This window comes from Thalassovita sp. ABM4_323 (assembly GCF_056158665.1).
In genome coordinates this window covers 2,241,345-2,467,367 of record NZ_JBSWTS010000007.1, presented here as the reverse complement: position 1 = coordinate 2,467,367, position 226,023 = coordinate 2,241,345, and the positions used below count along the sequence as shown (strand labels likewise).

Sequence of the window (226,023 nt, the reverse complement as noted above, 5' to 3'; positions counted from 1 at the left end):
CGAAAGCGTCAGCTTCAGCGGTGGGCCGTCGGTCACCATCAAATCGCACCACAATGTGGGCGGTCTGCCCGAAAAGATGGGCCTGAAACTGGTCGAACCCCTGCGCGAGCTGTTCAAAGACGAGGTCCGCGCGCTGGGTCACGAACTGGGCCTGCCTGCGTCGTTCATCGGCCGTCACCCCTTCCCCGGGCCGGGTCTGGCGATCCGCTGCCCCGGCGAAATCACCCGCGACAAGCTGGAGATCCTGCGCAAGGCCGATGCCGTCTATATCGACCAGATCCGCAAACACGGACTGTATGACGACATCTGGCAGGCTTTTGCCGCGATCCTGCCGATGCGCACCGTGGGCGTGATGGGCGACGGGCGCACCTATGACTATGCCGTTGCGCTGCGGGCAGTGACGTCTGTGGACGGGATGACGGCGGATTACTATCCGTTTACACACGAGTTCCTGGGCGAAACCTCGACCCGGATCATCAACGAGGTGAAGGGTGTGAACCGTGTCTTCTATGATTGCACGTCGAAACCACCCGGAACGATCGAGCTGGAATAATCCTGAAGACACCCCGCCTGGCCCAGCTTGGCGGGGTGTTTTTCTGCGGTCCCGCACCAGGCGTCGCAACGTCAGCACTCAATTCTCAACTCATTTCTTCTTTTTCGATCTAACAGGGCGTAACCAAGACCCACGACCGGCCTGGTGCTGATGGTTTCTTGTGTCAGGGCTGCGGTCCGTCTGAGGTTTCGAAACAGAGCAACAGCATGTCCCATCCCAACAGCATCATCAAAGCCAGCCTGTGGATGACCGGAGCGATTGCCTCGTTCACGGCGATGGCCATTGCCGGGCGTGCTGTCAGCTCCGAGTTGGACACCTTCGAGATCATGACCTTCCGCAGCTTTGTTGGCATCATCGTTGTGCTGATCGGCGCCAGCGCGGCTGGCACGCTGAATCAGATCACGCGCCGGCATCTGGGCACGCATCTTATTCGCAATCTGGGGCATTTTGCGGGCCAGAACCTGTGGTTCTATTCTTTGCCCCTGATCCCGTTGGCGCAGGTCTTTGCGCTGGAGTTCACGGCACCGCTGTGGGTGATTTTGCTGTCGCCCTTGGTGCTGCGCGAACGGATCACGCCCATCCGGGCGCTTGCGGCTTTTCTTGGGTTTGTAGGCATCCTGATCGTGGCCCGCCCTACCCCGGACAGCTTTGAATTCGGGCAGCTGACGGCCGCCATGGCGGCGATCGGCTTTGCGCTTTCGATCATGTTCACATCCAAACTCACCCGGACCGAGACCACCACCTGCGTTCTGTTCTATCTGACGACCATGCAGGCCGTATTCGGTATGATCTGCGCTGGCTATGATGGCGATGTGACCTTGCCGTCACTGCAATCGCTGCCTTGGCTGGTGTTGATCGGTTTTGCGGGGCTGCTGGGCCATTTCAGCCTGACCAATGCCCTGTCCATCGCGCCTGCGACCGTTGTGGTGCCGTTCGATTTCACCCGTCTGCCTCTGATCGCATTGATCGGCATGGTGTTTTACAACGAACCTCTCGAGCTGTGGGTGATCCTGGGGGCTTTGGTGATCTTTGGCGCCAACTATCTGAACATATGGAATGAAACCCGGCGCTAGCGGCGCCCGAATTGTCTCACCCCCTGTGATAAGATTTGACCGCCCTGCCCGGCCCCGCTAGGACTGCCTGCGCGCAAAGGGGCAAGAGCATGATCTATGAAACCGCTCAGGACTGGCTGAAGGCCGACAAGAAAAAAGTGCTGTTCTTCGGCATGTCGGGGCTGGGGAAAACCTTTGTCTCGAACATGCTGCGCGATCAGGGGGCGTGGTTCCACTACTCGATCGATTACCGCATCGGCACGCGGTATATGGGCGAATACATCGCCGACAACGCCAAGCGCGAAGCGATGAAAGTGCCCTTCCTGCGCGATCTGCTGATGTCGGATTCGATCTATATCGGTTCGAATATCACCTTTGAAAACCTGACGCCCGTATCCTCGTATCTGGGTAAACCCGGGGACGTCTCCAAGGGCGGCCTGCCTTACGGAGAATACACGCGCCGCCAGTCGCAATTCCGCACCGCTGAAATCGCGGCGCTGCTGGATACGCCCTATTTCATCGAACGGGCCGAGGCGCTGTATGGCTATCCACATTTCATCTGCGACACGGGCGGATCAATCTGCGAATGGGTGAACCCAGAAGATCCCGAAGACCTGGTGCTGAAAACCCTGTCGCAAAACGCGCTGATGATCTGGATCGAAGGCTCGGACGCCCATACCGAAGAGCTGGTGCGCCGCTTCGACAAGGCGCCCAAGCCCATGTCTTATCAGGATGCGTTTCTGGAACGGGTCTGGGCCGAATACCTGACGCTGAAAGGCTGCGATGAAACGCAGGTGGACCCGGATGACTTTATCCGCTGGACCTATGCCCAGGCCCTGGCGCACCGTCAGCCGCTGTATCGCGCGATGGCGCAGAATTGGGGCGTCAGCGTCAAGGCCGAAGAGATCGCGCAGGTTAAAACCGCAGATGATTTCGATCAGTTGATCGCACAGGCCCTTGAGCGTCGGTGATCCCTGCCTTATCTCTTGGCCTCCAACCTTATCGGAGCCTGAAAGATGCCCATCAAATTGCCACGTGACTTGCCTGCCTATGACGTTCTGACGAACGAAGGCGTCATGGTCATGTCCGACGAGATGGCCCAGCACCAGGACATCCGGCCCATTCGGATCGGGCTCTTGAACCTGATGCCCAAGAAAATCCAGACGGAAAACCAATTCGCCCGGTTGATCGGCGCGACGCCCTTGCAGATCGAATTTTCGCTGATCCGCATGAGCGAGCACGAGTCGAAAAACACCGGCGCGGCCCATCTGGAAAGCTTTTATCGCCCCTTCAGCGAGGTCAAAGCCAGCGGTGAAAAATTCGACGGCCTGATCATCACCGGCGCCCCGATTGAGCACCTGCCTTTCGAAGAGGTCACCTATTGGGACGAGCTGAAAGAGGTGTTCGAATGGACCCAGACCCATGTGCACTCGACCTTTGGTGTGTGCTGGGGCGGCATGGCGATGATCCACTATTTCCATAACGTGCAGAAATACGTGTTGGATGAGAAACTGTTCGGCTGCTATCGCCACATGAATTTCGCCGCCCAGAGCCCCTATCTGCGCGGCTTCTCGGACGATTTGATCATGCCGGTCAGTCGCTGGACAGAGATGCGCCGCGAGGAAATCGAGGCCGCGAACCTGCCGATCCTGCTGCACTCGGATGCGGTGGGCCCTGCGCTGGTCGAAGACCCCCAGCACCGCGCGGTCTATATCTTCAACCATCTGGAATATGACAGCGACACGCTAAATCAGGAATATCAGCGCGATCTGGCCAGCAACCAGATCGAAGGTGCCCAGATTCAGATGCCGTTCAATTATTTCCCCGAGGACGATCCCAGCCAGCAGCCTCAGAACCGGTGGCGCAGCCATGCGCACCTGCTCTATGGAAATTGGATTTCCGAGATCTATCTGACAACGCCATATGACATGTCCCTGATCGGACAAGAATTGACAGATTGGCGAAAACAGGACTAGGGTTTGGCTCTTAAGGTATTGGCATTTATTGCCGTTTTGATCTTCGCGCTGCACGGATACACCCTGCAGCGCGCCGCAAAGCATGAAAAACGCGCGATGGCGTCGCATCCGCCCGAAGGCCAGATCGTGATGGTGGACGGGCATCGCGTTCATGCGGTGGTTTTGGCCCCCGAAAACCCGCGCGCGGATGTGGTGATGATCCACGGGGCCTCGGGGAACACCCGCGACTTCACCCATGATCTGGCGCATCAGCTCGCGGAAACCTACCGCGTGATTGTGTTTGATCGTCCGGGGCTGGGATATACCGACCGCATCAACCGCACAGGCGCAACCTTGCAGCAACAAGTGAGCCTGCTGTCTGAAGCGGCTGTTCAATTGGGAGCCGACAAACCCATCGTTCTGGGCCAGTCTTATGGCGGCGCTGTCGCCCTGGCCTGGAGCGTCTATCACCCTGATCGCCTGTCTGGTCTGGTGCTTTTGGCGGCGGCCTCTCAGACATGGGAGACCGGGCTAAGCACCTATTACAAAACCCTTTCGCATCCCTGGCTTGGCCCGGTGGTGATCCCCTATCTGACCGCTTATGTGCAAGATGACCGGGTCACACACGAGCTGCACGCGATTTTTACGCCCCAACGCCCGCCCCAAGGCTATGACAGCCATATCGGCGCGGGTCTGACCCTGCGGCGCGATAGCCTGCGCGCCAATGCGTTGCAACGCGCCAATCTCAAGGAAGAAATCCGCGCGATGATGCCGGAGTATGGCGCAATCTCGGTTCCTACCGAGATCCTGCACGGAGATGCGGACATGACGGTGGGCCTGCACATTCACTCGGTTCCGCTGTCGCAACAAATCCCCGGGGCCACGTTGACCGTCTTACCCGGGATTGGCCACATGCCCCAGCACAGCTCGAAACCCCAAGTAATCGAGGCTGTCCACCGCACAGCGGCCCGTGCCGGATTGAACTAAGCGCCCGTAATCGCCATATTGTTTTGAAAACAAGTGGAGAGGCCCATGGAGCTGCCCTTTGACGGCGCGATCAGTGCATTTTACCAGAATGACGCCCCCGAGGACGTGCGCAATGCAATCAAGCGCGCTGAAAAGGGGGACATCCTGGCCCCCAGCTATCCCCATTCCGAAAAACTGGCGCGCAAGCCCTATGAAAAGGATATGGAGAAGCTGCAGATTGAACTGGTCAAGCTGCAACGCTGGGCCAAAACCACCGGCCAGCGCATCGCCATCCTGTTCGAAGGCCGCGACGCCGCCGGCAAAGGCGGCACGATCAAGCGTTTTCGCGAAAACCTGAATCCACGCGGCGCGCGTGTTGTGGCCTTGTCCAAGCCCTCGGATACGGAACAGACCCAGTGGTATTTCCAGCGCTACATTGATCACCTGCCTGCGGGCGGCGAGATCGTGTTCTTTGACCGCAGCTGGTACAATCGCGGCGTGGTCGAGCACGTGTTTGGCTTTTGCGAGCCCGAGCAGCGCGAGCATTTCTTCACTCAGGTTCCCGATTTTGAACGGATGCTGGTGGATGAAGGCATTCTTGTCTTCAAATTCTGGCTGAATGTCGGACGGGCGGAACAGTTGAAACGCTTCCTGGACCGCGAGAACGATCCTCTGAAACAGTGGAAGCTCAGCTGGATCGATGTCGAAGGCCTGAAAAAATGGGACGCCTACAGCGACGCCATCAGCGAAACCCTGCGCCGCAGCCATACGGACTGGGCGCCTTGGACGGTGATCCGCTCGGACGATAAGAAACGCGCACGGATCAGCGCCATCCGCCATGTCCTTCATACTGTCAGCTATGATCGCAAGGACGCCAAGGCCATTGGCGCTGTGGACGACCAGATTTGCGGCGGACCGGACATCTGGGATGCCTAAGAAACGCGGATATCATCACGGCAACCTGCGCCAGGCCTTGGTCGAGGCCGCGTTGAAGCTGATCGAGGAAAAGGGGCCCACCGGGTTCACCCTGTCCGAGGCCGCCAAGCAGGCGGGCGTGACCCCTGCGGCCGTCTATCGACATTTCGAAGGGCGCGAAGACCTGATCGCCGAGGCAGCCCGTCAAGGGTACGAGATTTTCGGCGATGTCATGCAGTTTGCCTATGAATCCGGGCAACCCTCGGCACTGGCCGCGTTCGAGGCAACGGGGCGCGCCTATCTGGCCTTCGCGCGCAAATACCCCGGCCATTATATCGCCATGTTCGAATCGGGAATTTCGGTGAACCGCTCGCCCGAGCTGGCCGCTGTTGCAAAAAAAGCACGGGGGGTGCTGGAAAAGGCAGCAGAGGAGCTGTCTCAGAACATCCCGCCGGAAAAGAGACCTCCTGCATCCATGTTTTCCGCCCATATTTGGGCTATGAGCCATGGTGTAGTCGAGCTTTTCGCCCGCAATTCCCCCGGAACGCAGTCACCTTTCCCGCCCGAAGACCTGCTGGAAACCGGAATTGGCGTCTATTTGCGGGGTCTGGGACTCATTTCGCCCGATAAATAGGCAGTTTTTTGGGGCAAATGGTTGCGCTAAAGGCACATCATAAAACCTTCATATTTGACGCCAAAATCAACGTTTACTTTTTCCGCGCTGCGGCGTTAAAGGTTGCCTCGACGGCTGGGCGGGCGACGCTTCAAACCACACTCCAATCCGGTTTTGAACGCCTCCTTCTACCCCCGAGCAATCGGGGAAGACTTGGCAACAGTCGGGCATGAAACCAAATACGCTATGAAGGGACATCGTATGTTCACGCAAAAAACTCTGGCAGCTGCTGCTGCAATCGCTCTGCTGCCCGTCGGCGCTTTCGCAGGCGAATTCTCGGCCACCGCTGGCTTCGAAGCTTCGATCGATTTTGACAACGACCTGGACCCGACCGGCGACGCCGTTGAACTGAGCCTGGGCGCCGAATACGCCGAAGGTGGCTTCACCGCTGGTGTTTCCGCAACCTTCGCTGACGGTGCGACCGACGAAGTCGAGTACGAACTGGCTCTGGGCTACGGCGGCGACCTGTCGGACGTTCTGAGCTACTCGGCCGGTCTGTCCGCGACTTGGCTCGACGACAGCGACTACCAAGGTACCGAAGCCGAGCTGGGCTTCTCCTACGCCTTCACCGACGACATCACCGGTTCGTACACCTACACCAACGTAGTTGACGCACCTGCCGCAGTTGGCACCGAAGGCGACTACTCGCACGAAGTTGCTGTTGAAATCGCCGTTGGCGACTGGACCGTCGAGCCCGTCATCTCGGTCGACCAAGCTGACGTCGTCGCATACGAGCTGAACTTCGGCTACGAATTCGAAAGCGGCGTTTCGGTCGGCATCGAATTTGCTGACGACGACACCGCCGGCACCAAAATGACCGGTTCGCTGATCTTCGGCTACGAAATCGACCTGATCTAATCTGGTTGTGTAAGAACCGCGTCCTCCAATCGCGCGGAAAGACTAAGGCGGGCTCCCTCGGGTCCGCCTTTTTTGATGTCTGGAGGTGGGTGCCCCTGCCCCATGAGATTTCCGCAAGACCCGGACAAAGAAAAAGGCCACCCGAACCGGGTGGCCTTTTCCGTAAGCTCTGTATCGAAGATTAACGCTTCGAGAACTGGAACGAACGACGGGCTTTACGCTTACCGTATTTCTTACGTTCCACAACACGGCTGTCGCGGGTCAGGAAGCCAGCGGCTTTCAGCGGGGCGCGCAGCGACGGGTCGAACAGTTGCAGGGCTTTCGAGATGCCGTGCTTGACTGCACCGGCCTGACCGGACAGACCGCCGCCTTTCACGGTGGCGACAACGTCGAACTGATCCTCGACACCGGCCACACCGAAGGGCTGACGCACGATCAGTTGCAGAACGGGACGTGCGAAGTAGGCGTTCATCTCTTTGCCGTTCACGGTGACCTTGCCCGAACCGGGTTTCACCCACACACGGGCAACAGCGTCTTTACGCTTGCCGGTGGCGTAGGAACGGCCCAGCTCGTCACGGACGGGCTCGCGGGGGGCTTCGACTTCGACAACGGTTTCAACACCGGTGGCCGCGGCCAGGTCTTCCAAAGTATTGATTTGATCAGACATTTATCAGCTCCGGGTGTTCTTGGAGTTCATGGACTTGACGTCCAGAACTTCGGGGTTCTGCGCTTCGTGCGGATGCTCAGCGCCCGCGTAGACACGCAGGTTGGTCATCACTTTGCGCGACAGGCGGTTGCCCGGCAGCATACGCTTGACGGCGGCAGTGACCACACGCTCGGGGTACTTGCCTTCCAGGATCTGACCGGCGGTGCGGTGCTTGATGCCGCCCGGGTGGCCAGTATGCCAGTAGTATTTCTTGTCAGTACGCTTTTTGCCAGTCATCTGGATCTTGTCAGCGTTGATGACAATCACGTTGTCGCCCATGTCCTGGTTCGGAGTGAACGACGGCTTGTGCTTGCCACGCAGACGCATGGCGACAATCGATGCCAAGCGGCCCAGCACCACGCCTTCGGCGTCGATGATGATCCACTTTTTCTCGATGTCTGCCGGAGTAGCAGAGAAGGTTTTCATCGCGGGATTACCCTTGTTCAGTTGCGGAAACGGGCAAAAGGCCCCTATCCAAATTCGATTGCGCGGTTATATAGGGCCTGAAAACACAGTCAAGACGCACAAACGCGTATTTATCGTTTGTTATCAGAGTGTTGAAAAATAGGTATTTAAATACCCCAACTATTTCGCGTCAAACTGTGAATTCTTCGCGCGGGTTGTCCAGCAATTGGCGCACTTGCACGATTCCCGCCTCGTAGCGCTCCATATCCACCTGTCCGTTCACCGCAATCCGCACCGCATGAGGCGCACGGGCGTGGCGTAACACGAACTCTTCGGCGCTTTTCAGGATCACGCCCTGTGCCTCGGCTGCGCGAATGAAGCTGGCCGCGCGCCATCCATTTGGAAGCTGCACCCACAGGAACGGAACATCCTCTTTCCAGGTCACATTATGCCCGCCCAGATGGTTGATGGTCAGCCGCAGCAACTCGTTCATCCGGGCGCGCGACTTGGCCGCCACACTGCGCAGCCTTGGATCAGACATAAAGGCCAGCGTCACCTCGGACAAAGGACGCGACAGGCCGAAAAATGCATAGGCCGAGGTGCGAGCCAGCTCTTGCACCCGTTCCCGCGGAGCCACCACATAGCCAATCCGCAAGGCCGGCGTCAGCGCCTTGGACAAAGAGGACACATACCAGCCCAGCCCCGGCACCAGTGAGTGATAGCTTTCTGCCATATGCGGCCCGATGACATAACAATCGTCATCCAGAATGTTCAGCCCCAGACGCGCTGCCATATTGGCGATTTCGCGGCGGCGGCGACGAGACGTGGCGCTGACTGTTGGGTTGTTGACCTCAGAGGACGTACAGAACATCTGCACCCCCTCTTCGCGTACGGCGCGTTCCAGCGCCGACACAATCGGCCCTTCGGAATCGCTGGGAATCCCGACCACGCGGGCGCGGCACAGCTCGGCCGCGCGGCGAAAGCCTGGATAGGTCAGGTTCTCGACGGCAATCGCAGGGTCCGGGCCGCGCAACACGGTCTGCATCACCAACAACAGCGCGTTTTGCGCCCCGTGGGCCAGAACAACATCCTCGGCGGTGAAATTCCCGATCGGCAGATCATCCATCCAGCGACGCAACGCGCGACGCAGAGGCAGATCCATCGTGCGCTCGGGATAGTTCAGAAACTCTTGCGAGGGCATCGTGTCGGCGGTGGCCCGCATCGCATCGCGCAACAGCGCGCTTTGCCCCACATCCGGCAGCAACGGGCTGCGCAGGTTCAGAACCTTGGGCCAGGCAACCGAGTCATCCACCTGTGTCGTGGCCTCGGCCACAAAGGTGCCCCGCCCGACCCCGGCCTGCAAAACACCTTCGTCCGTCAGCAGCGAATAGGCCCGCGCCACCGTGCCCGGTGTGATCGACAGCTGATAGGCCAGCTCGCGGACCGGAGACAGCTGCGCCCCACTGGGCAAGACCCCACCCGCCACGGCGCTACGAATCTCGTCCGCCAGCGCTTTGTACTTAGATCGGCCAGCCTTGCTCAGGTCCGGGACCCAATTTGTACCCATAACAATGTTTTCCTAGACGGTTTGTACCAAATAATTGTATCAGTCATCTCGTAGCAACCCCGCTACTTTGTGTCAATACAATTGAAGGATTTATCCCATGTCACAGCAGCAAGCCCTGCTCGCCGCCAACATCATCTCTTACGACCTCGGCCAGCCCGCGCCGGTCGTGGCCCGTTGGGCGATGGCGTTCGCGGTGATTGTGACCAAGTGGGACAGCCGACATCGCACCCGAAAGGCGCTGCGCCAGCTGACAGACGAGCAGCTGAAGGACATCGGCATCGAACGTGACGTGGCTTATACGGAGGCCCGTCGCCCATTCTGGCGCGCGTAACGACCCCGTCCGCGTTGGAATGTACTTGGCCGGGGCCTGTCCCCGGCCTTTTTTATTTGGGCGGTATCGAATAGGTCATCGAGGCCCGCGCAACGGGCGCGTCTTTGCCCTCGGAATAGATCAGCACATCGCCGACGGCCAAAACACGACCTAGTTTCAACAGGTTACATTCGCATATCAAATCCCGGCTTGCCTCGGGTTTACGCAAGAAATCCATCGAGCAATTGGTGGTCACCGCCAGGGCCTTGGGCCCGATCATGGCCAGCACCGCCAGGTAGATCGCGCAATCGGCCAGCGCAAACATACTGGGCCCGGAGACGGTGCCGCCGGGCCTCAGATGCCGCTCGGCGATGGGCATGCGCACACGCACCCCCATATCACGCACCTCTTCTATCACGAAGTCCTGGTTCACCTGTGGGAACTGCTGCTCCATAAACTGCGTCAATTCCGCTGCGGACATTTTTGCCTGCATCGCTTCCCTCCCTGTCGTGTTGGTCCTAGACTTGCCGTGAATGGCGAGGAGAACAAGATGGCAATCTTAGAACGTAACGACACGGGCGCTGTCGCCCATCTGACGCTGAACACCCCCGAGAAGCTGAATGCGCTGAGTGACGCGATGCTGGCGGCCCTACAATCCGAGTTTGACCAACTGAGCAACGATCAATCCATCCGCGCGGTTGTGCTGTCTGGCGCGGGCAAAGCGTTCTGTGCGGGCCATGACCTGAAAGAGATGACCGCCGGGCGCCAGGCCGAGGATGGCGGCAAGGCCTATTTCAAAGATCTGTTCGATCGCTGCGCCCGTATGATGACAACCATTCAGAAAATGCCGCAGCCGGTGATCGCTCAGGTTCACGGGATCGCAACGGCCGCTGGGTGTCAGCTTGTGGCCTCATGCGATATGGCCGTCGCGGCTGACGGCACCAGGTTCGGCGTGAATGGTGTGAATATCGGCCTGTTCTGCTCGACCCCGATGGTGGCGCTGTCCCGCAATATCCCGCGCAAACAGGCGTTTGAAATGCTGTCCACCGGCCAGTTCATTCCCGCCGATCGTGCCGAGGCCCTGGGCTTGATCAACAAAGTCGTCCCGCAGGACCAGCTGGACACCGAAACTCACAAACTGGCCGAACTGGTCGCGGGCAAACTGGGGGCCGCGGTGAAGATCGGCAAAGAGGCCTTCTATAACCAGATCCAGATGCCCTTGGATCAGGCCTATGCCTATTCCGGGGACGTGATGGTTGAAAACATGTTGTTCCGCGACACCGCAGAAGGCATCGCCGCATTTCTGGAAAAACGCGACCCAGATTGGCAGCAATAAGGCACAAATGCCCCAAATCCGGACAGGCGGGGCGGGAATCATGGGGGATTTCCGCCGAAACCCACCCGTCGTTTCCAATTCGTGCATTATTCTTTTCTAACTTGCCACTATTCTGCCCCAAATTCCTCCGGTATAGAAAAGGTATAGAGGATTTGATGAACCTCTTGATCAAGCGAGTGTGGGTCACCCTTTGCGGGCTGTCTCTCTCGGCCGCGATTGCTCAGGCGGCTGATATGCCCGATGCGGTGACCCACTCGACCTTCCCCGACACTGACATGACGATGGTCCTGCTGGGGCGTGATCTGTTCTATGATCCGATCCTGTCTGGAAACCAGAATATCTCTTGCGCGACCTGCCATCACCCGCGTCTTGGCACCGCGGATGGGGTCAGCCTGTCGATTGGCGAAGGTGGAGCAGGTCTGGGGCCGGACCGGACGGTCGTAGCTGGTCAAGAGCCGCACGCCCGTATCCCCCGCAACGCCCCTGCCCTTTGGAACCTTGGGGCCTATGAATTTTCCACGATGTTTCATGACGGCCGGGTCGAACTGGACGATACCGCCCCCTTTGGCCTGCGCATGCCAGAGGATCGCCCGCTGGACCGCGGCCTGCCCTCGCCGCTGGCCGCGCAAGCGATGTTGCCGCCGCTCTCGCCCGAGGAAATGGCCGGTCAAACCGGGGAAAACCCTGTCGCGGACGCCGTGGCGCGCGGGGATGCCGCTGGTGCCTGGGCCGTTCTGGCCGCGCGGGTCAATGCGATCCCGGCCTATCACACGCAGTTTGACCGGATTATCGGAGACGCACCCGTCCATTTCACCGATATCGCCAGTGCTCTGGCCGAGTTCATCACTTTTGAATTCCAAGCCATCAACAGCCCGTTTGACGCCCATCTGCGCGGGGACGCGGACGCCCTGACCCCAATGCAACATCAGGGCATGGAGCTGTTCTATGGCAAGGCCGGGTGCAGCGCGTGCCACAGGGGCCCTTTCCTGACCGACCACAGTTTTCACGCGATCGCCATGCCTCAACTTGGGCCTGGAAAGGAACCCGGCGACTATGCGGACCTTGGCCGCCATATGGTCACCGGACGGGCCGACGACCTCTATCGCTTTCGCACGCCCTCGTTGCGCAACGTCGCCACCTCGGCGCCCTATGGCCATACCGGTGCCTTCGCTGATCTGCGCAGCGTCGTGCAGCACCACGCAACCCCGGTGCAGTCGTTGATGCAATACGAGCGTCGCCAGGCCATCCTGCACACCTATAATTTCAACGACTGGCAGGCGCTGGATGATCAGGACGAATTGATCGAGATCGCCGCTGGCAGCGAGCTGCCAGATACGCCCCTGTCCCCGACCGAAATTGACGCGCTCGTCGCCTTTCTGGAGGCGCTGACCGATCCCGACTCGATTGCCGGGCGTTTGGGAATTCCCCAGACAGTGCCCTCGGGCCTGCCAGTGGATCAGTAGGCCAACATCTCAACAGGGCTTTTCAAACGCGTCCGCCTGCCCTACATCGCGGCCATGGAAAACACTCTTCATATCGTTGGCGGCGGCATGGCCGGGTCCGAGGCCGCATGGCAGGCCGCAAACATGGGCGTTCAGGTGGTCATCCACGAAATGCGCCCGCAGGTCGAAACCTTTGCCCACCGCACCGGCAATCTGGCCGAGATGGTCTGCTCGAACTCGTTCCGCTCGGATGACAGCGAACAGAATGCCGTGGGTCTGTTGCACTGGGAAATGCGCGCCGCGAACGGGCTGATCATGCAGATGGCCGACCGTCATCGCCTGCCCGCGGGTGGTGCCTTGGCCGTTGACCGTGACCCGTTTTCCGAAAGCGTGACCCAAACCCTGATGGATCACCCCAATGTCCGTGTCGAATATGGCGAAATCACCGAGCTGCCCTCGGAAGGTCACTGGATTTTCGCCACTGGCCCCCTGACCTCGACCGCTTTGGGCGCTGCGATCCAAGCCGAAACCGGGTCCGAGCGTCTGGCCTTTTTCGACGCCATCGCCCCCATCGTCTATGCCGACAGCATCAACATGGACGTGGCCTGGCTGCAATCGCGCTATGACAAGGGCGAGACCGAGGAAGAGCGCAAAGCCTACTTGAATTGCCCGATGACCAAGGACCAGTACGAGGCCTTTATTGATGCCCTGCTGGCCGCCGACAAAACCGAATTCCACGAGGGCGAGACCGCCGGCTATTTCGATGGCTGCCTGCCGATCGAAGTCATGGCCGAACGCGGACGCGAAACCCTGCGCCACGGCCCGATGAAACCTGTTGGCCTGACCAACGCCCATGCCCCCGAAAACAAGGCCTATGCCGTGGTGCAGCTGCGCCGCGATAATGCATTAGGAACGCTGTATAACATCGTGGGTTTCCAGACAAAAATGAAATATGGCGCCCAGACCGAAGTGTTCAAAATGATCCCCGGCCTGGAGGATGCCAGCTTTGCCCGCCTGGGCGGCATTCATCGCAATACATTTCTGAATTCGCCCACTCTGCTGGACGACCAGATGCGCCTGCGAAGCCGCCCAAACATCCGCTTTGCCGGTCAGGTGACAGGGGTCGAGGGCTATGTGGAATCTGCCGCGATGGGCTTACTGGCTGGACGTTTGGCGGCGGCCGAGATCCTGGGCAAACCGCTGGACACGGCCCCGCAGGACACCGCGATGGGTGCTCTGATCCACCACATCACCGGCGGCGCCGAGGCCAAGACCTTTCAGCCGATGAACGTGAATTTCGGCCTGTTCCGACCCGTGGACGGGCTGAAGGGTGGACGCCGCGGCCGCAAGGATCGTTACAAAGCCTACACAGATCGCGCCAAAGAGGTGTTCAATCAATGGCTTGAAGGTCAAAGCTAAACCATGATCACCCGGTTCGCTCCTAGCCCGACCGGGCCGCTGCATCTGGGCCACGCCTACTCGGCCCTGTTGGCGTATGACATGGCGCGCGCCCAAGGTGGGACATTCCTGCTGCGGATCGAGGACATTGACCAAACCCGTGCCCGCCCGCATTGGGAAGAGCAGATTTACGAGGATTTAACCTGGCTTGGCATAACCTGGGACGCGCCGCCAATGCGGCAGTCTGACCGAACAAATGCCTATCGCGCGGCGCTGCAATCAATGTGGGAACAGGATCTGCTCTACCCGTGCAGCTGCAATCGTCGGGATATACTGGCCGCTGCCTCGGCGCCACAGGAAGGGGCGGAACCGGCCTATGGACCCGATGGTTTGATCTATCCGGGCACCTGTCGGCACAAACAAATCGCGGGCGCGTTCCCGATGGATACCCCTGACGCGTTGCGGATCAATCTGGATATGGCGCTTGGACGGCTTGATCGCGACGACACGTTGTCTTTCGAAGAAACGGGCGACGTCACCCAGAACGAGCCCACGCGAATCCACTTCCGCCCCGACGACCTGAAAACTCAGGTGGGCGATTTCATCGTCTCGCGCCGTGAGTTCCTGGGCTCGTATCACCTGAGTGTCGTTCTGGACGACGCGGCCCAAGGGATCACCCATGTGATCCGTGGCCGTGACATCTTTGAGGCGACCAATATTCACGTGTTTTTACAAGCACTTCTGGGCCTAACGACCCCGATCTACAACCATCACCGCCTGATCCGGGACGAGCACGGCAAGCGCCTGGCCAAACGGGACGATGCCCGCGCCATTGCGAAATACCGGGCGGCGGGGGCCTCGCCTGCGGATATTCGTGAAATGGTCGGGCTGACCTAGAGTTCAGGCGCCATCAGTTCGACCTCTTCCCCGTCCCGAACGGCCGTATAAAAACAACTGCGCCGATTGGTGTGGCAGGCCGGACCAGTCTGATTGACCATCACCAACAGACAGTCGCGATCGCAATCCAGACGGAAATCCACCAGTTCCTGAACGTGGCCGCTGCTCTCGCCTTTGACCCAGAACGCCTGCCGAGAGCGGCTCCAATAGGTCACTTTGCCTGTCTCTAGCGTACGCGCCACAAATTCGGCATTCATCCAGGCCATCATCAGAATTTCGCCCGTCTCATGATCCTGCGCGATCGCCGGGATCAGACCTTTGTCATCGTACTTCAGCGTGGCAGGGGTGAAAGACATCGCGAAAAACCTTTTGCATCTTAGGATTGCCCCCTATTTATGGGAGGGAACAACAAAGGAAAAGCCATGAGCGGCGAAACCGACCTGATCAAGCTGTATTCCGAGCGCATTCTGGCGTTGGCGGCAGACATGCCCAATGATGAACGGCTGGAAAATCCAGATGCGACAATCAAGAAGCGTTCCCCGCTGTGCGGTTCGACTGTCACGGTGGATATCACGGTCAAGGACGGTCGAATCGATCATTATGGCCAGGACGTGAAAGCCTGCGCTTTGGGACAGGCGGCGGCCTCGGTCGTCGGGGCCGCTGCGCCAGGATGCACGCGCGAGCAGATCGAAACGGCACGGGATCAGTTGAAGGCGCTGCTAAAATCTGACGGCCCGACACCCGACGCCCCCTTTGCCGAATTCGAGGTCTTGCGCCCCGCACGCGAGTATAAAAATCGCCACGCCTCGATCATGCTGGCGATCGAAGCGACGCTGGAAGCCATGGACAAAGCGGCCGAAAGCGCCTGCGCCTGATCGCAGTCCCGGAACAAAAAAACCGCCGCGCTTCGGGGACGAAGGCGGCGGTCAGTTTTTGCGTTTCCGCTGGGGATGGGCCGGTATACGAGAGAGGCAGTCTCGTGTGACTTAAGAACAGGCAGAAAGTCAGGCGCCAGGTTTGGGACAGGCGGCGCCGAGGCCGGGCCAAGGGCGGAACGCAGGCAGAAACTCAGACAAGGCTGGGCAGGTGCAACGCCACCACCGTCATCACGACCAGCGCAGCCATGCCCAACGTATCCGACAGCAAAGTGTCTTCGGCGCGGGTGATGATATCAGCGATCTGACGCAACATGATGGCAACTCCTTGTTAACCTTTGTTGCTCTTTTGTTCTCATATTGCGCGACGTCAGGCAAGAACTTTTTGGGAACATTTGCGAACTAAAGGTAAATTTTTCGATTGATCAGATCTAACCTACTGAAATCAAACGAATTGCCTCGTCCTGCCCCATCAGCCACAATAGAACGCGCGCAGCCTGCCCCCGATCAGAGCTCAGATCAGGATCCTGTGCCAACAGCGCCCTGGCATCGGTTTGAGCGGTTTGCATCAGGGCCGTTTGCGATTCCATGTCGGCCACCCGGAACCTGGGCAGCCCGGATTGCGCCGTCCCGATCAGATCGCCAGCACCGCGCATTTCCAGATCGACCTCGGAAATCCTGAACCCATCCTCGGTGTCCCGCAAGGTCGTCAGACGGCGTTGCCCACCTTCGGACAACGGGGCCTCGTACATCAGCAAGCAGGTCAATTCCGCGCTGCCACGCCCTACCCGCCCCCGCAATTGGTGCAGTTGCGCCAGCCCGAAAATCTCGGCCCGCTCAATCACCATGATCGACGCATTCGGCACGTTTACACCCACTTCGATAACGGTGGTCGCGACCAGGACCTGCGTACGCCCGGCAACAAAATCCGCCATCGCCGCATCTTTTTCAGCTGGCGGCATCTGACCATGCACGAGGCCGACATGCCCTTCGCCGAATGCGGCGCGCAGATGTTTAAACCGCTCTTCCGCAGCGGTCAGATTCACGATTTCGCTCTCTTCGACCAGTGGGCACACCCAATAGGCCTGCCTCCCTTCAGAGATGGCCCGACGCAGGTGATCCACCACCTCGTCCATGCGCCCGGTCGAGACCATCGCTGTTTTGATCGGCTTGCGCCCGGGTGGCTTTTCATCCAGCACCGAGACATCCATATCGCCATACTGCGCAAGCGCCAGAGAACGCGGTATCGGCGTGGCCGTCATCACCAACACATCCGCCTGCGCGCCCTTTTTGCCCAGCTCCAGCCGCTGACGAACACCAAAGCGGTGTTGTTCATCGACCACAGCCAGCCGCAAATCGTGAAAACTCACATCCTTCTGGAACACAGCATGGGTGCCAACCAACATATGAATCTCGCCCCGCTCGAGCGCTTCAAGTTTGGCCCGACGGGCCGCACCTTTGTCGCGTCCGGTCAGCAATTCGAGCACCACACCTGCCTGATCCGCCAGCGGGCGCAGGCCCTCCAGATGTTGGCGCGCAAGGATCTCGGTCGGAGCCATCATCACCCCCTGGCCACCGGCCTCGACCGCAACCAACAGCGCCATGAACGCCACCAGAGTTTTCCCCGCGCCGACATCCCCTTGCAACAAACGATTCATGCGGATGGGCGCGGCCATATCGGCCTCGATCTCTGCAATGGCGCGCAGCTGAGCACCCGTCGGACGATACGGTAACGCGGTCAGAACCCGCGCTTTCAATGCGCCTGGCGCCTTCGTTTGACGCCCCTTCGAGCGCCGAAGCTTGGAACGCGCCAGCGCCAATGTCAGCTGATGCGCCATGAACTCGTCATAGGCCAATCGCTGCCGCGCCGGGGCGGACTGCGACAAATCCGCGGGGTTCTCTGGGTGATGCGCCTGCTGGATTGCGGCAGCCCAATCGGGCCAATTCTCCTGAGTTTTCTGTTGTGAATCAATCCATTCTGGCAAATCCGGCACACGGCCCAATGCGCCGGACACCGCCTTGGTCATTTGTTTCTGAGTGACCCCAGATGTCAGCGGGTAGGTGGGTTCAAAGGCAGGAATATCCGCAGCTTGCTCGACCGGCAGGACATGATCGGGATGCACCATCTGCGCGCCCCCGTCGAACATCTCGACCTTCCCCGAAACAACACGCCGTGCACCGACGGGCAGAATTTTGGTCAGATAATCTGCGCGCGCGTGAAAGAACACCAATTGAAATGCCGTTTGGGAATCTTCAACCTGAATGCGGTAGGCCCCCCCTCGGGAGCGGGGCGGAGCATGCGCCCCCACAGTGATTTCAACCGTCAACACCGCGGGCAAGACCGCCCCCCGCACGCTGGGACGCACGGATCGATCGACCCCCGAGAATGGAAGCGTGAACAGCAAATCCCGCGGTCGAGTGATCGCGAGATTGCCAAGATTTTGCGCGCTTTTTGGGCCGACACCAGGCAGCGTTTCAAGCGCGGCAAACAGTGGAAAAAGAGACTCTGGCCGACTGCTCATGTGTCCCCGATCAAGGCTAGCCAATCCTCTTCATTCATGACCTGAATCCCCAGTTCAAGGGCTTTCTTCTCTTTTGAACCAGCGCCTGGTCCCGCGACCAGAATGTCTGTTTTCTTGCTCACGGATCCGGACACTTTCGCACCCAAAAACTCGGCACGCGCCTTGGCCTCGGCGCGGGTCATTTTCTCTAGTTTACCTGTAAAAACAACAGTTTGCCCAGTTACCGGACTGCCAGAATCAGTGGGCTGCTCGACCTCTTCAATGTCCAATTGCGCCACAAGCGCATCGATGCTGGCGCGTTCATTTTCCTGCGCAAACACTGTCACCAACGAGCGTGCCATAACTTCACCCACGCCATCAATGCTCAGCAAATCCTCCCAATCGGGGCCCGTGAAAGCCGCCGCATTCTGCATCGCTGTTTCGAACACATCCCAACGCCCATAGTGGCGAGCAATCAGTCCGCTCGCGGCCTCGCCAACATGGCGAATACCCAGCGCGAACAATGCGCGCGAGAACGAGATTTTTCGTTTTCGATCTATCGCCAGAAAAAGGTTGGTCGCGCTTTTCTCACCCCATCCTTCACGGTTTTTCAACTGCTGCATCCCAGAGCCGAACCTGTCGCGCAGGGTAAAAATGTCCGCCGGGACCTTGATCCAGCCATCTTTGTAGAACTGCTCGACCTGCTTGGCCCCCAAACCTTCGATATCAAAGGCGCTACGACTGACGAAATGCTTCAGCTTTTCAACGGCTTGCGCAGGGCATATGATACCCCCCGAGCAACGACGAACCGCGTCTCCTTCTTCGCGAATGGCCGCGCTGTCGCATTCGGGACACCGGGTCGGGAACGCAAACTCAACAGCATCGTCCGCCCGTTTCGTCAAATCCACATCGGCAACTTTTGGAATCACATCGCCAGCGCGATAGACCTGAACCCAGTCCCCAATTCGGATGTCTTTGCCATCGCGGATCTCGTGCCCTTTGGAGTCCCGACCCGCAATATAATCTTCATTGTGCAGCGTTGCATTGCTGACGACCACGCCCCCAACTGTGACCGGCTGCAAGCGCGCGACCGGAGACAATGCCCCCGTGCGCCCAACCTGGATATCAATCCCTTCTAGCCGCGTCCAAGCAAGCTCGGCCGGGAACTTATGCGCAATCGCCCATCGCGGTGTTGTTGAGCGAAAGCCCAATCGTTTTTGCAAATCCAGATCATCGACTTTGTAAACCACCCCGTCGATGTCATATCCAAGGGTCGCACGCTGTTGTTCGATCATGCGATAATGCGCCAACATTTCGGCGATCGACGCGCAATACTTGGTCAGTTCGTTAACCTGAAACCCTAGTGCTTTCAGACGCTTTACAGCTTCCATCTGCGTTTTTGCGAGAGGCGCGGACACTTCCCCCCAGCTATAAGCAAAGAACCGCAATGGCCTGGAGCGCGTAACCTCTGAATCCAGTTGCCGGAGAGAACCGGCCGCCGCATTCCGTGGATTGGCAAATTCTTTCTCGCGGTTTTTCAGTTGCCGCTGGTTCAGCCGCTCAAAATCCGAGTGAAGCATATAGACTTCGCCTCGAACCTCCAAAATCTCGGGTGCATCCGTTAGTTCCTGAGGAATATCCGTGATCGTACGGGCATTTTCGGTAACGTTCTCGCCCGTTTCACCATCGCCGCGTGTGGCCGCTTGAACGAGTTGCCCATGCTCATATCGCAATGACAAGCTTAATCCATCGATTTTCGGCTCCGCCGTATAGCTGACACTGCCAGGTTCCTGCCCAAGATAGTTGCAGATAAAATTGTCAAATTCGGAAACATCCTCCTCGTCGAAGGCATTCCCCAAAGACATCATCCGAACCGCATGTTTGAGCTTGCCAAACCCCTCGGCGATTGGCGCCCCCACCTGTTCCGTTGGGCTATCTTCGCGCTTCAACCGCGGGAAACGCTTCTCGATCTGACGATTTCTCTGTTTCAGCGTGTCATAGTCGGCATCCGAAATTTGGGGGGTATCATGCGTGTGATACGCCGCATTTGCGGCGGCAATAAGCTGAGACAAGCGCGCAAGTTCTTCGCGCGCTTCTTCCTCTGTTAGGTTTTCGATAGCGATTTTTGCGGTCACGGACCCATCCCAATGTCTTTTGCAAAGTGATAGGGCCGACGGGCGCTAAGGTCCAGTCTTGGAACCGGGTGTGATCTGGGACTTATTCTTCAGGCACCGATGGCAAGCTTGTCTTCATTCAGTCCGACCGGGTTGGGATCCCGCAGGACATAGCCGCGCCCCCACACCGTTTCGATGTAATTTTCGCCATCCGTAGCCTGGCTCAGTTTTTTTCGCAGCTTGCAAATGAACACATCAATGATTTTGAGCTCAGGCTCATCCATCCCACCATATAAGTGATTGAGGAACATTTCCTTGGTCAGCGTTGTCCCCTTGCGCAGGCTCAGCAACTCTAGCATCTGGTATTCCTTGCCGGTCAAATGCACGGTGTTGCCACCGACATCGACCGTCTTGGCATCCAGGTTAACATTCACCTTGCCGGTGCGGATAACCGATTGCGAATGCCCTTTCGAGCGGCGGATAATCGCGTGAATGCGCGCGACCAGCTCGTCTCGGTGGAAGGGCTTGGTCAGATAGTCATCGGCACCGAACCCGAAGCCTTTGATCTTGTTATCCGTATCATCCGAGCCCGACAGAATCAGAATTGGCGTATCCACCCGGGCCAACCGCAATTGACGCAGCACTTCGTGCCCATGCATGTCCGGCAGTCCCAGGTCCAAAAGGATCAAATCGTAATCATAAAGTTTGGCCAGATCGATGCCTTCTTCGCCCAAATCGGTGGAATAGACATTCAGATTGGCGTGCGTCAGCATCATCTCGATGCTTTTGGAGGTCGTCGGGTCATCTTCAACTAACAGCACACGCATGAATTTGTTCTCCGCAATTCGCTTGTCATTTGCGTTAACCGTCGCGAATAAAGGTTAATCACCCGTTACCGCCGAAGAACAAATAGCATACTATCGCTAAAGTTGTCTATACTTTTGCAAGGCTGTGGCTTTGAGCGCAGACTCGCCATGAGACGCAATCAATTGACACCACTCCATAAATTCCTCGTCGCTGAGCCCATAGCGTTGCAATGCGGCGTCTTTGCTGATTAAGCCATATAAAACACCGCGTACAACCGCGGCCTTTCGGCTGGCCACCCATCTTCGCGTGTTCTGGGGCGGCAGATCGGCCTGCGTCATCACCCGCCCATCCGGCAGCGTGACTGCACGCTCTCCATCAACTTTCTTCAGGTACATCACGGTAATCCTCGCTCTTTGAAACAAGGATCGGGCGGCGTGTTTAACAGGATATGAAACCGGGGCTTGAGAGTAGTTAGGATTTTCCTATATTCTCGCAGACTTTCATGGGAACGCGCATCATGCTGGACGAGACGACAAAACTGAATTCGCTGGGCTTTGCCAAACCGCCGTCGGAAACGCGGGTGGTTGTGGCCATGTCGGGCGGCGTAGACAGCTCGGTCGTGGCTGCGATGCTGGCCGAGGAAGGCTATGATGTGGTTGGTGTGACGTTGCAGCTGTATGATCATGGTGCGGCGCTGGCGAAAAAGGGCGCCTGTTGCGCGGGGATCGACATCCACGACGCGCGTCGTGTGGCCGAGGAAATGGGCTTCCCTCATTACGTGCTGGACTATGAAAACATCTTTCAAGAGGCGGTGATCGATGAATTCGCCGACAGCTATCTTGGTGGCGCGACCCCAGTGCCCTGCATCCGCTGCAACGAGCGGGTGAAGTTCAAGGACCTGCTGGAAACTGCCAAGGACCTGGAGGCCGACTGCATGGCCACCGGCCATTATATCCAGCGCATGATGGGCCCCAATGGCCCCGAGCTGCACTGCGCCACGGATGCCAATCGCGACCAGAGCTATTTCCTGTTCTCAACCACGCCGGAACAGCTGGAATTTTTGCGTTTTCCGCTGGGGCACCTGCCCTCGAAGGATGCCACACGCGAGTTGGCGGCCAAATACGGGTTGGCCGTGGCCGATAAACCCGACAGTCAGGACATCTGTTTTGTGCCCAATGGCAACTATGCCAGCGTCATCGAAAAACTGCGCCCCGGTGCGGCGGAACCCGGCCAGATCGTCCACGCAGATGGGCGCGTGCTGGGCGAGCATAGCGGCGTGATCCACTATACCATCGGTCAACGCCGCGGCCTGGGCATTGGTGGCCTGTCCGAGCCTCTCTACGTGGTCAAACTGGATGTCGAGAACAAACAGGTCGTTGTCGGCCCCAAAGAGCTGCTGTCGACCCGCACCGTGCCCGTGCGCGAAATCAACTGGCTGGGCGATGAGCCCTTCACCTCGCAAAAGGAATGGCATGTGTCGGTTAAAATCCGCTCGACCCGCCCCCCGCGCGAGGCGATCATCCGCCCCCTGTCCGACACCACGGCCGAGGTCGAACTGCTGACCGCCGAAGAGGGCGTTTCCCCCGGTCAGGCCTGCGTGTTCTATGAAACGACGGGCTCGCAAATCCTGGGCGGCGGCTGGATCTGGAAGGGTTAACCGCCCGGCATCGCGCTGCGCACGGTCTTTTCCGCATAGGCGGCCAGGCTCTTACGATTGGGGAAATCATCCACCCGAACGGGGGGGTGATACACCACCCTGACCGCGCCCTGACGCGGATTGGCCAGTACCTTCAAAAGGTGCGAGCCAAAGTCCATTTCGCCCCACCAACCGTAATATCGAGGGTCCTCTCCCTTGCGCGGAATATAGATCACCGTGGCGGGCTGAATGTGCATCTCATGCCTCAGGTGATCCGTGAAGAACGCCTGAAAAAGCGTTGATTTAAAAGGCAAAACAACGATTCCGTCGGTCGAGGTACCCTCGGGAAAAAACAGCAATTTGTGACCGGCCAACAGGCGGCTCTCAAAGATCTCTTGCTGGGCTTTTGCCTCTTTGCGGTCGCGCCGAATGAACACCGTTCCGGTGGCGCGGGCCAACCAACCGATACCTGGCCAGCTGGCGACCTCGGCCTTGGACACAAAGTAGATCCGTTTGCGCGCGTTCAGCGTGAAAATGTCCAGCCACGAGGAATGGTTCGCCACAACCGCCCCGCGTTCCCGCATCACGTCGCCAATCGTTTCAAATCGAAACCCCATGATCCGAAAGGCATTCCGGCACACGAACTGAGTGATATGCGGCGTCACCGGGCGATGCAGACCGAAGATCGGGCGTTCGATCAGGCGCACCAACAGAAGGATCAGCAAGCCGCCAAAGACCAGAATGGCCAGCGGAATCCCACGCGCCAACGCGCGCACCCAGCCAACGAAACCAATCGGTTGCCGCGCAGGTTCGGGCGGCATGTCCCATTCCAGGCTCACTCCGCGATCCCCTTGGTATAAATACTGCGCTGTTTCGCGTTCAGTTTCTCGGTATCCATGATCAGACAGACGTCAATCGTGTTAAAGTCCCGATCAATATAGGCGCCCTGCCCGACCACACCACCCAGACGCAGATAGGCCTTGATCAGCGCGGGCACGGCCAGCATCGCCGCTTTGCGATCCAACTGGTCCTTTGGCAACAGATCCATCGAGGTACAACTGCCCGGCTTGACCGTCGCCCGCAAGGGTTCAGGCGCCAGGTGGTTGTGATGCAGCATCGACAGAGGTTGCGCCAGGTCCTGCGGGTCGATCCCGTGAAAACTGGCCACGCCGAACAGGATTTCTACTTCATGTTCAAAGACATAAGCGGCCAGCGCGTTCCAAAGGTGGAACATTGCCGCGCCACCGCGATAGTCCGCATGCAGACAGGATCGCCCCAACTCCAGCAGCTTGCGCCCACTGTTTTTTAACGGTGTCAGATCATATTCGTCTTCTGAATAAAACTGCCCGATCTTCGCGGCCTGATCGTCTCGCAACAGCCGGTAAACGCCGATCACCTGTTCGTCCAGAGCATCCGAGCGCGCGGTATCCAGCAGGATCAGGTGATTGAAAAAAGGGTCGAACTGGTCGATCTCGCGCCGATTTTCATGATCGACCATCTCGCCACCGGCCCCCAATTCGGCCACGAAAACCTCGTAGCGCAGGCGCTGCGCGGCCTTCAACTCGGCCTCGGATTCGGCAAGTTTTACAACGAATTGCGGTTCGGTCTGCGTCATGTCACTAAGTCCAGGCAAGCTCTGAGCGCTTTTAGGAAAGGCAGGTGCGAAAATCAATGATCCGCATCAAGCCTTTACTAAACCTTAGCGGGTGTTAGGGTTTCATTAACCCTTATTGGTCATCAAACACGGGTATCAAATGGATGCGAGAGCCATCAATGACGACTTTGCCCGCTTCGGGGAAGTTCACGGTGATTTTGCCGTGAATATTGGACTGAACCTGGCCCGTGCCCCAATCGGGTTGCGTGGGATGTTGCACCCGCATGCCGGGCTCCAGAAAGCTGTTCAAATCGTCCATGTGGGGGCTCTTGTATGAAGGAGGTCAATTTGCCCTACGATAACCTTGATCTAAGCGCTTTGATAGGGTCGCGCGTCTGCCATGACCTGATCAGTCCCATCGGTGCGATCGGCAACGGGCTGGAACTGTTACAGATGGGCCAGCCCGACACCCCCGAGATGCAGCTGATCGCGCAAAGCGTGCAAAACGCCACCGCGCGTGTGAAATTCTTCCGCATTGCCTTTGGCAAGGCGGCGCCGGATCAACAGGTGAATATGGGTGAAGCTTGGTCGATCCTGCAGGATCTGTCGGGGGGTGGACGGATCAAGTACCAGCTGGACGCGGATACCGACCCGGATCGAGCAGGGCTGCAATCGGCCTTTCTGGCCGCGCTATGCCTGGAAACCGCCCTGCCCTTTGGCGGTGAAATCACCATGACTCATGCCCTGGGCGTGTGGCAGCTGACGTGTTCTGGGCGCAAAGTCAGCTTGACCGATGGTTTGTGGGCGCACCTGTCCGGCGAGACCACCGAGGCCGACGTGAAACCTTCGGAAGTCCAATTCCTGTTATTTCCTGCCAGCTTGGCTGCGCAAGGGCGCGCCGCCCAGGTTTCCAGAACCGAGACGACGCTGACCCTGCGGTTTTAGGGGCGCGTGGTGCCGTCGCCCTCGACCAGGTATTTGAAGCTGGTCAGCTGAGCCGCCCCGACCGGGCCGCGTGCGTGCATTTTGCCTGTGGCGATACCGATCTCGGCGCCCATGCCAAACTCACCGCCATCGGCGAACTGAGTCGAGGCATTGCGCATCAGAATCGCGCTGTCCAGACGTTCAAAGAACCGCTCGGCCACAGAGTCGTTTTCAGTGATCACGCAATCTGTGTGGCTGGAGCTAAACTGCCGGATATGGGCGATCGCGCCGTCCACGTCATCCACCACCTTGGCGGCAATGATTGAATCCAGATATTCCTTGCCCCAATCCTCGGCGCTGGCCTGAACCGAGCCATTCAGCCCCTCGGCGCGCACCTCGACCCCGGCCTTCATCAGCGCAGACACCAGATCAGCGCCCAGACCCTCCGCGATATCCTTGTAAATCAGCAGACATTCGGCCGCGCCACAGATCCCGGTCCGGCGGGTTTTCGCGTTCATCACCACGTCCAGCGCCTTTTTCGGATCGGCGTCCTTGTCCACGAAAATATGAACGATGCCTTCCAGATGCGCGAAAACCGGGACACGGGCCTCGCGTTGCACGAGGCCAACCAGACCCTTTCCGCCCCGAGGCACGATCACGTCTACATAGTCGGTCATGGTCAACAATTCCTGAACGGCGGCGCGATCCCGGGTCGGCACCAGCTGCACCGCGTCCTCGGGCAGGTTCGCGGACTTCAGCCCTTCGACCAGGCAGGCATGGATCGCGCCGGACGAATGGAAGCTTTCCGAACCGCCGCGCAGGATCACCGCATTGCCTGATTTCAGGCACAGCGCGCCCGCATCCGCCGTCACGTTCGGGCGACTTTCATAGATCACGCCGATCACGCCCAAGGGCGTGCGCACCCGGCGGATATGCAGCCCCGAGGGCATATCCCATTCCGCCAGAACCTCGCCCACCGGGTCGGCCTGTTCGGCCACGGCGCGCAGGCCGTTGACGATGCCCATGATGCGGTCTTCGTCCAGCATCAGGCGGTCCATCATGGCCGGGCTCAGCCCTTTTTCGCGGCCATAGTCCAGGTCCTTGGCGTTAGCTTCGATGATGGCGGCGCGGTTTTTCCAAACCGCATCAGCGGCGCCAATCAGCGCGGCGTGTTTCCGCTCAGCGCTGGCAAAGCCCAGCTCGGCGGCGGCGGCCTTGGCGCGCGCGCCCAGGTCCAGCATCATCTGGTGAATATCGGTTGCGTCTTTCATGTTCTGACCTCCGGTTCCCGTGTCAGTGTATCTTTGGTGGCGTCAAAGCGCCATGTCATCACGATGGATCAAGGCCCCGCGGCCCGAATAGCCCAGCAGATCCTCGATCTGCTCCAATCGGTGGCCCTTGATCTGGTCGGCCTCATCTGCCGTATAGCGGCTGAGACCCTGCCCAAGTTTGCGCCCATCTGGGCCCAGGATGGCCACGGGATCTCCGCGGCCAAAGGCTCCTTTGATGGTGCTGACACCCGCAGGCAGCAGGCTGTTTCCCTTGCCAAGCGCGGTCATCGCGCCCGCGTCAACGGTGATCTCTCCACGCGGTTTCATCGAATGAATCCAACGCTTTCGCGCCTGGTGCGGATCGCTTTGGGCCAGGAACCAAGTGGCATTCGCCCCCTGTTCCAGCGCCGCCAATGGCCGCATGACGGACCCTTCGGTGATCGCCATGGTGCAGCCGCCGGCGATGGCCATTTTGGCCGCCATCAGCTTGGTCACCATGCCGCCCTTGGACAGGCCCGAGACCCCTTCGCCAGCCATGGCCTCGATCTCAGGAGTGATGTTTTCGATCACGTCGAAACGCTGCGCATTGGCATCCTGCTGCGGGTTGGCCGAGTAAAACCCATCCACATCCGATAGCAAAATCAGCTGATCCGCGCCCACGGTCACGGCAACCTGCGCGGCCAGCCGATCATTATCGCCATAGCGGATTTCATCGGTCGCAACGGTGTCGTTTTCGTTCACGATCGGCACCACGCCCAGCCCGATCAGCTGGTTCAACGTGGCGCGCGTGTTCAGATAGCGGCGGCGGTTTTCGCTGTCCTCCAGCGTCACCAGAACCTGCCCGGTGGTGATGTCATAAGGGGTCAGCGCCTCTTGGTAAGCGCGAGCCAGACGGATCTGCCCGACCGCGGCGGCGGCCTGAGATTGCTCCAACGCCAAATCGCTTTGTGGCAGGTTCAACACCCGGCGCCCCAGCGCGATTGACCCCGAGGACACCAGGATCACGTCCTTGCCCTGCTCTTTCAGCCAGGCAACGTCAGCGGCCAGCGCCTTTAGCCAATCCTCGCGCAAAGCGCCACTGTCCCGGTCCACCAACAGGGCCGAGCCAATCTTGATCACAAGACGTTTGGCTGCGCTTAGGGATGCCACGCTTCGTCCTCGTCTTGCGATTTTTTCTGCCGAAGGCGATTGTCATCGATCTGCGCGCGCAGGGCCCGCAGCACATTATCCGTGCCTTCGCGCGAAACGCCCGACATCAACATAACGGCCCCACCGCTGGCGGTTTCCAGTTCCTCCTGCAAGAAGGCACGTTCCTCGTCATCCAGCGTGTCGATCTTGTTCAGCACGGTGATGCGCGGCTTCTCGGCCAGCTCGCCGCCATAGGCGGTGAGTTCACCGATGATCGTGTGATAATCCTCGATCAACGTGCCCGAGCTGCCATCAACCAGATGCAACAACACAGCGCAGCGTTCGACATGACCCAGGAACAGATCGCCCAGGCCGCGCCCTTCGGATGCGCCTTCGATCAGGCCAGGGATATCCGCGACAACGAATTCGACGCCATCAATGCCCACAACGCCCAGATTGGGGTGCAGCGTGGTGAAGGGATAATCCGCGATCTTGGGGCGCGCGTTCGACGTGGCCGCCAAGAAGGTGGATTTGCCCGCGTTCGGCATCCCCAACAGCCCCACATCCGCGATCAGTTTCAGACGCAGCCACAAGGTCCGTTCCACGCCTTCCTGACCCGGGTTGGACCGGCGCGGCGCCTGGTTGGTCGAGGATTTGAAATGCAGGTTGCCCCAACCACCATTGCCGCCCTTGGCCAGCAAGACACGCTGACCGACCTCGGTCATGTCGGCGATCACGGTTTCCTGGTCTTCGTCCAGCACCTCGGTACCCACAGGGACCTTCAGCACGATATCCTTGCCATCCGCCCCGGTGCGCTGGTTGCCCATGCCCGGACGGCCGTTATCGGCAAAGAAATGCTGCTGATAGCGAAAGTCGATCAGGGTGTTCAGCCCTTCGACAGCCTCGGCCCAGACGCTGCCGCCCGTGCCGCCATCGCCCCCATCGGGGCCGCCATATTCGATATACTTCTCGCGGCGGAAGCTGATACAGCCCCCTCCGCCCGAACCGGACCGGATATAGACCTTTGCGAGATCAAGAAATTTCATGGTCGTCTCCTAACGCAAAGGCCCGGTTGTCCGCAATCCGGTCTTTGCTCAATCCAGTTTTCGGCTATAGGTCCAGGTTTGAACCTTGCTGTTGCGCGCCACCGAGAAAGTCTCGGCGTCGCCCAGGTATTCAAAGCCACAATTCGTCAGCACACGGGCCGAGGCCGGGTTGTCCTGAAACACTTCGGCAAAGATGGTGGCGCAATTCTGCGGGTTGGCCTCGATCAAGGCAGTCACTGCTTGCGAGGCCAGACCGGTATTCCAGAAGGCCGGCGCAACCCAGTATCCGATCTCGGACTGGTTGCGGTCCATGCGATCCAGGGCGATCAGCCCCATCACTTCGCACGCACCCTGCTTGGTGCCATCGATGGCCCAGACATCCTCGGTGCGTTCGTCATGCATCGAGCGCGCGATCATCGCCTCGGTGGCACCAGGTGGCAGCGGGTGCGGGATCGAGCGCGTGTTCTTGGCCACGCGTTCGTCACCGCCATGCATTTCGATCAGGCCCATATCGGACTTACGCAAAGGGCGCAGGTCAAACCTGTCCGTCTCGATCACGGGCTGGTTGGTGATCTTGTCCAACATCATGTCAAATTCCTCCCAGAAAACATGGGGGTTTCACCCTGTTGAGCTTGGTGGCTGTCTCCTCCACAGCGGCCGAGCCAAGGTAAAACCGAATATTGTCAAACAGATGGCGTTCGAAACGCCAAAAACTAGGGGTATCGCAGATGACATTTGCGATAGGTCCAAGGATGCCCGCCCCGCGCGCCATGGTCTGGACGCGGCGAAGATCGGTCAGGTTGTCAATCAGTCCGGCAACGAACATGGGTTGCCTCCTTGAACGAGAAAGGGGACCGGCGGTTTGCCGATCCCCTTATGAACTTGTGCCCTTAAGGTCGGCTTACTCAGCGGCCTCCGCCACTGGCAGAACCGAAATAAAGGTACGGCCTTTCAGGCCCTTGTGGAAGGTCACTTTACCCTCTGCGGTTGCAAAGATGGTGTGATCCCGGCCCATGCCGACGTTTTCACCCGGCCACCACTTGGTGCCGCGCTGGCGCACGATGATGTTGCCAGGAATGGCGGCCTGGCCACCATACAGTTTTACGCCAAGGCGGCGACCAGCAGAGTCGCGACCGTTACGGGATGAGCCGCCAGCTTTCTTGTGTGCCATGAGTCGTTACTCCTTACTTAGCGGCCAGTTCTTTGGCCTGTTCCACCCAGCCTTCGCGCTCGATACGGCCTTTGAACGACAGTTTTTCGTCGAACTCGGCGATATCGGCTTCGGTCCAGGCTGCGATTTGGGCAAAGCTGGTGACGCCAGCGGCGTGCAGCTTCTTCTCCAGCGCCGGGCCAACACCCGACAGAGCCTTCAGATCGTCAGCGCCAGCAGCGGCCGGTGCGGCAGCAGCAGGAGCAGCAGCGGCCGGAGCGGAACCCGCGCCGATGGCTGCTTTCACGCCTGAGGCAGCAGCGCCCGAGGACAGAATGTCGGTGACCTTGATCAGCGTCAGTTGCTGACGGTGACCCTTGGTGCGCTTTGAGCTGTGCTTACGACGGCGCTTGACGAAGTTGATGACCTTATCACCTTTGATCTGATCCACGACCTCGGCCTGAACGCCAGCATCGTCAACCAGAGGTGCGCCCACGACGAGGTTGTCGCCGCCCAGCATCAGAATCTCGTTGAATTGGATAGTTTCACCTGCATCAGCAGCCAGTTTCTCAACGCGCAGAATATCGCCCGCTTGAACCTTGTACTGCTTGCCGCCGGTTTTTAGGACCGCAAACATTTGCTTTTCCTTCATTTTCCCGCGTTCTGTGGTCCCTGTTTCCAGGAGTTTACGGCCAGCGCCACCTCGAACTGCGCGTCATTTAAGACGTCATTAACAACAACACGGGCAAGGTTCCCCCAGCCCGAGATGCGCGCTTTTCCTCTGGAATGGATGCAAAGTCAAGCCAAAACCCAAAGAAATAAAGGAAATCAGCTTACAGCTCTTCCGACGGGCGCAGATCAGCCATCCGCGCTGCCAGGACTTCGTATCGCTGGGCCGTGATCTCGAAATGAATGGCATTCATAAGACGATAGACCTCTTGCATGTCCGGATGTTCCAATGCTTCGGTATAGTCGCGCAATTCATCATCGCTGAGCGACTGATAGGTATAGGCCGCACCGGCCATCGCGTTGGCCATGATTGTCGCCCTCATCTGCGGCTCTTGCTGTTGAAAAAAGGCGCGCATGTCCTCCTCGTCCATCTGCAATGCGATCACCCCATGCGCCGCCGCGGTCAGCAAGAACCTGATCTGAATTTCCTGAATCGCGCGCAGCGACAGCCCATCGCTGTCCACCGCGTTGTTCATCCGCCGCAAATAGTCCAAACGGTCGCTGCCTTCGGCGCCCATACGCAGCAAAGCAGCAACAATGGACTGGCCGGCTTCGTCTTTGGCGTCCTCGTCCTCGACCATATGCAAGTCATTCTCGACCGTAACGACGCGCTGCCCCAAATCCGAGCCGTAAAACTCCAAGGCGTGATCCAACATCGCCTGATCCAATGTTTGCTCCAACATCTGCGTGGCCGTCGCAACGATCTCTTTTGGGCGCATCACATCCTGGACCATGCGTTTCCACATGATTCCGAAATCTCCGGGGTCCTGCCCCAGCATTTCAGGCGCGTTTTCCGCACCAAGGGCGATGGATTCCAGTGCAACATCGAATCCGGTGATCTTCAGGAACCGCTCGACATCCGCACGATCCGCCGCCTGCCCCGGGCCAGGTGCAGCCACAATTGTCAACAAAACAAGCCCCAATGAAGCAACGAGCCAGGGGCGCAACAGACGGTATCGGTTCATTTTCAACAACATGACCCTAGAGTTAGAAAAAAACTTCGCAGAAACAATGTAAATCGCCCTTGCCACTGCCGAAAAGACACTTTAAACGGCCCTCCACCAGACCCCCGCGGAGAGGTGCCGGAGTGGTCGAACGGGGCGGTCTCGAAAACCGTTGTGGGTGCAAGCCCACCCAGGGTTCGAATCCCTGTCTCTCCGCCATTAAACATTTTTACATGTTTTCTCCTTCTAACAGATTGAATGGTAAGGAAAAATTCTGGGTTCGAAACCCGTTTTGCGGTGGTAGTTTAGGCGCTCGGTAAAGGCTAAGCGCAGTACCTTGCGGTGCAGGGTGAGATGGTTAAAACCCCATATTTTACAAGGGCTTGACAGGAATTCCCAAGCGCGTTCGAACAACTCCTCGAAGGTGCCTGCCTGTTTGCGCCCCTGTTGGCGTTCATTTGCCAGTTTTTCCGCGATCAGCAGCTTTTGACGCTCCATTTTGGCAATGCGCGTTTCATAAGCCGAGATCTCGGACGGCGTTCTGGCATCAACGATGCGATCCAGCAGCGCTTCGAACTGTCCTTCCAGCACATCGCGGCGGATAGTTTTGCGATAGCTCGCACAGCCCTGAGCCTCCCCATCTGAATTGGTCCACTGCTACGTTTAGGAAACGGAGGACCTGTTCAGGTGGGGAGGCTCAACAGGAATTTCGCGTAGCGCAAATTGGGCGGAGATACCCATTGCATTCCATTGAACAATTGCAGTAATACAAATTACAGATGAACGCACCGCACTGCACAATCAGGTTTTCACTTACTCGAAAACGGCAGGGCGTGCTTTCGTGATAGCGTCGTAGCACCAATCGCAAGAGAAGCTTAGAATGGAGAGGCCGTATGGAAAAATTTGATCAGGTGATTTCCAACGTCTTGATTGTAGATGGCACAGGGCATCCCGGATACACTGGAGACGTGGCGATCAACGCGGACAAGATCGTCAAAATCGCCGAAAGTCGAGCGCTGGACGGCAAGGTCCGGCACGATGGCACCGGAAAGCTATTGACTCCCGGCTTTGTCGATATTCATTCCCATGCCGACTTCACTTTGCTTGCAGATGGTCGCGCCCATAGCAGCACAATGCAGGGGGTTACCTCAATCGTTCCCGGCAATTGCGGCCACGGCATCGCCCCCGTGAACAAAACCTCAGCTGATCTGGTGCACATGAACATCAGCGGATGGCTTACGAAATGCGACATCAATTGTTCCTGGCAAAGCTTTGGCGACTATCTGAACTTGATGCGTGACCGTGGTGTTTCGACCAACGTCTTTCCATTGGTTTCTCACGGTGCTTTGCGGCTTATGGTTGCTGGGTATCGCCATCGATCGCTCTTGGATTCCGAGATATCGCATCTTCAGAAACATCTGGAGCAATCTATGGCAGAAGGCGCGTGCGGGCTGTCCACCGGCTTGGAGTATCTGCCTGGCCTGGCGGCCGATACCGACGAATTGTGCCGCGTCGCCGAAGGGATGAAAGACTTCAACGGCTTCCACGCTACCCACTGTCGCAACCGCACCGACAAAATGCGCGAAGCCGCTGACGAAGCGGTGCGCATTGCCAAAGCTGGCCAGGCACGCCTTCAGATGTCGCATTTCGTGCGCCGACCCTCTGCGCCCAGCGACGCTGGCACCCGCAGTTGGGAAGTGCTGGACGCGGCGGAGCGTGAAGGGATCATCGTGCATGCAGATGTCATCCCGTTTGAGTTCGGACCTACTCCGCTGGCCGTTATGCTGCCGTCGTCGTACCGCAACCTGACACGTGATGAAGTTGCCGAACATCTGAACCGAGAGGGGTCTTTCGAAGATATTCTCGCCAATCTTGGGCCGATGTTCGAAGGCGCAATTGCATCGGGCGCGATTGATGAGATGTATGTCGCCTGTGATGGCGGCGATGGCGCATATGTTGGAAAGACCCTTCGCGAAGTTGCTCATGAGATGAAGTGTTCACTTCCCGAGGCCGCGTTTTACTTGTTGCGGCGCGCCGGTCGGGATTTCTATTCGGTCACTATTATCGAGCGATGGGTCGACGATGCGGACTTGCGGCAGGCGCTGTGCGATCCCCGGTTCTTTATTATGGGGGACGGCGCGACCGGCTGCCTTGACGGGCCACTGCGGGATTTCAACATGACGATGTCGGATTGGGGGTTCGCGCCACATTTTCTGGGGCACTTCGTGCGCGATCAGCGGATCGTCACCCTTGAGGATGCGGTTCACCGGATGACACTGGGACCGGCCCGACAGATCGGGTTGACCGACCGAGGGGCGATCAAAGTGGGCATGAAAGCGGACCTCGCCTTGATGGACTATTCAGAACTTGGATCCGGGATTACGCCCTCCGAGCTGAAGGTTTTGCCTTCGGGGGTCACAGATGTTTGGGTGAACGGAGATAAGGTGGTTCGAGATTCCATGCCCACTGACGCTCGACCGGGGAGCGTGGGTCTTTCAAGGTAGATTCCGGGTTTCATTTTTGCTACACGTTCTTGGTGTGATGCAAGTGTGCATTCAGCTTCGGCTTGACAGATACCACCCAATGGTAGCTTCGATGCGTACTCACATCGAGGTTGTCGGATATCTGGCTAAGGTGTTTGCGTAGTGGAGCGGCCCGTGGAAATGGAACGAATTGACTGGAAAGATCAGGTTTCGAGAACAGGTGAAGAAACGATCTACCAAGGCATTGCTGCCGCGGTTATCGAATTCATCCGTTCGGGAGATTTAGCGCCGGGTGACCGGTTGCCTACGATCCGCGAGTTGGCGAAGCTTCTGAAGGTTTCGCCAATGACCGTGAGCAAGGCCTACGCCCTGCTGGGCAACCGGGGCGTCGTCATGACGCGTCGCGGCGGCGGAACCGTAGTCGCGGAACAGGAATCCCAAACATCGTCCGCACCCAAATCCGTCGGAAAGCCACTGGTTTTTCGCACCGAGGGGTTTTCAGAACGGATGTCGCGAGTCGCGATGGCGCCAGGTGCAATCTCTTTCCTTGGTGGTTATCCTTCCAGCAGCGACATCGACGCTAAGTTCCTATCTGATTGTGTCGCCAAGGCGATTTCGGACTCGCCAGAAAGCATATTTCGCTACGGAAATGCCGCGGGCGTACCTGCACTGCTAGAGCTACTCTCGGCAAAGTGCCGTAGGTTTGGAAATGAAATTGGCGCCGGACAGATCTGCGTCACTTCGGGCGCACAGCAGGCGATCGATATTGCTTCGAGAACCCTGCTCGCCGCAGGGGATACGATTTTGGTCGAGGCCCCAACCTACTTTGCTGCCCTCGATACGTTCCGCACACAACGGCTGAACGTCGTCCCAATTGCGATGGAGCCTGATGGCATCGATCCAGATGTGTTTGCGGCAACGGCACGCAAGCTGAACGCCAAGGCCTTCTACACAACGCCGAATTGCCACAATCCGACCGGGATCACGACGTCACAGGAACGACGCGAAGCAATTGCGGCCGCGGCCAAGAGCCTGAATGTCACAATCATCGAAGATGATTACTGCCCGGAGCTGCTGTTTCACGGCGATCGTCCGACCAGTTATTTCGAACTATGTCGCGAGACACGGAACGTTTTTTACATCAACAGTCTGTCGAAATTGCATTTCCCGGGTTTGCGCATGGGCTTCGTCGCGACCCTGAGCGACGGCCTTAAAGACCTAATCGCGGTCAAGTCTTCCACTGATCTGCACACCTCGGGCGTATTGCAGGTCACCGCGGCGGAATACCTAAAGTCGCAACATTTTGTCGAGTATTCGGACCAACTTGTTGCGAAGCTTAGGCAAAAAAGCGAAACAGTGCGGCGCCACATCGGTAGCTATCTGGGCCCGCAGCCCTTTGTCAACGCGGCCAGCGGTGGGTTGAATTTCTGGGTTACTTTCGGGCGCGAAGTCAGTGATCAAGACGCATTCTTTTCTGCCGTAAACAACAGCGTGGCCTATTCTGTAGGCTCGATATTCTATCCAGATTGCGCAAAGACCAATGGAATCCGGATCAGTTTTGGCCTTACACCAGAGGCTGATCTGGAGGAAGGCATCAAGCGCGTTGCCCGCGCGATAAATGAACTTGAAACGACACCTTATCCGAACATGTCGGTCCTAGCCTAACTCGACGAGGGCGGCTTCACGTCGGTTCGGTCTTTTGCCTGTCATGGTGCCAATAGGGCGGGCATCACGCGCGCGATACCTGCCTGCGGCCCAATCAACCCAACGGGTAGTTTTCAAAGTTCAGGAGGATCGCATCGAGAACCGCGGCAGCCCTGATGAGAACTAGGTCCTTGCCCGGTTGCGCATAGATCTGCGGGCCGATCCCCAAGAAGGGCTGAAAGGCGTTTCGAAGCGACGAGAGTTCACGTCGAGATGGTCTTTGAAGGACAGCGGCACGCCGTCAGGTTAACTGCGGGGTGTGCCCCTGCGCCGGCAGCTTCTGCTTGACGACGCTCAACGATTTGCCGGATGAATCGGCTAAGGTGGGAGACGCCTTCCCGAGCGCCGCTGCCGCAGCACGTTTCCCGACGTCTCGCCGTGATAACGTGTTCATATTCCCCTCCCGGTTTGTCATGAGCGACGACTCGACCGCCGCGCCTGGTTTCTCCGATTCTTGTTTTGCTTGAAGTACTACAACATGCGGCAAAGCTGAGATTCGGCAAAGGAAGCGGAAATTTCTGTGCGCTTCAGGTGTCAGTTTCGGAGAACCTTGCGGCCTGCGAGAATTTTGGGCAAGGACCCACCCCTTAGATATCACATATTTTACAAAACGTTAATTGAATTTCGTTTAGTTGCGTCAATGTTGATCGAGCTGCGTGGCGCTCTCAGGGCGGCAAAAATCCCCAGAAAAGTAGACAAGTAATTTGAACTAGTTCAAGGTGTCAGCACCGAACATGCCTGTGAACGGGGCGTGACAACAGGGAGTTAGTTAATGAACCTATTCACGAAATCAGCAACAGCAGCGGTCCTTGCGATCATGATCGGCGGCGCTGCGGCAACTGCCGAGACATTTGTATTCGCCCATGGCGGTCCAGAGGAGCATGAAACCCACCGTGCGTCGGTCGATTTTCTTCAGAAGCTCGAAGAGGTGTCCGGTGGCGAAATTAAGGCAGAATATCACTATGGCGGCGCCTTGGGTGATTGGGCGACGATCTTTGAGCAAGTGCAGCAGGGCGCGATCCAGATGGCCATTACCTATGGCTTTTCAGAGTACGATCCGCGCCTAGACCTGCAATTCATGGCCTATATCGTGGACGACTGGCAGAGCGGTCGTGAGGTGTTTGGCCCAGGCGGCGAAATGATCGATATCTACCGCACGATTCTGAAAGATCAAAACCTTGATCTACTGACAACCATCCCCAGTGGCGGCTTCTACGGTGTCGGCATGAGAAAAGGCGTTGGAGTGGTTCCGGTGAACTTCCCCGAAGACGCTGAAGGTCTTAAGATCCGCGTGCCTCCGCTACCGATCGGGGTCGAGCGTTACAGCTTGCTGGGATTCGATGCGGTGCCGATCTCTTCAAGTGAGTTGTACACCGCCTTGCAGCTTGGCACGGTTGATGGCCGGACCTTCGGCACCGCGTCTGAGATTTGGAACCAGCGGGACGTGATCGAAACCTATGTCCGCACAATGGATGGTTTCGAACATGCGTTCTGGGTCGTTAATCCGGATTGGTGGAACGGTCTTGATGAAGATACTCGTGCGAAGATCAGCGAAGCGGTCGCCCACGGTGCCTCTAAATCCTGGGAGCGTGGCGAACAGGCCGATGCCGCCGACCTTCAGCGTATTATCGACGCAGGTGTGAATGTTGTCGAGCTGACGGACGAACAAATGGCATCGTTGCGCGAAAAAGTGATTTCGGCAGAATGGGCATGGATGGAAGATCAAGTCGGCAAAGAGCTGGTCGACGCAGTGCGCGCTGCCGTCGGTCTGAGCAATTGAGCGAAAAATATATCAGATTCGGCCGCCTTCGGGCGGCCTGTTTGACAAGGGAGTGGTAAAAATTGACGTTAGCAAACGCGACTCGGATCATGGGCCGGCTATTGGCTCTGTTGAATGTTCTATTGGTCGTAATCGTACTGATCGGAACCGCCAGCCGATACACCGGGAAGGCAATTTTCGGAACCGATGAAATCGCGATTTTGTTGGCAATGTGGATCTACTTTCTGGGCATGTCTATCGCCACGGCAAAAGACAACCATATCGAGGGTGGCATTCTTTCGGCGCTTTCGCTCTCAGACGCCGCTCGCCGTCGCCTCGGGCTGGCAAGAACGCTCATCGCGCTCTCCGTTCTAATGGTGTTTTGTTACCATGCGACAAACTACTTTGTAGAGCTTTGGGAAAGCGGCCGCAGCAGTACATATTATCGCCTTCCCAGCACGCTATGGGCCGCATCATTTATTTTCGGCATCGCCTTTTCGATCATCGCGCTGGCGGGGCAACTTGTACGCCAGTTGCGCGGTGACGCGCCGCAAGCGTGGGAGCAATAATATGGGTTTTTTGCTGTCGCTTTCTTTGTCGATTGTCTTGTTGCTCTTGTCTATACCCGTGGCGTTCGCATTCGGCGCTGCCGCGATAGTCTTCGCAATAGCCGAGGGGCGGGATATTCAGGCGCTGGTTAGCTATGGCTTCTGGCAGTTGGCCGGGTACCCATTGTTGGCGCTACCTCTCTTCATCCTGGTCGGATCTATTATGCGCTCGAGTGGCCTGGCCGACCGTCTGATCGAGGGCGCAAATACTCTCTCGCGAAAAAGAGATGTGAACCCCGGCGTGCTGACAATTCTCGGATGTTCGGTCTTCGGAGCCATTTCGGGAAGCGGAGCGTCCGCCGTAGCGGCCTTCGGCCCTATTGTGATGCCCCGGCTGATTGCGAGAGGCTATACGCGGGGGTATGCGACCGCGCTTGTATCCTGCTCCGCTGTGTTGTCGCTGTTGATCCCGCCCAGCGTCCCAATGATCATATTCGCGCAGACGATCAACATTCCCGCAGCCTATGCCTTCTTGGCCACGGTCGGACCGGCAATTTTGATAATCTGTGCGCTTATCCTTTCGAACCGTTTTATCTTTTCTCGGGACTTGCAAAACGATGCGATCTCGGATGCCCAAAAAATGAATTCAGGATCGTCGCATCAGCGTGGCACCCTGCGGCGCAGTGTGCCCGCGTTCCTGTTGCCCATATTTGTGCTGGGAGGCATCTACGGCGGCTTCGTCACGCCGACCGAGGCCGCCGCAGTCGCCTGCGGGTACTGCATCCTGTTTCGTTTAGTCAGCCGTGCCGAGGCTACGGAACCTTTTATGACGAGCTTGGAACGGGCCGGAATGGTGACCGGTTCCATTATTATCATTCTGTTCTTCCTGATGATTCTCAGCCGACTTTTGGTTTTTGAGCAGATCCCAATTAAGACTGCCGAACTTCTGCTGTCGATCTCTGACAACAGGATTGTGATCCTGCTGATGGTCAACGCGTTTCTATTGCTAATGGGGATGTTCGTCGACGACGTCTCGGGAACCATTCTGGCCGCAATTGTGCTGTCGCCGTTGATGCAGAAAATGGGCATTGATCCGATTCATTTCGCGGCGATTGTTGGCACAAATCTTGGAATGGGGAACGTTACGCCGCCACTAGCCCCCTTCCTTTTCATTTCCGGCTCCATTTCTGGCGCATCGCTTCGGGAGTATGTAGCGCCTACGCTCAAGATGTTGGTCTTGGCGTACCTTCCGATAATTCTGCTGGTGACATACCTGCCGGAAATTGCCCTGTTCATTCCCCGAATGATTATCGGTTGAACCACGATGGCGTTTGATGCGTTCTGCGATGAAGACAGGCTTGTGTAAGATGCTCATGACGGCTGTCGCTGTTCCGACAGCCTGCTGAAACACAGATCATCGAATATACTGCTGCGTGAACATGTCGGTTTCGTTGAGCCCCCTACCAGTCTTTTTTATCGCAACGGCACATGCCGTCGAAGTTAAATGTTCCTTCAAGGGGGCTTCCGATCTTTATTGGTGCACAGGATGGGCGCCACCCCTTGTTTCCTGAATACGACGGAAACCGAATGACAGGACGCTAGGAAACATCCAGAGCTCGCGTGAAGTGGGGCTGCTGTTCATCTAAATTCTTGATTTGCCCGCAGCCCCGAGTTGAAAAGCCGAGATTTCATCAAAGACTTTCTGCTGGAATGTCGTGAAGCCAGAGGAAAGGACTTGTCACATGATTGGGCTTGTATTTCTATTTGTACTGATGCAAGTATGTTGAAGGAATACAATAGATTCGGGAAGTACATACGCATGCAGGCTGGGAACATTTTTGCGCAAGGAAATCGTCAACCCTTGCTAAACATGGCAACTGGGCCCGTAGAAGTTTCTGCGGAGATTCAAGAAGCGCAATGCACGAAACTGTATACGTCCCACACCGAGCATTTTTGGGAGGTGCAGTCGGAACTGGTGGACCGACTGGGGCGCTTGTTTGATCTTGACGGATTGGTGTTGCCGGTCACCGGATCCATCCGATCTGGTTTGGACATTGCGTTGAGCAATTTCATTGGGACAGGGTCTAATGTTCTCGTGATCGAAAATGGCTTCTGGGGTCAGTTGATTGGCAAAATGTGCGAGATTCTTGGTGCGACAGTGCATTGGGTTTCTGGAAGCATGCTGCAACCAATCGACCCCGAGGCCGTGCGCGAGGCGATGACAAAGTCCGATGTTCAATTTGACTTGGTGACAGCCGTACACGTTGAAACGAATACAGGTGTGATCAATCCGATTGAAGAAATCGGGGCGGTCGTGGCCGAATCCGGTGCATTTTATCTTGTCGACGCGGCCTGCTCTTTGGGGGTCGTGCCATACAGCGCCCGCAATGCACATGCGGACATCACGGTCACCGGATCACACAAATGCTTGGCGTCGGTACCCGGTGTGACTCTCCTTGGTCTGAACCGGCGTGCGCTTGATCATGTCGAACAACATGGGCGCGCAAAGTCATACTTTTTCGATCTGGCACGCTGGATCCGCCACACCCATTCCCGAGTCTCCACGCCCTGGTTCACGCAGCCTGTCAATCTTTTGTTGCCGCTGAACCTGGCGGTTGGCGAGATCCTTGCCGGTGGCACAGAAAGGCAGGACAGGTTCCGTAAAAGAGCCTTTCAATTCGTCGACGAAATGCGCGCAATCGGCATACCACATCTTTTGGATGCTGGGCCTGTTCGATACGAGACGGCGCATTACTCGAGCACTGTGATCGCGCTGGCATTGCCCGATGGCATACATGAAAAAACACTGCGCAATCGGCTTTTGTCGGACGAGAATATCTTTGTGATCGGCAATCTCGGCCCCTATGCCGACTCTTCAATCCGGGTCGGGATGATGAGCCCGCCTCAGATCAAAGAAGAGAATGTCTGCCGCACAATTCGTGCGATCAAGAAATCACTTTAGCAAAGTTTATGGAGCACCTGTCATGACCTTCAGAATGACGCCAATGAAAAAATCGGCAGAACACCAAGCTGTCTTGAGACGTGCCAAGGAGCTGGTTCCGGGCGGCACGACGAGCTCGATCTCGATGCCGGAGGGGTTGGAATTTATTGCCAGCCACGGAATGGGTCCGCATCTGTTCGATCTGGATGGCAACCGTTACCTTGATTTTCTGACCGGCGGCGGGCCGCTGATTCTTGGGCATGCACATCCCGCTATTGTCGACGCCTTGGCCCAGCAACTACCCTATGGCACGCATCACTTTGCTATGCGCAAGCGCACGGTTGATCTGGCGGAGCGTCTGACGGAAATTTTTCCCAGTGCAGAAATGGTACGCTTTGCCGCCAGTGGCAGCGACGCAGCCTTTAACGCAATCCGGCTGTCGCGGGCCGTTACGCGCCGGCGCGGCGTGATAAAATTCGACGGCTCCTGGCACGGGCATAACGACTATGGTGCGTCATCGCTGGAAACCTCGCCGACGCAACTGCCCGACCCATATCCGGTAAGCGCCGGGATCGCACCGGATGTGCTCGAGGATACACGGGTTCTGCGCTTCAACGACATCGAGATGTTTCGCGAGACCATCCGCGCCAACCCAGACAACTTTGCCTGTGTCATCGTCGAACCCTTGCACCGCGTGATCAAACCGGTTGCCGGTTTCCTCGAGGCGCTGCGCGAAGAATGCGACAAGACCGGCACGATCCTGGTGTTTGATGAGGTCGTCTGCGGGTTGCGCATCGCGCCTGGCGGCGGGCAGGAAAAGTATGGCGTGGATCCGGATCTGACCTGTCTGGGCAAGGCCATTGCCGGGGGGCTGCCGTTGTCGGCGCTTCTGGGCAAGCGCGATATCATGGAGCACCTCACGCCGGGCAGTGATCCGGAACGGTTTAATTTCCATTGTGGAACGCTCAATGGATATGCGCTGGCGATTGAGGCGGCACATGCGGTTTTGAATGTCCTGGTTGACCAGCGTGGGATCGAGACGTTGATCGGTCGCGGCAACTATATGCATGAAAAACTGCAAAAAACGTTGACCGATGCAGGCGAAACCGCCGTGGTTTCGGGTGAAGGACCAATGTTCCACTTCTATTTCACCGAAGGTCCGGTGCTCAGCCATGACGATGTGCGCGCCTCGGATTTGGCGTTTTCGGACATGGTTCACAGATTCATGTTCGCCAACGGAATCTACAAGACTTTCAACAAGGGCTACGTGTGCCTGGCCCATGAAGAAGACCATATCGACGAATTCTGCGCGCTGCTGGACTGGAGCCTTCGGCAGGTTCGCGGTGGAAACACAATCTAACGAATTCTGACTCGAACGAATGGAAAACTAGGAAAATGACAGAGATCTTGGCGACGGAATTCGAAGCCTGCACGATTGGCGACAGCGAAGCGATGGAGGCTCTCTTTTCACCTTTGAAACTGCGCGATCTCACGCTCAAAAACCGCGTGACGATCCCGCCCATGTGTCAGTATTCGGCGCAGGATGGTGTTCCAAACGACTGGCACTTTGTGCACCTTGGGAAATTCGCGATGGGCGGGTACGGGCTGATTACCGTTGAGGCGACCGCTGTAGAAAAATCTGCTCGCATCACGCATGGCGATCTGGGGATATGGTCGGACGATCACATCGGACCGATGTCGCGGATTGTCGAGTTCATTCACAGCCAGAACGCAAAAGCATCGCTGCAACTGGCCCATGCCTCGCGCAAGGCAGGTATGCAGCGCCCCTGGCACGGAAACTCGCATATGACTCAGGCCGACATTGACCGTGGCGAAGTGCCCTGGCCGGTTGTTGGTGTCACCGACCAGCCGGTCGGCGAGGGATGGCAGGTTCCGACCCCTCTTGAAAAAGAGGACATCGACAGCATTCTGGCATCATTCGTCGCCGCCGCGAAACGCGCCGTTCGGGCGGGTTTTGATGCAGTTGAGATCCACGGCGCCCATGGCTACCTGATACATACCTTCCTTTCGCCACTCACCAATACGCGGACTGACGAATACGGTGGTGATTTTGAAGGCCGCACAAAGCTGGCCCGCGAAATCGTGTCCGCCGTGCGCTCTGCTATCCCCGACCATATGCCGCTGTTTTTTAAAATCTCTTCGATCGATTGGGAAGAGTCCGGCTGGCAACTTGAGGAGTCCATCAAACTCGCGTCGATCCTGAAAGAGCTCGGTGTGGATATTGTCGTCTGTTCATCGGGTGGGCTGTCTGGTGCGGCGACGGCGTCGGGTCAGACCCGGTCGCTGGGCTATCAGGTCCAGTATTCCGAGGCCGTGCGTGGTGGCTCGACCGCCAAGACCCAGGCCGTCGGTCTGCTGATCGACGGGCCGATGGCCGGCCGGGTCATCGCGGCGGGCAGCGCCGATCTGGTGGGTATTGGGCGGCAATCGCTATTTGATCCGTTTTGGCCAGTTCATGAACTCAACCGCGTCAAGGCAGCGGGACTTGATGAATGGGAAAAGTGGCCGAACCAATATGGATGGTGGCTGAGCCGGCGCGAAAACCTGGTGCTGAACCTGACGAAATCTACAACCTAACAGGAACGGAATAGAGTTATGGTCAGCAATGCCCTGGAACAGCCAGGCTTTGAACACGCGAACACGATCTGGATCAACGGGGAACTGCGTCCCTGGGAACAGGCGACGGTACATGTCAGCTCGGTTGGTCACGCATCGACCTCGGGCGTATTCGAGGGGATGAAGGCCTATTGGTCGCCGGAAACCGAACAGCTCAATCTGTTCCGGATGCGCGAGCACTTTCAGCGCTTTGTCGAAAGTATGCGACTGGTTCGGCTGGATCTGTCATATACGGTCGACCAATTGTGTCAGGCGACGATTGACCTGCTGCGCGCCGATGATGTGCGCCAGGACGTGTATATCCGCCCCTGGAGCTTTGCCTCTGGCCTGATCCGCCAACAGATGGTTCCGGCGGATCACCCCTCTGATGTGGTGATTGATTATTGGCCGTTTCAGCGTTCTTTTGGCAGCGGAAAGACAACAACAGCCGCAGTCAGCAGCTGGCGGCGGATCGACGATTCAACGGTGCCACCGCGCGTTAAGGCGTTTTCCAACTATCACAATGGGCGTTTCGCGCTCATGGAAGCGAACAGAAATGGCTATGACTGGCCGATCCTTCTATCAAGCGCGGGGTACGTATCCGAAGGCGCCAGCGCTTGTATCGGTATGTTCAAAGATGGAGTGCTGATCACGCCGCCTGTTTCGGGATCCGTACTGGACAGTATCACGCGGGACACGATCCTTACCTTGGCCCGCGAAGAGCTTGGCTACCCTGTTGAGACCCGGGTTTTTGACCGGTCCGAGATGTTGGTTGCAGACGAGGCGTTCTTCATGGGCACAGCATGGGAGATCATGCCCCTATCTCACATTGACGGGCTAAAGATCGGCAGCGGCGACATGGGTGCGCATACACGTGCACTGGAAACGGCCTACCGAACTCTAGTCGACGGACAAAATGAAAATCGCAGCGATTGGCTGCAATCAGTATACAGGTAAATAAAATGTCCGAGAATGCCGCGACAGAGACATCAGGAACAGTGCGCGCTGCAGACTGGCTTGTCGATTTTCTGGTGGCCCAAGGTGTTGAACACGTCTTTGGCGTACCGGGTGAAAGCTATATTGCTGCACTGGATGCCATGTACGGTCGCAAGGACATCGACTTTGTATCGACCCGACACGAGGGCGGAGCTGCAATGGCGGCTTGCGCTTATGCGATGACTCGCAGCGAAGTCGGTGTCTGCATGGTCACCCGGGGCCCCGGAGCGACAAACGCAAGCGCAGGCATCCACGTGGCGCAGCAGGATTCGATCCCACTGGTGTTGTTCGTCGGTCAGGTCGAAAGCAGCATGCGCGGTCGCGAGGCCTTTCAAGAAGTTGCAATGGTTGATTTTTTTCGGCCCATCAGCAAGTGGGCGGTCGAGATTGACGATCCCGACCGGCTGCCTGAGATTTTGGCGCGGGCTTTCGCTACTGCGCAAAGCGGACGTCCCGGCCCTGTGGTTGTGTCACTGCCGGAAGAGCTGTTGCACGCTGAAATCGAGAATGCTGCAATTGACAGGGTCAAACCAGTGGCTCCGGTTGCGGCGCAACGCGATATCTCGGCTACGGCAGCCCTGCTGGAGAAATCTGAGCGCCCCGTTCTGATTGCTGGCGGCGCTGGTTGGAACGCAGCGGCCAGTACGGCTCTGGATCAGCTTGCCCGCGCATTGTCGATCCCCGTTGTCGCGGCGTTCCGTCGCCAAGACATCCTAAGCAATGATCACCCCTGTTATGCTGGCTATCTTGGCCTTGGCGGTGCGCAATCCGTGCGTGATCTCGTGCAGAAGAGCGATCTGGTCATAAGCGTTTCCGCGCGATTGGGCGAAGCGACGACTGGCGGCTACACGCTGTTTGATATTCCGAAACCCCAACAGACCCTTGTTCATGTCTTTCCAGATGCCGAAGAACTTGGGCGTGTCTATCGGCCTGACATCGGCATTGTCGCCTCTGCAGAGAGCTTTCTGACCGCGCTTGCTATGACGGCTCCGGCCCGCCGGGACCGCTGGGTGACGCACTGCAATGGGGCGCGCGCGGCTTTCGAAGACTGGTCCAGCGGCCCCGATCTTCCGGTTGATCTGCAACTGTCCAGGCTGTTCATGGCCTTGAACGATAGGGCGCCGAAAGGAACAATCGTGACAAACGGTGCGGGGAACTACACCGCCTGGCTGCATCGGTTCTTTCGCTATGACGCGCCAAAGTCACAGCTTGCACCGACCTGCGGAAGCATGGGCTATGGTATTCCGGCAGCGCTTGGTGCCGCCATTGCTCAGGATGACGCGCCTGTTGTCGCCGTCGCCGGAGACGGGTGTTTCATGATGACCGCGAATGAGTTGGCCACGCTAAAGGCGACTGGCCGCCACGTCATCATTATCGTTGTCAACAACAGCACCTACGGATCCATCCGAATGCATCAGGAACGCGGCTATCCCGGTCGACAGGTTGGCACATCGCTTTCGAACCCGGATTTTGTGGCTTTTGCGAAATCGTTCGGTTTCGATGCTTGCAGGATCTCGCAGAATTCGGAAATTGACGCGGCAATCGAAGGGGCGCTCAATAGTCGTCGTTGTTTTCTGATTGAGGCTGTCACAGATCCAAATGCTATTTCACCCTCCAAACTTCTTGGGAGCTAGCAACTGTATTTCTCAAACGGTCTGAGACGCCACATTTTGTCCTGACTTGACGATCACGTTGGCGATTGTAATGAGGCTTCGAGCGACGGCTGTTGTGACGATCTTGTGTTGTTTGCCTGCAGTGCCCTGACGATCAGCGAAGGTCTTGAGAACCGGATTGCAACGGCTGGCAATATCATATGCCCGAGAACTGATGGGTTAGCTGTATTCGGCTGAAGCGTTTTGGGTGGTTTTCCCGGCGCGATGGAAGGCCAGTCGATCCCGTTATCCTGATCCCACCGCAGGATGGCCATGCTGGTGGACTCGGTGCCTTTGTCTGAGACCATCGTTCACGACCTTCCTCGTTCGGCGATGACCCGGCATAGCTCCCGCGTGACACGCAGACCTAAGAAGGACGTGCCGGCCACCAGCGCCGGTTTTCCCGCGTGTGATCATCCACCATGATCCGGATGCGGAAGCGGCGGCTATCCGTCAGCGCGTAAGATACGAAGTCCAGCGACCAACGTTGGTTGGGGCCATCCGGCACCGCCATCGGTCTTCTGGTGCCCAGAGCCCGCTTTCTACCCCCCCCCTGCGGCGCACTCCGCTGGACCGTACTGATAGGTTGTACAGATAAACTAATGCTCTTGCTTCAACTCGCCACTGGCCATTTCGCCCACGTCGCTTTCGTCAAAATTCTTGGATAGCGGGTGCGTCGCATAGACGTCGACACTCATGACCCATTGGGCTCGCTCAAGTGTGACCGTCGGCGCGTGTTCGCAAAAACTAACGTAATTTCAACTTCTTGACCCTGTAGTCGAGCTTGGCCCGTGTCAGTCCCAGGGCGCGTGCGGCCGCGGAAATGTTCCAGTCGTGTTCAAGCAAAGCAGAACGGATGGTCTCGGTTTCGACCTCTTCCAGGGTCCGTTCCCGATGCACATCTGCCAGGCTTTTGGGGCGATAAACGCCGCCGTCTTCGCCGATGCGGCGCGCCATTTTCGGGGCGTTCTCGACCATTGAGAAAACGTGGTTGGCCTCGATCAACCCTCCGGGTTCCGCATAGATGATACCGCGTTCGATCAGGTTTGACAGCTCGCGCAGATTGCCCGGATAGTCATAGCGCAACAGCATATCGAACACCTGGCCAGACAAGCCTTCGACGGGTTTGACATGACGCTTGAGATGTCGATCAAGAAAGTGCTGAATCAGGTCCGGCAAATCATCGCGACGATCCCTAAGCGGCGGGACCTGAATTGGCAAAACGGACAAGTAATATTGCAGATCCGAGCGCAACCGCCCCTGAGCCACCGCATCCACAGGCGACATGCCCGAGGCCGCGATGACGCGAAAACTGCGGTCTTGCTCCTTGTTGCGCAGGATCATTGCCAGCTTGGACTGGATCGATTTGGGCAGCGAAACAAAGTCATTCAGGAACAACGTCCCGCCCTTGGCCTGGTCCAGATAGCCATCGCTGTCGAAAAACGCGGCTGCGTTCTGGGCACCGGACTCTTCGAACATTGAACAATTCACTGACACAAACGGCCCGTTTGGCGCCGCACCACGTTTATGCAGATATGTTGCGAAATGCTCTTTTCCGGTGCCGGCCTCGCCCAGCAACATCACTGGTTCAGAAAAGGCAACGACCTTGTCCAACAATCGTCTGGCCCGCTGGATCGCGGGTGACGTGCCAATGATTTCATCTGTTGGTGTGTCGGGCTTTTTCGGAGCAACCGAGACGGTAGACGGGGGCGTCCAGGGACGCGCACGTTTTTCCGTGGGTTTCGAAAATCCAAACAGTTCGATTTCAGGAACATCGCCCCCCCAGCTGTCTGCATCTTTGCCGATCACGACACAGCGTTCCGCCCCTTGGGCCACGCATTCCACTTCGCGAAAAATGACTGGGAATCCCAAAAGCGTCGAGGAATACCCGCTTGGAACGGCGGTTTGCATCCAGCAGACCGGACAATCACAAATACCGAAGTTGCGAACGTGTTCGGTGCCTTCCGCGCTGTCGAACCAGTAGAACTCGCCCAGATACTGTTTTCTTGCAGCGTCGAATTCAAACCGTTTCGCAACGACCTTTGCGTAGCCCTCCATCGTATGCAAGCGCGGCCCGGCGGCCAATGCGGCCGTAAGATCATCCTGAGAGAACCGCTTCTGAACCAGTTCGGCCAGCTTCACGCCTTCGTCCCAGCCGACTTTCATACATTGCTCGCGGGTGCGATCCATACCCATTTCCTGGATCATGCTGGCCCTGAGCTTGCCAAACACGCGGGCCTGCATCAGTACGATCCGCTCGTCGCTCAGCCAGATACGCCCATCCCCAAGGGCAAATTGCAGCGCGCCGGCCAGGTCGTTCAATGTCGGCGCAGCGCCTTCGCCCAGCAACAAACTATCGCCGCGCGCCAAAATCTTCGGGGCCTTCTTGGACGCATCCGAAAGTGAGATCCGCTCGGTGATTTCACCATTTTCTGAAGTGTATTTTGTCATTTCATCATTTTATAAACCTCAAAAGCAGCGCGTCAAAGCTATTTTTCTATTTATTATCTGCATGTTAAATCAATTCTGTCGACACCGTTCAAAAATGTTCTTCTAAAACTCAAATATTCTTCCTCATGGTAGCCCCCATACCAGCACCGCCAAAGGAGAGGCGGCCGCTGAGGATTTTTTGAGGGAGGATCAAATGGACGGATCAAACACATCGTTCCTGGACGCAGCGCTCTGGGGTGGAAAAATCTATGTTGGCGGATGGGCCGAGGCCTCGGGGGGGGCCGAAGAAATCACCGCGCCAGCAGATGGTGAGCAAATCGGGATGATCGGCAAAGGAACCGCAGCAGATGTGGCCAAGGCCGCCCGTGCCGCCGCCGCTGCGCAACCCGCCTGGGAGGCCACCGCCCCCACCGAACGCGCTGCCATTCTGAACAAGGCGGCCGATCTTTTGCAATCAAACGCCGAAGAGCTGATCCCCTGGATCATCCGCGAAAGCGGGTCGATCCCGCCCAAAGCTGGCATCGAGGTCGAACATAGCGCCGGTTTCCTGCGCTCGGCGGCCGAGGCAGCGGTTGATCCCCAGGGCAAGACCCTGACCTCGGTGGATGGGCGCGAAGCCAAAGAAGAACTGATCCGCGTCGCCCATGGGGTGGTTGGGGTTATCTCGCCGTTCAACTTCCCGCTGGTCCTGTCGATGCGCGCCATCGCTGCCGCTTTGGCCACTGGCAACGCCGTGGTGCACAAACCCGACCCGCGCACGCCGGTCAGCGGGGGCGTCATGATCGCCCGCGTCTTTGAAGAGGCCGGCCTGCCCGCCGATCTTTTGCAGATTGTTCCCGGGGGCGCGGATGTTGGTGCCGCACTTAGCGAAGACCCCAACATCGCAATGGTCAGCTTCACCGGCTCGCCTGAAATCGGAGCAAAGGTAGGCGAAGCTTGCGGTCGCAATCTGAAAAAGGTGCAGCTGGAACTTGGCGGCAAGAACGCCTTGGTCGTGATGGAGGATGCGGATCTGGAAGTCGCCGCCTCGAATGCGGCCTGGGGGGCCTGGCTGCATCAGGGGCAGATTTGCATGGCCACAGGTTTGATCCTGGCCCCGGCCTCGAAGGCGGAAAAGTTGACCGAAATCCTGACCACCAAGGCACATCACCTGCCCGTTGGCGACCCTTCAAAAGAGGAATGCGCGCTTGGGCCGTTGATCGCCGAAGGCGAGGCCAAGCGGATCGAGGGCATCGTTCAAGACGCCGTTGCCAAAGGCGCGACCTTGCATGTGGGTGGCCAGGCCAAGGGCACGCTGTTCCCAGCGACCGTTCTGTCCGGTGTGAAACCCGGAATGCGTGCCTTTGACGAAGAGATCTTTGGCCCCGTCGCCGTGGTCGTGGCCTATCGGGATGATGAGCACGCGGTCGAACTGGCCAGCATGACAGATTTCGGCCTGGTCGCCTCGGTCATAGGAGCGGATGTCGAGCGCGCCCGTGCTCTGGGCATGAAACTGAAGGTGGGGCATCTGCACATCAACGACCAGACGGTTGTGGCGTCTCCACTTGCTCCGTTTGGGGGACGCGGAAAATCGGGCAATGGCACCCGTATTTCAGGCCCCGCCATTTGGGAAGAGTTCACGCAATATGTGTGGGTCACCACCAAACCCGCGGCAACGCCCTACCCCTTCTGATCCATCAAACAAACGCATGACTTTGTGCTTCCCCCCTGGGGGAGGCCCCGCGCTTGCGCTGGGGCACGGTCATATATTCAACTGGAGACTTCCATGACAGTTCAAAACAAAACCATCGTCGTCACGGGCGTGTCGTCGGGCATCGGCGCCGAGGTCGCGCGCGCCGCGCGCCTTCAGGGCGCTACCGTGATTGGCATCGACCGAAACGAGCCGATGCTGACTGTTGATCAGTTCCATCAGGTCGATCTTGGGGACACGCAGTCGATTGACGCTTTGGTGGCCGCACTGCCCTCGGGCATTGATGCGCTGTGCAACATCGCCGGAGTGCCGGGCACCGCAGACAAGGACGTGGTCGAGCGCGTCAATTACCTTGGCCTGCGCCATCTGACCTATGCGCTTTTGCCCAAGATGAAGGCGGGCGGGTCTATCGTGAATGTATCCTCGATCCTGGGCGCCGAGTGGCCCAACAGGCTGGACCTGCACAAGGCTTTGGCCGAAACCAGCAGCTTTGAGGAAGGCGCAGACTGGTTGGCAAAGAATCCGACAACTCAGGACTTCTGTTATCAGTATTTCAAAGAGGCACTGATCGTCTGGACCGCGACCCAGGCGCAGAAGGTGTTCAACGACTACGATGTGCGCATGAACACCGTTGCACCGGGCCCGGTGATGACGCCGATCCTGGGTGATTTTGTCCAGATGCTGGGGCAAGAGCGGGTCGAGGCCGATGCTCACCGTATGAAGCGCCCTGCCCTGGCGGACGAGGTGGGCGATGTCGTCACCTTCATGTGCTCGGACGCGTCCCGCTGGATCGTAGGCGCCAATATCCCCGTCGATGGCGGCCTTGCAGCCACGTACATCTGAAGCAAGCACCGGCGCCGGTTCGCACCCGCGCCGGCGATTTTGCTGACTTACAGCACTCAAAGGATCCCCATGGAAACCAACACTCAACATATCGATGGTTGCGACGTGCACTATGTCGACACAGGCGGAGAGGGGCCGGTGCTGTTTCTATCCAGCGGTGTCGGGCAGTCGCTGGAATTCTGGCAACCTCAGATCGAGGCGTTCAGCAAAACCTGTCGCGTGATCGCCTGGGATTACCCCGGCCATGGACAATCAGACATGGGGCGCAGGCAGTTTTCGATCGAGACCCTGCCGCGCGTTGCGCTGAAACTTCTGGATGCTCTGGGAATAGACACGGCCGTGCTGGTTGGGAATTCGCTTGGCGGAGCTGTCTCGATACGGATGGCATCTATTGCCCCTGAACGGGTTGCCGGGATCGTGCTGGCTGCCCCTGCCCTGTCCGGGCCCAGGGTGGGCGCCCCGTTTCGCCTGATGACGCTGCCCGTCTTGGGCCGTTTGATGTCCAAGGCCAGCGAAAAAGGCGTGGAGATGCAGATCAAATCTGTATTCCACCCCAGCTTTGCCCCCTCGGACATGCTGAGGGCCGTGATCCATCGCAACACGTTCAAACCAGGCGCTGACCGGGCTTTTGCGCAGTTCATGAAGGACACGCTGACCCTGAAATCCGTGCGCCCTGACGTGTGGAAGGCCAGTCAGGACAGTCTGAGAAAACTGCAATGTCCGGTGCTGTTCATTCATGGCCAGGACGATCAGATTTTGCCCAGTGACCAGGCCCAAGAACAGGCGGCGCTGACACCAAAGGCCACCGTGAAAATCTATGAAAACTGCGGTCATGCACCGCAACTGGAAAAGCCCCAGCAGTTCAATTCGGACCTCAAGGAGTTCATCGAAAAGGTCTTATAAACAGCGCCTTATGCGGAAGAGGAGCCGCCAGCGCATCACAAGATTGACCACTATGACACGTGTTCAAAGGGAGGAAACACATGACAAAACGAACACTTAACCGCCGCCAATTCGGCGCTCTGGCCGGGGCAGCCGCGCTGTCCCCTGCATTCTCGACGCGCGTGATGGCAAGCGCCGCAGACACGATCACGATCGGCTGGATCGGGCCGCGCTCGGGCCCGATCGGTATCTTCGGCGAGGCCGATGCCTGGCTTGCCGAGGCGTTTCGCGCCAACACCGCGCAAGGCGTTGACATCAATGGGAAAACCTATGGGATCGAGGTCGTTCTGGCCGATACCCAGTCCGATCCGATCCGTGCCAGCCAGGAAACGCGGGATTTCATCAATGGAGAGGCCCCCGATCTGATCATCACCTCGTCGACCCCTGAAACCACCAACCCTGTGGCAGACGCTTGCGAGGCGGGCGGCGTGCCCTGTATCTCGACCATCGCCCCGTGGGAGGCGTTCTTCTTCGGGCGCGGCGGTGTTCCGGGGCAAAAGTCGTTCCAATGGACCTATCACTTCAGCTTTGGGGCGGGCGATTTTGCGCCGCTCTACATTGATGGTTGGAGCAAAATCGACACCAATCGCAAGGTCGGGATGCTGCTGCCCAATGACGCGGACGGTAACGCCATTCGGGGCGGGCTGATCCCCGCGCTGGAAAGCGCCGGGTACGAAGTGTTCGACGCCGGACCGTATGAAAACATGATCTCGGACTTTTCCAATCAGATCACCTATTTCCGTCAAAACGGTGTCGAGATCATCAACACCTTCCCGTTCCCTCCGGATTTCCCGGTGTTCTGGCGACAGGCCGCGCAGCTGGGGCTGGCGCAGCAGGTCAAGATCATGCAGATGGCCAAGGCGGGGCTGTTCGCCGCCGAGATGGAGGCGCTTGGACAGCTTGGGTATGGGCTCAGCACCGGGGCCTATTGGCACCGCGATTTCCCGACCACCTCCCCTGCAACAGGGATGACCAGTGCCCAGCTGGCCGCCGGATTCGAGGCCAATATCGGCAAGCAATGGTCGCAACAGGCCGGTGCACAGGCTGCTCTGCTTGATGTGGCTTTGGCTGCGCTGACCGCTTCGGGCGCCCCCAAGGACAAGGCCGCGGTGGCCTCGGCCCTGGATACGCTGACGGCGCAAACCGCAGTGGGGACCGTCGACTTTGCCAATGGGCCGATGCCGAATATCGCGACCAGCCCGCTGGTGAACTGCCAGTGGACCAAAGCGGCCGAGGGCCCCTACGAGTTCGACCTTCAGATCACGGCCAATGCGCTGGCGCCCGACGTCCCGCTGAGCGCCGATCACCAGCCCTATCGGATCGGTGGATAAGAGGCCTGTTTGGGTGCGGCCAGTGCGGTCGCACCCATTTTCAGACGTCCAAGCAAGGAGCCCAGCTGTGGTTATGCAAGACACACTCACTATTTCTGGATCGCAGCCAGCCCTGGCCAACGTGGCGCTGGAAGGGCGCGGATTGGTCAAACGTTTTGGCAGTTTGCGCGCACTTGACGAGGTAAATTTTCAGGTTCGCGAAGGCGAGGCCGTCGGCGTTGTCGGCCCGAATGGTGCAGGGAAAACGACGCTTTTTGGCGCGCTGGCCGGGACGTTCCCGATCAGCAGTGGCGAGATCCGCTTTGAGGATCGCCCGATCACCTATGAAAGTGCCGAAGCGCGCTCTGCCTTGGGGATCGCCCGCACATATCAGGTGCCGCGCCCGTTTCTGGGCATGACGGTGTTCGAGAATGTGTTGATCGCGGCCGAGGCCGGAAAAAGCACCCCAAATGCCGAGGGCCCCGAAGCCGCCGCGCGCATTCTTGAACAGACCCAGCTGCTGCATCTGGCGAACAAGCCCGCCGCCGCAATCGGGTTGCTGGACCGAAAGCGTTTGGAGGTCGCCAGGGCCCTGGCGACGCGCCCCAAGGTCATCCTGCTGGATGAAATCGGCGGCGGTCTGACCGAAGCGGAACTGATCGCGCTGATTGAGCTGATCGACGGGCTGAAGGCCTCGGGCATGACCATCGTCTGGATCGAGCACATCCTGCATGCGCTGCTCAAGGTCGTCACGCGGCTGGTCTGCATGGCCGAGGGTCGCGTCCTGGCCGAAGGCGACCCGCAAGAGGTGATGCAAAACGCGGATGTGCGCAGCGCCTACCTGGGGAGCGACCCAGAATGACCCGTTTTGACGTCAAAGACCTGACCTGCCATCACGGCCAGCTGACCGCCCTGCGTGGGGTGAGCCTGTCTCTGAACGCTGGCGAGGTGCTGTGCATTATCGGTGCCAATGGGGCCGGTAAAACGACCCTGATGCGGGCCATGGCGGGGGCCCATGTGCCAACCAGCGGCTCCATCACGTTGAACGGCACAGATGTGACCCGCCAATCCAGTTTTGCCCGGTTCCGTGGCGGCATTTCGATGTCCCCCGAGGGGCGCAGGCTGTTCCCGGACATGACGGTGCGGGAAAACCTGATGATTGCTGCCGAAAACGGCCGCGATGGGGAATGGGATATCGAACGCGTGCTCGAGGCCTTTCCGCAGCTTCAGCCACTGATCAACAAGCTGGCGGGGGGGCTGTCCGGTGGGCAGCGCCAATCGGCAGCAATCGGACGCGCCCTGCTGGCCAACCCGGAGGTATTGCTGTTGGACGAGGTGTCGCTTGGGCTGTCTCCGGCGGCCATCGAGGGCGTCTATCAATCCCTGACCAAGATCAAGGAAGACCGCAAGATGATGATGGTTGTGGTCGAACAGGACCTGAACCGCGCCTTGGGGTTTGCCGATCAGGTGCTCTGCATCGCCGAAGGCGCGACTGAGCTGTACGGCCGACCTGAAGACTTCAGCAAAGACCAGATAACGGCCGCCTATTTCGGCATTCACGACCAGGAGACAGCCGATGCTTGAAAGCCTGACCCAAGCCCTGATCCAGGGCACCCTTCTTGGCGGCTATTACGCCATCATCGCGGCCGGGCTGTCGCTGATGGTGGGCGTGGTGCGCTTTATCAATCTGGCTCATGGCGACATGGCGGTATTGGGCGCGTTGCTGACGATCTCGCTGATCGGTCTGGGCCTGCCCGTCCTGTGGGCGATCCTGATCATGCTGCCCCTTATGGCACTGCTTGGCTGGCTGATGCATGCCGCCCTGTTTGAACGCGCCATGCGAGGCGGTTTCTTATTGCCGATCCTTGTGACGATCGGCCTTGGCGCGGCGCTGCAGAACGGGATGTTTGGTGTCTGGGGGTCGAACACGCGATCGCTTGGGGCCGACATCGGCAGCCTGTCCTGGGCCAGCTGGTTCCTGCCCGGCGGGATCATAGTCGGCAAGTTGCCCGTGATCATTTTCGTCACCGCTGTCGTGGTCATCGGGCTTTTGCATCTGGTGCTGAAGAAAACCAAACTGGGGCGCGCGATCCGCGCCACGGCCTCGGACCAGGAAGCCGCCGAGATGTGTGGCGTCGATGCCAAACAGGCGCATCGTGCGGCCGCCGCCATCGCAGTCGCGCTGGCCGCTTTGGCCGGGGTGTTTCTGGCGATGCGCGGTCAGGTCACGCCCTATTCGGGCCCTGCGCAGCTGATCTTTGCCTTCGAGGCCGTGGTGATCGGCGGCATCGGCTCGCTTTGGGGCACCTTGATCGGAGGAATCATCCTGGGCCTGTCGCAGGCTCTGGGTGGGCTGATTTCGGCGCAGGCCTCGTTGTTGTCCGGTCATCTGGTTTTCGTGGCCGTTCTGATCTGGCGCATCTACCGGCATTGGGCCCTGGATCAAGGTGGATTCAAGGCGTCGCTACAAGCAAAGCTGACTGCCTTTCAAATGAAGAGTGCGAAAGGAGAGCGCACATGACCCCGAAGAGCTTTCACCTGGCCAAGGTGCCCGCCCTGGATCGTAAACTGATCTATGTGGGGGGTCTTATTACCCTTGTATTGCTCGCCCTGCCCGCCTTTGGCTCGGCTCTTGTCGTGGACAAGCTGACGCTGTTGATGGTCTATATCATTCTGGCCGTGATGTGGAATTTGCTCGCGGGTTTTGCCGGGTTGGTCTCGGTCGGGCAGCAGGCGTTCATTGGCCTTGGCGGGTATTTCGTGCTGCGCTTGGTGGAAACAGGAACGCCGCCATTTGCGGCCATCCTTTTGGGGGGCGTTCTGGTGATTGTTGTGGCCTGGCCGCTGTCCTGGTTTGTGCTGCGTCTCAAGGCCGCTGAATTTGCCGTGGCCATGTGGGTGCTGGCCGAGGCCATCCGCTCGGTTATCATGTTCGATCCGCTGGTTCAGGGCGAAACCGGTCGATCCCTGGTCACGTTGAACGCTATTGATCCAGATCTGCGCCGAACAAGCGTCTATCTGATGGCCGTTGTGGCCATGATTGGCGCGATGATCATCAGCTATGGTCTGCTACGCGGCCGTCTGGGCGGGGAAAGCCAGGCCATTCGCGATGACGAGGAAGCCGCGGCCTCGATCGGGGTCAGCACCATGCGGGTGAAACGCATGATCTTTCTGATCTCTGCCGTAGGATGCGCGCTGGCGGGTACGATCTGGCTGGCTTCCTCGATCACCTATCAGCCGCGAACAGCCTTTGGGATCAACTGGACGGTCTTTATGTTGTTCATGGTGCTTGTTGGGGGCTTGGGCAGCTATCTGGGGCCCGTTATCGGGGCGGTCGTACTGTTTTTACTGCAACAGATCTTTGGCGATCTTGGGGCGTGGTATCTGGCAGGGATCGGCATCGTGGCTATCCTGTTTGCCCTGTATGCACCTCGTGGTTTGGTCGGGCTCTGGAGCGACAAATCCGGCCAAGAGCCCTTGTCCATGCGGCGTATCCTAGCGTCACAATGACCGCTTCTTGGGTCTGACACACCGGTTCGATTTGGTGTGGACAACGATCGAGGGCCAAGGGCGCCGTGCACAACTTTCTTAGGTTTTGGCACGGCGCCGGGGCTCGGTCTCCTTGATCCACCCAAGCGCGCCAACATGCACCGCGTCATATACCGCGCGCCCGACCGCTTCGCCGATTTCAGTGTGCAGGCCGGCATAGATCTGATCGCCCGTGTCAGCCGCAATGGCCACGCAATCGGTTCCGGTGCCCGTTGCAATGCCGGTCGGCAGAACGAAACCGGCGTCCATAACAGCAGCCGTTCGTGCCTGAACGGCGATGCTCATGGCCTCGAGTAGCGCCGCCTGGTTCAGACCGACATTCAGCCGCACCCCGATATTGATGGTGCCCCAATTATGGCCTGTATAATCAACTCGCTGACCGACGCGCTCGGCATTGGACAGGCCAACCGTGGCCACGACCTGGGCGGTCACATCCCCGACCCGAGCAAGGCTTTGTTCATAGTTCCTGATGTCGCGCGAGGTCAGCATCAGCACCGCATCCTGGGCGTTCTGATCCCTCAATTCGGCCTCAACCCATTGCGAGACATCCATGTCAGGGCTTAGATCCTTGTTCTTTACCTCGCGCCACAGAAGGCGCGACGCCAGAGTGTATCCGGGCTGATTGATTGACCAGCTGAGCACCTGCATCTTGCGCCCCAAATCAAAGGTCAACCACGGCCGCGCCAACCGAATATCGCTCATTCCAGGACCTCAAGCGGTTGGAACACCGGGCCCTGCGGCGTGTCCTGATGCCAGCCGGTAATGCCAAAGGCCCGCCCCATCAGATCTGGCGTCAGGACCTCGCGCGGGGGGCCATCCGCCAGGATACCGCCCTGCGCCAACAGGATCAGACGGGTGCAATGACGGGCCGCAAGACCAAGATCATGGATCGAGACGACAACCGATCGCCCCTCGTTGGCCAGTTGTCTGAACACCTGCATGGTCGAAATCTGATGCGCGGGATCCAGGCCCGCGATTGGCTCGTCTGCCATCAACAAAGGCGTGTCCTGTGCCAAAGCACGGGCGATCAAAGCGCGGGCTTGCTCGCCGCCTGACAGCCGCGAGGCCGCCCGCGCACGAAATTCTTCCAGGCCCAATCGGCGGATCGCGTCATCCACCAGTGCCTGATCCTGCGCGGGCAACCGTTGGCCGACCGCCAGATGCGGCAATCGTCCAAGGGCGACGATACGTTCGACGGAAACAGGCCAGGCGATCTCGCGCGATTGCGGCATCCAGGCCACCGCCCTGGCACGCTCGCGGGTGTTTAGCTGGGCCAGGTTGCTTGTGCCCGAATGCGGCAACAGGCCAAGGGCCGCGCGCATCAAAGAGGTCTTGCCCGCGCCGTTCGGTCCGATCAAGCCAACGAATTCACCGGTTCCTGTGCCAAAGGACACCTCCTGGAAAACGCTGCGGTTGCGCAGCGTGACCGACAGGTTTTTCACCTCAAGCAGCGTCATGGCAGCTCCTGGCGGGTTTTATAGATCAAATGCAGGAACAGCGGCGCGCCGACAATCGCGGTGACCACCCCCAGCTTCAGATCGCGTGTTGGCAGGATTAGGCGCACAGCAATATCCGCCAAAAGCAACATGATCGCCCCCCCCAGAGCCGAGGAGAAAAGCAACCGCGACGGCTGCGCCCCAACCAGTGGACGCAGGATATGCGGGACCACCAGACCGACAAACCCGATTACCCCCGCAACCGCCGTCATCCCCCCGACGATCGAGGCCGTACCGATCACAAGCAACAGACGCAGGCGCTTTAGGTTCACGCCCAGGGATTCTGCTGCGTCCTCGCCGAGCGTCAACGCATCCAACCCCCGCGCGGTCAGGGCAATAAGCAAGGCTCCGGCGGCGATAAAGGGAAAGGCCAGCCAGAAATGCGTCATCGAGCGATCCGCAAGCGACCCCATCATCCAGAACACGATCTCGTTGGCGGCAAACGGGTTCGGAGTCAGGTTCAGAACCAGCGATGTCAGCGCCGCGGCCAGCGCTGAAATCGCAATTCCTGCCAGAATAAGCGTGAGCGAGCCGCCATGCGGTCCGGCCAGCGCCATCACCAGAAAGACTCCGATCAGGGCCCCGGACAGGGCTGCGATGGGCAATCCCAGCGACGTCCCGACCGCAAAGCCGGTGTAGATCGCGATCACCGCTCCAAGCGCCGCTGATCCGGATACGCCGATCAACCCCGGCTCGGCCAGAGGGTTGCGCAGGTACCCCTGCATCGCCGCGCCCGACAGACCCAATCCAGCGCCAATGATCAGGGCCAGGGCGGCCCGCGGCAGGCGGATTTCCTGCATCACCAGCGACAGAGGGCCATAGCTGGGATCAAACAAGGCCCGCAGGCTGTCAGCTGCGGGCACATTGGCGGGTCCGATGGTCAATGACACCACAAACAGGGCCAGCATGGCGACGATCAGAAAAAGCTCCAAACGCATCAGTTTTCCTTCGCCTGCTTCCCGGCTTCAAAGGTTTTGCGGTCCTCGATCAACCGCGCGATCGCCCGCAAGACATGGGGGCTGCCGCAAACCCAATCGCTGTCGCTCATATTCGTGCGCGCCTGATTGGCGCGATAGGTTTCGATGACTGGATGCAACAATAGCTCTTCGGCGCGCGAGTAGCCATCATAAGGCGCCGAGCTGACCACCATATCTGGCTGCGCCATGGCCAGCAGCTCCAGCGGCAACAGCCCGCCCCGATCCAGGCCCAGCTCGACCGCGATATTGCGAAATCCGGCCGCACGCAGAATCTGCCCGGCCAAAGAGCTTTGGCCCGAGGTCCAGCCACGCGCCGCATACAGTGCTGCCCGGGGTCCCTGGGCCGACATTTTCTGTATCGCCGCCAGGTCCCGATCATATTCGGCGATCATCTGCGCTGCCCGCTCTTGCTGTCCTAAAACCGCACCGACCTGCGCAATCCGATCCCGCACATCCGCGAGGGACCACGAGGGTTCAATCACCGCCACGGGTATGCCCAGACGCTTCATCATGTCGACAGTAGCGCGGTTTGAATAACTGCCCGCGATCACAAGATCAGGTTGCAACAAATAGATCTCTTCGGCGCGACCGTGATTGGGAATATAGTTCTGAGCCTCGTCTGCCAGCGAGGACCCGCGCGGATCCTGAGCCAGAAACGAAACCGAAAGCAACTGGCCATCGCCCGCAAGCATCATGGCCAGTTGATCCGTGCAAAGATTCATGGACACGACGCGGCTTGGCTTTGCATGGCTGCCAGTCGCGATCATCACCGCAACAAACAGATATGAAAGCCAAGCGCGCATCATCTTAGAACGCTGATTTCAAACCGACATACGCAGTGCGACCACGTTTTGCAAAGCCCAACACATCGGAATAGACCACATCGCAGAGATTGGTAACACGCCCGGTCAGAACAACCGAGTCCGACAGGTTGTATTCCACCGCAAGATCAACCGTCGTGTAGTCGGGCAGCCGCACTGTGCCCCAAGGTGCAAAGAACCGAGACCCATAGTTCCCAACAACGCGGCGGATATCGGCATTGATGGACCCGCGACCGTTAAACGCTGCTAGCGTGGCCCCCAGTGACAGCTCGTGTTCTGGGCGGCGCACCTCGACCGACCCATCGGGGTTCTTTGCGTTCAGATAGGTATAGGACAGGCGCAGATCCAACGCGTCCGTAGCTTGCAGCTCGCCTGCGATTTCCAACCCTTTGCGGGTGCTTTCCCCTGCCTGGTTCCGATAGCTATAGATGGGTTTTCCGCTACCGGTTGTAGTGAGCGTGTCGTAGAACTCGATCTCGTTGGTGAGGGTTTCGTTGAAATAGGTCACATCGATCACCCCACGCCCCTGCCAAACCGGAACCTCGACACCGATGTCAAAGCTACGGTTCTGCTCGGGCACCAGGTTGGGGTTGCCCGCATAATAGCTGGTGACATAATCATTCGCGGCGAACAGTTCAAAATAGGACGGGTTCACCGACCCCGTTCCAGCCGAGCTGTGCAGGCGCACACCGTTGCCAAAAGCGTAAGACGCGCTGGCGTTCCAGGTTGTGACATCCTCAAACACGTTGTTGTTGTCGGATCTCACCCCGAGTTGCAGATCCAACCCGCTGTCAAAACGGCCACGGTATTCCACAGCGTAAGAGATGGTCTTGCGATTGAAGGCCGCATTGCTGGAACTTAAATCCTGTTCCAATTCAAAGATCGCATTCAGCAGGTGATTGGCGTCATCGACCGCGTCGTCCAAACCAATACTCAGCAGATGTTTCGCCGTTTTGGTTTCAGTTTCAGTGGGTGTTCCCCCAAAATAGGACTGATCGTAATCCGTTCTGTCATACGAAAGACGGTGAGTTGCGCGCCCGCCGAAGATTTGCAGCTCGGCAAAGATGCCAAACAGCTGTTCGTCGCGGTCGCTATAGGTCGCGGTGCTGTCTACGACGTAGGTGTCTGCGCTCGTGGCCAACCAGTTCGATGCATCATACTCGTAGTGCTCTTTCGACTTGCGGAAGGTCGCACCAATTTTCAACGCGTCGCCGACCTGATGGTCGCCCGACAGCTGAACCGTAGACCGCTCGATGCCGTCCTTTTCGCCACCGCTTCCAGAGTAGTCAAAGCCTTCGTCAACATCGCGCGACAGGTTCAGCGAGACGCCACCGCGTTCGGTGCGGGTTGAAACCCGTGCAGAGGCGCGAAAACCCGAGCCATACTCCAGGCTCGCACCGTATTCCGTGCCAATATCCCCCTTCTTGGTGATGATGTTGATCACGCCCGCCGAGGCATTGGACCCGTAATACACCGATTGCGGCCCGCGCAGCACCTCGATGCGGTCGATGTTCGCAGTGTCCAGCCCGGTCAAGATATATTCACCGTCCCCGCCCGTGGCCTCGATCCCATCAATCAGGATCAACGTGTGCGTCGACTCGGCCCCACGAATACGCACCTGGGTATAGCTGTCGCCTGTTCCGCTTACCGAAACCCCTGGCACAGCGCGTAAAGCATTCTGTACGGTCTTGATCCCGCGCGTTTCGATCTCTGCTGCCGTCAGAACACTGGCCGAGCGGCCAAAAGCCTTTTCCTCGATCGGAGTAAAGCCGCCGCTGAAGATAATGCTATCCAATACAGTTGCATCTTGTGCCAAAGCGCCCTGCGCGATCACCAAGGCAAGCGCGCTTGAGGCGCCAAATAGGTTCGTTTTCATTTTTCATCCCCTCGGCAGCACGCAGCCGCCGTACAATTCAGCCCGATTTCGAGCCAATAACAGTGATGTCCTCGGAGGGGTTCTCCGCAGACGGTGAAGCAATGCCACCACTACGGATAGTCCGTTGACCGCAACGCGCCCCGCGTTCGGACAGGGTGATCATTCTGGCAGGTCTCCTGACTTGCGGGTCGATGCTTACTCGGGCCTTCCCGCCTCTTATGCTGAGGCAGTGGCATATGCCGAAGTCGCTCGCCGCTTACAGTTGCGGGGGCAGTCGAGGCCTTGACGCTTGGCGCCGCACCTCATTCCCTATTCACCGGAGAGAATCCTCTCCGGACCAGAATGCCCCCTCTTAAACGTGTGGTAAAATTTGTGTCAAGCACGAGAGGGCATGTTTGCGCAATCGCAGCACCGCTCCTATGGCTGCGCACAGTACGCATCCAATTCGGCGACCTTACGCCCGTTTGCTGGTGCTGAGGGTATCGGCATACTCCACCAGAGCATCGCGTGTTTCGGCCCACAGAATGCGCAGCGCATCCGTCCACATGCCCCACTCGACTGTGCCTTGCTGGCGCAGTTTGGTTTCCAATTGGGTCAGCGAATTGCGCAGCCGCGTCGCCCCGATCATCGCCGCCGTGCCGGACAGATTGTGAACTGCCGTCAGCACCTCGTCCGTATCCAATCCCCCTGCCCGCTCCAGGTTTTCGACAAAGGCATCCCCTTCGCCGATGGCCCCCTCGACCACCAAATGCACGCGATCCGCAGGCATTGAGCTGACCAACTGATCCAGGACCGTGCGATCCAACGTCGTGTTGCGCTGCTGGTGGCGCTGCTCACCTCCTTGGCCGGTCAAGACGCTTCGAATGTTGCGGCGGCTGATCGGTTTTGACACGACCGCATCCATCCCAACCTCGCGATAGAGCTGGGCATCCTGATCCAGAACATGGGCCGTCAGCGCGACAATCCGCGTGTCCTGGTTCGCACCGCCCGAGCGAATTTCGCGCGTGGCCTCGACTCCGCCCATCACGGGCATGTTGATGTCCATCAGGATCAGGTCAAAGCCCTGATCCCGCGCGGCGTCTACTCCGATCCGACCGTTTTCCGCCTGGATGACGATATGCCCATCCTGCTCCAGCATTTCCTTCAGAACAAAGCGGTTGGTCGGGTTGTCTTCGACGATCAGGATGGACAGGCTACGGGTCTCGGCGGTGTCAGTTTCGAGCGCTTCGGGAACAAACTGCGCCACTTGCTCGACCGGAACCAGAGGCAAATGCACCCAGAACAAGCTGCCTTCGCCCGCGACGCTTTCAACCCCCAGCTCGCCCCCCATGACCGAAACAATCCGGCGCACGATTCCCAGCCCCAGGCCGGTCCCCTCGATCTGTGCGTTCTCATCACTTTGAGCCCGAACAAAATCGTCAAAGACCTGGGCCTGCTGCGCCGCGTCGATGCCAATGCCCGTATCAATCACCTGAAGCTCGAGCGTAGCGCGCGCGCCAGTCATGTGCAGGCTGGCGACCAGTTCGATCTGTCCATTATGCGTGAACTTCACCGCATTGCTCAGCAAGTTGGCAATGATCTGGCGCAACCGCATGGTGTCGCCCTCGAAATAGCCAAGATCGGCCGGAGATTTGCTCAACGTCAGCCGGTTGCCCTTGGCCTCGGCCGTGGGGCGCATCGAGGCGCTCACCTCGTCCAGCATCGCATCCAAATTGAACGGCGCATTGTTCAACGAGATCCCGCGGGCCTCGATTTCTGTCAGATCCAGAACCTCGTTCACATGCTCCAACAGCACCTTGCCGGATCGTTCCAACAACTCCAGATAGTGACGGTTCTTCTGTCCGCTCAGACGGTCCTTCATCAGATCGACAACGCCCAGAATACCATTCAACGGCGTGCGCATCTCGTGACTCATGACGGCCAGGAAATGCGCTCTGGCCTGTTCGCCGGCCACTGCTTTGTCCAAAGACGCCTTCAGCGCAGTCTCGGCCCTCAGGCGCTCGGAAATATCACGCAGAAAATAGACATAGACCGGGCGCTGTTCCAACGAGGTCGCCCCTTGTGACACCTCTAATGGCAGCGTCTGCCCGGATTGCGTTCGCCCGAACATCCGTTGACGAAACACTGTGTCTCCCTTGATCGGCAACTGCGCGCGCTGAGAGTTTTCCTCTGTCAGCATCGTGGAAAAATCCATGCCCAAGGCCTGCGCAGAACTATATCCCAACAACTGCGAGGCGGCGCTGTTGAACTCAAGCACCAGCCCGTCCGGATTGACCACCACGATGGCGTCCGGCGAGGTCTCGATGACCGTGGCCAGTCGTTGCGTGGTCAGCAGGTTCTCTTTGGCGCGGCGTTTGTAGATCAGATACAGGCGCGAGAACAAAACCGCCAAACCAAACAATGATCCGAACAAAATCAGTGAAACGATGCCGAGATTCATGACCAACTGAGCGGTCTCGCGCCGGTTGGTTTCAGTGGCCGTCATCAGAACGTAACTTGCATTCGTCACCACCCGGCGGGTTTCAGAGCGCAAATCGGCCAGGCTGGTCTGCAATTCTGCACGGCGGCGCAGCAACTCCGCGTCCTCGCCATCCATCAGCGGCAACAGCGCATTCAACCCTTGGGAAACACGTTCCAGCGCAATGATTTCGCCAGATTCGGTGATCGCAGAACGATATAGGGGGCTTTGCGTCAGCGTCCCAACGCGGCTGTAGAAAACATTGAACCGGCGGTGCAGCTCGGGTAAGGCGGGCGCGCCCTCGATCTGCAGTTGCTGGCTTGCTTTTTCAAGCTCCAGAAACTCGACCTCCAACTGCGCAATGGTCCACCCCACATTGTCGCGCCGCGAGACTTGCATTTTCTCAAGCCGCTCGGTCACCTGCAACCAGATCGGAATCAGCAAGCCCAACGAGACCAGCCCGGCCAAGGCCATAAGCCCGCCCTGCACCCAGCGGGCCTTGAGTTGTTGTTGGGAATTTCGCCCCATCGGAACCAGCCCTCGTCACTGCGATCGCAAACCATCGCGGGCCCGGATCAGACGACCCCAAGACTAGCGGTAAACTTCGATCCGGTCCAACTGCCATATGCTCTGCGCATAGACGGTTTCAGTTTGGAATTTGGCATCCGCGTCATACGGAAACACCACCCAAAGCGGCCCCTTGTCCCGCGCGCTCATGCGTTTTCCGTTCCACTCGTAGGCCACCAGCGGCCCGCCGGGGACAATGTCCTCCATCGGGATCTCGATCAGGTATTCGTTCAATGCGCTGAAATCCAGATTGCCCTCGGTGATTTTCAGATAGGCGATCAGATCGCTTAGCCAGACACCACGAAAGGTCTGCAGGCCCTCGGTCCAGATCGTCGAGGTACGAAACTCGGCAGCGGGCAGCGCGCGCACTTCTTGCAGGCTGACATGCTGCGTGGACACAGGTGTTTCCTGCTCGTCCAGAAAGACCACCTCGAGTCGGAAATCATCGTCTTCGTTCCCGCCAGCCCAAGCCGGGAATCCAACGGTCATCGCACATAGGAACGCGATCAAGATCCTAAGTCGCTGCATTTGTTGTCCAGATTGTTGCCCTACCACTATGACACAATTTATTGCTGTAGGATTTCGCACAGGTCTATAGCCCTATTCCAATGGATAGGTTAGGCTATTTGCTATTGGGGATAGCTTGAAAACAGCATATCCGCAGTTTCTGGAATATTTGCAGCAGTAATAACCGACGCTTTTTATGACACGTATTTTGATTGCAGATGATCACGAGCTGGTCCGCGGCGCGATATCGACTTTCCTGGAAAATTCGGCCGGGTTTCAACTGACGCAATGTGCAGATCTGAACGCCGCGCTGGACAGTATCGCCGCCCACGGGCCCTTTGATCTGGTGTTGCTGGATTACACGATGCCAGGCATGTCCCTGCCCGAAGGCCTGATCAAAGCCATCGAGGCCAACGCCCCGGCGCCGGTCGCAATGATTTCGGGGACGGCTTCGCCGGATATCGCCAGGCGCGTGCTGGAAAGCGGTGCCAAGGGCTTTTTGCCCAAAACGATGGCCCCCGAGACCCTGATCAGCGCCGTGCGCCACATCTTGGCCGGCGACATCTATGCACCACGACAATTCCTGGAATCTGAAAGCCTGCACCCGGATGCCCCTCGGCTGACTCCGCGTGAACGGGATGTGCTGAAAGGCTTGAGTGACGGAAAATCCAACAAGGAAATCGCCCGCGACCTTGACCTGCAAGAGGTCACAATCAAGTTGCATGTGAAAACGCTCAGCCGCAAATTGAACGCGCGCAACCGCACCCATGCCGCAATGCTGGGGCGCGATCTGAACCTGATCTAAGGGCGCAACTGCGCCAGATACGTGGCGCATCCCATCAGGCCAAGCTCGCCATCGGGGGCATAGAAAACCGGAATATGCGGCAACACGTCGGCCCCATTGTCGCGCGCCCCAAAGGCCTGCGCGAAGTCTAATTTCGACAACAACGGCCCCATCGCACGCCCAACACTGCCCCCCAAAATCAAGCCTCCCCAGGGCAGATGCGACAAAGACTGTACGGCACAGTATCGCGCCAAAATCTCTGCAAAACGCGCCAACGCCGCCTGCGCGATAGCGTTTTTTTCCTATACTCTGCAATGACTTCGGCGCCATTCTTGTCTGATGATCCACCGAAATACTCCCAAAGGCGTACCAATCCATCACCGGACAAGGCAGTCTCGATCCGCACGATCTCCGTACGCTCTCGTAGGGCGCTCAACAGCCTCAGATCCTCCGGGACTTCGACGGGCAACGGCCAAAAGCCAGAACTCCGCTGGCGGAACGAAAACGCGCCCATCGGTTTCATAGGCCACCGCTGCATTCACGCCGGTGCCAATCGACACGATCAAACGTGTAGCCCCAGATCCCGGCGCGGAGACAGGGCCGGCAATCTGGCGCAAGTCCTCGGGAGACAACCGGTGCAAGGCATATCCCTGCGCCTGCAAATCGTTCATCAGAAAAACGCGGCTTGCCCCGGTCATTGCGGAAATGTCGCGTTCGAAGATCCTCCATGGCCAGTTGACCAAATTCACAAACCCGGTGCGCACAGTGCCCGCACACCCAAGACATGCCTGATTCACTTGATCGCTGTGCCCGCCCAGATAGGCCCTCAAAACCTCGGGAAAACTGTTGAAATCGGCGTTGCGAAAACTCTGCTGGCTGTCCTGGAGCACCGTCCCCTCCGAGGCCAGCGCAAAACGGCTGTTGGTGCCACCGATATCACCGACCAGTCCCAGCATCTGTTCCCCCTTCACGCCGCGCGTGGGCACAGATTAGCCAGCCCGCTGCAAATGAAAAGGCCCCGAAACCCGGGGCCTGATCGCACGTGTCAGTCGGTGTCAGCCCCGGCGCCGACGCCCGCCGCCACGACGGCCACCCCGGCCACCTTCGCCTGCGGCCGCTGGGGCCTTGTTGAAGTTGATCCACTCGCCACCATGCGGATCGTTATTGGTCAGCAGGTTGGCGGCGCGCACGGCCTCCATTTCTTTGCCCGGGCGCGGTTTGGTGCTGCCCAGACCGAACATCTGGCAGAACGCCTCGTCATCCATGCCCTCGGGCAGGATGATCCCGGCCGCTTCGACCTCGGCGCGTTTCTCGGCCAGTTTCTTGGGCCCAACCGGCAGCGCCACCGGGTTCATGATCGCCGAGGTCATCCCCGCAGTGATGGCCATGGGCAGGAAGGCGTTGTTGATCCCGTGGCGATTGGGCAGCCCGAACGAGATGTTCGAAGCGCCGCAAGTGGTGTTCACGCCCAGCTCGTCCCGCAGACGACGCACCAAAGTAAAGACCTGATGCCCGGCAGTGGCCATCGCGCCAATCGGCATCACCAGCGGGTCCACCACGATGTCATGGGCGGGGATACCGAAATCGGCAGCACGTTCCACGATTTTCTTGGCGACGGCGAAACGCACATCGGGGTCTTCGGAAATCCCGGTATCATCGTTGGAAATGGCCACAACCGGCACGTTGTATTTCTTGACCAGCGGCAGAACCAGTTCCAGGCGCTCTTCTTCGCCGGTGACCGAGTTCAGCAGCGGGCGGCCTTCGGCGGCTTTCAGCCCTTCCTCGAGCGCGCCGGGGACCGAGCTGTCAATACACAGCGGCACATCCACGATGGCTTGGACGCGCTCGATCAGGGCCTTCATCAGCGGCGGTTCAACGAAGTTGTTGTCGGCATAGCGCTGATCCTCGGCCATCTTGTTGGAAAACACCGCGCCCGAGTTGACGTCCAAAACCGTCGCCCCGGCCAGAACCTGCGCCACGGCATCTGCTTCAACGGTCGTGAAATCGTCCATCTCCAGCTCGGCGGCCAGTTTCTTGCGCCCCGTTGGGTTGATCCGCTCGCCGATCACACAGAAGGGTTGATCAAAACCGATGATCGCGGTCTTGGTTTTGGATTCTACGATGGTGCGGGTCATGTCTGATCCTTTTCGTGGACATAGGCGGCCGACCCGCGCGCAACTGCGTCGGGGTCCGAAACCGGAGAGAAGGGGGATCTCAGCCCAGGCGCGCGCAGCTGGTTTCCACCACGTGCCCTGTCTGAGGGTTGTAAAAACTGTTGTACAGCCCGTTGGGTTCGCCCGTCGGGCGGGCAAAAATCGAAAAGGCCGCGTGGTTGCCCTGCGGCACCAGCTGGAACCGGATCAACCACTGAGGATACTGCTGATCGGGGGGCGCAACCGTCCAAGTGCCAGCCCCCTGGACGTTGTAGATCCGGCTGGTTGCGGGATAGACGATGGTGCCCTGCCCTTGTAACTGCTGATTGGGATAGACCTGTAGATAGACGTCGACCGATACGGCGGGCGAATTGGATACGCAACGCCACTGCCCCGCCAGATTGGGCACGGGAAAGGCCAGCTGCGCCTGTGCAAAAACGGGGATCAAGGCCAGCGCCATCGCGACAAAAAGGCGAATACTCATCACTGTCTCCAAAAGCTGTGAACTGAATGGAGCCAGTATACCCGTAGCCCGCCATATCCCCAAATGGCAGGCAAAAAGGCAGCCTATGATCGCGCGCGCGTCCCATCCCTCAGGCCATGACCGCCGGAACACCCGAGGCGCCGCCATGGTCCTGTGTCCACTTGGCCGAGGTCTTGATACCCCCCAGCGGGAACAGGTGAACGTTGGTGATGTTGAAATCGGGGTTTTCAGCCTTGTGCGCGGCCAGTTGCGCGACCAACTCGGTCGGCTCGTAGGGCAGCAGCAGTTTGGACACATCCATCGCGCGTTTTTGCAGGACTTTCAACGAGGGCCCGACCCCACAGGCGATGGCGAATTTGATCAGCGTTTGCAGCTTGGCCGGGCCCGCGATGCCAATATGGATGGGAAGTTTGATCCCTTCGGCGTTCAGGCGCGTGGCCCAGTCAATGACCGGCTGCGCTTCAAAGCAGAATTGCGTGGCGATGGCCATGTCGGCATCCGTGCGCTCTTGGAATGCCTGTTTCCAGCGCAACGCCTCCATCACCAGGTGGTCACTGCCATCCGGGTCGATATCCTTGTTGCCCTCGGGGTGGCCCGCGACATGCAGATGTTTGAACCCCGCGCGGTCAAACAGCCCGGTTTCCAGCAGCTGCATCGAGGAGTGAAACGCGCCCTGCGGCTCGGACACACCGCCTGCCAGCAAAAGCGCCTGGCTTACGCCTGCCTCGGACTGATAGCGGTTGATCCAATCCTCAAGCGTGGCCGCATCGGGGATGATCCGCGCCGGGAAATGAGGCATCACCTCAAAGCCTTCATCGGCCAGACGCGCGGCAGTGGCGACCATGTCTTCGATCGGGGTGCCGTCGATATGGGCGATGTAAACGCGAGTGCCGCGGGGCAGCAAATCGCGAAAATCGTCAATCTTTTCAGCGGTGCGCGGCATCACCTCGATTGAAAACCCCTGCAGAAAGGTTTCCATCTTGGGGTCGACGGGCGCCGCAGCCTCGTCGCGTTTTCGGAAATTCAGCAAAGCCATCACGGCCTCCAGTATCGCAGCGGGGGTCATGCCCATCCGTCATTGGCGATCAGCGCCTTCAGGCGATCCTGATCATATTCGGCCTCCAGCCTTGCGACCTCGGCCTCGACAATGTCTTGGGGGGACCCCTCGACCGGATAAGGGGCGGCCTTGCGCCATTCGGCCAGATAGGCATCGGTGTCCGATGCGCCGACCTTCATGGCAGCCCGATCAATCGCCTGTTCGAACCGTTCAGCCAGCGGCTTTTTCGCGCCCCGGCGGCCCTTGCCCACGATCACCTGAGCCGGAATATCCCGCCAATACACAATGGTGACGTCTGCCATACGATTGATTCCCCTGTTTCCTAGGTTCCATCTGTAGAACAGCCCAATCGCGACAAAAGGGTCGTTTTCGACAGAAAGAACACGCTCTGCGACGTCCGCAGTTGTATCCGCACTGCCCCGGCCAGGGCCAGCGCTGAGGATCGGAAAAATCCTAAACATCATCATGAGCCCAATCGCAGTGCTTGCGCGGCGGGCACGAGTCCCCTACGTTGAAAGTAACTTGAAAATGGAGGGCGTATAGTCATGGCGCCCAAGCGTCCCAGAGGTGCGGGCGCGTTCCCGAAACCGGTTGAGAGCCCCGCGCCCAAACCGCCAGATTCAGCCGAGCTGTATGCCGCGCTGGACCTGGGTACGAACAGTTGCCGCATGCTGATTGCCCAGCCCAAGGGCAGTCAATTCCATGTGGTTGATAGCTTTTCTAAGTCCGTGCAGCTTGGCGCGGGGTTGGAAAGCACCGGCAAGCTGAGCCGCGCCTCGATGGGGCGCACCGTGCAGGCGTTGCGCATCTGTCAGCAAAAACTGAAGCGTCACAAAGTCAAACGCATGCGTCTGGTCGCCACCGAGGCCTGTCGACGCGCCACCAACGCGCAGGAATTCATAAAGAAGGTCCACCGCGAAACCGGCCTGCGCCTGGAAATCATCGAACCCGAAGAAGAGGCCCGCCTAGCCGTGATTTCCTGCGCGCCGCTGGTCAGCACCAAGACCGAACAGTTGCTGGTGGTGGATATTGGCGGAGGCTCGACCGAACTTGTGTGGATCGACCTGTGCTCGGTGCCCCGACGTGACCGGCCGCGCGCGATCATGCGGTTGCATCAGGGGTTTCATACCCAAAACAGCCCCTTCCCCGCCGCCAAAGTGGTGGATTGGATCAGTGTCCCGCTGGGTGTGGCCACGCTGCGCGACCAGTTCTTTGATGTGGATGACGATTCCGCCCGCTTCGCCCTGATGAGCTGGTTTTTCGAAGAAAACCTTTCGGAATTCAGCCCCTATGCCGAAGAGCAATGCAAAGAGGGGTTCCAGATCGTGGGCACCAGCGGCACCGTCACCACCGTGGCGGCCTCGCATTTGGGGCTGAAACGCTATGACCGGACCAAGGTGGACGGGCTGCGCATGACCTCGGAACAGATCGACAAGGTGATCCGCGGCTATCTGGATCTGGGCCCCGCAGGACGGCGGCGCGACCCGCGGATTGGGCAGGATCGGCACGCGCTGATCATGTCGGGCTCGGCGATTTTGCAAGCATTGCTGCGCTGCTGGCCCACCGATCGGCTGTCAGTGGCCGACCGGGGCCTGCGCGAGGGGTTGCTCTATGCCCAAATGAGCGCGGACGGCGTGCTGGAGGACGGCCCCTTTTAGGCCAGCGATTGCAGCGCCCCGCAGACCCGCCTATGTAGGACCGCGAAGACCGAAGCGAGACATGGAATGGCAAAGAAATCTGGCAGCAAAAACACATCCGGACGCGGTCAGCGCGACCTGAAGGTGAAGGTGAAAACCGCGCGCGGGCGTTCGCTCAGCTCGACCCGGTGGTTGCAACGTCAGTTGAACGACCCCTATGTCAAACGCGCCAAGACCGAGGGCTATCGCGGCCGCGCTGCTTTTAAGATCCTGGAACTGGACGATAAATACCGCTTCCTTGTGCCCGGCGCCCGCGTGGTCGATCTGGGCTGTGCGCCCGGCGGCTGGTGTCAGGTGGCCGTCAAGCGGGTGAACGCCCTGGGCGAAAAATCCGGTAAGAAAATCGGCACCGTTCTGGGCGTGGACCTGCAAGAGGTCGAACCGATTGCTGGCGCCGAGACCTATCAGCTGGACTTCATGGAGGACGACGCCGATCAAAAGGTCAAAGACTGGCTGGGCGGCAAGGCCGACGTGGTGATGTCGGACATGGCTGCGGCCAGCTCGGGGCACAAACAAACCGACCATTTGCGGATCATTGCCCTGTGCGAGGCCGCGGCCTATTTCGCCTTTGATGTGCTCGAAGAGGGCGGCACCTTCGTCGCCAAGGTTCTGGCCGGTGGCGCCGAGGGCGAGTTGCAAAAACTGCTGAAGACCAAGTTCACCAAGGTGGCGAATATGAAACCGCCCGCGTCCCGATCAGACAGTTCCGAAAAATTCGTGGTCGCGACCGGGTTCCGGGGTTAGGAATAGCGGCCCAATGGTTTTGCCAGGGAGGCGCTGGCCGTGGCCAGAAACGAGGCCTCTGCCGGGTCTTCTAGTCTGCGCGCTTTGCGGCCCACACGACTGGTCGACACAAGGTTCTGCTGGCGCAGCAGCTCGAACAGGCGCGCGTGTTTTTCCAGGCTGACCCGCACGTGGTGGGGCATGTTTTTGGCGGGCATAGGTGCCTCCGGTGTCGTCATTGCACCAGACAGGCTGCGCTCCGAATATGGCGCAATTGGTGCGCCAACAGGGTAATTACACGGTCTTTACAGCTGGTTACGCCTGTTCAGTTCAGATCTTCCAACAAGCGGCCATGTTTGCGGGTTTCGGCCAGCATATCGCCAAAGGTGCGGATGCCACGTGCCTCTAGCATGGGCAGCATCTTGCACAGGACCTCGGCTGTGGCATAGGCATCGCCCATCGCTGTATGGCGCAGGGCCTCGGGGATCACCACGCCCAGACGGTCGCAAAGCGCATCCAGCGTGTGCGTCTGGCTGGCCCCGAACAGAACCGCTGACACCAGCACCGTGTCCAGCACCGGATGGTCCCACACCAGCCCCAGCCGTTTTCCGTGACGATGCATAAAGGCCATATCGAACGGCGCATTATGGGCCACAATGACCGAGCCCCGCGCAAAGCGGTGAAACTCGACCGCGGCCGTATCGATCAGCGGCGCATCGACAACCATCGCATCGCTGACCCCATGTACCTTGGTCGAGGCCGCGGGGATCGGCATCTGCGGATTGACCAGCGTGTCGACCTGCTCGGCTGGCACGATTTTCCCCCGCACCACGCGGACCGCACCGATCTGGACGATCTCGTCCTTGTGCGGCAAGAGTCCGGTGGTTTCAGTGTCAAACACCACATAGGTCAGATCGGACAAACAGGTTTCATCCGCGCTGGTACCTGAATTTTGTTCCAGCAAATCAAAGTCATAGATCAGCGGACGGGCGGCATCGGGTTCGATATGAGCCTCGATCCCGTCAATCACCAGCAAATACCCGACCCCCTGTTCCAGGGGCTTCATCCGCAGGTTAAAGCTTTCGTCACTGTCCACACCTTCGGCGGCAAAGGTGACCTCCAGCCCCTCTTTGGACATCTTTTTCCAAGCCGTTTCCACGGCCGCCTGATCGAAGTAATCAAAGATCGGGCTGTTCAAACGAGGAGTATGGATTTGCGCTAGAACAGCCGCAGCCTGCCCATCATACAGCACAATCTGGTGGTTGGGATTGACCAGAACCGTCGCGACCGGGATCTCGGTCAGCAAGGCCGTCAGGCGGTCGCGTTCGGCCGCAAGCCGCTGCGTTTCGGCGGCGACCAGACTGGCGGTATTCACCGCCGTTTCGGACAATTGCTTGGACATCGCCTGCGCAGCGGGGGCCAGATCCCCCAGGTATTTCGCGGCGTCCTCGGTCAGGCCCGTCCCTGCCCCGGCATGGGTTTGCGCGCGCAGACCCGCCGCCAGGCGTTCGATCGGCTTGGCGACGTTTTCGTCAAAAAGCAACCATACGCCCACGCACAGCGCCAGCAACCCAAAGCCCGAGATGATCGCCGACAGAGTAAACCCCGAGGTCACATCTCCAGCCATGGCCTTGTTATAGCCAACATACAGCGCCCCAAACACCAGCACCAAACCACCGGCACCCAACAGCACGAAGAACAGGAATATCCGTATCCGAAGGCTTAGATTGGTCAACATCACGCACCTCCGCAGGCCAACGCGTAACTGGGATCATCCGCCGGAACGGGGCCCCATTGCGCACCGATCAAGGCGCCGTTTTCGTCAAATTTGACCTCGGCGGGCACGCGCGTCGCTTGTCCATTCACGCAATCAAACATCACCGCCACCATGTTCAGCGGTTGCCAGCGCCCCGCAAACACCAAGTTCACCAGCACTTTGCCAGGCTGATCCGGGTTGCGCTGCGCTGTGGCCACATCGACGGCGACAAAGCGATCAATATAGGGTTTGGCATAGGTCCAGGGGCGATACATCGCCTTGCTTTCAACGGTCTGCGCCACCTCGAACCCCTCGTCAATCAGAGGGCCAGACGTCCGGCTGTACCAGCTGTATTCGCTGGTGATCGTCGAAAACAGCATCGCCGCCCCCGCTGCCACGGGGATCAACCAACGCGGCAGGCGCCCTCCTAGAGCGCGATTCAACAGCATCAGCACTCCCGCCCCGGCGATGCCTGCGATGAAGGTTGCGATCAATTCCAGAAACATGCGGCCTCTCCTCCTTGGCGCGTGGTCTTACCCGACGGCCCCTTTCCCGTGTCCAGCCGCGGATTGCAAGCTTTTGACGACCACAAAAGCATTCCTTAGGTGGCTGCGTTCAAAATCCGACAATTCGGCCAATTCCATATAGTTGTCCGGCGCTTCGCCCCGTTTGATCTGGCGCGACTGATGCAGCAAACGTGTTTCGGCAATCAGGTCATAGGCGTCCAGCAGGTCGCGCGCACCCGAGGGGCTGAGCACCCCGGCGGCCCCGGCCTCTTCCAGGCGGGCGCGGGTGTTCACGGCCGTCAACTGACCTTGAAGCGCATACACACGCCCCAAATCAACGATCGGCACCACACCGTTGTGTTTCATATCCAGCGTATTCTTATGCTCGCCCGAGCGGATGGTCGCAAACCCGCGCAGCAGGCCCAACGGGGGCGTATGTTTCAGCGAATTGCCGATCATATGCGCCACGAAGATCGAGTTCGCCTCGGCCGCCTTCAGCGTGTCCTCTTGCAGGTCCGCAAACAGGCTGGTGGTGCCCCCGATCGGGCGCAGATCAAACATGACCGAGGCCAGCATCTGCGCCATGGGATCGGGTTTGTAAATCCATCCGCGGAAATATTCCTTCCAAATGCGCACGGGCTGGCACCATTGCGGGTTCGTCGCCATCATGTCACCGGGACAATACACATAGCCGCATTCGTCCAGCCCATCGCAAACGAACTTGGCAAGCTCTTGGAAATAGGGCATTTGTTCCGCCGTCACGGCATCATCCAGAAACAGGCAATTGTCCTGATCGCTGACGCCGGTCTGTTCCTGGCGCCCCTGGCTGCCACAGGCCAGCCACAGATAGGGCACCGGCGGCGGGCCCAGCTTTTCCTCGGCCAGGGCCAGCAGGCGGCGCGTGGCCGTATCTGCGATATCGGTAATCAGGCGGGTGACAACCTCGTGCCGGTTGCCCCCTGCCACCAGTTGCACCAGCAGTTGCGGGATGCGGGCGGTGACCTTGGCCATCTCGGTTGCCGTGTCGGCATGGGCGATTTCCGAGACCAGCTCGGCCGAGGACACAGCCTGAAACCGCGTCAGATCGGTTTGGGTCACGATGCCCACCAGCTTGCCGCTTTCGCAGATGGGAATGTGGCCGATTTTGCGCTCCATCATCGCATGCAGCACGTCCGAGCCAATCGCACAAGGGGACAGGGTGATCGGATCGCGCGTCATGATCTGGCTGATCGGCGTGGTCAGCGGCAAGGCCTCGGCCAGTGCTTTGTTGGACAGGTCGCGCACGGTCAGGATACCGGCCAGCTTGTCCTGATCCAGCACACATAGCGAGGAAATCCCCTGGTCGCGCATCATCACGGCTGCGCCTTGCACATCGGTGTCAGGATCGCAGGTCATCGGGTTGCGCGCCATCAGCGTGTCCACGCGACTGGTGGCCAGATCATTGGCTTTGGGCTTTTGCGCGCGCGAGCGATCAAAGAACCGGCGCGCCTGTTCATTGGTGTCCAGCAAATGCGCGAAATCGGCAGCCGGCAACAGCAACAGCGTTGAATCCTCGACCGCTTTGGCACTTGTCGCAGCCAGCCCATCGCGCAGCAACCCGCGTTCCCCAAACGAGTTACGCATTCCCAGCAGCGACACCGGCACATCGTTTTCGTCGCGCACCTCGACCTGCCCCCAATGGATCAGGTACAGGCCAGGGAGCTCTTCTCCGTGGGCGTAGACGGTGTCGCCCGCAGACAGCTGGAACACCTGGAACTTGGCGGCCAGGGCCTCCAACTCTTCGGGGGGCAGCGAGTCATAGGGATGAACCGATGTCAGAAAGCGATAAAAGTCTGGCAATTGAGAGGGCATTTCAGGCTCCAAAGGGCTCTAGAATCGCGCAGACGTTAGCCTGACTTGCGGGGCCTGCAATATGATCCATCTCAGAAACCAGGATCTTTGCAAGCGATTGTTCAGAAAAAGTAATCCCGCCCATGCTTGGAATGGGCGGGACCTTGGAGCGGCAGGGCCATCACGGGAGTTCGACGCCCCTGCCAGGGGATCTTAGTGGTCCTGGGCGGCACCGGCGCCACGGGGGACGCGGACGCTTTCGACCAGTTCCTTGATCTCGTCAGGGGTTTCCTCGGTCATGCCGGCGACGATGTAGGCAACAACGAAGTTGACCAGAGCACCGATGGCACCGAACGAGGTGGACTTCACGGTCCCCAGCAGCGGATCAGCATCGCTGAAGCTGTTGGTGCCCGGGATGAAGAACCAGCCCTTGTGCAGGAAGATGTAAACCAGGGTGACAACCAGACCAGCCAGCATGCCAGCGACGGCACCCTTGTTGTTGATCTTGGTCGAGAAGATACCCATCATCAGAGCCGGGAAGATCGACGCAGCGGCCAGACCGAAGGCCAAGGCCACGGTTTGAGCAGCGAAGCCCGGAGGGTTCAGACCCAGATAGGTCGCAACCGCGATGGCCACAGCCATAGCAACACGCGCCGACATCAGTTCGCCTTTTTCCGAAATCTGCGGGTTGATGGCACCCTTGATCAAGTCATGCGACACAGCCGACGAGATTGCCAGCAGCAGGCCCGCAGCCGTCGACAGCGCAGCCGCCAGACCACCAGCAGCCACCAGACCAATGACCCAGCTCGGCAGGTTCGCGATTTCCGGGTTCGCCAGAACCAGGATGTCACGGTTGAACTTGGTCAGCTCGTTGCCTTCCCAGCCGTTTTGCGACGCGATTGCCTGAAGATCAGCATTCTTGTCGTTGTAGTACTGGATGGCTCCGTCGCCGTTCTTGTCTTCCCAGTCCAGCAGACCGGTTTTCTGCCAGGTGGCCATCCAGGCGTAACGGTCTTCCGACTCGATCTGCTGGGTGGTCACTGCACCGCCTTCGATGCCGCCGTTCGGCCACATCATTTCCGAAATATTCAGACGCGCCATGGCACCAACGGCCGGAGCGGTCAGGTACAGCAGAGCGATGAACACCAGGGTCCAGCCAGCCGACCAACGCGCGTCAGCAACGCGGGGCACGGTAAAGAAGCGCATGATCACGTGGGGCAGACCCGCAGTACCGATCATCAGCGACAGGGTGAACAGCACCATGTTGAAGGTGTCGGCGTGGTGTGCGGTGTACTCGTTGAAGCCCAGCTCGGTGACCAGAGCGTCCAGCTTGGCCAGCAGAGGCTCGCCCGAGGCAACGTGGTCGCCGAACAGGCCCAGGGCCGGAATCGGAGTGCCAGTCAGCTGCAGCGAGATGAAGATCGCGGGGATGGTGTAGGCGGTGATCAGCACGCAGTACTGAGCAACCTGGGTGTAGGTCACACCCTTCATCCCGCCGAACACGGCGTAAGCGAACACAACACAGGCGCCGATCAGCAGGCCGGTGGTGTTGTCCACTTCCAGGAAGCGGCCAAAGGCCACGCCCACGCCGGTCATCTGACCGATCACGTAGGTGGTCGAGGCAACGATCAAGCAGACAACAGCCACGATACGGGCGGTTTGGCTGTAGAAACGATCGCCGATGAACTCGGACACGGTGAACTTGCCGAACTTACGCAGGTAAGGGGCCAGCAGCAGCGCCAGCAGCACGTAGCCGCCGGTCCAGCCCATCAGGAACGAGCTGTTATCATAGCCGGTGAATGCAATCAGGCCCGCCATCGAGATGAACGAGGCTGCCGACATCCAGTCAGCTGCAGTTGCCATACCGTTGGTGACAGGGTGAACACCCCGGCCCGCAGCATAGAATTCAGACGTCGAGCCCGCGCGGGCCCAGATCGCGATGCCGATGTACAGCGCAAAGGACGCGCCGACAAACAGCAGGTTGATGGTAAACTGATCCATGGAATTTACTCCTCAACGCCGTGTTCTTTGTCCAGCGTGTTCATGCGCCAGGCGTAGAAAAAGATCAGCGCCAGGAACACCAGAATGCTGCCCTGCTGCGCGAACCAGAAACCAAGATCGGTGCCACCCACCGCGATGCCCGACAGGGCGGGGCGCAGCAGAATACCGAAACCGAACGACACGACAGCCCAAATGACCAGACTGACGAGAATGATACGCACGTTGGCCGACCAATAGGCCTGATCCGACTCGCGTGTAGTGTTTTGATCCGTCATAAAACGGGTCCTCCTCTTCCTCCTGTGTCCCGCCAAAACGATGAGAGGCAGCGGGACGGTGAAAACCTTACGACATCGCCTTGGAAACGATGGCTGCAAGGTCTTTTGCAATCGCATCGATATCGCCCATGGCGTCGATACGTTGCAAAACTCCTTGATCGCCGTAATAGGCGATCAGCGGTGCGGTTTGCGCGTGATAGGCCTCTAGGCGGCTGGCCACCGTTTCGGCATTGTCATCGGCGCGGCGCTTCATTTCCGTGCCGCCGCATTTGTCACACACACCGTCTGTGGCAGGTTGCTTGAAGCTATCGTGATAGCCCTCGCCGCAGCCCGCGCAGGTGTAGCGACCCGAAATCCGGGTCACCATGGCCGCGTCATCCACATCCAGGCTGATCGCGGAGTTGATTTTCTGGCCGCTTTCGGCCAGCAGCGTGTCCAGCGCCTCGGCCTGAACCGTGGTGCGCGGGAAACCGTCCAGGATCACGCCCTTGGCGCAGTCGGGCTCGGCCAGACGGTCGCGCAGGATGTTGATCACGATCTCGTCGCTGACCAGCTCTCCGGCTTCCATCACGGCCTTGGCGGCCTTGCCAGCGTCGGTCCCGGCGGCAACCGCTGCGCGTAGCAGATCGCCGGTGGACAATTGCACCAGGCCGAAATTCTCTTCCAGAACACGGGCTTGCGTGCCCTTCCCGGCGCCCGGAGGCCCGAGAAGGATCAGAACGGCGGGGGTCGTGGCGACAGTCGCGTCCATCGCCCCTTACCCCTTATTCATTCTGTTTTGGATGAGGTCGTCGACGACGCTTGGGTCGGCGAGCGTTGATGTGTCGCCCAGGGATCCGTAGTCGTTTTCGGCGATTTTGCGCAGGATGCGGCGCATGATTTTGCCCGAGCGGGTTTTGGGCAGGCCGGGGGACCATTGGATCAGGTCGGGGCTGGCGATCGGGCCGATTTCAGTACGCACCCAGGTGCGCAGCTCTTTGTAGAGCTCCTCGGTGGGCTCGACCCCGTTCATCAGCGTCACGTAGCAATAGATGCCCTGACCCTTGACCTCGTGGGGGTAGCCGACCACGGCGGCCTCGGCCACTTTGGCGTGGGCGACCAGGGCGCTTTCCACCTCGGCGGTGCCCATGCGGTGGCCCGACACGTTGATCACGTCATCCACGCGCCCGGTGATCCAGTAATCGCCATCCGGGTCGCGCCGGCAGCCATCCCCGGCAAAGTAATAGCCCTTGTAGTCGCTGAAATAGGTCTTCTCGAAGCGTTCATGATCGCCCCAGACCGTGCGCATCTGGCTGGGCCAGCTGTCGGCGATACACAGCACGCCCTCGACGCCATTGCCATCGATCTGTTCGCCCGAATGCGGGTCCAGAACCACGGGTTTGACGCCAAAGAACGGCTTCATCGCCGAGCCGGGTTTCAGCGCATGCGCGCCCGGCAGCGGGGTCATCATGTGGCCGCCGGTTTCGGTCTGCCACCAGGTGTCAACGATCGGGCAGTTGCCCTTGCCGACATTGTCATTGTACCAGTTCCAGGCCTCGGGGTTGATCGGTTCACCCACCGAGCCCAGCACCTTGAGGTCGCTCAGGTCGTATTTTTCCACCCACTCGGTGCCCTGGCCCATCAGGGCGCGGATCGCGGTGGGGGCGGTGTAGAACTGGTTCACCTTGTGCTTTTCACACACGGCCCAGAACCGGCCCGCATCCGGATAGGTCGGCACGCCTTCGAACATCACCGTGGTCGCGCCATTGGCCAGCGGACCATAGACGATATAGCTGTGCCCGGTGACCCAGCCCACATCGGCGGTACACCAGAAGATATCGCCCTCGTGATAGTCAAAGACGATCTCGTGGGTCATCGCGGCATACACCAGATAGCCGCCGGTGCAATGCACCACGCCCTTGGGCTGACCGGTCGAGCCCGAGGTATACAGGATGAACAGCGGATCCTCGGCGTTCATCTCGGCCGGTTTGGAATAATCATCCGCTTCCAGCGCCAGTTCGTTGTAATCAAAGTCCCGCCCGTCGATCCAGGTGGTCTGCTCTCCGGTGCGTTTTACCACCAGGCACTTAACAGTGTCTTTACAGTGCAGCAGCGCCTCGTCGCAGTTGGATTTCAGCGGGGTCTTGCGGCCGCCACGGGGGGCGTGGTCGGCGGTGATCACCACCTTGGCGTCACAGCCATTCACACGCGCCGCCAGCGCGTCGGGGCTAAAGCCGGCAAACACGATCGAGTGGATCGCACCGATGCGCGCACAGGCCAGCATCGCATAGGCCGCCTCGGGGATCATCGGCAGGTAAATGATGACGCGGTCGCCCTTGCGCACGCCCATGTCTTCCAGGATGTTGGCCATCTTGCAAACGCTGGCATGCAGCTGTTTGTAGGTGATGTGCTGGGCAGCCTCGTTCGGATCATCGGGTTCAAAAATGATCGCCGTCTGATCGCCGCGGGTTTCCAAATGGCGGTCGATACAGTTGGCCGCAACGTTCAGCGTGCCATCCTCGTACCACTTGATCGAGACATTCCCCGGCGCAAAGCTGGTGTTCTTGACCTTCGTATAAGGCTTGATCCACTCCAGACGCTTGCCATGCTCGCCCCAAAACGCTTCGGGATCGGCCATCGAGGCCTCGTACATCGCATCATATTTCGCACCATCAACATGCGCACCAGCCGCAAAAGACGCGGGAACTGGTATAATGGGGTCGGTCTTAGTCTCGGCGTTCACAGCAAGGTTCCTCCCTAGGATATTAAATCGGGGCCCGCTCAAAGTTCGGGCAGAATTGAAATTATCCGCGCTCCGAGGTCAGCATAATGGAAAATGAAAACATTGGAATAAGTATGCAGAAAGGCTCATTTTATTTGTAAAATTTCTTAACCAAATAGAGATGTCTTGTAAATTTTCTGCTTTGACCTAGCGTAACTGGCTAGAAAACAACACGAAATTGTGAAAACCCTGTGACCACATTCTCAGATCCCTTCGACATCCAGTAAAACAGACCGCAAATGTCAGCGCGAACAGCCAGAGCGACAGATCCGCACGGGCTTGCAACGCGGAACGAGAATCTTATTTCGATGGTGAGGGACTCGGTTACAGCCGGTCTTGCAGGGCGGGCGGAACGACAACTTTGCGCGGGGCCTTCGCCATCACCGCGTGGTCGACGACTCGTTTCTTGCCGTCATGCTTGATGGCCTGGCGCAAAAGGTCGGCACATTCATCAAACCCCTCTGAAACATCGACCTCGGTGGCGCGTTCAAAATTGGCAAATTCCTTTTCGCGGATCATGCCGGGGTCCGACCAGTTGATCCAGAACCGCTTGCCCACATTTGCCGGATCGTCCGAGCCTTCATTATGTGCTTTGGACTGCGCGACGATCTCTTGCCGCTCGGCCATGCGTTCGGCGTAGTCGGGGGTGACGTAATGCAGATGAAACAGCAGCAGTTCGGGGTCGATGGTGAATTTGCCACGCACCAGCCCATGCCCGCCGATCGTATACACCACGCGGGATTTCACGATACAGGGCTTGGTATACTTGGCGCTGAGGATCGCCTGCGGATGGGCTTGCAACACCCCGCCCGAGACATCGGCCGCGCCCTCGCTGGGGATCAGGTTCAACCCAACCGGTGACAGCGCCACAGTGTCGGCCTGGCTGCGCGCCAGATGATCCACCAGGGTGCCGTCTTGCCCGGCATAAACAATCAGCTCGTCCACATCGGTGCAGATCACCCGATCATAAAAGGCCAGCAACCCGTTGGTCACGCCGCCCAGCAGATCCCAACGACGCCGATCCAGATCGAGGGTCAGCTCTTCGCGCGGGATATGGATGACGTTGCAGCCCTGGGCGATGTCGTTGATTTTGGGATCGCCACCGTGATTCAGAACGTACAGGCTGCTGCGATCCACATATTGGGCGTTATGGCGGACCCATTTGTCCAACAGCCAATAATCGCGCCAGACCATCGTAACGAACGCAAGCTTCATACCTGTACCCTTTTGCCTTGTCTCTTGCCTAGCACGAGGGGGACACCCTGCCTAGGTGTTCGCGCTTGGCATCGCCCCTCAAAAACAGTACGCATGCGAAGAAGTTGAGGAGGCGTAAACATGACCCAATCTCCGTTGATCGAGCCCACACCCGAGGACGGGCTGTGCGTTGGCCAAACCCATGGGGCCACCCGACTGGTGTGGCTGAACCTGCCCAAGCGGCGCAATGCCCTGTCGCCGGACCTGCGGGCCGAGCTTTTGGTGCAATTGCAGGCGGCCATCACCGATGACACCATCCGCGCGATTGTCATTGCGGGCGTTCAGGGCTGTTTCAGCGCGGGCGGGGATATCTCGACCATGCAGGGCATCACTTCGGTCGCCGGACGCGCGCGAATGCAAAACGCCGGAGCACTGATGCAAACCCTCGTTGAATGCCCCAAACCCGTCATCGCAGCGGTCGAGGGCTGGTGCGTCGGCGCGGGTCTGTCTCTGGCGGCGGCCTGTGACATTGTGGTGGCCTCGGCAGATGCCAAATTCTCGTTGCCATTTGGCAAGCTGGGGCTGATCCCCGATTTGGCGTCCCTGTACACCCTGCCCCCGCGTATCGGCACGGGGCGCACGAAATGGCTGGCCTTTACGCGCCGGACAATCGACGCACCCCAAGCGCTGGACTGGGGACTGGCCGAGGAGCTGGTGGACAGCGACGCGATCCCACATGCGATGGCATTGGCCGCAGATATCAGCGCGGGCGCCCCGCTAACACATGCCTATACCAAGGACATGATGGCCCGCCTGCCCTTGCCTTTGCCCGAATTCCTTGCGGCCGAGCGCGACACCCAGGCGATCCTGTATACATCCGAAGATTTCGCCGAGGGCTGTGCGGCGTTCTTTGACAAGCGCCCCCCGGATTTTAAGGGCCGTTAATCCGCCAGAAGCGCGCCCAGATGGCGGATCGCCAACGCGTATCCGCCCACGCCGAACCCGGCCATCACCGCATCGGCGCGCTGGCTGACATAGGAATGATGGCGGAAGGCCTCGCGTTTGTGGACCTGGCTGATATGGACCTCGATCACGGGGCCATCAAAGGTGTTCAGCGCATCCAGAATCGCCACCGAGGTATGGGTCAGCGCCGCCGGATTGATCACAATTGCGGCCGCGTTTTCGCGCGCCTCGTGGATCCAATCGACCAGTTGGCCTTCCCAGTTTGATTGCAGCAGACGCACATCCAGCCCGAATTCCGAGGCCACAACCGCGCAGTCCCGCTCGACATCGTCCAGCGTGGCGTGGCCATAGATGTCTGGCTCGCGCTTGCCCAATAGGTTCAGATTGGGCCCGTTCAGAATGTAGATAGTACCGGTCATGCGCCTAATGCCTTGATGCTGGTTCCACGGGGCAGTCCCCTGCCCCGTTTATGGCGCGTCCAAGAGGCGGTGTTAACCCCTTACTGTACCTGTTGCTGTCCGGCCTGGAACTTGCCAGCGTTGAAGATCGCGGCCTGGCTGGTCACCCCGTCGATCGAAAACTTGCGCCCAACAGGCACCGCATCCAGATCCATCCGGCGCAGCCAGCGCGACCAGACGGCAGGCACAATCCCGATCGTATGGGTCGCTCCCATCTGCACGGTACACGCCACCATTTGCCCCATGATCACGCTTTGCACCTGGATCCGTCGGGACGACGGGACATCCTCGGCGATGAACAGGCGCGAGGCTTCGACGATACGGCGCTCGACCGGAGCCTCGATAAACAGCACATCCTGTGGAATGCTGTCCAGCATGCCCTGCTGCGCGTCTTTCAGCATATAAGTGTAGACCCCGCATTGGGCCGTCGTCGGCAACAACCGAAAGCCCCCCAGAATCTCGCCATATTCGTGCACGGCCACCCAGCGACACTGAGGGGTGTCATACTGGTCGAACTCCATGCCCTCGGTATGCGGCAAATCCCAGTGGAGCCGATCGATGAAAGTCCGCTTGCGCGCCTTCAGAAAACTCGGCAACAAATCGCCGAACTGCCCCGCATTGGAAAACGAGATCATGGTCGACTTTACGTGCCCGGTCGGCGCCAGAGCAGGTCTTTTGGCCGAGGCCCGTGCCACCCTTGCGGGTTTTCTGGGCACTACGGGTTCAAGTTCCGGAAAGACCTGCAAAGAGCGCCCCTGACGCCCTGTAACTGCAATGTTCATTTTTCCTGCCCGATCTTTTTTTCCCAGTTTAGGCAAGTGCTTGCGCAAATCACCTAAGATTTTTCACTACGATACCAAAAAAACGCCACAATGGTGTACGGGCAACACATGCCGTAACGTTAAGATGATGGAGACCCTGTGCGTCGCGACCGAAAACTCAGCGCTTGCCCCCTTATATTGCACGTTTAGATTAAAATTTTCAACCAATGTTAGTTTTTGGTTAATCTGAATCGCGCATAAATGAAATTTGCCGATTTTTTTTGACCAATGGGAAAAAGAGGGTGCACCGCCGAATTTTCGCCAATATCGTAAATTATTAATGAATGACGACAGATAAGAAACGATACGGCAGCCATGCGTCATGCCCCTTCGAGCGTTATATACCAAAGTCCAGCAGGACTGGCTCAGGCCCGAGCGGCTTGAACGCCAGTTAAGGGACTATATTGATGTCACAACAAACCTGTTGTGGCAGCGCCAGGCGATCTTTCTGGCGGCGACGCTGCTGACGGCCTTTTATTTTGACCCAATTACCGCCTTTGCCAGCTATACCGGGGTGCTGTTCTCGGAAGTGCTGGATCTGATCGCCGCGCGACGTATTCGCCGCTGGAAGGGTGGCGACATCCAGCATAGCTATCGCTTCTTGCTGTTCATCCTTGTGAACACGCTTGTGAGCTCGGGGGCCATTTGTCTGTTCATCATCATGGTCGCCTTGCAGCAGGAAACCGGTGGTCACTTCACGCCGTTGTTCTTCTTGTTTGCGGCCGCCCTGTTTGCAGCGATGAACAACCATCAGGTTTTGCCGGCACTGACCCTGCGCCTGCTGATCTATGGCGCCACGTTCGCCTACATCGCGTTGATGGACATTCTGCGCTACTATCCGCCCATTGATTCAAGCCCTTGGCTGGAATTCTTCACCATTCTGTTCGTGATGTATTTCATCGTCGATATCTCGTTTCAGTTCCTCAAACTCTATCGCGCCGGTGTGCGCCAACTGGAAGAGCTGCGTCGCGAACACGAGCGCACGCTGGCAGCCCTGACAGTGAAATCGCAATTCCTGTCCACCGTCAGTCACGAGCTGCGTACGCCGCTGACCTCGATCAAGGGCTCGCTGGATTTGGTGAACAAGGGCACGTTGGGGGATGTGCCCCCGCAACTGAACTCGGTCCTCGAAATCGCGGGCAAGAACTCGGTTCGCCTGGCCAACCTGATTGACGACCTGTTGGATCTGCAAAAATTCGAGGCCGGCGAGATGGTGTTTCATTTCGAACCGCTCAGCGTGAACAAGCTGGTACAAGATGCCATCGACGCCAATGACGGCTTTGCACAAAGCATGGATATCCGGGTGACACCCCTGCTGCCCGAACAAGAGTTCTTTATCGAGGGCGACCGCAACCGGCTGATGCAGGTGCTCAGCAACCTGTTGTCCAACGCCGTCAAATTTTCGAAAGAGCGGGGTCATGTCGATGTACGTGCCCGCGCGACCGAGGACGAGGTCACCATTTCGGTGATCGACTATGGCATGGGTATCCCCGAAGGATCGGACGATCGCGTCTTCGGCCAGTTCACCCAGGTTGATTCCTCGGATCAGCGCAAGGTGGGCGGCACCGGACTGGGAATGAATATCTCGAAACAGATCGTCGGGCGCCACAAGGGCAAGCTGGAATATCTAAGCACCCTGGGTGAGGGCACGACCTTTTTGCTGACGCTGCGCCGCGCCCATCCTCAACAGACTGCGGAGGACTAACACATGCCCCTCCCCCAGATCTGACCAAAGGTATGTTCGAGCCTGGGCAAACCTGCCCCCTTTATGTGTCCCTAAGTAACGAATGTTAAATTTATGTTCCACTCCATCCCAACCAATCTAAGCCAGCGATACCTGTCCAATATCCTGGAAGAGTTGCACGACGAGGTCTACGTTTATGACGCGGACTCGCTGCGACTGATCTACGCCAACCGAACGGCGCGCCTTCGTTGTGACTGGGCCCTTTCCGAGGTTCGAAACAAGACGATTTCGGATTCCTCGGCCAAATTTGACACGGTTGGCTTTCACAAACATGTTGAACCGCTGCGTCTTGGCATGACCGACACCGTCACCATTGAAACCGTGCACGAAAAGGGTCTGGTCGAAATCAGTACCCGATTGCTGTCGGCCTTTGGTCAAAGCAATGTCTTTGTGTCTGTTCTGCGCGACCGTGAACACCGCCGGCAGCTGGAACGCGCCAGATCCGAGGCCTTCTCGGAAATCGTGCACGATCTTCGCACCCCGCTGACCTCGATTATGGGCGCGCTCAAACTGATGGACAGCGGCGCAATGGGTGATCTGCCTCCAGAGGCCAAGAACATGGTCGCTCTGGTGCAGCGCAACGCCGATAACCTGCTGTCAATTGTCGAAGACGTGCTCGAGCTGCAAAAACTGGGGTCGCGCAAGGTGGCCGATGACGAAGACCACATCCCTCTGGACCTCATTGACCTGACCAAAGAAGCCGTCACCTCGCATCTGGGCTATTGCGCGGTGCACAATGTCTCGATCGAGCTGGTGGCCGCCCCCGATCACGGCTGGATCATGGGCGTTCCTCTTCGGCTGCACCAACTGTTCGCCAATCTGCTGTCCAATGCGATCAAGAACTCGCCCGCTAATGACACCGTTCTTGTGCGCATCAAGGACCTGGATCAGAACTGGCAGATTCGCATCACCAATGGCGGGCCGGGCATCCCCGAGCATCTGCGCGAGACGATTTTCGATACCTATGTGCAGGCAACGCCCGCAAATGCATCCAAGGTCAAAGGGACCGGCCTGGGCCTGGCGATATGTAGAAAAATAGTCAAATCGCATGGTGGAGAAATCGGCATCTCATGCGATAATGATGACAGAACAACTTTTTATGTGAATTTGCCGAAACAGCCACCGCCATCCTCGCCCGGTTGACCTGCGGCGAAATTAGACAACAAGACCAAAAAAGATACGCACGCGATGGAAGACCTGAAAAAATCCTACATGTCGACGATGACGAAGATATTCGTGTCATCGTGAAGATGGCGCTGGAACTGGTGGGACAATTCGAGGTCGATCAGTATTCTTCGGGGCCGGATGCCATCGCCTCGGCCGAAGCGTTCAAGCCACAGATGTTTCTGCTGGACGTCATGATGCCAGAAATGACCGGCGAGGAAACCTGGCAACGCCTGCGTATGATCCCCGGCATGAACGACATCCCCGCGATTTTTCTGACGGCCAAGGCCGAAACCGCCTTTGCGGATCGTCTGTTGGAACAGGGGTGCCTGGCCGTGATCACCAAACCTTTTGATCCGGTCGATCTGTGCGCCAAAATCAGCCAGTATTGGGCCGAGTTTCAGACCGCAAACTCCTAAAGCGGCGCCCCGTCAAACATCGCTATCGCGACCCCGGCCTGTTCAAGGCGAGCGCGAACCGCCCCAGCGATCTGCACGGCCGAAGGCGTATCCCCATGCAGACAAATCGTATCGATCCGCGTCGGAATGCGGGCGCCTGATGTGCTGAGAATCGCGCCCGCTTGCACCATTTCCAGCACGCGCGCAGCCGCTTGGGTCGGATCATGAATAACCGCGCCGGGCTGGCTGCGATCCACCAACGTCGCGTCCTCATTATACGCTCGATCCGCGAAAATCTCGCAGGCAGTGTGACACCTCAGATCCTCAGCTGCGGTCTGTTGCTGCGTTCCGGCCAGCACCATGATGATAAGATCGGGGTCCAGATCCAATGCTGCGCGATAACAGGCCAGGGCCATCTCCTTGTCTTCGGCCGCCATGTTCGCCAGCGCACCATGCAGTTTCAAATGCCGCACCGCTCCGCCCTGTGCCTGGGCCAAAGCCCGAGCCGCACCGAGCTGATAGCGAACAAGATTTGCAAGACTTTCCAGGGGCATATGCAATCTGCGCCGACCAAACCCCTGAAGATCGGCAAAGCCCGGATGAGCACCGATTCCCACGCCTTTTTCCACCGCCAGCGCCATGGTGCGCGCCATCGTGTCCCAATCGCCCGCATGCAGACCACAGGCCACATTGGCCGAGCTGACAATCCCCAGCAGCGACGCGTCATCGCCCAGTGTCCAGGGCCCAAATCCCTCGCCCATATCCGCGTTCAGATCGACACTCAGAGTCATAAGCAATCCTTTTCGGTTCCGGAAATCGCGCCGCTGATCAATTGATACGAAAGCAGATCGCCAATGTCATGGGGGTTGCGGACCAACGGAAACAAAGCCTTTGGCAACGCCGCCAATTCGGCGCGGTGGCGGCGTTCTGCCTCAAGCGCCTCGGATTGGCTGACAAAGCGGAATCTCAGCGCCTCGCCAGGACGGGCCTGCGCGACCCGCGCCAGATCGCAGGGCAGAACCGTTCCGATCCGGGGATAGCCGCCGGTGGTTTGACATTCGCTTAACAACACGAAGGGCGCCCCGTCACCCGTAATCTGGATATCGCCAGGGGTGATCACTTCGGAGAGCACACTGAGCGCGCCTTCGATCTGAAATCCGGGCCCGTCACAGCCCATTTTCACGCCCATGCGATTCTCGCGCAAATCGCGGGTAAAGTCCGTGTTTTCAAAGCGTTGACGGACGCTCTGAAACAGGTCCGTTTGCAGGGATTCGACCAGGCGCACCTCGCCCGCGCCAAAGCGCGCGATGGGGCGCAGGCCTTGGCCAACCGGCCCGCCCGTATCGGCCCCAACCTGCAAAACCTGCCGCGTTTCCAACAAGCCTCCGAGGCCCGCTGCCAAATGGGCCGAGCACGCGCCAAGCTGCTGATTTGCGTGAAATCCGCCGCCCACATGGAGATACCCATAGCTGCCAGTTCTGACGGCGCCGAAGCGCAGCGTGGCCCCTTTGCGTAGCAGATGGCTGGCATTCCAGCGCAACGGCTGCTGATCAATCTGTGCGCTCATCTGTGCACCGGTCAGTGCGATGCGCATGTCCTGTGACGCCGTGAAATCGCCTCCCATTCCGGCCATTTCGATCGCTGCGCAATCCGGGGATTGCTGCAACAGCGCCGCGCCCTCGGCCAGGGCGACCCGATCCACCGCGCCACCACGCGACAAGCCAAATGACAAATAGCCCGGCCGCCCACGATCCTGCAGGCTCATGCCCATTCCGGCACGCAGGATGGTCAGCGCACGGGTCATGTCAGCACCTCAAATGTGGCGCCACCATCGATGTCGCTTCGCAGCGCTTCATAGGTCTCGCGCGGGATCGAGGGAAACAGCACCTCGTCCCCCGGGCGCAGCACAAAGGGGGTATCACTGTCGGGACGGAACAACTGCAAGGCCGTCTGCCCCACATGTCGCCATCCCGTCTGGGTGGCCACCGGAAACAGCACCAGCTGACGAATGGCCACCGCCAACGCCCCTGCCGGAACCCGTGGGGTCAGCTCGGTCTGTCGCGGGATATCCCAGGCCTGCGGCAAGGCCCCTAGATACGGCATTCCGGGCGCAAAACCAATGGTTTGCACGCGAATCCGCGCGGAAGACAACGAGGCGATGGCCTCGGCTTCGCTCAGACCAGCCACAGCTGCGGCCTGCGCGAACTGAGGAGCCAGCTCCGTTCCATAGACCGTCGGGATGCGCCACAATCGGCGCCCCTGAGGCAGGGTTTGGGCATACCAATCGCGCGAGGCCAACAAGGTCTGCAAATGCGCGCGCAGCACCGATGGCGCGACCGCCAGCGGATCAAATCGAACGAAACAGGACACCAGAGAGGTCGCGCTTTCTTCGACCCCGTCCGGCGTTGCCCGATCCAACGCTGCGCGAAATGCCAAGGCCGCGCGATTGGCAGGCTCGCTCAGTTGATCGTCAAAACTAACCAACAGACCATCCAGACCAACCGGGCGGATGGCGGGCCATGTGTTTTGCGAGGTGTCAGTCATGCAGGGGCTTTCACGCGTTACAGTCAAATTCGCACTGTTCGCAATTCCTACGATCATCGCAAGGCGTCAATCCCTTCGGCCCACAATCCACACGCGACATACGCGCCCACTCTCCTCCCGACCTGTTGGCGAAGGCGCGTGTTTCATGGAACAGTTCGTGCGTCACAAGTTGAAGGCCCGAAATGAGCACCGCCACCCCCGCTACGCGCTATCTCAAGCAACTTGGCCTCGCGTTCGAGGTCCTGGAATACGACTATGCCCCCGGCAATGACCGGGTGGGGCTGCAAGCGGCCGAGGCCATCGGCGTGCCCGCTTCGCAGGTGTTCAAAACGCTGATGCTCGAGGTCGATGGCAAACCAGCTTGCGTCGTCGTGCCCTCAGATCAGACCGTGTCGATGAAAAAGGCCGCTGCAGCCTTTGGCGGGAAATCGGCCAAGATGATGGAGCCCACCAAAGCCGAGCGACTGACGGGCTATCACACCGGCGGGATCAGCGCCTTTGGTCAAAAGAAACGGGTTCCGATCGCGGTTCATGACAGCCCCGCTCTGGACGGCCCGGTGGTGATCAACGCGGGCAAACGCGGGATGATGCTGCGGCTGGATCTGGCTGCCGCGGCCCAGAGTGTAGAGGCCCGGCGCTGCGCCCTGTGCGCGTGAAAGAGCGACAGCTTGCATTGCCTGATCGGGCCACAGATGGCACAGTTGGGCGGCATCGCGGAACCCCGGACACATGAGCAATCTGCAAGTCAAATCCATCAATGCGCTCGAGCGCGGCCTGAAGGTCTTGCAGATTTTGCAGACGACGGGCGCGGCGTCGCTGGCGGATCTGCACCGGATCACGGGTATTCCCAAGGCGTCCCTGCTGCAAATCCTGAAAACGCTGATGGAACAGGGCATGGCCTGGCAAAGGATGGCCGACAACGCCTATGTGCCCTCGTATTCCCTGTCGGAAATGGCGCAGCGGATCGACTATGAAAACGCGCTGGTCGAGGCCACGTCGCCCGTGTTGATCGCGCTGAGTGACGCGGTGCAATGGCCCTCGGTCCTGGCGGTGCCGCGCCTGACGCACATGGAGGTGATCGAGACCAACGCCAGCCGTGCAGGTATCGACAACGTGCCCCTGGGACCTGTGGGTTTCCAGATCAACATGCTGCGTTCGGCCTCAGGGCGGGCCTTCATCGCCTTTTGCGAAGACCCCGTGCGCGAGGCCACGCTGGAACGTCTGCGCCGGTCCGGTCGCCCTGGGGACAGATGGGCGCATATCCCTGAATACATTGATAAATTCATCTCCGAGGCGCGCGATTGCGGCTATGCGTTCCGCGATCCCGATTTCGGCGGCAGCTTCGATCAAAGCCGCACCGGCGAGGACGACAAACGCGATTCTATCGGTGTTCCGATCCGCTTGGGGAAACATGTGCCCGGCGCGATTAACATCACCTGGTCACGTCGTGTGTTTACCCGTGAAAAGGCCGTTCAGGTCTTTGCCGCCCCCCTGCTGGACGCCGCAGACCAGATCGCCCGCAAGCTGTGATCGCCCATCGTTTCACCCAGTGAAATCGTCTCCGATCCCAGATTGAGCCACGCCCGCCCCCGCCCCTAGGCTTGCCGCAACATATTTTCGCTGCAGGAGGAGGGCACGCGATGAGCGGGCTAACACGCGACGACATCAATCACATTCTAAACCTCATCGACGGCTCGGAATTCAACGAGCTGAAGCTGGAAATGGGCGACGTCAAACTGGAACTGCGTCGCCGCGGAGCAGGCGCCGCCTCAGCGCCCGCTGCACCCGAAGCGCCAGCGGCTACTCCCGTGGCTGCGCCCGCTTCGGCCCCCCAGCCGGCGGCGGCGGCACCCGCCCCGGCTGGTGGTGGCAGCGATGTACCCGCGCCACTTTTGGGCACGTTCTACCACGCGCCCAAACCCGGCGATCCGGTCTTTGTGCAGGTTGGGGACACCGTGACCGAGGACACCGTGATCGGCATCATCGAGGTGATGAAGCTTATGAACCAGGTTCAGGCAGGCGTTGCTGGCACCGTGACCGAGATCGTCGCCCCCAATGGCGAGTTGGTCGAACATGGCCAGACGCTGATCCGCGTGCAGCCGGCCTGATCCGATGACCCCGATCAAACGCATATTCATCGCCAACCGGGGCGAGATCGCCGTGCGCGTGATCCGCACCGCCCGCGCTCTGGGGATCGAAACGGTTCTGGGTGTCTCCGAGGCCGATCGCGACACGCTGGGCGCGCAACTGGCCACGCGGGCCGTCTGTCTGGGCCCGGCCGCCGCGACCGAAAGCTATCTAAAGGTGGAAACCGTGGTGCAAGCCGCGCTGGGAACAGGCTGTGACGCCATTCATCCCGGCTATGGTTTTCTGTCGGAAAATCGTTCTTTGGCAGAGGCTTGCGCCAAGGAAGGTCTGATTTTCATCGGCCCTGATCCGGCCAACCTAGAGGCGGTCGGGGATAAACTGACCGCCCGCACCCACGCCGAAAACGCTAAGGTGCCGCTGGTGCCAGGCGGCACCGTGGACACCGTCGAAGAGGCGCTGGAGCTGTCTGAACGTGTCGGCTATCCGATGCTGATCAAGGCCGTTTCCGGCGGCGGCGGGCGCGGTATGAAACGCGTGGACCGGGCCGAGGATCTGCCCGGCCAGCTGGACCTTGCGATCTCGGAGGCGACGGCCGCGTTTGGTGACGGGCGCGTTTACCTAGAACGCTATGTCCGTGTGGGCCGCCATGTCGAGGTTCAGGTGATCTCGGACGGGACGACGGTTTTGCACGCAGGCGAGCGGGATTGCTCGATCCAGCGGCGATACCAGAAAGTCGTGGAAGAGGCCCCCGCCCCCGAACTGCCCGAAAAGCTGCGTCAGGGCGTGCTGCAAGCCGCCACCGATTTCGCGCGGCACATCGGGTATCGCTCGTTGGGGACCGTGGAATTTCTGGTCGATGTCGAACGCGAGGAATTCTATTTCCTGGAAATGAACGCCCGCGTGCAGGTCGAACACCCCGTGACCGAGGCCATCACCGGCCTGGACCTGATCGCCACCCAGATCGCGATTGCCGAGGGTCGTCCGCTGGGGATCACCCAAGACGACATCACCCTGTCCGGCCACGCCATCGAATGTCGCCTGAACGCCGAGGATATCGACAATGACTTCATGCCCAGCCCCGGCCGGGTGACGCAGGTCTGGTTCCCCTCGATGCCCGGGCTGCGGGTCGACAGCCATATGCAACCGAGCGCGATGATCTCGCCCTATTACGACAGCATGATCGCCAAACTGATCACCTGGGGCCCGACACGCGCACAGGCGATCGAACGGATGCAGGACGCGCTGCGCGTGGTCAGCCTGGAGGGGCTGAAAACCAACGCTCCGCTGCACGCCCGCATCATGGATGACGACATTTTCGGCAAAGGCGGCGTGGACACCGGATACCTGCCCGACCTGCTGACCCGGCTGGAGGAAAGCCAATGAGCACCATCAAACTTTTGGACACGACGGTCCGTGACGGCAACCAATCGAACTGGGGCGCGACCGGGCTGGACACTGGCATGATGCAACAGATCGCGCCCGTGATGGACCGCGTGGGGTTCGACGCGATCGACTTCACCACCTCGACCCATATGGCCGTGGCCGTGCGCTTTAAACAAGAGGACCCGTGGGAACGCCTGCGCCTGTTCCGCGAGGCCACGCCGAACACGCCACTGTCCTTTCTGACCACCGGTATGCGCTTCATCAGTTGGGAGGCCGCCAGCGAAGAGCTGATGGAATTTGCCTTCCGGCTGCTGGTGAACAACGGCATCCGTCGCTTTGCCGTGATGGACCCGATGAACAACGTGCCCGCCATGCTGAACATGGCTGACCTGACCCGCAAGGCGGGGGGTGAACAGATCGTAGCGGCGCTGACCTTTACCCTGTCGCCGATGCATGATGACGCGCATTGGGCGGACAAGGCCAAGGCGCTGACCAGTTCGGGCAAGTTCGACAAGCTCTATATCAAGGATCCGGGCGGGCTGATCTCGGCCGAACGGGCCAAAACGCTGATGCCTGCGGTCAAGGCGGTGATGGGGGATATTCCGCTGGAATTCCACTCGCACACCACCATCGGGCTGGCCTCTTTCGCTTATCTGGAGGCCGCAAATCAGGGCGTCTACAGCCTGCATACCTCGGCCAGTTCAGCCGCGAATGGGACCGGCCAGCCGTCGATGAGCACCACTATCGGCAACCTGCGCGACATCGGCCACAGGGTTGATGTGGACGACGAGGCCGTGGCGGAAATGGACAGCTATTTCAGTGTCTTGGCGCAGGCCGAGGGCCTGTCAGCCCGTGGCCCCGGCGACTATGACCGCAGTTATTTCCACCACCAGATCCCCGGTGGCGTGCTGGGCACAATGATCCGCCAGCTTCAGGAAACCAAGCGCGAGCATCTGCTGCCCGCCGTGTTGAAAGAGGTCGAAAAAGTCCGCGCTGAGCTGGGCTATCCGATCATGGTGACGCCCTTCAGCCAGTTGGTCGCCACGCAGGCGTTGCTGAACGTGACCTCCGAAGAACGCTATCAGGTGGTCCCGGACGAGGTGACGCGCTATGTGCTGGGCCGTTTCGGCACGCCCGCCATGCCGATGGACGCCAATATCGAGGATCGGATCAAATCCTCGGCCCGCGCCAAGGAACTGGAAACCGAGGCCAAGATGGCCTCGCTGGACGAGCTGCGCGCGCGGATCGGCAAGGGATACTCGGATGAGGAATTCCTGCTGCGCGCCACCATGCCCGCCGATCAGGTGGACGCGATGGTCGCCGCCGGACCCGCGCGCCGGGGCTATAATCCGAAGACCAAACCGGTGCTGGACCTGGTGCAAGAACTGACCGCACGCAAGAAACTGGGCGGCGTCAAAATCCAGAAACCCGGCTTTAAACTGGAGCTGAGCGAATGACCCAGATGCCTGACCATCCCATCCGCGCCGCTGTGTTCGACATCGACGGCACGCTAGCGCTGATGAATAAGGAACAGGGCACCTTCACCGCCCTGCCCGGTGTGATCGAGACGCTGGCCGCCTGTCGCGCCGCCGGGATCAAGGTGGTTGCCTATACCAACGGCACGTTTTTTCCACCCGCGCATTACTATCCGCTGCTGGCTGATGCGGGCATTGTGATTGATCCGGGCCATATCCTGACCCCGGCCGAGGTCGCCGCGCAGGCGCTGAAACGTCTTGGCTATCAACAGGTGATGGTGATGGGCGGTGATGGCACCCGCGTGCCGGTGCAGGACGCGGGGATCGAGGTGATCGACCCCACCCCTGAAGCCCCAAAGGTTGACGCCGTATTGCTGGGCTACACCCGCGATTTTGGCGCAACCGAGCTGGAATCCGTGGTGCAGGCCGTCTGGGACGGGGCCAAGCCCTATGCCGGATCTGTGGCCCCCTATTTCGCCTCGTCCAAGGGGCGGATGCTGGGGATCTCGGGCGCGATTGCGGCCGCCTTGGAAAACGCCACCGACGTGCCGGTGACGGTCTTTGGCAAGCCCGAAACCGCGGGACTGGAAATCGTGACCGCGCTGACCGGTGTTCCGCCGCATGAAATGGCCGTGGTTGGCGATGATCCGAAACTGGAAATCCGCATGGGCCGCAAAGCAGGGTCCTTCTGCGTCGGCGTGACCACCGGCATCTCGGACACCGCCTTGTTCAACAGCTTTCCCGAGGACGAGCGCGCCCACGTGGTTCTGTCCAGCATGGAAGACTTCACCAGCCAGCCTTGGTTCAAAGGGGTGCCCGCATGATCAACGAAGGTGACATCCTGTGGGAGGCCTCGGACGCGCGGCGCGACAGCTCTCATATCACGAAATACATGGGCTGGCTGGCGGATCGGCAGATGCCGCAATCAGACTACTGGTCGCTGTTCAACTGGTCGATCCAAGACCCCCAGGCATTCTGGCAATCGCAGTGGGATTATTTTGACATCCTTCATGATGGCGAGATCGAGCAGATCCGCACCGATGATCCGATGCCCAAAACGCGTTGGTTCACCGGTACACGGTTGAACTATGCTGAACATGTGCTGCGCCATGAATTCACAGGCGATCCGAACCGCACGATGCTGCATCATAGCTCGGAACTGCGCGAGGCCGCAGAAATGAGCTGGGGTGAGGTTGGCAGCGCGGTCCGTCGTCTGGCCCAGAACATGCGCGATATGGGGCTTGGTCCGGGGGACCGTGTGGTCGCCTATATGCCCAACATCGCTGAAACCGTGATTGCCATGCTGGCCACCACGGCGATCGGTGCCACTTGGTCCAGCGCCGCACCGGAATTCGGGGCGCAAACGGTGATTGATCGGTTCAGCCAGATCGAGCCCAAGCTGGTATTCGCCACCAACGGCTATCGGTTTGGCGGCAAGGATTTCGACCGGATTGATGATCTGGAACGGATCATGGGCGCGCTGCCCTCGGTCGAGCATCTGGTGATGCTGGACTATCATCCGAGCGCGCGCAAAACCCCCAGTTTCAAGGGCCAAACCGCCACCTGGGCCTTTATGATCAGCGGTCCCGAGATCGGCGCCGATCAGTTCGAATACGAGCGCGTCCCCTCGGACCATCCGCTGTGGATCTTGTTCTCGTCCGGCACGACAGGCTTGCCCAAACCCATCGTGCAGGGCCACCACGGGATCGTTCTGGAACACTACAAATCCGCCGCCCTGCATTTCGAAATCCCCGAGGATGGCGCGCTGTTTTTCTATTCGACGACCGGTTGGATGGTGTGGAACACCCTGATGTGGGGCCCGCTGATGAACGGCCGCGCGGTGCTGTATGACGGGCACCCGGCCTATCCTGATGCGGGCCTTTTGTGGCGGATTGCGGATGAAAGCCGTGCCACCACACTGGGCGTCAGCCCCACCTACCTACAAATCGTGCGCCAGCAAGGCATTGAACCGAAACGTGATTTCAGCCTCAAGCCGCTGCAATCGGTGATGCTGGTCGGCAGCCCAGCCACGCCCGAGGTGTTCGACTGGGTCCTGACCCATGTGAAATCCGACATCTGGGCCACCTCGCAATCGGGCGGAACCGAGTTTTGCTCGGGCATCCTGGCGGGTTCGCCTTTGCTGCCCACGCGCGCGGGTGAAATCCAGGCCCCTGCCTTGGGTCTGGATGCGGTTGCCTTTGACGAAACCGGACAGCCAGTTGTCGGCGATGTCGGCGAGCTGGTGCTGCGCCAGCCCGCGCCCTCGATGCCGCTATACCTGTGGGGGGATGACGATTTCAGCCGCTACCACGACAGCTATTTCGATGTTTACCCCGGCATCTGGCGCCATGGAGACCGGGTGAAATTCAACGAACATGGCGGCAGCTTTGTTCTGGGCCGTTCAGACGCGACGCTGAACCGCTATGGGGTGCGCATCGGCTCGGCCGAGATTTACCGCACGCTCGAAGGTTTCCCGCAGATCGCCGACAGCCTGATCATCTGTATCGAAGAGGCCGGCGGCACCTTCTATATGCCGTTGTTCATCAAGATGGCCGAGGGCGAAGAGCTGACCCATGCACTGGCGGCGGAGGTTTCCAAACGGTTGCGCGCGGAACGCAGCCCCCGCCACGTCCCCGACGAAGTGATCGATGTGGCCGACATTCCCACCACATTGACCGGCAAAAAGATGGAGGTCCCCGTGCGCAAACTGTTGCTAGGCCTGCCGCTGGACAAGGTCGCCAGTCGCGACGCCATGCGCAATCCCGAAGCCATCGATTGGTTCGTTGATTTTGCCCGAAAACGGTTGTCGGCATGAGCACGGATATCTTCGATCTGACAGGAAAGGCCGCGCTGGTGACAGGCGCGGCCTCGGGGCTTGGGCGGGAAATGGCGACCGCATTGGTCGACGCAGGTGCGCGGGTGCTGTGCTTTGATCTGGATGGCGTGACGCTGCCCGCCACATGCGCCGCGCTGGGATCGCGCGCCATCGCGATGGAGGGCGACGTGACCGACGCCGCCCGTGTCAGTGCCGCCGTTGATCTGGCCGTCAGCCGGTTCGGCACGCTGGATATCGTGGTGGCGAATGCGGGCTTGTCCGACCCCACCGCGCAGCTGTTTCACGAGGCGCCCGAGGACGACTGGACCCGCGTGATTGACGTGAACCTGGGCGGGCTGGCCCATCTGAACCGCGCCGCGTTGCGCCAGATGATGCGGCAGGGGTCAGGCAAGGTGATCAACGTCGCCTCGATGTGGGGAATTGCCGGGCCCGCCGGGCTGTTTGCGCGACCCGCCTATGCCGCCAGCAAAGGCGCGGTGGTGAACCTGACGCGCGAGCTGGGCCTGGAATACGCCCCCCCCCCACGGCATTCAGGTGAACGCGCTGTGCCCTGGGTTTTTCCGCACCGAAACCCGCCCCCGCGACGCGGCCCACGCCAAGATCATGGAGGATTACACCCCCATGGGGCGCATCGCCGACGCGTCTGAGATCAAGGGCAGCGTGCTGTACCTGGCCTCGTCAGCGTCGGATTTTGTCACCGGGACCACGCTGGTCGTGGACGGAGGCGTGCTTGCGCGATAGGCCCTAACGGCCTGTCGCCACTTCGAAAATTGCGCCAGCCATCGCGGGAGTCGCCTTGATCTGGCAGGTCAGGCGGCTGTTTTCCTTGGGCTCGTTGGCCATGAACTCCACCGTGTCGGCCTCGTCATCCAACGGCGCGGGCAAGCTGCCCTCGGGCGCCTCGACCACATAGCAATGGCAAGTCGCGCACATGGCCGAGCCACCACATTCCGCGATGATCCCGTCCACGCCCGCGTCGCGCGCGGCATACATCAAGGGCTCGCCTTCCTTGGCATCGATTTCGCGGCGTGTGCCGTCTGCTTGAATGAATGTCACCTGTACCATCTGTCTTTCCCCCTGCTCAGATGAATTGTTTGCCGCCGTCGATCACCAGCGTCTGCCCCGTCGTAAAACTGGCCAGATCCGAGGCCAGATATAGCGCCCCGCCAGTAATATCCTCGGTTTCGGCGTTGCGTTTCAGCGCGGCGCGATCCACACCATAGCCCTTGGCGTTCTCGATCTGCCCAAGGCTGGCATCGGTCAGGGTAAAGCCCGGCGCAATCACGTTGACGCGGATGTTGTCACCGCCCAGTTCCTTGGCCATCACGCGGCTCATCGCGATCACGGCCCCCTTCGAGGCGACGTAATGCATCCATTGCGGCGAGCCCGAAAACACCGTCGCCGAGGCGATATTCACGATGGACCCGCCCGAAGCCTTCATCAGCGGTGCCACAGCGCGGCTCATCTGCCAGACGCCTTTGATATTCACGGCCATCACCTGATCCCAGACCTGCTCTTCGATCTGGTCGAAGGGTTTGCGCTCCAGTGTGCCATAAAGCGCCGCGTTGTTGATCAGCGCATGCACCGCGCCCAGCTGGTCCTGTGCCTGAGCCGCCAAGGCCTGGCAACTGTCAGTATTCGTGACATCCACCTTCGCCGCAAAGGCCGTACCGCCGCTACTGTTGATCATAGCAGCCGTTTCTTCGGCCCCCGTCAGGTTCACATCGGCGACCAAAACCCGCGCCCCTGCCCCTGCAAAGGCCTGTGCAAAGGCGCGCCCCAATCCGCCTGCGGCTCCGGTGACGATGACGCCCTTGTCCTGCAATCCGAGTTCGCTCACCATTCCACTCCTTCTTCGGCTATGATCTGGGTGAATTCCGGGCCGCGGCCCAGGTATTTCTCTATTGAAAGCTCCGAGCGCACGGCCTCGGTCTGTCCCTTTGCCAGCGCCCGCCCGGGACCTGTCAGCATGTACTCGTTGGAGCGTTCGGACAGCATCAACACGATCTGGCTTAGCGGCACCTCGTACCAGCCAGCAATCGTGCGCATCCCATGCGGGGTCGAGCGCCACCCCTTGTCCGCATCCTTGACCACCGCATCTTCGATGGATTTGGCGTGTTTGGTCGTGTCGTGCCCGTCGATGATGTCCAGAACGGCCTCGATATCCACGCGTTCGGGACGGTGCCGTTCCAGGATCTCGCGCGCGATTTCCACGCCATACAGTTCGTGATCCCGCACAAGGTCCGGCCGCGAGGGTTTACGCCCCACAGCGTCCAGCAGCAGCTCGGGCGGGACCCGTTTCCAGCCCACGTCATGCAGTAGGATCGCGGGCAGAACGACGCTTTCGTCAGCTTCGGGGATTTCCTCTAGCAGCGTTTTGGCCAGCGCGTAGGCGATGATCGTATGCTCGTCATTGTTGCGCACATCGAGATAGGCTTTGGCCTCTTCCCACAGAGGTAAATCGCGAGGCAGAAAAATGCTTTCTTCGCTCATGACGGGACCTCGTAGCTGAGGTAGATGGTCTTATATTCCAGATAGGATTCAACACCATAGCGGCCTTTTTCACGGCCTATCCCGCTTTCTTTCATGCCCCCGAACGGCACGTAATGCGAAGACCGCTGAATGTCGTTCAGCCAGACCGATCCGGCCTCCAGCCCCTCGCACAGGGTCAGCCCAAGCGCCAGATCGCGGGCGAACACGAACCCGGCCAGGCCGTAGCGATTGTTGTTGGCGTGACGCAACCCTTCAAAACCGTTCTCCACCGGGCAGATGCCAATGACGGGGCCAAAGGTTTCCTCGGTCAGGATCAGCATATCGTGGGTCGCGTCGGCAATGATGGTCGGGGGAAAGTAAAATCCGGCGTCAAATCCAGCCCCGGTTTCGCGCGTCCCGCCCAGCAGAATACGCGCACCTTTGGCGCGGGCATCTTCGACCTGCACGCCGCTGTTGGCAAAGATCTTTTCGTTCACGATGGGGCCCAGATCGCCGTCGCCATCCCTGGGGGCCAGGGTCAGTTTCGCCGCTTTGGGCACCAGTTTTTCCAGGAACGCGTCATAAACCTTGCGATCCACATAGACCCGGTTCACCCGGTAACAAAACTGCCCCGAATTGGCGAAACCGTGGCGCACGATGGCGTCCGTGGCCTTATCCAGATCCGCGTCGGCGCAGACGATGGCGGCGCTTTGCCCGCCCAGTTCCAGCGTCACGCGTTTCATGGTGCCCGTGGCTGCAGCGGCGATGGCTTTGCCCGCTGCGGTGCCCCCGGTAAAGGCGATTTTGCGAGGGATTGGGTGCTCGATCATCGCTGATCCAATGCCGCGTCCCCGGCCCGTTACCACGTTGAAACAGCCATCAGGCAAGCCCGCCGCGCTGAAAATTTCGGCCAGTTTGAGCGTCGACAGAGGCGTATCCTCGGCCGGTTTGGCGACCACGGTGCAGCCAGCCACCAAGGCCGCGCCCAGTTTGAACATCAGCAGGTTGATCGGATAGTTGAACGGCGTGATCGCCACGACCACGCCCAAAGGATCGCGCGTGACGATGGTTTTTTCCCCCGCCGCGGCGCCCAGGCTCATGGTTGATTGCAGGCGCAGGCCCTCTTCGGCGTAGATGTCCAACAGGTCCGAGGACCGCTGCACCTCGGTCAGGCAAGCGTCCAGCGGACGACCCAGTTCGGCATGCAGCAAACCGGCAATCGTGTCGCCCTGATCGCGCATCGCCTGGGCACAGGATTTCTGGATTTTCACCCGCTCAGCCATCGGGGTTTTGGACCAGGTTTCAAAGGCCCGTGCAGCGGCCTGAATGGCCACATCTGCATCCGCTCCATCGCCTGTCGGAACCGTGTCGAACGCAGCACCCGTACGCGGGTTCGTCACCGGCTGGGTGGCGCCTGAAATCGCCTCGACCCAGGCACCGTCTATGAACATTTCCATTGCGTCAATTCCTCAAAGAACATGCATCATCAGATGCTTGCGGGTCTCTTTTAATGTAGTCTCGGCCAGGTCTCGGCCCAGATCGGTTTCCAGTTTGGGGATCTGAGCCTCGACCAGATCCGCATAGGCCGTCGGGGTGACGCCAAACCATTCGGCCGCGATGGCGATGCCGGTCACATCATAGCGCCACAGCTTGTCCGCATCGCGCACCACGCGATCATTCAGGTGGCGCGGTTCCAGGCGGGTGTCGTGCCCGTCGATGATTTCGCAAACCTGCGCGATCATGTCCTCGCCCCAGCCTGTTTTGCGCAGCACCTCGGTGCCCAAGCGCACGCCCTCTTGTTCGTGTAGATACCGGACATCGGATTGCAGGTTATTTTCACTGCGGAATCCTTCCGAGATAATCCGATCCATGTCGATCGAGTACCAGCCGATATCGTGCAGCAGAATGGCCAGGGAACAGACATCGCGGTCGGCCTCGGGATAGTGATCCAGCAAGCGCTGAGTCCAATGGAAGCAAATCGGGATATGCACATCGTTCTTGCGCGCGCGCATATAGGGCTCGGCGGCGCGCCAAACCGGGTCATAGCGCGACAGGTCTTGTGTCTCCGGCACCGGACACCTCCTGTAGAAGAAAGCTGAAAGTCGGGGGGCACCTAGGGCGCGCCCCCCGCGGCACGCGGATCAGTCGAGGATTTCAACCGTTCCGTCGTTGCCATTCACGCGCAACCGCATGCCCGTGGTGATCTTGGACGAGGCTGTGCCCGTCCCCGTCACCGCAGGCAGGCCGTATTCGCGGCAAACGATGGCTGCGTGGCTCATCATCCCGCCAATATCGGTCACGGCGGCGCTGATCTTGCCGAATACCGGCGCCCAGGACGGGGCCGTGACCGGGGTCACCAGGATCTCGCCTTTTTGCAGCTGGTTCAGCTCGTCGGGGCTGGACAGCACACGCGCCACACCTTCGACAACACCGGGGGCTGCGGCCATGCCTTTCATGCCATCGCTGTCATCATCGGCTGCGGTCCAACGCTCGATCGCGTCCGAGGTGATGCCCCACAGCATGATGGTGAAGGGTTCGGTGATGACCTCGGGCGGGTTGTTCAGCGCGGGCAGCGGACGTTCCTTGGACAGCGCGGTGTGAATCGCGCGACGGCGCGCAATTTCGTCTGGCCAGACATCGGTGCCGCGATAGGGCACACCAATCGCCCAACCCGCCGAGTAATCCCACAGCACGTCGCGCACTTCGTTCCGGTTGAGGAAGAACATGTCATCCTCGTTTTCCCAGAAACCCTGAGACGCCAGCAGCTTGGACAGCTCACGCATTTTGCGCCAGAACACGCCGATGGCCCAATGTTCGATATAGAAGTTGTGGTCCTCGACATAGGGGAACACGGTGCGGGCCAGGCCCAGTTTCTGGTCGAACACTTCCTGCGCTTCGCCGTCCATCATGTCGCGATATTCTGCGGTGATGCGGTCACGCTCTTTCAGCAGGGCTTCGGTCGGGCGCATGATCTCGTCGCCCTCTTCCAGACGCTCGATATAATCACGCAAATAGCCCATCGGGATGTCCAGATGGTCGATCCAGTATTTGTCGGTCGAATAGAACCCGTTGCCGCTGGTGAAGTTGAACCACGGATCCTTGGCGCCTTCCCATTCGGCCAGCCACTTGTCCCCGCCCGGTGCGTTGGCCACGGCGGCCAGCGCCTCGTCGACAGTGCCGGATTTCAGCGCATCCGCGCAGCCCAGCTCCACGGCCAGCTTGGCCAGTTTCTTTAGCTCGTCATCGGGGCGGAACAATTCGCTGTCCACACCCTGCACCATCTTGGCAATTGCCTGGTCGGGGATGGTGGGGAACTGTTCTTTCATGAAGCCAAAGAAATCCAGATAGGCCGCATAACCCAGGTTCAGGAATTCAAAGTGGTACTGCCAGATCTTATAGCACAGCTCGACCGCCTTGTCGTACTGGTCAAACAGCTGGTTGGTGTTGTCCAGACCTTTGCCTTCCTGCACCCAATCTAGCGGCACGACCTCGGGCAGGCTTTCAAAGTTGATGGCCTCCAGCTCTTCGATCTTGCCCAGAACCTTTTTCTTCCAATTGGCGTAAAGGTCGTTCCAGTTCATGAAATAGTGGCCAGCACGTTCCATGAATTGGGGCACGCGGGCCTCGATCTGCTCGGGCGCGACGGCAACGGGCGAGAAATAGACATAGCCGTTCAGAATCCGGTAATCCACGCCATTGGCCGGCGGCACCAGCAGGTGGCGGGTGTTATACTGACCCAGACCCTTGATCGCGAAGTCCAGCATGATCGTGTCGAACGGGCGGAACGGGGTTGGCCAGTGCTGCGAGTTACAGAACCAGAAGGTGTTGTCGTCCTGTTCGCGCCGCGATGGCAGGAAGTGGGTGTAGTACGGATACAGGTCCTTCCAGCCCTCACCGCCTGCGGGTGTTGCGACGTCAAAGGCGCTTGGGAACAAGCTTTTCTGTGCGTCCATTCGAATTTCCTCCCTAGGAATGGATTGTTATTATTGTGTTATTTTGAGCCGATCGGATTGGTCAGCGTGTTCACGATGCCCATCATGCCGGTCATATAGGTGGCCTGTTTGGCGGCCGGTTTTTTCTGCGACCAGATGGTTTCCGGGCGGCTTTGCAGCGCCAGCAGGTTTTCCCCTTCGGGCAGGTCGGCATCGATGGCCCACTCCACATCCTGAGGACATTTGTTCTGCTTTTCCAAACGCTTGGCCAGACGGGCCACCGCCATCACCTCGGCATCCGTCAGGCTGGTGACCTTGCGGCGCGCCTCGTCGACGGGGCGTTCGATGGCCTCGCCCAGCTCGGCATCGCCGACCATTTCCGCGTGCTTGTCGGAAATGGTGCGATCCAGGATCTCCTCCAACACCTTTTCGACCACGAAATTGTCCGGCGTCACCACGCCCGAGACGACCATTTCGCCCAGGCCCCAGCTGGAATCGATCACGATCCGGGTGCGATCCCCGGTGCCCGGGTCCAGCGTCATCGCGACGCCCGCGCATTTGGCGTTCACCATCTTCTGCACGCCGACGCTCATCAGAACATCGATATGCGGGATGTCGTTTTTCTCGCGGTAGGCGACGGCGCGGGTCGTATACAGGGACGCCCAGCAGTCACGCACATGCGAGACCACATCATCCGCCCCACGCACCCACAGATAGGTGTCCTGCTGACCAGCAAAGCTGGCATCGGGCAGATCCTCGGCCGTGGCGGACGAGCGCACGGCAACAGGAATTTCATCCCCCATGGCGGCATAGGCCTCGCGGATCGCTGTCTCGACCTCTTTGGGCAGATGGTGCGAGCGGATACGGATACGAATGGCCTGTGCGGCGCGGTCCACCTCGTTGATATCGTCAGGATCGACGCCTTCCAGGTGGCGTTCAATCTCGGCGCGCAGTCCGTGGTGATCCAGCATCGCCGCATAGGCATCGGTGGTCACCGCGAACCCGGGGGGCACGGCCACTCCGGCCTGAGTCATTTCCCCCAGCGAGGAGCATTTGCCCCCCACCCGCGCGTGATCCGAGCTGCCGATTTCCGAAAAATCCAGGGTATACAGTCCGGTCTGGGTCATGCCATGCCATCCCATTCCACCATGACCGAGGTCGGAACCCGGAAGGTGATGTTGCGGTGATACTGAACCTGGAAATCAGGGGCCAGACGCAGCGTCGGGAACCGATCCGCCAGCTGTTTCAGCAGCTCTTGCGCCTCCATCTTGGCCAGCTGGAAGCCAAGGCAATAGTGAATGCCATAGCCAAACGACAGGTGGGTGCGCGCGTTGTCGCGACCGATATCCAGTTGCTCGCCATTCGGGTATTGCGCTTCGTCCCGGTTGGCCGAGCCCGTCAGCATCAGGATTTCCGCGCCTTCGGGCAGATCGACGCCGCCGATGGTCTTGGCGTGACGGGCCTTGCGACGCCAGCCAACAACCGAGGGGGTATAGCGCAGCATTTCCTCGACCGCGTTGGGGATCTTGGAATGATCGTCCTTGATCGCCTGCCAGGCCTCGGGGTGATCCATCATCGCCATCACATAGTTGCCCATGAAGGTCGATGTGGTCTCGTGACCTGCAAACAGGGTCGAATACAGAACGCCCGCGATTTCTTCGTCGGTGATGTCCGCGCCTTCGGCCTGCAACCGCAGCAGATCTGAAGGGAAGTCATCGCCCGGGTTTTCGCGACGCATGTCCAGCAGGTCGTGGATATATTTCCAATAGGCGACCATATCGTGCGCGACGGGGATCATTTCCTCGTCCGTCAGGTCCGACCAGGTCATCTTGCCCCGGCTCATCCCGTATTGCTTGATCTTGGGCACGTCCTCTTCGGGGATGCCCATCAGGGTGAACAGCACGTGGGCGGGCACCGGAAAGGCCACGATTTCCCAGAAGTTCACCGGCTTGCCCGCCTTGCCGGCATCCTCCAGCATATCCAGGTGACGCGAGACGATTTCCTCGATCTGCGGCGCGATGGATTTAAAGCGGCGCGGACCAAAGCAGCCCTGCGCGATTTTGCGGATGCGGGTGTGATCCGGGGGGACCCGCGCCGTCAGGCCCGAATAGGCCGTGAACCCGCCCTCTTTCAGAATTTTGCGGCCTTCCTCGGACATGGGCCGCATCGGTTTTTGCGCGTTTTCCGAGCTGAAGGTTTTCCAGTCATCAAAGATTTCCTTGATGTCTTCGTAGCGCGAAACCACCCAGTATCCCGAGGGTTCGTGAAAGAAGATGGGCTTCTCCTTGCGGAATTCCTCCCACTGGGGTTGCGGTACGTTCAGGTCAAACGGATCGTATGCATCCGACCCGCGGATGTCATCAATGGCGTTCATAAGATTTCCTCCCAAAGGCCAAGTTCGGCCAACTGAGAATCACCCTAAGCATAGCGCTTTGGTTTTTCTTTGGTTTTCTGAAATTCTTTTAACGTGTTGTTAATGCTCGGAAAGTTTGCTGAACTTCGGATCCTTCGGGGGTCGAGCCGATGGCGGCTATGGCTTTTTTATATTGTCGGTATTGCCGCGCGACCGCATCCATTCTCCCCTGCGCGTGGAATACTTTCAGCGTCTCGATATTCACTTCTTCGCTGCTGGGATCCAGCGCCAGGCCCTTCTGGCAGTGCTCTAGTGCTGCACGCAATCGCCCCTGATCGCGCAGCAAGACCGAAAAATCCCGTTGCAGCTTCAGTGCCACTTCACGCAGCCAGATACGGCGCGCCATGCACCAGTCTTCTTGTTCATTGTCGATATAGTCCAACGGGATGTCTTCGAACAAATCTCCGGTATAGAGCTTCTCGGCCGTGGTATAGATCAGCAGCGCCTCATCGCGCTGTCCCCGCTTGAGCAGAGAGACGCCACGCCGACACAATTGTTCGAAACTCGTGATATCGACCCAGCTGCCCTCGGGCGGGTTCAGACGGTAGAAATCGCCGGTGCGGATCACACTGTCTTTGCGCCCCAGGGTCTTGCGCAACATGGCAACAGTATGGTGCAACCGGGCGCGTTTGCTTTTCTCGGTGCCGCTTTCGGCCCACAGCAATTCTGCGATCCGATCCACATGGGCGCCGCGTTCGCCATGGGTTAGCAGATAGGCAAACAAGGTGCGGGTTTTCTTGGGCGCGCCACCTTTGATGTTCCAATCGATCCGATCGGTGCCATTGCGATAGACCCGCAGCTGCCCCAAACAGTAGATTTGCCAGCGCTCGCTTCTTTCACTGGCCAGAAGCGGGTTGGTCGAGCGCACCAGCCAATCCGGGTCCGCACCATGCGCGGCGAAGCGCAAGTCCCGCTCAAAGAAGTTGGTGCCGGCGTAATCGGGCACGATCCGCCCCAGAACATAGGACATCTGTTCGCCCGCGGGCTTGTTCGCCAGGTCCGCCGGCACCCAGAACGGATTTTCGTACAGGCCTGAGGGTACGACGATCTGCTGATGCGCCCGAAATGACGCTTGCAGCAGGTCCTCGACAATCAGCTCGCGGTTATAAACCGAGATCACCGGCATCCCATAGCGCTTGTGAATCTGGGTCGAAATTTCCCCCCAAGCCTCGACGCGCAAAGCGCCCTGCATCTGCTTGGACACCCAGCTCATATCCACCACGAAACACCCTTGGGCCTGATCGGGGCTCAGCCATTGCTGAATACTTTCTACCACATCTGCGGCCACGATCTGTTCGCGATCCAGCCCGATTTCCGAGGCACTGAGACGCATAATCGCGTGCCCGGCCCGCAAAAACGCCGGGTGTTCGGAAATGATCAGCATCTGCTGATGCCCCTGCACGTTCCTCAGCGCCTCCAGCACAAAGTCGGCGTCGCTTTCATCGGCAAAAATTGCAGCGTTTACAACGTCTTTCATCGCTCTTTGCGTCGCGATGGGCGTGGGTATCTGTTTCATTTATGGGTTTGGCCTGGCTGATTTTCGGGGCTTGGCCAGCAAAACCCCAAAGAAAAACCAAAGCAAGCAGAATATCGTGATTCGTAGGTTCTGGCGCTGCATTGTGACAGACCACTGGGAGGACGACATACATGAAAGACCTACGGGTGAACCGATTCAGTCGGCTAGCGCAGCTGTCTCTGAAGATCCGGAGCCAAAGCTGAAATGGCGGCTTTCGATTATGTGATCGTCGGAGCTGGCTCGTCTGGGTCCGTGCTCGCCAATCGGCTGAGCGCAGATCCCGCCGTGACGGTCTGTCTGATCGAGGCCGGCCCCGAGGATCGCAGTCCCTTCATCAAAATCCCGCTGGGTCTGATCTGGCTGTCCAAGGATCGCCGTCACAACTGGCTGTTCAGCTCGACCCCGCAGAGGGGGCTGAACGGGCGCAAGGTCTCGATCCCGCGCGGCAAGGTGCTGGGGGGCTCATCCGCGATCAACGGCATGATATATATTCGCGGACATCGTCAGGACTATGACGATTGGGCCGCCTCAGGGTGCCAGGGGTGGGACTATGACTTTGTCCTGCCCTATTTCAAGAAATCCGAGACCAATGCAGACCCCGGCAAGTCGGACGAATTCCACGGGCGCAATGGCCCACTGTCCGTGCAAAACCTGCGCGACGCCAACGCGATGGACCATGTGTTTGTCGACGCGGCGCAACAGCTGCAACACCGCCCCTGCGATGATTTCAACAGCCCCGAGCCCGAGGGCGTCGGCATCTATCAGGTGACACAGAACGCCAGAGGGCGCCATTCCACCGGCGCGGCCTTTCTGGCCCCCGTGCGATCTCGATCAAACCTGCATGTGGTCACAAAAGCGCAGGTTCATCGGGTCGAAATCACGGACGGGTGCGCAACCGGCGTACAGCTGAGCACCGCGCATGGGGTCCAAACCATTGCGGCCCGCCACGAGGTGATCCTGTCGGCGGGCGCAATTGGTTCGCCTGATATCCTGTTGCGCTCGGGGATAGGCGACGGCGCTGCACTGCAAGCCTCGGGCACCGAGGTCGTGCATCACCTGCCCGGCGTGGGGCAGAACCTGCAAGATCATGTGGACGTCATGGTGATCTGCAAGTCAGAAAGCCGCACGGCCTATGGCCTGTCGCTGCAAGCGGCCCCCAGACTGGCGCTGGAGGGGCTGCGCTGGATCGGCGCGCGCAGGGGGATGCTCAGCTCGAACATGGTCGAGGCCGGAGGGTTCCTGCGCACCTCGGCCGCAGAATCGCGCCCCGATATTCAGCTGCACTTTATTCCCGGACGCAAAAGCCATCGCGGGCGGATGTTCGAATATGGGCATGGCGTGTCGCTGCATACCTGCCTGTTGCGCCCCAAAAGCACAGGCAGCGTGACCCGCACCGCCCCTGACGGAGCCCCGGATATCGATCTGGGTCTGCTGTCCAACGAGGCCGACACGATCCGCATGACCAAAGCCGTGCGCATGTCGCGCGAGATCCTGCGCCAGCAGCCCTTTGCCAAGCATCGCCTGACCGAGATCATCCCCGGCGACGAGGCCCAGACCGATGACCAGATCAAGGCCTTTATCCGCGCACATGCCCGCACCGTCTATCATCCGGTGGGCACCTGCGCGATGGGCTCGGGCGCTATGGCGGTCGCCGATGCGCGTCTGCGCGTGCACGGGGTTGCAGGGCTGCGGGTCGTGGATGCCTCGATCATGCCCAAGATTGTCAGCGGAAACACCAATGCTCCGGCGATCATGATCGCTGAAAAGGCCGCTGACATGATCACCGAGGACAGGCGCAACGCCGCCTGACCTTACCGAACCACCAGAGGCCCCGAAGGGTCCGAAAATTCGACTTTGTCATTCCAGGGAGGAAAACATGACGAACCAACGCAAACTTCTGGCACTGGCCAGCGTGATGGGGATGGGCTTTGCGGCCCCGGCGATGGCGGCACCGATGTGTGGCGCCAATACCGGCCAGGCCGCCAGCGGAGAGCCGATCATCGTGGGCGGCATCCATGGCAACGCGGCCCCCGGCGACTTCTCGGCCGCCACCGACGCCGCCGCGGCCAATTTCAAATGCGTGAATGCCAATGGCGGCATCCATGGCCGCCCCGTGGATTACCGTGTTGAAAACGACCAGTGGAACCCCGAACTGGCCGCCCAAGCCGCTGCGAAACTGGTGAATGACACCAACTCGGTCGCGCTGGTCGGCAACGGCTCGTTCATCGAGATGGCCGTGAACGCGGGCACCTATGTGGACGCGGATATCATGGTGATGGCCTCGGCCTGTGCGATCTCGGAGTGTTTCGAGACCCCCAACATCGTGTCGACCAACCAGGGCCCCCTGCCCTCGAACCTGGGCGCGGTGCAATACGCGCGTGAAGAGCTGGGCGCGACCAATATCTCGTGCATTGGTCTGAACATTCCCAACAACGGTATCTGGTCCTGCGAAGCCTCGATCAACTATATGAAGGACAATGGCGGCGACGGCAGCATGGCGCTGCTGAACCCCGGAGCGCCGGACGTGAACTCGGCACTGCTCGAGGCCGTGTCCTCGGGGGCTGACACCATCCTGATCAACCAGCCCGCCGGTCTGGCCCTGGCCATTCTGAAAGCGGCCGAGGAACAGGACCTGCGCGATGCCTTCAACTGGATCGCGCCGACTCCGCTGTACGATCTGTCGATCCCCGATCAGCTGAGCGATTACTGGCATGGCCACGTCTATGTGAACGCCGAGCTGGCCCCGTTCCAGGTCAACGGCCCGGACGCTCAGAACTGGATTCAGGTCATGGACGGCTATGCCAACCCCGAGGACCCGCGCGATACCTTTGCGCAGGCCGGTTATCTGTCGGCCAAATTCTTCACCGAAACCATGCTGGCCATGGACCCTGCCGACGTGGATGACCGCGACAAGGTGGGCGATGCGATCCGCGCCATCAAAGGCCTGGAATTTGACCTGATGTGTGGCCCCTACTATGTCGGGGACGCCGAGTATCACATGCCCAACCACGCGGGCTACATGGTGAAAATCGTCAAGGGTGGCTACGAGATCGTGCGCGACTGCTATGAGTATGACAGCGCCTATTTCGAGCCGCATATCGCCCTGGAAAAAGAGCTTGGCCTGCGCTGAGCCAATCTGACCCTACAAGGTGCAGCAGGGCCGCGCGTCTTGCTGCACCCAACCTTCGGGCGGGACCCCAATGAATAAAACCACTCTCCTCAACTGGGGGCTTTACCTGGTGCTGATGGCCGTCATCCTGACATGGCTCGGCTGGGGTAAACCCATGAAAATACAGGGCTTGTTCCTGGCCTCGGGCCTGGCGACGGGTTCGCTTTATGCGCTGGGCGGAATTGGCATGGTCGTGCTGTTCCGGGCCACGGGCGTTTTGAATTTCTCGGGCGGGGCTGCGGGGGCAGCTGGCGCCATGACCGCTTGGCAACTGGTCGAATGGGGCGTCTGGGGCCCCGTCGCCTGGAGCGCCTGCATCCTGATGGCGCTGGCCATCACCCTGTTTTACGGCCGCATGATCGCACCGCATCTGGCCTGGCGTGAACCCGTGGTCAAGGCCGTGGCGACGCTGGGTTTTGCGCTGATCATCCTGGGCCTGGTTAGTTTTCTGTGGATCGACGATCCGCGCTCGATTTCCCTGCCGACGGACAAGATCGGCATCCGTTTCCTGGGCCTGCGCGTGACCGCGACCCGCCTGATCGTCTTTGCCGCCTCGATCCTGATCGTGATCGGCATCTACCTGTTCCTCAGCCGCACCAAGGTGGGCTTGCAAATGCGCAGCCTGGCCAATGACCGAGACCTGTCGGCGCTAATCGGCATCCCGATCCTGAAGGTCGAAACCATCGCCTGGGGCATCTCGGGTGTCCTGGCGGGCTTTACCGGGCTGATGTTCGCCGACCTGATCCGGCTGGAACCCACCGTCATCACCTTCATGGTGATCCCCTCGATTGCCGCTGCCATCTGCGGACGGCTGGACAACCTGGCGCTGGTGCTGGTGGGCGGCCTGTCGATGGGTGTGATCGAGAATATGCTGACGCTGTCCTCGACCCTCAAAGGTGTGCGCCCCATCGCACCCTTCGTCATTGCCGCGCTGGTTCTGTTGTGGTCACAACGCGGCTCGCGTCTGACCTTCGGCGGGAGGGACTGACATGGATAAGCGTTTGTTCCAAATCACGCCCTCAGGCTGGAGCGGCCTGACCTTTGCCGCCTTCGCCATCGTCATTCTGCCGCTTGTGGCCGGAAACCTGTGGCTTAGCGTCTTTATCTCGACCGGGTGTTTCATGCTGGCGATCGGCGGCGTGGCCTTCATGTATGCCCGTTTGGGCATGGTCAGCCTAACCCAAGTCGGCCTGATGGGGGTCGGCGGCTGGGTGATGCTGCGGCTGAACCACGCCTATGGCTTGCCATTCGAGGTCAACCTGATCCTGTCCGGCCTGGTGACCATGGCCTTTGGCTGGCTGCTGGCCCTGCCCGCCCTGCGGATGCGCGGGCTGTACCTGGCGCTGGTGACCCTGATGGCCGCCGGAGGGCTGGAAATCCTGTTTGCCACCTATCAATTCCCCAATGGGGGCGAAGGTTTCTGGGGCGTGAAAACCGGCTCGGCCGATGCGTTCCGCCGCCCCTGGCTGGCCCAATCGCCCGAGGCCTATTTCCGCTATACCGTGGTGATCGTCCTGCTGGGTTTCCTGTTCATCGAGGCGCATCGCCGGCTTGCCCCCGGACGCGCCTGGGCGCTGATCCGCCGGTCCGAGGCCGCGGCCATGTCGGCGGGGGTCAACGTCACCCTGTATAAAACATGGGCCTTTGGCATTGCGGGCCTTCTGGCCGGTGTGGCGGGTGGCTTGCTGGCGGGCTCGTTGGGGCTGCTGGATGATGCGACCTTCAAGGCCAGCGAAAGCGTCATGGTCTTTGCCTTGGCGATCGTTGGTGGCGCGCGATACTGGCTGGGCGCGCTGATCGCGGCCACGCTGTTCCGTATCCTGCCTGCCCTGCTGAACAACTGGGGCGTGGATGCGGATCTGAGCTTTGTGATCTTCGGCGCGGGTCTGCTGCATGCGATCATCACCGCCCCCAATGGTCTGGCCGGTCAGTTGATCGACACCATTCAGGCCCGTCTGAGCCCCAGCAAGGAGGCAGAGCAATGATCAACGTGGAAAACGTCAGCGTTCATTTCGGCGGGGTCATCGCGCTGGATCAGGTCTCGGCCCAGTTCACGGCACCAGTGAATGGCATCATCGGCCCCAACGGTGCGGGGAAAACCACGCTGATGAACGTGGTGTCGGGCTTTGTGCAGGTGCATGACGGCCGCATCGACATGGATGGCAAGAACCTGCTGTCCTTGCCCCCCTATCGTCGGGCGCATTGGGGATTGCGGCGCTCGTTCCAGAAGGAAGAGATCGCCAACGACCTGACCGTGTTCGACAATGTTCTGGTGCAGATCGACCATGCCGGGGCCTCGGGCTCAAAACGGGCCGAGGTGCGCCGGATGCTGGAGCTGGTCGGCATGGCCGACAAGGCTGATCGCATGGGGCGCACGCTGGATGGGTTCGAACGACGCCTGACCGATATGGCCAAATGCCTGGTCGGAAACCCGAAACTGGTGATGTTCGATGAACCTGCGGGCGGTCTTTCGGTCGAGGAAACCCACCGGCTGGGCGATCTGATCATGGCCGTGCCCAAGGAAACCGGCGCGCAGGTTCTGGTGATCGACCATGATGTCGAGCTGATCTCGCGCATTTGCACGGACACGCTGGTTCTGGATTTCGGCAAGAAAATCGCCTTTGGCCCCACCGCCGAGGTTCTGGCCGATCCCAAAGTCAAAGCGGCCTATCTTGGCACGGAAGAGGTATAAACGATGGCGTTGGAACTCAACAAACTCAGCGTCGTGCAGGACGGGCGCACCCTGGTGGATCAGATTGATCTGCATCTGGCCCCGGGCAGTGTCACAGCTGTTCTGGGCGCAAATGGCGCGGGCAAGTCCGAGCTGGTTCTGGCCATGGCCGGGATGATGGCCACGGCGAACGGGCAGATGACGCTGGATGGCGCGGACCTGACCGGCAAAGGCCCGGACGTGATCCGTGCTGCTGGCATCGCCGCCGTCCCCGAAGGCCACCGGGTGCTGACCAAGCTCAGCGTGGATGACAATCTGCGCGCGGCTGGGTCCTTGTTGGCAGACGGGCTAGAGGAAACGTTGGCCGATACCTATGCCCTGTTCCCCGAACTGGCCGAACGCAAGAAACAGATCGCGGGCACCATGTCGGGCGGTCAGCAACAAATGCTGGCGCTGGGACATGCCATGATGTGCCGCCCCCGGTTCCTGCTGGTGGATGAAATGTCCCTGGGGCTGGCACCGCTGGTGGTAAAACGGCTGATGGGATTTGTCACCGATCTGAAGGCGCGCGGTGTGGGCATTTTGCTGATCGAACAGTTCACCGATTTGGCGCTGAGCGTCTCGGAAGAGGCGATGGTGCTACGCGGCGGACAGGTGCGCTATAGCGGTCGGGCGGAAAATCTGATCAAGGACCCCGATCTGCTGGATCAGGCCTATTTCGGGATTGATGCCGTCGAAGAGGGTGCCGGACTGGCGGCCCACTAGGGGGGCCGCTGACCTTATCCGCTCATCCCGCCATCAACGGACAGGATCGTCCCGGTGGTAAAGCTGCTTTGATCCGAGGCCAGATACAAAACCGAGCGCGCCACCTCCTCGGGGGTGGCGTGACGCCCCATCGGGATGATTTCGTCAAAGAATTCAGTGCCATCGCGGCCAATGATTTCGCCCAGATCGTCCTCGACCCGCTGCTGAAACCCGTTGGATACCGGACCGGGATTGATCGTGTTCACCCGAATGCCGCGCGGCGCCAGATCCTTGGCCAGCACCCGCATCAGCCCGGTTAATGCATGTTTGGCCGTGATATAGCCATAGACCCCCGGATCACCACGCAGCCCGGCAACACTGGAGGTGATGATGATGCTGCCGCCCTGCCCCATATGCGGAACCACGTGTTTGGCCGCCAAAAACGCGCCGCGCACATGCACGGCCAACACCTGATCGAACACCTCGGTCGGGTACTCCTCGATCGGGGCAACGGTGCCGAAATTGCCCGCATTGCTGAACAACACGTCGATCTGGCCATAGGCATCCAGCGTCTTCGCAACATAGCGGGCAACATCCGCATCATCCGAGACATCCGCGACGCAGCTTTGCACCGCCCCCTTCTGCGCCAACGCGTCGACGGCCTCGGACAAGGCCGCCGCGTCCCGATCCACAAGCATCACTTTGGCGCCCTGCGTTAACATCTTCTCTGCCGAGGCCCGGCCGATGCTGCCCGCCCCTCCGGTGATCAGGCAGACCTTGTTTTCCAGTCCAAATTCCATCGCTTCCCTCCTCCGTCTTCGCTGGGGTTAGTCTAGGGGATAACCCGTCTATCACCTATGATTTCTTTACGAATTTCCTTGCAATCAGCCCCTGAAATACGCCTAGCTGACACAAGGGAACGAGGGAGAGCACACATGTCCGGGACTGAACCGAACCAAGACCGCCTGTCCGCCGGCGCGGCACTGTTTGGCAAGCTCAAGGCTCTGGGTGTGGACTATGTTTTTACCAATTCCGGCACCGATTTTCCGCCCATCATCGAAGGATATGCCGCCGCCAAAGCCGCCGGTCATGACCTGCCCCAGCCCATCATCGCACCGCACGAACATGCCGCCGTGTCGATGGCGCACGGGTATTACCAGATTTCAGGGCAGGCTCAGGCGGTGATGCTGCACACGAATGTCGGTCTGTCCAATGGTGTCACCGGCGCGATCAATGCCTGGTGCGACCAGATCCCAATGATCCTGATGTCGGGGCGAACGCCGACCCTGGAACGCGGGCGGTTTGGCGCGCGCACCGTGCCTATCGGTTGGGGCCAGGAAATGTTTGACCAGACGGCTTTGATCCGGGAAACGACCAAATGGGATTACGAACTGCGCTTCCCCGAACAGATTGCCGAGGTCCTGGATCGCGCCTGGGCCATCGCGAATTCAACGCCCAAAGGCCCTGTCTATCTAAGCTTGCCGCGTGAGGTTCTGTGCCAGCCCGGCCCAACCGAGGGCATGGATGCCCCAAGCACAATGGCCCCGGTTCAAATAGCCGCGGACCCGGGCGCGCTCGAACGCGCAGCTGCCGCCCTCGCCCAGGCCAAAGCGCCCTTGATCATCGCGCAGCGCGGCGCCGGCAGCGCCCAGGCCTTCGCGCAGCTCAGCGCCTTCACCCAGGATTTCGCCATTCCGCTTGCGCATTACTGGTCCAATCAATTGGCCATCCCCATCGCGCATCCGATGCAGATCGGAGCCGACCCTGAACCATGGCTGTCGCAGGCGGATGTGGTGCTGGTGATCGATTCACTGGCCCCGTGGTTCCCCGAGACATCCAGCCCGCCCGCAGACGCGACCGTCATTCAGCTGGGGCCCGATCCTTTGTTCTCACGCACGCCCGTACGCAACTTTCGCGCCGATATCACGCTGGGCGGAGCAACTGAACAAACCCTGCCTGCTTTGATCAACAGGGTTCGTGAGCTTTCGGAAAACGCGCCCGATATGAGCCATCGCAGGGAATCGATTAGCGTTTTATCTCAGTCTATTAAGGATAAAAGCTTAAGCAATGCATTAGCTGGCAACACCAGCCCGATGACCAAAGACTGGGTCGCACATTGTCTTGGACAGGTCATCCAGGATCGCAAAGCGACCGTGTTTCACGAGCTTGGCTGCCCGCTGCAACCGCTGAAGCTGTCACAGCACAACAGCTATTTCCAAGAGCCCCATTCCGGTGGGCTGGGCTGGGGTTTTCCCGCCGCTCTGGGGGCGCAACTGGCCGATCCGGACCGCTTGGTTTTCGCGACCATGGGCGATGGCAGCTATATGTTTTCGAACCCCACAGCCTGCCATTTCATCGCCGAGGCAAACAATCTGCCGGTGATCATTCTGGTGCTGAACAACGAAGAATGGGGCGCTGTGCGCGCCTCGGTCGAGGGGCTCTATCCCGATGGCAGCGCACGGCAAGCGAACGAGCTGCCAATGACCTCTTTGCGCCCCAGCCCTGACTTCACCCAAACTGCCCGTGCCAGCCGCGCCTACACCGAAACCATTACCGACGGTGCTGATCTTCCCGCAGCATTGGAACGCGCCGTCGATATCGCTCTATCCGAAAAACGTCAGGTCCTGTTGAACATCGCGATTGCCCGCTGACGGGACCTGGACGTTGATCGCCTCACAGCGACGACAGACCGGCCTCGGTTGCTAAGCGATCCATCTTAGAGGAAGTTGATCCAGGGAATGAACCGCGTTGTTGGGGCGCCAAATGGCCTCGCCTGTCAGCTCGATCCGGTCAACACGCCGCGCCAGTTCTGGGAACAAGGCCTTGCCCTCGGCGCGGGCAATCGTCTGGCTGACCTGAGTCCTTTGTCTGACGTCAGCGCCAACGGGACAGTTTGGGCTGATTTGATAAGGGAGGCTTTCTGGCACATCGTAACCACCAAGGAGTGGAGATGAGACAGAAACCCGGAACCCGCAAGAGCCACGGCGAGAAGGTCGTCAAAGACATCCGCCGCGCCACGCGCAAGCAGTATTCAGCTGAGTGAGCCCGTGAACGCCATTGGTCTGAGTGATCGGGGATGGGGAATGAGACCTTTGGGCGCCAGCACGTATTTATTCGGACGGTTGGTGGCCACGGTCGGAATGTCGGTCGTCGGTATCATCCAGGCCGTTTCTATGACCAGGGTCTCCATTTCCATGACAACACAAATCAACGCCCCCGACTTGCCTTCCTGACCTGCCCCCCGAAATCCCCCGCACTTTAATGTAGAGTTTGCTCAACCTCTTGAAGGAGCAAACAAATGCGAAAGAGCCGTTTCACTGAAGCCCAGATCATTGGGATGATCAAAGAACAAGAAGCCGGGATTCCGACGGCGGAGGTGTGCCGCAAGCATGGCCTGAGCCAGGGCACGTTCTACAAATTCAAATCCAAGTATGGCGGCATGGAAGTGTCTGATGCGGCCAAGCTGAAGGCGATGGAGGACGAGAACGCCAAGCTTAAACGTCTGCTGGCCGATGCCATGCTGGACAACGTTGTGCTGAAGGATTTGCTGGGAAAGAGTTGACGACGCCGAATGAGCGGCGAGAGGCAGCGCTCAGGGCGATGCGGGATCATGACATCTCGCAACGCCGGGCCTGCCGACTTGTCGGTGTCGATCCGAAGACGGTCCGGCGTGAACGCCCGCCGGACAATCCTGAGATACGCAAGGAGATGAAGGCCGTCGCGGCCAAACGGCGTCGGTTTGGCTACCGCCGGATCGGCGTGATGCTGGAGCGCGAAGGATACGTGATGAACCACAAGAAGCTGTATCGGCTGTACACCGAGGAGAAGCTGGGCGTTCGGCGACGGCGTGGACGGAAACGGGCGCGTGGGTCTCGAACACCAATGCCAGAGGCTTTGAGGCCAGGCGAACGTTGGTCGATGGACTTCCTGTCGGACACGTTCGGGGCATCACGCCGGTTCCGCATCCTGGCCGTCAATGACGATTGCTGCCGTGAGAACCTGTGCCTGATGGCCGACACCAGCATCTCGGGTGCCCGGGTTGCGCGTGAGTTGGATGCGCTTGTGCGTATCTATGGCAAGCCTGCCAGCATTGTCAGCGATAACGGGACTGAGTTCACAAGCCGGGCAATCCTGAAATGGGCGAACGACAACGGCGTCGACTGGCACTACATTGATCCGGGCAAGCCACAGCAGAATGCCTTCATCGAGTCATTCAACGGCAGCTTGCGCGACGAATGTCTAAATGAAGAGATGTTCGAAAGTCTGGATGATGCGCGTCGAAAACTGGCGCTCTGGCGGTACGACTACAACAACGTCAGGCCGCACTCATCTCTCGGAAACAAAACGCCCGCAGAAGCGCGCCGAACGCTTGAGCAATTTGAGAGCTCCGCGTCCGGCGCGCTTGCCCAAATTGACGACCAAGACTATGAAAACCAGACCCGCAGACTCTCGTTATGAATGAGGGAGCCTCGGGGGGCAGGTCATCACAGGCAAGGACGGCTTGCACGACGGCGCAGTCAGGATCAGCGAGCAGTCGTGCAACCGCGCGCTTCGGCTGGTCTGGTGTGGGGCGGTCCTCCGCGTCAAAGATCACCACCACTTCGCCGCGCGTGTGAAGCAGCCCGTAGTTCACGGCGCGCGGTTTTGTGCGCGGCTTTCCGTATGGGACGACGAGGACGCGATACGGCCAGAAGTCGAGGGCAGCGCGCGTCTCGTGGTCGTCTTCCTCGACAAGCAGCACGATCTCGGGCGACGGGTAGTCGAGCGCGCGCATCGCGCGGGCGAGTTCTGCAATGACCGACGGTTCGCGGTAGACGGGCAGCAGGATCGTCAAGGACGGCCAGCGTTCGGGTTCTGGCGACGGCACGTCCCGCCACGGTATCAACGCGCCGACGCGCAGGGCAAGGATTGCCGCGAAGGCAGGCACGAGCGCCCACGCGAGGGGCGGGTAGATCAGCGGCAACGCCGCCACGACCATCAGCAGCGCGCCAACCCAAGGCTCCTTGATCGACCGGGCCGATAGATGCTCTGGAACGGAAGAAGCCGCCCACTGGGCGGCTTCGTCGATCTGTTCGAAGGTCTGGTGTTTCATCCACGCCTCCGCATTGGAGGCTTGGAACGGGCTGCGAGGCGAGCCTTCGCGTCAGCGGGCCAATCTATCTGTTGGATGGAAATCATTTCTGCCCCCAAGGCATCGGTTGATGGAGGCATGTTTCATAAGTGCCGGTCAGGCGACCGGGTCAACCGGGGATTGAGTTTAATCGACCAATCCTGTCCGTATTTCCATCTCTTCCCTTTCCAACCTCCTCGCAGCCTTGCCACACGCCTTTGCAACCTTGTCGCGTAGTAATGCCAGCGCCTGCATTTGGATCGCATTCTCCAATTCGTCACGCTTCCCAAAAACCAACGAAGTTACATGAAGGAGGGAATAGGCGGTGTTAACTGCTGGAACATCAATCCCCGCATTGGACGCGCCACCATGTATAAAGGGATGACCGCCAATTGATCCGAGTCCCCTTATTCCACCAGCTATGCCAGCGTGTATTTTGTAGCTTGACCACTTATAGTCTGGGGGTAACGCGTCCCAATCGACGGCTCGTTCAAGATCGCTAAATCGGGGGGCTTTGGATTGCAGATTATGAGCAGCCCACCCGTATTGACCCGCAAACGACTTGCCGAACTTCGCCACGAGATTCTGAAAATCAAATTCAAGCTCCTTTAGGTCGCCTTCCAGCGTGCTCGGATCATACTCCTTGCCCTCATGCCGGAATTCATTGATTAAGGCTTCCCGCATGCTGACTACGTCGTGAGCCAAATAGCGCTCGGCGATCTCATCTCCGAAGCGGTCGATTACAAACGCAACAACGGAGATTTCGTAGAGCGTGCGCCAACGAGCATAAGCACCATCCGCCAGACCGTTTTCCAAAAGAGTTAATATTTCCAACGTTGTTTGGCAGGCCCGCATGTGAAGGATCACCAGAGCTTGGCGTTTTGCAATTCCTGTCTTTGCCTTTGAGCGCGCCAACCGGTCTGCGAAGTCCTGTCCGATTTCTCGTGACGCGGTGAGCATCATGCGAAGCGGGTCCAATCCTTTTGACCACCGAAGGTCAATGCGGTCGCGAAAATAGCGCACGTCATTCCGCTCATGGACTTTCTGTTCTGGCCATCTCTTCTCAAGCTCTCGTACCAAAGATTTGGCGCCGTCTTGCATGGAGTTCTTTACCACTTCTGGCAGCCCGTCTTTGAGAAAACGGTCGAGTGACTCCATGATTTCATCGCCGTCTTCTTCGGTGAAGGCAATGCTTAGGTCTTTCGTTGTGCCTTCATCACCGTCGTCCCAACTGAACTCTTCGTCACTCTTAGTCAAAATATGCTCAGTCAGAGCACTCAACAGCGCTTTGTCCTCAATGCCCTGATCCTTGAGTTTGCTTTTCAGTTTTCGCCGCAGAAAGTATCTCGGCAGATCGGCCACATGTTCAAGAAGGTGTTTTTTTAGGGTGGTCATATTGATGTCTAAGATTTCGGAAAATGCTGGTCGAAGAAAAAATTCTAGGTTGCATCACGCCGCGCTACCCATTGGGTGTGTTCGCGAGAGAATGCCAGTTCAGCTTCGTTTACAAAATCTGAAAACTCCTGTTCGGCCTTTACGGAATCAGAGTTGCTTCGAATTATGCCGATCTCGTGGGCAGTCAGATTGTAGCTTGCCATAAGCTCGCTATGACGTTTCATCTGCATCCAGCCGATGGCCGATGTCACCACCACGACCAATGGATCGAAAGCGTATGTTGCCCATCCAATTCCGAGCTGATCCGAGTTAAGAGAGATCGCTGCTAGCACATATACAACAATGGTGGCGATCACCCAGAATCTGAACGCGTTCTTGTTCGCCTTCGATTTCTTTGAGTACCAGCGTCGCTGATCATCAATGCGGTTCTCAACGTAGAACGCAAGGCGCTCCTCAAGCGGCAATTGTCGTATCGAAAGCATGGACGCGGTGAATTGATCCGCGTCTGCGTTCTGCAAGTTTTCGGCAAAGTGATGGTTTGCTTTCAGGATGTCACGAAGCAAATTCCTGAATTCTGCTTTGGGCTGCTCTACGCTCTTGGCATCTCCAAAGGGGTGAGATCGCATGGCGAAGCGCCACGTTGAGGTTTTCACCGACTCTGCAAGGGCACGGCACCGATACCAATCTTGATCGAGTTTCTTATAGACTTTGAAAACGAACAAACCAGCTAGGACCACAAGGAGGAGGGTCAGAGCAAGAGGGTTCAACCCTGACAGGCTTCTCGTCGCACTCAGGGAGGCGACACAAAAGAGCAAGAAGTACTCGGCCCTGATGGTCCACCAGAAGGTGTTTTGGGCAGAAGCGGACGCTTCATTCGCGCTATTGTATAGGGCCGGGAAATCAAGGGTCGTGTTGGTCATGAGATCTCCCGAATTCCGGCGACAATGGAATCGGAATTCCAATTAACAACTCTGTCTGACTTTGCCACAACGGCCGATGGCATCATCCTTGCGCCACGAGGACGCACGCCCAAGATCGGTTTTCCGATACTCTCGGCAAAATCCATCTCAAACTGGATCCAATCGCTATGGTTCGTCCACATGCCCCCAATAATGATCACGCAGTTGACCGGGCGAATTTGTTGGCTAAGTTCCTCTTTCATACGATGGTTGGCCATCGGTCCAAATGCTTTCGTTTCAGGCACAGAGTAGTTCGTCCATGTGAAGTAAGGGCGATTGTTCAGCAGGCTGGTCATGGAATTGTACCGCTCGCTGTAGGACCATGAATGGCTGATGAAGAGGCGTTTCGACATATAGTACTCGCAAGGTTGATTGGCGCTAATTGTTGGCACCACTATTTGAACCAAAGGGGAACATGCGCGAACTGCCTAGGGCAGAAATGTTTGAGGGAAGAGAACCTGATTGGTGTGCCGATTGTTTCTTGGGTGACTGCTAGCAACTTTGAAGCGCGTTGCAAAATCGTTGCAAAAACGAAAAAAGGCGATCCCGGAGGATCGCCATTTTTTCTTTACAACCAAGTGGTTGATTGGCTCCGGCGGTAGGGATCGAACCTACGACCAATTGATTAACAGTCAACTGCTCTACCGCTGAGCTACGCCGGAACATGGGGCGGTGTATAGCTTTGAGTTTTTCCGACGTCCAGTGCCTTTTGTGTCATTTTTCCGAAAAAATTCAGGGCGCTGGGTTCTGGAGTCATTTCAGCATAAAACGCGCGGCCTCGGACAGCTCGGATTCTGGTTCGACCTGATTTTTCCCTACCAGATCAACGAGATGCGCAAAGACGTTGCGCGCGGCCGCCCCCATCAAGGCGGGGGGCGTCTCTGTATAGATCCGCTCGGCCAGGCTGCGGGCGGTGCCTGGGGTTTGCTCTAGCACTTGAAGAATAGCCGTTTCCCGCCCCCGACGATGCGCCAGCAACCACTCGACCCGCTCGGCCGGATTCGAAACCGGTGCGCCGTGGCCTGCGTGGAATACCTGCGCGTGATGCCCCTGCAGTCGCTCACAAGATCGCATGAAATCCGTCAGGTCTCCGTCGGGGGGTGACACCAGAGAGCTGGCCCAGCCCATGACCAGATCTCCGGTAAAGATCGCGTCCTCCCATTCAAAGGACAAATGGTTCCCGAAATGGCCCGGAGTCCAGAGCGCGCGCAACGCCCAACCATCGCCCTGAATTTCGGTGCCGTCCGCGACGTTGATATCAGGGGCAAACAACGCGTCCACACCCTCGCCCCCGCCGGCCAATCCTTTGGTGGCCAGATCCTCCATCACTGCGGAACGGCCTGCGCGAAAATCCCCATAGGCATAGACCGGTGCATCGGTGCGTGCGGACAAGGCCCGCGCCAGAGGCGAGTGGTCCAGATGCGCATGGGTGACAATGATATGCGACACCCGCTGCCCAGAATGCAGCGCGTCCAGAATCGCTTGCAGATGGACCGGATCGTCGGGGCCCGGATCAATGACCGCGATGTCACGTTCGCCCAGCAGATAGGTGTTCGTACCGCGATAGGTCATCGGCGAGGGATTGGGTGCCAAAATGCGGCGCAACCCCGGAGCCAATGTCTCGGCCACCCCCGGCTGCGGATTGAAATCGTCCGGTGGCAACATCGTGTATTCCTCTCCCATCGCTCGCCGGTTAGGTTTAGCCCATGTTCTTTCGCTGGCTCAAACGCTATTTGCCCCGCGGCCTGTATTCCCGTGCGGCATTGATCCTGATCCTGCCGGTTGTGACCTTGCAACTGGTGGTGTCAGTCGTCTTCATGCAACGTCACTTCGAGGGCGTGACCCGCCAGATGACCCAGACCGTGGTGCGCGAAGTGCGTCTGCTGCTGGATGATTTGCCGCCGGATCTGGTGGGGATGCAGATCACGTCGCATCTGCGGCCCCTGTCTGACCCTTTGGAAATCACTGTGTTCCCGCCGGGCACCACGCCCCCTGCCCCCAAAGGTATGCGGCGCTGGTACGACGTTACGGGGCTGTATGTGGAATCCAGCCTTTGGGCCGCACTGCCCGAGCTGGCCGGGATTTCCCTGCCGGATGACTATGACGCCCTATTGTTCGTGGACGCCCCCCAGGGCGAGGTGGTGCTACAGCTGGATCGGGCGCGGCTGTCGGCCTCGAACGCGCATCAGTTGTTTGTGCATATGGTGTTCTTTGGCGGGCTGATGACGCTGATCGCCTTTATCTATCTGCGCAATCAGCTGCGGCCCATCACCCGCCTGGCCCGCGCCGCCGAGGCCTTCGGCAAGGGGCGCTCGCTGCCTTATCGCCCCACCGGTGCCACCGAGGTCCGCGCGGCGGGCAACGCGTTTCTGGACATGCGGGCGCGGATTGATCGGCAGATCGAACAGCGCACACAGATGTTGTCAGGTGTCAGCCACGACATGCGCACCCCCCTGACACGGCTGCGCCTGGGGCTGTCCATGCTGGAAGAAGACGACGCCCACGATCTGTTGCGTGATGTGGATGATATGCAACGGATGTTGGACGAGTTCCTGGCCTTTTCTCGTGGGGCCGCCGAGGGCGATCCCGAGCCCACCGACCCGATGCAGTTGGTTCGGGGCGTGGTCGAAGATGCCAAGCGCGCCAATCAGGACGTCACCCTGATCCAGGAAACCGGCGAAGGCATCGTGCAGCTGAACTCAACCGCCATGCGTCGCGCCCTGTCCAATCTGATTGAAAACGGCGTGCGGTACGGCGGCAAAGTGCAGGTCTCGGTCACGCTCACTGAAAAATCTCTGCGGATCCGGGTCGAGGATGACGGTCCTGGCATACCCCCTGAAAAACGCGAACAGGCCCTCAAGGCCTTCACCCGTCTGGACAGCGCGCGCAACCAGAACCGAGGAGGCGGCGTGGGGTTGGGGCTGGCCATAACCTCAGACATCGCCCGCGCCCATGGAGGCGTTTTGCGCCTGGGCTCAAGTGATACGCTGGGCGGTTTGCGGGCAGATATCGTTATCGCGCGCTAAACTACGGCCAGGCCACGATCGCAAACGCGATGACACAGCTCCAAAAAATCACCGCCAATATAATGGCAAGTGCAAGCCCCGCTCCCGGAGGCTTGCGCTTTGGCACTGGCACATCCCTCGCCGGCCTCGACTGATCGAGAACCTCTAAGTGTGGGATCACGTCCATTCACCCTCCAAAATGCTCGCGCAGTTTACCTCTCTCCCATAGGTAGTGTCGCACGACCAACAGGTTAACGCAACGTAAACTTTTGGCGCCCAAAACGGGTGCTCTCTGCAGGGCTGTTTCAATGCGAGATACGTGGTAGGCCCGGCATCATATATATGTAAATATTTGATATTGTTAGTAAATATGATGCTCGCGACAATACCTCAGGTAGCAGATCAAGTAGATAGAACCATTTCGATTTGGCGTCGAAACATATCAGTGACGCAGCAGAACCTAAACTCAGGGCTCCCTTTTATCAATTCTCGGAATGTTTCTGCTGGGGCGTACCGCTTGACGCAAACTACGTCACCAGTTGCTACCTACGACTTGCCGCATAAGTCTAAACAAGGCGCTTGACGCATGACGTACCTTCCTTCTATATGGTGTGCATGATAACGAATCCAGCCATAGATGTGCTCCAGCGAGAGCTCGAGGAAACAGACCGCCAGATTTCTGAGATGGCGGAAGCCCTTAAGGCGTCGAAGGCTAAGCACAAATCTCTTGCAGATGCCCTTGCGGTTCTAACTGGTCAGCCTGCGTTGTCGCATGCGTCACGTTCCACAGTTGACAGCAGCCCGACTCTCAAAGAGCAAATTCTTGACCTTCTAGCCCCTGATGGGATGGGGCTTGCACCCGCTGAAATCGCCCATTTACTAACGGAAAACGGGCGAGAAACAGGGAACACAACTGTTTCGTCAACGCTTTCACGCATGAAGAAAGAAGGCGTTGTTGTTAAACGTGGTGGTAAATGGTTTTTGCCGCAAACTGATGCGTCGCAAGATGTGCGCGAATTGCCGCCCGCCGCTCAAGGTATTCAATCAACGCAACCACCAGATTGGGTGAATAAGGTCGCACAAGACCTTTCTTACCCTCATCAGAATCCAGCCTCCGCAGAGGCCGGAGAAGCGAATACCCAGAGGGGTCACGACCCTCTGGGTATTCTTGGCCTCAAACCAGTTCCGCGCGGGACGCAGGATTAAGGAGTATCCCTATGTGGCAAACCGCTTTAAGAGCCTGATGCCGTAACTTGCGAGTTACGGCGACGGGGAGGCCCTGCGGTGCCTTCCCGTCTTTTCTATGGTACAATCGATTGCAAGTCAAGAATATTGGAGCGAATCCAGCACGTTATCTCTGTAAAAACCACTGAAAACTGGGCAAATAGAAGACTTTATCTCCCAAGAGAAAGCGCGTGGCGTTGGCTCAATCAGTGCGGCGGAATTCGTTGAAACCGCCGCGACCGTGAAAAAAAAACGCAGCCACAAGACGATCAAATATCAGCTTCGATTCCTCGCGATGGTTTGCGTGGAAAGTGAATTCGTCCAGATACTTGCGCATAAGCTGTTGGCTAATAGAAACATGCGTACCTCGGATCGAATGCTTGATCAGCCCCACCTGAGTGGTCCATTTTCACAGATAGTGCATGACTGGTCTCGGGTCCATCGGGATGATGGTTTCCGGGGCGGGAGGGCGATAGCCCAAGGCACTATGTGGTCGTTTGGTATTGTAGTGCTTCCTCCATTGCTCGATCAGGATTTCCGCTTCCCGAAGGCTGTAGAAGGCTTCTCCGTTGAGCAGTTCATCGCGGAACCTGGCGCTGAAGCTTTTGCAGTAGCCGTTCTCCCAAAGTGACCTGCGCGCGATGTAGGCGGTCTTTGCGCCGAGGGCCCTGATCCAATCTTGAACGGCCTGAGCCAAGAACTCCGGGCCGTCGTCAGACCGGATGTAAGCCGTCACACCCTGCATGATGAACAGGTCGCTTGAGGCAGCCCGCGCCTCTCAGCAAAGCCGCGATCCGACGATAACCGCAGCAGCCGCACTAACGCGCCAGCTCGATCATGTCCGCGACCAGACGCTTCTCATCGGCACGTCCATCCACCCGTGACTTGCCTTGCCCGACAAGCACTTCAATCTGCCGAAGCCTAGTGACAATCTTTTCCGGCTTGTGTCTCTTCGTAGCCATCCGAATCCTCCGTTCCCTTACTATAGGGCCGGACCACTTCAGAGGGGGAGGATCAGGCTGAGATGGCAGCAAACTGCCAAAGCGAGCTTCGGGGGGCATCGATGCTAGCCGCAATGGTTCGCCGAGTACGCCTGCTCTCTCAGCATCACAACATTTCTCGAGCAACTAATAACAAATAGGGCACTGAGATACCCCGATGCCCTATTTTGGGTGCCCTATGGGCTGGGCTGGCATGGGACTGTATGGGACAAACAACAAGTCGATTCCAACAGAGAAGATTGAAATAAAACGATTTTCTAGGCGGGAAATGGAACCTATCGCACCTGAGAAACCTCAATGTGGTAGGCTGGTAGGCCCGGCAGGATTTGAACCCGCAACCAAAGCGTTATGAGCGCTCTGCTCTAACCGTTGAGCTACAGGCCCGCCTGAGCGTTGAATACGGCGCTGTCGGACACCCGTCAAGCGGTCCGACGGAATTGCCGTCAGAGGCCCAGGAAAAATGATCTGTGCTCTCGCTATTGCGGCTTGGCGCTCTAGATGGGATGTACGGCTCGGACTCGATCAGAGTCGAGAGTTGCAGACTTGGGCGATTACCCGGTCTCATTTCTCTGGCCCCGGCAAAGCCCACCTTTGCCGGGGCATATTTCCAAGCAATCAGAAATGGCGCGGGTGGGGAATTCCTCCCCTTTACGCCCAGATTTCCCGCACGCTAACATCCTTGGTATATTTTAAACCAAGGATTTTTTCATGACCTGCCTTACTACAATGCCCCTGTGCGCCAACGGCGCGGGTGGCGGATATATCGGCATATTTCAGCCCCGTTCCCGTCACGCCCCATCCCTCAGCATGCCCCATTTCTGCGATAGGATTGCCCTGTAACCAGTTCCGCTGCGGGAGTTTTTCCCGCAGCGCGGTGTGTAGAGCAGATGAAAGGAGCCAAACAATGGCACAGCAACAGCACCCTCAGGCCCCGATGCCCGTTCCCGCCCCGAAGCCGGCCCCCCAGCCGGTGAAAGAGCCGCAACAAGCTAAGCCGATCTTCACCGATTACGCCAGCATCTGAGACCTGAAAATAGAAATCCTGGTGATGACAGCCGCCACGCACAAGGCTAACCTGCCCGCATGAGCAGCCCTGTTTCCACCATTCGCAACCTTGGCCCGGCCTCGGATGCCTCCTTTGCCCGCGCGGGCATTCACAGCGCCGAACAGCTGCGCGACATGGGCGCAGACGCAGCCTATGCCCAGCTGATGGCGCACGGCACGAAACCCCATTTCATCGGTTACTATGCGCTGGTGATGGGCTTGCAGGGGCGCCCCTGGAACGATTGCCAGGGCGCGGAAAAAGCCGCCCTGCGCAAGACATTCGATGCCCTGAAAGCCGCCCAGAAACCGGACAGCAAAAAGGGCCGCTCGAAACTCGAAGCGGCCCTTGATGAGATCGGTGTGATCGAGCGGAAGGCTTAGCCCACCAGCTCCAGACCCGAGAAGAAGTACGCGATTTCAACCGCGGCGGTTTCGGGCGCGTCCGAACCGTGGATCGAGTTTTCACCCAGCGACAGGGCGAACTCTTTGCGGATGGTGCCTTCGGCGGCTTCGGCCGGGTTGGTGGCGCCCATGACTTCGCGGTTTTTCAGGATGGCGTCTTCGCCTTCCAGAACCTGAACGACGATCGGGGCCGAGGCCATGAATTCGCACAGTTCGTCGTAGAAGGGACGCTCTTTGTGCACTTCGTAGAACACGCCGGCCTGGGCTTTGGTCAGGTGGATGCGTTTCTGGGCGACGATGCGCAGGCCTGCGGCTTCCAGCTTGGCGTTGATCGCGCCGGTCAGGTTGCGGGCGGTTGCATCGGGTTTGATGATCGAGAAGGTGCGTTGGATGGCCATGGGGCGCGCTCCTGTTTCAAAATGATTAATCCTGGCTCGCCTCTAGCACGCGTTCGCATAGGGATAAAGAGCTTTCCTGCACCCTTGCATTCCGACATTGACAAGCCCCCCGGCGCTGGTCCACTGCGGGGCCATGTTACGGATTGATGACCTGCACTATTCCATCGAGGGCCGCCCCATTTTCGAAGGGGCCAGCGCCACCATTCCCACAGGCCACAAAGTGGGCCTGATCGGCCGCAATGGCGCGGGCAAAACCACGCTGTTCAAACTGATCCGGGGCGATTTGCATCTGGACAGCGGCTCCATCCAGATCCCGGCCCGCGCACGCATTGGCGGCGTCGCGCAGGAAGTGCCCGGAAACGAGGTCAGCCTGCTGGATACCGTTCTGGCCGCCGATACCGAACGCGCCGCCCTGATGGCCGAGTCCGAGACCGCCACCGACCCGACCCGCATCGCCGACATCCAGACCCGCCTGACGGATATCGATGCCTGGTCGGCCGAGGCGCGGGCCTCGTCAATCCTGCGCGGTCTTGGCTTTGATGCGGACGAGCAGAAAATGCCCTGCAGCGCCTTTTCAGGTGGTTGGCGGATGCGCGTGGCCCTGGCCGCTGTTCTGTTCGCGCAGCCTGACTATCTGATGCTGGACGAACCCACCAACTATCTGGATCTGGAAGGGGCGCTTTGGCTGGAAAACTATCTGGCCAAATATCCGCACACCGTGATCATCGTCAGCCATGACCGTGAATTGCTAAACCGCGCCGTGGGCGCCATCCTGCATTTGGAAAACCGCAAGCTGACCTACTATACCGGCCCCTATGATCAATTCGTGCGTCAACGGGCCGAGCAGCGCGCGATTCAGGCCGCTCAGGCCAAGAAACAAGAGGCGCGCCGCGCCCATCTGCAAAGCTTTGTCGATCGTTTCAAGGCCAAGGCGACCAAGGCCAAACAGGCGCAATCGCGTGTGAAAATGCTGGAAAAGATGGAGGTGATCCGCGCGCCCGAAGATGCCGCGCGCACCGTGTTTTCCTTCCCCGAACCCGAAACCCTGTCGCCGCCCATTATCTCGACCGAGGGCGCAAGCGTTGGCTATGATGACACGCCCATTCTGAAGCGTCTGAACCTGCGCATTGATCAGGACGACCGCATCGCGCTGCTGGGCAAGAACGGTCAGGGCAAATCCACGCTGGCCAAACTGCTGTCGGATCGTTTGCCGGTGATGGAGGGGCGAATTTCACGCTCGTCCAAGCTTAGGATCGGCTTCTTCGCCCAGCATCAGGTCGATGAATTGCATGTGGACGAAACGCCCCTGCAACATATCCAGCGCGAGTTGCCCGACCAAACGCCCGCCAAGCTGCGCGCCCGTCTGGCCGGGTTTGGCCTGATGGCAGAGCAAGCCGAAACCGAGGTCGGCCGCCTGTCCGGTGGGCAAAAGGCGCGCCTGTCGCTGCTGCTGGCCACCCTGCCCGCGCCGCATCTGCTGATCCTTGACGAACCGACCAACCACCTGGACATCGAAAGCCGCGAAGCGCTGATGGAGGCCTTGAATGCCTATACCGGCGCCGTGGTTCTGGTCAGCCACGACATGCACTTGCTGTCGATGGTCGCGGACCGGCTGTGGCTGGTCAATGACGGTGCCGTTCAACCGTTCGAGGACGATCTGCCCGCCTATCGCAAGATGCTGCTGCAATCCGATAAGCCAGCCAAGCCCGAGAAACCCAAACCTGTTGCTGTCCGTAAAAAGGCTTCGCGGGACGAGCTGATGGCCCTGCGGTCGGATGTACGTAAATGCGAGGCCCGGATCGAGAAGCTGAACGAGATGGATGAAAAGCTCCAGACCCGTCTGGCCGATCCCAGCCTGTTCGCCGAACGTCAGGGCGAGGCCGTCGTTCTGCAAAAGAAATACGCCGAGCTGCGCGAAGCCATGGATCGGGCCGAAGAGCTGTGGATGACCGCCTTGGAAAAGCTGGAAGTCGCTGAGAACTCTTAAAGGTTAATCTTATGACTGCCCGGTATCTTATTGTGATTATTCTGCAATTCTCATTCTTCCGACATCGCAATTAAGGTCTGGCAGCGCCCTACGCCCCCGGCTAGCATAGGCACATGGACACTGCATTTCTTATCACCGGGTTCGTGACACTGTTCGTGATCATTGACCCGATCGGACTGACGCCCATGTTCGTCGCGCTAACACAGGGTCTGCCCCAACAGCGCCGACGCGCCATTGCGCTGCGCGGCGTTCTGGTCGCGTTTTTCGTCTTGTGTCTGTTCGCCATTTTCGGCGAGGCCGTGCTGGGTTTTGTAGGCATCTCCATGCCTGCCTTTCGGATCGCCGGGGGATTGCTGCTGTTTCTGACGGCTCTGGACATGCTGTTTCAACGCCGCACGAAACGCCGCAAGGACCAGGCCGAGGAAGACGACCACAGCGAAGACCCATCGGTTTTTCCGCTTGGCATCCCATTGATCGCAGGTCCGGGCTCTATCGCCACGGTGATCCTGCTGGCAGGGCAAACCCCTGGCTGGATGGGACTGACGATGACACTGGGCGTGACCATCTGCGTTTTGGTGATCGCGTTTTTGCTATTTTTAACAGCGGGTTGGCTCGAGCGCGCCTTGGGCAAAACAGGCATCAACGTGGTCACTCGTCTGTTGGGGATGTTGCTATGTGCGCTGGCCGTGCAATTCGTTCTGGACGGGCTGAGAGCCTTCGGTCTGGCCGGCTGAGGCTGTAATCCCGGCGCTGCGCCCCTATATGAGTGTCAGCGCCACCAAAAGGAAATCAGCATGGAAAGTTGGGAAATCGGTCGACTGGCCTATCTATTGCTGCTCTTGATTGCGGTGGGCGGCTGGTACATTTCGCAACGCCCGCGCAGCTTGTCCAAGCTTTCTCAGCACGCGCTGATATGGGTGTTCCTCTTCTTGGGCGTGATCGCGGCCGTGGGTATGTGGGGCGACATCCGCCGAACCGCACTGCCACAACAATCGGTCCTGACGACCGGGCAGATCGAGCTGCCCCGCGCGCCTGATGGGCACTATTACCTGACCGCCATCGTGAATGAGGCCCCCATTCGCTTTGTTGTGGATACCGGGGCTTCGGGTATCGTGATGACGCTGAATGACGCCGAGCGCGTCGGGTTAGATCGTGACCAGCTGGCCTTTGTCGGCGAGGCAGTGACGGCCAATGGACCGGTCAGGACAGCGCGCGTATCACTTAAAGAATTCACCGTAGGCCATTATAATGATACGAATATTTATGCCTGGGTGAATGAAGGAGAGATGGACACATCCTTGCTGGGCATGTCTTATCTTCAGCGATATTCGAAAATCGAGATCACACCGGATGCTTTGCTGTTAACCAGATAAGCTTTGACGCCTAAGGCTCTATTTTTCAGCCTTTTTCTCCCATCGACCGGATTCTTCTGACCAGTATTGCGCCGAACAGCCCGCATCTGTCAGCGTTTTCCATTGCACCCGTGCATTTTGGACGGCCTCGTCGTCGGTCCCGTCAAACAGGACGCAGACCCGCTCCATCTTGCTTACCTCGTCAGCGCTGACGGGCGCGCCATCGATCGTCATCAGGCATTGCGGATCATTGGCCGCTGGCCCCGTGGTCAACAAGACCGGCTGCAACGCGTCATGCGGACCGCCCGCCAGACCATGCGCCAGGAACCCGTCATCGGGGCCCTGCCACAGTTTTTGATCCAGCCATTCCATGCGCCCGGCATCTTGTCCGCGCACGGCAACCGTCCAGCCCGCCTGACGCGATTTGCTCAGCAACATGGGCAACGTGGCCTCCAGCGGCTGTCGCGTCAGGTGATAGAAATAGACGGCGCCCACGGGGATCAGGCCTCGTCTTTGGCTTCATAGACGTCTTGGACCAGCCGGTTCAGCGCCATCACACCCCAGCCCGTTGCGCCCTTGGGGGCGTAGGTCGTTGGGGCCTTCACGCTGGCCACACCCGCGATATCCAAGTGAATCCACGGGGTTTCATCCTTGACGAAGCGTTTCAGGAATTGCGCCGCGGTGATCGATCCTGCTGGCCGCCCACCGGTGTTCTTGATGTCGGCGATGTTGGACTTGATCATGTTGTCATAGGCCTGACCCAGCGGCATCCGCCACGCGCCCTCGCCCTCGGACTCGGCGGCTTTCAGGAAGTTGCGGCAGATCCCATCGTCATTCGAGAACACCCCAGCATTTTCATGCCCCAGCCCGATGATGATCGCGCCGGTCAGCGTCGCCAGGTTGATCATACCCGCAGGCGCAAAGCGATCCTGCGCGTACCACAGCACATCGGCCAGAACCAAGCGGCCCTCGGCGTCGGTGTTGATCACCTCGATCGTGTCGCCCTTCATCGAGGTCACCACATCGCCCGGACGGGTCGCATTGCCCGACGGCATGTTTTCCACCAGGCCCACCAGACCGACAACATTGGCCTTGGCCTTGCGCATGGCCAGAGTTTTCATGACACCGGCCACAACGCCCGCGCCACCCATATCCATGGTCATGTCTTCCATGCCAGCGGCCGGTTTCAGCGAGATCCCGCCGGTGTCAAACACCACGCCTTTGCCGACCAGCGCCAGGGGGGCTTCGTCCCCGCCACCGTTCCATTGCATGACCACGACCTTCGAGGGGCTGTCCGAGCCCTGGCCAACAGACAACAGGCTGCCCATGCCCAGCTCGGCCAGCTTGTCTTCTTCCAGCACTTCGACATCCAGACCCAGGTCTGTCAGCGCGTCCAGGCGGTTGGCGAATTCGGTGGTGGTCAGATAGTTGGCTGGTTCGCTGACCAGATCCCGGGTAAAGAACACACCTTCGGCCACGGCGTTCAGCGGGGCAAAGCGCGCGGCCACATCATCAGGTGTGTTGACCATGAAGGTCACGTCGCCCACGGGCTCGGCCTCGGCGCTTTTACGGGCGGTAAATGCATAGTTGCGCAGGGAAACGCCAAGCGCCAGCTCTTCGGCGCGGTTGAGGTTATTGCAAAGCACCAGCAGCGGTTTCTTGCCCTTGGCCGCCCCGATGGCAGCGCCCGATTTGCGCACCTCGGGGGATTTGGCGCCCTTGTCCAGTTTGACCACGTCGATCGCCTCGGCGGCCATGCCGACTGGCCAGCTGATTGACTTCATGTCACCGGGCTTCATGTCGGCAAAGGCGTCGGATCCGATAAAGCGTTTCAGCGCCCCTTTGCACAACCGGTTCACGCGCGCCGCGCCAGCGTGCAGGTTGCCCCGGCTGCCCAGAACCACCGCGATCCGGCCCTCGGCCTCGGCGATTTTTTCGATATCCGTCTCAACAAATTGAACGCTTACGGGGGTGGTCATGCGGCTTCCTTCCAAAACAGGTTTGGACAGAGTCCTAGCGTGACCTTGCCACCTTGACCAGATAGCAGTTTTCCCCCGGGACCGGTTGGGGTAACACTGCTGAGAAAATGTCATTCCCGGGGGGGTATTTTGGCCAAATTCGACAGATACATGCTGTCACAGCTGTTGGTCCTGTTCGGATTCTTCTCGCTGGTGCTGGTGTCGATCTATTGGATCAACCGGGCCGTGCGGCTGTTTGACCGTCTGGTGGGCGATGGCCAATCCGCAATGGTGTTCCTGGAATTCACCGCCCTGACCCTGCCCAACGTGATCCGCATCGTGCTGCCGATGGCGGTGTTCGCGGCCTCGGTCTATATCACCAACCGGCTGAGCAACGAATCCGAGCTGGTGGTGATGCAAGCCACCGGGTTCAGCCCGTGGCGGTTGGCGCGACCCGTGGTGTATTACGGGCTGATCGTCGGGGTGATGATGTCCGCGCTGACGCATTTCCTGGTACCAGCCAGCCTGTATCAGATGCAAAACCGCGAGGCCGAGATCGCTGAAAACATCACCGCGAGACTGCTGAGCGAGGGCACATTTCTGCACCCGGCCGAGGGCGTGACCTTCTTTATTCGCCAGATCACGCCTGACGGGACGCTCGAGGACGTGTTCCTGTCGGATCGGCGCAAACCGGACAGCGCCCAGACGTTTACTGCCACGCGCGCCTATTTGCTGAACCAGAACGACAAGGTGAAACTGGTGATGCTGGATGGCATGTCGCAAAGCTTTACCCGCGACGGCAACCGCCTGTTCACCACGCATTTTGACGATTTTTCCTATGACATCACCGCGCTGATCCGGGCCTCGGAGGAGCAAATTCGCGGTGTCAATCAGGCCAGTTCATGGGACATGCTGATAAATCCCGAACGCGTGGCGCAAAACGCCCAAGACCAAGTGGGCCGGGTGATTGTCGCCGTGCACAACCGGTTCAACCAGGCCTTCCTGTGCCTGGCCGCCGCACTGATCGGGTTTGCGACGCTGCTTTTGGGCAGCTTCTCGCGGTTTGGGGTCTGGCGACAGATCGTGGCCGCGCTGGTGCTGCTGGTGGTGATCAAGCTGATCGAGGGCCTGTCAGCAGATGCCGTCGAAAGCGCCCCTGAACTGTGGCCGCTGGTCTATGCGCCCTCGGTTGCCGGCATCCTGATGGCTGTCGCAATGCTGGCCTGGGCCGGTCGCGCGCGGCGCCCGCGCCTGCAAGCACCGGAGGCCGCCGCATGACGCTCTATCTCTATTTTGCGCGCAAGTTTGCGATGATTTTCCTGGGCATTCTGGGCGTGTTCTTCATGCTGATGGCGCTGATTGATCTGGTCGAACAGATCAGCCGCTTTTCTGCGCGCGGCGTGAGCTTGCCACAGATATTCGAGCTAACCCTGCTGAACGCACCCAAATCGATCTATGACATCCTGCCGCTGGTGATGATCCTGTCGACGATCACCCTGTTTCTTGGCCTGTCGCGATCTTCCGAGCTGGTCGTGGCGCGGGCTGCGGGGCGCTCGGCGCTGCGTAGCCTTGTAGCGCCGGTGACCGTCGCTGCGCTGATCGGGCTCATCGTCGTTGGCATGGCGAACCCGATCGTATCGGTGACGTCGAAACGGTATAATGATCTCTATGACGGGTATCGCAACGAAGGCTCTGACGTGCTGTCGATCAGCTCCGAAGGGTTGTGGCTGCGCCAGGGCGGCAGCGAAGGGCAGACGGTGATCCGCGCCAGCAACGCCAATGCGGACGGCACCACGCTTTTTGATGTCACCTTTCTGGCCTATGCCCCCGAGGGAGGCCCGGTGCGCCGGATCGAGGCCCGCAGCGCCACCCTGTCTGATGGGGCCTGGTCGTTGACCGATGCCAAGGTCTGGCCGCTGACCGCGGGCCTGAATCCCGAAGGCTCGGCCGTCACACACGACACGTTGAAATTGGCCTCGACCCTGACACAGGATCGGATTCGCGATAGTTTTGGCACGCCCGGGGTGATCTCGGTGTGGGATTTGCCGCAATATATTCAGCAGTTGCAAGAGGCCGGGTTTTCGGCCCGCCGTCATGCGGTTTGGCTACAAATCGAGCTGGCCCGCCCGCTGTTTCTGATTGCCATGGTTCTTGTGGCCTCGGCCTTTACCATGCGCCATACCCGGTTCGGCCATACCGGCATTTCGGTACTGGCCGCGATTATGCTGGGGTTTGGTCTGTATTACATCCGCAACTTCGCGCAAATCCTGGGCGAAAACGGCCAACTGCCGATCATACTGGCGGCCTGGGCGCCGCCTGTGGCCTCGGTGCTGTTGGCGATGGGCATCCTTCTGCATATGGAGGACGGATGACCCGGTTTCTGACCCTTTTCTGTGCGCTGTTTCTGTCGCTGGCGACGGCCGTTGTTGCGCAGGATCGCGCGGCGGTTCTGGTGGCTGACAGCGTGCGCCTGGACGGGCGGGACCGCCTGATCGCCGAGGGTCACGTCGAGGTTTTGCATGGCTCGACGCGGTTGCGCGCCGAAAGGATCGAGTTCCACCGCCCCTCCAACCGCCTGATCATTGACGGTCCGATCACCATGACCGACGGCGGCGACACCGTGGTCCTGGCCGGATCAGGTGAGCTGGATCGCAATCTGGAAAACGGGTTGCTGCGGGGTGCGCGGATGATCATGGATCAGCGGGTCCAACTGGCGGCGACGCAACTGGATCGCTCGGGCGGGCGCTATACCCAGCTGTACAAGGTCGCAGCGACCTCGTGTCGGGTGTGTAATGACAACACCCCTCCGGTCTGGCAAATCCGCGCCAAACGCACCATTCATGATCAGGAAGAGCGCCAGCTTTACTTCGAGAACGCGCAATTGCGGGTGATGGATGTGCCCATCCTGTGGCTGCCGCGCTTGCGCCTGCCCGACCCATCGGTGACGCGCGCGACCGGTTTTCTGATCCCGTCGCTCAAGCAAAGCTCGGACCTGGGTGTGGGGCTGAAAATCCCTTATTTCATCCGCATGGGCGATCACCGGGACCTGACGCTTAGCCCGTTCTTTTCGTCTCAGACCAGCACCTTGGAATGGCGCTATCGCCAGGCGTTTCGCCGCGGCACGATCGAGTTCAGCGGCGCGCTGAGCGATGACACTTTGCAACCCGGGGAGCTGCGTGGCTTTGTCTTTGGGCACGGGCTGTTTGATCTGAAAAACGACTATCAGCTTAGCTTTGAACTAGAGGCCGTGACCGACCGCGCCTATTTGCTGGACTATGATTTTTCCGACAAAGACAGGCTGGAAAGCGAAATCGCGCTGACCCGCACCAAACGCGATGAGCATCGTCGCCTGGCCTTGGCGACCTATCAATCTCTGCGCGACGGCGAGGACAACGGTACGATTCCCACCGTCATTCTGGACGCGGAACAGCGCCACAGGTATTTCCCCGCGCGACTGGGCGGAGAGCTGCGGCTGTCGCTGGATGCGCATGCGCATTATCGGGCATCCGATACCGCCACTGACGGACCAGACAGTGATATTTGGGGCGATGGGCGCGATGTGACGCGTGCGCAGGCCTCGGCCAAGTGGCTGCGCAACTGGATGTTGCCCGGCGGGATGCGCGCTGAATTCATGATTGGCGGGGATGTGGATGCCTTCTGGATCAACCAGGACGTGGTTGCAACGGTCGATCAAGAGGTCGCCTTTACCCCGCAAAGCACCCTGACCCTGCGCTGGCCCTGGCTGAAAACCACGGCCTCGGGGGCTGTGCATGTGCTGGAACCCGTGATGATGCTGGGGTGGAGCGGCGGCACCAGCCTGGACATTCCCAATGACGAAAGCACCCGCGTGGAATTTGACGAGGGCAACCTGCTGAGCCTGTCGCATTTCCCTGCTCCAGATCGCCGCGAGCGCGGTGCCGCTGGCGCGATCGGCATCAACTGGACCCGCACGGCGCCTTCGGGCTGGAGCTCGGCCCTGACCCTGGGCCAGGTGTTGCGCGAGGATGCGGATGCCACGTTCTCGGTCAGTTCCGGGCTGACCGGTGTGACCTCGGATCTTCTGGTCGCTGGTCAAATCCAGTCGGCCAAGGGGCTGGGCCTGTCTGCGCGCACCCTGTTGGGCAACCACCTGGACGTTCACAAAGCCGAAGCCCGCGCCAACTGGCAGAACACAAGTTCGGCACTGGGGCTGTCCTATGTCTGGCTGGGCGCAGATGCCGAAGAGGACCGCACCAACACCGTTTCTGAATGGGCGCTGGATGGTTCTCATCGGTTGGGGCGTCACTGGACGGGCACCATTGATTGGCGCTATGACATCGCGGGCCATCGGGCCACACAGGCGGGACTTGGCCTACGCTACCTGAATGAGTGTATCGAAATGAATGTCACCCTCTCGCGCCGGTTCACATCTTCGACTATCGTTGAACCGTCGACCAATTTCGGGTTTACCGTCAGCCTCAAGGGGTTTAGCGCCAATAAGACGGATCAAAGCTATGCCCGCAGCTGCAGGAACTAAAGAATGAAGACACGTAGAATGCGCCAAATTTTTCTTGCACTGGCATCGGTGGGGATGCTGGCCACGACCACCGCGACCGTTCAGGCCCAAAGCCTGTTTTCCCCCGCGATCCGGGTCAATGACCGCGCCATCACCTATTACGAATTGGAACAACGTCAGCTGATGCTCGAGGTGCTGAACCCGCGCGGAGATTCAGTGACAGAAGCCCGCAAACAGCTGATCGAAGACAAGCTGAAACTGGACGCGGCAGCTGAGCTGGGCATCCAGATCGACGACGAAGCCATGGCAGAGGGTCTGAAAGAGTTCGCAGGCCGCGCGAATATGTCCCCGGATCAGTTCAAGGCCGCCTTACAAAGCAATGGCATTGCACAAGAAACCTTTGACGACTTCATGCTGGCCGGCCTGGCCTGGCGGAACGTGATCGGGGCGCGGTTCGCGTCGCGCTCGGTCGTGTCCGAGGCAGATATCGACAAGGCGTTGCAGGCATTGGCGTCCAACAGTTCGGCCCAGGTGTTGCTGTCTGAAATCGTAATCCCCATGCCGCAAGGCAAAGAACAGCAAGCCCTCGCGCTGGCGCAAGAACTGTCACAGGCCAAATCGATCAAACAGTTTTCGGATTACGCGCGCCGCTATTCGGCGTCGAATTCGCGCAATGACGGCGGGCGCCTGAAATGGACCGCTGTCACCAAACTTCCGCCACCGCTGCAGCCCATCATCATGGCGCTGAACCCCGGGGACGTGTCCGAACCGATCCCGTTGAAAGGCGCCGTCGCCCTGTTCCAGATGCGGGACATCGCCGAAAGCGCCTATCGTGCGCCGCGCACGGCCGCGCTGGAATATGCCACCTATCTGATCCCCGGCGGGCGCTCTGCCGAGGCCCTGGCGGCCGCGCAGGCCATCATGGATGACACCGATACCTGCGATGATCTCTATGGTCACGCCAAGGGGCAACCGCCTGAAATCCTGACGATTTCCACCCAGAAACCGGGTGAGGTGCCGCGTGATATCGGGATCGAGCTGTCCAAGCTGGACAAGGGCGAATTCTCGACCAACCTGACGCGCAATAACGGCGAAACGCTGATGCTGGTGATGCTGTGCGCCCGTACCCCGGTCTTGAACCAGGAGGCCTCGCGCGAGGAACTGACCGCTCAATTGCGCAACCAGCGCCTGCAAGCCCTGGCCGAGGGCTATCTGCAAGAGCTTCTGGCCGATGCCCGGATCATCGAGGAATGACACAACCCATCGCGCTGTCTTGTGGGGAACCGGCCGGTGTCGGGCCCGAAATCGCGGCTGCGGCCTGGGATAGGCTGCGCGACAGCCTGCCGTTCTTCTATATCGGCGATGCGCGCCACTTGCCCGAAGGCACACAGCATCAGGTTATTTCCGACCCGGCCGACGCGGCCAAGGTCGCGGCAGCGGCTTTGCCCGTGCTGCATCACCCCTTTGCGGCGCCAGCCGTTCCGGGCCGCCCTGATCCAGCCAATGCGCAAGGCGTGATCGACGTGATCGCGCGTGGTGTCGAACTGGTTCAATCAGGCCAGGCCTGTGCGCTGACCACCGCTCCGATCCACAAAAAGGCGCTAAAGGACGGCGCGGATTTTGCCTATCCGGGCCACACCGAATACCTGGCCGCATTGGGTGGGGTTGAACGCGTGGTGATGATGCTGGCGTGTTCGCAATTGCGCGTGGTCCCGACCACAATTCACGAGGCCCTGGCCGCTGTGCCCGCGCTGCTGAGCTCTGATCTGCTGGAACAAACGATCCGCATCACCCATGCCGCACTGATCCGCGATTTCGGCCTGTCCAATCCGCGTCTGGCCGTCGCTGGCCTGAACCCCCATGCCGGCGAAGGCGGCGCGATGGGCTCCGAGGAAATTACGCTTATCGCCCCGGTTCTGGACGCCCTGCGCGCCGAAGGCTTGGCGATTGACGGCCCACGCTCTGCCGACACGATGTTCCACGCCGCTGCCCGTGCGGGCTATGACGCGGCGATCTGCATGTATCACGACCAGGCGCTGATCCCGATCAAGACGCTGGATTTCGCGGGCGGCGTGAACGTGACGCTGGGCCTGCCATTCATCCGCACCTCGCCCGACCATGGCACCGCCTTTGACATCGCGGGCACTGGTCAGGCTGACCCCAATTCGCTGATCGAAGCACTGAAACTGGCCGCGCAGATGGCCGATGCAAGAAAGGCCACGGCATGAGCGGCATCGACTCCCTTCCCCCTCTGCGTCAGGTGATCGATTCCCACGGTATCGCCGCCAAGAAATCGCTGGGGCAGAACTTTCTGCTGGATCTGAACCTGACCGCGAAGATCGCGCGACTGGCCGGGGATCTGTCTGCGTGCGATGTGCTGGAAATCGGCCCCGGCCCCGGTGGTCTGACCCGCGGGTTGCTGGCCGAAGGTGCGCGCAAAGTGCTGGCGATCGAAAAAGACAGCCGATGCATGCCCGCGCTGGCTGAGATTGGTGACGCCTATCCTGGACAGCTTGAGGTGATCAACGGCGACGCATTGCAGGTGGACCCGCTGGCCCATCTGACGCCCCCCATCCGGATTGCCGCCAATCTGCCCTATAATGTGGGGACCGAGCTGCTGATCCGCTGGCTGACCCCTAAGGAGTGGCCGCCCTTCTGGTCCTCTCTGACGCTGATGTTCCAGAAAGAGGTCGCGCAGCGGATCGTTGCGCAGCCCGGTTCCAAGGCCTATGGCCGGTTGGCAATTCTGTCGCAATGGCGCACGGACACCCAGATTGTGCTGCACTTGCCGCCCGAGGCCTTCAGCCCGCCGCCCAAGGTGCATTCAGCCGTCGTGCATCTGACCGCCCTGCCCGAGCCGCGCTTCGCTGCGGATGCGAAAACGCTGGAACGCGTGGTCGCCAAGGCGTTCAACCAGCGGCGCAAAATGCTGCGCGCCGCGCTGAAGGGCATCGCCCCGGATCTGGAGGATCGCCTGATCGCCTCGGGGATCAAACCGACGGACCGGGCGGAAACCGTGTCGCTTGAGCAGTTCTGCGCGCTGGCCCGCAACATCAAGGCCTAAAAAAACGCGGGCCACCTGGACCCGCGTTTTCTTATTCTGTTGCCTCGGTTGCCGGGGGCTGTTCGGGCGGTGTTTCTTCAGTCTTAGACACGGTCTTTGTCGAGCGGGTCGTGCGGGTGCTGCGGCTGCGCGAACGCGAGGATTTGGGCTTTTCCTCGGGTTCCTCGGATTTGCTTTCCGGGGTCTCTACCAGACCAGTGTCGCCTCCGCTGTCCGCGACATCCATCACATCGGCCTGAGAGGCGTCCGCGGCGGCGGCTTCCTTCTCGGCCTTCTCAGCGGCTTCGCGTTCCTGCCGCGCGGCGCGCTCGCGATCGCGTTCAGCCTGGCGTTCACGATTCTGGCGCTCTTGCTCTTCGCGCTTGGCCTCTTGTTCACGCTGCGCTTCGGACAGCAGACGCAGATAATGTTCGGCATGCTGCTGGAAGTTTTCCGTCGCCACGCGGTCGTTGCTGAGCTGAGCATCGCGCGCAAGTAGGTTATACTTGTCAATAATTTGTTGCGGGGTGCCGCGCACTTTCCCCTCGGGTCCGCTGCTGTCGAACACACGGTTGACGATGTTCCCGACCGAGCGGTTGTTGTTGCGGTTCGACTTGGACCGCGAGCGGCTTTTTGAAGATCTCATATTCCTGCTATCCAGCCCTGAAATATCGTAGTGTTGCCCCCGCCCGGTGCCTCATGCACCCTGAAAAACAGACGAGATCACAACATTTTTGGCTTGATGTCGACCGGGACCGCGCCAGAGTTGAACCGGGTGCATCCACCGTATCGACGGGACCTGAGTAAAGCGTAAAGGGGCGCAAACACAAGGGCAATCAGGTCAGATTCCCGCAAATTCGGGAAAAAAGTGGCCTTGGCCAGATGTTTTCAGCTGCGTGTTGCCGCAAGGACCCTATCGCGCCCATCCAAGTCTGGCAGAATGCGGACATCCGCCCAGCCTGCCGTGTGGAACAGTGCGGCCACGTCGGAGCCTTGTTTCCAGCCGATCTCGCACAGGATGCGCCCCCGGGGTTGCAGGTATCCCTGCGCCTGGCTGGCCAAAATACGATACGGGTCCAGCCCGTCCCCGCCCGGTGTCAGCGCCATGCGCGGATCGTGATTCAGCACCTCGCGCGATAGCTCGGCCATTTCTGCATCCGAGATATAGGGCGGATTCGACACGATCAGGTCGTAGGTCCCAGAAACGCCGCTGAACCAATCGCTGTGCAGGAACCCGGCCCGATTCAGAACCCCAAGATCGCGGGCGTTCTTCTCGGCCACCTCCAGCGCGGCCTCGGACAGATCGGCTCCAATCCCGCTGGCACTCGGGCGCTCGGCCAGCAAACTGATCAGGATACAGCCCGAGCCAGTGCCCAAGTCCAGTACGGTTTCAAACGGCTGCGCAAGCGCCTCGGTCACTAGAATTTCGGTTTCGGGGCGCGGGTCCAGGACGTCTTCGGTCACGGTGAAGGCGCGGCCATAAAAATCGCGATACCCCCGGATCAACGACGTCGGCTCGCCCACGGATCGGCGCATACAATAGGTGATTGCCCGTTCATAAATCGCCGGGTCCAATTCGTCATGGGCCATCAGGACCAGCCGTTCGTGCGGTACATCCATTGCATGCGCCAGCAGCAAACGGGCCTCGCGCGCGGGCGTTTCCACCCCACCTTCGGCCACGATCGCGGCCAGATCGCGCAGCGCTTGCTGGATTCGCATTTACCCGTCCATCTCGGCCAGCAAGGCGGCCTGATGCTCGGCGGTCAACGCGTCGATGATTTCATCCAGATCACCCTGCATCACCTGATCCAGCTTATATAGCGTCAGGTTAATGCGGTGATCCGTCATGCGGCCTTGCGGGAAATTATAGGTCCGAATGCGTTCACTGCGATCCCCCGAGCCCACCTGCGCCTTGCGATCAGCCGAGCGTTCGTCATGGACCTTCTGCCGCTCCATGTCATACAGGCGCGCGCGCAGCACGTTCATCGCGATTTCGCGGTTGCGGTGCTGCGATTTTTCCGAGCTGGTGACCACGACGCCGGTGGGAATGTGGGTGATCCGCACGGCGGAATTGGTGGTATTCACGTGCTGTCCGCCCGCGCCCGAGCTGCGCATGGTGTCGATGCGCAAGTCGTTGGGATTGATCTCGATATCCACCTCTTCGGCCTCGGGCAACACGGCCACAGTCGCCGCCGAGGTATGGATACGCCCGCCGCTTTCCGTTTCGGGGACCCGTTGCACCCGGTGCACACCGCTTTCGAATTTCAGGCGCGCAAAAACGCCTTCGCCTTTGACATGAGCGGTGACTTCCTTGATGCCGCCCAGTTCGGTGTCCTGCATTTCCAGGATGTCAAAAGACCAACCATGGGTTTCGGCATAGCGCTGATACATCCGCAGCAAATCGCCCGCAAACAGCGCGGCCTCGTCCCCGCCGGTGCCAGGGCGAATCTCGATCATCGCGGGGCGCGCATCTGCGGCGTCCTTGGGCAACAACGACAGTTGCAGCGCTTGCTCGGCCTCGGGCAATTGGGCCCGCAATCCCGGCAGCTCTTCGTCTGCCAGGGCCTTCATTTCGGGATCGTCCAGCATCGCCTCGGCCTCGGCGATGTCATCCAGAAGGCGGCGATAGGCCTGCACCTGTTCGACCACGGGGCGCAGCTCGGCATACTCGCGTCCAAGGGCAGCGATATCCCCGCTTCCTTCGGCCATCATGGCCTCAAGAAATTGGAACCGCTGGGTAATCTGCTCTAACCGGTCAATGGAAATCATGGGTGTTCCTTGCCCTGTTGACCGGGTTTGGTCAAGCCCCGCGCCTGTGCTATCATGCGCATATGCGTATGATCCTGGCCTTGATATTGATGAGCGGCCCCGCCCTGGCAGATGCCAATATCGGGGGCAAAACCGTGGATTGCTATTGCACCGACACCAGCGGCGCCCGCATCGAGCTGGGTCAGACCATCTGCCTGCAGGTCGACGGGCGAATGTTCATGGCCCAATGCCAGATGTCGCTGAACGTGCCGATGTGGCGCGAAGTGGCGCAGGGCTGTCTGAGCGCCTCGCGCCAACAGCCGTTACAGAGCCTGAAGCCAAGCCTCGATCCGGGCCTTGTTGACACCAATATCTGAGCGCCCGAACCGCGCGCGGCCAAGGATGGCAATGCCGGTCTTGCGCAGTTCGATCGTGGTGTAATCCGGGAACCCCCACAAGGCCGAGCGCGTGACATAGGTAACGTGCCCTTCCTCCAGCGACCCGGCCAGGACGGTGGTGCGCTCGGTGGCACGAATGGCGCTGTCCAGGGCGGCAAACGTGTCGACGCCCCCCGAGACAATCCGCAAGGCACCGTTCTTGAAGGTCTTGTCATCCGTGCCCTTCACCGGCTGATGCCACTTGCCCGCATCCGAGGGCGCCAAACGCACATACAGGCCGAAACCGACCACCAGAACCACAATCACCCACAGCCAATTCATCGCAAACGTCCCTTGCTTTGTTTCCCTGCACAGTTGGGATGTCGCGCGACGGGGTCAAGCCTGACGGCGCGTCCACGCCCACAAACAAATCAGCTCCATCGCGACATGGGCCCCCGCAACGGCCGTGGCGCCGGTGGTGTCATAGGGAGGGCTGACCTCGACAATATCACCGCCGACCATGTTGATCCCCGCCAGATCGCGCAGGATGATGGCCGCCTGACCGCTGCTCAGACCGCCCCACACTGGCGTTCCGGTGCCCGGCGCAAAGGCCGGATCCAGGCAGTCAATGTCAAAGGTCACATAGGTCTGATGATCACCGACGATCTCTTTGACCCGGCGGGCGATGGCGGCGGGGCCATCCTCGTGGACTGTGCGCGCGTCAATGTAGTTCATCCCGCAATAATCGTCGCATTCGGTGCGAATCCCGATCTGGACCGAGCGTTTCGGGTCCACCAGCCCCAGCTTGACCGCCTTATACATAAAGGTCCCGTGGTCGATCCGCTCCATATCGTCATCGGCCCACAGGTCGGAATGCGCGTCGAACTGGATCACACTCAGCGGCCCGTATTTTTCGGCATAGGCCTTTAGGATCGGCAAGGTAATGAAGTGATCCCCGCCCAGCGTGACCGTGCCCACGCCCCCGGCCAGAAGCGTTTGAAAATGCTGCTGGATGGCGGCGGGCGTGCCGCTGACATTGGCATAGTCAAAGGCCAAATCACCATAGTCGATGATCGCGAACTCGCCCAGCGGATCGAATCCCCAGCCATAGGGCGGATCATAGGGTTGCAGGGTGCTGGCCTCGCGGATGGCGCGCGGGCCCATGCGGGTGCCTGTGCGGTTGGTCACGGCCTGATCAAAGGGTACGCCGGTCACAGCCAGATCCACGCCGGCCAGATCCTTGGTGTATTTGCGCCGCAAGAACGAGGTGGCCCCGGCAAAGGCGTTCTCATAGCTCAGCCCCTTCAGGTCCTCGCGGGTGAAGGCTGCATCAATCTGTTTCTTCGCGTCTTCCAGTGCCATGCTCTGCCCCGTTTCTGTTGCGCATCACAATTTGATCAAATTCTACCTTGCCCCACCCCAAGGTCAAGCCCAGCCAGCATCTGGACTCCGCTCAAACATCGGGCCAGTCTGCACCCGACCTCAAATGCCGGAGCCCGCGATGCCTGACACTGATCTGATCCACAATCCCAAGGGCGGGATGCCGCGCCTGCTGGAAATCATGCGCTGTCTGCGGGATCCTGACAATGGCTGCCCCTGGGATATCGAGCAGGATTTCAGCACCATTGCCCCCTATACAATCGAAGAGGCCTATGAAGTCGCCGATGCCATCGAACGCGAGGCCTGGGACGAGCTGAAGGGCGAGTTGGGCGATCTGCTGTTCCAATCGGTGTTCCATGCTCAGATGGCCAGCGAACGTGGGCTGTTCACCTTTGACCAGGTCGCCGACACCATGTCGGACAAGATGGTCGCGCGGCATCCCCATGTCTTTGGCGATGAAAACCGGGACAAATCCGCCGAACAGCAGACCCGCGATTGGGAGGCCATCAAAGCCGCCGAACGCGCGGGCAAACACCAGACCGGCACGCTGGATGGGGTGGCTGTGGGCCTGCCGGCCTTGCTGCGGGCGTATAAGCTGCAAAAACGGGCCGCACGGGTGGGCTTTGACTGGCCCTCGGCCGATCAGGTCATCGACAAGATCGCCGAAGAAGCCGCCGAACTGCGCGAGGCGCGCGACGAGCTGGCGCAGACCGAAGTCGAGGAAGAATTCGGGGATCTGCTGTTCGTGATGGCCAATCTGGGCCGCCATCTGGGGGTCGAACCCGAAGCCGCTCTGCGCGCCGCAAATGCCAAGTTCATAAAGCGTTTTCAGGGTGTTGAGACCAAGCTGGCAGAGATGGGAAAGCGCCCCGAACAGTCAGACCTGGAGGAAATGGACAAGCTGTGGGACGCCGTCAAGGCCGAGCAACGCGCCACATCTCGATAAGCTGATATATTTAATCAGGTATTGACCCGAGTAATTTAGTCAGATTAAACGCATCCCAGATAACGTGCCAACACCCGAGGACAAAATGTTCATCAAAGCCAAAACCCTTGTTGCCAGCGCCCTGGTCGCCCTGACCGCCGCCCCTGCCCTGGCCGAGGACGTAAACCTGTATTCCTATCGCCAGCCCGAGCTGCTGAAACCGCTGACGGACGCCTTTACCGAAGAAACCGGAATCAAGGTCAACGTAGCCTATCTGGCCAAGGGCATGGTTGAACGCCTTCAGGCCGAGGGCAAACGCTCGCCTGCGGATCTGGTGCTGACCGTGGATATTTCGCGCCTGTCCGCCGTTGTGGATGCCGGTCTGACCCGCCCCGTGGCCTCGGAGGTGCTGAGCACCAATGTTCCCGCCGCCTATCACGATCCCGAGGGCCATTGGTGGGGTCTGACCACCCGTGCGCGGATCGTCTATGCCTCCAAAGACCGTGTCGCCCCGGGCGAGGTCACCACCTATGAAGATCTGGCAGACCCGAAATGGAAGGGCCGCATCTGCACCCGGTCGGGCACCCACGCCTATAACGTTGCGCTGATCGCTGCTGTGATCCATCACCTGGGAGAGGACGGCGCAAAAACCTGGCTGGAAGGCGTAAAAGCCAACCTGGCGCGCAAACCCCAGGGCAACGACCGTGCTCAAGTCAAGGCAATCTGGGCAGGCGAGTGTGACATCGCCATCGGCAACACCTACTACATGGGCAAGATGCTGAAAGACGAGGAACAGCAGGCCTGGGCGAACTCGGTCAACGTGGTGTTCCCCACTTTCGACAACGGTGGCGCGCATGTGAATATCTCGGGGGTGGCGATGACCAAACACGCCCCCAACGAGGAAAACGCGCTGAAACTGATGGAATTCCTGACCTCGCCCAAAGCGCAACAGATCTATGCCACGGCCAACTTTGAATACCCGATCGCGCCCAACACGCCTGCGGACGACCTGGTGCAAAGCTGGGGCAGCTTTACGGCGGATGACGTGAACCTGATGGATCTGGCCAAGCTGCGCCCTGATGCGCTGAAACTGATCGAGCAGGTTGATTTCGACGGCTGATCCTGAAAGTCGACGCAGTTGAGGCGCCCTCGGAGACGGGGGCGCTTTTTTGTTGGCGTTGCGCGGGGTTAGATGTGGCGCAGTGGGTATTTTTGCCAAGAAAAAGCAGGCAGGTTTGCGCCTGCTCTTGGCCGGGTTGCTGGACTTTGGGGCGGGCCTGTAGCAGGTTCGCCGCAAACAAGGAGCGCGCATGGCCAAGCATCGGATCATCATCGACACGGACCCCGGACAAGACGATGCGGTGGCCATTCTGTTGGCACTGGCCAGCCCCGAAGAGATCGAGGTACTGGGGCTGACCGCCGTTGCGGGCAATGTGCCGCTGGAGCTGACGGCACTGAATGCGCGTAAAGTGTGCGAGTTGGCTGGGCGCCCCGAGATGCGGGTGTTTGCCGGCTGTGATCGCCCGTTACGGCGCGACCTGGTGACGGCCGAGCATGTGCATGGGCGCACCGGTCTGGATGGGCCGGTTTTGCCCGATCCGGTCATGCCCTTGCAGAAGCAGCACGCGGTTGACTTCCTTGTCGACACGTTGCGCACCGAGCCTGCGGGGACCGTGACACTGTGTACCTTGGGGCCTCTGACCAATATCGCAACGGCCTTTGAAGCAGCGCCGGACATCGTTGGGCGCGTGCGCGAAATCGTGATGATGGGGGGGGCCTATTTCGAAGTCGGCAACATTACTCCGACGGCAGAATTCAACATCTATGTTGATCCTCAGGCCGCTGAGGTCGTGTTTTGCTCGGGCGTGCCGATCGTGGTGATGCCGCTGGATGTGACGCACAAGGTGCTGGTCACGCAGCCGCGCAATGAGGCCTTTCGCGCGCTTGGCACCCCGGTCGGGGTGGCTGTGGCCGAGATGACCGACTTTTTCGAGCGCTTCGACAAGGAAAAATACGGCAGTTTGGGTGCGCCGCTGCATGATCCCTGTGTGACAGCCTATCTGATCCGGCCGGATCTGTTTTCGGGGCGCCATATCAATGTCGAGATCGAAACGGGGTCGGATTTGACCCTGGGCATGACCGTTGCCGATTGGTGGCGGGTGTCGGGGCGTGCGCCCAATGCGATGTTCATGGGGGATATCGATGCGGATGGGTTCTTTGACCTGCTGACGGAAAGGTTGGCCCGCCTGTGACCGCACTACATTTAGCCCGCCCCGAGGATGGTGCGCGTATTCTGCCCTTGGTGGCTGCATTCCACGCGGAAATGGGGATCGACAGCGACGCTGCTTCGCGCGAGGCGGGGATCGCGCCGTTGCTGGAGGGCTCGCCGCACGGGGTTGTCTATCTGATGGGGCCGCAAAAGGCTCCGATCGGGTATGTGGTGATCTGCTTTGGGTGGTCGGTCGAATTTGGCGGCATGGACGGATTTCTGGACGAGATTTATGTCCGCCCCGGCGTGCGCGGGCGCGGCATCGGATCCGAGGTCCTGTCGCAACTGACCAAAGCCTTGTCTGATGCCGGAATGAAGGCGCTGCATTTGGAAGTTCGCAAAGACGATGATCAAACCCGCCGGTTCTATCAAAAGCTTCGGTTTGCCGCGCGCGACAACTATGTTCTGATGACACGAAAGTAGCCTTGCCCCGCTTGCAAAACGTCATATTTCCAGTGCCATGCCCATGATCATTCCCTTCCAGAACAGCTATGCTGCGCTTCCCCCCAAATTCTATGCCCGACTGGCGCCCACGCCTGTGTCGGATCCACGGTTGCTGGCCTTCAACGACACCCTGGCGCAGGATCTGGGCCTGACCCCCGGCACGCCCGAGGACATGGCCCAGGTTTTTGCGGGCAATACGCAACCGCATGGTGCCGAGCCCCTGGCCCAGGCCTATGCAGGCCATCAGTTTGGTGGCTTCTCTGCGCAACTGGGCGATGGGCGCGCGATTCTGCTGGGCGAGGTGATCGATCGCCACGGAACGCGCCGGGATATCCAGCTCAAGGGCTCGGGGCGCACCCCGTTCAGCCGTAACGGAGACGGGCGTGCCTGGATGGGGCCGGTGCTGCGCGAATATGTGCTCAGCGAAGCGATGCATGCTCTTGGCATTCCCACGACCCGCGCCCTGGCTTCTGTCTCTACCGGCGAGCGCATCCAACGCGAGCGCGCTTATCCCGGCGCCATCCTGACCCGTGTGGCTGCCAGCCATCTGCGCGTGGGCACCTTTCAGTATTTCGCAGCCCGCCAGGACCAGGAGGCGCTGCGCACCCTGTTCGAATACGCCCGCGACCGACACTATCCGAGCGCCGAGACACCGCTGGACTTCCTGCAACAGGTCATTGCCCGCCAGATTGATCTGGTCGTCAAATGGCTGTCGATTGGGTTTATCCATGGGGTGATGAACACCGACAATACCAGTATCTCGGGCGAAACCATCGACTATGGCCCGGCCGCTTATATGGACAGCTACCATCCGGTGACAGTCTATTCCTCGATCGACCGGCAGGGGCGCTATGCCTATGATAACCAAGCCAATATCATCGCCTGGAACATGGCACAGCTGGCCACCTCGCTGGTGCCACTGATGCCCGACAGCGACGGCGCCATTCAGGATTTCACCGCCGCCGTTCATGGCATGGCTGGACAAATCAAAACCGCCTGGACCCGCGCCTTCGGCCAGAAAATCGGGCTGGCCGACGCCTCCGCCCAGGACGAGCCCCTGATCACCGCGCTGCTGTCCCTGATGGCCGAACAAAAGGCCGATTTCACCAATACCTTCCGCGCGCTGGCCACCGGGTCAAACCCGCGCGACCAGTTCACCGATCCCACCACATTTGATACCTGGGAGCCCACCTGGCGCGCGCGCCTGGCCGCCGAGCCCGATCCCCAAGCCCTGATGCAATCGGTCAACCCCGCGCGCATCCCGCGCAATCACCGGATCGAGCAAATGATCCAGGCCGCAGTCGCGGGCGACATGGCGCCCTTTCACCATCTCATGGCTGGTCTGGCCCACCCATACGAGGACAGCGCCGACTTCACGGATCTTACCCATCCCCCCCTACCGGGCGAAGAGGTCCGCCAGACGTTCTGCGGCACCTAAGCTGCTTTTTCTTGGCAAAAATACCCAAATCCCACCGAGGCTGCAGGCGCCGCACTATCGGCGATTGATCAGCACAATGCCAACCGCCACCAGGCATAGGGCGGCGATCACGTTGCCGCCCAGCTCCTCGCCCAGAACCAACCAGCCCAAACCGACCCCCAAAACCGGTGTCAGAAAGGCAAAACTGGCCACACTCGAGGCCGGGTAAATGCCAATTAGAAACACCCAAAACAGAAATCCGAAACTGGCCACCGCCAAGATCTGATAGACCATTCCCGCCACGTGCCACCAGGTTGGCTCGCGCAGGAACGGACCAAAAAGCGGGGCGGCCAGCAGCAGCAGCACCGCCGAGCCGAGCAATTGCCAGAACAGCTGAATCTCGGCGCGCTCACCTGACAGGGCAGTCAGCCGCAAGGTCAGCGCGATCCCGGCCCATCCGGCCGCACCCGCAAGAGCGGCCAGGTCCCCGGCCAGGCTGGCCTCCCCGCCGCCGGGGCGACCCGTCAAAACCAGAGCAACTCCGCCAATGGCGCAAGCCAGACCAAGACTGCGCATCGGGGTCAGGCGCTCGTTCGGCAGCAGAAAATGCGCAGCAATCGAAAGCATCACCGGCATGGTGTAAAACAGCAACGAAGCCCGCGAAACCGTGGTGTGATCCAGCGCCCAGAAGAGCGCGATAAACTCTTGCGCGAACAGTGCCCCCAGCAGAAGACCGGGCCAAACCGTGCCCTTGCGTATGGTCAGGGGAATGCCTCGAAATCGCATCCACAGCAGCAGAACAGCCAACGCTCCAACCGAGCGCACCCCCGCCATAAATACCGGCTGAAACCCGGCATTGCCCAGCTTTACGATCACCTGGTTCACCGCCAGCAACAGGCTGAACACAACCAGTGAGATCGCGCCGAACGTGTCAATTCTGTCTTTGCGCTCCATCCGGGCAGAAGAGCGCGCGATGTTTCGCGGGTCAATCGTCTTTGTGCGGCCGATGTCTGCGGAAGAACCGCGGGTTGCGCTGCACGAAATCATCGATCATGCGCACAGGTCCACCGTAATCCTGCCCCTTTAGATACAGCCACCCGCAGGCCGCGCCAAAGAACGCACCGGCGGTGTCGACGATCAGGTCTCCCATCGTGTCCAGCAAGCCGGATTTCTGCATATTGAGGCCAAACATCTGGTCCATGGCGAATTCAAAAATCTCCCATACGGCACCGACTGTCATCGCAAAGCAAAACGCGAAAAAGGCGATCACCACATGCGGAGCGGCGAACCTGTCCCCCTGGAACATCATGAAGATCAGCACGAACCCGATCAGCCCAAAGCCCACCGCGCTGCCCCCGTGCATGGCGATATCCCACCACCAAAAACGGTTATAAAAATCAAAGCTTTCACCCAAAAAGAGGGTGCCTGATACGAATAGAACGATGGCAGCAATAAAACCCGGGGGCACCTTGATCTGCACCCATCGCGCCAACAGGACAGGCGCCATCGACACCGCCAGCGTCATCAGCGCCACAAAGGCCAGAGACCAACGAAATGTCACCAGCGCCCATGCTGCCAAAACCAGCAACAGGATCCAAATAATCCGTGTCAGCCAAGCCTGTTCCCCGAACACCCCGTGACTTCCTTTTCTGCGCGTGCTGTAGTGGCAAATATGAGCGCATCTTACCTGCGTATTGCAAGCTATAACCTTCAGAAATGCATCGGGATGGATCTGCGGCGGCGCCCGGACCGATCTTTGAGCGTCATCAACGGGCTGGGGGCCCAGATCGTCGTATTGCAAGAGGCTGACAAGCGCCTGCCTCCGCGCCCGGCGGCCCTGCCCCACGACATGATCGAGGATGACGGTTGGCATATCCTGCCCTTTGGTCAACCCGGAGGATCGCTGGGTTGGCACGGCAATGCGATGTTGGTGCGGCCTGGTGTCGGGCTGCGGGCCACTTCGCATCTGGAGTTGCCAGGGCTCGAGCCACGCGGGGCCATTCGCGCCGATCTGGACACCGACATTGGCCCTTTGCGGGTGATCGGCGTGCATTTGGGCCTGATCCGACGCTATCGCCTGTTGCAGATCGCCGCCATCGCCCGCGCCCTGCACGACCTGCCCGCCATGCCCACAGTGATTGCCGGGGATTTCAATGAATGGGGGTCCGACCGGCCAATGGACACGTTGTTGCAGGGGCAGGATTTCCTGCCCGCGCGGGCCAGCTTCCCAGCGGTGCGCCCCGTAGCCCCGCTGGACCGCTTTGCGATCTCTCCGGATCTGACAGCAAACGCAACGGGTGTTTACACGGCCCAGCCCGCCCGCGTGGCCAGCGATCACTTGCCCGTTTGGATGACCCTTGGACGGGCCTAAACCAACTGTCCCGCTGGCCCCATCCGTGTTAGGCCATGGAAAATCTGTTTCCTTTTGCCCGAGTCCGCGATGAATTTTCTACAAATCACCTCTCTCTTGATTGTCCTTGCCGGAGTGTTCGGCGCGATCAACTATCTGTTCCTGAAACTGCCCTCGGCCATAGGTATTCTGGTCGTGTCGCTGCTGGCCTCGGTCGGGGTGCTGGTGGTCGATCTGTTCGTTCCGGGCCTTGGCATCGCAGATACGGCGCGCGGCGTGATCCTGGGCATTGATTTTTCCGATGCGCTGCTCGAAGGCATGCTGGGCCTGTTGTTGTTTGCTGGTGCGCTGCATGTCAAACTGGCGGATCTGAAAGCCCAGTGGAAGGTCGTGGTGCTGATGGCCACGCTGGGCGTGGGCCTGTCCACCGCGATTGTCGGCGTGGCCTTCAGCTGGATTACCGGAATGCCGCTGATGGTGGCGCTGGTGTTTGGCTCGTTGATCTCGCCCACGGATCCGGTGGCAGTGATGGGGGTTTTGCGCGGGGCCAGCCTGCGCAAGTCCCTGGAAACCAAGATCGCGGGGGAATCCCTGTTCAACGACGGCGTGGGGTATGTGGTCTATCTGGTTCTGGTGGCGATGGCCTTTCCCGCCGCGGGATCTCACGGGGATCACGCCCCCGACGCCGAATTCGCGGTGATGCTGTTCCTGCAAGAGGCCGCCGGCGGCGCGATCCTGGGCATCGTGCTGGGCTGGCTGGTGTTCCGCGTGATGCGCCATATTGATGACTACCCGCTCGAGGTGCTGCTGACCCTGGGCCTGGCCTTTGGGGGTTACGAGCTGGCGGTGTGGCTGCATGTCTCGGCCCCGATCATGGCTGTCTGCGCGGGGTTGCTGATCGGAGACATCGGCACCAAGCACGGGATGACCGAAGAAACCCGCCGCTATGTCGATGCCTTTTGGGAGCTGGTCGATGAAATCCTGAACGCGGTCCTGTTCCTGCTGATCGGGTTCGAGGTCTTCGCCGTCGCGTTCGAGCTGTCTTATCTGACCGCCGGCGTTCTGGCGATCGCTCTGGCGCTGGTAGCGCGACTGGCCGCCGTGGCTGTGCCCATCATGCTGGTCGGCGGCCCGCGTCAATTCGGCCCCGGCGTGATCCCGATCATGACCTGGGGCGGGCTAAAGGGCGGGATCTCGGTCGCGCTGGCGCTGGCCTTGCCGGACAATGAATGGAAGCCGCTGATCCTGACGGCCACCTATATCGTGGTCGTGTTCTCGATCATCGTGCAGGGGCTGAGCGTGGGCAAACTGGCCGCCAAAGTGGGCCGTGAACCCGAGCTGATGTAACGAAAACGGGGCAAGGTTTCCCCTGCCCCGTTTCCCCTATTACGCTGCGCGGTTGCTGCGCTTGGGGCCACCACCGCGACGGCCGCGAAAGGGCTTGCCCCCCGGTTTGCCGCTGCCACCGGGACCGCCGGGTTTGCCACCGCGACGACGCCCGCCGCCGCCACCACCAGGACGGCCACCGCCCCCCGATTTCTTGTGCGGTTCAACCGGTTCCCACGGACGCCCCGAGGCAACGGGGATGCTCAGCTTCATCACCTTCTGGATGTCCTTCAACTGGCCCATTTCATCGGGCGCACAAAAGGCAACCGCCTTGCCGTCGCGTCCGGCGCGCGCGGTGCGGCCAATACGGTGAACATAGTTTTCCGGGACGTTCGGCAATTCATAGTTATACACATGGCGCACCGCCGGAATATCCAGACCCCGCGCGGCCACATCGGTGGCGACCAGCACCTTGGCCTCGCCCGAGCGCACAGACGCAATCGCGCGTTCCCGCTGGCCCTGGCTTTTGTTGCCATGTACGGCCACAACCGCGAAACCGGCCTTGTCCAGCGTGCGGGCCAGACGTTCCATCCCGTGTTTGGTGCGGCCAAAGACGACCGACAGCTCGTCTTTGTGTTCGGCCAGCAACTCTTTCAGAAGATTGGTTTTTTCGGCCTTTGCAATGAAATGGATCGACTGGTCGATCTTGTCCGCGGCCTTGCCCGGAGGGTTCACCTGCACCCGCTGCGGATTTTTCAGATAGGCTTCGGCGATTTCCGACATCTGCTTGGGCATGGTGGCCGAGAACAGCATGGTGTGGCGTTCCTCGGGCAGGACCTTGGCGATCTGGCGCAGGGCGTGGATAAAGCCCAGGTCCAGCATCTGATCGGCCTCGTCCAGCACCAGGAATTTGGCCTTTTCCAAGCGCAGAGCCTTGCGCTCTAGCAGGTCGATCAAACGGCCCGGCGTGGCCACCAACAGGTCGGTGCCACGCTCCAGTCGTTTGCTTTGCGCGTTGATCGAGGCGCCGCCCACGACCAGCGTTACCTTCATCGGGGTGCCCGCCACGAAATCGCGCAGCGTGTCGCTGATCTGTTTGGCCAGCTCGCGCGTTGGCGCCAGGATCAGGCCGCGCACGGTTTTGGGTTCGGGCTTGCCCAGTCCGGCCAGCATTTCCACCAGCGGCAACCCAAAAGCCGCCGTTTTGCCGGTGCCCGTCTGGGCCAGACCCATCACGTCACGGCCTTCCAGCGCCAGAGGGATGGCGCGTTGCTGGATGGGGGTGGGTTCCTTCAGGCCCAATGCCTCGATCCGGGCGGCCAGTTTGGGCGAGATGCCCATCATTTCGAATTGGTTCACGAATAGTCCTTTCGGCCCTGCATCATGCAAAGCACAGATAAGGCGGGCCCCTGCCCGCCGGTTCGGTGGTTGCCGCAAGCGCGTTCCGGGGGCCTCGTACCCACCGGCTGCTGACGGCCAATCCCACGCGTGATTTTGGGAAATCGTAAGGTGGCGCCCCGTTGGGAGGTTTCCCCGTATGGGGATATCCCTTGGCGCGGGTCCGTTGCCCGCCGTGCCCCTGCTCACGCGGCAGAGGGCGCCTCTTGGCCGCTCAAATGGGGGGCAAATGGGTGAAAGTCAAGGGATTTCGCCGTTTGGCCTAGCTGACGTCGATATCCAGCGCGGCCAGTTCGGACAAAACCGTGTCCATCGCGGGGCCCTTCCGCGCCAGAGGCTCTTCGGACATTCTGGTCAGCGCAGCGCCCGCGCGATCTTCGAACAACAGACAGGCCCGCCGGGTATCATCACGCACGGACATCCAGATCAACCCATCCGCATCCGGGTGCATTTGATACAGCTCTGCCGCCAATCCCTGGCACAGAGTATAGGCCCCCCGGTCAAAAGCAAAATGCGCTGCGTGATCGCGGCCCATCTTTCCCAGCTCCAGCCGATACAGCTGGATCAGCTTCAGCGGGCGGGTCGGCAGGACCATGGACAGGCTGCGATCGGTAAGCTTCCATTCCGGGATCGAGGCAAAAGGATCGGCCACATCCAGATCATGCAGCACAGTCTCGGCCAGCGCCGCCCGCAGAGTATCCGCTCCATAGAGCGTGGGCACGCAGTCCTCGCCAACCCAGATCGGCGCGAACCGCGTAGGATCCCCCCGGCAAGGATTGAACTGAGTGGCATGAAAGGCGCTGGCATGGATGCGGAACAGCGGGGTGGTAACAGGCCAGGACTTGTAAGAAACATGAGAGAGATCCCCGCGCTCAGCCAATGGGTCCCTCCCCGGCCATGGCAGCGGCCTGGACAACGCGCGCATCGCCCTCTGCCAGTAAGTCCCGCGGGACAGCCCCGCCCAGATCCATGTTACGCCGCACGAACCAGCCCGCGATGTCCCAAGGGGTCATGCGATCCGGCAAAGCGGCCAAGACCTGCGCCATGATCGGCCAGGGCTTGCCGTTGGCGTCAAACTGAAACGCCGGGAACAGGTCCTTGTCGCCATGGCGAACAGCAAAAACCTGCTGCTTGGCCTTCATCCGCGCCGCAACCTGCGAGCGGTTGCGCCCGGTGCTGCCACTCAGCGTGTGCAGGTCCGTGCTGGAATAGCAGGGCTCGGATTGCAGGAATTTCAGCCGGAACCGCGCCACTGCGTCCTGCAATTTCAGCTCGGCGGGTTTGGGCGGCACCAGATCCAAGGCGGCCTCGACCAGCTTGTCAATCGTGGCTTCGCGCCGGGTTTCCAGCAAGGCCTCGCCCTGGCGCATCACGCGCTGCACCAGATCGAACAGGCGCGTATCCACGCCCTCGTTGGCCAGCAAAACGACCTGCCCGTCGCGCAGTTGCATATCGGTCTGTTGCCCGCCATCCAGATGCACGGGCTGCACTGGCGCCACGTCCCCAAGGGACAGGCGCGCCATATCCAATCCTCCATCCCCTTGCGTCAGGTCATGAATAGAGATGGCATTGGTTTTCGGCAGGTTTCGCATTGGTATCGCTCCTTTCGGGCGGACTCGGATATTGATATAAGATATATCCTATACCCCGCAAGTCAAGATCGCGGATGAAAACCGTCTGGAAATGCCCGCGCGCAATCTTTACATAGGAATCAAAAGAGGACGCGCCATCCCATGACCGACACGATCACCACCCGTTGCGAAGCCATCGGCCTGCGCATGACCGGCCAGCGCAGGACCATTGCTGCTGTGCTTGAGGAATCGGATGATCACCCGGACGTAGAAGAGCTGTACGCCCGCGCCTCGGCCCGCGATTCCGGTATTTCGCTGGCGACCGTCTATCGCACCGTGAAACTGTTTGAAGAGGCCGGGATTCTGGAAAAACTGGAATTCGGCGATGGCCGCGCGCGATACGAGGATGCCGAGCGCGACCACCACGATCACCTGATCGACATGACCACGGGCCAGGTTATCGAATTTTGCGACCCGGAGATCGAAGCCTTGCAGGAAAAAATCGCACAAAAGCTGGGCTACACCCTGAAAGGGCACAAGTTGGAGCTCTACGGCGTGCCGGTCAAAAAGGGCTAGTCCCGCACCGTCATGCTTTACCTTTGCACCGCCCCACCCTAGAGCGGACGGGCGAGCAAAGGGGCCCAACATGCACAATATCCGCGGTATCTTGTTGATGACGCTGTCCATGGCGCTGTTCGCCGCCGAGGACGCGTTTATCAAGGCGTTGACTCACAGTTTTTCCACCGGCCAGGTGCTGATCATGGCCGGGCTGGGCGGTGCGGCGATTTTCGGAGGCATCGCGATCAGCAAGAACCAGTCGCTGCTGGCCCCGCTGGTGACATCCCCGACCTTGCTGATCCGCACCCTGTCCGAGGCCGTGGGCGCGATGCTGTTCGTCAGCGCGCTGGCGCAGGTGCCCATGTCCTCGGCGGCCGCGGTGTTTCAGGCCCTGCCCCTGGCCATCACCCTGGCCGCCGCGCTGTTCCTGAAAGAACAGGTCGGCTGGCGCCGCTGGAGCGCCATCACCGTCGGCTTTCTCGGTGTCCTGTTGATCATCCGGCCGGGCCTTGCCGGGTTTAACCCCGCCACTTTTCTGGTTCTGGGGGCGGTGGCGGCCATTGCCACGCGCGATCTGATCTCGCGCAAGCTACCCACGGATATCTCCTCGTATGTGGTCAGCTTCCACGGGTTCGCCGCCGTGATCCCAGCGGGAGCGTTCCTGATGCTGCTGGGGGCAGACCATCCCCAAACCGTGAACCTGCAAGAGTTCGCGCAGGTCACCGGCGCCGTCATTTTTGGGGTTCTGGGCTATCTGGCCATCGTGATTTCCACCCGCACGGGCGAAGCGTCGGCCATCACCCCGTTTCGGTACACGCGTCTGATCTTCTCGATGCTGCTGGGGATGATCGTATTCGCCGAGCGCCCAGACCTGATGACCTATGCCGGGTCGGTTCTGATCATTGGATCGGGGCTCTATTCCTTTGTTCGCGAAAGACGACTGGCACAGCGCGCGGCGCCCGGGATCTCGGCCTGAACGCGACAAAATCGACGCAAAAGCACCTGTTTCCCACCCAGATTGCGCAAACTTGGCTGCTTGGCTCTTTTCACCGCAGCCAAGGCACACTAAAAGCGCGCTCAAACGGCTTTTTCAAAAGGGAACTGACCCAATGAGCACCATTATCGACATTCACGCGCGCGAAATTCTGGACAGCCGCGGCAACCCCACCGTCGAGGTGGACGTGATCCTGGAAGACGGCACCATGGGCCGCGCTGCTGTGCCTTCGGGCGCCTCGACCGGTGCGCATGAAGCCGTGGAAAAGCGGGACGGCGACAAAGGCCGGTACCTGGGCAAAGGCGTGCTGGAAGCTGTCGCCGCCGTGAACGGTGAAATCGCCGAGGCCCTGGTCGGGTTCGACGTGACCGAGCAAGTCGCCATCGACGCCGCCATGATCGAGCTGGACGGCACCCCCAACAAAGGCCGTCTGGGCGCCAACGCCATTTTGGGCGTATCGCTGGCCTGCGCCAAGGCCGCCGCGGACTTCACCGCACAGCCCCTGTTCCGCTATGTCGGCGGCACCTCGGCCCGCGTTCTGCCGGTTCCGATGATGAACATCATCAATGGCGGCGAACATGCCGACAACCCCATCGACATCCAGGAATTCATGATCATGCCCGTGTCGGCAGCGAACGTGAAAGAGGCGATCCGCATGGGCGCCGAAGTGTTCCACGCTCTGAAAAAAGAACTGTCGGCCGCTGGCCACAACACTGGCATCGGTGACGAGGGCGGCTTTGCCCCCAACATCGAAAGCACCCGCGCCGCACTGGACTTCATCAAGGTCGCCGTCGAAAAAGCCGGCTACACCCTGGGCGAAGACATCTATCTGGCGCTGGATTGCGCCTCGTCGGAATATTACAAGGACGGCAAGTATGAATTCGCGGGCGAAGGCAAATCGCTGACCTCGGAAGAAAACGCCCAGTACCTGGCCGACCTGTGCGCCGACTATCCGATCATCTCGATCGAGGACGGCATGGACGAGGACGACTGGGACGGCTGGAAACTGCTGACCGAGAAAATCGGCGACAAGGTACAGCTGGTGGGCGACGACCTGTTCGTGACCAACCCCGCCCGTCTGGCCGATGGCATCGCGCAGGGCGTGGCCAACTCGATGCTGGTCAAGGTCAACCAGATCGGCTCGCTGACCGAAACGCTGAAGGCCGTCGATATGGCCCACCGCGCGCGCTATACCAACGTGATGAGCCACCGCTCGGGCGAGACCGAAGACGCCACCATCGCCGACCTGGCCGTGGCGACCAACTGCGGTCAGATCAAGACCGGCTCGTTGTCGCGTTCGGACCGCCTGGCGAAATACAACCAGCTGATCCGTATCGAGGAACTGCTGGGCGAAACCGCTGAATATGCGGGGCGTTCGATCCTGAAGTGATCGCTAACACGCGCTGAATAACGGCAAAAAGGCGGCAAGGCTCGGGCCCTGCCGCCTTTTTCATTTCCCAACTTGGGCAGCAATCTGGCGCATTGTTACCGCTTGCGAAACAATGGGCTATGCGGCTGGTTGAAACCCCTAAACATTTTAAACAAAAGCATTTTTTCCGAGATTTACCCTAGGGAATGTGTTACAAGGGTTGTGTGGGGGCGTTCACAGAGGCGGCAATCAAGTGCCGACGGACGAACGCATGGAAAGAGCAGAACGTCACAAAGACAGCAGAATCAAAGCGTTCGTTTCGATCGCGCGCTTTGTCTTGATCGCAGCCACGGTATCGGTGCTCTTTGGGGTTCCTCCACAAGCCATCGCCGTCGATGGTCCGGCTTATGTGGTCATGAACGACCACGGTGGGGATGTCGCCACACGGATCAAGGAAATCAAGTTCGTCGCGAACCACTATACGCGGGTCGAAGTTAAGGGTGGCGTTTGTCTGTCGTCCTGTACGATGTTTCTGGGCCTGCCCCAGACATGTGTTCACCCGGAAACCAAGTTCGGCTTTCACGGCCCGACGGATCACGGTCGTCCGCTTCCCAAAGAGCGCTTTGACTACTGGAGCGAGCAAATCGCCGCCCATTATCCGCCCAGCCTCAAACACTGGTACATCCAGAAAGGCCGCTATTTGCTCAAGGGGTATTACTGTCTGACCGGCCAGCAATTGATCACCATGGGCATCCACCGTTGCTAGGCAAACCTCCGCTTAAACGGCTGTTTGCGACTTTGGTCTAATGTCGGTGCGAATCCGCCATTCTTCGCTCATCGCGACGCGACGGGTAAATTTACAATACATAACAGTACCTTATCAATTTTTTGAAAATGTCACCCTAGTTAGGGTCGTATAAACCTTGGTCGCATTCGCAGGCCTTGGATGCCTTCCTATGGTTTCGCCACGTCCGGTCATGCTTGGAAAAACCGGCTGGGCGAAACTGACTTACGGGAGGAAAACATGAATCTCATCAACGCTTTGGCGATCTCTATTGGTGTGCTGGCCGCTGTGGCCACCTGGCTGTGTCTGGGTACGCCCTATGGTCTGTCTGTCTGGGCCCTGTTCATTGGCTGGGGCAGCTTTTATCACACGGGCGGGGGCACGGATGGTGCTGTCAAATCCGCCATCAACCATGCTTGGGGCGTGCTGGTCGCAGCCATCGCCTTGTTCATGGTCGCCACCATCGGCGGCGGGGTCGAGGTGACCTCGATCATCGTGGGCGTTTCGGTTGTGGTGCTTGTGTTGGGGGCGCATCTGCCCGCATTGGCAACCATTCCGGCAGCTGTCTACGGCTATGCCTCGACCGCAGCGTTTTGCCTGCTGGCCGGTGTCGCCCTGGGCGAACCCGCAGCTTTGGGGATGGCGGCCGTGATGATCTTTGTCTCGCTTGTCCTGGGCAACGCCTTTGGATTTGTTTCAGAGAAAGTAGCGGGCATGCTGACCGGCGCAGCCGAGGCCGAGGCCTGATCCAGCCTCTGGCGGCCGGGGAACAGGGGCGGCTTGGGCCCCTGTTCCACCTGGTTGCGTCTGGCCCATGAGGCCTGGGTCGGCTAGGATCCCATCACCGGCCAACGCATCAGGATCAGACGATGACACCCGAGCAGATTATCCAGCATTTGCAATTGGAACCGCATCCCGAAGGCGGTCACTATCGACAAACCTGGGTGGAGGACAACAGCAACGGACGGGCCTCCGGCACCTGCATCTATTTCCTGCTGCAAGCGGATGAGCGCAGCCACTGGCACCGGGTCGATGCGGCCGAGATTTGGCACCACTATGCAGGAGCCCCGCTGATTCTCTCGATGTCGGAAACTGCTGAAGGCCCCGCTCAGAGCCACATCCTGGGCCCGCAATTGGAATCAGGGCAGTCGCCTCAGCTGATTGTCCCACCTCACTACTGGCAATCCGCTCGAAGCACGGGTGCGTTTTCCCTTGTTGGTTGCACAGTATCGCCCGGATTTGAGTTTGACGGCTTCACATTGGCCGATCCTGACTTCGACATCCCTCGCTAACGCAACGTCAACTGCGATTTACAAGGTGACGCGTGTGTAAATCGCGTAAGCTCAGGGGGCCTGCTAGCGAAAGGCACTTGGCAGTGGTGTTCTGCGCCCTGTCTGTTCCCGGTCGGTGGTTGTGTGTCTTACGTTTGGTGATTTTACCGATCGGGAGCGTCTTCCCCGATAAGCGATTTCAGAAAATAGAACCCGTCCATATCGTTGCGAAGATTGGCCCAAATGGGCGACCCCGGCCTTGATGGCCCGCAGGGTCAGGGCGACCAGTGCACGATGGCGTTTTCAAGCAGCGCAGCCACCGGGGCTTGGTGTGGCGGCAAGGACCTTGCCTGTTCCAAGGCCTCGCGCTTGTCTTCGCCGGTTACAACGATATGCAAAGACAGCGCTTGGCGCAGCACCCGCGCGCTGAGCGTGATGCGCGGTTCGGGCTGTGCCTCGGTCCGCATCGGAACCAGAATCGGGGCCTCGTCCGACAAGGCCAAATCCAGCTGATCCGCCCCCGGGAACAGTGATGCCGTATGCATGTCTGCCCCCATCCCCAGCAGGGCGACTGAAATCGGCAGATAGGGCCGGATCACCTGTTCCAGCTGCCCCAGCGCCAGTTCGGGCTCGGCGGCGGGCGCATACATGGGCAGCAAATGCGCTTTGGCCGCCGGCCCAACCAGTAAGCGCTCGCGCAACAGCCGCGTGTTCGAGCGCGCATGATCCTCGGGCACCCAGCGTTCGTCGCTGAGCATCACGTCGACGCGATCCCAGTCCAGATCGACACCACAGAGATCATCAAAGATCGGCCCCGGAGTCGTCCCGCCAGGCACCACAAACGTGGCGCGTTTCTCATGCGTTAGCGCGCTGCTTAGCTCGGTCGCGAGGTTCTGTGCCAGGTCGATCGCCAGCATGTCCCGATCGGCATATTCCACCAGCTTCATATGCGAATATCCCTCCACTTGCGCCCGTCGCGATGCATCAGCGCCAGAGCTTCTTCGGGACCCGAGCTGCCACTGTCATAGGGGATTGGCTTGACCTCTCCGGACTCCCACGCTGCGATCAGAGGGTCGGTCCAGGCCCAGGCGGCCTCGACCTCGTCCCCGCGCATAAACAGGGTCTGATTGCCGCGGACCACGTCCATGATCAGGCGTTCGTAAGCATCAGGAATATCTTCGCCATCCGGACCCAGAGCCTCGGAGAAGGTCATGTCCAGCGGCACATCCACCAGGCGCATACCGCCGGGGCCTGGCTCTTTGATGGTGACATCCAGATCAATGCCCTCGTTGGGCTGCAAGCGGATCGTCAGGATATTCCTGTGACGCCCCGACCCATCGCCGAAAATGTTGTGCGGCGTTTCCTTGAACACCACGGCGATTTCGCTGGTGCGGGCCTTCAGGCGCTTGCCCGTGCGCAGGTAGAACGGTGTGCCCGACCAGCGCCAGTTCACCACGTCCAGTTTCAGCGCGATGAAGCTTTCTGTCAGCGAGCGCGGGTTTTCAACATGTTCCAGGTATCCGGGTTTGTCCTCTTCGGCCAGATATTGACCGCGCACGATATCCTTGGGATCGACCTCGCCCAAAGCCCTGATAACTTTCAGCTTTTCATCCCGAACCGCGTCTGGGTCGAAATGGCTGGGAGGTTCCATCGCGATCAGGCACAACAACTGCATCAGGTGATTTTGCACCATATCCCGCATCGCACCCGAGCGGTCGTAATAATCGCCGCGTCCGCCCACTCCGACGGTTTCGGCCACAGTGATTTGGATGTGATCGACGTATTGGCTGTTCCACAGCGGCTCGAACAGCATGTTGCCAAACCGGATCGCCATCAGGTTCTGGACGGTCTCTTTGCCCAGATAGTGGTCGATACGGTAGATCTGGCTTTCGTCAAAGTGATCGGCCAGAGATTTGTTCAGCGTGCGAGCGGTTTCCAGATCGCGCCCAAAGGGTTTTTCAACCACGATCCGGGTGTCACTGTCCGCCATGCCGTGCAGATGCAGACGCGAGGCCAGATCGCCAAACAGGCTGGGGCCAACCGAGAAATAAAACGCGCGCACCCGGCCCGGATGCATTTTGGCCGCAAGTTCATCCCAGCCCTGCGTGCCGCGCGCATCCAGGGTGACATACGACAGGATTTTCTGAAATTCCTTGATCGTTCCGGGCTCGCAACCGCTATGATCGCTGTTGAACTCGATCAGTGCTTCGGCCACGAAGGCGCGATAGGCGACGTCATCCATATCCGAGCGCGCCGCGCCAATGATGCGCGTGCCCTCTTCCATCTGGCCGGCGCAAAACCGGCGAAACAGAGCGGGCAGAATCTTGCGCCGCGCCAGATCGCCCGTGCCGCCAAAAACCACTAGGTCAAACGGATCTACTGGAATAATGCGTGATACCATTGGTGTCCCTGTCTTGTGCCGGGTTGTCCTGTATCGGGCCCTTTGCCCTGCGCAGCGTTAGCGCAAACAATCTCTATCCGCAAACGTTCATTCGCGCGGATCTTTGCCACATCCTATCAGCCAAATGCTCATTCACAATGGCGTCAGGCCCGAAACCGGCGCTTTTCTAATTCAAGCGCGCGCACTAGCTTGCGTTCAGCGCAGTCACATGAGGTTTCAATGAAGGATTCATCCAGCCAGTCGCCCCAAACCGCCAATCAGGGCAAATTTCAGAATCCTTTGGTCACCGCCGATGGCCAGGACCGCGCCACTGTCGCGCTGACCCACCCTGAAACGCTGTGGTTCAACACCGGAACGCTGTGCAACATCACCTGTGCCAATTGCTATATTGAAAGCTCGCCCACGAATGACGCGCTGGTCTATCTGACCGCCACCGAGGTGCAAAGCTATCTGGACCAGATCGCCGAACGCGCTTGGCCGATTCACGAGATCGGATTTACCGGGGGCGAGCCCTTTATGAACCCCGAAATGATCGAGATGGCACGTCTGTCGCTTGAGGCGGGTTTCGAGGTGCTGATTCTGACCAATGCCATGTTGCCGATGATGCGCCCGGCCATGCGCGACGGGATTGTGGCGCTGAATGCCGCCTATCCGGGCAAACTGACCCTACGCATTTCCCTGGACCACTGGGACGAGGTCCATCACGATGCCGAACGGGGTGCCGGAAGTTTCGCGAAGACCTTGAAAGGTATGGATTTCCTGCGGGACGCAGGTGTGCCGATGGCCGTTGCGGGCCGCTCTTTGTGGCACGAAAGCGATGAAAGCGCGCGGGATGGCTATGCCCGACTGTTCCGATCGCGCGGATATGACATTGACGCCGGGAACCCAGGCCAAACGGTGCTGTTCCCGGAAATGGATCTGAGCGCCGAAGTGCCCGAGATCACCACTGCCTGCTGGGGCATTCTGAACAAATCGCCGGACGCGGTTATGTGCTCGTCTTCGCGCATGGTGGTAAAGCGCAAAGGGGCGGAACGCCCGGCTGTGCTGGCCTGCACATTGTTGGCCTATGACCCGCAATTCGAGCTGGGCGCAACCCTGGCCGAGGCCGAGCGCGACGTCGCACTGAACCACCCGCATTGCGCGAAGTTCTGTGTGTTGGGCGGCGCGAGCTGTTCGGCCTGATCCCAGGAGGGTGGCGGGGCGACGGCTGGGGCTCTGCCCCAGACCCCGGGGTATTTGGACCAAGAAAAAGCTAAAGCGGGTGGGAGATTTCTCCGCCTCCGACCAGAGCCGTGACGCCAGTTGTGCCGGGGGCTGAGGTGGACAGGCCACGAGCAACCCGCGCGGCCAGAAAGGCGAAGGCCTGGGCCTCGAGCATGTCGCCATCCAGGCCCGCGTCTTCGACCGGGCGTACGGGGCAATCCAGACCGGCCTGAAGCATTTGCATCATCACCGGATTGTGCCGCCCGCCCCCGGTGACAAGGATCTGATCGGGGGGCGTTGGGCAATGCTCGGTCCCTTGCATCACGGCGGCGGCGGCCATGCCGGTCATGGTGGCGGCGGCGTCCTGATCGTTCAGCTCGCGGACCAAATCCAGCAGGTCCGCAAAGGAATCGCGATCCAGAGACTTGGGCGGCATTTTGCGAAAATAGACGTCCTCGAGGAACAGTTCGAGCGCGCCGGCCACCACCTGTCCCTGAGCAGCCACAAGGCCATCCCGATCGAAGGGCTCGCCGCGGCGTTGCATCATCAGATCGTTCAAAGGCGCATTGGCCGGACCGGTGTCAAAGGCCAGCAGGGCCCCGGGGGTTTCCGGGCTGGGCTTGGTTGGGTCAATCCAGGTGAGGTTTCCGACCCCGCCCAGATTCAGGAAACACAGAGGTTTGCGCGCGCCGATCCATTGCGCGCAGGCGAAATGGTAGAACGGGGCCAGTGGCGCGCCCTGCCCGCCCAACCGCACATCCGCCGAACGGAAATCCCAAACAACAGGGATCCGCAATTCCTCGGCCAGGCGCGCGCCATTGCCTGCCTGATGGGTGCCGCGCCCCTCGGGATCATGCGCCAGAGTTTGGCCGTGAAACCCGATCAACGCCGCCCCGCCAAGGCTGCGCAGCAGCTCTAGATGGGCGTTCTCGACCAGCTCGGCCGCCAGGGCTGTGCCCTCGTCCATCGGCCATTTGCCCAAGGCCGCGCGCAATACCGCCTGTTCTTCGGGGCTATAGGCGCGATAGCCGCTTTCGCCAAAGTCCAGAATGCGTTCGCCATCGGTCAGGACCATGGCCGCATCTACCCCGTCCAGCGATGTTCCTGACATGGTGCCCAGCACCCATTGTTCTTTTGCCTCGTTCATACCCCAACCCTGCCGAAAACCGGTTTCGCTTGCCCCTAATGCACACTATACAAAGCCGCGCAACGCTCAATAGGAACAGACACGATGACCTACCATCCCAAATCGGACTTCATGAACGTCATGATGCAACGCGGATTTATCGCGGATTGCACCGATTATCAGGGCCTCGACGAGGCGCTGAGCAAGGGTGTGGTCCCCGCCTATATCGGCTTTGATGCGACGGCAAAGTCGCTGCATGTGGGCAGCCTGATCCAGATTATGATGCTGCGCTGGCTGCAAAAGACCGGCCACCAGCCGATTACCCTGATGGGCGGCGGCACCACCAAGGTCGGGGATCCGTCCTTTCGCGCGGATGAACGCCCCCTGCTGACCCCCGATCAGATCGACGACAATATCGCGGGCATCAAGAAGGTCTTTGCCAAGTACCTGGACTATGACCGCGCCGACACGCCTGCGCTGATGCTGAATAATGCCGAATGGCTGGACGGGCTGAACTACCTGGATTTTCTGCGCGATATCGGGCGGCATTTCAGCGTCAACCGGATGCTCAGCTTTAAATCGGTGAAGTCGCGCCTGGATCGCGAACAATCGCTGTCCTTCCTGGAATTCAACTACATGATCCTCCAGGCCTATGATTTCCTGGAACTGAACCGCCGCTATGGCTGCCTGCTGCAAATGGGCGGCTCGGATCAATGGGGCAATATCGTCAACGGGATCGACCTGACCCGCCGCGTGCTGGAAAATGAAATCTACGGGCTGACCTCGCCTCTGCTGACCACCTCGGATGGCAAGAAAATGGGTAAATCGGCCGATGGCGCCGTCTGGCTCAATGCCGACATGCGCAGCCCCTACGAGTTCTGGCAGTTCTGGCGCAACACCACCGACGCCGATGTGGGCCGCTTCCTGAAACTCTACACCGAGATGGACGTGGACGAATGCGACCGCCTGGGTGCCCTGCAAGGGTCCGAGATCAACGAGGCCAAGGCGATCCTGGCCAACGCCGTCACCACCCTGTGCCACGGGGCCGAGGCTGCCGCCGCCGCCGAACAAACCGCCCGAGAAGTGTTTGAAAAAGGTGGCGTGGGCGACGACCTGCCAACCGTGGAAATCAGCCGCGCTGATCTGGGCGACGGTCTTTCCATCGTTCAGGCGATCGTGCGCTCGGGTCTGACCAAATCCGGCAAAGAGGCCAAGCGCCTGATCGCCGACGGAGGCGCCAAGATCGACGACCAGCCCCTATCCAACGCCGGCCTCATGCTCGACGCCGACGCGCTGGCCTCTCCGGTCAAACTCTCGGCTGGCAAAAAACGCCACGCCCTGATCAAACTGATCGACTAACAGCAAGGCCAGCCACCAACCGGCTGGCTTTTTCTTGGCTCAAATACCCCGGGGTCTGGGGCAGCGCCCCAGCCTGCCCTTACAACGGCAGGGCCGTGGTCGATTTGATCTCTTCCATCGACAGCAGCGCCGTCACGTTGTGCACCTTCACCTCGGAAATCAGAGACTGGTAAAACACGTCATACGCACGCGCGTTCTTGACCCGGACTTTCAGGATATAGTCAATGTCCCCTGCCAGCCTGTGCGCCTCTTGCACCTCGGGGCGATCCCGCAATGCTTTCAGGAACTTGGCCTGCCAATCGGCCTCGTGTTCCGAGGTGCGGATCAGCACAAAGAAACAGGCGTCAAACCCCAGCTTTTCCGCATCCAGAACCACGGTTTGCGGCCCCATGATGCCACCTTCGCGCATCTTGCGAATGCAATTCCACACCGGGGTCTTCGACGACCCCACTTTGCGCGCGATTTCATCCAGGGATTGCCCCGCATCGCGCTGAAGCTCCATAAGGATTTTTCTATCCGTATCGTCTATTCGAACCGACATTTCCCTCTCTCCGTCAAATACAGAACAAATCGCCCATGTTGCAGCGCAGCGCGCGACGTTATTCTTATTTCTTCCCGCATATAGCGCATATAGGGGAATATTTTCTATATTAAGCCCCAAGTCAATCAAACAAACGAAACAACTTCCCAAGCTGAAGGATAATCCCGATGCCGCGTCCCTTTACTCCCAAGGTGGTCACCGCCAACGCCCTGCTCGAGGGTGATGTTGTGTACTTTACCCAGGCCGACAGCTGGACCCGGTGTCTGTCCGAGGCTGAACTGATCGATGATGAGGCCCACGCCCAGCTGCGCCTGCTCGAGGCCGAGCGCCAGCAAGATCAGATCGTTGGCGCCTATCTGGCCGACGTCAAAGCGGGTGACAATGGCCCCGAGCCCACCCATTTCCGCGAGGATTTCCGCCGCACCGGTCCCTCGAACTATTTCCACGGCAAACAGGCGGAGGCCAACTGATGTACAGCTACTCCGATTTTGATCACGCCTTTCTGGCGTCGCGCAACGCGCAATTCCGCAAACAGGTCGAGCGCCGCATCGCGGGCCACCTGACCGAGGAAGAGTTCCGCCCCCTGCGCCTGATGAACGGCCTGTATCTGCAGCTGCACGCCTACATGCTGCGCGTGGCCATCCCCTATGGCACGCTGAACGGTGCGCAGATGCGCCAACTGGCGCTTATCGCGGACAAGTTCGACAAGGGCTATGGCCACTTCACCACCCGTCAGAACATCCAGTACAACTGGCCGAAACTGCCCGAAGTTCCGGATATTCTGGACGCGCTGGCCGAGGTCAACATGCACGCGCTGCAAACCTCGGGGAACACGATCCGCAACGTGACCTCGGACCATTTCGCGGGCGCCGCTGCGGACGAGGTCGCCGATCCGCGCCCCGTGGCCGAGCTGATCCGCCAGTGGTCCACCGACCACCCGGAATTCCAGTTCCTTCCGCGCAAATTCAAAATCGCCGTCATCGGCTCTGAAAATGACCGCGCGGTGCTGCGCTCGCATGATATCGGCGTGCAGATCGTCGAGCAAAATGGCGAGATCGGCTATCGCATCTTCGTCGGTGGCGGCCTGGGCCGGACCCCGGTGATTGGCAAGGTTATCAATGACTTCCTGCCCAAAGCTGACCTGCTGCCTTACCTGGAATCCATCGTCCAGGTCTACAACCTGCTGGGTCGCCGCGATAACAAGTACAAGGCGCGGATCAAGATCACCGTCAACGAAAATGGTCTGGACGAATACCGCGCCTTGGTGGACGAGCGTTTCGCACTGATCCGTCCGCAATTCAGCGGTATTGATCAGGACCAGCTGGCGCAGATCGAAACGCATTTCACCCCGCCTGCCTTCCGCAACGCGCCGGTGGATGCCTATCAGGCTGCCTATGACGCCGACCCGGTGTTCCGCGCCTGGGCGGACACCAACCTGACCGCGCACAAGGCTGAAAACTATGCCATCGTCACCGTCTCGATCAAGAAACACGGCGACACGCCGGGCGATGCCACCAGCGACCAGATGCGCGTTCTGGCCGAGCTGGCCGAGACATACGGCCATGACGAACTGCGCATCAGCCACGAGCAAAACGTGATCCTGCCGCATGTCCACAAATCGGACTTGCCCGCGATCCATGCCGCACTGAAAGAGGCCGCGCTGGCCACCGCCAATGTGGGCCTGATCAGCGACATCATCGCCTGCCCCGGCATGGACTATTGCGCGCTGGCGACGGCACGCTCGATCCCCGTGGCGCAAAAGATCGCGACCCGTTTCGAAGAGCTGAATCTGGAGCACGAGATCGGACCGCTGAAGATCAAGATCTCGGGCTGCATCAACGCTTGTGGTCACCACCATGTGGGCCATATCGGCATTCTGGGTCTGGACCGCGCGGGCGTGGAAAACTACCAGATCACCCTGGGTGGTGACGGGTCCCAAGACGCCGAGATCGGCAAACGTGCGGGCCCCGGTTTTGCCTATGACGAGATCGTAGACGCGATCGAACGGATCATCCGCACCTATCTGGACGTGCGTGAAGGGGTCGAGGAAACCTTCCTTGAAACCTATCGCCGTGTGGGTGCGGATCCGTTCAAGGCCGCGCTCTATCCGGAGGCAGCGAAGAAAAATGCCGCTTGAACAACCTCTTACCTCGATCCCCGAGCGGGTCGAGCACCTGAACAGGCGCTATCAGCACCACGCCGCAAGCGATGTGCTGAAACGCGCCATGTCTGACCCGCAAGTGGGTCGGATTGCGATGGTGTCCTCGTTTGGTGCGGAATCTGTGGTGTTGCTGCACATGGTGGCCGTGGTGGATCGCACCACGCCTGTGCTGTTCATCGACACGCAGATGCTGTTCCCCGAAACCCTGGAGTATCAGCAAGAGGTCGCCGAGAAACTGGGCCTGACGGATGTGCGGGTGATCCACGCCGATGCCACCGAGGTCGAGGCCGAGGACCCGTATGGCGCGCTGAACCTGCGCGACACCGATGCCTGCTGTGATCTGCGCAAAACCCGCCCGCTGGAAAAGGCCCTGTCCGGGTTTGATGCCTGGATCACCGGGCGCAAGCGGTTCCAGGGGTCCAGCCGGGCCGCGCTGGAGTTTTTCGAAAGCGAAGAGGATCGCCGGATCAAGGTCAACCCGCTGGCCCATTGGGACAAGCAGGACGTTCAGGACTATCTGATCAACAACCGCCTGCCCCGGCATCCGCTGGTGGCCAAGGGCTACCCCTCGATCGGCTGCCGTCCCTGCACCTCGCCGGTGAAACCGGGCGAAGACGAACGGGCCGGCCGCTGGCGCGGCAGTGAAAAAGTAGAATGCGGCATCCATATCGTGGATGGCAAAATGGTAAGAACAGGAGCACCGCAATGAGCGTGATCGTGACTGACAAGGGCTTTGGCCCCGATGACTGGACCGGCGGGTTCACCGCCCTGGGCGAGGCCGCGAATGACGTGCTGTCGGTGGATCTGGCCTCGGATGCTGACCCGGCTGATCTGACTGACCGCCTGGAGACGCTGGAAATGATCCGTGTGGATTTCCCAAGCTTTGCCGATGGGCGTGGCTTTACCATCGCGCGGCGTCTGCGTCTGATGGGCTATACCGGACGTCTGCGGGCCAAAGGCCACGTGATTTCCGACCAATACGCGATGGCGCGGCGCTCGGGCTTTGACGAGGTCGAAATCAGCGATGATCTGGCCGCGCGCCAACCCGCCGAGGAATGGCTGTTCCGCGCAGATTGGACCGAAAACGACTATCAGAAACGCGTGCGCACGGGCTGAGACCTTTGGCCACCTTCCTGTGACACCCCTGATCTGACATGGATCAAAGATAACTAAGGGATGCTGGTTTAGACCACCAGCCAACGAGACCTATGACCGAGATTAAACCAGTGACCGAAGCGAAAGCTGTCAAAGTTCCCACCCTGCCCGACGCCCAAACCGTGACCCAGGTCAAACACTGGACGGACCGGCTGTTTTCTTTCCGTTGTACCCGCCCCGCATCGCTGCGATTCCGCTCGGGCGAGTTCGTGATGATCGGCCTGATGGGTGATCCTGACCCCAAAACCGGCAAGCAAAAACCGCTGCTGCGCGCCTATTCCATCGCCTCGCCCAGCTGGGACGAAGAGCTGGAGTTCTACTCGATCAAGGTGCAGGACGGCCCGCTGACCTCCAAGCTGCAACACATTCAGGAAGGCGACGAGATCATCCTGCGCCCCAAACCCGTCGGCACGCTGGTGCATGACGCGTTGCTGCCCGGGAAACGCATCTGGTTCTTTGCCACCGGCACCGGCTTTGCACCCTTCGCGTCCCTGCTGCGCGAACCGCAGACCTATGAGGACTATGACGAAATCGTCATCACCCACACCTGCCGCGAGGCCGGAGAGCTGACCTATGGTGCCGAACTGATCGAATCCCTGAAACATGACGAGCTGCTGAACGAAGTGATCGGCGAAGGGTTCTGGAAAAAGATCAAATACTACCCGACCACCACCCGCGAACAGAGCCCCAAGATGGGCCGCATCACCGATCTGATGAAGTCGGGCGAGGCGTTTGCCGATCTGGGCGTGGAGCCGCTGAACCCCGAGCATGACCGCGCGATGATCTGCGGAAACCTGGCCTTTAACCTGGAACTCAAAGAGATGTTCGAGGATTACGGGCTGGAAGAAGGCGCGAACTCGAAACCCGCACATTACGTGGTCGAGAAAGCCTTTTTGGACTGACCCGTCCGACACCGGAAAACAAAAACGCCGCGCTGGAATGCGCGGCGTTTTCTTTTGTCTGGCTTTGGCAGCTTAGTTAGCGGCGTCTTTCAGCGCGTCGGTCACAGCATCAGCCGCGGCGTCCTTGGCAGCATCAACCGCGCTTTCTGCGGCTTGCTCGGCGGCTTCTTCTGCGACCTCTTGCGCGGCATCCGTGGCCGCATCGGTCACAGCGTCGGTCACTTTGTCGGTCACCGATTGCACCGCGTCTTCGACTTCGGACTTCACAGCGTCAACGGCCTCGTCAGCGGCGTCCTGCGCCGCCTCTTTGGCTTGCTCCATGGCCTCTTCTGCCGCGTCCTTGGCCGCATCAACGGCGTCTTCGGCGGCGTCGGTCATCTCTTCGACAACATCCTCGACGGCCTCTTCGACCTCAGCGACCGCCTCTTCAGCGGGGGTTTCTTCGGCTGGGGCTTCGGCCACTGGCGCGGGGGCTGCGGGCTCTTCCATGCCGGGCTGGATCAGGAAGACATAGCCGGCAAGTGCGACGGCCGCGATGATGATAATCCCGATAATGCTTTTCATAGTTGGTTTTCCTCTGTTGTCGGACGTCCCCATTGCGTGCGTCCGATATGGTTTAGGAATTGCTGCTGCAGCTGCAAAGTTACAAGGGGAAAACCCCGACAAATGCGTCACAAGCAAGGATTTGCCGCTTGAAGAAACCCAGGCGGACAGATAGGTTACGACCTCGAAAATCGACATTATCGAAGGAACAAAACCATAGCCCGCAGACCTCATAACGCGCCGCCCACCCGTGATACTGGCCCCCGGACGAATGATCAAATCCGCGCGCCTGAAATCCGCCTGATCGGCGCAGAAGGCGAAAATGTCGGCGTAGTCTCGCCGCAGCGAGCCCTGGCCATGGCCGAAGAGGCTGGCCTAGACCTGGTCGAAATCTCTCCGAACGCGACGCCGCCCGTGTGTAAGATCATGGACTATGGCAAGTACAAGTACGAGCAGCAGAAACGCGAATCCGAAGCGCGCAAAAAGCAAAAGATCATCGAAGTCAAAGAGGTCAAGTTCCGCCCGAACACGGACACCCATGACTATGATGTGAAGATGCGCAACGTGATCAAGTTCCTGGAAAAAGGCGACAAGGTCAAAATTACCCTGCGCTTCCGCGGCCGTGAAATGGCGCACCAGAACCTGGGCCGCGAGCTGCTGGAGCGTGTGGCCGCCGACGTCAAGGAAATGAACCTGGGCAAAGTGGAAAACATGCCCAAGATGGAAGGCCGCCAGATGATCATGATGATCGGACCGCTGCCCAAGTGATCCATTCACATCTTTGAATTGCATCGCCCCTGCGTTTCCGGCAAACGTGGGGGCGATTTCTTTTGCAGGGGTGTCTCATGTGGGAAAAACGCTACGCGACGGACGAGTATATCTATGGCAAGGCGCCGGCTCAGTTTCTGGTGGATCACACTGCACTGCTGACACCCGGCCAAACCGCCCTGGCTGTCGCTGACGGAGAGGGCCGCAACTCCGTCTACATGGCCGCGCAGGGCCTGGAGGTGACGGCGCTGGAATTCTCGCCCTCGGCCATTGCCAAGGCGAAAACGCTGGCCGCAGACACCGGCGTCACCGTGGATTTCCGCCAAGTAGACGTTCTGGCCCATGACTGGCCCGATCAATATGACATGGTGGTCGGTATCTTTATCCAGTTCGTCGGCCCAGAAGACCGCGCCCGGATGTTTGAGGGCATGAAACGCTCGGTCCGCCCCGGAGGCCTGATGGTGCTGCACGGCTATACGCCCAAACAGGTCGAACTGGGCACCGGAGGCCCGGGCCGGGCCGCCAACATGTACACCGCCGACCAACTGGCCGCAGATTTCGATGGCTGGGAGATCCTGGAAAACCGCGCCTATGAACGCGAAATCCAAGAGGGCCCGGGCCATTCAGGCCTGTCAGCCCTGATCGATTTCGTTGCGCGCAAACCGGCCTAATATCCGCGCGTTTGCGCTGGCCCCCTGGGGGCGCCTGATCAGAGTCCTGTGCCTGCCCCCTTGGTAAAACTCGCGGGCAGATCTTTGACCACTATCTTCAGCTCTTTTCCGGCGGCTCGAAAAAACACCAACGCAAGCTCAGCCGAGTTGCGGGACGTCGCGGCTTGCAACTCGTTTCGAACGGTCTGAATTTCCTTGGTAAAGGCCTCCCAGTCGCTCTGCTGATCCTCCAGCGCATTTTCCAACCCGTCGATGGAGGTTTCCAGCATGGCCACATGATCGCTGAGGACGGTCATCTGATTTTGGTTCCGAGTGTCGCCAGCGATTTCGGCCTGAGCCGTTACAATATCTTTTCTGCGGTTGGCGATATCTTCATTCATATCCCGAACATCCGCAGCAGCAGACATTGCATCGCCCCAGGACTCGGCTAAATCCGCGCTGAAGCTGCTTCCACCAAAAACAGAGGCCAGGCTCTCGGCCTCGCCGCGCGCCGCACTTGCGAACGAGCGCAGCATTCCAGGGCCCGTTCCGGCTGCATCCATTTTTATCTGGGCCTGATCCTTTGCAATCCGGGTCTGGGCATCCACGACAGCAGCATTGTCTGAGGTGATTTTTGCCTGAATCTGTCCTGAAATGTTGGTCATCGCAGTCCGGGCCGAGGTCGCCTGTTTGCTCAATTCCGTCAGTCCAGAACCATAGCCTGAAGTCTGCGCGCCAAAGGCCTCGAGTGCTGATTGCAACGCCGCCAGCCCCGGCAGAACCGTTTGCGGTGTTGGTTGTGCGCTCTGGGTGGGCTTTATCTGTGCATCCGCAGCATCAAATGCGGCGCAAGCATTCTGGACGGCGGCCTGAAAAACCGACCTGTAATCCGCATTGGTGCTGGCTAGGAAACCCTGGCAGGCTTGTGCGAACAGGTCCCTTGCATCGCGAGTTTGGTTGGCCAATCCATCCCCACCGGGCACTGGCGTGGCCAGAAACGACTGGCAGGCGGACAAAAGCGCATCATGCGAGGTTGCGCAGGCCCCTGCCTGTTTCGCAGCCGACGCCCCCGAAAACGACAACGCCTCCATCACGCGGCCTTCTTGGTGATCGTAATGGGGATCTGGGTGATCTGGACCTCCATGGTCTGCAGCTTCTCGGCGAACGCCTTGGCGCCGTCCCAATCTGCTGCCGACCCACCAAGTTCCAACTTGTCCAGGAAGGCCGAAGGCTTGTCGTTCTCTTTGATTTTGTCGAGATCTTTCAATGCGTTGGTAAGTTCTTTGTCGAGGCTGGCCCAAGACGTTCTCAAATCCGACAGGCTGGATGTTGCGTCTTCTAAGCCTCTGATCGCCTGATCCGCGGCCGTGCCCAGCCCTTGTAGGGCGACAAGCTGCGTTTGATCGGCTGTGATCCCTTTCTGATCGGTTGAAATCTGATCGAAACAACCGGAAATCTTGGTGTCGAAGTAAATGTCGATCCCGACGCCGCCCGCGAATAACGCACCGGCTGTCAGCATGGCCGGGACACTCACCGCGGCGGCCTCGGGGGCGATCGAAATCGCCACGACGCCAATAATGATCCCGGCGGTCGCAAGCCCCAGCCCCGCATCAAATGCCTTGTTGTAGCTGGCGATCTCGGCTTGCATATGCGTGATATTGTTCTGAAAATTCTCAATCGCGACGCTTAGATCGGTCTCGGCAGCCTGAATGCTGGCCGTCCCTTGCTTCAGGTCGGTAGGGACCGTCTGAAGCGCATTTCCCCAGTTAAGCAATTTGGTTTGCATGGATTCGACAGCGGCTACTGGGCTCAAATCTGGCTGAGAGATCGCATTCTGAAAGTCACTAATCATATTCCGCAGGTCGAGCACCCGGGGATCATCTGGCCCCGAAAACGGCTTGTCAGCGGCCGAATTCAACAGCTCATCTGCTTGCGATCGCATCACGGAAAACAGCCCATAGGCCTGGAGGATTTGGGCTGGGATATTGCCTGTCAGGTCAGGTTCCATGTCGATCCACTGACCACAAAGGTTTTGCGCTTCCTTCAAATGGCCTGCCAGCGTGTCAAACCATTCGGGCTTTGGCTTGGGGGCCTCAAAGACCACGTTCTGAACCGCATGGCAGGCGGCTGTGATCTGTTTCAGAACAGCAAAAGAGTTCGAAGAAGATTTGGCGATGGCTGCGGCACCTGTTGGTGCAGGTTCTGTGGTCAGCATTTCTTGGGGGTCCATAATTCAATTGGTTTCAAATTCTAGGCAGGAGTTGGGATTACGATGCTTGGCCCCTTGCTAACGGTCATGGGCGTGTCGATGGTCCACTGAGCCGTTGATTTGAGCGTATTCCAGGTCTCGGCGGCCCCTTTCAAATCTAGCGCTTGGGCAAAGGAGCCGGGATCTGCGCCGCTTTGGATGGCGGCAAGCGCAATTTCCAGTTTTTCAATTTCGCCCTGCCACATCCGGCAAATCTGAGGGGCAAGGTTTGTCAACGCGCCCATCCTTTGAAGCAACCGGTACAAAAGGCGCAACACCGCTTTGGTGCCCGCTGCGGCCTGGGCCTCTTCCGAGGCCCGCGTCTGCAGTTGAGCCAGCTTTTCCGACATCTCGGCAACCTCGTTCGAGGTAGCGACCAGGTCGTAAATCGTGTCACCGATGGAATAGAAGAAACCAGCTAAGCTCAGGTAGGTAAAACTGGTTTTTCCATCTTTCAGAATGGAATAGATCTCGTTGACCTCGGTTTTTACAAGTTTCTTGCCGCCGTCCACCGAGCTTTCGTCCAGATCAGCTTGCAGCCCCCCGATAGCATCTTCCAGCTTGCCCATCTGCTCGGCAATCTGCGTCATTGCAGCCTCTTCCTGATCCAGCACGTCCCATCCTTTTTGAATGCTCTGGGTAAGTGGGGCCTGAAGACCGGCAAGGTCTTTGAGATAAGACTCCAGCTTCCCCGCTGCCTGCTGTGTTCGCACCAACGAGGCCCTGGCGTTCTCCAGCGCCGCCGCGAGCGCCTCTTTCCAATCCGTTTGCGTGTTTGGCGCCAGGTCAGACATCGCCGAAAAATTGTTGGCGTATTCAACAATGGCCATGGCAATTTCAGACCAGATATCTGGCTTGTCCTCAAACCAGTGGCCACCGGTATCGCACAATTCCGCAAGCTCTTTGCGCACAGGCGGCAGCTAGGCGGGATCGTACGGAAGCCGCCCAAGCTCGATGCTCTCCCCTGTCAGGCTAAAATTGTCGAGTTTCAGTATTTACTGATAGCTGTCAAAAACCAGCGCGCGCGCAGAATGAATGTCGGGTGAAAGCCCCATAAAGAAATTCCCAATATACCATCAGATGAAATGCCCCGTCGCACCAGGGCCGCTCGTGATTTGCAGTTTCTCTCTTAAATGGTGCCACCTGTCTGCAATCCAGACAATAGCGCACCTAAAAAAGGCCCCCTGATATTGGGGGCCTTTTGTTTGTTTTGTTTTGGGTGTGTCAGCAGGCGTTGACGGCGCGTTTGGTGAGGACTTTGGCCAGGTGGGCGCGGTAGGCGCCGGTGCCGTGCATGTCGGTGATCATGTCGTCGCCCGACAGCGACAGCCCTTCGAGGGCCTCGGCCGAGAAGCTGGCCGAGAGCGCCGCTTCGGCCTCGGACCAGCGGAACACCCCGTCATTGCCCGCGCCGGTCACCGCCACGCGCACGCCATCGCCAAAACGCGCCACGAACACCCCGCACAGCGCAAAACGCGAGGCGGGTTGCTCGAACTTCTGATAGCTCGCCGCCTCAGGGATCGGGAAGCGCACGGCGGTGATGATCTCGCCCTCCTCCAGTGCCGTGCCAAACATGCCGTCAAAAAAATCATCGGCCGCAATCTCGCGCGCGGATGTCACCACCGTTGCGCCCGAGGCCAGAACCGCCGACGGATAACAGGCCGCCGGATCGTTATTGGCCACCGAGCCCCCGATCGTGCCGCGATTGCGCACCGCCGGATCGCCGATCCCGCCCGCAAGCGCCGCCAGCGCGGGATACGCCCCGGCACCTGCGGCCACGGCGGCATGGGTGGTCGCGCCCCCCACGGTCAGGGCGCCGCCAGCCGCGCTCACCCCCTGCATCTCGGCAATGCCCGACAGGCTCACCAAGGCCGACGGCATCGCCAGGCGCTGCTTCATCGTCGGCAACAAGGTCTGCCCGCCGCCCAGGGGCTGGGCATCCTCGGATTTCAGGGCCTCCACGGCCTCGGCCACCGAACCAGGCGCCACATAGTCAAAATTATACATCTCGTTTCTCCTCCCAAAGCGTCCGGGGCACCGCCCCATTCCGCTTCTTTGTTCCATAAATACTCATGTCCCGGCCGCGCGGCCCGCGCCACGCCGCCAGGGAAGGAGCCTCAGCCCTGCATCGCCTCCCAGACCCGCGCGGGGCTGACCGGCATATCGATGTGATCCACGTTATACCCGCCGCGCTGCAGCGCATCGATCACCGCGTTCACCACCGCTGGCGGGCTGCCAATCGCCCCGGCCTCGCCGCAGCCTTTCACCCCCAGCGGGTTGTGCGTGCAGGGCGTCTGACAGGAATGATCCACGTCATAGAACGGCACATCCGAGGCCCGCGGCATGGCGTAATCCATGAAGGAGCCGGTCAGCAGCTGGCCGTTTTCATCATAAACGGTGTTTTCCAGCATGGCCTGGCCGATGCCTTGTGCGACACCGCCATGCACTTGCCCCGCCACGATCATCGGGTTGATCACATTGCCAAAGTCATCCGCCGCGGTGAAGCCCAGGATGTCCACCTTGCCGGTGTCGGGGTCCACCTCGACCTCGCAGACATAGGCGCCCGAGGGATAGGTGAAGTTGGCCGGATCATAAAACGCGGTCTCCTCCAGCCCCGGTTCCAGGTTCTCCAGCGGGTAGTTATGCGGCACGTAAGCCGCCAGGGTCACATCGCCCCAGGCCACGGATTTATCCGTGCCCGCCACGCTGAACTGGCCGTCCTTCAGCTCGATATCGGCCTCGGATGCCTCCAGCAGATGCGCCGCGATGGTCTTGGCCTTGTTGATGATCTTCTCGGTCGCGCGCACCATGGCAGACCCGCCCACCGCGATGGAACGGGACCCATAAGTCCCCATACCCATCGGCGTTTTCGAGGTATCGCCATGCACGATGTCGATCTGGCTGACATCGATGCCGATCATTTCCGACACGACCTGCGCAAAGGTGGTCTCGTGCCCCTGGCCGTGGCTGTGGGACCCGGTAAAGACGCTGATCGAGCCGGTCGCATTCACCCGCACGGTGGCGGATTCATACAGGCCCGCCCGCGCGCCCAGCTGACCGACCAAGTTCGACGGCGCGATGCCGCAGGCCTCGATGAAGTGCGCCAGGCCGTACCCGCGCAGCTTGCCGCGCGCCTTGCTTTCGGCCGCCCGCGCCTCAAAATTCGCGTAGTCGGTCATCTCCAGCGCCTTATCCAGCGTCGCGTGGTAATTGCCGGTGTCATAGGTCACCGCCACGGGCGTGTCATAGGGGAACTGGTCAGGCTTGATAAAGTTCAGACGCCGCAGCTCGGCCGGGTCCATCCCGATCTCGCGCGCGGCCTTGTCGATCACCCGTTCCAGCTGGAAGGTCGCCTCGGGGCGCCCGGCCCCGCGATAGGCATCCACCGGCACCGTGTTGGTAAACACCGCCTTCACATTCACATAGATCAGCGGCGTGGTGTAATTGCCCGCCATCAGCGTGCCATGCAGCCAGGTGGGAATGGACGGCGCAAAGGTGCTCAGATAGGCGCCCATATTGGCGTAAGTATCCGTGCGCACGGCGGTGAACTTGTGGTTCTCGTCCATCGCCAGTTCGATCTTGGTCACGTGGTCACGCCCATGTGCGTCCGAGATGAACGCCTCGGACCGGCTACAGGTCCATTTCACCGGCCGGTTCACCACTTTGGACGCATAGGTCACGAAGGCCTCTTCGGCATAGTGATAGATCTTCGAGCCAAATCCGCCGCCCACATCGGGGGCCACGACGCGCAGCTTATGTTCCGGAATGGCCAGCACAAACGCGCCCATCAGCAGCCGGATCACATGCGGGTTCTGGCTGGTGGTATAGAGCGTGTATTCGTCATTGGCGCGGGAATAATCGCCCACGGCCACGCGCGGCTCCATCGGGTTGGGCACCAGGCGGTTGTTGACCAGCTCCAGCGTGGTGACATGGGCGGCGGTCTTGATCGCCTCGTCCACAGCCTCGCGGTTTTCTTCGACAAAACCCCAGTCATAACAGAGGTTTGACGTCAGATCGTCATGCACCTTTGTGGCGCCATCGGCCAGCGCGGCCTTCATGTCCAGCACCGGCTCCAGCTCTTCGATGTCCAGCTCGATCGCCTCGGCCGCATCGCGCGCCTGCTCGGCGGTTTCGGCCACCACCACGGCAATCGGATCGCCCACATGGCGCACCTTGCCCTCGGCCAGGATCGGGTGCTTGGGCTCTTGCATGGGCTCGCCAAACCGGTCCGTCACCTGCCAGCCGCAGGGAATGCCCCCCGCCGCCTCAAAGTCAGCCGCGGTAAAGATCTTGACCACGCCCTCCATGCCGGCAGCGGCGCTGGTGTCCAGCTGCGTGATCTTGCCATGGGCCACTTCGGAACGCAGGAAATACGCGTGCGTCTGGCCGTTGATGTTGATGTCGTCGGTGTAGTTTCCGGCTCCGGTCAGAAACCGGATATCCTCGCGGCGCTTCGTGCTGTCGCCGATGCCTCCATCTTTGGGCATGTCAATTCCTCCCTAGAATTCTGTGCGTTATTCAGCCGCCACGGCGCCCACGTCCTGACCGGACGCCGCCATGATCGCCTTGACGATGTTGTGATACCCGGTGCAGCGGCAGATATTGCCCTCCAGGTAGTCGCGGATCTCGGCCTCGCTCGGCTGCGGGTTCGCCTTCAAAAGCGCCGCCGCAGACATCACCATGCCCGGCGTGCAGAACCCACATTGCAGCCCGTGATGATCCTGAAAGGCCTGCTGAATTGCGTTCAGTGTCCCGTCCGGCGCCGCCTGACCCTCGATCGTCTGCACATCCGAGCCATCCGCCTCGGCCGCCAACATCGTGCAGGACTTCACCGCAACGCCATCCACATGCACAACACAGGCCCCGCACTGAGACGTGTCACACCCAACATGCGTCCCCGTCAGCCCCAAACCCTCGCGCAAAAAATCAACCAACAACGTACGACCCTCAACATTCCCTGTCTTAGACACGCCGTTCACTGTCATCGAGACATCAACCATTTCATCCTCCCTGGAAAATAATTCCGCTCTGTAAATTAAGTTAAACATGCCCCCTCTGAATTGAGAAAGAGAAATTTGGAACAACCGTAGTTTTACTGTTTGCGCCCGGCGCGCGGCATGGGGCGGGTCGGGATTTCCTTGAGCAATCCGCCCACCCCCATCCGGGCGATATCGTCATGGGTCACCTCCAGCCCGCAAGCGATGCGCGACAACACCCAATCGGCGCCGTTCAGCGCCGGCGAGCGGGCACACCCCGGCAGGCCAATCACCGGACGCTCCCCCAGCGCACCAACGAACAGCAGATTGCCCGGATCCACCGGCATGCCAAAGCGATCCACCTGCCCTCCTGCCAGCCGCACGGATTGCGGGGCCACGTCCATCGGGTCCGAGGTGGCCGAGCCCGTCAGGATCAGCGCCAGATCCGTGCGGATATCGGACAAGGCCTGTATCAGCGGGGCTTGCGCATGTGGCACCGCTATGACCTCTTTCAATGTCATTCCCAGTGTTTCCAGTCGGTTACGGATCGCCTGAACGCCCTTTTCACCGGCGCCTCCGGGGATTTCGGTCACGATCAGGGTGGCCGTGCGCAGCGCGACAGGCGCAAAAGAAATCGCATCGCGCGCCAATTCACAAGCCGTTTTGATGTCCTGCGCGGGCACCCCATACGAGATGATCTTGACCGTCGCGACCATACCGCGCGGCCCCATCTGCTGATGATTTGGGACCGTGGCCACCGTGATCATTGGATGCACCGCATTGGCGGCGTGCAGTCGGGCTTCGTCCAGAATGGCCACCCCCGGCGCCGGGGCAAGAACGTTCACGCGCCCGGTAAAGGCCTCGGTCAGGTTCAGCGGGCTGTCGGGCGGCACCAGCGCCTTGGCGAATTCTGCAGCGGCGGTGTCCTCGTGCAGGTCGGTGTCGTCCAGTTGGGCGACGATCACGCTGTCCAGCCCGGCCGCGATCATCCGGGCCACGTGATCCGATGTCAGGATCGCACCTTTGCGCAGTTTCTGGCCTTGCAGCTCCAGCGAATGCGCCAGGATCGCGCCAATCGCCTGCGCCGGGGGGACGGGGCCGAACCTCATCCTTGCCTCAGGACCTGAGTGGCCTGCGCCAGAATAGCCACGGCGATTTCCGCCGGGCTGGCCGCACCGATATTCAACCCGACGGGGCCATGGATACGGGCGATCTGAGCCTCAGCAAAGCCCTTTTCCATCAGGCGATCCACCCGTTTCGCATGGGTCCGGGTCGAGCCCAGCGCCCCGATATAGAACACCTCGGCGCCCAGCGCTTGCTCCAGCGCCGGATCATCCAGCTTGGGGTCATGTGTCAGCAGGACCAGCGCGGTGCGGGTATCCAGCCCCAGTGATTTCACCGCGTCATCGGGCCAATCATTCAGGATGGTTTCCCCCGGAAAACGCGCCTGGGACCCGAAACTGTCGCGCGGATCAATGATCACCGGGTCATAGCCCGCCAGTCGCGCCATCGGCACCAGGGCCTGCGCGATATGCACGGCCCCCACAACGATCATCCGCAGCGGAGGGTTGTGGATCGAGACAAAGAACCGCCCATCCTCTTCAAAGCCCGAGCGATCCATGCGGAAACGATCTTCGTGGCCGTTATGGGTCAGCCAGCGATCGCCATCCACCAGATCCGCGACCACCGCCACAGGTTCGCGTGCGGCGCGGGCTGCCACAAGCTGTTCCAACAGGTCCAGCGGCAGTACCTCGCCCACGGGTTCGACCAGCACACGGATGGTGCCGCCACAGGCCAGACCAACGGCAAAGGCATCCCCATCACTGACACCGAATTCCAGAACGCGGGCCTTGCCGTCTTCCAGCGCGTCCATGGCCTCGACCACCACCGCGCCTTCAACACATCCGCCCGAAACCGAGCCCTGAATCTCGCCCTCTCCAGACACGGCCAGTTGGCTGCCCACACGACGCGGGGCGCTGCCCCAGGTTTCCACGACGGTCGCCAGCACCGCGCCCTTGCCTTCGGTATGCCAGGCCAAAGCGGTTTCGGGAATGTTGTCAAACCTGTCCATGATGCGCCCTCCGTCTGTCATCAGCTAAGCCTCTGATCTGTCATGTCTAGCCATCTCTTAACATTTGCATCAAGCGGTCTTTCTCGCCCCCGTCATCCGGGCGCGAGATCGCGGCGGCCAGTTGTTCCAGCGTAGCAATCGAATGCCCCGCACGAAAGGCGTCCACATGGGGCAACATCGCCTTGATGCCCGAGGCTTTGGGCGCGAACCCGTCCCAGCGCAGCAGCGGGTTCAGCCAGATCAAACGGCGCGCGGACAAATGCAGGCGTTCGATTTCCTTGCCCAGCGCATCAGCATCCCCCCGATCCAGCCCATCAGTGATCACCAGCACCACAGCGCCCTGCCCCATCACCCGGCGCGACCAGTCGCGGTTGAAGGCGTGCAGACATTCGCCGATCCGGGTGCCGCCCTCCCAGTCCTGCGCCTCGGCGCCAGCTGATTTCAGCGCCTGATCCACGTCACGCGTGGCCAGATGGCGGGTGATATTGGTCAGCCGGGTGCCAAAGGTAAAGGCATGGACTTTGGCCCAGCCCGCACCCTTCTCATTGGCGACAGCATGCAGGAAATGCAGCACCATACGGCTGTATTGGCTCATCGAGCCCGAGATATCGCACAGCACCACCAGATTGGGCCAGCGCGGCTTGGGCGATTTCAGCGCGATCTTGTGCAGCTCGCCCCCCCGGCGCATCGAGCCCCGCAGGGTGCGTCGCCAATCAATACTGTTCCCCCGCAGGCTGGGTTGCGCCCGGCGCGAGGCAATGGGTCTGACCGGCAGTTTCAGACGGGCCAGCATCCGGCGGGCCTGTGCGGCCTCTTCGGCGCTCATCTGTTCGAAATCCAGCGTTTTCAGACGTTCCTCGGTGGACATGGTCTGCGAGGCATCGACCTCGATCTTGGTTTCGTCCTCGGGGGCGTCGGGTTCGGGAATGTCGGGCAATTGCCCGTCCAGCAGGGCCTGGGCCGCACGTTTTTCGGCCGATTGGGCGGGCTTTTCTTCCTGCACGCCGCGGATGGCGGGCAGCATCATCGCCATCATATGCTCCATATAGCGCGGATCGCGCCAATAGAGCCGGAAGATCTGACTGAAGATCAAGCGGTGTTCGGGGCGGTTCACGAAACAGGCGTGAAGGGTCCAATAGAAATCACGCTTGTCGGTGAACCCTGCGGCCTGCACGGCGCGGATCGCATCAATCACCCGGCCCGGCCCGATGGGCAGCCCCGCCTTGCGCAAGGCGCGGGCGAAATAGGTGATGTTATGGGTGAGCTTGGGATCGTCCGGCAGGTCCAGATCAGGAAGTGTGGCCATGCCTTCACCCGATCAGGTGGGGGGCTGTCTGCCCCCCACACCCCCCGAGGGTATTTGCCCCAAGAAAAAGCATCAGGCCGGGGCCAGGGCGGCTTGGGAGTTGTCGAGGATGCGTTTGGCCTCGGACCCTTGCAGGCGTTGGATATCGTCCTGGTATTTCAGGATGGCGCCGATGGTGTCTGATATGACCTCGGGCGACAGCGACAGGACATCCAGCGCCAGCAGGCATTTGGCCCAGTCGATGGTTTCGGCCACGCCCGGTTTTTTGAACAGATCCTCGGTGCGCAGGCGTTGGACAAAGGCGACGACCTCGCGCGAGAGCGCCTCGGCGGCTTCGGGGGCGCGGGCTTGCAGGATGTCGACCTCGCGGTCGAAATCGGGGTAGTCGACCCAGTGATAAAGGCAGCGACGTTTGAGGGCGTCGTGCACCTCGCGTGTGCGGTTCGAGGTGAGGATGACGATGGGGGGTTCGGGGGCCTGAACAGTGCCCAGCTCGGGGATGGTGACCTGGAAATCGGACAGGGCTTCGAGCAGGAAAGCCTCGAACGGTTCATCGGTGCGGTCCAGCTCGTCGATCAGCAGCACGGGCGCGCCACCGGGTTGGGGGCGCATGGCTTGCAACAGCGGGCGTTCGATCAGGTAGTCCTGGGTGAAGAGCTCGGTCTGCAAGGCGTCACGGTCAGCCCCGCCCCCGGCCTCGGCCGTGCGGATGGCGATCATTTGGGCGGCGAAGTTCCATTCATAGACAGCGCTTGAGGCATCCAGTCCTTCGTAACACTGCAACCGGATCAGGCGACGCCCCAAGGCGGCGGCGATGGCTTTGGCGATCTCGGTCTTGCCGACGCCGGCCTCGCCCTCCAGAAACAGGGGGCGCCCCAGTTTCAGCGACAGAAAGGCCACCGTGGCCAGTGCGCGCCCGCAGACGTAATCCTGCCCGGCCAGCGCTGATTGCACGTCGTCGATGGAATTGATTTCAGTCATCCTCGTCCTCCCTCTGGGCATGAGAGAGCCCCGCGCGCGGTGCGTCAAGTGGCACCAAGGTGCAAGACGCTGCGTGACGTTGACGCCCCGGCCCAAGGCTGTCATGATTCCGGTAACGATTTCTGGAGTAGAACGGGATCACCCGCGGCCAGAGAATGGGCAGTGTCATGAGTGAAAAAGACCCAATGGATCAGGGCGGACCGCAAATGCGCATCACCGCCGTGACCTGTGTAAAGAACGAGGGGCCGTTCCTGTTGGAATGGATCGCCTTTCATCGTGTCGTGGGTGTGCGCGATTTCCTGTTTTATTCAAACGATTGCAGTGATGGGACGGATCGGTTGCTGGAAGGCCTGTCCGATCAGGGGATTGTCACGCATCTGCCCAACCCCGCGCAGGGGCGCAACTACCAGATGGAGGCTTTGCGCCACGCGGCCAAGCAGGACATCGTGACCGGCGCTGATTGGGTTTGGGTGGCGGATGTCGACGAGTTTCCAAATATCCATGTTGGCGATCATACGCTGCCGGCGCTGATCAAGGCCTGTGGTGCCCCCCAGGCGATCTCTTTAACGTTTCAGTTTTTTGCCAATGCGGGGGTTCAGAAATTCAAAGACCTCCCCGTGATCGAACAGTTCACCCGCACCCATAATCCTGACATCTGGTGCGGAGAGTTGGCGATCGAGGTGAAGACCCTCATGCGCCATGACTTTCCGCTGAAATATTTCGGGGCCCATCGGCCGTTCTTTCGTGAAAAGCTGCCCGCGCGCAAACATCCCCGTTGGACGGACGGGTCCGGGCGCGATGTCACACATAAGTTCCTGGTGGCGGCCAATCCGCGCCGCATACGGAAATTCCCGGCCGATGGCGCGCGCAATTTCGCCACGCTGCATCACTATGCCCTGCGCTCGTTGGACAGCTATCTGGTGAAGAACGATCGCGGCGACGTGAACCGTGAAAACCGGGCGTTTGACGACAGCTATTGGCGCGAACGCAATGACGACGCGCAAGAAGACAAGAGCATCCACCGTTACCTGCCTGCCTTGCGCGCTGAAATGGATCGGCTGAAGGCCCTGCCCGGCATCGCCGATCTGCATGACGATTGCGTACGTTTGCACCGTGAAAAATGCGCCGAGTTGTTAGCGCAGCGTCCCTATATCAGGTTGCGTCGCCATTTGCGCAAGGTCCCGAAAATCTCGGACGCGGAACAAAAGCTGCGCGATCTGTTGGGATTGGACGCATGAGCCCGCGTCCGCGCATCATCAATCTGGGTCTGCCCAAATCGGGCACCACGACGCTGGCTCATGCGCTGCGGATCGCCGGGTTGCGCATCGCGGATTATCGCATTCGCAAACGTCAGACCCCGGATCGCACCCTGCATAACGCCTTTGTGGGCGAGATGATGTATCAGGGCTATTTTACCACGGGCGATCCCCTGCATGGGCTGGACCTGTTCGATGGGTTTTCCGAAATCAGTACCCTGCGCGAGGGCGTGTCCTATTGGCCGCAAATGGATTTCGGCCTGATCGAGGCCATCCGCACCCATCACCCCGGTGCGCGCTTCCTCGCCACCTGGCGCCCGCCCGAGGCTCTGTCGAACTCGATGTTGCGCTGGTCCAATCTGGGATCCGAGCGCCTGCCCGAAGGCCATGTCCCCGGATTGCCTGCGGGCTTTGGCAATAAGCCCGAACACCGCGTGCAATGGATCTGTGCGCATTATGCCCATCTGGAGCGTCTGTTCACGAATGACCCTGCCTTTTTGATGCTGGATGTGGGCGCGCGTGGTGCTGCGGATACGCTTGGCGCCTTTGTAGGCCGCGACATCCCCTGGTGGGGCAAAGCCAATCGCAATCCATCCAAACCCTCTCGGGAATCGGAGGTCAGCTGATGCGGATCTACCTGCATATCGGCCTGGAACAGGTGGGCGCGGCCCGTCTGCAAAACGTGCTGAACGACAAACGCGAACAGCTGCTGAACAAGGGCGTTCTGTATTCGCGCGCTTTGGGCAGCAAAAACCACACGCGGCTGTATATGGCCGTCACCGACCCCGATCACGTGGACCCCCTGCGTCTGAGTCGCGGTTATAGCAGCGCCAGCGATCAGGCCGCCCTGCGCAACGAGGTCGCCAAACAGCTGCACCAAGAGGTCGAAACCCACGCGCCGGACACGCTGATCCTGTCGGCCAGCCAGCTGGGCACCTCGTTGGCGCGCCGATCCGAAATCCAGCGGCTACACGATCTGCTGGTGCCGCTGTCCGACGACATCCGGATCGTGGCGCATGTTGATGAACAGGCGCGGGTGCTTGGCCGTCACTATGCGCATCAGGTCATGTCTGGGCGCGCCCAGTCCCTGGCGCTTGAACAGGATATGGCCGGGACCCCCGATTGGTGGGATGACGCGTTGCTGGACGGGCACGAAATTCAGCCTGCGCTGGGACAATTCCAGGAAATCCAGTGCCCCGCCTTCTGGCTGGACTACACACGCCTGGTGCAGGAATGGGAGGCGGTTTTCGGAACGGGCCGCGTGTCTTTGCGCCCCTATGACAAGGATTTGTTCTATTCCGAGGCAGCCACGGACGAGCTGCGCGCAGCCTTTGACATCAAGGGGCAAATCGGCAAGGCCGCGGCTGCGACCCCCAGCCGACAGCCCTCGGCGGCGCATCTCACCCGGGCGCGACAGTTGAACGATCTGCTGATGATCCTGCTGAAACGCACCGACAAAGTGATCCCTCGCAAATTGTGGAACACCCTGACCAAAGAGGTCGGCATCGCCGGCGATCCGATTGATCCGGTTTCGCTGCGCGCCATTTCCGACGGCTTTGCCAGCACGAATGCAGCGCTGACACAGGCACATCCCGCGCTGGGTGAAGTCCTGTCGCCCAGCCAGGGCGACGCCCCGGACTGGACCGAGGCCGAGCCGCAAAATGGGTATCGGGCCTCGCAATATCTGCTGGCCTTCATGGGGCGGATCGACCGGGCCACGCGGCAGGAAAAACGCGCACAAACGCCCCCCAAACCGGCGGCAAATGGCTCGGATGTGATTGGCGCCAATCTGGCCCCGGAAATTCAGGCGATCATGCCCCCGCTGGCGCAGCAGAACCTGATCAAGCTGCAAAATTCGTCGTTCAAGCCGCACAACCGGATCGGCACAATGCGCGAGGACCAGCTGGGCGCGCCCTATCCTGCGCGCCTGCCCCGCACCAACGGGCCCAGAACGGCGATCGTGGGCTGCATGAAAAACGAAGCGCCCTATATTTTGGAATGGGTGGCCTATCACCGCGCCATCGGGGTGGATGATTTCCTGATCTACACCAATGATTGCAGCGACGGCACCGATGAAATCCTGCAACGTTTGCAAGATCTTGGCATCCTTCAACATCGCAACAATGACAATTGGTCGGGCAATTCGCCTCAGCAATACGCGCTGGACGCGGCGCGCGACGAACCGGTACTGAAGAACGCCGATTGGATCGCGCATATCGACGTGGACGAGTTCATGAACATTCGCTGCGGCAATGGCACGCTCGAGGATTTCTATGCTATGGTGCCGGATGCCTCGAATATTGCGATGACCTGGCGCCTGTTCGGTCACAGCGGCGTGGACAAGCTGGCGGACAAGCTGGTGATTGAACAATTTGACCGCTGCGCCCCGAAATACTGCCCCAAACCGCACACCGTTTGGGGGTTCAAGACGCTTTTCCGCAATATCGGCGCCTACGAGAAATACAGCTGCCACCGGCCCAACAAACTGGCCGAGGACAAGGCCGCGCGCGTGAAATGGGTCAATGGCTCGGGCCAGGACATGACCTCGGACGCGCTGAAGAACGGCTGGCGCAGCTCGCGCAAGAATATCGGCTATGACCTGATCCAGTTGAACCATTATGCGCTGCGCTCGGCCGAAAGCTTTCTGGTGAAACGTCAACGCGGGCGGGCGCTGCATGTGGATCGCTCGATCGGGCTGAACTACTGGATTCGGATGGATTGGAACGATCACCAGGACCTGACGATCCAACGCAATATCCCGCGTGTGAGGGCCGAGCTTGACCGGCTGCTACAGGATAAGACCCTGCGCGCGCTGCATCAAAGCGGTCTGGAGTGGCACCGCGCCAAGGCTGACGAATTGCACGGCATGCCCGAGTTCCAAGAGCTCTATGCCCAAGCGCTGTCGATCAAGCTCAGCAGCCCCGAACGCGTCGCTTGGGCCCTGGCCCTGGATATGGAGAGCTGAATGGCGGATCGCTTTCTGGCCATCCTGTGCGTGCGCAACGAGGGCAGCTTTCTGCTGGAATGGCTGGCCCATCACCGCGCGTGTGGCTTCACCGATTTCCTGGTGTTTTCAAACGATTGCCAGGACGGGACCGACGCGATGCTGGACCGCTTGCAGGATTTGGGCCAGCTAACCCATATCCGCAACGAGGGCCCCTATGACAAACAGAGCATCCAATTCACGGCGCTGAACCTGGCCGCGCAAATGGACATCGTGCAGCAAGCCGACTGGATCTTGCCGCTGGACGTAGACGAGTTCGTGAATATCCACGCGGGGGATCGTTCGGTGCAGGGGCTGGTGGCCGCATTGCCCCAGGCAACGGCCATCACGCTGACCTGGCGGCTGTTTGGCAATGCGGGGGTGGTGCGCTTCACCGACCGGCCGGTGACCGATCAGTTTCAACGCGCCGCGCCCGAGGTGCTGCATTGGCCCTGGCGCGCGGTGATGTTCAAGACGCTCTATCGCAATGACGGCACATATGCGCGCCCCGGCGTCCACCGCCCCGCCGATCCCGACCCTGACCGATTGACCCAGGCGCGATGGTTTGATGCCGAGGGGCGCGAGCTGGGCGCGGCCTTCAAAACCACCCGGATTTTTTCAGATTATCGCCAGCCGAACTATGCCTTTGCGCAGTTGAACCATTATCCGCTGGGCGCGATGGAATCCTATCTTGTGAAATGCGATCGGGGCCGCGCGGTGCATGCGGCGGACAGGCTGGGCATGGATTACTGGACCGAGCGCAATTACAGCACCGACGAGGATACCAGCATTGCCGCCATGGCCCCCAAGCGCGACGCGGAATTGGCCAAGCTGACAGCCGATGCGCAGCTGGCGAACCTGCACCAGGATGCGGTGGCTTGGCGTCACGCAAAAATCTCGGCGCTGTTGGAACAAGAGCCCTATCGCGCCCTGATGAGCCGTCTTATGGCCACCCCGCCCGCGCGCCCAATTCCGGCCGACGCCGCGCGCTATCTGACCCATCACGCGACCCGCGCGCACAACGCAAAAGCATCCCCCCGCAGAAAGCCCTAGGATTTTCCGCATTTTCGCCCCATTGGACACCTAGGTCTGAAATCCTAGAGTATAGTCTGCAAGGCGCAGGCGGCGAAGGATGTGCGGTATGACAACGGATCTGTTGAAATTGCTGGAAACCCCCTTGAACGGGCTGAAACGGCCTGCGTGGCTGGGGAAACTGCAGGAAATCTCGGAAGATACAGGATTTTTCGAGCCCCTGGGCCCACGCCATTTCGCCAGTTTCGTGGACCTGAGTGAAACTTTGATCGTGACCTTCGAATTGCTCCAGGGGATTCAGGCGCTATCTGAAACCGCCCAACCCATGGGCTGGGAGGTCGCGCGCGAACACGGCTGGTCGCATCTGGCGCTGATTTCCGACGGGGACACCTGGTTTCGCGACCCGGCGGTCTATGGTCTGTTCGATCAGCTGATTGACGACGGGTTTTTCGAAGAATTCGACCAGGTCGTGTTCTATGGCGCCGGTCCCTGTGGCTATGCCGCCAGCGTGTTTTCTGTCGCATCCCCCGGCGCCACGGTTCTGGCGGTGCAACCCCAGGCCACGCTGGACCCGCGCGTGACCGAGTGGGACGACCGTTTCCTGGAAATGCGCCGCACCTCGTTCACGGACCGGTTTGGATATGGCCCCGACATGATCGAGGCCGCCGCCCAAGCCTTTGTTTTTTATGATCCGCACGAGGATCTGGATGCCATGCACGCGGCGCTGTTCACGCGCCCCAATGTGACCAAGCTGCGCATGCCCAACATGGGCGATGCGCTTCAAACCGAACTGTTGACGATGGACCTGCTCTTCACCGTCCTCAGCCAGGCCGGGCACGGGACATTTTCGGCGGCTGCCTTTGCCAAAATGTACCGCGCCCGGCGCAATAACGCGTCCTATCTGCGCAGCCTGCTGGCGCGCCTGGACGTGCAGGACCGCCCCTATCTGGCCGCTACCCTGTGCCGCAACGTCGTCGGCCGCATGCACGCACCCCGCATTCGCCGCCGCCTGGACGCGCTGGAAAAGGCCGCTGCCGAGGGCAAGATCCAGATTCCCGCCGCCTAAGGCAAATTTCCGCCCACCGGGTACTGGTCCGCACGCCCGGATCGGTGTAATCGCGGGTGTATGAACAGCTCGATCACCATCACTCGCCCCGATGACTGGCACCTGCACCTGCGCGATGGCGCGATGCTGCAGGCCGTCCTGCCCGAAACCGCCCGCCATTTTGGCCGCGCCATCATTATGCCGAACCTGGTCCCCCCGGTGGTCACCAGCGCTGACGCCGCCGCCTATCGCGACCGGATCATGGCCGCCCTGCCCGGGGACATGAGCTTCGAGCCCCTGATGACCCTGTACCTGACCGAGGACACCGACCCCGCCGACGTCGCCCACGCCTTTGAAACTGGGCTGTGTTCATCGGTGAAACTCTACCCCGCGGGGGCCACCACCAACTCGGCCTCGGGCGTGCGCAACTTCGACAAAGTCCGCCCCGTATTGGAAAAAATGGCTGAAATCGGCATGCCCCTGTGTGTCCATGGCGAGGTCACCGACAACGACATCGACATTTTCGACCGCGAGGCCGTCTTTATTGACCGCGTCCTGGACCCGATCCGCCGCGCCACCCCCGGCCTGCGCGTCGTGATGGAACATATCACCACCCGTGACGGCGTGGACTATGTCAAATCCAACGACACCGATCTGGGCGCCACGATCACCACGCACCACCTGATCATCAACCGCAACCACATCCTGGTGGGCGGGATCAAACCGCATTACTACTGCCTGCCCGTCGCCAAACGCGAAGAGCACCGCCTGGCCCTGCGCGCCGCCGCCACCAGCGGCGACAAACGCTTCTTCCTGGGCACCGACAGCGCCCCGCATGTGGACGCGGCCAAGGAAACCGGCTGCGGCTGCGCAGGCTGCTTCACCGCGACCAACACCATGGCCCTTCTGGCCCATGTGTTTGAGGAAGAAAACGCGCTGAACACCCTCGAAGCCTTCACTTCACTGAACGGCCCAGCCTTCTACCGCAAGCCCGTCAACACCGGCACGATCACCCTCACCAAAGGCGACGCCGCCCAGTGGCCCGACAAAATCCACTCCGATGCTGGCCCCGTCACGGTCTTTGACCCTGGCTTCCCCGTGCATTGGCATGTGACCGCCTAAGCCTTTCTTTGCTCGCCAAATACTCCCGCCGGAGGCGCCCGCCCCAACCGCCCGCGCCCCCGGTCCAGACAAAAGGACACCGCAGATGATCCCCGCTTCCTACCCCACCAAAGAAGAGATCGCCCGCCTGACCGCCCGCATGCTGCTGGAAATCAAGGCCGTGCATTTCAACGCGGACGAGCCCTTTACCCTGGCCTCGGGCCTGCCCAGCCCGACCTATATCGACTGTCGCAAGCTGATCTCTTACCCCCGTATCCGCTCGACCCTGATGGATTTTCTGACCGTCACCGTGATGCGCGAGGCCGGTTTCGAGGCATTCGACAACATTGCCGGCGGTGAAACGGCGGGCATTCCTTTCGCCGCGATGGTCGCCGAGCGCATGGCCCTGCCCATGACCTATGTGCGTAAAAAACCCAAAGGGTATGGCCGCAATGCCCGGATCGAGGGCGCGATGACCGAGGGCGAGCGCGTGCTGCTGGTCGAGGATCTGACCACCGATGGCGGCTCGAAACTCAGCTTCGTGGACGCGATTCGCGAAACCGGGGCGTCCTGTGGGCATACGGCGGTGATCTTCTACTACGGCATCTTCCCCGAGACCGAGAAAACCTTGGGCGATCATGGCGTTAAGCTGCACCACCTGTGTACCTGGTGGGATGTTCTGGCCGAAGCGCGCGAGTCCAAGGCCTTTGACGAGAACACCCTCAAAGAGGTCGAAGCCTTCCTGACCAGCCCCCGCCCCTGGCAAGAAGCGCGCAAAAACGGCTGATTTCAGCCCACAAGCCTCGCATATATTGACGGACAGCGTCACCGCACCGCATGATGTTGTAGGGGATGAGTTGCTCACAACTTATCCCCAGAAACATACAATTTGCCCGCTGGCGGCGGGATTTTGTATGAACTCCTCCCATTGGGAGACAGGGACAAATGAACGAGATTGCCAAGATCGACGGCGCAGGTCAGAACGGCGCCGAACAGGCCGACAGCGCAGATCCAATGCCGCACTCCATCGAAGCTGAGCAACAGCTTCTGGGGGCGATCCTCACGAACAACGATATTTATGACCGCGTCGCGTCGATCATCGGGGCGGGTCATTTTTATGACCCCGTGCATGCCCGCATTTTCGAGGTCGCCGCAGCCCGTATCGCCAAGAACGCCCTGGCCAGCCCGGTGACGTTGAAGGCGTTCCTTGAGGACGACGCAGGCCTGCAGGAACTGGGCGGCCCGGCCTATCTGGCACGTCTGGCGGGGGCGGCAATCTCGGCCTATGCCGCGCGCGACTACGCGCAGATGATCTATGACATGGCGATCCGGCGCGAGCTGATCGGCCTGGGCAACAACATCGCCACCAAGGCGCAGCGCGTGGATGTGGCCTCGGAACCCAAGGAACAGATCGTCGACGCTGAACAGGCGCTGTACAAACTGTCCGAGCAGGGCCAGACCGACAGCGGGTTCGTGTCCTTCCTGAAGGCGGTGACCGAAGCGGTGAATGTCACCAACGAGGCGTATCAGCGTGGCGGAGGCATGGCCGGGATTTCCACCGGGCTGGCCGATCTGGACAAACAGCTGGGCGGTTTGCATCCGTCGGACCTGCTGATCCTTGCCGGGCGTCCCTCGATGGGGAAAACCTCGCTGGCGACCAACATCGCGTTCAACGTGGCCAAGGCCTATAAGCGCGGTCTGAAATCCGACGGGACCGAGGGCGCCGTGGATGGTGGCGTTGTGGGCTTCTTCAGCCTGGAAATGAGCGCCGAGCAGCTGGCCGGCCGTGTGCTGGCCGAAGCCTCCGAGATTTCCTCGCACAAGATCCGTCAAGGGGACATGACCGAGGCCGAGTTCCGACGTTTTGTCGATGCCGCCAAGGAGCTGGAGGCCTGCCCTCTGTTCATCGACGACACCCCGGCCCTGCCGATCAGCCAGCTGGCCGCGCGGGCACGGCGCCTGAAACGGACGCACGGGCTGGATCTGCTTATCATCGACTATTTACAGCTGTGCCGCGGCATGTCGGACAACCGGGTGAACGAGATTGCCGAAATCTCGATGGGGATGAAGGCCATCGCGAAAGAGCTGAACATTCCGGTGATCGCGCTGTCCCAGCTAAGCCGTCAGGTGGAAAGCCGGGACGATAAACGCCCGCAGCTGTCGGACCTGCGGGAAAGTGGCTCGATCGAACAGGATGCCGACGTGGTGATGTTCGTGTTCCGCGAGGAGTATTACAAGGAACGTGAAAAACCTGGCGAGCACGAACTGGAAAAGATGGAAGAGTGGATCGCCGCGATGGAACGCCTGCACGGCAAGGCCGAAGTGATCGTCGGCAAGCAGCGTCACGGCCCCATCGGGACGGTAGACCTGGCCTTCGAGGCACAGTTCACCCGGTTCGGCAATCTGGTCAAACCCTGGCAGCAAGGCGCTGGCGACGAGTATTGAGGTCGCGCGATTTGGGGCTCTGCCCCCGCCTCCCTGCGGGAGCCGCCCCCGGAGTATTGGGGGAGCAAAGAAAGCGGCAAGACCCTGCGCGTTTGGGCGGCTTGGCGGATCTGCGGGGTGTTTGCGCTTGACCATTTTGGGCACTCTGTCAAAACAAGCCCATGACGACGGCAACATTGACAATTGATTTGGCGGCGCTGGTGGCGAACTGGCGTGCTTTGGATGCTTTGACCGGCAGCGGCGTGGAGACTGCTGCGGTGGTCAAGGCCAATGGCTATGGTTTGGGCGCGGGGCGTGTGGCGCGCAGTTTGGCCCATGCGGGTGCGCGGCGGTTTTTCGTGGCGGTGGCTGAAGAGGCCGCTGCGGTGCGCGAGGCCCTGGGGCCGGGACCGGAGATTTGCGTGTTTTCGGGACATATGTCGGGGGATACCGACATGATCCATGATTTGCAGCTGGTGCCGATGCTGAATTCGATCGACCAGATGCTGCGCCATGTCGAGGCCTTGCCGGGGCATCCGTTTGGTGTGCAGCTGGACACGGGCATGAACCGGCTGGGGATGGAGCCTGCGGAATGGGCGGCGTTGCGCGAGATTGCATTGGGGCAGAATATCCAGCTGATCATGTCACATCTGGCCTGTGCGGACGAGCCAGACCATCCGATGAATGCGCTGCAATTGCAGGCCTTTCGCGAGATGACCGAGGGGTGCGATGTGCCGCGCTCTTTGTCCGCGACGGGGGGGATTTTGCTGGGCCCGGACTATCATTTTGATGTCACGCGTCCGGGGATTGGGATGTATGGAGGGCTGCCTTTCGATGCGGCCCGTCCGGTCGCCCATATCAGCCTGCCGGTGATCCAGGTGCGCGATGTCGAGCCCGGTGAAAGCGTTGGCTATGGCAACACCTGGGTGGCCGAGGGGCCGTCAAAGATCGCGACGGTAGCGGCGGGCTATGCTGATGGCATTCACCGCGCTATGGGGCCGAAGACCTCTTTGTATGCGCAGGATATCGCCTGTCCGGTGCGCGGACGGATCTCGATGGATCTGATCGGCGTGGATGTGACCCATCTGCCCGAAGCCCCCAAATCGCTGGAGCTTTTGAACGCGGATCAAACCGTAGATATGCTGGCCGAGAATGCCGGCACGATTGGTTATGAAATCCTGACCTCGTTGGGCGCGCGCTATCGGCGGCGCTATACCAGCGCATGAGTTTGACATCGCCTCTGGCCGCGCTGGGGCATCAGGTGCTTGCGGCGCTTGCGCTGATCGGGCGGGTGACACTGTTCGCGCTGGAAACCGTTTCCCATCTGTTTCGCCCGCCGTTTTATGGGCGCGAATTCCTGACAGCGTTGATCCATATCGGCTGGCTTTCGCTGCCGGTTGTGGCGCTGACCACGCTGTTCACTGGCGGGGCCCTGGCCTTGCAGATCTATGCCGGGGGCAGCCGGTTCAACGCCGAGGCCGTGGTGCCCTCGATCGTGGCCATCGGTATGGTGCGCGAGCTGGGTCCGGTGCTGGCGGGGCTGATGGTGGCCGCGCGGGTTGCGTCCTCGATCGCGGCCGAGATCGGCACCATGAAGGTGACCGAGCAGATCGACGCGCTGGTCACGCTGTCGACCCATCCGATGAAGTACCTGACCCTGCCCCGCGTGCTGGCGGCGACGATTGCCGTGCCCGTGCTGGTGGGCGTGGGCGACGTGATCGGCATCATGGGCGGCTATTTCGTGGGCATCAGCCGGCTGGGCTTTAACGCCTCGGCCTACCTGACCAATACCGTTGATTTCCTTGAAACTTTTGACGTCGTGTCGGGTCTGATCAAGGGCGCGGCCTTTGGGTTCATCGTCGCGTTGATGGGCTGCTATCACGGGATGCATTCGGGCCGGGGCGCCCAGGGCGTGGGCCGGGCGACCAAATCCGCGGTCGTCGCGGCCTCGATCCTGATCCTGGCGGCGAACTACCTGCTGACCGAGGTGTTTTTCTCCGCATGATCGAGCTTGCAAATGTTCATAAGGGATTTGGCGACCACCAGGTGCTGCGCGGGGTCAATCTGACAATCCCCAAGGGCACCTCCATGGTCATCATCGGCGGCTCGGGTACCGGCAAATCCGTGGCGCTGAAATGTGTGCTGGGGCTGATACGACCCGACAGCGGCACGATCACGCTGGACGGTCAGGACGTCACCAAGGGCGACCGCGACGCCTTTCTTGCTCGTTTCGGGATGCTGTTCCAGGGCGGCGCGCTGTTTGACTCACTACCCGTCTGGCAAAACGTCGCCTTCCGCCTGTTGCGCGGCTCGCTCAAACGCCCCAAAGACGAAGCGCGCGAGATCGCCATCGAAAAACTGCGCCGCGTGGGCCTGAAATCCAACGTGGCCGACAAATTTCCGGCCGAGCTGTCGGGCGGCATGCAAAAACGCGTCGGCCTGGCCCGCGCCATCGCCGCCGAGCCCGAGATCATCTTCTTTGACGAGCCCACCACCGGCCTTGATCCCATCATGTCCGGCGTCATCAACGAGCTGATCCGCGAGATCGTCGTTGAAATGGGCGCCACCGCCATGACCATCACCCATGACATGACCAGCGTGCGCGCCATCGCCGACAACGTGGCTATGCTGCATGACGGGGTGATCAAATGGACCGGCCCCGTGGCGCAAATGGATGCCTCGGGCGATCCCTATCTGGACCAATTCATCCACGGCCGCGCCGACGGCCCGATCGAGGCGGTGCGCTAGCGCCTTCTTTGCTCGAAAAATACTCTCCCGCCGAAGGCGTCCGCGCTCTCCACGAACGCCCCCCCCTTGCGCACCCGTTGTGCCGCCCCCAATTTCATACCGCCCCTCAAGGAAACCCCATCGGATGAAATACCTGAACCTGTCCCTGCTGATCCTGTTCCCCATCGCGTGGTTCGCGCCGCTCTTGCGTGCTGGGCTTCTGCCCCTGTTCGGTCTGTCCGAGATCAGCGTCATCTCGGGCCTGCAAAGCCTGTGGGACAGCGATGTGTTTCTGGCGCTGATCGTCACCCTCTTTGCGCTCTTTGCGCCCTACCTGAAAACCATCGGGCTGGCGCTGATCCACTTCGACCTTTTGGACAAACGCACCCTGCCCGCGCTGAACATCCTGGGGAAACTGGCGATGGCGGATATCTTTCTGATCGCGCTCTATATCACCATCGCCAAGGGCATCGGCGTGGGCACGATCGAAACCGCCTGGGGGCTGTATCTGTTCACGGGCTGTATCCTGGCGTCCTTGGGGATTTCCCTGGCTGCGCGCAAGGAACGGGTTTGACCGTCGGCGCGCGCTAGGGCATCACTGCGCTCATGGCCAAGACAAAAACCTATTCCTGCACCGCCTGCGGTGTCACCACCAACAAATGGTCCGGGCGTTGCGATGCCTGCGGCGAGTGGAACACCATCATCGAGGACACGCCCCTGTCGGCGGGCCCGTCCAAGAAATCCTTGGGCAACAAACGCGGGGCCTCGATCCAGCTGACCGATCTGGCGACGCAGGAAACGCCGCCTCCGCGCACGATTTCGGGGCTGGAAGAGCTGGACCGCGTGTTGGGCGGCGGTTTGGTGCCGGCCAGCGCCATTCTGGTGGGGGGTGATCCCGGTATCGGCAAATCCACACTGCTGTTGCAGGCGGCGGCACGTTTTGCCGGGGCCGGGCTAAAGACCATCTATATCTCGGGCGAGGAAGCCAGCGCGCAGGTGCGGATGCGCGCCCAGCGGCTGGGCCTGACCGATGCGCCCGTGCAATTGGGGGCCGAGACCAACCTGCGCGACATCCTGACCACCTTGGATACCGAAAAACCCCAGCTGGCCATCATCGATTCGATTCAGACCATGTGGGCCGACAATGTCGAAAGCGCACCGGGATCGGTCAGCCAGGTGCGCGCCGCCGCGCACGAGCTGACGACCTTTGCCAAACGCAAGGGCATGTCGGTGATCCTGGTCGGCCACGTCACCAAAGAGGGCCAGATCGCTGGCCCGCGCGTGGTGGAACACATGGTCGATACCGTCCTGTATTTCGAGGGCGAACGCGGCCACCAGTTCCGCATCCTGCGCGCGGTGAAAAACCGCTTTGGCCCCGCTGATGAAATCGGCGTGTTCGAAATGACCGGCAGCGGGCTGTCCGAGGTTCTGAACCCTTCGGCGTTGTTCCTGTCCGAACGGGGCGAACCCAGCCCTGGATCGGTGGTCTTCGCGGGGGTCGAGGGCACCCGGCCCGTGTTGGTGGAATTCCAGGCGCTGGTCGCCCCCACCCCGCACAGCCAACCGCGCCGCACGGTCGTGGGCTGGGACGGCTCGCGCCTGGCGATGATCCTTGCCGTGCTTGAGGCGCGCTGCGGCATTCCGTTTGCCGGGCTCGATGTCTATCTGAACGTCGCCGGCGGGCTGAAGGTCAGCGAACCGGCGGCCGATCTGGCCGTGGCGGCCGCGCTGCTATCTGCCCGCGAGGACGCCGCCCTGCCCAAAGATACGGTTTTATTTGGCGAAATCAGCCTGTCTGGCGCCTTGCGCCCGGTCGGTCAGACCGAAAACAGGTTGAAAGAAGCGCAAAAACTTGGTTTCACCACGGCAATCGCTCCGTCCGGAGGCAAAGCGGGCGGCACGGGTGGCATGGCCCTTCGACAGTTCGGGGACCTGACCGCCTTTGTAGGAGACATCTTCGGCGCGGGATAAGCGCCGGTAAACAGGGACGGGTTCATGGACGGGTTCACCATTATCGACGGCGTTGTTGCGGTCGTCATCATCCTTTCGGCGCTGCTGGCCTATTCGCGCGGGGTTGTGCGCGAAGCGCTGGCCATTGCGGGCTGGGTGGCTGCGGCCATTCTGGCCTTTATTTTTGCGCCTCAGGTGCAGCCTTTGGTCAAGGAAATCCCGGTGATCGGTGATTTCATCGCCGACAGCTGTGAACTGAGCGTCATCGCCGCCTTCGCCGCCGTGTTTGCGCTGGCGCTGGTGATTGCATCGCTGTTTACGCCGCTGTTTTCTTCGCTGGTGCAGCGCTCGGCGCTGGGAGGGCTGGATCAGGGCTTTGGGTTCCTGTTCGGTGTGCTGCGCGGCATTCTGTTGGTGGCGATTGCCTTCTTCGTGTACGAGACCGTGATCACCTCGCAACAGATCCCGATGGTGGATGACAGCCGCTCGGCGCGGGTCTTTGCGAAACTGACCGGCAAGATCGAAGATGGCGATCCTGAACAGGCCCTGGGCTGGATCACCGCCCAATACGAGGATCTGGTTGGCTCGTGCGAGAAATGATCCGCGCAAAACCGACACATAAATCCAACACCTGACAAAAACAGACACCGCCCGTGCAAAAGCCGGGCGGTTCTTTTATGATCCTTTCGTGACAGTTGCGTTCTCACGCCCTATGTAAGGGCCAACCTGCCAGACAACGGATTCGGAGCACAGCCTTGTCCAAGCATATGCCCCCCGCTCACCCCTTTGATGATGACAAACTGAAAGAGGAGTGCGGTGTGTTCGGCGTCATCGGCGTTGCCGATGCTGCCAATTTCGTCGCCCTTGGGCTGCACGCCCTGCAACATCGGGGCCAAGAGGCTGGCGGCATCGTCAGCCATGATCCTGTCGCGGGTTTCAACAGCGCCCGACGTTTTGGGTATGTGCGGGATAACTTCACATCGCAAACCCTGATGCAAACCCTGCCCGGCCCATTGGCCATTGGGCATGTGCGCTATTCCACCGCCGGGTCTAAGGGCGCCGCAATCCGCGACGTTCAGCCCTTCTTTGGTGAATTTTCCATGGGTGGGGCCGCGATTGCCCATAACGGCAACCTGACCAATGCCGACGCCCTGCGCCGCGAGCTGATCGAGCGTGGCTCGATCTTTCAAAGCTCGTCGGATTCGGAATGCATCATTCACCTGATGGCCCGGTCCTTGCAGCGCAACATCCCCGAACGGATGGAAGACGCGCTGCGCCGCGTCGAAGGCGCGTTCAGCGTTGTGGCCATGACCCGCACCAAGCTGATCGGTGTGCGCGACCCGCTGGGCGTGCGCCCGCTGGTTCTGGGCAAGATCGGGGACGGCTGGGCGCTCAGCTCGGAAACCTGTGCGCTGGACATCATCGGCGCCGAATACGTGCGCGAGATCGAACCCGGTGAAATGGTCGTGATCAGCGAAGAGAAAGGCATCGAAAGCCTGCGCCCCTTCCGCCCGCGCCCGTCCAAGTTCTGCATCTTCGAACATGTCTATTTCTCGCGTCCTGACAGCATCATTGATGGGCGCTCGGTCTATGAAACCCGGCGTCAGATCGGCGTAGAGCTGGCCCGCGAAGCCCCAGTCGAGGCGGATCTGGTCTGCCCCGTGCCCGACAGCGGCACCCCCGCCGCCATCGGCTTTGCCCATGAAAGCGGCATTCCCTTTGGCCAGGGCATCATCCGCAACCAGTATATGGGCCGGACCTTCATCGAACCGACCGAGCAGATCCGCAACATGGGTGTGCGCCTGAAGCTGAACGTCAACCGCGCCCTGATCAAGGACAAGCGGGTGATCCTGGTGGACGACTCGGTGGTGCGCGGCACGACCTCGCGTAAGATCAAGGAAATGATCCTGGATGCTGGCGCCGCCGAGGTGCATTTCCGTATCGCCTCTCCGCCAACGGCCTGGCCCTGTTTCTACGGTGTGGACACGCCCCAGCGCGAAAAGCTGCTGGCCGCCACCATGACCGAAGAGGAAATGCGCCAGCATCTGAACGTGGACAGCCTCAAGTTTATCTCGTTGGACGGCCTGTACCGCGCCGTGGGCGAGGCCGAGGGCCGCAAAACCGATTGCCCGCAATATTGCGATGCCTGTTTCAGCGGCGAATACCCGGTGACCCCGACCGATATGATCGACAAAGGGTTCCAGCTGAAGGCCGCCGAGTAAGCCCCTGAACACCACCTGACTTCACAACGCGCCGGTTGCGATACCGGCGCGTTGTTGCATCTGGGGTCCAGCCGGTCTAGGCACGGGCAACCCTATGGAGCTCTGGCCATGTCTTTGCTTGACCTCGACGCCCGCTGGCGCCGCTTCAACGACCCGGATCGTGCATGTCCCTGTTGCGGGCGGCAGTTCTCGGGCGTGTATGATATCGCGTTTGACCATCCCGCGGCCTGGCCGCATCCCGAGCGCGCCAATCAGCCCTTTGTGAAGGTCGGCGAAGATCAACTGGCCGCCGATCTGTGCCGCGTGGGCGCCCATCGGTATCTGCGGGCCCATATCGCGGTACCGATCCAAGGCGCAGATGACGCCATCCACCTGACCCCTTGGGTGCATGTTTCGGATCAGGTCTTCTTTGCCTATCTGGACACGACCGATACGGCCAACGCCGCGCTGCCCGAACCGGCCCAAGCCCAGCTGAACAACGACCTGCCGGACCTCGCCGATATTGGCGCGACCGTCACCCTGTATTTCGACGCCCAAGACACCCTGCCCCGGATCGCCACACCTACCGGCCCATTGGCTCAGGCCCTGGAAAACGGGATCAGCTTTGATCAGCTGCTAGATCTCTATGCCGCGTGCGGAGACGACATCCGCCCGCATCTGTTGCGCGACTAGGCCGCGCCGAACCCCCTTGACCTGCCCCCCGTTTGGAAGGAAACCGCAGTCATGACACAGAAAATTGCCCTCATCACCGGAGCAACCCGCGGCCTGGGTGCTGCCCTTGCTGAAACGCTCTGCGACACCCATCACATCGTGGCCGTGGGCCGCACCACCGGCGCGCTGGAGGAACTGGACGATCGCATTCAGGCCAAAGGTGGGCAAGCCACGCTGGCACCCATGGACATCACCAATGTCGACGCAATGGCGCAGTTGTGCCGCTCGATCTATGACCGCTGGGGCAGCGTCGACCTGTGGGCCCATACGGCCATCCATTGCGCGCCCCTGTCGCCCGCCAATTTCATTGACCAGAAAGACTGGGAAAAATCTGTGGCCTGCAACGTCACTGCCACCGGTCAACTGATCCCCTTCATCGCGCCCCTGCTGGGGGAAACGGGCACGGCGCTGTTCTTTGATGACCCGCGCGCCGGAGCCAAGTTCTTTGGCGCTTACGGGGCAACAAAAGCCGCCCAAATCGCACTGGCGCGCAGCTGGTCGGCGGAAACCGTCAGAACCGGCCCGCATGTCCATGTTCTGGATCCTGCTCCGATGGGCACCGCCACGCGCGCGCGGTTCTTCCCCGGCGAAGACCGCGCGCCGCTGGCAAATCCGATGGACGAAGCCAAGCGCTTGCTTGCGGCGCTAACGTAAGGGGGGCGCTGCCCCCGTCGCCCTGCGGTCGACTCCCCCGGAGTATTTCCAGAGCAAAGAAGCCCCTTGGGGGGAGAAGGCGCGCAACCTGCTGCTTTTTCTAGGCTCAAATACCCATTGCGCACCGCTAGCCCCAAAGGCTGCAAGGGTGGCTTGGCGCAGGCCTTCGCGCTTGCTCCCTTTGGTGTCGGGGGCTAGTAAAGAAGCAAGAGGCTTGGAGCGGGCGATTTTATGCGAGTTTTGATTACGAATGACGACGGGATCAACGCGCCCGGTCTGGTGGCTATGCACGAGATTGCGCGTGATCTGGCGGGACCGGAGGGCGAGGTCTGGACGGTTGCGCCTGCTTTTGAACAGTCCGGTGTGGGGCATTGCATCAGCTATACGCATCCGATGATGGTGTCGAAAATGGGCGAGCGCCGCTATGCCGCCGAGGGGAGCCCAGCCGATTGCGTATTGGCCGGGGTTCATCATGTGATGAAGGATGCGCTGCCTGATTTGATCTTGTCCGGGGTCAACCGGGGCAACAATTCAGCGGAAAACGCTCTGTATTCCGGTACGTTGGGCGGGGCGATGGAGGGGGCGCTGCAACGCATTCCCTCGATTGCCATGTCGCAATATCTGGGACCGAACAATTTCCATGCAGAAGACCCGTTCGAGGCCGCGCGCGTCCATGCCCCGGCTCTTTTGCGCAAGTTGTTGGAAGCCTGGCCCGAAGAAAGCGAAGGCTATCGGCTGTTCTATAACATCAACTTCCCACCTGTGCCTGCGGATCTGGTTGAGGGGACAAAGATCGTGGCCCAGGGATTTCGCGAGCATACCCGGTTCAGTTGCGAGCCGCATTTGTCGCCTTCGGGGCGGCAATTCCTGTGGGTCCGTGGGGGCGAGCAGCATCGCCCGACGGCGCCTGGTACGGATGCGGCCGCCAACTTGGAGGGCTATGTGTCGGTCACGCCGATGCGCGCGGATCTGACGGATCATGCCCTGCTGGAGCATCTGAAGGGGCTGGAATGATCGACGACGACGACGCCACACGCAAGATGCAATTTCTGTTCGCCCTGCGCTCGCGCGGGGTGACAGATATGGGTGTCCTATCGGCGATGGAAAAGGTGGATCGCGGGCTGTTCGTGCGGGGCTTGTTCGCTGAACGCGCCTATGAGGACATGCCACTGCCGATTGCCTGTGGGCAGACGATCAGCCAGCCCTCGGTTGTTGGGCTGATGACGCAGGCGCTGGAGGTGTCGCCACGCGACAAGGTTTTGGAGGTGGGCACCGGCTCGGGCTATCAGGCGGCGATCCTCAGCCATCTGGCGCGGCGCGTGTATACGGTGGACCGGCATCACCGGTTGGTGCGCGAGGCGCGGGCCGTGTTCGACCAGCTTGGCATCGTCAATATCACCGCCTTTACCGCTGATGGCAGCTTTGGATTGCCCGATCAGGCGCCGTTTGATCGCATTCTTGTGACGGCTGCGGCCGAAGATCCCCCGGGGCCTCTCTTGGCGCAGCTGAAAATTGGGGGTATCATGGTGCTGCCTGTGGGCCAGTCGGATACGGTGCAAAGCCTGATCCGTGTGCGGCGCCATGAAGGTGGATTTGAGTATGACGAGTTGCGCCCTGTGCGTTTCGTGCCCCTTGTCGAAGGGCTGGCGCGGGACGAGTGACACAGAGGCGCCAAACGTATGAGTAGGAAAGCCCCGGCCAACAAGGGGCGATTAGAGGACCTCGAGAATGACCCAACCCCGCCGTTTTTCCTCGGCCCGTGTGTTCATGGCAGGCTCTGCCCTGGCGCTGTTGGCCGCCTGTGACCAACCCTTTGATTTCGACCTGCGAGGCCATTTCGGAGATGCGTTCAGCACCTCCGAGGCGGCCCGTGGTGTAACCGGTGAACGTCCGGATCCAGATGATCGTGGCATCATTTCCTATCCGGGCTATCAGGTCGCCGTGGCGCGTGGTGGAGACACCGTGGCCGATGTCGCCAACCGCATCGGCATGGATGCCAACGAACTGGCTGATTACAACGGTCTGCGCCCCGATGACGTGCTGCGCCGGGACGAGGTGCTGGCCCTGCCCCGCCGTGTCTCTGAACCCTCGCCCGAAACTGGCGCCGAGGGGACCGGGCCGATCCAGCCGCCCTCGAACGTGGATATCGAAGGCATCGCTGGCGCCGCGATTGATCGGGCGTCGGCCTCGAAGGTGGAAACCACCGAGCTGCCCGCCGCAGACCCCGCCAGTGACGCCCCCGTTGGCATCGAACCGATCCAGCACAAGGTGGTGCGCGGCGAAACGGCCTATACCATCTCGCGGACCTATGGCGTGTCCGTCCGGGCGCTGGCCGATTGGAACGGGCTGGGCCCCGATTTCAAAATCCGCGAGGGCCAGTTCCTGTTGATTCCGGTGCCGGATGCCCCCGCCCCCGCGCGCGCAGCTGCAACAACCGCCCCCGGCGAAGGCAGCCCCACGCCCACACCGCCCAGTGCCTCGCAACCGTTGCCAGCCGAGAAAACGGCCCCTGCGGCCAAGGCGGCTGCGGCCACTGGGGCGCCGGATCTGGGTAAGACCCAAACCGCATCAAAGGCGGCGATGGACATGCCCGTGAATGGGAGCATCATTCGCGGCTATAAAAAGGGTAAGAACGACGGGATCGATATCTCGGCCGCGCCCGGAACGCCGGTGCGCGCTGCCGCCAGCGGCTCGGTTGCAGCCATCACCACTGACGCGGATCAGGTTAAAATCATCCTGGTCAAGCACGAGGACAACCTGCTAACCGTCTATGCCAATGTGGATGCGATTTCGGTCAAGAAAGGCGACAGCGTGAAGCGTGGCCAAAGCATCGGCAAGATCGCCTCGGGGCAGTCAAACTATGTGCATTTCGAGGTGCGCAAGGGCTTTGATGCGGTCGATCCTACCGGATACCTGCCCTAGATTTTCACGCCCTTACGGCCCGCCAAATCGGTGAAATACTGCCAGGCCACGCGCCCCGACCGGGACCCGCGCGTGGCTTGCCATTCAATGGCCTCGGCGCGCATGTCATCCTCGGCGATCTGCACACCATAAGCCGCGCAATAGCCGCGGATCATGTCCAGATATTCGTCTTGCGTGCACGGATGAAAACCCAGCCAAAGCCCAAAACGATCCGACAGCGAAACCTTTTCCTCGACCGCTTCGGACGGGTTGATCGCGCTTGAACGTTCATTTTCGATCATGTCGCGTGGCATCAGGTGGCGCCGGTTCGAGGTGGCATAGAACACCACATTGTCGGGGCGCCCCTCAATCCCGCCATCCAGAACGGCCTTGAGCGATTTGTAGTGCTGGTCGTCATGGCTGAAGGACAGATCATCGCAGAACAGCACAAAGCGGTGTTTACTGGCCCGCAGCAGGTTCAACAAACGCGCGACCGAGGGCAGATCCTCGCGCTGCAGCTCTACGATTTTCAGCGCGTGGCCCTGGGCCAGAACTTCGGCGTGGATGGCCTTGACCAGGGATGATTTCCCCATCCCCCGCGCGCCCCACAGCAACGCGTTATTGGCTGGCAATCCTTGGGCAAATTGCGCGGTGTTCGCCAGCAAGGTATCGCGCGAGCGGTTCACCCCGATCAGCAGCGACAGGTCCACGCGATTGACTTGGGGCACGGGTTCCAGCCGGTCAGGCTCGACATGCCAGACAAAGGCATCCGCGGCGTCAAAGTCAGGCGCGGCCAAAGGCGCCGGAGCCATCCGCTCCAGCGCCTCTGCAATGCGTTTCATGGTTTTCTTCACGACTTGTTACCGCTGTTATCGACCATGCCGGGATCGTCTTCTTCGTCCTCGTCGAATTCTTTCATCAACGGATCGTCGAACTCTTCCTCGGGATCAGTTTCGGCGGCGTCTTCATCTTCGTCGTCATAATACCCTTCTTCGCGCAGGCGGGCCTCGCGCTTGGTTTCCACACGGGCCACCAGGAAGATCGAGATTTCATACAGGCCATAGACCACGACGAACAGAATCAGCTGCGTGGTGACATCCGGCGGCGTCACCAGAGCGGCGACAGTCAGAATGCCCACAACGGCGTATTTGCGGGTGTTGCGCAGCCCCTTGGCCGAGGCCAGTCCGGCCTTGCCCATCAGCGTCAGCAGCACCGGCAGCTGGAAACACAGGCCAAAGGCCACGATCATTTTCAGCGTGATATCAAGGCTTTCGTTGACCTTACCGTTAAAAACAATGTCGATGCCTTCTTTGGCCGTGGTCAACGAGCTGTCCACATCCTGCCCGACCAACAGCGCCGAAACAAAGGACGGGAAATCCGCGAAGCCCAGGAAAAACGCCATGGCCAGCGGGATCACCACGTAATGGGCAAAGGCGCCGCCCATCAGGAACAACACCGGCGAGGCGATCAGGAAAGGCAGGAACGCGTTCTTTTCGTTCTTGTAAAGGCCCGGCGCCACAAAGCGCCACAGCTGGTTCGCGATCACCGGGAAGGACAGCGCCAGCCCCCCCACCATCGAGATGCGGATCAGCGTAAAGAAATACTCCTGCGGCGCGGTGTACTGCATCACCGGGTTCGGGTTGCCCAGAGCGCGCATGGTGTCCTCGATCGGGACCAGCAGGAAATCCAGGATGTGGCGCCCGAACGAGAAACAGATCACCATCCCAATGATAAACGCGATGACCGAGCGGATCAGACGCGTGCGCAGTTCGGCCAGATGCTCGATCAGCGGGGCCGAGCTGTCTTCGATCTCGTTACTGTCGGTCATGCCTTGTCCTTTGGCGCCTCGTCCGTTGCGGGGTCCGGCTGAGCCTTGGCGGCCTCTGCGGCTTCGGCCTCGGCGGCCTGACGGTCCGCCTCACGCTTGGCGGTCGCATCGTGGATCTTTTTGGCGACTTCGGCGCGATCCTCGTCCAGGCTTTCGTCCTTGGTGGGGTCCCAATTGGTCAGCCCGTCAGTCACGTCCTTGGTCGCGTCTTTTACCTTGTCCAGGCCAAACTGGGCGGGGTTGGCCGCTGCCTTGATCGAGGTCGAGATATCCTTGACCCCGGCATCGTCAGCCGCATCTTCCATCGCCCGCGAAAACTCGCGCGCCATTCCCTTAGCCTTGCCGACAAAACGGCCGACCGTACGGAACAGGCCCGGCAGGTCCTTGGGACCCACCACGATCAAAGCCACGATCCCGATAACCAGAAGCTCGGTCCAGCCCAGATCGAACATGTATTAGACCTTGTCCTTGTCGGTCTCGGGCGTGACGTCCTTGGCGGCTTCGGCGGCCTGGTCTTCCAGTTCCTTGTTGCCTTCGTTCACACCTTTTTTGAACGAGGTGATGCCCTTGCCGACTTCGCCCATCAGCGAGCTGATCTTACCGCGACCGAACAGAACCAGCACGACAACGGCAATCAAAAGAAGGCCGGGCAGGCCGATATTGTTGAGCATGTTTTTTCTCCCTTTGTGGGCCCGTCTTTTTGCGCGCCCTGCGAAATGCACGATTTGTATCTAATGATGAACCGCCTCGGTTGGAAGAACCAAAGCGCCGCAAGGCTTCATTTTTCTGAATGATTGGCGTCAGCCTGCCGACGGAAAGACAAAACAACGGTCACGACGGAACATCAGCCATAGCGGATGGCCGACTTTGGGCAGGAAAACATTGGGCACCGTGGCCTTCAGAACCGAGCCGTCGAAATCCATGCGGATCTCGACCAGGCTTTCGGATCCCATAAAGCGCGCCCGCACAACTTCGCCCCGGGCGGCGACACCGTCCTGAGGCGTGGGCAGTGGGCCTTTGCCACCGCGGTCAAAGTCTATTTTCAGGTGCTGCGGGCGGATCACGATATCCACCTTGGCCCCGTCCGGGACGCCGGGCGCCAGGAACTGACCAAAAGGAGTATCCGTCAGCGCACCATGAACTTCACCCGTTACAACATTGATATCGCTAAAGAAAGCAACCGCCTGCTTGTCAACCGGGGCGTTGTAGATGTTGTACGGAGCCCCCTGCTGAACGATCTTACCCTTGCGCATCAGCGCGATCTCGTCGCCCATACGCAAGGCCTCTTCGGGCTCGTGCGTCACCAACAAAACGGCCGCTTCGGTCTCTTTCAGCAGCTCAAGGGTCTGATCACGGATGTCGTCACGCAAGCGGTTGTCGAGCCCAGAAAAGGGTTCGTCCATCAGCATGATCTTGGGGCGCGGCGCCAAGGCCCGAGCCAAGGCGACCCGCTGTTGTTCCCCGCCCGACAGCAGATAGGGAAAACTGTCGATAAACCGCTTCAGCCCGACCTTATCCAACAGCTCTTCTACACGTGCGCGCTTTGCCTCTTTCGAGCCTTTCAACCCAAAGGCCACATTGTCGCCCACACTTAGATGTGGAAACAACGCGAAATCCTGAAACATCAGCCCAATCTGGCGTCGCTCAGGAGGGATTCGGAACACGGTGTCGCAGATCAGGTTTCCGTCTACATAGATCTCGCCCGTGTCCTGCATCTCGACGCCCGCGATCATCCGCAGCGTTGTCGATTTCCCGCAGCCTGACGGCCCCAGAAGACAGGTCACCTGCCCCGGCATCATGCTGAGCGAGACATCATCGACCACCCGTTGCCCGTCAAAGCTGCGGACAAGGTTGCGGATTTCCAATCTTGGGGCGGATAGCACGTGCCCTGGCCTCTTACGGTTTCCCGATGGAATTAATCGGGCTTTCCCCCGCAATTACCAAGCAGCGCGCCAAGGCACAAGGCTTAGCAACAAGATCCGGCCTCGGCACTTGCATCACGCTCGAACGGGCTTTCGCCGCCGCAGCCCTCGAAAATTCCGTAGTGGGTGGAAAAATCCCCGATAAAGTCGAAATGCGGGGCAAAGCGCGTGTCGGCCAGCATTTTCCACGTGTTGCCACAGACCGGGAACACCTTACCGGTTTCGATCACGTGGTGGTCATCCAATTCAAATGCATGAGGCGCGTGTTCGACCGAGCCCTTGTAGATCACGGCCTGTCCGTAATCCTCGCAAGCGCTTTCCAGCCCGTCCAGTTTGAACAGCCGATAGGTCGAAGAGTTAAACTTCAGCGGAGCAACCCGTTTTTCCAATTCGGGGTTTTCGATGGTCAGCGGGCGCTGCTCTACCAGACGCGGATCATCGAACCCGGCGCGTTTGGCAAAGGTCAGAAAATCGTTCCAATACAGCGCCCCGGACAGGCATTCGCCATACAGAACCTCGTCTTGCGCCATTTCCAGCGGCACCCGGCGATCCGCGTACACGTCCGAGAAATACATCTCGCCGCCCGGTTTCAGCAGGTTGTAGGCGCCGCGCAGAACGGCCTCTTTGTCGGTGGCCAGGTTGATCACGCAGTTGGATACGATCACGTCAAAGCTGCCCGGTTCCAGGTCCAGCGCGTCCAGTTTCTCGATATAGCCCTGATGGAAGTCCACGTTGTCATAGCCGAATTTCTCGGCATGCCAGGGTTGGTGCGCGCGCGCCACATCCAGCTGTTCGGGCGTCATGTCCACGCCAACCACACGGCCCTTGGGGCCCACCAGCTGCGCCAAAGCATAGACGTCGCGCCCTGCCCCGCAGCCCAGATCCAGCACCCGCGCACCCTCGAGTGCCAGGGGCATCACCAGGCCGCAGCCATAGTACCGGGTCAGGACCTCGTCATGAATGCTGGACAGAACCTTTTTCACATAGTCCGGCATGGCATCCGGGGTGCAGCAGGCGTTGGTTTGCAGATCGTCACTGCCTTGCAGCACCTTGCCGTAATAGTCCTGAACGTTTTCGTGTTTCATGGTCATCCCCGCGTTTGCCGTTGCGCCCTAGGTAACCACAGCCCGCGCTGCACTCAATCACCAAGCGGCAGGTTTAACGAAACCGTTACAATCCCAGAGGCAACGGTTTCGCCAATATTCGGACGTGATCAGAGCGTGGCGTTCAGCGCGCCGCCATCCAGCAGGATGTTCTGACCCACGATATAGCCCGCATGCTGCGAACACAGGAAGGCACAGGCCGCGCCGAATTCTTCGGCGGTGCCATCGCGCCCTGTCGGGTTTTGCGCAACACGGGCGGCGGTGTATTCCTCGAGCGGAACCCCCTGCGCGGCGGACATTTTCGCATCCATTCCGCGAATGCGGTCCGTGTCATGGTTGCCTGGCATCAGGTTGTTGATCGTCACACCTTTGGGGGCCACCTGGCGCGAGGTTCCGGCCACATAGCCGGTCAGGCCCGCACGCGCCGAGTTGGACAGCCCCAGCGCCGGGATCGGGGCCTTGACCGAGCGCGAGGTGATGTTGACCACGCGGCCCCACCCCTTGTCCATCATCTGCGGCATCAACGCCTTCATCAGCGCAATCGGTGCCAGCATGTTGGCATCCAGCGCCGCGATGAAATCATCGCGATCCCAGTCGCTCCAGACTCCGGCGGGCGGGCCACCGGCGTTGTTGACCAGAATGTCGATATCGGCGGCGGCCTCGATCACGGCGGCCTGGCCTTCGGCGCTAGCGATATCCGCGGCCACGGTGGTGACATTCACGCCGTATTTTTCGCGGATGTCGGCGGCTGTGGCCTCCAGCGTTTCGGCGGTGCGTGCGTTCAGCACCAGATCAACGCCCTCGGCCGCCAAGGCCTCGGCACAGCCCCGGCCCAAGCCCTTGCTGGATGCGCAAACCAGTGCTTTTTTCCCTTTGATCCCCAGATCCATGTTCACTCTCCAAGTTGTTCTTGCCCAAAGGTCTAAGGGGCCGCGATGCCAAGGGCAATCTCTCAAAGCCTGAAAATCTCCGTTGCGTTGACCATATGCCGCCACAATCCTAGTTTAGGTCTTGCGGTCGGAAACCCTTGTCTTTTGACCCGAATTCAGGATCGCGTATGTCCCAGAGCCGCCAATCTCCGTTTGCCTTGCCCGTGCTGCGCGCCCAAGCGCTGCGTGCTGACAGCGGTGCAAATGCAGGGGATGCGCTGTCATTCGCGGACGAACTGGTGCTGGATGATATCTATTTGCTCACCGACGCAAACCAGCCACAGCGCCTGTCGCTGCGCCCGCAGGCCTCTGGCGCCTTTGCGATCACGCGGTCGGCCACCGTAGGCCAGCCCGGCGCCACGGTCTGTCTGGACAGCTGCCTGACCTGGATGTCCCCCGATGGCAAGACCCAGGAAATGCTGGTGCTGGTCGAGCTGGATCAGGATGGGATGGTGGCCTCGGTGCTGGCCATGCCATTGTCGCCCATGCTGCCCAAGACCGAATACCGTCTGGTCGGGATCGATCCGGATGGCGCGCGCGCAAAGCTGGCGCAGGTGGCCTGTGTGTCCTTTAGTGCGGGCACCCATATCACGCTGGCCACGGGCGAGCAGCGCCTGGTGCAGGATCTGAAGGCCGGCGACAAGGTTCTGACGCGCGACGATGGCCCGCAAGAGCTGCGCTGGATCGGCCATTCCACGCAGCGCGCCGTCGGAGAGTTCGCACCAATCCGTATCAGCGCGGGAACGCTGCACAATGCGGGCGATCTCATCGTCAGCCCCGATCACCGCCTGTTCATCTATCAGCGCAGCGACGAGCTGGGCTTGGGTCGATCCGAGGTCATGGTGCGCGCGCGCCATTTGATCAACGGCAGCTCGATCACGCAGCTGGATGGTGGTTTCGTCGACTATTACCAGCTGCTGTTTGACGACCATCAGATCATCTATGCCGAGGGGATCGCCGCCGAGACTCTGCTGCTGGACGAGCGCACGCAGCCTGCCCTGCCCGCCAATCTGGCCGCGCAATTGATGGCCGAAACCCTGTCCCATCGCAGTGATCACGCGGATCTGGAACTGGACGATCCGGGCGAAGACAGCGCCGGTTTGGCCGACCTGCTGCGCCGCGCCAGCACGGGATAAGCCCCGCGCCGTGCGCCCTGGGGCTCCTTGACGTGTCTCAAGTGCAAAGCGTCTGATTTTGTCTATACTTGACGCACAAACGCCTCACGAGACCGGAGCCCCGCATGAGCAAACATATCCTAGTCGCCACCGATCTGTCCCCCCGCGCCGACCGCGCTGTTCGGCGGGCTGTGCGCTTGGCCAAGGGACATAACGCGCGGCTGACGGTGCTGCATGTGCTGGACGACCACTTGCCCGACGAGGTGCTGCGCCACCTGCAACCCAAAGCCACCGAACATTTGGAACGCTTCATGGACACCGTTTCCGATGGCGTTCCGGTGACCCTGCTGCCCTGTATCGGGCACCCGACCGAGACTATGCTAGAAATGATCCAGGATCAGGATCCTGCGCTGGTGGTGATGGGGATGCATCGCACCCGCCCCGTGTTGGACAGCCTGCGCGAAACCACGGTGCAGCGGGTTGTGCGCCTGACCGACTATCCGGTGCTGGTGGTCGCAGATACGGTGGATCATCCGTATGAAACCATCCTGGCTGCTACGGATTTTTCATGGGCCTCGGCCAAGGCACTGAACCTGGGCCATTCACTGGCCCCCAAGGCGCAGATCACCCCGGTGAACGCCTTGCACATCCCCTATCGCGGGATGCTGGCCGGGTCCTCGGACGCGGCCGGGGACGCGCTGGCGGCCTCTTTCCTGTCCGAAGCCCATACGGCTGACGCAGACTGGCGCGCGCGGATCGCCCTGCCTGTGACCATGCATGCCACCAAGTTCGTCGAGGGCTCGCCCTATGGCACGCTGAAATCGATCGCGGATCAGGGCGGCGCCCAGTTGATCACCGCAGGCGCCCATGGCCGGGCTGGGGATTATCGCGCGCTTTTGGGCAGTCTGGCCAATGATCTGCTGCGCGATCCGCCCTGTGATGTGCTGATCGCGCGCTAGAAACGCCACGAAATCGCACCGTTTCGGCCTCAACAGGCCCCAAAACACCCTGTTTAACTTTGGTGAACCCGGTCCGAGCCGCTACTCTGGCCGCATCTCTTTTGTATCCGGAGCGCCCCATGGCCGAGCCACATTATCCTCTTGATCCCAAGTCGCTGCTGTTGTCAGCGGACAAAGCCCGCGAGATCGGAAAATCCTACGCCGAGACATACCAATCAGGCGAACCCTATCATCACATCTGCATCGACGATTTCTTGCCTGAAGAGGTGATCGACCAGGTGATCGAGGATATGAAGCTGCTGCCTGACGCGGTCGACAGCTATTCGCGCGCGCAGGAAAACCTGAAAAGCTCGTATAATCCTGACCGTCTGCCAGATTTCACGCGGCACCTGTTTCACAGCTTCAATTCGCGCCACTTCATTTTCTTCCTCGAGGAAATGACCGGCATCAAGGGCCTGATCCCCGACCCCTATTTCGTGGGCGCGGGCATCCATAAAACCCTGAACGGTGGCCATCTGGACATCCACGCCGATTTCAACGTCCACAAGGCGATGAAGCTGGAACGCCGCCTGAACGTGCTGATCTATCTGAACAAGGACTGGCAGAAAGAATGGGGCGGTAATTTCGAAATTTGGGACAATGACATGACCCACCAGATGGGCAGCTTTGAACCCACCTATAACCGGATGGTCTGTTTCTCGACCGGGTCGGACACGTTCCATGGCAACCCCGAACCCGTGAACCACCCCGACGGCGACCCGCGGATCTCTATCGCGCTGTATTACTATACCGCGACCTGGGACGACACGCGGATTGAACACACGACCCTGTTCAAACCCCGCCCCGGCACCAAGGATCAGGCCGACCGCAAGGTCGCGCGGGAACAGGCGCTCAAGGAAATCCTGCCGCCGTTTATCTTCCGCAAGGTGATCGGTCGATTGCAGCGTTTCGGGTTCTAAACCGGCCTAAAAACCCCAGGCGGGGCTGCAAACCGTTGCCAAGCCCCGCATCCCCCAATATATGCGCGGACATGTTGGATACCGCCTCGAACCGCCCCGAATTGCCGCCCGAGATCGCGCGGCGCCGTACCTTTGCGATCATCTCGCACCCGGACGCCGGTAAAACGACGTTGACGGAGAAATTCCTGCTATACGGTGGCGCGATCCAGATGGCCGGTCAGGTCCGTGCCAAGGGCGAGGCGCGCCGCACCCGGTCGGACTTTATGAAGATGGAGCAGGACCGCGGAATCTCGGTCTCGGCCTCGGCCATGTCGTTTGATTTCGGGACGTTCCGTTTCAATCTGGTCGACACCCCCGGCCACAGCGATTTTTCGGAAGATACCTATCGCACGCTGACAGCGGTGGACGCGGCCGTGATGGTGATTGACGGTGCCAAAGGCGTGGAAAGCCAGACCCGCAAATTGTTCGAGGTCTGCCGCCTGCGCGATCTGCCGATCCTGACCTTCTGTAACAAGATGGACCGCGAATCCCGCGATACCTTTGAAATCATTGACGAGATTCAGGAAAACCTGGCCATCGACGTGACCCCGGCCAGCTGGCCCATCGGTGTGGGGCGTGATTTCATCGGCTGCTATGACATGCTGCATGACCGGCTGGAACTGATGGACCGCGCCGACCGCAACAAGGTGGCCGAGTCGATCAAGATCGAGGGGCTGGACGATCCCGAACTGGAAAAACACGTGCCTGCCGAGCTGATCGACCAGCTGCGCGAAGAGGTCGAGATGGCGCGCGAATTGCTGCCCACTTTGGACCCTCAGGCCGTGCTCGAGGGCCACATGACCCCGATCTGGTTTGGCTCGGCGATCAACTCGTTCGGCGTCAAGGAACTGATGGACGGCATCGCCAACTATGGCCCCGAACCGCAGCCCCAACAGGCCAGCCCGCGCCAGATCGCGCCCGAGGAAAAGAAGGTCGCCGGCTTTGTTTTCAAGGTTCAGGCCAACATGGACCCCAAACACCGCGACCGTGTGGCGTTTGTCCGTCTGGCCTCGGGGCATTTCAAGCGTGGCATGAAACTGACCCATGTGCGCACGAAAAAACCCATGGCGATTTCCAACCCCGTGCTGTTCCTGGCGTCTGACCGTGAACTGGCCGAAGAGGCCTGGGGCGGTGACATCATCGGCATCCCCAACCACGGCCAGCTGCGCATCGGTGACACGCTGACCGAGGGCGAGATGATCCGCGCCACCGGCATTCCCTCGTTTGCGCCCGAATTGCTGCAAACCGTGCGGCCGGGCGATCCGATGAAGGCCAAGCACCTGGAAAAGGCGCTGATGCAATTCGCCGAGGAAGGCGCCGCCAAGGTCTTCAAACCCAATATCGGCTCGGGCTTTATCGTCGGGGTGGTGGGCGCGCTGCAATTCGAGGTTCTGGCCAGCCGCATCGAGCTGGAATACGGCCTGCCCGTGCGCTTTGAGCAGTCGCAATTCACCAGCGCCCGCTGGGTTGGTGGCGACAAGGCTGACGTGGACAAGTTCGTGCAAGCCAACAAGCAGCACATCGCCCATGATCACGACGGTGACATTGTCTATCTGACCCGCCTGCAATGGGACATCGACCGGGTGGAACGCGACAACCCGGAAATCAAGCTGACCGCAACCAAAGAAATGCACGGCGAATAGTCAATCCGCACAAGAAAGGCGGAGGCGCGGACTGTGCGCCCTGCCCTTTGTCCAAAATTTGCCATAAATTGACCGCATGACGTGGTGTCACCGCTTGGATGGACATTCTTGCAGGAGGCATGGGGATGCGATGTAAACTTGGGATTTTGGCCACTTTTCTGGGCCTGCTGATGGCGGGCGCCAGTGCGTGGGCCACGCCGAGCCTCGTGGATTTGTCCTATGGGCCCGATCCGCGGCATCGGCTGGATGTCTATCTGCCTGAGCAACCCCAAAAAGCGCCCGTCATCGTGATGGTTCACGGCGGAGGCTGGCGCTTTGGCGACAAATCCAACCCCAATGTGTGGCAAAACAAGGTGGCGCACTGGACCTCTCAGGGCACAATCGTGGTGACGGTGAATTATCGGTTGCTGCCCCAGGCCGACCCGCTGGAGCAAGCCAAGGATGTTGCGCGCGCGTTATCCTTTGTGCAGTCCCGCTCGGATGACTGGGGGGGATCCGAACGCAACACGATCCTGATGGGGCATTCCGCTGGGGGGCATCTTGTGGCCCTGTTGAACGCCGACCCCACGCTGGCCCATATGCAAGGTGCCAAACCCTGGCTGGGCAGCGTCGTGCTGGACACGGCCGCGCTGGATATACCGCAACTGATGCAACAGACCTCGTCACGCCTTTACCGCGATGCCTTCGGCGAGGACCCGGCGTTTTGGGCGGCGGCCTCGCCCATGCAATCGCTGACGGCGGGCGCGCCCCCGGTGTTGTTGGTATGCTCGACCCGCCGTGTCCTGCCCTGCCTGGAGGCCCGAAAATTCCAGATGGCCGCGATGGAACGGGGTGGCAAGGCGCAAACGCTGCCGGTGGACTATTCCCATCGCTCGATCAATGCGGTGCTGGGTCTGGACCGGGCGTTCACCCGCCAGGTTGACGACTTTCTGACCGATATCGGCCTGTACGCACGCTGAGCCTTGCCCCTTGGCCCGAACCTGGCGCACTCTGGCGTTATGCCCCTACAGAACCGCGTTTTACCCACCGGAGAGATCATCGCCCATCCCGCGCGCGGGGGCCTGACGGGCAATCGCGGGATACTGCACAGGCCTGACGGCACGTTGGGCGTATCGCGCTGGCAGCACCCGCATTGGGTCTGTTGTGCCCTGTCCTTTCGTGGGCGCTATCATGGCCCCATGCCCGAGCGCGGTTGGACAGCCCTATTTTTCCTGGACGAGGCCGTGGCTCTGGCGGCCGGGCACCGCCCCTGCCATCAATGCCGGTATGCGGAGGCCATGCGGTTTCGCGATGCCTGGCGCGCGGCTCATGGCGGGCCTTGCACAGCGGGCGATATCGATCGCTTGCTACATCCCACGCGCGTCACCCGTGCCCGACAGCAAGTGCGGTTTCAGGCCCGGGCGCGCGATCTGCCGCCCGGTACTTTCATCTTGCGCGACACGCCTCTATTGCTGTTATCCGATGCTGCGCTGCCCTTTGATCCGCGCGGGTATGGCGCGCCCATGTTGCGCCCGACGGGAGAGGTTACGGTTCTGACCCCTCAGCCAATCGTGCAGGTCTTGCGCGCGGGATACCACCCGGTTTTGCATGCCTCCGCGGGGGCCAAACACTAGGCCAGATATCGCTTGCCCCCTGCGGCCCCGCACGCCATGCTTGGAGCACGGGCAGCGACACGAAAGAACGACCCGTCAGCGCAGAATTGTCAGGGGCATCAGGCAGATGACACACTCCATCCACTGTTTCCGTCTGGGTACGGGGCCCACCCATGGCTAAGCCGCGTTGGGGGATTGTGTCCACCATCAAGGCACCCATCCAAGACATTCAGAACTTCTGTGCGCATCACCTGGAGCTCGGCGCACACCGGATTTATTTATACCTGGACGACCCCGATCAGGCGGGGGTGGACAGCCTGAAAGCGCACCCAAAGCTGCGGGTGCGGCTGTGTACAGATCGGTTTTGGGCGCGCAATCTGGGGCACCGCCCGAAAAAACACCAGAACCGCCAGGTCGCAAACGCCGCCCATGCCTATGCCCGCCGGGTCGAGGTGGATTGGCTGACCCATATCGACGTGGACGAGTATTTATGGCCGCACTCAGCGCTGCCCAAACAGCTGGCGGCCTTGCCCGCCGATTGCCTGGTGGCCCGGGTCCGTCCCAGCGAGGCCCTGGCCAACCAGACGGCAAGCGATCTGACCCATTTCAAACGCCTGACGCTGGAAAGGGACAAGCGCGACCGGCAAACCTCTGAAATATATCCTAATTTTGGCTCTTTCCTGAACGGAGGCTTCCTGTCCCACGTGCAGGGCAAGCTGTTCTATCGCACCGGTATCGATGCACTGACGGCCAAAATTCACAATGTCTTTGTCGGCGAGACCACCAATCCCGGCCAGCAGGAACTGACCGGCACCGAGCTGCTGCATATGCATGCCAAAAGCTGGGAGGATTTCCTGGCGGCGTTCCAGTATCGCCTACAGAATGGTTCCTATCGATCCGAACTGAAAGCCCAGCAAGGCGGGTTGTCCATGCACCAGCTGTTCTCGTCCATCTACGAAGACGGAGGAGAGCCCGGGCTGCGTCGTTTCTATGATGAAGTCTGTACCGCCTCGCCCGAATTGCTGGACCGTCTGCGCGCCCATGATCTGTTGTCCAGCCACGCCCTGGAGCTGGAAACCAAACGAGTGTTGCACTTCGCCCACCCGTAACCCTGCGAAAAATCGTAAAAGTTGACCCAGATCGCGGTTTCAGGTACACCCCGCGCACAGGAAGACCAATAGGTAGCTGCCACGGACCGGACGGGTCCACCCTTCCCTGACGCTACGGGCCAAGACGTGTCCGTAAACAACGGATACACATGACAAAATTCTCTGATCTGAAACTCGATCCGAAAGTCCTGAAAGCCATTGACGAAGCTGGCTATGAAAAGCCGACGCCCATTCAGGCCGGCGCCATTCCGCCCACACTGGAAGGGCGCGACGTTCTGGGCATCGCTCAAACCGGGACCGGTAAGACCGCAAGTTTCACCCTGCCGATGATCACTTTGCTGGCCAAGGGACGCGCCCGTGCCCGCATGCCGCGCAGCCTGGTTCTGTGCCCGACGCGCGAACTGGCCGCTCAGGTGGCGGAAAACTTCGACACCTATACCAAGCACATGAAGCTGACCAAGGCGCTGCTGATTGGCGGCGTTTCGTTCAAGGAACAGGACGCGCTGATCGACCGTGGCGTTGACGTGCTGATCGCCACCCCCGGCCGCCTGCTGGACCATTTCGAACGCGGCAAGCTGCTGCTGACCGGCGTGCAGATCATGGTGGTGGACGAGGCCGACCGGATGCTGGATATGGGCTTTATCCCCGATATCGAGCGCATCTTCAGCCTGACGCCCTTTACCCGCCAGACCCTGTTCTTCAGCGCCACCATGGCGCCCGAGATCGAGCGGGTCACCAACACCTTCCTGTCCGCCCCCGAGCGGATCGAGGTCGCCCGCCAGGCCACCACCTCGGACACGATCACCCAAGGCGTGGTTATGTTCAAACCCAGCCGCCGCGATCGTGAAGGCAGCGAAAAACGCACCCTTCTGCGCGCGCTGATCGACGAAGAAGGCGACAAGTGCAAAAACGCTATTATCTTCTGCAACCGCAAGGTCGATGTGGATATCACCGCGAAAAGCCTGAAGAAATACGGATATAACGCGGCGCCGATCCATGGTGATCTGGACCAAAGCCACCGGATGAAAACGCTGGAAGGCTTCCGCGACGGCTCTCTGCGCTTCCTTGTGGCCTCGGATGTGGCCGCGCGGGGGCTGGACATTCCGAATGTCAGCCACGTGTTCAACTTCGACGTGCCCAGCCATTCCGAAGACTATGTCCACCGGATCGGCCGCACAGGTCGCGCGGGCCGCGAAGGCACAGCGCTGATGATCTGCGCGCCCCGCGACGAAAAGAACTTTGACGCGATCGAAGCCCTGGTGAAACTGGAAATCCCGCGAACCGAGAACCCAGTTCAGGCCAAGAAAGCCGCCAAAGCCGAAAAATCCGAGGACAAGCCCGAGAAAACCACGCGCTCGAAATCCTCTCTTTCGCGCAAGACCAGTGAAACGGTCGAGGCCGAAGCCAAAACCACTGCCGAGACCCCGGCAGAAGAGCCGCAAAAGCAGCAGCAGCCCAAGAAACAGAGCCGCAGCCGCGGTGGCCGCGACAATCGTGTTGTGGGCATGGGCGATCACCTGCCCAGCTTTATCGCGCTCAGCTTTGAAGAGCGGCGCGCAAGCTAAACCAATGACATAGAACACAAAAAGCGCCCCATTTCGGGGCGCTTTTTCGTTCCGACATAAGCGGCGCTTAGGCCAGACGGCTGACCACCACGGTGACCTCGGGCTTTTTGCCGATCTCGTCCTGCGCGGTTTTGCGGATGATCTTTTTCAGCTCGGCTTCCAGCTTGTCGTCGTCTTTGAGGGTCGAGCCCTTGGCGCGGCGCAGGAACTGATCGAGGTCTTCCTCCAGTACGTCCACCAACGGCGCGTTCGAGCGGCCAAGTTCGGGCAGGCCTTTCAGCTCGCACCAGGGTTCCCCCAGCAATTCACCGTCTTCGTCGATCAGCACGGTCACCAGAACATGGCCATTCAGCGCCATACGAATCCGGTCGCGCACAATGCCATCCAGCGCCCCGATCAGCACCGAGCCGTCCAGATACAGGCGTCCGGTTTCCACATAGCCCGCCACAACCGGTTCATTGCCGGACAGGTTCACCATCACCCCGTTGGGCGCGATGATCGACTGGAATCCGTTGCTTTCGGCAAGTTTTGCGTGTTCGCGCAGGTGACGGTGTTCACCATGCATGGGCACCACGATTTGCGGCTTGGTCAGCTTGTGCATTTCAACCAGATCGGGGCGGTTGGCGTGACCGGAAACGTGATAGCGCCCGCCCATGTCGTCCACCACCTCGACGCCCATTTCGCTGAACTGGTTCATGATGCGAATGACGCCGCGCTCGTTGCCCGGAATGGTTTTGGACGAGAACAGGAACAGATCGCCCTCTTTCAGGGTGATGCCGTTGTATTTCCCGTTGGCCAGCTGAGCACTGGCGGCGCGGCGTTCGCCCTGGCTGCCGGTCACCAGCAACATGACGTTTTCACGCGGCAGGCTGCGGGCGTCTTCGGGGCTGATCACGGGGGGGAAATCCGTCAGGACCCCGGTTTCAACCGAGGCCTGGATCATCCGGCGCATCGCCCGCCCCATCAGGCAGATCGAGCGGCCCGCGCGTTGCCCTGCCTCGGCCAGGGTTTTCACGCGCGCCACGTTCGAGGCAAAGGTCGTGGCCACGACCATCTGCCCCGCTTCGGCGACAAGATTGGTGACCTCATCGGCGATGCTGGCCTCGGACCGGCCAGCCACGGGGTTGAAAACATTGGTGGAATCGCAGATCAGGGCCTTGATGCCCTTTTCAGCCACCTTGCCCCACAGGACCGGATCAAAGGGCTCTCCCACGATCGGGGTGGCGTCCAGTTTGAAATCCCCGGTGTGCACGACGCGCCCGTCGGGGCTGTCGATCACCAGCGCGCTGCTTTCGGGGATCGAGTGCGAAATCGGCAGGAACGAGACCTGGAATGGCCCGGCCGCGATGCTTTCGGGAA

At 59.9% G+C, this 226,023-nt stretch carries 223 protein-coding genes, 3 tRNA genes, 5 pseudogenes and 1 riboswitch (2 of these 232 running past the window's edge); of the genes and pseudogenes, 124 read left to right on the top strand and 107 right to left on the bottom strand.

Annotation, left to right across the window (positions count from 1 at the left end):
* The 8 genes from guaA to ACXADQ_RS14620 all read left to right on the top strand — a co-directional run.
* Positions 1-553 carry the 3' end of a glutamine-hydrolyzing GMP synthase gene (gene guaA / locus ACXADQ_RS14655; protein ID WP_475322132.1) on the top strand. 1,013 nt of this gene lie to the left of the window's left edge, so the window shows 553 of its 1,566 coding nt (coding positions 1,014-1,566); its start codon lies off the left edge, out of view; its stop codon occupies positions 551-553.
* 206 nt (positions 554-759) lie between these two features.
* Positions 760-1,626, top strand: a complete 867-nt coding sequence (locus ACXADQ_RS14650) for a DMT family transporter (RefSeq protein ID WP_475322128.1) — start codon at positions 760-762, stop codon at positions 1,624-1,626.
* Between the two features lie 89 nt (positions 1,627-1,715).
* Complete coding sequence (locus ACXADQ_RS14645) at positions 1,716-2,576, top strand: ATPase (RefSeq protein WP_475322124.1); 861 nt, start codon at positions 1,716-1,718, stop codon at positions 2,574-2,576.
* A gap of 45 nt (positions 2,577-2,621) precedes the next feature.
* Entirely contained in the window at positions 2,622-3,581 is a 960-nt protein-coding gene (locus tag ACXADQ_RS14640; RefSeq protein ID WP_475322120.1) for a homoserine O-succinyltransferase, read from the top strand.
* Between the two features lie 3 nt (positions 3,582-3,584).
* Positions 3,585-4,547, top strand: a complete 963-nt coding sequence (locus ACXADQ_RS14635; protein WP_475322115.1) for an alpha/beta fold hydrolase — start codon at positions 3,585-3,587, stop codon at positions 4,545-4,547.
* A gap of 45 nt (positions 4,548-4,592) precedes the next feature.
* Entirely contained in the window at positions 4,593-5,462 is an 870-nt protein-coding gene (gene ppk2, locus ACXADQ_RS14630; protein ID WP_475322112.1) for a polyphosphate kinase 2, read from the top strand.
* Positions 5,455-6,075 (top strand): TetR/AcrR family transcriptional regulator, encoded by a 621-nt coding sequence (locus tag ACXADQ_RS14625; RefSeq protein ID WP_475322108.1) that lies wholly within the window; start codon positions 5,455-5,457, stop codon positions 6,073-6,075. Before ppk2 ends, ACXADQ_RS14625 begins: the two co-directional genes overlap by 8 nt.
* 240 nt (positions 6,076-6,315) lie before the next feature.
* A complete protein-coding gene (locus ACXADQ_RS14620) occupies positions 6,316-6,972 on the top strand; it encodes a hypothetical protein (protein ID WP_475322105.1) in 657 nt (218 codons plus the stop codon).
* Positions 6,973-7,153: 181 nt separating this feature from the next.
* On the opposite strand, the gene rpsI is transcribed toward ACXADQ_RS14620, so the two are convergent.
* The 3 genes from rpsI to ACXADQ_RS14605 form a co-directional block, all read right to left on the bottom strand.
* A complete protein-coding gene (gene rpsI / locus ACXADQ_RS14615) occupies positions 7,154-7,639 on the bottom strand; it encodes a 30S ribosomal protein S9 (protein WP_475322101.1) in 486 nt (161 codons plus the stop codon).
* A gap of 3 nt (positions 7,640-7,642) precedes the next feature.
* Positions 7,643-8,104, bottom strand: coding sequence for a 50S ribosomal protein L13 (rplM, locus tag ACXADQ_RS14610; protein WP_475322097.1), 462 nt, complete (start codon positions 8,102-8,104; stop codon positions 7,643-7,645).
* A gap of 169 nt (positions 8,105-8,273) precedes the next feature.
* Entirely contained in the window at positions 8,274-9,650 is a 1,377-nt protein-coding gene (locus ACXADQ_RS14605) for an aminotransferase-like domain-containing protein (protein ID WP_475322093.1), read from the bottom strand.
* Positions 9,651-9,747: 97 nt separating this feature from the next.
* Here ACXADQ_RS14605 and ACXADQ_RS14600 point away from each other — a divergent pair, with 97 nt between their 5' ends.
* On the top strand, positions 9,748-9,981 hold the full coding sequence (locus ACXADQ_RS14600; RefSeq protein ID WP_475322089.1) for a DUF1127 domain-containing protein: 234 nt from the start codon (positions 9,748-9,750) through the stop codon (positions 9,979-9,981).
* Positions 9,982-10,033: 52 nt separating this feature from the next.
* Here the strand turns inward: ACXADQ_RS14600 and ACXADQ_RS14595 are convergent, their stop codons facing one another.
* Positions 10,034-10,453, bottom strand: a complete 420-nt coding sequence (locus ACXADQ_RS14595) for a PaaI family thioesterase (RefSeq protein WP_475322085.1) — start codon at positions 10,451-10,453, stop codon at positions 10,034-10,036.
* Positions 10,454-10,510: 57 nt separating this feature from the next.
* Here ACXADQ_RS14595 and ACXADQ_RS14590 point away from each other — a divergent pair, with 57 nt between their 5' ends.
* The 4 genes from ACXADQ_RS14590 to gluQRS all read left to right on the top strand — a co-directional run bounded on the left by ACXADQ_RS14590 (position 10,511) and on the right by gluQRS (position 15,033).
* Entirely contained in the window at positions 10,511-11,296 is a 786-nt protein-coding gene (locus tag ACXADQ_RS14590; RefSeq protein ID WP_475322083.1) for an enoyl-CoA hydratase, read from the top strand.
* Between the two features lie 155 nt (positions 11,297-11,451).
* Positions 11,452-12,759, top strand: coding sequence for a cytochrome-c peroxidase (locus tag ACXADQ_RS14585; protein ID WP_475322079.1), 1,308 nt, complete (start codon positions 11,452-11,454; stop codon positions 12,757-12,759).
* Between the two features lie 54 nt (positions 12,760-12,813).
* Complete coding sequence (trmFO, locus tag ACXADQ_RS14580; RefSeq protein ID WP_475322076.1) at positions 12,814-14,157, top strand: methylenetetrahydrofolate--tRNA-(uracil(54)-C(5))-methyltransferase (FADH(2)-oxidizing) TrmFO; 1,344 nt, start codon at positions 12,814-12,816, stop codon at positions 14,155-14,157.
* A gap of 3 nt (positions 14,158-14,160) precedes the next feature.
* Positions 14,161-15,033: a tRNA glutamyl-Q(34) synthetase GluQRS gene (gluQRS, locus tag ACXADQ_RS14575; protein WP_475322074.1), complete on the top strand. Its 873-nt coding sequence runs from the start codon at positions 14,161-14,163 to the stop codon at positions 15,031-15,033.
* On the opposite strand, the gene hisI is transcribed toward gluQRS, so the two are convergent.
* On the bottom strand, positions 15,030-15,389 hold the full coding sequence (gene hisI / locus ACXADQ_RS14570; RefSeq protein ID WP_475322072.1) for a phosphoribosyl-AMP cyclohydrolase: 360 nt from the start codon (positions 15,387-15,389) through the stop codon (positions 15,030-15,032). The two genes, gluQRS and hisI, sit on opposite strands and share 4 nt — an antisense overlap.
* A 66-nt stretch (positions 15,390-15,455) precedes the next feature.
* Here hisI and ACXADQ_RS14565 point away from each other — a divergent pair, with 66 nt between their 5' ends.
* Positions 15,456-15,908 carry an iron-sulfur cluster assembly scaffold protein gene (locus ACXADQ_RS14565; RefSeq protein ID WP_475322069.1) on the top strand — a complete coding sequence of 151 codons (453 nt, stop codon included), beginning with the start codon at positions 15,456-15,458 and terminating at the stop codon, positions 15,906-15,908.
* A gap of 193 nt (positions 15,909-16,101) precedes the next feature.
* On the opposite strand, the gene ACXADQ_RS14560 is transcribed toward ACXADQ_RS14565, so the two are convergent.
* The 5 genes from ACXADQ_RS14560 to sciP form a co-directional block, all read right to left on the bottom strand.
* A complete protein-coding gene (locus ACXADQ_RS14560) occupies positions 16,102-16,224 on the bottom strand; it encodes a hypothetical protein (protein WP_475322067.1) in 123 nt (40 codons plus the stop codon).
* 115 nt (positions 16,225-16,339) lie between these two features.
* On the bottom strand, positions 16,340-18,430 hold the full coding sequence (recG, locus tag ACXADQ_RS14555; RefSeq protein WP_475322065.1) for an ATP-dependent DNA helicase RecG: 2,091 nt from the start codon (positions 18,428-18,430) through the stop codon (positions 16,340-16,342).
* Complete coding sequence (gene ligA / locus ACXADQ_RS14550; protein WP_475322063.1) at positions 18,427-20,544, bottom strand: NAD-dependent DNA ligase LigA; 2,118 nt, start codon at positions 20,542-20,544, stop codon at positions 18,427-18,429. The genes recG and ligA overlap by 4 nt, the downstream gene beginning before the upstream one ends.
* A gap of 89 nt (positions 20,545-20,633) precedes the next feature.
* Positions 20,634-21,350 carry a response regulator transcription factor CtrA gene (gene ctrA, locus ACXADQ_RS14545; protein ID WP_475322059.1) on the bottom strand — a complete coding sequence of 239 codons (717 nt, stop codon included), beginning with the start codon at positions 21,348-21,350 and terminating at the stop codon, positions 20,634-20,636.
* Positions 21,351-21,446: 96 nt separating this feature from the next.
* A complete protein-coding gene (gene sciP, locus ACXADQ_RS14540) occupies positions 21,447-21,725 on the bottom strand; it encodes a CtrA inhibitor SciP (protein WP_475322056.1) in 279 nt (92 codons plus the stop codon).
* A gap of 107 nt (positions 21,726-21,832) precedes the next feature.
* Here sciP and mnmA point away from each other — a divergent pair, with 107 nt between their 5' ends.
* Positions 21,833-22,987: a tRNA 2-thiouridine(34) synthase MnmA gene (gene mnmA, locus ACXADQ_RS14535; protein ID WP_475322052.1), complete on the top strand. Its 1,155-nt coding sequence runs from the start codon at positions 21,833-21,835 to the stop codon at positions 22,985-22,987.
* Here mnmA and olsA read toward each other — a convergent pair.
* From olsA to ACXADQ_RS14520, 3 genes are all read right to left on the bottom strand, one after another.
* Positions 22,984-23,805: a lyso-ornithine lipid O-acyltransferase gene (gene olsA / locus ACXADQ_RS14530; protein WP_475322049.1), complete on the bottom strand. Its 822-nt coding sequence runs from the start codon at positions 23,803-23,805 to the stop codon at positions 22,984-22,986. The two genes, mnmA and olsA, sit on opposite strands and share 4 nt — an antisense overlap.
* Positions 23,802-24,581 (bottom strand): L-ornithine N(alpha)-acyltransferase, encoded by a 780-nt coding sequence (olsB, locus tag ACXADQ_RS14525; protein WP_475322047.1) that lies wholly within the window; start codon positions 24,579-24,581, stop codon positions 23,802-23,804. Before olsB ends, olsA begins: the two co-directional genes overlap by 4 nt.
* Before the next feature lie 112 nt (positions 24,582-24,693).
* Complete coding sequence (locus tag ACXADQ_RS14520) at positions 24,694-24,879, bottom strand: DUF3553 domain-containing protein (protein WP_475322044.1); 186 nt, start codon at positions 24,877-24,879, stop codon at positions 24,694-24,696.
* A 29-nt stretch (positions 24,880-24,908) separates the two neighbouring features.
* Between ACXADQ_RS14520 and ACXADQ_RS14515 the strand changes: the two genes are divergently transcribed.
* Complete coding sequence (locus tag ACXADQ_RS14515) at positions 24,909-25,505, top strand: histidine phosphotransferase family protein (protein ID WP_475322041.1); 597 nt, start codon at positions 24,909-24,911, stop codon at positions 25,503-25,505.
* Here the strand turns inward: ACXADQ_RS14515 and ACXADQ_RS14510 are convergent.
* The 8 genes from ACXADQ_RS14510 to ACXADQ_RS14475 form a co-directional block, all read right to left on the bottom strand.
* Positions 25,502-26,755 carry a glutamate-5-semialdehyde dehydrogenase gene (locus tag ACXADQ_RS14510; protein ID WP_475322039.1) on the bottom strand — a complete coding sequence of 418 codons (1,254 nt, stop codon included), beginning with the start codon at positions 26,753-26,755 and terminating at the stop codon, positions 25,502-25,504. The two genes, ACXADQ_RS14515 and ACXADQ_RS14510, sit on opposite strands and share 4 nt — an antisense overlap.
* Before the next feature lie 42 nt (positions 26,756-26,797).
* Positions 26,798-27,904 (bottom strand): glutamate 5-kinase, encoded by a 1,107-nt coding sequence (proB, locus tag ACXADQ_RS14505; protein ID WP_475322037.1) that lies wholly within the window; start codon positions 27,902-27,904, stop codon positions 26,798-26,800.
* Positions 27,892-28,929: a GTPase ObgE gene (gene obgE / locus ACXADQ_RS14500; protein WP_475322035.1), complete on the bottom strand. Its 1,038-nt coding sequence runs from the start codon at positions 28,927-28,929 to the stop codon at positions 27,892-27,894. Before obgE ends, proB begins: the two co-directional genes overlap by 13 nt.
* A 48-nt stretch (positions 28,930-28,977) precedes the next feature.
* On the bottom strand, positions 28,978-29,517 hold the full coding sequence (locus tag ACXADQ_RS14495) for a GNAT family N-acetyltransferase (protein WP_475322032.1): 540 nt from the start codon (positions 29,515-29,517) through the stop codon (positions 28,978-28,980).
* A 1-nt stretch (position 29,518) separates the two neighbouring features.
* Positions 29,519-29,755: a hypothetical protein gene (locus tag ACXADQ_RS14490; RefSeq protein ID WP_475322030.1), complete on the bottom strand. Its 237-nt coding sequence runs from the start codon at positions 29,753-29,755 to the stop codon at positions 29,519-29,521.
* 75 nt (positions 29,756-29,830) lie between these two features.
* The gene (gene rpmA, locus ACXADQ_RS14485; protein ID WP_475322028.1) at positions 29,831-30,100 is read right to left on the bottom strand and encodes a 50S ribosomal protein L27; all 270 of its coding nucleotides are present in this window, start codon (positions 30,098-30,100) and stop codon (positions 29,831-29,833) included.
* Between the two features lie 13 nt (positions 30,101-30,113).
* A complete protein-coding gene (locus ACXADQ_RS14480) occupies positions 30,114-30,716 on the bottom strand; it encodes a 50S ribosomal protein L21 (protein WP_475322025.1) in 603 nt (200 codons plus the stop codon).
* 196 nt (positions 30,717-30,912) lie between these two features.
* On the bottom strand, positions 30,913-31,707 hold the full coding sequence (locus ACXADQ_RS14475; protein WP_475326090.1) for a DUF2059 domain-containing protein: 795 nt from the start codon (positions 31,705-31,707) through the stop codon (positions 30,913-30,915).
* Between the two features lie 174 nt (positions 31,708-31,881).
* Here ACXADQ_RS14475 and ACXADQ_RS14470 point away from each other — a divergent pair.
* Positions 31,882-31,971: transfer RNA gene (locus ACXADQ_RS14470), tRNA-Ser, on the top strand.
* Between the two features lie 27 nt (positions 31,972-31,998).
* Here ACXADQ_RS14470 and ACXADQ_RS14465 read toward each other — a convergent pair.
* A complete protein-coding gene (locus ACXADQ_RS14465) occupies positions 31,999-32,343 on the bottom strand; it encodes a hypothetical protein (protein ID WP_475322021.1) in 345 nt (114 codons plus the stop codon).
* Positions 32,344-32,645: 302 nt separating this feature from the next.
* On the opposite strand from ACXADQ_RS14465, the gene ACXADQ_RS14460 reads away from it, so the two are divergent.
* The 10 genes from ACXADQ_RS14460 (at position 32,646) to ACXADQ_RS14415 (ending at position 46,433) form a co-directional block, all read left to right on the top strand.
* Positions 32,646-34,256 (top strand): N-acyl-D-amino-acid deacylase family protein, encoded by a 1,611-nt coding sequence (locus tag ACXADQ_RS14460; protein ID WP_475322018.1) that lies wholly within the window; start codon positions 32,646-32,648, stop codon positions 34,254-34,256.
* 159 nt (positions 34,257-34,415) lie between these two features.
* Positions 34,416-35,900: an aminotransferase-like domain-containing protein gene (locus tag ACXADQ_RS14455; RefSeq protein ID WP_475326089.1), complete on the top strand. Its 1,485-nt coding sequence runs from the start codon at positions 34,416-34,418 to the stop codon at positions 35,898-35,900.
* Positions 35,901-36,711: 811 nt separating this feature from the next.
* On the top strand, positions 36,712-37,719 hold the full coding sequence (gene dctP / locus ACXADQ_RS14450; protein WP_475322016.1) for a TRAP transporter substrate-binding protein DctP: 1,008 nt from the start codon (positions 36,712-36,714) through the stop codon (positions 37,717-37,719).
* Positions 37,720-37,781: 62 nt separating this feature from the next.
* Positions 37,782-38,267 (top strand): TRAP transporter small permease, encoded by a 486-nt coding sequence (locus ACXADQ_RS14445; RefSeq protein ID WP_475322013.1) that lies wholly within the window; start codon positions 37,782-37,784, stop codon positions 38,265-38,267.
* Position 38,268: 1 nt separating this feature from the next.
* A complete protein-coding gene (locus tag ACXADQ_RS14440) occupies positions 38,269-39,564 on the top strand; it encodes a TRAP transporter large permease (RefSeq protein WP_475322010.1) in 1,296 nt (431 codons plus the stop codon).
* A gap of 501 nt (positions 39,565-40,065) precedes the next feature.
* Positions 40,066-41,208, top strand: a complete 1,143-nt coding sequence (locus ACXADQ_RS14435) for a pyridoxal-phosphate-dependent aminotransferase family protein (protein ID WP_475322005.1) — start codon at positions 40,066-40,068, stop codon at positions 41,206-41,208.
* Positions 41,209-41,281: 73 nt separating this feature from the next.
* The gene (locus ACXADQ_RS14430) at positions 41,282-42,547 is read left to right on the top strand and encodes an aspartate aminotransferase family protein (protein ID WP_475322000.1); all 1,266 of its coding nucleotides are present in this window, start codon (positions 41,282-41,284) and stop codon (positions 42,545-42,547) included.
* A gap of 35 nt (positions 42,548-42,582) precedes the next feature.
* Positions 42,583-43,785 (top strand): NADH:flavin oxidoreductase/NADH oxidase, encoded by a 1,203-nt coding sequence (locus ACXADQ_RS14425; protein WP_475321996.1) that lies wholly within the window; start codon positions 42,583-42,585, stop codon positions 43,783-43,785.
* Between the two features lie 18 nt (positions 43,786-43,803).
* Positions 43,804-44,760 (top strand): branched-chain amino acid transaminase, encoded by a 957-nt coding sequence (locus tag ACXADQ_RS14420; protein ID WP_475321991.1) that lies wholly within the window; start codon positions 43,804-43,806, stop codon positions 44,758-44,760.
* Positions 44,761-44,765: 5 nt separating this feature from the next.
* The gene (locus ACXADQ_RS14415; protein ID WP_475321988.1) at positions 44,766-46,433 is read left to right on the top strand and encodes a thiamine pyrophosphate-dependent enzyme; all 1,668 of its coding nucleotides are present in this window, start codon (positions 44,766-44,768) and stop codon (positions 46,431-46,433) included.
* Positions 46,434-46,660: 227 nt separating this feature from the next.
* Here the strand turns inward: ACXADQ_RS14415 and ACXADQ_RS14410 are convergent.
* Positions 46,661-47,001, bottom strand: a pseudogene (locus ACXADQ_RS14410) (DDE-type integrase/transposase/recombinase); the annotation flags it as partial.
* Between the two features lie 197 nt (positions 47,002-47,198).
* Complete coding sequence (locus ACXADQ_RS14405; RefSeq protein WP_475321983.1) at positions 47,199-48,902, bottom strand: XylR N-terminal domain-containing protein; 1,704 nt, start codon at positions 48,900-48,902, stop codon at positions 47,199-47,201.
* Between the two features lie 193 nt (positions 48,903-49,095).
* On the opposite strand from ACXADQ_RS14405, the gene ACXADQ_RS14400 reads away from it, so the two are divergent.
* The 8 genes from ACXADQ_RS14400 (at position 49,096) to ACXADQ_RS14365 (ending at position 57,197) form a co-directional block, all read left to right on the top strand.
* On the top strand, positions 49,096-50,574 hold the full coding sequence (locus ACXADQ_RS14400) for an aldehyde dehydrogenase family protein (protein ID WP_475321981.1): 1,479 nt from the start codon (positions 49,096-49,098) through the stop codon (positions 50,572-50,574).
* Positions 50,575-50,667: 93 nt separating this feature from the next.
* The gene (locus ACXADQ_RS14395) at positions 50,668-51,435 is read left to right on the top strand and encodes a coniferyl-alcohol dehydrogenase (protein ID WP_475321976.1); all 768 of its coding nucleotides are present in this window, start codon (positions 50,668-50,670) and stop codon (positions 51,433-51,435) included.
* Between the two features lie 69 nt (positions 51,436-51,504).
* Positions 51,505-52,338, top strand: coding sequence for an alpha/beta fold hydrolase (locus ACXADQ_RS14390; RefSeq protein WP_475321973.1), 834 nt, complete (start codon positions 51,505-51,507; stop codon positions 52,336-52,338).
* Between the two features lie 80 nt (positions 52,339-52,418).
* The gene (locus ACXADQ_RS14385; protein WP_475321970.1) at positions 52,419-53,708 is read left to right on the top strand and encodes an ABC transporter substrate-binding protein; all 1,290 of its coding nucleotides are present in this window, start codon (positions 52,419-52,421) and stop codon (positions 53,706-53,708) included.
* Between the two features lie 73 nt (positions 53,709-53,781).
* Positions 53,782-54,549 (top strand): ABC transporter ATP-binding protein, encoded by a 768-nt coding sequence (locus tag ACXADQ_RS14380; RefSeq protein ID WP_475321968.1) that lies wholly within the window; start codon positions 53,782-53,784, stop codon positions 54,547-54,549.
* Entirely contained in the window at positions 54,546-55,271 is a 726-nt protein-coding gene (locus ACXADQ_RS14375) for an ABC transporter ATP-binding protein (protein WP_475321963.1), read from the top strand. Before ACXADQ_RS14380 ends, ACXADQ_RS14375 begins: the two co-directional genes overlap by 4 nt.
* Positions 55,264-56,208: a branched-chain amino acid ABC transporter permease gene (locus ACXADQ_RS14370; RefSeq protein ID WP_475321959.1), complete on the top strand. Its 945-nt coding sequence runs from the start codon at positions 55,264-55,266 to the stop codon at positions 56,206-56,208. Before ACXADQ_RS14375 ends, ACXADQ_RS14370 begins: the two co-directional genes overlap by 8 nt.
* On the top strand, positions 56,205-57,197 hold the full coding sequence (locus ACXADQ_RS14365; protein WP_475321955.1) for a branched-chain amino acid ABC transporter permease: 993 nt from the start codon (positions 56,205-56,207) through the stop codon (positions 57,195-57,197). Before ACXADQ_RS14370 ends, ACXADQ_RS14365 begins: the two co-directional genes overlap by 4 nt.
* A 78-nt stretch (positions 57,198-57,275) precedes the next feature.
* Here the strand turns inward: ACXADQ_RS14365 and ACXADQ_RS14360 are convergent, their stop codons facing one another.
* The 7 genes from ACXADQ_RS14360 to ACXADQ_RS14330 form a co-directional block, all read right to left on the bottom strand.
* Positions 57,276-57,938, bottom strand: coding sequence for an adenosylcobinamide amidohydrolase (locus ACXADQ_RS14360; protein WP_475321951.1), 663 nt, complete (start codon positions 57,936-57,938; stop codon positions 57,276-57,278).
* A complete protein-coding gene (locus ACXADQ_RS14355; protein WP_475321948.1) occupies positions 57,935-58,693 on the bottom strand; it encodes an ABC transporter ATP-binding protein in 759 nt (252 codons plus the stop codon). The genes ACXADQ_RS14360 and ACXADQ_RS14355 overlap by 4 nt, the downstream gene beginning before the upstream one ends.
* Positions 58,690-59,670 carry a FecCD family ABC transporter permease gene (locus tag ACXADQ_RS14350; protein ID WP_475321946.1) on the bottom strand — a complete coding sequence of 327 codons (981 nt, stop codon included), beginning with the start codon at positions 59,668-59,670 and terminating at the stop codon, positions 58,690-58,692. The genes ACXADQ_RS14355 and ACXADQ_RS14350 overlap by 4 nt, the downstream gene beginning before the upstream one ends.
* On the bottom strand, positions 59,670-60,431 hold the full coding sequence (locus tag ACXADQ_RS14345; protein ID WP_475326088.1) for an ABC transporter substrate-binding protein: 762 nt from the start codon (positions 60,429-60,431) through the stop codon (positions 59,670-59,672). Before ACXADQ_RS14345 ends, ACXADQ_RS14350 begins: the two co-directional genes overlap by 1 nt.
* 85 nt (positions 60,432-60,516) lie before the next feature.
* Positions 60,517-62,406, bottom strand: a complete 1,890-nt coding sequence (locus ACXADQ_RS14340; protein WP_475321944.1) for a TonB-dependent receptor plug domain-containing protein — start codon at positions 62,404-62,406, stop codon at positions 60,517-60,519.
* Between the two features lie 149 nt (positions 62,407-62,555).
* Positions 62,556-62,763: riboswitch (cobalamin riboswitch) on the bottom strand.
* Positions 62,764-62,860: 97 nt separating this feature from the next.
* Entirely contained in the window at positions 62,861-65,392 is a 2,532-nt protein-coding gene (locus ACXADQ_RS14335; RefSeq protein ID WP_475321939.1) for an ATP-binding protein, read from the bottom strand.
* A 63-nt stretch (positions 65,393-65,455) separates the two neighbouring features.
* Complete coding sequence (locus tag ACXADQ_RS14330; protein ID WP_475321936.1) at positions 65,456-65,959, bottom strand: putative pterin-binding protein; 504 nt, start codon at positions 65,957-65,959, stop codon at positions 65,456-65,458.
* A gap of 175 nt (positions 65,960-66,134) precedes the next feature.
* Here ACXADQ_RS14330 and ACXADQ_RS14325 point away from each other — a divergent pair, with 175 nt between their 5' ends.
* Entirely contained in the window at positions 66,135-66,743 is a 609-nt protein-coding gene (locus tag ACXADQ_RS14325) for a response regulator transcription factor (protein WP_475321932.1), read from the top strand.
* Here the strand turns inward: ACXADQ_RS14325 and ACXADQ_RS14320 are convergent.
* The 6 genes from ACXADQ_RS14320 to ACXADQ_RS14295 all read right to left on the bottom strand — a co-directional run bounded on the left by ACXADQ_RS14320 (position 66,740) and on the right by ACXADQ_RS14295 (position 70,718).
* Positions 66,740-67,012: a glucokinase gene (locus tag ACXADQ_RS14320; RefSeq protein WP_475326087.1), complete on the bottom strand. Its 273-nt coding sequence runs from the start codon at positions 67,010-67,012 to the stop codon at positions 66,740-66,742. The genes ACXADQ_RS14325 and ACXADQ_RS14320 overlap by 4 nt on opposite strands.
* An 87-nt stretch (positions 67,013-67,099) precedes the next feature.
* A complete protein-coding gene (locus ACXADQ_RS14315; RefSeq protein WP_475321930.1) occupies positions 67,100-67,678 on the bottom strand; it encodes a glucokinase in 579 nt (192 codons plus the stop codon).
* A gap of 99 nt (positions 67,679-67,777) precedes the next feature.
* Positions 67,778-68,857, bottom strand: coding sequence for a methyltetrahydrofolate cobalamin methyltransferase (locus tag ACXADQ_RS14310; RefSeq protein ID WP_475321928.1), 1,080 nt, complete (start codon positions 68,855-68,857; stop codon positions 67,778-67,780).
* Between the two features lie 79 nt (positions 68,858-68,936).
* On the bottom strand, positions 68,937-69,359 hold the full coding sequence (locus ACXADQ_RS14305) for a hypothetical protein (RefSeq protein ID WP_475321926.1): 423 nt from the start codon (positions 69,357-69,359) through the stop codon (positions 68,937-68,939).
* A 109-nt stretch (positions 69,360-69,468) separates the two neighbouring features.
* On the bottom strand, positions 69,469-70,395 hold the full coding sequence (locus ACXADQ_RS14300) for a methylenetetrahydrofolate reductase (protein WP_475326086.1): 927 nt from the start codon (positions 70,393-70,395) through the stop codon (positions 69,469-69,471).
* 26 nt (positions 70,396-70,421) lie between these two features.
* The gene (locus ACXADQ_RS14295; protein ID WP_475321922.1) at positions 70,422-70,718 is read right to left on the bottom strand and encodes a virulence factor; all 297 of its coding nucleotides are present in this window, start codon (positions 70,716-70,718) and stop codon (positions 70,422-70,424) included.
* Between the two features lie 243 nt (positions 70,719-70,961).
* Between ACXADQ_RS14295 and ACXADQ_RS14290 the strand changes: the two genes are divergently transcribed.
* Together ACXADQ_RS14290 and ACXADQ_RS14285 are read left to right on the top strand one after the other, a co-directional pair.
* Positions 70,962-72,074 (top strand): Ppx/GppA phosphatase family protein, encoded by a 1,113-nt coding sequence (locus ACXADQ_RS14290; protein WP_475321917.1) that lies wholly within the window; start codon positions 70,962-70,964, stop codon positions 72,072-72,074.
* Positions 72,075-72,140: 66 nt separating this feature from the next.
* Entirely contained in the window at positions 72,141-72,857 is a 717-nt protein-coding gene (locus ACXADQ_RS14285) for an RlmE family RNA methyltransferase (RefSeq protein WP_475321913.1), read from the top strand.
* Here the strand turns inward: ACXADQ_RS14285 and ACXADQ_RS14280 are convergent.
* The 9 genes from ACXADQ_RS14280 to ACXADQ_RS14240 all read right to left on the bottom strand — a co-directional run bounded on the left by ACXADQ_RS14280 (position 72,854) and on the right by ACXADQ_RS14240 (position 83,180).
* Positions 72,854-73,054 (bottom strand): hypothetical protein, encoded by a 201-nt coding sequence (locus ACXADQ_RS14280; protein WP_475321909.1) that lies wholly within the window; start codon positions 73,052-73,054, stop codon positions 72,854-72,856. The genes ACXADQ_RS14285 and ACXADQ_RS14280 overlap by 4 nt on opposite strands.
* A gap of 107 nt (positions 73,055-73,161) precedes the next feature.
* Positions 73,162-74,574: a 3'-5' exonuclease gene (locus ACXADQ_RS14275; RefSeq protein ID WP_475321905.1), complete on the bottom strand. Its 1,413-nt coding sequence runs from the start codon at positions 74,572-74,574 to the stop codon at positions 73,162-73,164.
* Entirely contained in the window at positions 74,574-75,098 is a 525-nt protein-coding gene (locus tag ACXADQ_RS14270; RefSeq protein ID WP_475321901.1) for a hypothetical protein, read from the bottom strand. Before ACXADQ_RS14270 ends, ACXADQ_RS14275 begins: the two co-directional genes overlap by 1 nt.
* Before the next feature lie 27 nt (positions 75,099-75,125).
* Complete coding sequence (locus ACXADQ_RS14265; RefSeq protein WP_475321897.1) at positions 75,126-76,949, bottom strand: DUF294 nucleotidyltransferase-like domain-containing protein; 1,824 nt, start codon at positions 76,947-76,949, stop codon at positions 75,126-75,128.
* 192 nt (positions 76,950-77,141) lie between these two features.
* Positions 77,142-78,929: a sodium:solute symporter family protein gene (locus tag ACXADQ_RS14260; RefSeq protein WP_475321893.1), complete on the bottom strand. Its 1,788-nt coding sequence runs from the start codon at positions 78,927-78,929 to the stop codon at positions 77,142-77,144.
* A 5-nt stretch (positions 78,930-78,934) separates the two neighbouring features.
* Positions 78,935-79,204 carry a DUF4212 domain-containing protein gene (locus tag ACXADQ_RS14255; RefSeq protein ID WP_475321889.1) on the bottom strand — a complete coding sequence of 90 codons (270 nt, stop codon included), beginning with the start codon at positions 79,202-79,204 and terminating at the stop codon, positions 78,935-78,937.
* 67 nt (positions 79,205-79,271) lie between these two features.
* Positions 79,272-79,955, bottom strand: coding sequence for an adenylate kinase (locus tag ACXADQ_RS14250; RefSeq protein ID WP_475321885.1), 684 nt, complete (start codon positions 79,953-79,955; stop codon positions 79,272-79,274).
* 6 nt (positions 79,956-79,961) lie between these two features.
* Positions 79,962-81,926, bottom strand: a complete 1,965-nt coding sequence (gene acs / locus ACXADQ_RS14245; protein WP_475321881.1) for an acetate--CoA ligase — start codon at positions 81,924-81,926, stop codon at positions 79,962-79,964.
* 363 nt (positions 81,927-82,289) lie between these two features.
* The gene (locus tag ACXADQ_RS14240) at positions 82,290-83,180 is read right to left on the bottom strand and encodes a hypothetical protein (protein WP_475321877.1); all 891 of its coding nucleotides are present in this window, start codon (positions 83,178-83,180) and stop codon (positions 82,290-82,292) included.
* A 120-nt stretch (positions 83,181-83,300) separates the two neighbouring features.
* Between ACXADQ_RS14240 and ACXADQ_RS14235 the strand changes: the two genes are divergently transcribed.
* Entirely contained in the window at positions 83,301-84,104 is an 804-nt protein-coding gene (locus ACXADQ_RS14235; RefSeq protein WP_475321873.1) for an enoyl-CoA hydratase/isomerase family protein, read from the top strand.
* Here the strand turns inward: ACXADQ_RS14235 and aroQ are convergent.
* A complete protein-coding gene (aroQ, locus tag ACXADQ_RS14230; RefSeq protein ID WP_475321869.1) occupies positions 84,101-84,541 on the bottom strand; it encodes a type II 3-dehydroquinate dehydratase in 441 nt (146 codons plus the stop codon). The two genes, ACXADQ_RS14235 and aroQ, sit on opposite strands and share 4 nt — an antisense overlap.
* 80 nt (positions 84,542-84,621) lie before the next feature.
* Positions 84,622-85,362, bottom strand: a complete 741-nt coding sequence (locus ACXADQ_RS14225; RefSeq protein ID WP_475321865.1) for an acyl-homoserine-lactone synthase — start codon at positions 85,360-85,362, stop codon at positions 84,622-84,624.
* Positions 85,363-85,723: 361 nt separating this feature from the next.
* On the opposite strand from ACXADQ_RS14225, the gene ACXADQ_RS14220 reads away from it, so the two are divergent.
* The 3 genes from ACXADQ_RS14220 to ACXADQ_RS14210 all read left to right on the top strand — a co-directional run bounded on the left by ACXADQ_RS14220 (position 85,724) and on the right by ACXADQ_RS14210 (position 88,728).
* Complete coding sequence (locus tag ACXADQ_RS14220) at positions 85,724-87,106, top strand: sensor histidine kinase (protein ID WP_475321861.1); 1,383 nt, start codon at positions 85,724-85,726, stop codon at positions 87,104-87,106.
* 93 nt (positions 87,107-87,199) lie between these two features.
* On the top strand, positions 87,200-88,288 hold the full coding sequence (locus ACXADQ_RS14215) for a PAS domain-containing sensor histidine kinase (RefSeq protein ID WP_475321857.1): 1,089 nt from the start codon (positions 87,200-87,202) through the stop codon (positions 88,286-88,288).
* 11 nt (positions 88,289-88,299) lie between these two features.
* Positions 88,300-88,728 carry a response regulator gene (locus tag ACXADQ_RS14210; RefSeq protein ID WP_475326085.1) on the top strand — a complete coding sequence of 143 codons (429 nt, stop codon included), beginning with the start codon at positions 88,300-88,302 and terminating at the stop codon, positions 88,726-88,728.
* Here the strand turns inward: ACXADQ_RS14210 and ACXADQ_RS14205 are convergent.
* The 3 genes from ACXADQ_RS14205 to ACXADQ_RS14195 are packed head-to-tail and all read right to left on the bottom strand — an operon-like array spanning position 88,725 to position 91,251.
* The gene (locus tag ACXADQ_RS14205) at positions 88,725-89,498 is read right to left on the bottom strand and encodes a LamB/YcsF family protein (protein ID WP_475321855.1); all 774 of its coding nucleotides are present in this window, start codon (positions 89,496-89,498) and stop codon (positions 88,725-88,727) included. The genes ACXADQ_RS14210 and ACXADQ_RS14205 overlap by 4 nt on opposite strands.
* A complete protein-coding gene (locus ACXADQ_RS14200; RefSeq protein WP_475321851.1) occupies positions 89,495-90,511 on the bottom strand; it encodes a 5-oxoprolinase subunit C family protein in 1,017 nt (338 codons plus the stop codon). Before ACXADQ_RS14200 ends, ACXADQ_RS14205 begins: the two co-directional genes overlap by 4 nt.
* Positions 90,508-91,251 carry a 5-oxoprolinase subunit B family protein gene (locus tag ACXADQ_RS14195; protein ID WP_475321848.1) on the bottom strand — a complete coding sequence of 248 codons (744 nt, stop codon included), beginning with the start codon at positions 91,249-91,251 and terminating at the stop codon, positions 90,508-90,510. The genes ACXADQ_RS14200 and ACXADQ_RS14195 overlap by 4 nt, the downstream gene beginning before the upstream one ends.
* A 182-nt stretch (positions 91,252-91,433) precedes the next feature.
* Here ACXADQ_RS14195 and ACXADQ_RS14190 point away from each other — a divergent pair, with 182 nt between their 5' ends.
* The 9 genes and pseudogenes from ACXADQ_RS14190 to ACXADQ_RS14150 all read left to right on the top strand — a co-directional run bounded on the left by ACXADQ_RS14190 (position 91,434) and on the right by ACXADQ_RS14150 (position 99,774).
* Positions 91,434-91,907: an aminoacyl-tRNA deacylase gene (locus tag ACXADQ_RS14190; protein WP_475321843.1), complete on the top strand. Its 474-nt coding sequence runs from the start codon at positions 91,434-91,436 to the stop codon at positions 91,905-91,907.
* A 73-nt stretch (positions 91,908-91,980) separates the two neighbouring features.
* Positions 91,981-92,781 (top strand): helix-turn-helix domain-containing protein, encoded by an 801-nt coding sequence (locus tag ACXADQ_RS14185; protein ID WP_475321840.1) that lies wholly within the window; start codon positions 91,981-91,983, stop codon positions 92,779-92,781.
* 110 nt (positions 92,782-92,891) lie between these two features.
* Positions 92,892-93,359, top strand: a complete 468-nt coding sequence (accB, locus tag ACXADQ_RS14180) for an acetyl-CoA carboxylase biotin carboxyl carrier protein (RefSeq protein ID WP_475321836.1) — start codon at positions 92,892-92,894, stop codon at positions 93,357-93,359.
* A 4-nt stretch (positions 93,360-93,363) separates the two neighbouring features.
* Positions 93,364-94,722: an acetyl-CoA carboxylase biotin carboxylase subunit gene (locus ACXADQ_RS14175; protein WP_475321832.1), complete on the top strand. Its 1,359-nt coding sequence runs from the start codon at positions 93,364-93,366 to the stop codon at positions 94,720-94,722.
* On the top strand, positions 94,719-96,179 hold the full coding sequence (locus tag ACXADQ_RS14170) for a hypothetical protein (protein WP_475321828.1): 1,461 nt from the start codon (positions 94,719-94,721) through the stop codon (positions 96,177-96,179). The genes ACXADQ_RS14175 and ACXADQ_RS14170 overlap by 4 nt, the downstream gene beginning before the upstream one ends.
* The gene (locus ACXADQ_RS14165) at positions 96,176-97,021 is read left to right on the top strand and encodes an HAD-IIA family hydrolase (RefSeq protein WP_475321824.1); all 846 of its coding nucleotides are present in this window, start codon (positions 96,176-96,178) and stop codon (positions 97,019-97,021) included. The genes ACXADQ_RS14170 and ACXADQ_RS14165 overlap by 4 nt, the downstream gene beginning before the upstream one ends.
* Positions 97,018-99,012 carry an acetoacetate--CoA ligase gene (locus ACXADQ_RS14160; protein WP_475321821.1) on the top strand — a complete coding sequence of 665 codons (1,995 nt, stop codon included), beginning with the start codon at positions 97,018-97,020 and terminating at the stop codon, positions 99,010-99,012. Before ACXADQ_RS14165 ends, ACXADQ_RS14160 begins: the two co-directional genes overlap by 4 nt.
* Positions 99,009-99,539, top strand: a pseudogene (locus tag ACXADQ_RS14155) (SDR family NAD(P)-dependent oxidoreductase); the annotation flags it as partial. The gene ACXADQ_RS14160 and the pseudogene ACXADQ_RS14155, both read left to right, overlap by 4 nt.
* Positions 99,540-99,567: 28 nt before the next feature.
* Positions 99,568-99,774 (top strand): SDR family oxidoreductase, encoded by a 207-nt coding sequence (locus ACXADQ_RS14150; protein WP_475321816.1) that lies wholly within the window; start codon positions 99,568-99,570, stop codon positions 99,772-99,774.
* 3 nt (positions 99,775-99,777) lie between these two features.
* Here the strand turns inward: ACXADQ_RS14150 and ACXADQ_RS14145 are convergent, their stop codons facing one another.
* From ACXADQ_RS14145 to ACXADQ_RS14105, 9 genes are all read right to left on the bottom strand, one after another.
* Positions 99,778-100,098 carry a 2Fe-2S iron-sulfur cluster-binding protein gene (locus ACXADQ_RS14145; protein ID WP_475321813.1) on the bottom strand — a complete coding sequence of 107 codons (321 nt, stop codon included), beginning with the start codon at positions 100,096-100,098 and terminating at the stop codon, positions 99,778-99,780.
* 16 nt (positions 100,099-100,114) lie between these two features.
* Positions 100,115-100,876: an SDR family NAD(P)-dependent oxidoreductase gene (locus ACXADQ_RS14140; RefSeq protein ID WP_475321808.1), complete on the bottom strand. Its 762-nt coding sequence runs from the start codon at positions 100,874-100,876 to the stop codon at positions 100,115-100,117.
* The gene (locus ACXADQ_RS14135) at positions 100,870-101,526 is read right to left on the bottom strand and encodes an HD domain-containing protein (RefSeq protein ID WP_475321804.1); all 657 of its coding nucleotides are present in this window, start codon (positions 101,524-101,526) and stop codon (positions 100,870-100,872) included. The genes ACXADQ_RS14140 and ACXADQ_RS14135 overlap by 7 nt, the downstream gene beginning before the upstream one ends.
* Positions 101,523-102,962 (bottom strand): aldehyde dehydrogenase family protein, encoded by a 1,440-nt coding sequence (locus tag ACXADQ_RS14130; protein ID WP_475321800.1) that lies wholly within the window; start codon positions 102,960-102,962, stop codon positions 101,523-101,525. The genes ACXADQ_RS14135 and ACXADQ_RS14130 overlap by 4 nt, the downstream gene beginning before the upstream one ends.
* Positions 102,963-102,974: 12 nt before the next feature.
* The gene (locus tag ACXADQ_RS14125; protein ID WP_475321796.1) at positions 102,975-103,577 is read right to left on the bottom strand and encodes an HD domain-containing protein; all 603 of its coding nucleotides are present in this window, start codon (positions 103,575-103,577) and stop codon (positions 102,975-102,977) included.
* A 69-nt stretch (positions 103,578-103,646) separates the two neighbouring features.
* Complete coding sequence (locus ACXADQ_RS14120; protein WP_475321793.1) at positions 103,647-105,458, bottom strand: PEP-utilizing enzyme; 1,812 nt, start codon at positions 105,456-105,458, stop codon at positions 103,647-103,649.
* Between the two features lie 38 nt (positions 105,459-105,496).
* A complete protein-coding gene (locus ACXADQ_RS14115) occupies positions 105,497-106,564 on the bottom strand; it encodes a PEP/pyruvate-binding domain-containing protein (RefSeq protein WP_475321789.1) in 1,068 nt (355 codons plus the stop codon).
* Complete coding sequence (locus ACXADQ_RS14110) at positions 106,561-107,811, bottom strand: cytochrome P450 (protein WP_475321785.1); 1,251 nt, start codon at positions 107,809-107,811, stop codon at positions 106,561-106,563. Before ACXADQ_RS14110 ends, ACXADQ_RS14115 begins: the two co-directional genes overlap by 4 nt.
* 88 nt (positions 107,812-107,899) lie before the next feature.
* Positions 107,900-109,327, bottom strand: coding sequence for an AfsR/SARP family transcriptional regulator (locus tag ACXADQ_RS14105; protein WP_475321783.1), 1,428 nt, complete (start codon positions 109,325-109,327; stop codon positions 107,900-107,902).
* A gap of 243 nt (positions 109,328-109,570) precedes the next feature.
* Between ACXADQ_RS14105 and ACXADQ_RS14100 the strand changes: the two genes are divergently transcribed.
* From ACXADQ_RS14100 to ACXADQ_RS14075, 6 genes are all read left to right on the top strand, one after another.
* Positions 109,571-111,175, top strand: coding sequence for a GMC family oxidoreductase (locus ACXADQ_RS14100; RefSeq protein WP_475321780.1), 1,605 nt, complete (start codon positions 109,571-109,573; stop codon positions 111,173-111,175).
* A gap of 67 nt (positions 111,176-111,242) precedes the next feature.
* A complete protein-coding gene (locus ACXADQ_RS14095; protein WP_475321777.1) occupies positions 111,243-112,496 on the top strand; it encodes an ABC transporter substrate-binding protein in 1,254 nt (417 codons plus the stop codon).
* A gap of 70 nt (positions 112,497-112,566) precedes the next feature.
* Entirely contained in the window at positions 112,567-113,523 is a 957-nt protein-coding gene (locus tag ACXADQ_RS14090; RefSeq protein WP_475321773.1) for a branched-chain amino acid ABC transporter permease, read from the top strand.
* Position 113,524: 1 nt separating this feature from the next.
* A complete protein-coding gene (locus ACXADQ_RS14085; RefSeq protein WP_475321769.1) occupies positions 113,525-114,520 on the top strand; it encodes a branched-chain amino acid ABC transporter permease in 996 nt (331 codons plus the stop codon).
* Entirely contained in the window at positions 114,517-115,227 is a 711-nt protein-coding gene (locus ACXADQ_RS14080) for an ABC transporter ATP-binding protein (RefSeq protein ID WP_475321764.1), read from the top strand. Before ACXADQ_RS14085 ends, ACXADQ_RS14080 begins: the two co-directional genes overlap by 4 nt.
* A 3-nt stretch (positions 115,228-115,230) precedes the next feature.
* The gene (locus ACXADQ_RS14075; protein WP_475321761.1) at positions 115,231-115,971 is read left to right on the top strand and encodes an ABC transporter ATP-binding protein; all 741 of its coding nucleotides are present in this window, start codon (positions 115,231-115,233) and stop codon (positions 115,969-115,971) included.
* 14 nt (positions 115,972-115,985) lie between these two features.
* Here the strand turns inward: ACXADQ_RS14075 and ACXADQ_RS14070 are convergent, their stop codons facing one another.
* Positions 115,986-116,750, bottom strand: a complete 765-nt coding sequence (locus ACXADQ_RS14070) for an SDR family NAD(P)-dependent oxidoreductase (protein ID WP_475321758.1) — start codon at positions 116,748-116,750, stop codon at positions 115,986-115,988.
* A 135-nt stretch (positions 116,751-116,885) separates the two neighbouring features.
* On the opposite strand from ACXADQ_RS14070, the gene ACXADQ_RS14065 reads away from it, so the two are divergent.
* The 3 genes from ACXADQ_RS14065 (at position 116,886) to ACXADQ_RS14055 (ending at position 120,408) form a co-directional block, all read left to right on the top strand.
* The gene (locus ACXADQ_RS14065) at positions 116,886-118,601 is read left to right on the top strand and encodes a thiamine pyrophosphate-requiring protein (RefSeq protein WP_475321755.1); all 1,716 of its coding nucleotides are present in this window, start codon (positions 116,886-116,888) and stop codon (positions 118,599-118,601) included.
* An 87-nt stretch (positions 118,602-118,688) separates the two neighbouring features.
* Positions 118,689-118,904, top strand: a complete 216-nt coding sequence (locus tag ACXADQ_RS14060; protein WP_475321751.1) for a hypothetical protein — start codon at positions 118,689-118,691, stop codon at positions 118,902-118,904.
* A 344-nt stretch (positions 118,905-119,248) separates the two neighbouring features.
* A protein-coding gene (locus ACXADQ_RS14055; protein WP_475321747.1) for an IS3 family transposase occupies positions 119,249-120,408 on the top strand; the annotation gives its coding sequence in 2 pieces (ribosomal slippage) (positions 119,249-119,498 and positions 119,498-120,408; 1,161 coding nt in all).
* Here the strand turns inward: ACXADQ_RS14055 and ACXADQ_RS14050 are convergent.
* The 4 genes and pseudogenes from ACXADQ_RS14050 to ACXADQ_RS14035 all read right to left on the bottom strand — a co-directional run.
* Positions 120,362-120,928: pseudogene (locus ACXADQ_RS14050) on the bottom strand (glycosyltransferase); the annotation flags it as partial. The gene ACXADQ_RS14055 and the pseudogene ACXADQ_RS14050 sit on opposite strands and share 47 nt — an antisense overlap.
* A 279-nt stretch (positions 120,929-121,207) precedes the next feature.
* A complete protein-coding gene (locus tag ACXADQ_RS14045; protein ID WP_475321742.1) occupies positions 121,208-122,455 on the bottom strand; it encodes a DUF5677 domain-containing protein in 1,248 nt (415 codons plus the stop codon).
* 44 nt (positions 122,456-122,499) lie between these two features.
* On the bottom strand, positions 122,500-123,375 hold the full coding sequence (locus tag ACXADQ_RS14040; RefSeq protein WP_475321739.1) for a DUF4231 domain-containing protein: 876 nt from the start codon (positions 123,373-123,375) through the stop codon (positions 122,500-122,502).
* Positions 123,372-123,710: a TIR domain-containing protein gene (locus tag ACXADQ_RS14035; protein ID WP_475321736.1), complete on the bottom strand. Its 339-nt coding sequence runs from the start codon at positions 123,708-123,710 to the stop codon at positions 123,372-123,374. The genes ACXADQ_RS14040 and ACXADQ_RS14035 overlap by 4 nt, the downstream gene beginning before the upstream one ends.
* A 30-nt stretch (positions 123,711-123,740) precedes the next feature.
* Between ACXADQ_RS14035 and ACXADQ_RS14030 the strand changes: the two genes are divergently transcribed.
* Positions 123,741-124,016, top strand: a complete 276-nt coding sequence (locus ACXADQ_RS14030) for a hypothetical protein (RefSeq protein ID WP_475321733.1) — start codon at positions 123,741-123,743, stop codon at positions 124,014-124,016.
* Here the strand turns inward: ACXADQ_RS14030 and ACXADQ_RS14025 are convergent.
* Positions 124,002-124,076: transfer RNA gene (locus tag ACXADQ_RS14025), tRNA-Asn, on the bottom strand. The genes ACXADQ_RS14030 and ACXADQ_RS14025 overlap by 15 nt on opposite strands.
* A gap of 91 nt (positions 124,077-124,167) precedes the next feature.
* Positions 124,168-125,079: an MBL fold metallo-hydrolase gene (locus tag ACXADQ_RS14020; RefSeq protein WP_475321728.1), complete on the bottom strand. Its 912-nt coding sequence runs from the start codon at positions 125,077-125,079 to the stop codon at positions 124,168-124,170.
* Positions 125,080-125,120: 41 nt separating this feature from the next.
* Between ACXADQ_RS14020 and ACXADQ_RS14015 the strand changes: the two genes are divergently transcribed.
* Together ACXADQ_RS14015 and ACXADQ_RS14010 are read left to right on the top strand one after the other, a co-directional pair.
* On the top strand, positions 125,121-126,440 hold the full coding sequence (locus ACXADQ_RS14015; RefSeq protein WP_475321724.1) for an ATP-binding protein: 1,320 nt from the start codon (positions 125,121-125,123) through the stop codon (positions 126,438-126,440).
* A 663-nt stretch (positions 126,441-127,103) separates the two neighbouring features.
* Positions 127,104-127,625 carry a hypothetical protein gene (locus ACXADQ_RS14010; RefSeq protein WP_475321720.1) on the top strand — a complete coding sequence of 174 codons (522 nt, stop codon included), beginning with the start codon at positions 127,104-127,106 and terminating at the stop codon, positions 127,623-127,625.
* A 220-nt stretch (positions 127,626-127,845) separates the two neighbouring features.
* Here ACXADQ_RS14010 and ACXADQ_RS14005 read toward each other — a convergent pair.
* The 4 genes and pseudogenes from ACXADQ_RS14005 to ACXADQ_RS13990 form a co-directional block, all read right to left on the bottom strand.
* Positions 127,846-128,025, bottom strand: a pseudogene (locus tag ACXADQ_RS14005) (hypothetical protein); the annotation flags it as partial.
* A gap of 27 nt (positions 128,026-128,052) precedes the next feature.
* Positions 128,053-128,409: pseudogene (locus ACXADQ_RS14000) on the bottom strand (integrase core domain-containing protein); the annotation flags it as partial.
* A 52-nt stretch (positions 128,410-128,461) separates the two neighbouring features.
* On the bottom strand, positions 128,462-128,605 hold the full coding sequence (locus tag ACXADQ_RS13995; RefSeq protein ID WP_475321716.1) for a hypothetical protein: 144 nt from the start codon (positions 128,603-128,605) through the stop codon (positions 128,462-128,464).
* A 347-nt stretch (positions 128,606-128,952) separates the two neighbouring features.
* Positions 128,953-129,028: transfer RNA gene (locus ACXADQ_RS13990), tRNA-Ile, on the bottom strand.
* A gap of 699 nt (positions 129,029-129,727) precedes the next feature.
* On the opposite strand from ACXADQ_RS13990, the gene ACXADQ_RS13985 reads away from it, so the two are divergent.
* Entirely contained in the window at positions 129,728-130,069 is a 342-nt protein-coding gene (locus tag ACXADQ_RS13985; protein WP_475321712.1) for a TfoX/Sxy family DNA transformation protein, read from the top strand.
* On the opposite strand, the gene ndk is transcribed toward ACXADQ_RS13985, so the two are convergent.
* Positions 130,066-130,488, bottom strand: coding sequence for a nucleoside-diphosphate kinase (gene ndk / locus ACXADQ_RS13980; protein ID WP_425097285.1), 423 nt, complete (start codon positions 130,486-130,488; stop codon positions 130,066-130,068). The genes ACXADQ_RS13985 and ndk overlap by 4 nt on opposite strands.
* A 133-nt stretch (positions 130,489-130,621) precedes the next feature.
* Between ndk and ACXADQ_RS13975 the strand changes: the two genes are divergently transcribed.
* The 3 genes from ACXADQ_RS13975 (at position 130,622) to ACXADQ_RS13965 (ending at position 133,848) form a co-directional block, all read left to right on the top strand.
* Entirely contained in the window at positions 130,622-132,475 is a 1,854-nt protein-coding gene (locus tag ACXADQ_RS13975; RefSeq protein WP_475321706.1) for an ABC-F family ATP-binding cassette domain-containing protein, read from the top strand.
* A gap of 113 nt (positions 132,476-132,588) precedes the next feature.
* On the top strand, positions 132,589-133,209 hold the full coding sequence (locus ACXADQ_RS13970) for a MarC family protein (protein ID WP_475321701.1): 621 nt from the start codon (positions 132,589-132,591) through the stop codon (positions 133,207-133,209).
* 60 nt (positions 133,210-133,269) lie between these two features.
* On the top strand, positions 133,270-133,848 hold the full coding sequence (locus ACXADQ_RS13965) for a retropepsin-like aspartic protease family protein (protein ID WP_475321697.1): 579 nt from the start codon (positions 133,270-133,272) through the stop codon (positions 133,846-133,848).
* Positions 133,849-133,866: 18 nt separating this feature from the next.
* Here the strand turns inward: ACXADQ_RS13965 and ACXADQ_RS13960 are convergent, their stop codons facing one another.
* Both ACXADQ_RS13960 and ACXADQ_RS13955 read right to left on the bottom strand, forming a co-directional pair.
* On the bottom strand, positions 133,867-134,322 hold the full coding sequence (locus tag ACXADQ_RS13960) for a DNA polymerase III subunit chi (protein WP_475321694.1): 456 nt from the start codon (positions 134,320-134,322) through the stop codon (positions 133,867-133,869).
* 5 nt (positions 134,323-134,327) lie between these two features.
* Positions 134,328-135,806 (bottom strand): leucyl aminopeptidase, encoded by a 1,479-nt coding sequence (locus ACXADQ_RS13955; RefSeq protein ID WP_475321690.1) that lies wholly within the window; start codon positions 135,804-135,806, stop codon positions 134,328-134,330.
* A gap of 129 nt (positions 135,807-135,935) precedes the next feature.
* On the opposite strand from ACXADQ_RS13955, the gene lptF reads away from it, so the two are divergent.
* The 6 genes from lptF to rsmA are packed head-to-tail and all read left to right on the top strand — an operon-like array spanning position 135,936 to position 143,344.
* Positions 135,936-137,063: an LPS export ABC transporter permease LptF gene (lptF, locus tag ACXADQ_RS13950; RefSeq protein WP_475321686.1), complete on the top strand. Its 1,128-nt coding sequence runs from the start codon at positions 135,936-135,938 to the stop codon at positions 137,061-137,063.
* Positions 137,060-138,157 carry an LPS export ABC transporter permease LptG gene (gene lptG, locus ACXADQ_RS13945; RefSeq protein WP_475321682.1) on the top strand — a complete coding sequence of 366 codons (1,098 nt, stop codon included), beginning with the start codon at positions 137,060-137,062 and terminating at the stop codon, positions 138,155-138,157. The genes lptF and lptG overlap by 4 nt, the downstream gene beginning before the upstream one ends.
* The gene (locus ACXADQ_RS13940) at positions 138,154-140,301 is read left to right on the top strand and encodes an LPS-assembly protein LptD (RefSeq protein ID WP_475321678.1); all 2,148 of its coding nucleotides are present in this window, start codon (positions 138,154-138,156) and stop codon (positions 140,299-140,301) included. The genes lptG and ACXADQ_RS13940 overlap by 4 nt, the downstream gene beginning before the upstream one ends.
* A 3-nt stretch (positions 140,302-140,304) precedes the next feature.
* On the top strand, positions 140,305-141,534 hold the full coding sequence (locus ACXADQ_RS13935) for a peptidylprolyl isomerase (RefSeq protein WP_475321674.1): 1,230 nt from the start codon (positions 140,305-140,307) through the stop codon (positions 141,532-141,534).
* Complete coding sequence (gene pdxA, locus ACXADQ_RS13930) at positions 141,531-142,508, top strand: 4-hydroxythreonine-4-phosphate dehydrogenase PdxA (RefSeq protein ID WP_475321672.1); 978 nt, start codon at positions 141,531-141,533, stop codon at positions 142,506-142,508. The genes ACXADQ_RS13935 and pdxA overlap by 4 nt, the downstream gene beginning before the upstream one ends.
* Positions 142,505-143,344, top strand: a complete 840-nt coding sequence (rsmA, locus tag ACXADQ_RS13925; protein ID WP_475321670.1) for a 16S rRNA (adenine(1518)-N(6)/adenine(1519)-N(6))-dimethyltransferase RsmA — start codon at positions 142,505-142,507, stop codon at positions 143,342-143,344. Before pdxA ends, rsmA begins: the two co-directional genes overlap by 4 nt.
* Positions 143,345-143,375: 31 nt before the next feature.
* Here rsmA and ACXADQ_RS13920 read toward each other — a convergent pair whose 3' ends face one another.
* The 3 genes from ACXADQ_RS13920 to prfA all read right to left on the bottom strand — a co-directional run bounded on the left by ACXADQ_RS13920 (position 143,376) and on the right by prfA (position 146,092).
* A complete protein-coding gene (locus tag ACXADQ_RS13920) occupies positions 143,376-143,969 on the bottom strand; it encodes a DUF4167 domain-containing protein (RefSeq protein ID WP_475321668.1) in 594 nt (197 codons plus the stop codon).
* Between the two features lie 242 nt (positions 143,970-144,211).
* On the bottom strand, positions 144,212-145,042 hold the full coding sequence (gene prmC / locus ACXADQ_RS13915; protein ID WP_475321664.1) for a peptide chain release factor N(5)-glutamine methyltransferase: 831 nt from the start codon (positions 145,040-145,042) through the stop codon (positions 144,212-144,214).
* Entirely contained in the window at positions 145,043-146,092 is a 1,050-nt protein-coding gene (gene prfA, locus ACXADQ_RS13910) for a peptide chain release factor 1 (protein WP_475321661.1), read from the bottom strand.
* Between the two features lie 68 nt (positions 146,093-146,160).
* On the opposite strand from prfA, the gene ACXADQ_RS13905 reads away from it, so the two are divergent.
* The gene (locus ACXADQ_RS13905; RefSeq protein ID WP_475326084.1) at positions 146,161-146,448 is read left to right on the top strand and encodes a hypothetical protein; all 288 of its coding nucleotides are present in this window, start codon (positions 146,161-146,163) and stop codon (positions 146,446-146,448) included.
* Here ACXADQ_RS13905 and ACXADQ_RS13900 read toward each other — a convergent pair.
* Both ACXADQ_RS13900 and speB read right to left on the bottom strand, forming a co-directional pair.
* The gene (locus ACXADQ_RS13900; RefSeq protein ID WP_475321657.1) at positions 146,395-146,790 is read right to left on the bottom strand and encodes a DUF1499 domain-containing protein; all 396 of its coding nucleotides are present in this window, start codon (positions 146,788-146,790) and stop codon (positions 146,395-146,397) included. The two genes, ACXADQ_RS13905 and ACXADQ_RS13900, sit on opposite strands and share 54 nt — an antisense overlap.
* A gap of 54 nt (positions 146,791-146,844) precedes the next feature.
* Positions 146,845-147,810, bottom strand: a complete 966-nt coding sequence (speB, locus tag ACXADQ_RS13895) for an agmatinase (protein WP_475321653.1) — start codon at positions 147,808-147,810, stop codon at positions 146,845-146,847.
* 139 nt (positions 147,811-147,949) lie between these two features.
* Between speB and mazG the strand changes: the two genes are divergently transcribed.
* From mazG to ACXADQ_RS13870, 5 genes are all read left to right on the top strand, one after another.
* Positions 147,950-148,774 (top strand): nucleoside triphosphate pyrophosphohydrolase, encoded by an 825-nt coding sequence (gene mazG, locus ACXADQ_RS13890; protein ID WP_475321649.1) that lies wholly within the window; start codon positions 147,950-147,952, stop codon positions 148,772-148,774.
* 85 nt (positions 148,775-148,859) lie between these two features.
* The gene (locus ACXADQ_RS13885) at positions 148,860-149,873 is read left to right on the top strand and encodes a Fe(3+) ABC transporter substrate-binding protein (RefSeq protein WP_475321647.1); all 1,014 of its coding nucleotides are present in this window, start codon (positions 148,860-148,862) and stop codon (positions 149,871-149,873) included.
* Positions 149,874-150,063: 190 nt separating this feature from the next.
* Positions 150,064-151,005: a nucleoside hydrolase gene (locus ACXADQ_RS13880; RefSeq protein ID WP_475321644.1), complete on the top strand. Its 942-nt coding sequence runs from the start codon at positions 150,064-150,066 to the stop codon at positions 151,003-151,005.
* A complete protein-coding gene (locus ACXADQ_RS13875; protein WP_475321642.1) occupies positions 151,002-151,445 on the top strand; it encodes a GNAT family N-acetyltransferase in 444 nt (147 codons plus the stop codon). Before ACXADQ_RS13880 ends, ACXADQ_RS13875 begins: the two co-directional genes overlap by 4 nt.
* A gap of 37 nt (positions 151,446-151,482) precedes the next feature.
* Entirely contained in the window at positions 151,483-152,904 is a 1,422-nt protein-coding gene (locus ACXADQ_RS13870) for a protein adenylyltransferase SelO (protein ID WP_475321640.1), read from the top strand.
* 54 nt (positions 152,905-152,958) lie between these two features.
* Here ACXADQ_RS13870 and ACXADQ_RS13865 read toward each other — a convergent pair whose 3' ends face one another.
* Together ACXADQ_RS13865 and ACXADQ_RS13860 are read right to left on the bottom strand one after the other, a co-directional pair.
* The gene (locus ACXADQ_RS13865; protein ID WP_475321637.1) at positions 152,959-153,837 is read right to left on the bottom strand and encodes a DMT family transporter; all 879 of its coding nucleotides are present in this window, start codon (positions 153,835-153,837) and stop codon (positions 152,959-152,961) included.
* Positions 153,838-153,868: 31 nt separating this feature from the next.
* Positions 153,869-154,516 (bottom strand): DUF2238 domain-containing protein, encoded by a 648-nt coding sequence (locus ACXADQ_RS13860; RefSeq protein WP_475321634.1) that lies wholly within the window; start codon positions 154,514-154,516, stop codon positions 153,869-153,871.
* 39 nt (positions 154,517-154,555) lie between these two features.
* Between ACXADQ_RS13860 and ACXADQ_RS13855 the strand changes: the two genes are divergently transcribed.
* The gene (locus tag ACXADQ_RS13855; RefSeq protein ID WP_475321631.1) at positions 154,556-155,254 is read left to right on the top strand and encodes an endonuclease/exonuclease/phosphatase family protein; all 699 of its coding nucleotides are present in this window, start codon (positions 154,556-154,558) and stop codon (positions 155,252-155,254) included.
* A 69-nt stretch (positions 155,255-155,323) separates the two neighbouring features.
* The gene (locus ACXADQ_RS13850) at positions 155,324-156,580 is read left to right on the top strand and encodes a cation:proton antiporter (RefSeq protein WP_475321628.1); all 1,257 of its coding nucleotides are present in this window, start codon (positions 155,324-155,326) and stop codon (positions 156,578-156,580) included.
* A gap of 39 nt (positions 156,581-156,619) precedes the next feature.
* Here ACXADQ_RS13850 and ACXADQ_RS13845 read toward each other — a convergent pair whose 3' ends face one another.
* From ACXADQ_RS13845 to ACXADQ_RS13835, 3 genes are all read right to left on the bottom strand, one after another.
* Positions 156,620-157,918: a DEAD/DEAH box helicase gene (locus ACXADQ_RS13845; RefSeq protein WP_475321625.1), complete on the bottom strand. Its 1,299-nt coding sequence runs from the start codon at positions 157,916-157,918 to the stop codon at positions 156,620-156,622.
* Between the two features lie 301 nt (positions 157,919-158,219).
* The gene (locus ACXADQ_RS13840; protein WP_475321621.1) at positions 158,220-158,837 is read right to left on the bottom strand and encodes an RES family NAD+ phosphorylase; all 618 of its coding nucleotides are present in this window, start codon (positions 158,835-158,837) and stop codon (positions 158,220-158,222) included.
* Positions 158,830-159,549: a hypothetical protein gene (locus ACXADQ_RS13835; protein ID WP_475321616.1), complete on the bottom strand. Its 720-nt coding sequence runs from the start codon at positions 159,547-159,549 to the stop codon at positions 158,830-158,832. The genes ACXADQ_RS13840 and ACXADQ_RS13835 overlap by 8 nt, the downstream gene beginning before the upstream one ends.
* A 141-nt stretch (positions 159,550-159,690) precedes the next feature.
* Between ACXADQ_RS13835 and ACXADQ_RS13830 the strand changes: the two genes are divergently transcribed.
* From ACXADQ_RS13830 to ACXADQ_RS13805, 6 genes are all read left to right on the top strand, one after another.
* Entirely contained in the window at positions 159,691-160,104 is a 414-nt protein-coding gene (locus tag ACXADQ_RS13830; protein ID WP_475321613.1) for a Fur family transcriptional regulator, read from the top strand.
* 70 nt (positions 160,105-160,174) lie between these two features.
* The gene (locus ACXADQ_RS13825; protein WP_475321611.1) at positions 160,175-161,062 is read left to right on the top strand and encodes a DMT family transporter; all 888 of its coding nucleotides are present in this window, start codon (positions 160,175-160,177) and stop codon (positions 161,060-161,062) included.
* A 133-nt stretch (positions 161,063-161,195) separates the two neighbouring features.
* A complete protein-coding gene (eno, locus tag ACXADQ_RS13820; RefSeq protein ID WP_475321609.1) occupies positions 161,196-162,470 on the top strand; it encodes a phosphopyruvate hydratase in 1,275 nt (424 codons plus the stop codon).
* A 250-nt stretch (positions 162,471-162,720) separates the two neighbouring features.
* A complete protein-coding gene (locus tag ACXADQ_RS13815) occupies positions 162,721-163,215 on the top strand; it encodes a hypothetical protein (protein ID WP_475321606.1) in 495 nt (164 codons plus the stop codon).
* A 258-nt stretch (positions 163,216-163,473) separates the two neighbouring features.
* Entirely contained in the window at positions 163,474-163,980 is a 507-nt protein-coding gene (locus ACXADQ_RS13810; RefSeq protein ID WP_475321604.1) for a DUF1097 domain-containing protein, read from the top strand.
* A gap of 122 nt (positions 163,981-164,102) precedes the next feature.
* Entirely contained in the window at positions 164,103-164,525 is a 423-nt protein-coding gene (locus tag ACXADQ_RS13805) for a cupin domain-containing protein (protein WP_475321601.1), read from the top strand.
* A 254-nt stretch (positions 164,526-164,779) separates the two neighbouring features.
* On the opposite strand, the gene pgl is transcribed toward ACXADQ_RS13805, so the two are convergent.
* Positions 164,780-165,451 carry a 6-phosphogluconolactonase gene (pgl, locus tag ACXADQ_RS13800; RefSeq protein ID WP_475321598.1) on the bottom strand — a complete coding sequence of 224 codons (672 nt, stop codon included), beginning with the start codon at positions 165,449-165,451 and terminating at the stop codon, positions 164,780-164,782.
* Entirely contained in the window at positions 165,448-166,905 is a 1,458-nt protein-coding gene (gene zwf / locus ACXADQ_RS13795) for a glucose-6-phosphate dehydrogenase (RefSeq protein WP_475321593.1), read from the bottom strand. The genes pgl and zwf overlap by 4 nt, the downstream gene beginning before the upstream one ends.
* A gap of 219 nt (positions 166,906-167,124) precedes the next feature.
* On the opposite strand from zwf, the gene ACXADQ_RS13790 reads away from it, so the two are divergent.
* A complete protein-coding gene (locus tag ACXADQ_RS13790; protein WP_475321588.1) occupies positions 167,125-168,087 on the top strand; it encodes a radical SAM protein in 963 nt (320 codons plus the stop codon).
* Between the two features lie 70 nt (positions 168,088-168,157).
* Here the strand turns inward: ACXADQ_RS13790 and ACXADQ_RS13785 are convergent, their stop codons facing one another.
* Entirely contained in the window at positions 168,158-169,255 is a 1,098-nt protein-coding gene (locus ACXADQ_RS13785) for an anhydro-N-acetylmuramic acid kinase (RefSeq protein WP_475321585.1), read from the bottom strand.
* Between the two features lie 84 nt (positions 169,256-169,339).
* Here ACXADQ_RS13785 and tyrS point away from each other — a divergent pair, with 84 nt between their 5' ends.
* Entirely contained in the window at positions 169,340-170,593 is a 1,254-nt protein-coding gene (tyrS, locus tag ACXADQ_RS13780) for a tyrosine--tRNA ligase (protein WP_475321581.1), read from the top strand.
* Between the two features lie 79 nt (positions 170,594-170,672).
* On the opposite strand, the gene ACXADQ_RS13775 is transcribed toward tyrS, so the two are convergent.
* Positions 170,673-171,134 (bottom strand): Lrp/AsnC family transcriptional regulator, encoded by a 462-nt coding sequence (locus tag ACXADQ_RS13775; protein ID WP_475321579.1) that lies wholly within the window; start codon positions 171,132-171,134, stop codon positions 170,673-170,675.
* 167 nt (positions 171,135-171,301) lie between these two features.
* Between ACXADQ_RS13775 and ACXADQ_RS13770 the strand changes: the two genes are divergently transcribed.
* The 5 genes from ACXADQ_RS13770 (at position 171,302) to ACXADQ_RS13750 (ending at position 175,352) form a co-directional block, all read left to right on the top strand.
* Entirely contained in the window at positions 171,302-171,604 is a 303-nt protein-coding gene (locus tag ACXADQ_RS13770; RefSeq protein ID WP_475321576.1) for a DUF2849 domain-containing protein, read from the top strand.
* On the top strand, positions 171,604-173,271 hold the full coding sequence (locus ACXADQ_RS13765) for a nitrite/sulfite reductase (protein WP_475321573.1): 1,668 nt from the start codon (positions 171,604-171,606) through the stop codon (positions 173,269-173,271). The genes ACXADQ_RS13770 and ACXADQ_RS13765 overlap by 1 nt, the downstream gene beginning before the upstream one ends.
* Entirely contained in the window at positions 173,261-174,004 is a 744-nt protein-coding gene (locus ACXADQ_RS13760; protein WP_475321571.1) for a phosphoadenylyl-sulfate reductase, read from the top strand. Before ACXADQ_RS13765 ends, ACXADQ_RS13760 begins: the two co-directional genes overlap by 11 nt.
* A complete protein-coding gene (locus tag ACXADQ_RS13755) occupies positions 174,001-174,411 on the top strand; it encodes a DUF934 domain-containing protein (RefSeq protein WP_475321569.1) in 411 nt (136 codons plus the stop codon). Before ACXADQ_RS13760 ends, ACXADQ_RS13755 begins: the two co-directional genes overlap by 4 nt.
* Positions 174,412-174,503: 92 nt before the next feature.
* The gene (locus ACXADQ_RS13750) at positions 174,504-175,352 is read left to right on the top strand and encodes a ferredoxin--NADP reductase (RefSeq protein WP_475321566.1); all 849 of its coding nucleotides are present in this window, start codon (positions 174,504-174,506) and stop codon (positions 175,350-175,352) included.
* A gap of 72 nt (positions 175,353-175,424) precedes the next feature.
* Here the strand turns inward: ACXADQ_RS13750 and ACXADQ_RS13745 are convergent, their stop codons facing one another.
* Positions 175,425-175,916, bottom strand: coding sequence for a hypothetical protein (locus ACXADQ_RS13745; protein WP_475321562.1), 492 nt, complete (start codon positions 175,914-175,916; stop codon positions 175,425-175,427).
* A gap of 150 nt (positions 175,917-176,066) precedes the next feature.
* Here ACXADQ_RS13745 and infC point away from each other — a divergent pair, with 150 nt between their 5' ends.
* Entirely contained in the window at positions 176,067-176,663 is a 597-nt protein-coding gene (infC, locus tag ACXADQ_RS13740; protein WP_475326083.1) for a translation initiation factor IF-3, read from the top strand.
* Positions 176,664-176,740: 77 nt separating this feature from the next.
* On the top strand, positions 176,741-177,334 hold the full coding sequence (locus ACXADQ_RS13735) for an SAM-dependent methyltransferase (protein WP_475321558.1): 594 nt from the start codon (positions 176,741-176,743) through the stop codon (positions 177,332-177,334).
* Between the two features lie 38 nt (positions 177,335-177,372).
* Here the strand turns inward: ACXADQ_RS13735 and ACXADQ_RS13730 are convergent, their stop codons facing one another.
* The 10 genes from ACXADQ_RS13730 to ACXADQ_RS13685 all read right to left on the bottom strand — a co-directional run bounded on the left by ACXADQ_RS13730 (position 177,373) and on the right by ACXADQ_RS13685 (position 188,895).
* Positions 177,373-178,278 carry a hypothetical protein gene (locus ACXADQ_RS13730; protein WP_475321556.1) on the bottom strand — a complete coding sequence of 302 codons (906 nt, stop codon included), beginning with the start codon at positions 178,276-178,278 and terminating at the stop codon, positions 177,373-177,375.
* Positions 178,279-178,403: 125 nt separating this feature from the next.
* Positions 178,404-179,321 carry a hypothetical protein gene (locus tag ACXADQ_RS13725; protein WP_475321554.1) on the bottom strand — a complete coding sequence of 306 codons (918 nt, stop codon included), beginning with the start codon at positions 179,319-179,321 and terminating at the stop codon, positions 178,404-178,406.
* A gap of 242 nt (positions 179,322-179,563) precedes the next feature.
* Positions 179,564-180,472, bottom strand: a complete 909-nt coding sequence (gene makB, locus ACXADQ_RS13720; protein WP_475321551.1) for an alpha-pore-forming cytotoxin subunit MakB — start codon at positions 180,470-180,472, stop codon at positions 179,564-179,566.
* 313 nt (positions 180,473-180,785) lie between these two features.
* Complete coding sequence (locus tag ACXADQ_RS13715; RefSeq protein WP_475321547.1) at positions 180,786-181,568, bottom strand: FAD binding domain-containing protein; 783 nt, start codon at positions 181,566-181,568, stop codon at positions 180,786-180,788.
* Between the two features lie 110 nt (positions 181,569-181,678).
* A complete protein-coding gene (locus ACXADQ_RS13710) occupies positions 181,679-184,048 on the bottom strand; it encodes a xanthine dehydrogenase family protein molybdopterin-binding subunit (protein ID WP_475321543.1) in 2,370 nt (789 codons plus the stop codon).
* 27 nt (positions 184,049-184,075) lie between these two features.
* Positions 184,076-184,561: a (2Fe-2S)-binding protein gene (locus ACXADQ_RS13705; protein WP_475321539.1), complete on the bottom strand. Its 486-nt coding sequence runs from the start codon at positions 184,559-184,561 to the stop codon at positions 184,076-184,078.
* A 92-nt stretch (positions 184,562-184,653) separates the two neighbouring features.
* Positions 184,654-185,646, bottom strand: coding sequence for a molybdopterin-binding protein (locus tag ACXADQ_RS13700; protein ID WP_475321535.1), 993 nt, complete (start codon positions 185,644-185,646; stop codon positions 184,654-184,656).
* Complete coding sequence (locus tag ACXADQ_RS13695; protein WP_475321530.1) at positions 185,643-186,608, bottom strand: XdhC family protein; 966 nt, start codon at positions 186,606-186,608, stop codon at positions 185,643-185,645. Before ACXADQ_RS13695 ends, ACXADQ_RS13700 begins: the two co-directional genes overlap by 4 nt.
* A gap of 46 nt (positions 186,609-186,654) precedes the next feature.
* Positions 186,655-187,914: a vWA domain-containing protein gene (locus ACXADQ_RS13690; RefSeq protein ID WP_475321526.1), complete on the bottom strand. Its 1,260-nt coding sequence runs from the start codon at positions 187,912-187,914 to the stop codon at positions 186,655-186,657.
* Positions 187,915-187,986: 72 nt separating this feature from the next.
* Positions 187,987-188,895 carry an AAA family ATPase gene (locus ACXADQ_RS13685; protein WP_475321524.1) on the bottom strand — a complete coding sequence of 303 codons (909 nt, stop codon included), beginning with the start codon at positions 188,893-188,895 and terminating at the stop codon, positions 187,987-187,989.
* Between the two features lie 206 nt (positions 188,896-189,101).
* Between ACXADQ_RS13685 and ACXADQ_RS13680 the strand changes: the two genes are divergently transcribed.
* From ACXADQ_RS13680 to ACXADQ_RS13585, 20 genes are all read left to right on the top strand, one after another.
* Positions 189,102-190,133, top strand: coding sequence for a glycosyltransferase family 2 protein (locus tag ACXADQ_RS13680; RefSeq protein WP_475326082.1), 1,032 nt, complete (start codon positions 189,102-189,104; stop codon positions 190,131-190,133).
* On the top strand, positions 190,130-190,777 hold the full coding sequence (locus tag ACXADQ_RS13675; protein ID WP_475321522.1) for a sulfotransferase family protein: 648 nt from the start codon (positions 190,130-190,132) through the stop codon (positions 190,775-190,777). Before ACXADQ_RS13680 ends, ACXADQ_RS13675 begins: the two co-directional genes overlap by 4 nt.
* Positions 190,777-193,116, top strand: a complete 2,340-nt coding sequence (locus tag ACXADQ_RS13670; protein ID WP_475321520.1) for a glycosyltransferase family 2 protein — start codon at positions 190,777-190,779, stop codon at positions 193,114-193,116. The genes ACXADQ_RS13675 and ACXADQ_RS13670 overlap by 1 nt, the downstream gene beginning before the upstream one ends.
* Positions 193,117-194,187, top strand: coding sequence for a glycosyltransferase family 2 protein (locus ACXADQ_RS13665; RefSeq protein WP_475321518.1), 1,071 nt, complete (start codon positions 193,117-193,119; stop codon positions 194,185-194,187).
* A gap of 88 nt (positions 194,188-194,275) precedes the next feature.
* Positions 194,276-195,232, top strand: a complete 957-nt coding sequence (locus ACXADQ_RS13660) for a phosphoadenosine phosphosulfate reductase (RefSeq protein ID WP_475321516.1) — start codon at positions 194,276-194,278, stop codon at positions 195,230-195,232.
* Between the two features lie 60 nt (positions 195,233-195,292).
* Positions 195,293-196,333, top strand: coding sequence for a dihydroorotase (pyrC, locus tag ACXADQ_RS13655; protein ID WP_475321511.1), 1,041 nt, complete (start codon positions 195,293-195,295; stop codon positions 196,331-196,333).
* Between the two features lie 85 nt (positions 196,334-196,418).
* Positions 196,419-197,099: an orotate phosphoribosyltransferase gene (locus tag ACXADQ_RS13650; RefSeq protein ID WP_475321507.1), complete on the top strand. Its 681-nt coding sequence runs from the start codon at positions 196,419-196,421 to the stop codon at positions 197,097-197,099.
* 158 nt (positions 197,100-197,257) lie between these two features.
* A complete protein-coding gene (locus ACXADQ_RS13645) occupies positions 197,258-198,757 on the top strand; it encodes a replicative DNA helicase (protein WP_475321503.1) in 1,500 nt (499 codons plus the stop codon).
* 161 nt (positions 198,758-198,918) lie between these two features.
* Positions 198,919-199,962 (top strand): alanine racemase, encoded by a 1,044-nt coding sequence (gene alr / locus ACXADQ_RS13640; RefSeq protein WP_475321499.1) that lies wholly within the window; start codon positions 198,919-198,921, stop codon positions 199,960-199,962.
* Positions 199,959-200,741 (top strand): MlaE family ABC transporter permease, encoded by a 783-nt coding sequence (locus ACXADQ_RS13635; RefSeq protein WP_475321495.1) that lies wholly within the window; start codon positions 199,959-199,961, stop codon positions 200,739-200,741. Before alr ends, ACXADQ_RS13635 begins: the two co-directional genes overlap by 4 nt.
* Entirely contained in the window at positions 200,738-201,484 is a 747-nt protein-coding gene (locus tag ACXADQ_RS13630) for an ABC transporter ATP-binding protein (protein WP_475321492.1), read from the top strand. The genes ACXADQ_RS13635 and ACXADQ_RS13630 overlap by 4 nt, the downstream gene beginning before the upstream one ends.
* A gap of 124 nt (positions 201,485-201,608) precedes the next feature.
* A complete protein-coding gene (locus ACXADQ_RS13625; RefSeq protein ID WP_475321489.1) occupies positions 201,609-202,037 on the top strand; it encodes a paraquat-inducible protein A in 429 nt (142 codons plus the stop codon).
* A 32-nt stretch (positions 202,038-202,069) separates the two neighbouring features.
* Entirely contained in the window at positions 202,070-203,434 is a 1,365-nt protein-coding gene (gene radA / locus ACXADQ_RS13620; RefSeq protein WP_475321487.1) for a DNA repair protein RadA, read from the top strand.
* A 24-nt stretch (positions 203,435-203,458) separates the two neighbouring features.
* On the top strand, positions 203,459-204,013 hold the full coding sequence (locus ACXADQ_RS13615; RefSeq protein ID WP_475321483.1) for a CvpA family protein: 555 nt from the start codon (positions 203,459-203,461) through the stop codon (positions 204,011-204,013).
* A 167-nt stretch (positions 204,014-204,180) separates the two neighbouring features.
* Complete coding sequence (gene purF, locus ACXADQ_RS13610; protein ID WP_475326081.1) at positions 204,181-205,635, top strand: amidophosphoribosyltransferase; 1,455 nt, start codon at positions 204,181-204,183, stop codon at positions 205,633-205,635.
* Between the two features lie 108 nt (positions 205,636-205,743).
* Positions 205,744-206,307: a DUF2199 domain-containing protein gene (locus ACXADQ_RS13605; protein WP_475321480.1), complete on the top strand. Its 564-nt coding sequence runs from the start codon at positions 205,744-205,746 to the stop codon at positions 206,305-206,307.
* Positions 206,308-206,358: 51 nt separating this feature from the next.
* Positions 206,359-207,000: an SDR family NAD(P)-dependent oxidoreductase gene (locus ACXADQ_RS13600; protein WP_475321476.1), complete on the top strand. Its 642-nt coding sequence runs from the start codon at positions 206,359-206,361 to the stop codon at positions 206,998-207,000.
* A 231-nt stretch (positions 207,001-207,231) separates the two neighbouring features.
* The gene (gene surE / locus ACXADQ_RS13595) at positions 207,232-208,014 is read left to right on the top strand and encodes a 5'/3'-nucleotidase SurE (RefSeq protein WP_475321473.1); all 783 of its coding nucleotides are present in this window, start codon (positions 207,232-207,234) and stop codon (positions 208,012-208,014) included.
* Complete coding sequence (locus ACXADQ_RS13590; RefSeq protein WP_475321471.1) at positions 208,011-208,661, top strand: protein-L-isoaspartate(D-aspartate) O-methyltransferase; 651 nt, start codon at positions 208,011-208,013, stop codon at positions 208,659-208,661. The genes surE and ACXADQ_RS13590 overlap by 4 nt, the downstream gene beginning before the upstream one ends.
* A 67-nt stretch (positions 208,662-208,728) precedes the next feature.
* Positions 208,729-209,922 (top strand): peptidoglycan DD-metalloendopeptidase family protein, encoded by a 1,194-nt coding sequence (locus tag ACXADQ_RS13585; protein WP_475321469.1) that lies wholly within the window; start codon positions 208,729-208,731, stop codon positions 209,920-209,922.
* Here ACXADQ_RS13585 and ACXADQ_RS13580 read toward each other — a convergent pair.
* The 7 genes from ACXADQ_RS13580 to ACXADQ_RS13550 all read right to left on the bottom strand — a co-directional run bounded on the left by ACXADQ_RS13580 (position 209,919) and on the right by ACXADQ_RS13550 (position 215,644).
* On the bottom strand, positions 209,919-210,743 hold the full coding sequence (locus ACXADQ_RS13580) for an ATP-binding protein (protein WP_475321467.1): 825 nt from the start codon (positions 210,741-210,743) through the stop codon (positions 209,919-209,921). The genes ACXADQ_RS13585 and ACXADQ_RS13580 overlap by 4 nt on opposite strands.
* Before the next feature lie 8 nt (positions 210,744-210,751).
* Positions 210,752-211,729: a twin-arginine translocase subunit TatC gene (gene tatC, locus ACXADQ_RS13575; protein ID WP_475321463.1), complete on the bottom strand. Its 978-nt coding sequence runs from the start codon at positions 211,727-211,729 to the stop codon at positions 210,752-210,754.
* Complete coding sequence (tatB, locus tag ACXADQ_RS13570) at positions 211,726-212,181, bottom strand: Sec-independent protein translocase protein TatB (protein WP_475321459.1); 456 nt, start codon at positions 212,179-212,181, stop codon at positions 211,726-211,728. The genes tatC and tatB overlap by 4 nt, the downstream gene beginning before the upstream one ends.
* Before the next feature lie 3 nt (positions 212,182-212,184).
* Entirely contained in the window at positions 212,185-212,400 is a 216-nt protein-coding gene (locus ACXADQ_RS13565) for a twin-arginine translocase TatA/TatE family subunit (RefSeq protein ID WP_475321455.1), read from the bottom strand.
* 129 nt (positions 212,401-212,529) lie between these two features.
* Positions 212,530-213,612 (bottom strand): ABC transporter ATP-binding protein, encoded by a 1,083-nt coding sequence (locus ACXADQ_RS13560; protein WP_475321451.1) that lies wholly within the window; start codon positions 213,610-213,612, stop codon positions 212,530-212,532.
* Positions 213,613-213,695: 83 nt separating this feature from the next.
* Positions 213,696-214,736 (bottom strand): methyltransferase domain-containing protein, encoded by a 1,041-nt coding sequence (locus ACXADQ_RS13555; RefSeq protein ID WP_475321446.1) that lies wholly within the window; start codon positions 214,734-214,736, stop codon positions 213,696-213,698.
* Between the two features lie 128 nt (positions 214,737-214,864).
* Complete coding sequence (locus tag ACXADQ_RS13550) at positions 214,865-215,644, bottom strand: SDR family oxidoreductase (protein WP_475321443.1); 780 nt, start codon at positions 215,642-215,644, stop codon at positions 214,865-214,867.
* Positions 215,645-215,811: 167 nt separating this feature from the next.
* On the opposite strand from ACXADQ_RS13550, the gene ACXADQ_RS13545 reads away from it, so the two are divergent.
* From ACXADQ_RS13545 to ACXADQ_RS13510, 8 genes are all read left to right on the top strand, one after another.
* Positions 215,812-216,819: a Hint domain-containing protein gene (locus tag ACXADQ_RS13545; RefSeq protein WP_475321439.1), complete on the top strand. Its 1,008-nt coding sequence runs from the start codon at positions 215,812-215,814 to the stop codon at positions 216,817-216,819.
* 104 nt (positions 216,820-216,923) lie between these two features.
* A complete protein-coding gene (locus ACXADQ_RS13540; RefSeq protein WP_475321435.1) occupies positions 216,924-217,757 on the top strand; it encodes a universal stress protein in 834 nt (277 codons plus the stop codon).
* 119 nt (positions 217,758-217,876) lie between these two features.
* Positions 217,877-218,716 (top strand): 2OG-Fe(II) oxygenase, encoded by an 840-nt coding sequence (locus ACXADQ_RS13535; protein WP_475321432.1) that lies wholly within the window; start codon positions 217,877-217,879, stop codon positions 218,714-218,716.
* 71 nt (positions 218,717-218,787) lie between these two features.
* Entirely contained in the window at positions 218,788-220,398 is a 1,611-nt protein-coding gene (locus ACXADQ_RS13530; protein ID WP_475321430.1) for a peptide chain release factor 3, read from the top strand.
* A 125-nt stretch (positions 220,399-220,523) separates the two neighbouring features.
* Positions 220,524-221,357 carry an alpha/beta hydrolase gene (locus ACXADQ_RS13525; protein ID WP_475321426.1) on the top strand — a complete coding sequence of 278 codons (834 nt, stop codon included), beginning with the start codon at positions 220,524-220,526 and terminating at the stop codon, positions 221,355-221,357.
* Between the two features lie 39 nt (positions 221,358-221,396).
* Positions 221,397-222,011: a hypothetical protein gene (locus ACXADQ_RS13520; RefSeq protein WP_475321422.1), complete on the top strand. Its 615-nt coding sequence runs from the start codon at positions 221,397-221,399 to the stop codon at positions 222,009-222,011.
* A gap of 152 nt (positions 222,012-222,163) precedes the next feature.
* Entirely contained in the window at positions 222,164-223,099 is a 936-nt protein-coding gene (locus tag ACXADQ_RS13515; protein ID WP_475321418.1) for a glycosyltransferase family 2 protein, read from the top strand.
* 149 nt (positions 223,100-223,248) lie between these two features.
* Positions 223,249-224,664, top strand: coding sequence for a DEAD/DEAH box helicase (locus ACXADQ_RS13510; RefSeq protein WP_475321415.1), 1,416 nt, complete (start codon positions 223,249-223,251; stop codon positions 224,662-224,664).
* Between the two features lie 67 nt (positions 224,665-224,731).
* Here ACXADQ_RS13510 and ACXADQ_RS13505 read toward each other — a convergent pair whose 3' ends face one another.
* Positions 224,732-226,023, bottom strand: the 3' portion of a protein-coding gene (locus ACXADQ_RS13505; protein ID WP_475321411.1) for a ribonuclease J. Its footprint extends 376 nt past the window's final position; only the last 1,292 of its 1,668 coding nucleotides appear in the window; its start codon lies off the right edge, out of view — the gene reads right to left on this strand; its stop codon occupies positions 224,732-224,734.

Bases quoted from the DNA above. Each gene is read 5' to 3' on its own strand.
- ACXADQ_RS14070 (WP_475321758.1), bottom strand. From the start codon at position 116,750: ATGGAATTTGGACTGGAAAACAAGGTCTGCCTGATCACCGGAGGGGCG.
- ACXADQ_RS14640 (WP_475322120.1), top strand. From the start codon at position 2,622: ATGCCCATCAAATTGCCACGTGACTTGCCTGCCTATGACGTTCTGACG.
- eno (WP_475321609.1), top strand. From the start codon at position 161,196: ATGAGCACCATTATCGACATTCACGCGCGCGAAATTCTGGACAGCCGC.
- ACXADQ_RS14280 (WP_475321909.1), bottom strand. From the start codon at position 73,054: ATGCCCGCCAAAAACATGCCCCACCACGTGCGGGTCAGCCTGGAAAAA.
- ACXADQ_RS14265 (WP_475321897.1), bottom strand. From the start codon at position 76,949: ATGCCCTCTCAATTGCCAGACTTTTATCGCTTTCTGACATCGGTTCAT.
- accB (WP_475321836.1), top strand. From the start codon at position 92,892: ATGAGCGGGCTAACACGCGACGACATCAATCACATTCTAAACCTCATC.
- ACXADQ_RS13920 (WP_475321668.1), bottom strand. From the start codon at position 143,969: ATGAGATCTTCAAAAAGCCGCTCGCGGTCCAAGTCGAACCGCAACAAC.
- ACXADQ_RS14625 (WP_475322108.1), top strand. From the start codon at position 5,455: ATGCCTAAGAAACGCGGATATCATCACGGCAACCTGCGCCAGGCCTTG.
- ctrA (WP_475322059.1), bottom strand. From the start codon at position 21,350: ATGCGTGTGCTGTTAGTTGAAGATGACCCGACGACCTCCAAAAGCATC.
- ACXADQ_RS13645 (WP_475321503.1), top strand. From the start codon at position 197,258: ATGAACGAGATTGCCAAGATCGACGGCGCAGGTCAGAACGGCGCCGAA.
- ACXADQ_RS13515 (WP_475321418.1), top strand. From the start codon at position 222,164: ATGGCTAAGCCGCGTTGGGGGATTGTGTCCACCATCAAGGCACCCATC.
- ACXADQ_RS13590 (WP_475321471.1), top strand. From the start codon at position 208,011: ATGATCGACGACGACGACGCCACACGCAAGATGCAATTTCTGTTCGCC.
- ACXADQ_RS13555 (WP_475321446.1), bottom strand. From the start codon at position 214,736: ATGAAACACGAAAACGTTCAGGACTATTACGGCAAGGTGCTGCAAGGC.
- ACXADQ_RS14115 (WP_475321789.1), bottom strand. From the start codon at position 106,564: ATGACCCAGACCGGACTGTATACCCTGGATTTTTCGGAAATCGGCAGC.
- ACXADQ_RS14090 (WP_475321773.1), top strand. From the start codon at position 112,567: ATGAATAAAACCACTCTCCTCAACTGGGGGCTTTACCTGGTGCTGATG.
- ACXADQ_RS14255 (WP_475321889.1), bottom strand. From the start codon at position 79,204: ATGACGGATCAAAACACTACACGCGAGTCGGATCAGGCCTATTGGTCG.
- ACXADQ_RS14375 (WP_475321963.1), top strand. From the start codon at position 54,546: ATGACCCGTTTTGACGTCAAAGACCTGACCTGCCATCACGGCCAGCTG.
- ACXADQ_RS14020 (WP_475321728.1), bottom strand. From the start codon at position 125,079: ATGTTGCCACCGGACGATTTCAATCCGCAGCCGGGGGTGGCCGAGACA.
- ACXADQ_RS14215 (WP_475321857.1), top strand. From the start codon at position 87,200: ATGTTCCACTCCATCCCAACCAATCTAAGCCAGCGATACCTGTCCAAT.
- ACXADQ_RS14435 (WP_475322005.1), top strand. From the start codon at position 40,066: ATGCAGGCTGGGAACATTTTTGCGCAAGGAAATCGTCAACCCTTGCTA.
- ACXADQ_RS13550 (WP_475321443.1), bottom strand. From the start codon at position 215,644: ATGGATCTGGGGATCAAAGGGAAAAAAGCACTGGTTTGCGCATCCAGC.
- ACXADQ_RS14490 (WP_475322030.1), bottom strand. From the start codon at position 29,755: ATGTTCGTTGCCGGACTGATTGACAACCTGACCGATCTTCGCCGCGTC.
- ACXADQ_RS13680 (WP_475326082.1), top strand. From the start codon at position 189,102: ATGCGCATCACCGCCGTGACCTGTGTAAAGAACGAGGGGCCGTTCCTG.
- ACXADQ_RS14315 (WP_475321930.1), bottom strand. From the start codon at position 67,678: ATGCTGGGACTGGTCGGTGATATCGGTGGCACCAACAGCCGTTTTGCG.
- ACXADQ_RS13565 (WP_475321455.1), bottom strand. From the start codon at position 212,400: ATGCTCAACAATATCGGCCTGCCCGGCCTTCTTTTGATTGCCGTTGTC.
- ACXADQ_RS13810 (WP_475321604.1), top strand. From the start codon at position 163,474: ATGAATCTCATCAACGCTTTGGCGATCTCTATTGGTGTGCTGGCCGCT.
- ACXADQ_RS14275 (WP_475321905.1), bottom strand. From the start codon at position 74,574: ATGTTGACCAATCTAAGCCTTCGGATACGGATATTCCTGTTCTTCGTG.
- ACXADQ_RS13835 (WP_475321616.1), bottom strand. From the start codon at position 159,549: ATGCGAAACCTGCCGAAAACCAATGCCATCTCTATTCATGACCTGACG.
- pyrC (WP_475321511.1), top strand. From the start codon at position 195,293: ATGAACAGCTCGATCACCATCACTCGCCCCGATGACTGGCACCTGCAC.
- ACXADQ_RS13880 (WP_475321644.1), top strand. From the start codon at position 150,064: ATGGCCAAGCATCGGATCATCATCGACACGGACCCCGGACAAGACGAT.
- ACXADQ_RS13885 (WP_475321647.1), top strand. From the start codon at position 148,860: ATGTTCATCAAAGCCAAAACCCTTGTTGCCAGCGCCCTGGTCGCCCTG.
- ACXADQ_RS14015 (WP_475321724.1), top strand. From the start codon at position 125,121: ATGTTCTTTCGCTGGCTCAAACGCTATTTGCCCCGCGGCCTGTATTCC.
- ACXADQ_RS13700 (WP_475321535.1), bottom strand. From the start codon at position 185,646: ATGAGGTTCGGCCCCGTCCCCCCGGCGCAGGCGATTGGCGCGATCCTG.
- ACXADQ_RS13760 (WP_475321571.1), top strand. From the start codon at position 173,261: ATGCCGCTTGAACAACCTCTTACCTCGATCCCCGAGCGGGTCGAGCAC.
- ACXADQ_RS13605 (WP_475321480.1), top strand. From the start codon at position 205,744: ATGTCTTTGCTTGACCTCGACGCCCGCTGGCGCCGCTTCAACGACCCG.
- ACXADQ_RS14350 (WP_475321946.1), bottom strand. From the start codon at position 59,670: ATGCGTTTGGAGCTTTTTCTGATCGTCGCCATGCTGGCCCTGTTTGTG.
- trmFO (WP_475322076.1), top strand. From the start codon at position 12,814: ATGGAAAACACTCTTCATATCGTTGGCGGCGGCATGGCCGGGTCCGAG.
- pdxA (WP_475321672.1), top strand. From the start codon at position 141,531: ATGACACAACCCATCGCGCTGTCTTGTGGGGAACCGGCCGGTGTCGGG.
- ACXADQ_RS14360 (WP_475321951.1), bottom strand. From the start codon at position 57,938: ATGAGCGATATTCGGTTGGCGCGGCCGTGGTTGACCTTTGATTTGGGG.
- ACXADQ_RS13650 (WP_475321507.1), top strand. From the start codon at position 196,419: ATGATCCCCGCTTCCTACCCCACCAAAGAAGAGATCGCCCGCCTGACC.
- ACXADQ_RS14520 (WP_475322044.1), bottom strand. From the start codon at position 24,879: ATGGACGATTTGAACAGCTTTCTGGAGCCCGGCATGCGGGTGCAACAT.
- prfA (WP_475321661.1), bottom strand. From the start codon at position 146,092: ATGATTTCCATTGACCGGTTAGAGCAGATTACCCAGCGGTTCCAATTT.
- prmC (WP_475321664.1), bottom strand. From the start codon at position 145,042: ATGCGAATCCAGCAAGCGCTGCGCGATCTGGCCGCGATCGTGGCCGAA.
- ACXADQ_RS14645 (WP_475322124.1), top strand. From the start codon at position 1,716: ATGATCTATGAAACCGCTCAGGACTGGCTGAAGGCCGACAAGAAAAAA.
- ACXADQ_RS13710 (WP_475321543.1), bottom strand. From the start codon at position 184,048: ATGCCCAAAGATGGAGGCATCGGCGACAGCACGAAGCGCCGCGAGGAT.
- recG (WP_475322065.1), bottom strand. From the start codon at position 18,430: ATGAGCAGTCGGCCAGAGTCTCTTTTTCCACTGTTTGCCGCGCTTGAA.
- ACXADQ_RS13540 (WP_475321435.1), top strand. From the start codon at position 216,924: ATGAGCAAACATATCCTAGTCGCCACCGATCTGTCCCCCCGCGCCGAC.
- ACXADQ_RS14205 (WP_475321855.1), bottom strand. From the start codon at position 89,498: ATGACTCTGAGTGTCGATCTGAACGCGGATATGGGCGAGGGATTTGGG.
- ACXADQ_RS14190 (WP_475321843.1), top strand. From the start codon at position 91,434: ATGAGCACCGCCACCCCCGCTACGCGCTATCTCAAGCAACTTGGCCTC.
- ACXADQ_RS13520 (WP_475321422.1), top strand. From the start codon at position 221,397: ATGCCCCTACAGAACCGCGTTTTACCCACCGGAGAGATCATCGCCCAT.
- ACXADQ_RS14400 (WP_475321981.1), top strand. From the start codon at position 49,096: ATGGACGGATCAAACACATCGTTCCTGGACGCAGCGCTCTGGGGTGGA.
- ACXADQ_RS14455 (WP_475326089.1), top strand. From the start codon at position 34,416: ATGGAACGAATTGACTGGAAAGATCAGGTTTCGAGAACAGGTGAAGAA.
- ppk2 (WP_475322112.1), top strand. From the start codon at position 4,593: ATGGAGCTGCCCTTTGACGGCGCGATCAGTGCATTTTACCAGAATGAC.
- ACXADQ_RS13685 (WP_475321524.1), bottom strand. From the start codon at position 188,895: ATGACTGAAATCAATTCCATCGACGACGTGCAATCAGCGCTGGCCGGG.
- ACXADQ_RS14295 (WP_475321922.1), bottom strand. From the start codon at position 70,718: ATGGCAGACGTCACCATTGTGTATTGGCGGGATATTCCGGCTCAGGTG.
- ACXADQ_RS13545 (WP_475321439.1), top strand. From the start codon at position 215,812: ATGTCCCAGAGCCGCCAATCTCCGTTTGCCTTGCCCGTGCTGCGCGCC.
- ACXADQ_RS14620 (WP_475322105.1), top strand. From the start codon at position 6,316: ATGTTCACGCAAAAAACTCTGGCAGCTGCTGCTGCAATCGCTCTGCTG.
- ACXADQ_RS13630 (WP_475321492.1), top strand. From the start codon at position 200,738: ATGATCGAGCTTGCAAATGTTCATAAGGGATTTGGCGACCACCAGGTG.
- ACXADQ_RS14165 (WP_475321824.1), top strand. From the start codon at position 96,176: ATGACCCAGATGCCTGACCATCCCATCCGCGCCGCTGTGTTCGACATC.
- ACXADQ_RS13905 (WP_475326084.1), top strand. From the start codon at position 146,161: ATGATCCTGGCCTTGATATTGATGAGCGGCCCCGCCCTGGCAGATGCC.
- ACXADQ_RS13995 (WP_475321716.1), bottom strand. From the start codon at position 128,605: ATGGCTACGAAGAGACACAAGCCGGAAAAGATTGTCACTAGGCTTCGG.
- ACXADQ_RS13985 (WP_475321712.1), top strand. From the start codon at position 129,728: ATGAGCAGCCCTGTTTCCACCATTCGCAACCTTGGCCCGGCCTCGGAT.
- ACXADQ_RS13745 (WP_475321562.1), bottom strand. From the start codon at position 175,916: ATGAAAAGCATTATCGGGATTATCATCATCGCGGCCGTCGCACTTGCC.
- sciP (WP_475322056.1), bottom strand. From the start codon at position 21,725: ATGTACCTGAAGAAAGTTGATGGAGAGCGTGCAGTCACGCTGCCGGAT.
- ACXADQ_RS14390 (WP_475321973.1), top strand. From the start codon at position 51,505: ATGGAAACCAACACTCAACATATCGATGGTTGCGACGTGCACTATGTC.
- ACXADQ_RS13765 (WP_475321573.1), top strand. From the start codon at position 171,604: ATGTACAGCTACTCCGATTTTGATCACGCCTTTCTGGCGTCGCGCAAC.
- ACXADQ_RS14240 (WP_475321877.1), bottom strand. From the start codon at position 83,180: ATGAAGCTTGCGTTCGTTACGATGGTCTGGCGCGATTATTGGCTGTTG.
- ACXADQ_RS14175 (WP_475321832.1), top strand. From the start codon at position 93,364: ATGACCCCGATCAAACGCATATTCATCGCCAACCGGGGCGAGATCGCC.
- ACXADQ_RS13935 (WP_475321674.1), top strand. From the start codon at position 140,305: ATGAAGACACGTAGAATGCGCCAAATTTTTCTTGCACTGGCATCGGTG.
- ACXADQ_RS13940 (WP_475321678.1), top strand. From the start codon at position 138,154: ATGACCCGGTTTCTGACCCTTTTCTGTGCGCTGTTTCTGTCGCTGGCG.
- ACXADQ_RS14270 (WP_475321901.1), bottom strand. From the start codon at position 75,098: ATGTTTCTGGAATTGATCGCAACCTTCATCGCAGGCATCGCCGGGGCG.
- aroQ (WP_475321869.1), bottom strand. From the start codon at position 84,541: ATGACCGGTACTATCTACATTCTGAACGGGCCCAATCTGAACCTATTG.
- alr (WP_475321499.1), top strand. From the start codon at position 198,919: ATGACGACGGCAACATTGACAATTGATTTGGCGGCGCTGGTGGCGAAC.
- ACXADQ_RS14585 (WP_475322079.1), top strand. From the start codon at position 11,452: ATGAACCTCTTGATCAAGCGAGTGTGGGTCACCCTTTGCGGGCTGTCT.
- ACXADQ_RS14120 (WP_475321793.1), bottom strand. From the start codon at position 105,458: ATGGACGCACAGAAAAGCTTGTTCCCAAGCGCCTTTGACGTCGCAACA.
- zwf (WP_475321593.1), bottom strand. From the start codon at position 166,905: ATGGTATCACGCATTATTCCAGTAGATCCGTTTGACCTAGTGGTTTTT.
- ACXADQ_RS14095 (WP_475321777.1), top strand. From the start codon at position 111,243: ATGACGAACCAACGCAAACTTCTGGCACTGGCCAGCGTGATGGGGATG.
- ACXADQ_RS14425 (WP_475321996.1), top strand. From the start codon at position 42,583: ATGACAGAGATCTTGGCGACGGAATTCGAAGCCTGCACGATTGGCGAC.
- ACXADQ_RS13965 (WP_475321697.1), top strand. From the start codon at position 133,270: ATGGAAAGTTGGGAAATCGGTCGACTGGCCTATCTATTGCTGCTCTTG.
- gluQRS (WP_475322074.1), top strand. From the start codon at position 14,161: ATGATCACCCGGTTCGCTCCTAGCCCGACCGGGCCGCTGCATCTGGGC.
- ACXADQ_RS14480 (WP_475322025.1), bottom strand. From the start codon at position 30,716: ATGTTTGCGGTCCTAAAAACCGGCGGCAAGCAGTACAAGGTTCAAGCG.
- ACXADQ_RS14355 (WP_475321948.1), bottom strand. From the start codon at position 58,693: ATGACGCTGCTTGAGGTGAAAAACCTGTCGGTCACGCTGCGCAACCGC.
- ACXADQ_RS14335 (WP_475321939.1), bottom strand. From the start codon at position 65,392: ATGGGGCGAAATTCCCAACAACAACTCAAGGCCCGCTGGGTGCAGGGC.
- tatC (WP_475321463.1), bottom strand. From the start codon at position 211,729: ATGACCGACAGTAACGAGATCGAAGACAGCTCGGCCCCGCTGATCGAG.
- ACXADQ_RS13600 (WP_475321476.1), top strand. From the start codon at position 206,359: ATGACACAGAAAATTGCCCTCATCACCGGAGCAACCCGCGGCCTGGGT.
- ACXADQ_RS14075 (WP_475321761.1), top strand. From the start codon at position 115,231: ATGGCGTTGGAACTCAACAAACTCAGCGTCGTGCAGGACGGGCGCACC.
- mazG (WP_475321649.1), top strand. From the start codon at position 147,950: ATGCCTGACACTGATCTGATCCACAATCCCAAGGGCGGGATGCCGCGC.
- obgE (WP_475322035.1), bottom strand. From the start codon at position 28,929: ATGAAATTTCTTGATCTCGCAAAGGTCTATATCCGGTCCGGTTCGGGC.
- ACXADQ_RS14170 (WP_475321828.1), top strand. From the start codon at position 94,719: ATGAGCACCATCAAACTTTTGGACACGACGGTCCGTGACGGCAACCAA.
- ACXADQ_RS14160 (WP_475321821.1), top strand. From the start codon at position 97,018: ATGATCAACGAAGGTGACATCCTGTGGGAGGCCTCGGACGCGCGGCGC.
- ACXADQ_RS13755 (WP_475321569.1), top strand. From the start codon at position 174,001: ATGAGCGTGATCGTGACTGACAAGGGCTTTGGCCCCGATGACTGGACC.
- ACXADQ_RS14010 (WP_475321720.1), top strand. From the start codon at position 127,104: ATGGCGGAAGCCCTTAAGGCGTCGAAGGCTAAGCACAAATCTCTTGCA.
- ACXADQ_RS14460 (WP_475322018.1), top strand. From the start codon at position 32,646: ATGGAAAAATTTGATCAGGTGATTTCCAACGTCTTGATTGTAGATGGC.
- ACXADQ_RS13525 (WP_475321426.1), top strand. From the start codon at position 220,524: ATGCGATGTAAACTTGGGATTTTGGCCACTTTTCTGGGCCTGCTGATG.
- ACXADQ_RS13850 (WP_475321628.1), top strand. From the start codon at position 155,324: ATGAATTTTCTACAAATCACCTCTCTCTTGATTGTCCTTGCCGGAGTG.
- ACXADQ_RS13580 (WP_475321467.1), bottom strand. From the start codon at position 210,743: ATGAAACGCATTGCAGAGGCGCTGGAGCGGATGGCTCCGGCGCCTTTG.
- ACXADQ_RS14145 (WP_475321813.1), bottom strand. From the start codon at position 100,098: ATGGTACAGGTGACATTCATTCAAGCAGACGGCACACGCCGCGAAATC.
- ACXADQ_RS13725 (WP_475321554.1), bottom strand. From the start codon at position 179,321: ATGGAACCTGACCTGACAGGCAATATCCCAGCCCAAATCCTCCAGGCC.
- ACXADQ_RS14310 (WP_475321928.1), bottom strand. From the start codon at position 68,857: ATGACCCGCACCATCGTAGAATCCAAAACCAAGACCGCGATCATCGGT.
- ACXADQ_RS13775 (WP_475321579.1), bottom strand. From the start codon at position 171,134: ATGTCGGTTCGAATAGACGATACGGATAGAAAAATCCTTATGGAGCTT.
- rpmA (WP_475322028.1), bottom strand. From the start codon at position 30,100: ATGGCACACAAGAAAGCTGGCGGCTCATCCCGTAACGGTCGCGACTCT.
- dctP (WP_475322016.1), top strand. From the start codon at position 36,712: ATGAACCTATTCACGAAATCAGCAACAGCAGCGGTCCTTGCGATCATG.
- ACXADQ_RS14365 (WP_475321955.1), top strand. From the start codon at position 56,205: ATGACCCCGAAGAGCTTTCACCTGGCCAAGGTGCCCGCCCTGGATCGT.
- ACXADQ_RS14225 (WP_475321865.1), bottom strand. From the start codon at position 85,362: ATGAACATTGCAGTTACAGGGCGTCAGGGGCGCTCTTTGCAGGTCTTT.
- ACXADQ_RS14140 (WP_475321808.1), bottom strand. From the start codon at position 100,876: ATGGTGAGCGAACTCGGATTGCAGGACAAGGGCGTCATCGTCACCGGA.
- ACXADQ_RS14130 (WP_475321800.1), bottom strand. From the start codon at position 102,962: ATGGAAATGTTCATAGACGGTGCCTGGGTCGAGGCGATTTCAGGCGCC.
- ACXADQ_RS14060 (WP_475321751.1), top strand. From the start codon at position 118,689: ATGAACCGCGTTGTTGGGGCGCCAAATGGCCTCGCCTGTCAGCTCGAT.
- ACXADQ_RS13830 (WP_475321613.1), top strand. From the start codon at position 159,691: ATGACCGACACGATCACCACCCGTTGCGAAGCCATCGGCCTGCGCATG.
- ACXADQ_RS14330 (WP_475321936.1), bottom strand. From the start codon at position 65,959: ATGCAGCGACTTAGGATCTTGATCGCGTTCCTATGTGCGATGACCGTT.
- purF (WP_475326081.1), top strand. From the start codon at position 204,181: ATGCCCCCCGCTCACCCCTTTGATGATGACAAACTGAAAGAGGAGTGC.
- ACXADQ_RS13805 (WP_475321601.1), top strand. From the start codon at position 164,103: ATGACACCCGAGCAGATTATCCAGCATTTGCAATTGGAACCGCATCCC.
- ACXADQ_RS14600 (WP_475322089.1), top strand. From the start codon at position 9,748: ATGTCACAGCAGCAAGCCCTGCTCGCCGCCAACATCATCTCTTACGAC.
- ACXADQ_RS14565 (WP_475322069.1), top strand. From the start codon at position 15,456: ATGAGCGGCGAAACCGACCTGATCAAGCTGTATTCCGAGCGCATTCTG.
- olsB (WP_475322047.1), bottom strand. From the start codon at position 24,581: ATGACGCAGACCGAACCGCAATTCGTTGTAAAACTTGCCGAATCCGAG.
- mnmA (WP_475322052.1), top strand. From the start codon at position 21,833: ATGGGAACGCGCATCATGCTGGACGAGACGACAAAACTGAATTCGCTG.
- ACXADQ_RS13660 (WP_475321516.1), top strand. From the start codon at position 194,276: ATGACAACGGATCTGTTGAAATTGCTGGAAACCCCCTTGAACGGGCTG.
- ACXADQ_RS14595 (WP_475322085.1), bottom strand. From the start codon at position 10,453: ATGCAGGCAAAAATGTCCGCAGCGGAATTGACGCAGTTTATGGAGCAG.
- ACXADQ_RS14045 (WP_475321742.1), bottom strand. From the start codon at position 122,455: ATGACCACCCTAAAAAAACACCTTCTTGAACATGTGGCCGATCTGCCG.
- ACXADQ_RS14085 (WP_475321769.1), top strand. From the start codon at position 113,525: ATGGATAAGCGTTTGTTCCAAATCACGCCCTCAGGCTGGAGCGGCCTG.
- ACXADQ_RS14495 (WP_475322032.1), bottom strand. From the start codon at position 29,517: ATGATGTTGGACAAGATCACCAACCAGCCCGTGATCGAGACGGACAGG.
- ACXADQ_RS14040 (WP_475321739.1), bottom strand. From the start codon at position 123,375: ATGACCAACACGACCCTTGATTTCCCGGCCCTATACAATAGCGCGAAT.
- ACXADQ_RS14380 (WP_475321968.1), top strand. From the start codon at position 53,782: ATGCAAGACACACTCACTATTTCTGGATCGCAGCCAGCCCTGGCCAAC.
- ACXADQ_RS14345 (WP_475326088.1), bottom strand. From the start codon at position 60,431: ATGAATCTTTGCACGGATCAACTGGCCATGATGCTTGCGGGCGATGGC.
- ACXADQ_RS14100 (WP_475321780.1), top strand. From the start codon at position 109,571: ATGGCGGCTTTCGATTATGTGATCGTCGGAGCTGGCTCGTCTGGGTCC.
- ACXADQ_RS13790 (WP_475321588.1), top strand. From the start codon at position 167,125: ATGAAGGATTCATCCAGCCAGTCGCCCCAAACCGCCAATCAGGGCAAA.
- ACXADQ_RS14590 (WP_475322083.1), top strand. From the start codon at position 10,511: ATGGCAATCTTAGAACGTAACGACACGGGCGCTGTCGCCCATCTGACG.
- ACXADQ_RS13615 (WP_475321483.1), top strand. From the start codon at position 203,459: ATGGACGGGTTCACCATTATCGACGGCGTTGTTGCGGTCGTCATCATC.
- ACXADQ_RS13865 (WP_475321637.1), bottom strand. From the start codon at position 153,837: ATGGAGCGCAAAGACAGAATTGACACGTTCGGCGCGATCTCACTGGTT.
- ACXADQ_RS14285 (WP_475321913.1), top strand. From the start codon at position 72,141: ATGGCAAAGAAATCTGGCAGCAAAAACACATCCGGACGCGGTCAGCGC.
- ACXADQ_RS13815 (WP_475321606.1), top strand. From the start codon at position 162,721: ATGGAAAGAGCAGAACGTCACAAAGACAGCAGAATCAAAGCGTTCGTT.
- ACXADQ_RS14030 (WP_475321733.1), top strand. From the start codon at position 123,741: ATGGCTGATGAAGAGGCGTTTCGACATATAGTACTCGCAAGGTTGATT.
- ACXADQ_RS13665 (WP_475321518.1), top strand. From the start codon at position 193,117: ATGGCGGATCGCTTTCTGGCCATCCTGTGCGTGCGCAACGAGGGCAGC.
- ACXADQ_RS14200 (WP_475321851.1), bottom strand. From the start codon at position 90,511: ATGACCCGTGCGCTGACCATCCTGCGTGCCGGAATGGGCATGAGCCTG.
- ACXADQ_RS14065 (WP_475321755.1), top strand. From the start codon at position 116,886: ATGTCCGGGACTGAACCGAACCAAGACCGCCTGTCCGCCGGCGCGGCA.
- ACXADQ_RS14650 (WP_475322128.1), top strand. From the start codon at position 760: ATGTCCCATCCCAACAGCATCATCAAAGCCAGCCTGTGGATGACCGGA.
- ACXADQ_RS14290 (WP_475321917.1), top strand. From the start codon at position 70,962: ATGGCGCCCAAGCGTCCCAGAGGTGCGGGCGCGTTCCCGAAACCGGTT.
- ACXADQ_RS14235 (WP_475321873.1), top strand. From the start codon at position 83,301: ATGACCCAATCTCCGTTGATCGAGCCCACACCCGAGGACGGGCTGTGC.
- ACXADQ_RS13970 (WP_475321701.1), top strand. From the start codon at position 132,589: ATGGACACTGCATTTCTTATCACCGGGTTCGTGACACTGTTCGTGATC.
- ACXADQ_RS14300 (WP_475326086.1), bottom strand. From the start codon at position 70,395: ATGGCTTTGCTGAATTTCCGAAAACGCGACGAGGCTGCGGCGCCCGTC.
- ndk (WP_425097285.1), bottom strand. From the start codon at position 130,488: ATGGCCATCCAACGCACCTTCTCGATCATCAAACCCGATGCAACCGCC.
- ACXADQ_RS13900 (WP_475321657.1), bottom strand. From the start codon at position 146,790: ATGAATTGGCTGTGGGTGATTGTGGTTCTGGTGGTCGGTTTCGGCCTG.
- ACXADQ_RS14195 (WP_475321848.1), bottom strand. From the start codon at position 91,251: ATGACTGACACCTCGCAAAACACATGGCCCGCCATCCGCCCGGTTGGT.
- surE (WP_475321473.1), top strand. From the start codon at position 207,232: ATGCGAGTTTTGATTACGAATGACGACGGGATCAACGCGCCCGGTCTG.
- ACXADQ_RS13530 (WP_475321430.1), top strand. From the start codon at position 218,788: ATGTTGGATACCGCCTCGAACCGCCCCGAATTGCCGCCCGAGATCGCG.
- ACXADQ_RS14395 (WP_475321976.1), top strand. From the start codon at position 50,668: ATGACAGTTCAAAACAAAACCATCGTCGTCACGGGCGTGTCGTCGGGC.
- ACXADQ_RS14185 (WP_475321840.1), top strand. From the start codon at position 91,981: ATGAGCAATCTGCAAGTCAAATCCATCAATGCGCTCGAGCGCGGCCTG.
- hisI (WP_475322072.1), bottom strand. From the start codon at position 15,389: ATGTCTTTCACCCCTGCCACGCTGAAGTACGATGACAAAGGTCTGATC.
- radA (WP_475321487.1), top strand. From the start codon at position 202,070: ATGGCCAAGACAAAAACCTATTCCTGCACCGCCTGCGGTGTCACCACC.
- ACXADQ_RS13705 (WP_475321539.1), bottom strand. From the start codon at position 184,561: ATGGTTGATGTCTCGATGACAGTGAACGGCGTGTCTAAGACAGGGAAT.
- lptG (WP_475321682.1), top strand. From the start codon at position 137,060: ATGACGCTCTATCTCTATTTTGCGCGCAAGTTTGCGATGATTTTCCTG.
- ACXADQ_RS13670 (WP_475321520.1), top strand. From the start codon at position 190,777: ATGCGGATCTACCTGCATATCGGCCTGGAACAGGTGGGCGCGGCCCGT.
- ACXADQ_RS13750 (WP_475321566.1), top strand. From the start codon at position 174,504: ATGACCGAGATTAAACCAGTGACCGAAGCGAAAGCTGTCAAAGTTCCC.
- ACXADQ_RS14080 (WP_475321764.1), top strand. From the start codon at position 114,517: ATGATCAACGTGGAAAACGTCAGCGTTCATTTCGGCGGGGTCATCGCG.
- ACXADQ_RS14220 (WP_475321861.1), top strand. From the start codon at position 85,724: ATGCCCCTTCGAGCGTTATATACCAAAGTCCAGCAGGACTGGCTCAGG.
- ACXADQ_RS13870 (WP_475321640.1), top strand. From the start codon at position 151,483: ATGCCCATGATCATTCCCTTCCAGAACAGCTATGCTGCGCTTCCCCCC.
- ACXADQ_RS14250 (WP_475321885.1), bottom strand. From the start codon at position 79,955: ATGGACGCGACTGTCGCCACGACCCCCGCCGTTCTGATCCTTCTCGGG.
- ACXADQ_RS13690 (WP_475321526.1), bottom strand. From the start codon at position 187,914: ATGGCCACACTTCCTGATCTGGACCTGCCGGACGATCCCAAGCTCACC.
- ACXADQ_RS13785 (WP_475321585.1), bottom strand. From the start codon at position 169,255: ATGAACGAGGCAAAAGAACAATGGGTGCTGGGCACCATGTCAGGAACA.
- ACXADQ_RS13975 (WP_475321706.1), top strand. From the start codon at position 130,622: ATGTTACGGATTGATGACCTGCACTATTCCATCGAGGGCCGCCCCATT.
- ACXADQ_RS13825 (WP_475321611.1), top strand. From the start codon at position 160,175: ATGCACAATATCCGCGGTATCTTGTTGATGACGCTGTCCATGGCGCTG.
- ACXADQ_RS13625 (WP_475321489.1), top strand. From the start codon at position 201,609: ATGAAATACCTGAACCTGTCCCTGCTGATCCTGTTCCCCATCGCGTGG.
- ACXADQ_RS14260 (WP_475321893.1), bottom strand. From the start codon at position 78,929: ATGGATCAGTTTACCATCAACCTGCTGTTTGTCGGCGCGTCCTTTGCG.
- speB (WP_475321653.1), bottom strand. From the start codon at position 147,810: ATGGCACTGGAAGACGCGAAGAAACAGATTGATGCAGCCTTCACCCGC.
- ACXADQ_RS13955 (WP_475321690.1), bottom strand. From the start codon at position 135,806: ATGACCACCCCCGTAAGCGTTCAATTTGTTGAGACGGATATCGAAAAA.
- ACXADQ_RS14405 (WP_475321983.1), bottom strand. From the start codon at position 48,902: ATGACAAAATACACTTCAGAAAATGGTGAAATCACCGAGCGGATCTCA.
- ACXADQ_RS14560 (WP_475322067.1), bottom strand. From the start codon at position 16,224: ATGTTGCGTCAGATCGCTGATATCATCACCCGCGCCGAAGACACTTTG.
- ACXADQ_RS14385 (WP_475321970.1), top strand. From the start codon at position 52,419: ATGACAAAACGAACACTTAACCGCCGCCAATTCGGCGCTCTGGCCGGG.
- ACXADQ_RS14135 (WP_475321804.1), bottom strand. From the start codon at position 101,526: ATGAGCGAAGAAAGCATTTTTCTGCCTCGCGATTTACCTCTGTGGGAA.
- ACXADQ_RS14370 (WP_475321959.1), top strand. From the start codon at position 55,264: ATGCTTGAAAGCCTGACCCAAGCCCTGATCCAGGGCACCCTTCTTGGC.
- ACXADQ_RS13510 (WP_475321415.1), top strand. From the start codon at position 223,249: ATGACAAAATTCTCTGATCTGAAACTCGATCCGAAAGTCCTGAAAGCC.
- ACXADQ_RS13535 (WP_475321432.1), top strand. From the start codon at position 217,877: ATGGCCGAGCCACATTATCCTCTTGATCCCAAGTCGCTGCTGTTGTCA.
- ACXADQ_RS14440 (WP_475322010.1), top strand. From the start codon at position 38,269: ATGGGTTTTTTGCTGTCGCTTTCTTTGTCGATTGTCTTGTTGCTCTTG.
- rpsI (WP_475322101.1), bottom strand. From the start codon at position 7,639: ATGTCTGATCAAATCAATACTTTGGAAGACCTGGCCGCGGCCACCGGT.
- rplM (WP_475322097.1), bottom strand. From the start codon at position 8,104: ATGAAAACCTTCTCTGCTACTCCGGCAGACATCGAGAAAAAGTGGATC.
- ACXADQ_RS14110 (WP_475321785.1), bottom strand. From the start codon at position 107,811: ATGAACGCCATTGATGACATCCGCGGGTCGGATGCATACGATCCGTTT.
- ACXADQ_RS14340 (WP_475321944.1), bottom strand. From the start codon at position 62,406: ATGAAAACGAACCTATTTGGCGCCTCAAGCGCGCTTGCCTTGGTGATC.
- ACXADQ_RS14415 (WP_475321988.1), top strand. From the start codon at position 44,766: ATGTCCGAGAATGCCGCGACAGAGACATCAGGAACAGTGCGCGCTGCA.
- ACXADQ_RS13585 (WP_475321469.1), top strand. From the start codon at position 208,729: ATGACCCAACCCCGCCGTTTTTCCTCGGCCCGTGTGTTCATGGCAGGC.
- ACXADQ_RS14105 (WP_475321783.1), bottom strand. From the start codon at position 109,327: ATGAAAGACGTTGTAAACGCTGCAATTTTTGCCGATGAAAGCGACGCC.
- ACXADQ_RS13855 (WP_475321631.1), top strand. From the start codon at position 154,556: ATGAGCGCATCTTACCTGCGTATTGCAAGCTATAACCTTCAGAAATGC.
- ACXADQ_RS14510 (WP_475322039.1), bottom strand. From the start codon at position 26,755: ATGAAAGACGCAACCGATATTCACCAGATGATGCTGGACCTGGGCGCG.
- ACXADQ_RS13675 (WP_475321522.1), top strand. From the start codon at position 190,130: ATGAGCCCGCGTCCGCGCATCATCAATCTGGGTCTGCCCAAATCGGGC.
- ACXADQ_RS13695 (WP_475321530.1), bottom strand. From the start codon at position 186,608: ATGGACAGGTTTGACAACATTCCCGAAACCGCTTTGGCCTGGCATACC.
- ACXADQ_RS13635 (WP_475321495.1), top strand. From the start codon at position 199,959: ATGAGTTTGACATCGCCTCTGGCCGCGCTGGGGCATCAGGTGCTTGCG.
- ACXADQ_RS14605 (WP_475322093.1), bottom strand. From the start codon at position 9,650: ATGGGTACAAATTGGGTCCCGGACCTGAGCAAGGCTGGCCGATCTAAG.
- ACXADQ_RS14420 (WP_475321991.1), top strand. From the start codon at position 43,804: ATGGTCAGCAATGCCCTGGAACAGCCAGGCTTTGAACACGCGAACACG.
- tatB (WP_475321459.1), bottom strand. From the start codon at position 212,181: ATGTTCGATCTGGGCTGGACCGAGCTTCTGGTTATCGGGATCGTGGCT.
- ACXADQ_RS14035 (WP_475321736.1), bottom strand. From the start codon at position 123,710: ATGACCAGCCTGCTGAACAATCGCCCTTACTTCACATGGACGAACTAC.
- tyrS (WP_475321581.1), top strand. From the start codon at position 169,340: ATGACCTACCATCCCAAATCGGACTTCATGAACGTCATGATGCAACGC.
- ACXADQ_RS13735 (WP_475321558.1), top strand. From the start codon at position 176,741: ATGTGGGAAAAACGCTACGCGACGGACGAGTATATCTATGGCAAGGCG.
- ACXADQ_RS14305 (WP_475321926.1), bottom strand. From the start codon at position 69,359: ATGAGTATTCGCCTTTTTGTCGCGATGGCGCTGGCCTTGATCCCCGTT.
- ACXADQ_RS14325 (WP_475321932.1), top strand. From the start codon at position 66,135: ATGACACGTATTTTGATTGCAGATGATCACGAGCTGGTCCGCGGCGCG.
- ACXADQ_RS13770 (WP_475321576.1), top strand. From the start codon at position 171,302: ATGCCGCGTCCCTTTACTCCCAAGGTGGTCACCGCCAACGCCCTGCTC.
- ACXADQ_RS13715 (WP_475321547.1), bottom strand. From the start codon at position 181,568: ATGTATAATTTTGACTATGTGGCGCCTGGTTCGGTGGCCGAGGCCGTG.
- pgl (WP_475321598.1), bottom strand. From the start codon at position 165,451: ATGAAGCTGGTGGAATATGCCGATCGGGACATGCTGGCGATCGACCTG.
- rsmA (WP_475321670.1), top strand. From the start codon at position 142,505: ATGAGCGGCATCGACTCCCTTCCCCCTCTGCGTCAGGTGATCGATTCC.